203 protein-coding genes, 15 tRNA genes, 3 rRNA genes, 1 other RNA gene, 11 pseudogenes and 1 riboswitch (1 of these 234 running past the window's edge) are annotated in these 225,551 nt (G+C 70.6%); of the genes and pseudogenes, 111 read left to right on the plus strand and 122 right to left on the minus strand.

Going from position 1 to position 225,551, the window contains the following annotated elements; genetic code table 11:
• Positions 1-61: 61 nt before the first annotated feature.
• Together QFZ74_RS14145 and QFZ74_RS14150 are read right to left on the minus strand one after the other, a co-directional pair.
• Positions 62-217, minus strand: a pseudogene (locus QFZ74_RS14145) (FAD-dependent oxidoreductase); the annotation flags it as partial.
• 51 nt (positions 218-268) lie between these two features.
• The gene (locus QFZ74_RS14150; protein WP_307621180.1) at positions 269-907 is read right to left on the minus strand and encodes a rhomboid-like protein; all 639 of its coding nucleotides are present in this window, start codon (positions 905-907) and stop codon (positions 269-271) included.
• 223 nt (positions 908-1,130) lie between these two features.
• On the opposite strand from QFZ74_RS14150, the gene QFZ74_RS14155 reads away from it, so the two are divergent.
• Positions 1,131-2,195 carry a nitrous oxide reductase family maturation protein NosD gene (locus QFZ74_RS14155; protein ID WP_307621181.1) on the plus strand — a complete coding sequence of 355 codons (1,065 nt, stop codon included), beginning with the start codon at positions 1,131-1,133 and terminating at the stop codon, positions 2,193-2,195.
• 46 nt (positions 2,196-2,241) lie between these two features.
• Positions 2,242-3,270, plus strand: a complete 1,029-nt coding sequence (locus tag QFZ74_RS14160; RefSeq protein ID WP_307621182.1) for a methyltransferase — start codon at positions 2,242-2,244, stop codon at positions 3,268-3,270.
• A gap of 101 nt (positions 3,271-3,371) precedes the next feature.
• On the opposite strand, the gene QFZ74_RS14165 is transcribed toward QFZ74_RS14160, so the two are convergent.
• The 7 genes from QFZ74_RS14165 to QFZ74_RS14195 all read right to left on the minus strand — a co-directional run bounded on the left by QFZ74_RS14165 (position 3,372) and on the right by QFZ74_RS14195 (position 8,598).
• Positions 3,372-3,695 (minus strand): TcmI family type II polyketide cyclase, encoded by a 324-nt coding sequence (locus tag QFZ74_RS14165; RefSeq protein ID WP_307621183.1) that lies wholly within the window; start codon positions 3,693-3,695, stop codon positions 3,372-3,374.
• 23 nt (positions 3,696-3,718) lie between these two features.
• Positions 3,719-4,198, minus strand: a complete 480-nt coding sequence (locus tag QFZ74_RS14170; protein WP_307621184.1) for an SRPBCC family protein — start codon at positions 4,196-4,198, stop codon at positions 3,719-3,721.
• A gap of 2 nt (positions 4,199-4,200) precedes the next feature.
• A complete protein-coding gene (locus QFZ74_RS14175; RefSeq protein WP_307621185.1) occupies positions 4,201-4,458 on the minus strand; it encodes an acyl carrier protein in 258 nt (85 codons plus the stop codon).
• A 67-nt stretch (positions 4,459-4,525) separates the two neighbouring features.
• Entirely contained in the window at positions 4,526-5,770 is a 1,245-nt protein-coding gene (locus tag QFZ74_RS14180; protein WP_307621186.1) for a ketosynthase chain-length factor, read from the minus strand.
• Positions 5,771-5,781: 11 nt separating this feature from the next.
• Positions 5,782-7,041 (minus strand): beta-ketoacyl synthase, encoded by a 1,260-nt coding sequence (locus tag QFZ74_RS14185; RefSeq protein WP_307621187.1) that lies wholly within the window; start codon positions 7,039-7,041, stop codon positions 5,782-5,784.
• Positions 7,038-7,481 carry a cupin domain-containing protein gene (locus QFZ74_RS14190; protein ID WP_307621188.1) on the minus strand — a complete coding sequence of 148 codons (444 nt, stop codon included), beginning with the start codon at positions 7,479-7,481 and terminating at the stop codon, positions 7,038-7,040. Before QFZ74_RS14190 ends, QFZ74_RS14185 begins: the two co-directional genes overlap by 4 nt.
• A gap of 49 nt (positions 7,482-7,530) precedes the next feature.
• Positions 7,531-8,598, minus strand: coding sequence for a SchA/CurD-like domain-containing protein (locus tag QFZ74_RS14195; RefSeq protein WP_307621189.1), 1,068 nt, complete (start codon positions 8,596-8,598; stop codon positions 7,531-7,533).
• Positions 8,599-8,829: 231 nt separating this feature from the next.
• Here QFZ74_RS14195 and QFZ74_RS14200 point away from each other — a divergent pair, with 231 nt between their 5' ends.
• Positions 8,830-10,485: an FAD-dependent monooxygenase gene (locus QFZ74_RS14200; protein ID WP_307621190.1), complete on the plus strand. Its 1,656-nt coding sequence runs from the start codon at positions 8,830-8,832 to the stop codon at positions 10,483-10,485.
• A gap of 68 nt (positions 10,486-10,553) precedes the next feature.
• On the opposite strand, the gene QFZ74_RS14205 is transcribed toward QFZ74_RS14200, so the two are convergent.
• Together QFZ74_RS14205 and QFZ74_RS14210 are read right to left on the minus strand one after the other, a co-directional pair.
• Entirely contained in the window at positions 10,554-11,027 is a 474-nt protein-coding gene (locus tag QFZ74_RS14205) for a carboxymuconolactone decarboxylase family protein (protein ID WP_307621191.1), read from the minus strand.
• 157 nt (positions 11,028-11,184) lie between these two features.
• A tRNA-Thr gene (locus tag QFZ74_RS14210) sits at positions 11,185-11,258 on the minus strand.
• A 203-nt stretch (positions 11,259-11,461) separates the two neighbouring features.
• Here QFZ74_RS14210 and QFZ74_RS14215 point away from each other — a divergent pair.
• From QFZ74_RS14215 to QFZ74_RS14225, 3 genes are all read left to right on the plus strand, one after another.
• The gene (locus tag QFZ74_RS14215) at positions 11,462-12,598 is read left to right on the plus strand and encodes an ABC transporter ATP-binding protein (protein WP_307621192.1); all 1,137 of its coding nucleotides are present in this window, start codon (positions 11,462-11,464) and stop codon (positions 12,596-12,598) included.
• Between the two features lie 219 nt (positions 12,599-12,817).
• A complete protein-coding gene (locus QFZ74_RS14220; RefSeq protein WP_307621193.1) occupies positions 12,818-13,276 on the plus strand; it encodes a hypothetical protein in 459 nt (152 codons plus the stop codon).
• A gap of 56 nt (positions 13,277-13,332) precedes the next feature.
• Positions 13,333-14,064, plus strand: a complete 732-nt coding sequence (locus tag QFZ74_RS14225; protein ID WP_307621194.1) for a nucleotidyltransferase family protein — start codon at positions 13,333-13,335, stop codon at positions 14,062-14,064.
• Between the two features lie 109 nt (positions 14,065-14,173).
• Here QFZ74_RS14225 and QFZ74_RS14230 read toward each other — a convergent pair whose 3' ends face one another.
• From QFZ74_RS14230 to QFZ74_RS14260, 7 genes are all read right to left on the minus strand, one after another.
• Positions 14,174-15,928: a DoxX family protein gene (locus QFZ74_RS14230; RefSeq protein WP_307621195.1), complete on the minus strand. Its 1,755-nt coding sequence runs from the start codon at positions 15,926-15,928 to the stop codon at positions 14,174-14,176.
• 117 nt (positions 15,929-16,045) lie between these two features.
• Positions 16,046-16,987, minus strand: coding sequence for a 23S rRNA (guanosine(2251)-2'-O)-methyltransferase RlmB (gene rlmB / locus QFZ74_RS14235; protein WP_307621196.1), 942 nt, complete (start codon positions 16,985-16,987; stop codon positions 16,046-16,048).
• 87 nt (positions 16,988-17,074) lie between these two features.
• Entirely contained in the window at positions 17,075-18,478 is a 1,404-nt protein-coding gene (gene cysS / locus QFZ74_RS14240; protein ID WP_307621197.1) for a cysteine--tRNA ligase, read from the minus strand.
• A gap of 68 nt (positions 18,479-18,546) precedes the next feature.
• Positions 18,547-18,951 (minus strand): PPOX class F420-dependent oxidoreductase, encoded by a 405-nt coding sequence (locus tag QFZ74_RS14245; protein ID WP_307621198.1) that lies wholly within the window; start codon positions 18,949-18,951, stop codon positions 18,547-18,549.
• A gap of 70 nt (positions 18,952-19,021) precedes the next feature.
• Positions 19,022-19,519, minus strand: coding sequence for a 2-C-methyl-D-erythritol 2,4-cyclodiphosphate synthase (gene ispF / locus QFZ74_RS14250; RefSeq protein ID WP_307621199.1), 498 nt, complete (start codon positions 19,517-19,519; stop codon positions 19,022-19,024).
• Positions 19,509-20,261: a 2-C-methyl-D-erythritol 4-phosphate cytidylyltransferase gene (gene ispD / locus QFZ74_RS14255; RefSeq protein WP_307621200.1), complete on the minus strand. Its 753-nt coding sequence runs from the start codon at positions 20,259-20,261 to the stop codon at positions 19,509-19,511. Before ispD ends, ispF begins: the two co-directional genes overlap by 11 nt.
• A gap of 318 nt (positions 20,262-20,579) precedes the next feature.
• A complete protein-coding gene (locus QFZ74_RS14260) occupies positions 20,580-21,062 on the minus strand; it encodes a CarD family transcriptional regulator (protein WP_003953493.1) in 483 nt (160 codons plus the stop codon).
• A 649-nt stretch (positions 21,063-21,711) separates the two neighbouring features.
• Between QFZ74_RS14260 and QFZ74_RS14265 the strand changes: the two genes are divergently transcribed.
• A complete protein-coding gene (locus QFZ74_RS14265; protein WP_307621201.1) occupies positions 21,712-22,389 on the plus strand; it encodes a DUF461 domain-containing protein in 678 nt (225 codons plus the stop codon).
• 237 nt (positions 22,390-22,626) lie between these two features.
• On the opposite strand, the gene QFZ74_RS14270 is transcribed toward QFZ74_RS14265, so the two are convergent.
• A complete protein-coding gene (locus QFZ74_RS14270; RefSeq protein ID WP_015659563.1) occupies positions 22,627-23,307 on the minus strand; it encodes a response regulator transcription factor in 681 nt (226 codons plus the stop codon).
• Complete coding sequence (locus tag QFZ74_RS14275) at positions 23,304-24,632, minus strand: cell wall metabolism sensor histidine kinase WalK (protein WP_307621202.1); 1,329 nt, start codon at positions 24,630-24,632, stop codon at positions 23,304-23,306. The genes QFZ74_RS14270 and QFZ74_RS14275 overlap by 4 nt, the downstream gene beginning before the upstream one ends.
• A gap of 235 nt (positions 24,633-24,867) precedes the next feature.
• Between QFZ74_RS14275 and phoU the strand changes: the two genes are divergently transcribed.
• The 6 genes and pseudogenes from phoU to QFZ74_RS14305 all read left to right on the plus strand — a co-directional run.
• On the plus strand, positions 24,868-25,557 hold the full coding sequence (phoU, locus tag QFZ74_RS14280; RefSeq protein ID WP_307621203.1) for a phosphate signaling complex protein PhoU: 690 nt from the start codon (positions 24,868-24,870) through the stop codon (positions 25,555-25,557).
• Positions 25,558-26,151: 594 nt separating this feature from the next.
• On the plus strand, positions 26,152-26,307 hold the full coding sequence (locus QFZ74_RS14285; RefSeq protein WP_307621204.1) for a hypothetical protein: 156 nt from the start codon (positions 26,152-26,154) through the stop codon (positions 26,305-26,307).
• Positions 26,308-26,465: 158 nt separating this feature from the next.
• Positions 26,466-26,714 (plus strand): SCO4226 family nickel-binding protein, encoded by a 249-nt coding sequence (locus tag QFZ74_RS14290; RefSeq protein ID WP_307621205.1) that lies wholly within the window; start codon positions 26,466-26,468, stop codon positions 26,712-26,714.
• 576 nt (positions 26,715-27,290) lie between these two features.
• Positions 27,291-28,637, plus strand: coding sequence for a nucleotide sugar dehydrogenase (locus QFZ74_RS14295; RefSeq protein WP_307621206.1), 1,347 nt, complete (start codon positions 27,291-27,293; stop codon positions 28,635-28,637).
• 101 nt (positions 28,638-28,738) lie between these two features.
• A pseudogene (locus QFZ74_RS14300) lies at positions 28,739-29,215 on the plus strand (leucine zipper domain-containing protein); the annotation flags it as partial.
• Between the two features lie 5 nt (positions 29,216-29,220).
• Positions 29,221-29,651 (plus strand): annotated as a pseudogene (locus QFZ74_RS14305) (RNA-guided endonuclease InsQ/TnpB family protein); the annotation flags it as partial.
• A gap of 75 nt (positions 29,652-29,726) precedes the next feature.
• On the opposite strand, the gene QFZ74_RS14310 reads toward QFZ74_RS14305, so the two are convergent.
• The 5 genes from QFZ74_RS14310 to QFZ74_RS14330 all read right to left on the minus strand — a co-directional run bounded on the left by QFZ74_RS14310 (position 29,727) and on the right by QFZ74_RS14330 (position 33,568).
• Positions 29,727-31,061: a glycosyltransferase gene (locus QFZ74_RS14310; RefSeq protein ID WP_307621207.1), complete on the minus strand. Its 1,335-nt coding sequence runs from the start codon at positions 31,059-31,061 to the stop codon at positions 29,727-29,729.
• Between the two features lie 43 nt (positions 31,062-31,104).
• Entirely contained in the window at positions 31,105-31,344 is a 240-nt protein-coding gene (locus QFZ74_RS14315; protein WP_307621208.1) for a hypothetical protein, read from the minus strand.
• Between the two features lie 568 nt (positions 31,345-31,912).
• Positions 31,913-32,176, minus strand: coding sequence for a hypothetical protein (locus tag QFZ74_RS14320; RefSeq protein ID WP_307621209.1), 264 nt, complete (start codon positions 32,174-32,176; stop codon positions 31,913-31,915).
• Between the two features lie 173 nt (positions 32,177-32,349).
• Positions 32,350-32,823 carry an NUDIX domain-containing protein gene (locus QFZ74_RS14325; protein ID WP_307621210.1) on the minus strand — a complete coding sequence of 158 codons (474 nt, stop codon included), beginning with the start codon at positions 32,821-32,823 and terminating at the stop codon, positions 32,350-32,352.
• 4 nt (positions 32,824-32,827) lie between these two features.
• Positions 32,828-33,568, minus strand: coding sequence for a helix-turn-helix domain-containing protein (locus QFZ74_RS14330; protein WP_307621211.1), 741 nt, complete (start codon positions 33,566-33,568; stop codon positions 32,828-32,830).
• A 175-nt stretch (positions 33,569-33,743) separates the two neighbouring features.
• Here QFZ74_RS14330 and QFZ74_RS14335 point away from each other — a divergent pair, with 175 nt between their 5' ends.
• Both QFZ74_RS14335 and QFZ74_RS14340 read left to right on the plus strand, forming a co-directional pair.
• Positions 33,744-34,106 carry a hypothetical protein gene (locus QFZ74_RS14335; RefSeq protein ID WP_307621212.1) on the plus strand — a complete coding sequence of 121 codons (363 nt, stop codon included), beginning with the start codon at positions 33,744-33,746 and terminating at the stop codon, positions 34,104-34,106.
• Positions 34,107-34,498: 392 nt separating this feature from the next.
• Positions 34,499-34,939 (plus strand): hypothetical protein, encoded by a 441-nt coding sequence (locus tag QFZ74_RS14340; protein ID WP_307621213.1) that lies wholly within the window; start codon positions 34,499-34,501, stop codon positions 34,937-34,939.
• 179 nt (positions 34,940-35,118) lie between these two features.
• Here the strand turns inward: QFZ74_RS14340 and QFZ74_RS14345 are convergent, their stop codons facing one another.
• The gene (locus QFZ74_RS14345; protein WP_307621214.1) at positions 35,119-35,664 is read right to left on the minus strand and encodes a GIY-YIG nuclease family protein; all 546 of its coding nucleotides are present in this window, start codon (positions 35,662-35,664) and stop codon (positions 35,119-35,121) included.
• 817 nt (positions 35,665-36,481) lie between these two features.
• Between QFZ74_RS14345 and QFZ74_RS14350 the strand changes: the two genes are divergently transcribed.
• A complete protein-coding gene (locus QFZ74_RS14350) occupies positions 36,482-36,937 on the plus strand; it encodes a hypothetical protein (protein WP_307621215.1) in 456 nt (151 codons plus the stop codon).
• Positions 36,938-37,760: 823 nt separating this feature from the next.
• Positions 37,761-38,714: a hypothetical protein gene (locus QFZ74_RS14355; RefSeq protein WP_307621216.1), complete on the plus strand. Its 954-nt coding sequence runs from the start codon at positions 37,761-37,763 to the stop codon at positions 38,712-38,714.
• 338 nt (positions 38,715-39,052) lie between these two features.
• Here QFZ74_RS14355 and QFZ74_RS14360 read toward each other — a convergent pair whose 3' ends face one another.
• Positions 39,053-39,400, minus strand: coding sequence for a hypothetical protein (locus tag QFZ74_RS14360; RefSeq protein ID WP_307621217.1), 348 nt, complete (start codon positions 39,398-39,400; stop codon positions 39,053-39,055).
• Positions 39,401-39,494: 94 nt separating this feature from the next.
• Between QFZ74_RS14360 and QFZ74_RS14365 the strand changes: the two genes are divergently transcribed.
• A complete protein-coding gene (locus QFZ74_RS14365; protein ID WP_307621218.1) occupies positions 39,495-40,244 on the plus strand; it encodes a transposase family protein in 750 nt (249 codons plus the stop codon).
• 61 nt (positions 40,245-40,305) lie between these two features.
• Here QFZ74_RS14365 and QFZ74_RS14370 read toward each other — a convergent pair.
• Positions 40,306-40,518 (minus strand): annotated as a pseudogene (locus tag QFZ74_RS14370) (ATP-binding protein); the annotation flags it as partial.
• Between the two features lie 2 nt (positions 40,519-40,520).
• Between QFZ74_RS14370 and QFZ74_RS14375 the strand changes: the two are divergent.
• The 5 genes and pseudogenes from QFZ74_RS14375 to QFZ74_RS14400 all read left to right on the plus strand — a co-directional run.
• Positions 40,521-41,060 (plus strand): annotated as a pseudogene (locus QFZ74_RS14375) (site-specific integrase); the annotation flags it as partial.
• Positions 41,061-41,310: 250 nt separating this feature from the next.
• Positions 41,311-41,929 (plus strand): annotated as a pseudogene (locus QFZ74_RS14380) (RNA polymerase sigma factor).
• Positions 41,922-42,896: a CU044_5270 family protein gene (locus QFZ74_RS14385; RefSeq protein ID WP_307621219.1), complete on the plus strand. Its 975-nt coding sequence runs from the start codon at positions 41,922-41,924 to the stop codon at positions 42,894-42,896. Before QFZ74_RS14380 ends, QFZ74_RS14385 begins: the two are co-directional and overlap by 8 nt.
• A 37-nt stretch (positions 42,897-42,933) precedes the next feature.
• Positions 42,934-43,673: pseudogene (locus QFZ74_RS14390) on the plus strand (IS5 family transposase); the annotation flags it as partial.
• A gap of 864 nt (positions 43,674-44,537) precedes the next feature.
• Complete coding sequence (locus tag QFZ74_RS14400) at positions 44,538-44,822, plus strand: hypothetical protein (protein WP_307621220.1); 285 nt, start codon at positions 44,538-44,540, stop codon at positions 44,820-44,822.
• 186 nt (positions 44,823-45,008) lie between these two features.
• On the opposite strand, the gene QFZ74_RS14405 is transcribed toward QFZ74_RS14400, so the two are convergent.
• Together QFZ74_RS14405 and QFZ74_RS14410 are read right to left on the minus strand one after the other, a co-directional pair.
• Positions 45,009-45,449 (minus strand): hypothetical protein, encoded by a 441-nt coding sequence (locus QFZ74_RS14405; RefSeq protein ID WP_307624151.1) that lies wholly within the window; start codon positions 45,447-45,449, stop codon positions 45,009-45,011.
• A gap of 86 nt (positions 45,450-45,535) precedes the next feature.
• Positions 45,536-45,961, minus strand: coding sequence for an ATP-binding protein (locus QFZ74_RS14410; protein ID WP_307621221.1), 426 nt, complete (start codon positions 45,959-45,961; stop codon positions 45,536-45,538).
• Positions 45,962-46,162: 201 nt separating this feature from the next.
• Here QFZ74_RS14410 and QFZ74_RS14415 point away from each other — a divergent pair, with 201 nt between their 5' ends.
• From QFZ74_RS14415 to QFZ74_RS14430, 4 genes and pseudogenes are all read left to right on the plus strand, one after another.
• On the plus strand, positions 46,163-46,477 hold the full coding sequence (locus QFZ74_RS14415; RefSeq protein ID WP_307621222.1) for a putative quinol monooxygenase: 315 nt from the start codon (positions 46,163-46,165) through the stop codon (positions 46,475-46,477).
• Entirely contained in the window at positions 46,467-47,696 is a 1,230-nt protein-coding gene (locus QFZ74_RS14420; protein ID WP_307621223.1) for a helix-turn-helix domain-containing protein, read from the plus strand. Before QFZ74_RS14415 ends, QFZ74_RS14420 begins: the two co-directional genes overlap by 11 nt.
• Before the next feature lie 32 nt (positions 47,697-47,728).
• A pseudogene (locus QFZ74_RS14425) lies at positions 47,729-47,870 on the plus strand (ribosomal protein L7/L12); the annotation flags it as partial.
• A 329-nt stretch (positions 47,871-48,199) separates the two neighbouring features.
• Positions 48,200-48,664, plus strand: coding sequence for a hypothetical protein (locus QFZ74_RS14430; protein WP_307621224.1), 465 nt, complete (start codon positions 48,200-48,202; stop codon positions 48,662-48,664).
• Positions 48,665-49,120: 456 nt separating this feature from the next.
• On the opposite strand, the gene QFZ74_RS14435 is transcribed toward QFZ74_RS14430, so the two are convergent.
• Positions 49,121-49,882: a phosphoglyceromutase gene (locus QFZ74_RS14435; protein WP_307621225.1), complete on the minus strand. Its 762-nt coding sequence runs from the start codon at positions 49,880-49,882 to the stop codon at positions 49,121-49,123.
• A gap of 194 nt (positions 49,883-50,076) precedes the next feature.
• On the opposite strand from QFZ74_RS14435, the gene QFZ74_RS14440 reads away from it, so the two are divergent.
• Entirely contained in the window at positions 50,077-51,354 is a 1,278-nt protein-coding gene (locus QFZ74_RS14440; protein ID WP_307621226.1) for an MFS transporter, read from the plus strand.
• Between the two features lie 37 nt (positions 51,355-51,391).
• On the opposite strand, the gene QFZ74_RS14445 is transcribed toward QFZ74_RS14440, so the two are convergent.
• The gene (locus QFZ74_RS14445; protein WP_307621227.1) at positions 51,392-51,907 is read right to left on the minus strand and encodes a YbjN domain-containing protein; all 516 of its coding nucleotides are present in this window, start codon (positions 51,905-51,907) and stop codon (positions 51,392-51,394) included.
• The gene (gene mshA / locus QFZ74_RS14450) at positions 51,900-53,246 is read right to left on the minus strand and encodes a D-inositol-3-phosphate glycosyltransferase (RefSeq protein ID WP_307621228.1); all 1,347 of its coding nucleotides are present in this window, start codon (positions 53,244-53,246) and stop codon (positions 51,900-51,902) included. The genes QFZ74_RS14445 and mshA overlap by 8 nt, the downstream gene beginning before the upstream one ends.
• Positions 53,247-53,529: 283 nt before the next feature.
• Between mshA and QFZ74_RS14455 the strand changes: the two genes are divergently transcribed.
• The 3 genes from QFZ74_RS14455 to QFZ74_RS14465 all read left to right on the plus strand — a co-directional run bounded on the left by QFZ74_RS14455 (position 53,530) and on the right by QFZ74_RS14465 (position 57,296).
• Positions 53,530-54,315: a class I SAM-dependent methyltransferase gene (locus QFZ74_RS14455; RefSeq protein WP_307621229.1), complete on the plus strand. Its 786-nt coding sequence runs from the start codon at positions 53,530-53,532 to the stop codon at positions 54,313-54,315.
• Positions 54,316-54,558: 243 nt separating this feature from the next.
• Positions 54,559-55,722 carry an NlpC/P60 family protein gene (locus tag QFZ74_RS14460; protein ID WP_373462384.1) on the plus strand — a complete coding sequence of 388 codons (1,164 nt, stop codon included), beginning with the start codon at positions 54,559-54,561 and terminating at the stop codon, positions 55,720-55,722.
• A 251-nt stretch (positions 55,723-55,973) separates the two neighbouring features.
• Positions 55,974-57,296, plus strand: coding sequence for a PP2C family protein-serine/threonine phosphatase (locus QFZ74_RS14465; protein WP_307621230.1), 1,323 nt, complete (start codon positions 55,974-55,976; stop codon positions 57,294-57,296).
• Positions 57,297-57,337: 41 nt separating this feature from the next.
• On the opposite strand, the gene QFZ74_RS14470 is transcribed toward QFZ74_RS14465, so the two are convergent.
• From QFZ74_RS14470 to QFZ74_RS14480, 3 genes are all read right to left on the minus strand, one after another.
• Positions 57,338-57,673, minus strand: coding sequence for a DUF2516 family protein (locus QFZ74_RS14470; protein ID WP_373462482.1), 336 nt, complete (start codon positions 57,671-57,673; stop codon positions 57,338-57,340).
• Positions 57,674-57,787: 114 nt separating this feature from the next.
• Positions 57,788-58,429: a hypothetical protein gene (locus QFZ74_RS14475; RefSeq protein ID WP_307621231.1), complete on the minus strand. Its 642-nt coding sequence runs from the start codon at positions 58,427-58,429 to the stop codon at positions 57,788-57,790.
• 87 nt (positions 58,430-58,516) lie between these two features.
• Entirely contained in the window at positions 58,517-58,924 is a 408-nt protein-coding gene (locus QFZ74_RS14480; RefSeq protein WP_307621232.1) for a helix-turn-helix domain-containing protein, read from the minus strand.
• 80 nt (positions 58,925-59,004) lie between these two features.
• On the opposite strand from QFZ74_RS14480, the gene QFZ74_RS14485 reads away from it, so the two are divergent.
• Complete coding sequence (locus tag QFZ74_RS14485; RefSeq protein ID WP_307621233.1) at positions 59,005-59,442, plus strand: hypothetical protein; 438 nt, start codon at positions 59,005-59,007, stop codon at positions 59,440-59,442.
• Between the two features lie 21 nt (positions 59,443-59,463).
• On the opposite strand, the pseudogene QFZ74_RS14490 reads toward QFZ74_RS14485, so the two are convergent.
• The 7 genes and pseudogenes from QFZ74_RS14490 to QFZ74_RS14520 all read right to left on the minus strand — a co-directional run.
• Positions 59,464-59,583 (minus strand): annotated as a pseudogene (locus tag QFZ74_RS14490) (SAM-dependent methyltransferase); the annotation flags it as partial.
• 74 nt (positions 59,584-59,657) lie between these two features.
• Positions 59,658-60,167, minus strand: a complete 510-nt coding sequence (locus QFZ74_RS14495; RefSeq protein ID WP_307621234.1) for an HAD domain-containing protein — start codon at positions 60,165-60,167, stop codon at positions 59,658-59,660.
• Positions 60,168-60,263: 96 nt separating this feature from the next.
• Positions 60,264-62,396 carry a phosphotransferase family protein gene (locus QFZ74_RS14500; protein WP_307621235.1) on the minus strand — a complete coding sequence of 711 codons (2,133 nt, stop codon included), beginning with the start codon at positions 62,394-62,396 and terminating at the stop codon, positions 60,264-60,266.
• 309 nt (positions 62,397-62,705) lie between these two features.
• Positions 62,706-62,954, minus strand: a complete 249-nt coding sequence (locus tag QFZ74_RS14505; protein ID WP_307621236.1) for a hypothetical protein — start codon at positions 62,952-62,954, stop codon at positions 62,706-62,708.
• Positions 62,921-63,577, minus strand: coding sequence for a GntR family transcriptional regulator (locus tag QFZ74_RS14510; protein ID WP_307621237.1), 657 nt, complete (start codon positions 63,575-63,577; stop codon positions 62,921-62,923). Before QFZ74_RS14510 ends, QFZ74_RS14505 begins: the two co-directional genes overlap by 34 nt.
• Positions 63,578-63,638: 61 nt before the next feature.
• On the minus strand, positions 63,639-64,433 hold the full coding sequence (locus QFZ74_RS14515; RefSeq protein ID WP_307621238.1) for an HAD family hydrolase: 795 nt from the start codon (positions 64,431-64,433) through the stop codon (positions 63,639-63,641).
• On the minus strand, positions 64,382-65,263 hold the full coding sequence (locus tag QFZ74_RS14520) for a GntR family transcriptional regulator (RefSeq protein WP_307621239.1): 882 nt from the start codon (positions 65,261-65,263) through the stop codon (positions 64,382-64,384). Before QFZ74_RS14520 ends, QFZ74_RS14515 begins: the two co-directional genes overlap by 52 nt.
• 188 nt (positions 65,264-65,451) lie before the next feature.
• Here QFZ74_RS14520 and QFZ74_RS14525 point away from each other — a divergent pair, with 188 nt between their 5' ends.
• A complete protein-coding gene (locus tag QFZ74_RS14525) occupies positions 65,452-65,640 on the plus strand; it encodes a hypothetical protein (RefSeq protein WP_307621240.1) in 189 nt (62 codons plus the stop codon).
• Between the two features lie 30 nt (positions 65,641-65,670).
• Here QFZ74_RS14525 and QFZ74_RS14530 read toward each other — a convergent pair whose 3' ends face one another.
• The 3 genes from QFZ74_RS14530 to QFZ74_RS14540 all read right to left on the minus strand — a co-directional run bounded on the left by QFZ74_RS14530 (position 65,671) and on the right by QFZ74_RS14540 (position 69,001).
• Entirely contained in the window at positions 65,671-66,579 is a 909-nt protein-coding gene (locus QFZ74_RS14530; RefSeq protein WP_307621241.1) for a winged helix-turn-helix domain-containing protein, read from the minus strand.
• A gap of 430 nt (positions 66,580-67,009) precedes the next feature.
• On the minus strand, positions 67,010-68,275 hold the full coding sequence (locus QFZ74_RS14535; protein ID WP_307621242.1) for a GNAT family N-acetyltransferase: 1,266 nt from the start codon (positions 68,273-68,275) through the stop codon (positions 67,010-67,012).
• A gap of 108 nt (positions 68,276-68,383) precedes the next feature.
• A complete protein-coding gene (locus tag QFZ74_RS14540; protein ID WP_307621243.1) occupies positions 68,384-69,001 on the minus strand; it encodes an aerial mycelium formation protein in 618 nt (205 codons plus the stop codon).
• Positions 69,002-69,223: 222 nt separating this feature from the next.
• On the opposite strand from QFZ74_RS14540, the gene dtd reads away from it, so the two are divergent.
• Positions 69,224-69,649 (plus strand): D-aminoacyl-tRNA deacylase, encoded by a 426-nt coding sequence (gene dtd, locus QFZ74_RS14545; protein WP_307621244.1) that lies wholly within the window; start codon positions 69,224-69,226, stop codon positions 69,647-69,649.
• A 95-nt stretch (positions 69,650-69,744) separates the two neighbouring features.
• On the opposite strand, the gene QFZ74_RS14550 is transcribed toward dtd, so the two are convergent.
• From QFZ74_RS14550 to QFZ74_RS14560, 3 genes are read right to left on the minus strand one after another with little or no spacing between them, the layout of a single operon-like run.
• Complete coding sequence (locus tag QFZ74_RS14550) at positions 69,745-70,710, minus strand: folate-binding protein YgfZ (protein ID WP_307621245.1); 966 nt, start codon at positions 70,708-70,710, stop codon at positions 69,745-69,747.
• Between the two features lie 10 nt (positions 70,711-70,720).
• Complete coding sequence (locus tag QFZ74_RS14555) at positions 70,721-71,176, minus strand: Fur family transcriptional regulator (protein WP_373462385.1); 456 nt, start codon at positions 71,174-71,176, stop codon at positions 70,721-70,723.
• A 38-nt stretch (positions 71,177-71,214) separates the two neighbouring features.
• Positions 71,215-71,790 carry an FABP family protein gene (locus QFZ74_RS14560; protein ID WP_307621247.1) on the minus strand — a complete coding sequence of 192 codons (576 nt, stop codon included), beginning with the start codon at positions 71,788-71,790 and terminating at the stop codon, positions 71,215-71,217.
• 316 nt (positions 71,791-72,106) lie between these two features.
• Between QFZ74_RS14560 and QFZ74_RS14565 the strand changes: the two genes are divergently transcribed.
• Positions 72,107-72,469, plus strand: a complete 363-nt coding sequence (locus QFZ74_RS14565; RefSeq protein WP_307621248.1) for a DsrE family protein — start codon at positions 72,107-72,109, stop codon at positions 72,467-72,469.
• A 12-nt stretch (positions 72,470-72,481) separates the two neighbouring features.
• Here the strand turns inward: QFZ74_RS14565 and QFZ74_RS14570 are convergent, their stop codons facing one another.
• The 8 genes from QFZ74_RS14570 to QFZ74_RS14600 all read right to left on the minus strand — a co-directional run bounded on the left by QFZ74_RS14570 (position 72,482) and on the right by QFZ74_RS14600 (position 77,902).
• Entirely contained in the window at positions 72,482-72,739 is a 258-nt protein-coding gene (locus QFZ74_RS14570) for a DUF3099 domain-containing protein (RefSeq protein WP_307621249.1), read from the minus strand.
• Between the two features lie 399 nt (positions 72,740-73,138).
• A complete protein-coding gene (locus tag QFZ74_RS14575; RefSeq protein ID WP_100048746.1) occupies positions 73,139-73,426 on the minus strand; it encodes a DUF1416 domain-containing protein in 288 nt (95 codons plus the stop codon).
• A gap of 40 nt (positions 73,427-73,466) precedes the next feature.
• Complete coding sequence (locus tag QFZ74_RS14580; RefSeq protein ID WP_307621250.1) at positions 73,467-74,312, minus strand: sulfurtransferase; 846 nt, start codon at positions 74,310-74,312, stop codon at positions 73,467-73,469.
• Positions 74,313-74,469: 157 nt separating this feature from the next.
• Entirely contained in the window at positions 74,470-74,550 is an 81-nt protein-coding gene (locus QFZ74_RS30430; protein WP_373011276.1) for a putative leader peptide, read from the minus strand.
• 202 nt (positions 74,551-74,752) lie between these two features.
• Positions 74,753-75,490: a DUF2993 domain-containing protein gene (locus QFZ74_RS14585; protein ID WP_307621251.1), complete on the minus strand. Its 738-nt coding sequence runs from the start codon at positions 75,488-75,490 to the stop codon at positions 74,753-74,755.
• 117 nt (positions 75,491-75,607) lie between these two features.
• Entirely contained in the window at positions 75,608-76,744 is a 1,137-nt protein-coding gene (locus QFZ74_RS14590) for a hypothetical protein (RefSeq protein WP_307621252.1), read from the minus strand.
• A gap of 3 nt (positions 76,745-76,747) precedes the next feature.
• The gene (locus QFZ74_RS14595; protein ID WP_307621253.1) at positions 76,748-77,002 is read right to left on the minus strand and encodes a MoaD/ThiS family protein; all 255 of its coding nucleotides are present in this window, start codon (positions 77,000-77,002) and stop codon (positions 76,748-76,750) included.
• Between the two features lie 54 nt (positions 77,003-77,056).
• Positions 77,057-77,902 (minus strand): alpha/beta hydrolase, encoded by an 846-nt coding sequence (locus tag QFZ74_RS14600; RefSeq protein ID WP_307621254.1) that lies wholly within the window; start codon positions 77,900-77,902, stop codon positions 77,057-77,059.
• A gap of 138 nt (positions 77,903-78,040) precedes the next feature.
• Here QFZ74_RS14600 and QFZ74_RS14605 point away from each other — a divergent pair, with 138 nt between their 5' ends.
• From QFZ74_RS14605 to QFZ74_RS14630, 6 genes are all read left to right on the plus strand, one after another.
• Positions 78,041-78,832, plus strand: coding sequence for a response regulator transcription factor (locus QFZ74_RS14605; RefSeq protein ID WP_307621255.1), 792 nt, complete (start codon positions 78,041-78,043; stop codon positions 78,830-78,832).
• 108 nt (positions 78,833-78,940) lie between these two features.
• Entirely contained in the window at positions 78,941-79,963 is a 1,023-nt protein-coding gene (locus QFZ74_RS14610) for a LacI family DNA-binding transcriptional regulator (protein ID WP_307621256.1), read from the plus strand.
• A gap of 151 nt (positions 79,964-80,114) precedes the next feature.
• Complete coding sequence (locus QFZ74_RS14615) at positions 80,115-81,074, plus strand: S1C family serine protease (protein WP_373462483.1); 960 nt, start codon at positions 80,115-80,117, stop codon at positions 81,072-81,074.
• 84 nt (positions 81,075-81,158) lie between these two features.
• Positions 81,159-81,368 carry a hypothetical protein gene (locus QFZ74_RS14620; RefSeq protein WP_307621258.1) on the plus strand — a complete coding sequence of 70 codons (210 nt, stop codon included), beginning with the start codon at positions 81,159-81,161 and terminating at the stop codon, positions 81,366-81,368.
• Between the two features lie 140 nt (positions 81,369-81,508).
• Positions 81,509-82,243 (plus strand): response regulator transcription factor, encoded by a 735-nt coding sequence (locus QFZ74_RS14625; protein ID WP_307621259.1) that lies wholly within the window; start codon positions 81,509-81,511, stop codon positions 82,241-82,243.
• Positions 82,240-83,688: a cell wall metabolism sensor histidine kinase WalK gene (locus QFZ74_RS14630; protein WP_307621260.1), complete on the plus strand. Its 1,449-nt coding sequence runs from the start codon at positions 82,240-82,242 to the stop codon at positions 83,686-83,688. The genes QFZ74_RS14625 and QFZ74_RS14630 overlap by 4 nt, the downstream gene beginning before the upstream one ends.
• 56 nt (positions 83,689-83,744) lie before the next feature.
• Here the strand turns inward: QFZ74_RS14630 and QFZ74_RS14635 are convergent, their stop codons facing one another.
• Positions 83,745-85,547 (minus strand): bifunctional UDP-sugar hydrolase/5'-nucleotidase, encoded by a 1,803-nt coding sequence (locus QFZ74_RS14635; protein WP_307621261.1) that lies wholly within the window; start codon positions 85,545-85,547, stop codon positions 83,745-83,747.
• A 193-nt stretch (positions 85,548-85,740) separates the two neighbouring features.
• Between QFZ74_RS14635 and mshD the strand changes: the two genes are divergently transcribed.
• From mshD to QFZ74_RS14655, 4 genes and pseudogenes are all read left to right on the plus strand, one after another.
• Complete coding sequence (mshD, locus tag QFZ74_RS14640; protein WP_307621262.1) at positions 85,741-86,667, plus strand: mycothiol synthase; 927 nt, start codon at positions 85,741-85,743, stop codon at positions 86,665-86,667.
• A 308-nt stretch (positions 86,668-86,975) separates the two neighbouring features.
• Positions 86,976-89,208, plus strand: a pseudogene (locus tag QFZ74_RS14645) (RNA degradosome polyphosphate kinase).
• Complete coding sequence (locus QFZ74_RS14650) at positions 89,189-90,379, plus strand: CHAD domain-containing protein (RefSeq protein ID WP_307621263.1); 1,191 nt, start codon at positions 89,189-89,191, stop codon at positions 90,377-90,379. Before QFZ74_RS14645 ends, QFZ74_RS14650 begins: the two are co-directional and overlap by 20 nt.
• A 28-nt stretch (positions 90,380-90,407) precedes the next feature.
• Positions 90,408-90,830, plus strand: a complete 423-nt coding sequence (locus QFZ74_RS14655) for an NUDIX hydrolase (protein WP_307621264.1) — start codon at positions 90,408-90,410, stop codon at positions 90,828-90,830.
• Positions 90,831-90,860: 30 nt separating this feature from the next.
• Here QFZ74_RS14655 and QFZ74_RS14660 read toward each other — a convergent pair whose 3' ends face one another.
• Positions 90,861-91,034: a hypothetical protein gene (locus QFZ74_RS14660; RefSeq protein WP_307621265.1), complete on the minus strand. Its 174-nt coding sequence runs from the start codon at positions 91,032-91,034 to the stop codon at positions 90,861-90,863.
• Positions 91,035-91,181: 147 nt separating this feature from the next.
• Here QFZ74_RS14660 and QFZ74_RS14665 point away from each other — a divergent pair, with 147 nt between their 5' ends.
• The gene (locus tag QFZ74_RS14665) at positions 91,182-92,105 is read left to right on the plus strand and encodes a hypothetical protein (protein ID WP_307621266.1); all 924 of its coding nucleotides are present in this window, start codon (positions 91,182-91,184) and stop codon (positions 92,103-92,105) included.
• A 99-nt stretch (positions 92,106-92,204) separates the two neighbouring features.
• Complete coding sequence (locus QFZ74_RS14670) at positions 92,205-92,375, plus strand: hypothetical protein (RefSeq protein ID WP_307624329.1); 171 nt, start codon at positions 92,205-92,207, stop codon at positions 92,373-92,375.
• Positions 92,376-92,429: 54 nt separating this feature from the next.
• On the opposite strand, the gene QFZ74_RS14675 is transcribed toward QFZ74_RS14670, so the two are convergent.
• The gene (locus QFZ74_RS14675; protein ID WP_307621267.1) at positions 92,430-92,807 is read right to left on the minus strand and encodes a metal-sensitive transcriptional regulator; all 378 of its coding nucleotides are present in this window, start codon (positions 92,805-92,807) and stop codon (positions 92,430-92,432) included.
• Positions 92,808-92,995: 188 nt separating this feature from the next.
• Here QFZ74_RS14675 and QFZ74_RS14680 point away from each other — a divergent pair, with 188 nt between their 5' ends.
• Positions 92,996-93,616 carry a DUF47 domain-containing protein gene (locus QFZ74_RS14680; protein ID WP_307621268.1) on the plus strand — a complete coding sequence of 207 codons (621 nt, stop codon included), beginning with the start codon at positions 92,996-92,998 and terminating at the stop codon, positions 93,614-93,616.
• A 7-nt stretch (positions 93,617-93,623) separates the two neighbouring features.
• Positions 93,624-94,622, plus strand: a complete 999-nt coding sequence (locus tag QFZ74_RS14685; RefSeq protein WP_307621269.1) for an inorganic phosphate transporter — start codon at positions 93,624-93,626, stop codon at positions 94,620-94,622.
• A gap of 537 nt (positions 94,623-95,159) precedes the next feature.
• Here QFZ74_RS14685 and pstB read toward each other — a convergent pair.
• The 8 genes from pstB to QFZ74_RS14725 all read right to left on the minus strand — a co-directional run bounded on the left by pstB (position 95,160) and on the right by QFZ74_RS14725 (position 103,583).
• Positions 95,160-95,936, minus strand: a complete 777-nt coding sequence (gene pstB / locus QFZ74_RS14690; RefSeq protein ID WP_307621270.1) for a phosphate ABC transporter ATP-binding protein PstB — start codon at positions 95,934-95,936, stop codon at positions 95,160-95,162.
• 82 nt (positions 95,937-96,018) lie between these two features.
• A complete protein-coding gene (pstA, locus tag QFZ74_RS14695; RefSeq protein ID WP_307621271.1) occupies positions 96,019-97,071 on the minus strand; it encodes a phosphate ABC transporter permease PstA in 1,053 nt (350 codons plus the stop codon).
• Entirely contained in the window at positions 97,068-98,075 is a 1,008-nt protein-coding gene (pstC, locus tag QFZ74_RS14700) for a phosphate ABC transporter permease subunit PstC (protein WP_307621272.1), read from the minus strand. Before pstC ends, pstA begins: the two co-directional genes overlap by 4 nt.
• Positions 98,076-98,218: 143 nt before the next feature.
• Positions 98,219-99,331, minus strand: coding sequence for a phosphate ABC transporter substrate-binding protein PstS (gene pstS / locus QFZ74_RS14705; protein WP_307624154.1), 1,113 nt, complete (start codon positions 99,329-99,331; stop codon positions 98,219-98,221).
• A gap of 487 nt (positions 99,332-99,818) precedes the next feature.
• A complete protein-coding gene (locus QFZ74_RS14710; RefSeq protein WP_307621273.1) occupies positions 99,819-100,526 on the minus strand; it encodes a phosphatase PAP2 family protein in 708 nt (235 codons plus the stop codon).
• 224 nt (positions 100,527-100,750) lie between these two features.
• Positions 100,751-101,695, minus strand: coding sequence for a bifunctional lytic transglycosylase/C40 family peptidase (locus QFZ74_RS14715; RefSeq protein WP_307624155.1), 945 nt, complete (start codon positions 101,693-101,695; stop codon positions 100,751-100,753).
• 169 nt (positions 101,696-101,864) lie between these two features.
• Positions 101,865-102,989, minus strand: a complete 1,125-nt coding sequence (locus tag QFZ74_RS14720) for an N-acetylmuramoyl-L-alanine amidase (RefSeq protein ID WP_307621274.1) — start codon at positions 102,987-102,989, stop codon at positions 101,865-101,867.
• 165 nt (positions 102,990-103,154) lie between these two features.
• Entirely contained in the window at positions 103,155-103,583 is a 429-nt protein-coding gene (locus tag QFZ74_RS14725) for an ATP-binding protein (RefSeq protein ID WP_307621275.1), read from the minus strand.
• A gap of 191 nt (positions 103,584-103,774) precedes the next feature.
• On the opposite strand from QFZ74_RS14725, the gene QFZ74_RS14730 reads away from it, so the two are divergent.
• The 3 genes from QFZ74_RS14730 to QFZ74_RS14740 are packed head-to-tail and all read left to right on the plus strand — an operon-like array spanning position 103,775 to position 105,064.
• On the plus strand, positions 103,775-104,620 hold the full coding sequence (locus tag QFZ74_RS14730) for a helix-turn-helix transcriptional regulator (protein WP_307621276.1): 846 nt from the start codon (positions 103,775-103,777) through the stop codon (positions 104,618-104,620).
• Positions 104,621-104,631: 11 nt separating this feature from the next.
• On the plus strand, positions 104,632-104,820 hold the full coding sequence (locus tag QFZ74_RS14735; protein ID WP_307621277.1) for a DUF397 domain-containing protein: 189 nt from the start codon (positions 104,632-104,634) through the stop codon (positions 104,818-104,820).
• The gene (locus QFZ74_RS14740) at positions 104,813-105,064 is read left to right on the plus strand and encodes a DUF397 domain-containing protein (RefSeq protein ID WP_307621278.1); all 252 of its coding nucleotides are present in this window, start codon (positions 104,813-104,815) and stop codon (positions 105,062-105,064) included. Before QFZ74_RS14735 ends, QFZ74_RS14740 begins: the two co-directional genes overlap by 8 nt.
• A gap of 39 nt (positions 105,065-105,103) precedes the next feature.
• Here the strand turns inward: QFZ74_RS14740 and QFZ74_RS14745 are convergent, their stop codons facing one another.
• A complete protein-coding gene (locus tag QFZ74_RS14745; protein WP_307624156.1) occupies positions 105,104-106,543 on the minus strand; it encodes an MFS transporter in 1,440 nt (479 codons plus the stop codon).
• Positions 106,544-106,978: 435 nt separating this feature from the next.
• Between QFZ74_RS14745 and QFZ74_RS14750 the strand changes: the two genes are divergently transcribed.
• From QFZ74_RS14750 to QFZ74_RS14775, 6 genes are all read left to right on the plus strand, one after another.
• The gene (locus tag QFZ74_RS14750; RefSeq protein ID WP_014673544.1) at positions 106,979-107,287 is read left to right on the plus strand and encodes a hypothetical protein; all 309 of its coding nucleotides are present in this window, start codon (positions 106,979-106,981) and stop codon (positions 107,285-107,287) included.
• 207 nt (positions 107,288-107,494) lie between these two features.
• On the plus strand, positions 107,495-108,340 hold the full coding sequence (locus QFZ74_RS14755; protein WP_307621279.1) for a hypothetical protein: 846 nt from the start codon (positions 107,495-107,497) through the stop codon (positions 108,338-108,340).
• Positions 108,330-109,679 (plus strand): hypothetical protein, encoded by a 1,350-nt coding sequence (locus QFZ74_RS14760; protein WP_307621280.1) that lies wholly within the window; start codon positions 108,330-108,332, stop codon positions 109,677-109,679. Before QFZ74_RS14755 ends, QFZ74_RS14760 begins: the two co-directional genes overlap by 11 nt.
• Positions 109,676-111,235 carry an SCO6880 family protein gene (locus QFZ74_RS14765; protein ID WP_307621281.1) on the plus strand — a complete coding sequence of 520 codons (1,560 nt, stop codon included), beginning with the start codon at positions 109,676-109,678 and terminating at the stop codon, positions 111,233-111,235. Before QFZ74_RS14760 ends, QFZ74_RS14765 begins: the two co-directional genes overlap by 4 nt.
• A 6-nt stretch (positions 111,236-111,241) precedes the next feature.
• The gene (locus QFZ74_RS14770) at positions 111,242-112,681 is read left to right on the plus strand and encodes an ATP-binding protein (protein ID WP_307621282.1); all 1,440 of its coding nucleotides are present in this window, start codon (positions 111,242-111,244) and stop codon (positions 112,679-112,681) included.
• A gap of 1 nt (position 112,682) precedes the next feature.
• On the plus strand, positions 112,683-114,203 hold the full coding sequence (locus QFZ74_RS14775; protein WP_307621283.1) for a type IV secretory system conjugative DNA transfer family protein: 1,521 nt from the start codon (positions 112,683-112,685) through the stop codon (positions 114,201-114,203).
• Between the two features lie 39 nt (positions 114,204-114,242).
• Here QFZ74_RS14775 and QFZ74_RS14780 read toward each other — a convergent pair whose 3' ends face one another.
• Positions 114,243-114,821, minus strand: coding sequence for a GNAT family N-acetyltransferase (locus QFZ74_RS14780; protein WP_307621284.1), 579 nt, complete (start codon positions 114,819-114,821; stop codon positions 114,243-114,245).
• Positions 114,822-114,904: 83 nt separating this feature from the next.
• On the opposite strand from QFZ74_RS14780, the gene QFZ74_RS14785 reads away from it, so the two are divergent.
• Complete coding sequence (locus tag QFZ74_RS14785; protein WP_307621285.1) at positions 114,905-115,453, plus strand: cysteine hydrolase family protein; 549 nt, start codon at positions 114,905-114,907, stop codon at positions 115,451-115,453.
• A gap of 16 nt (positions 115,454-115,469) precedes the next feature.
• On the opposite strand, the gene QFZ74_RS14790 is transcribed toward QFZ74_RS14785, so the two are convergent.
• The 5 genes from QFZ74_RS14790 to QFZ74_RS14810 all read right to left on the minus strand — a co-directional run bounded on the left by QFZ74_RS14790 (position 115,470) and on the right by QFZ74_RS14810 (position 124,494).
• On the minus strand, positions 115,470-117,968 hold the full coding sequence (locus tag QFZ74_RS14790) for a beta-propeller fold lactonase family protein (RefSeq protein ID WP_307621286.1): 2,499 nt from the start codon (positions 117,966-117,968) through the stop codon (positions 115,470-115,472).
• Between the two features lie 174 nt (positions 117,969-118,142).
• Positions 118,143-118,259, minus strand: a 5S ribosomal RNA gene (rrf, locus tag QFZ74_RS14795).
• Between the two features lie 87 nt (positions 118,260-118,346).
• A 23S ribosomal RNA gene (locus QFZ74_RS14800) occupies positions 118,347-121,465 on the minus strand.
• A gap of 308 nt (positions 121,466-121,773) precedes the next feature.
• A 16S ribosomal RNA gene (locus QFZ74_RS14805) occupies positions 121,774-123,298 on the minus strand.
• Together the 16S, 23S and 5S rRNA genes form the textbook arrangement of a ribosomal RNA operon.
• A 635-nt stretch (positions 123,299-123,933) precedes the next feature.
• Positions 123,934-124,494 (minus strand): MarR family winged helix-turn-helix transcriptional regulator, encoded by a 561-nt coding sequence (locus tag QFZ74_RS14810; RefSeq protein WP_307621287.1) that lies wholly within the window; start codon positions 124,492-124,494, stop codon positions 123,934-123,936.
• A gap of 153 nt (positions 124,495-124,647) precedes the next feature.
• Between QFZ74_RS14810 and QFZ74_RS14815 the strand changes: the two genes are divergently transcribed.
• Positions 124,648-125,925, plus strand: coding sequence for an MFS transporter (locus QFZ74_RS14815; RefSeq protein WP_307624157.1), 1,278 nt, complete (start codon positions 124,648-124,650; stop codon positions 125,923-125,925).
• A gap of 50 nt (positions 125,926-125,975) precedes the next feature.
• On the opposite strand, the gene QFZ74_RS14820 is transcribed toward QFZ74_RS14815, so the two are convergent.
• Complete coding sequence (locus tag QFZ74_RS14820; RefSeq protein WP_307621288.1) at positions 125,976-127,619, minus strand: SpoIIE family protein phosphatase; 1,644 nt, start codon at positions 127,617-127,619, stop codon at positions 125,976-125,978.
• Between the two features lie 131 nt (positions 127,620-127,750).
• Entirely contained in the window at positions 127,751-129,109 is a 1,359-nt protein-coding gene (locus tag QFZ74_RS14825; RefSeq protein ID WP_307621289.1) for an NAD(P)/FAD-dependent oxidoreductase, read from the minus strand.
• 373 nt (positions 129,110-129,482) lie between these two features.
• Here QFZ74_RS14825 and QFZ74_RS14830 point away from each other — a divergent pair, with 373 nt between their 5' ends.
• Both QFZ74_RS14830 and QFZ74_RS14835 read left to right on the plus strand, forming a co-directional pair.
• The gene (locus QFZ74_RS14830) at positions 129,483-130,232 is read left to right on the plus strand and encodes a TetR/AcrR family transcriptional regulator (RefSeq protein WP_307621290.1); all 750 of its coding nucleotides are present in this window, start codon (positions 129,483-129,485) and stop codon (positions 130,230-130,232) included.
• A 239-nt stretch (positions 130,233-130,471) separates the two neighbouring features.
• Entirely contained in the window at positions 130,472-132,352 is a 1,881-nt protein-coding gene (locus QFZ74_RS14835; protein ID WP_307621291.1) for a sigma-70 family RNA polymerase sigma factor, read from the plus strand.
• A gap of 25 nt (positions 132,353-132,377) precedes the next feature.
• On the opposite strand, the gene QFZ74_RS14840 is transcribed toward QFZ74_RS14835, so the two are convergent.
• A complete protein-coding gene (locus QFZ74_RS14840) occupies positions 132,378-134,471 on the minus strand; it encodes an asparagine synthase-related protein (RefSeq protein WP_307621292.1) in 2,094 nt (697 codons plus the stop codon).
• A 714-nt stretch (positions 134,472-135,185) separates the two neighbouring features.
• Here QFZ74_RS14840 and QFZ74_RS14845 point away from each other — a divergent pair.
• The 4 genes from QFZ74_RS14845 to QFZ74_RS14860 all read left to right on the plus strand — a co-directional run bounded on the left by QFZ74_RS14845 (position 135,186) and on the right by QFZ74_RS14860 (position 140,396).
• Complete coding sequence (locus tag QFZ74_RS14845; RefSeq protein ID WP_307621293.1) at positions 135,186-136,610, plus strand: MFS transporter; 1,425 nt, start codon at positions 135,186-135,188, stop codon at positions 136,608-136,610.
• Positions 136,611-136,702: 92 nt separating this feature from the next.
• Positions 136,703-137,911 (plus strand): L-2-hydroxyglutarate oxidase, encoded by a 1,209-nt coding sequence (gene lhgO, locus QFZ74_RS14850; RefSeq protein WP_373462386.1) that lies wholly within the window; start codon positions 136,703-136,705, stop codon positions 137,909-137,911.
• A gap of 71 nt (positions 137,912-137,982) precedes the next feature.
• Positions 137,983-138,825, plus strand: a complete 843-nt coding sequence (gene trmB, locus QFZ74_RS14855; RefSeq protein ID WP_373462387.1) for a tRNA (guanosine(46)-N7)-methyltransferase TrmB — start codon at positions 137,983-137,985, stop codon at positions 138,823-138,825.
• Positions 138,826-138,998: 173 nt separating this feature from the next.
• Positions 138,999-140,396 (plus strand): PrsW family intramembrane metalloprotease, encoded by a 1,398-nt coding sequence (locus QFZ74_RS14860; protein WP_307621295.1) that lies wholly within the window; start codon positions 138,999-139,001, stop codon positions 140,394-140,396.
• A gap of 112 nt (positions 140,397-140,508) precedes the next feature.
• On the opposite strand, the gene QFZ74_RS14865 is transcribed toward QFZ74_RS14860, so the two are convergent.
• The 4 genes from QFZ74_RS14865 to QFZ74_RS14880 form a co-directional block, all read right to left on the minus strand.
• Positions 140,509-141,558, minus strand: a complete 1,050-nt coding sequence (locus QFZ74_RS14865) for a M23 family metallopeptidase (protein WP_307621296.1) — start codon at positions 141,556-141,558, stop codon at positions 140,509-140,511.
• Positions 141,559-141,565: 7 nt separating this feature from the next.
• Positions 141,566-141,725: riboswitch (cyclic di-AMP (ydaO/yuaA leader) on the minus strand.
• A gap of 332 nt (positions 141,726-142,057) precedes the next feature.
• Positions 142,058-142,131: transfer RNA gene (locus tag QFZ74_RS14870), tRNA-Met, on the minus strand.
• A 109-nt stretch (positions 142,132-142,240) separates the two neighbouring features.
• Positions 142,241-143,371: a dihydrofolate reductase family protein gene (locus QFZ74_RS14875; RefSeq protein ID WP_307621297.1), complete on the minus strand. Its 1,131-nt coding sequence runs from the start codon at positions 143,369-143,371 to the stop codon at positions 142,241-142,243.
• A 392-nt stretch (positions 143,372-143,763) separates the two neighbouring features.
• On the minus strand, positions 143,764-144,798 hold the full coding sequence (locus QFZ74_RS14880) for a hypothetical protein (protein ID WP_307621298.1): 1,035 nt from the start codon (positions 144,796-144,798) through the stop codon (positions 143,764-143,766).
• A 393-nt stretch (positions 144,799-145,191) separates the two neighbouring features.
• Between QFZ74_RS14880 and QFZ74_RS14885 the strand changes: the two genes are divergently transcribed.
• A complete protein-coding gene (locus tag QFZ74_RS14885) occupies positions 145,192-145,485 on the plus strand; it encodes a hypothetical protein (protein WP_307621299.1) in 294 nt (97 codons plus the stop codon).
• 407 nt (positions 145,486-145,892) lie between these two features.
• Here the strand turns inward: QFZ74_RS14885 and QFZ74_RS14890 are convergent, their stop codons facing one another.
• The 3 genes from QFZ74_RS14890 to QFZ74_RS14900 are packed head-to-tail and all read right to left on the minus strand — an operon-like array spanning position 145,893 to position 147,456.
• On the minus strand, positions 145,893-146,324 hold the full coding sequence (locus tag QFZ74_RS14890) for an arsenate reductase ArsC (protein ID WP_307621300.1): 432 nt from the start codon (positions 146,322-146,324) through the stop codon (positions 145,893-145,895).
• A gap of 29 nt (positions 146,325-146,353) precedes the next feature.
• Positions 146,354-147,088 carry an MIP/aquaporin family protein gene (locus QFZ74_RS14895; RefSeq protein WP_307621301.1) on the minus strand — a complete coding sequence of 245 codons (735 nt, stop codon included), beginning with the start codon at positions 147,086-147,088 and terminating at the stop codon, positions 146,354-146,356.
• The gene (locus QFZ74_RS14900) at positions 147,085-147,456 is read right to left on the minus strand and encodes a helix-turn-helix transcriptional regulator (RefSeq protein ID WP_307621302.1); all 372 of its coding nucleotides are present in this window, start codon (positions 147,454-147,456) and stop codon (positions 147,085-147,087) included. Before QFZ74_RS14900 ends, QFZ74_RS14895 begins: the two co-directional genes overlap by 4 nt.
• Positions 147,457-147,566: 110 nt before the next feature.
• Here QFZ74_RS14900 and arsM point away from each other — a divergent pair, with 110 nt between their 5' ends.
• From arsM to QFZ74_RS14915, 3 genes are all read left to right on the plus strand, one after another.
• A complete protein-coding gene (gene arsM, locus QFZ74_RS14905) occupies positions 147,567-148,373 on the plus strand; it encodes an arsenite methyltransferase (protein WP_307621303.1) in 807 nt (268 codons plus the stop codon).
• Positions 148,374-149,792: 1,419 nt separating this feature from the next.
• Positions 149,793-150,461 (plus strand): YeeE/YedE family protein, encoded by a 669-nt coding sequence (locus QFZ74_RS14910; protein WP_307621304.1) that lies wholly within the window; start codon positions 149,793-149,795, stop codon positions 150,459-150,461.
• A complete protein-coding gene (locus QFZ74_RS14915; protein WP_307621305.1) occupies positions 150,461-150,877 on the plus strand; it encodes a YeeE/YedE thiosulfate transporter family protein in 417 nt (138 codons plus the stop codon). Before QFZ74_RS14910 ends, QFZ74_RS14915 begins: the two co-directional genes overlap by 1 nt.
• Positions 150,878-150,931: 54 nt before the next feature.
• Here the strand turns inward: QFZ74_RS14915 and QFZ74_RS14920 are convergent.
• The 5 genes from QFZ74_RS14920 to QFZ74_RS14940 all read right to left on the minus strand — a co-directional run bounded on the left by QFZ74_RS14920 (position 150,932) and on the right by QFZ74_RS14940 (position 156,353).
• Positions 150,932-151,004: transfer RNA gene (locus QFZ74_RS14920), tRNA-Lys, on the minus strand.
• A gap of 99 nt (positions 151,005-151,103) precedes the next feature.
• Positions 151,104-152,660 (minus strand): amino acid permease, encoded by a 1,557-nt coding sequence (locus QFZ74_RS14925; protein WP_307621306.1) that lies wholly within the window; start codon positions 152,658-152,660, stop codon positions 151,104-151,106.
• Positions 152,661-152,846: 186 nt separating this feature from the next.
• Complete coding sequence (locus QFZ74_RS14930; RefSeq protein WP_307621307.1) at positions 152,847-155,090, minus strand: DEAD/DEAH box helicase; 2,244 nt, start codon at positions 155,088-155,090, stop codon at positions 152,847-152,849.
• Positions 155,091-155,342: 252 nt separating this feature from the next.
• The gene (locus tag QFZ74_RS14935) at positions 155,343-155,879 is read right to left on the minus strand and encodes a hypothetical protein (protein WP_307621308.1); all 537 of its coding nucleotides are present in this window, start codon (positions 155,877-155,879) and stop codon (positions 155,343-155,345) included.
• Between the two features lie 123 nt (positions 155,880-156,002).
• Positions 156,003-156,353 carry a metallopeptidase family protein gene (locus QFZ74_RS14940; RefSeq protein ID WP_307621309.1) on the minus strand — a complete coding sequence of 117 codons (351 nt, stop codon included), beginning with the start codon at positions 156,351-156,353 and terminating at the stop codon, positions 156,003-156,005.
• A gap of 407 nt (positions 156,354-156,760) precedes the next feature.
• Here QFZ74_RS14940 and QFZ74_RS14945 point away from each other — a divergent pair, with 407 nt between their 5' ends.
• The 8 genes from QFZ74_RS14945 (at position 156,761) to QFZ74_RS14980 (ending at position 164,497) form a co-directional block, all read left to right on the plus strand.
• On the plus strand, positions 156,761-158,377 hold the full coding sequence (locus tag QFZ74_RS14945) for a metallophosphoesterase (protein WP_307621310.1): 1,617 nt from the start codon (positions 156,761-156,763) through the stop codon (positions 158,375-158,377).
• A gap of 80 nt (positions 158,378-158,457) precedes the next feature.
• A tRNA-Glu gene (locus tag QFZ74_RS14950) sits at positions 158,458-158,530 on the plus strand.
• Between the two features lie 38 nt (positions 158,531-158,568).
• Positions 158,569-158,643, plus strand: a tRNA-Asp gene (locus QFZ74_RS14955).
• Positions 158,644-158,672: 29 nt separating this feature from the next.
• Positions 158,673-158,746 (plus strand) — tRNA-Phe (locus QFZ74_RS14960).
• A gap of 155 nt (positions 158,747-158,901) precedes the next feature.
• On the plus strand, positions 158,902-159,924 hold the full coding sequence (locus QFZ74_RS14965) for a hypothetical protein (RefSeq protein WP_307621311.1): 1,023 nt from the start codon (positions 158,902-158,904) through the stop codon (positions 159,922-159,924).
• Positions 159,925-160,016: 92 nt separating this feature from the next.
• Positions 160,017-163,961, plus strand: a complete 3,945-nt coding sequence (gene hrpA / locus QFZ74_RS14970) for an ATP-dependent RNA helicase HrpA (RefSeq protein ID WP_307621312.1) — start codon at positions 160,017-160,019, stop codon at positions 163,959-163,961.
• 95 nt (positions 163,962-164,056) lie between these two features.
• Positions 164,057-164,131, plus strand: a tRNA-Asp gene (locus tag QFZ74_RS14975).
• A gap of 174 nt (positions 164,132-164,305) precedes the next feature.
• Entirely contained in the window at positions 164,306-164,497 is a 192-nt protein-coding gene (locus QFZ74_RS14980; RefSeq protein ID WP_307621313.1) for a DUF6274 family protein, read from the plus strand.
• A gap of 507 nt (positions 164,498-165,004) precedes the next feature.
• Here QFZ74_RS14980 and bldC read toward each other — a convergent pair.
• Together bldC and QFZ74_RS14990 are read right to left on the minus strand one after the other, a co-directional pair.
• Entirely contained in the window at positions 165,005-165,211 is a 207-nt protein-coding gene (bldC, locus tag QFZ74_RS14985) for a developmental transcriptional regulator BldC (RefSeq protein ID WP_003949541.1), read from the minus strand.
• 563 nt (positions 165,212-165,774) lie between these two features.
• Entirely contained in the window at positions 165,775-166,617 is an 843-nt protein-coding gene (locus QFZ74_RS14990; protein ID WP_307621314.1) for a hypothetical protein, read from the minus strand.
• Between the two features lie 244 nt (positions 166,618-166,861).
• On the opposite strand from QFZ74_RS14990, the gene QFZ74_RS14995 reads away from it, so the two are divergent.
• On the plus strand, positions 166,862-167,959 hold the full coding sequence (locus tag QFZ74_RS14995; protein WP_307621315.1) for a Glu/Leu/Phe/Val dehydrogenase dimerization domain-containing protein: 1,098 nt from the start codon (positions 166,862-166,864) through the stop codon (positions 167,957-167,959).
• 329 nt (positions 167,960-168,288) lie between these two features.
• Positions 168,289-168,546 carry a DUF3073 domain-containing protein gene (locus QFZ74_RS15000; RefSeq protein ID WP_307621316.1) on the plus strand — a complete coding sequence of 86 codons (258 nt, stop codon included), beginning with the start codon at positions 168,289-168,291 and terminating at the stop codon, positions 168,544-168,546.
• 204 nt (positions 168,547-168,750) lie between these two features.
• On the opposite strand, the gene purM is transcribed toward QFZ74_RS15000, so the two are convergent.
• From purM to purS, 6 genes are all read right to left on the minus strand, one after another.
• Positions 168,751-169,845, minus strand: coding sequence for a phosphoribosylformylglycinamidine cyclo-ligase (purM, locus tag QFZ74_RS15005; RefSeq protein WP_307621317.1), 1,095 nt, complete (start codon positions 169,843-169,845; stop codon positions 168,751-168,753).
• A 43-nt stretch (positions 169,846-169,888) separates the two neighbouring features.
• The gene (gene purF / locus QFZ74_RS15010; protein ID WP_307621318.1) at positions 169,889-171,418 is read right to left on the minus strand and encodes an amidophosphoribosyltransferase; all 1,530 of its coding nucleotides are present in this window, start codon (positions 171,416-171,418) and stop codon (positions 169,889-169,891) included.
• A gap of 242 nt (positions 171,419-171,660) precedes the next feature.
• On the minus strand, positions 171,661-172,458 hold the full coding sequence (locus tag QFZ74_RS15015; RefSeq protein WP_307621319.1) for a maleylpyruvate isomerase family mycothiol-dependent enzyme: 798 nt from the start codon (positions 172,456-172,458) through the stop codon (positions 171,661-171,663).
• Positions 172,459-172,564: 106 nt separating this feature from the next.
• Positions 172,565-174,823: a phosphoribosylformylglycinamidine synthase subunit PurL gene (gene purL / locus QFZ74_RS15020; protein WP_307621320.1), complete on the minus strand. Its 2,259-nt coding sequence runs from the start codon at positions 174,821-174,823 to the stop codon at positions 172,565-172,567.
• On the minus strand, positions 174,820-175,500 hold the full coding sequence (gene purQ / locus QFZ74_RS15025) for a phosphoribosylformylglycinamidine synthase subunit PurQ (RefSeq protein ID WP_307621321.1): 681 nt from the start codon (positions 175,498-175,500) through the stop codon (positions 174,820-174,822). Before purQ ends, purL begins: the two co-directional genes overlap by 4 nt.
• Positions 175,497-175,760 (minus strand): phosphoribosylformylglycinamidine synthase subunit PurS, encoded by a 264-nt coding sequence (purS, locus tag QFZ74_RS15030; protein WP_307621322.1) that lies wholly within the window; start codon positions 175,758-175,760, stop codon positions 175,497-175,499. The genes purQ and purS overlap by 4 nt, the downstream gene beginning before the upstream one ends.
• Positions 175,761-176,114: 354 nt before the next feature.
• On the opposite strand from purS, the gene QFZ74_RS15035 reads away from it, so the two are divergent.
• The 4 genes from QFZ74_RS15035 to QFZ74_RS15050 all read left to right on the plus strand — a co-directional run bounded on the left by QFZ74_RS15035 (position 176,115) and on the right by QFZ74_RS15050 (position 177,124).
• A complete protein-coding gene (locus QFZ74_RS15035; RefSeq protein WP_307621323.1) occupies positions 176,115-176,432 on the plus strand; it encodes an Lsr2 family protein in 318 nt (105 codons plus the stop codon).
• Between the two features lie 153 nt (positions 176,433-176,585).
• Positions 176,586-176,657, plus strand: a tRNA-Gly gene (locus QFZ74_RS15040).
• A gap of 80 nt (positions 176,658-176,737) precedes the next feature.
• Positions 176,738-176,813 (plus strand) — tRNA-Gly (locus QFZ74_RS15045).
• Positions 176,814-177,051: 238 nt separating this feature from the next.
• A tRNA-Gly gene (locus tag QFZ74_RS15050) sits at positions 177,052-177,124 on the plus strand.
• A 72-nt stretch (positions 177,125-177,196) separates the two neighbouring features.
• Here the strand turns inward: QFZ74_RS15050 and QFZ74_RS15055 are convergent.
• The 6 genes from QFZ74_RS15055 to ffs all read right to left on the minus strand — a co-directional run bounded on the left by QFZ74_RS15055 (position 177,197) and on the right by ffs (position 185,850).
• Positions 177,197-178,096, minus strand: a complete 900-nt coding sequence (locus QFZ74_RS15055) for a phosphoribosylaminoimidazolesuccinocarboxamide synthase (protein WP_307621324.1) — start codon at positions 178,094-178,096, stop codon at positions 177,197-177,199.
• Positions 178,097-178,165: 69 nt separating this feature from the next.
• Entirely contained in the window at positions 178,166-179,662 is a 1,497-nt protein-coding gene (locus tag QFZ74_RS15060; protein ID WP_373462388.1) for a N,N-dimethylformamidase beta subunit family domain-containing protein, read from the minus strand.
• Positions 179,663-179,916: 254 nt separating this feature from the next.
• Positions 179,917-181,692 carry a hypothetical protein gene (locus QFZ74_RS15065; protein ID WP_307624159.1) on the minus strand — a complete coding sequence of 592 codons (1,776 nt, stop codon included), beginning with the start codon at positions 181,690-181,692 and terminating at the stop codon, positions 179,917-179,919.
• 318 nt (positions 181,693-182,010) lie between these two features.
• Complete coding sequence (gene purD / locus QFZ74_RS15070) at positions 182,011-183,264, minus strand: phosphoribosylamine--glycine ligase (protein ID WP_307621325.1); 1,254 nt, start codon at positions 183,262-183,264, stop codon at positions 182,011-182,013.
• A 147-nt stretch (positions 183,265-183,411) separates the two neighbouring features.
• Complete coding sequence (locus tag QFZ74_RS15075; RefSeq protein WP_307621326.1) at positions 183,412-185,706, minus strand: DNA polymerase III subunit gamma and tau; 2,295 nt, start codon at positions 185,704-185,706, stop codon at positions 183,412-183,414.
• Between the two features lie 47 nt (positions 185,707-185,753).
• Positions 185,754-185,850, minus strand: an RNA gene (ffs, locus tag QFZ74_RS15080) — signal recognition particle sRNA small type.
• 121 nt (positions 185,851-185,971) lie between these two features.
• On the opposite strand from ffs, the gene QFZ74_RS15085 reads away from it, so the two are divergent.
• Positions 185,972-186,059, plus strand: a tRNA-Ser gene (locus QFZ74_RS15085).
• 92 nt (positions 186,060-186,151) lie between these two features.
• Here the strand turns inward: QFZ74_RS15085 and QFZ74_RS15090 are convergent.
• On the minus strand, positions 186,152-186,883 hold the full coding sequence (locus tag QFZ74_RS15090) for an SDR family oxidoreductase (protein WP_307621327.1): 732 nt from the start codon (positions 186,881-186,883) through the stop codon (positions 186,152-186,154).
• 93 nt (positions 186,884-186,976) lie between these two features.
• Positions 186,977-188,782, minus strand: coding sequence for a copper resistance protein CopC (locus QFZ74_RS15095; RefSeq protein ID WP_307624160.1), 1,806 nt, complete (start codon positions 188,780-188,782; stop codon positions 186,977-186,979).
• Between the two features lie 132 nt (positions 188,783-188,914).
• Between QFZ74_RS15095 and QFZ74_RS15100 the strand changes: the two genes are divergently transcribed.
• From QFZ74_RS15100 to QFZ74_RS15115, 4 genes are all read left to right on the plus strand, one after another.
• Positions 188,915-189,517, plus strand: a complete 603-nt coding sequence (locus QFZ74_RS15100) for an HhH-GPD-type base excision DNA repair protein (protein ID WP_307621328.1) — start codon at positions 188,915-188,917, stop codon at positions 189,515-189,517.
• A 76-nt stretch (positions 189,518-189,593) separates the two neighbouring features.
• Complete coding sequence (locus QFZ74_RS15105; RefSeq protein ID WP_307621329.1) at positions 189,594-190,262, plus strand: HdeD family acid-resistance protein; 669 nt, start codon at positions 189,594-189,596, stop codon at positions 190,260-190,262.
• A 112-nt stretch (positions 190,263-190,374) separates the two neighbouring features.
• Positions 190,375-190,698, plus strand: a complete 324-nt coding sequence (locus tag QFZ74_RS15110; protein ID WP_307621330.1) for a hypothetical protein — start codon at positions 190,375-190,377, stop codon at positions 190,696-190,698.
• A 78-nt stretch (positions 190,699-190,776) separates the two neighbouring features.
• Positions 190,777-190,902, plus strand: a complete 126-nt coding sequence (locus QFZ74_RS15115) for a hypothetical protein (protein ID WP_307621331.1) — start codon at positions 190,777-190,779, stop codon at positions 190,900-190,902.
• Between the two features lie 34 nt (positions 190,903-190,936).
• Here the strand turns inward: QFZ74_RS15115 and QFZ74_RS15120 are convergent, their stop codons facing one another.
• The gene (locus QFZ74_RS15120; protein ID WP_373462389.1) at positions 190,937-191,350 is read right to left on the minus strand and encodes a helicase HerA-like domain-containing protein; all 414 of its coding nucleotides are present in this window, start codon (positions 191,348-191,350) and stop codon (positions 190,937-190,939) included.
• A gap of 148 nt (positions 191,351-191,498) precedes the next feature.
• On the opposite strand from QFZ74_RS15120, the gene QFZ74_RS15125 reads away from it, so the two are divergent.
• Together QFZ74_RS15125 and QFZ74_RS15130 are read left to right on the plus strand one after the other, a co-directional pair.
• Positions 191,499-191,795 (plus strand): type II toxin-antitoxin system VapB family antitoxin, encoded by a 297-nt coding sequence (locus QFZ74_RS15125; protein WP_003999914.1) that lies wholly within the window; start codon positions 191,499-191,501, stop codon positions 191,793-191,795.
• A gap of 175 nt (positions 191,796-191,970) precedes the next feature.
• Positions 191,971-192,612, plus strand: coding sequence for a LytR C-terminal domain-containing protein (locus QFZ74_RS15130; protein ID WP_307621332.1), 642 nt, complete (start codon positions 191,971-191,973; stop codon positions 192,610-192,612).
• 388 nt (positions 192,613-193,000) lie between these two features.
• On the opposite strand, the gene upp is transcribed toward QFZ74_RS15130, so the two are convergent.
• A complete protein-coding gene (upp, locus tag QFZ74_RS15135) occupies positions 193,001-193,636 on the minus strand; it encodes a uracil phosphoribosyltransferase (RefSeq protein WP_307621333.1) in 636 nt (211 codons plus the stop codon).
• 97 nt (positions 193,637-193,733) lie between these two features.
• On the opposite strand from upp, the gene QFZ74_RS15140 reads away from it, so the two are divergent.
• The 8 genes from QFZ74_RS15140 (at position 193,734) to QFZ74_RS15175 (ending at position 198,410) form a co-directional block, all read left to right on the plus strand.
• A complete protein-coding gene (locus QFZ74_RS15140) occupies positions 193,734-194,018 on the plus strand; it encodes a hypothetical protein (protein ID WP_307621334.1) in 285 nt (94 codons plus the stop codon).
• Between the two features lie 309 nt (positions 194,019-194,327).
• Positions 194,328-194,870, plus strand: a complete 543-nt coding sequence (locus QFZ74_RS15145) for a hypothetical protein (RefSeq protein ID WP_307624161.1) — start codon at positions 194,328-194,330, stop codon at positions 194,868-194,870.
• A 53-nt stretch (positions 194,871-194,923) separates the two neighbouring features.
• Positions 194,924-195,355, plus strand: coding sequence for a tRNA adenosine(34) deaminase TadA (gene tadA, locus QFZ74_RS15150; protein ID WP_307621335.1), 432 nt, complete (start codon positions 194,924-194,926; stop codon positions 195,353-195,355).
• Between the two features lie 44 nt (positions 195,356-195,399).
• A tRNA-Ser gene (locus tag QFZ74_RS15155) sits at positions 195,400-195,484 on the plus strand.
• Between the two features lie 189 nt (positions 195,485-195,673).
• The gene (locus QFZ74_RS15160) at positions 195,674-195,853 is read left to right on the plus strand and encodes a hypothetical protein (RefSeq protein ID WP_307621336.1); all 180 of its coding nucleotides are present in this window, start codon (positions 195,674-195,676) and stop codon (positions 195,851-195,853) included.
• Positions 195,854-195,881: 28 nt separating this feature from the next.
• Positions 195,882-196,175: a Dabb family protein gene (locus QFZ74_RS15165; protein ID WP_307621337.1), complete on the plus strand. Its 294-nt coding sequence runs from the start codon at positions 195,882-195,884 to the stop codon at positions 196,173-196,175.
• Positions 196,176-196,363: 188 nt separating this feature from the next.
• Positions 196,364-197,191 (plus strand): RNA polymerase sigma factor SigF, encoded by an 828-nt coding sequence (locus QFZ74_RS15170; protein WP_307624162.1) that lies wholly within the window; start codon positions 196,364-196,366, stop codon positions 197,189-197,191.
• Between the two features lie 289 nt (positions 197,192-197,480).
• Positions 197,481-198,410 carry an RNA polymerase sigma factor SigF gene (locus QFZ74_RS15175; RefSeq protein WP_307621338.1) on the plus strand — a complete coding sequence of 310 codons (930 nt, stop codon included), beginning with the start codon at positions 197,481-197,483 and terminating at the stop codon, positions 198,408-198,410.
• A gap of 127 nt (positions 198,411-198,537) precedes the next feature.
• Here the strand turns inward: QFZ74_RS15175 and QFZ74_RS15180 are convergent, their stop codons facing one another.
• Positions 198,538-198,741 (minus strand): hypothetical protein, encoded by a 204-nt coding sequence (locus QFZ74_RS15180; RefSeq protein WP_307621339.1) that lies wholly within the window; start codon positions 198,739-198,741, stop codon positions 198,538-198,540.
• A 280-nt stretch (positions 198,742-199,021) separates the two neighbouring features.
• Between QFZ74_RS15180 and QFZ74_RS15185 the strand changes: the two genes are divergently transcribed.
• From QFZ74_RS15185 to QFZ74_RS15200, 4 genes are all read left to right on the plus strand, one after another.
• Positions 199,022-199,555 (plus strand): MarR family winged helix-turn-helix transcriptional regulator, encoded by a 534-nt coding sequence (locus QFZ74_RS15185; RefSeq protein WP_307621340.1) that lies wholly within the window; start codon positions 199,022-199,024, stop codon positions 199,553-199,555.
• 23 nt (positions 199,556-199,578) lie between these two features.
• On the plus strand, positions 199,579-202,152 hold the full coding sequence (locus QFZ74_RS15190) for an MFS transporter (RefSeq protein ID WP_307621341.1): 2,574 nt from the start codon (positions 199,579-199,581) through the stop codon (positions 202,150-202,152).
• 114 nt (positions 202,153-202,266) lie between these two features.
• On the plus strand, positions 202,267-203,088 hold the full coding sequence (locus QFZ74_RS15195; protein WP_307624163.1) for a YceI family protein: 822 nt from the start codon (positions 202,267-202,269) through the stop codon (positions 203,086-203,088).
• A gap of 31 nt (positions 203,089-203,119) precedes the next feature.
• Positions 203,120-203,590 (plus strand): PPOX class F420-dependent oxidoreductase, encoded by a 471-nt coding sequence (locus QFZ74_RS15200; RefSeq protein WP_307621342.1) that lies wholly within the window; start codon positions 203,120-203,122, stop codon positions 203,588-203,590.
• 439 nt (positions 203,591-204,029) lie between these two features.
• On the opposite strand, the gene QFZ74_RS15205 is transcribed toward QFZ74_RS15200, so the two are convergent.
• The 5 genes from QFZ74_RS15205 to QFZ74_RS15225 all read right to left on the minus strand — a co-directional run bounded on the left by QFZ74_RS15205 (position 204,030) and on the right by QFZ74_RS15225 (position 208,646).
• The gene (locus QFZ74_RS15205) at positions 204,030-204,788 is read right to left on the minus strand and encodes a TetR/AcrR family transcriptional regulator (protein ID WP_307621343.1); all 759 of its coding nucleotides are present in this window, start codon (positions 204,786-204,788) and stop codon (positions 204,030-204,032) included.
• 23 nt (positions 204,789-204,811) lie between these two features.
• Positions 204,812-206,215, minus strand: a complete 1,404-nt coding sequence (locus tag QFZ74_RS15210) for an MFS transporter (RefSeq protein ID WP_307621344.1) — start codon at positions 206,213-206,215, stop codon at positions 204,812-204,814.
• Positions 206,216-206,406: 191 nt separating this feature from the next.
• A complete protein-coding gene (locus QFZ74_RS15215; RefSeq protein WP_307621345.1) occupies positions 206,407-207,150 on the minus strand; it encodes a response regulator transcription factor in 744 nt (247 codons plus the stop codon).
• A gap of 93 nt (positions 207,151-207,243) precedes the next feature.
• On the minus strand, positions 207,244-208,125 hold the full coding sequence (locus tag QFZ74_RS15220) for a DUF2797 domain-containing protein (protein ID WP_307621346.1): 882 nt from the start codon (positions 208,123-208,125) through the stop codon (positions 207,244-207,246).
• 146 nt (positions 208,126-208,271) lie between these two features.
• Positions 208,272-208,646 (minus strand): HGxxPAAW family protein, encoded by a 375-nt coding sequence (locus tag QFZ74_RS15225; RefSeq protein WP_307621347.1) that lies wholly within the window; start codon positions 208,644-208,646, stop codon positions 208,272-208,274.
• A gap of 431 nt (positions 208,647-209,077) precedes the next feature.
• Here QFZ74_RS15225 and QFZ74_RS15230 point away from each other — a divergent pair, with 431 nt between their 5' ends.
• Positions 209,078-210,763 carry a DEAD/DEAH box helicase gene (locus QFZ74_RS15230; RefSeq protein ID WP_307621348.1) on the plus strand — a complete coding sequence of 562 codons (1,686 nt, stop codon included), beginning with the start codon at positions 209,078-209,080 and terminating at the stop codon, positions 210,761-210,763.
• Between the two features lie 88 nt (positions 210,764-210,851).
• Here QFZ74_RS15230 and QFZ74_RS15235 read toward each other — a convergent pair whose 3' ends face one another.
• On the minus strand, positions 210,852-211,070 hold the full coding sequence (locus QFZ74_RS15235; RefSeq protein WP_307621349.1) for a hypothetical protein: 219 nt from the start codon (positions 211,068-211,070) through the stop codon (positions 210,852-210,854).
• 31 nt (positions 211,071-211,101) lie between these two features.
• On the opposite strand from QFZ74_RS15235, the pseudogene QFZ74_RS15240 reads away from it, so the two are divergent.
• Positions 211,102-211,404, plus strand: a pseudogene (locus QFZ74_RS15240) (helix-turn-helix transcriptional regulator); the annotation flags it as partial.
• Between the two features lie 40 nt (positions 211,405-211,444).
• Here QFZ74_RS15240 and QFZ74_RS15245 read toward each other — a convergent pair.
• Positions 211,445-211,517: transfer RNA gene (locus QFZ74_RS15245), tRNA-Arg, on the minus strand.
• Between the two features lie 224 nt (positions 211,518-211,741).
• Positions 211,742-211,832 (minus strand) — tRNA-Ser (locus QFZ74_RS15250).
• A gap of 175 nt (positions 211,833-212,007) precedes the next feature.
• Here QFZ74_RS15250 and QFZ74_RS15255 point away from each other — a divergent pair.
• Together QFZ74_RS15255 and QFZ74_RS15260 are read left to right on the plus strand one after the other, a co-directional pair.
• Positions 212,008-212,487 (plus strand): SSI family serine proteinase inhibitor, encoded by a 480-nt coding sequence (locus QFZ74_RS15255; RefSeq protein WP_307621350.1) that lies wholly within the window; start codon positions 212,008-212,010, stop codon positions 212,485-212,487.
• Between the two features lie 263 nt (positions 212,488-212,750).
• A complete protein-coding gene (locus QFZ74_RS15260; RefSeq protein ID WP_307621351.1) occupies positions 212,751-217,364 on the plus strand; it encodes a PAS domain-containing protein in 4,614 nt (1,537 codons plus the stop codon).
• A gap of 57 nt (positions 217,365-217,421) precedes the next feature.
• Here QFZ74_RS15260 and QFZ74_RS15265 read toward each other — a convergent pair whose 3' ends face one another.
• The 3 genes from QFZ74_RS15265 to QFZ74_RS15275 form a co-directional block, all read right to left on the minus strand.
• The gene (locus QFZ74_RS15265; RefSeq protein ID WP_307621352.1) at positions 217,422-219,098 is read right to left on the minus strand and encodes a long-chain fatty acid--CoA ligase; all 1,677 of its coding nucleotides are present in this window, start codon (positions 219,096-219,098) and stop codon (positions 217,422-217,424) included.
• 222 nt (positions 219,099-219,320) lie between these two features.
• Positions 219,321-219,899, minus strand: a complete 579-nt coding sequence (locus QFZ74_RS15270; RefSeq protein ID WP_307621353.1) for a SigE family RNA polymerase sigma factor — start codon at positions 219,897-219,899, stop codon at positions 219,321-219,323.
• Between the two features lie 272 nt (positions 219,900-220,171).
• Entirely contained in the window at positions 220,172-220,486 is a 315-nt protein-coding gene (locus QFZ74_RS15275; protein ID WP_307621354.1) for a hypothetical protein, read from the minus strand.
• 367 nt (positions 220,487-220,853) lie between these two features.
• Between QFZ74_RS15275 and QFZ74_RS15280 the strand changes: the two genes are divergently transcribed.
• Positions 220,854-221,720, plus strand: coding sequence for a bifunctional DNA primase/polymerase (locus tag QFZ74_RS15280; RefSeq protein WP_307621355.1), 867 nt, complete (start codon positions 220,854-220,856; stop codon positions 221,718-221,720).
• 541 nt (positions 221,721-222,261) lie between these two features.
• Entirely contained in the window at positions 222,262-222,645 is a 384-nt protein-coding gene (locus tag QFZ74_RS15285) for a DUF2637 domain-containing protein (protein ID WP_307621356.1), read from the plus strand.
• Positions 222,646-222,764: 119 nt separating this feature from the next.
• Here the strand turns inward: QFZ74_RS15285 and QFZ74_RS15290 are convergent.
• Positions 222,765-222,851: transfer RNA gene (locus QFZ74_RS15290), tRNA-Ser, on the minus strand.
• 63 nt (positions 222,852-222,914) lie between these two features.
• On the minus strand, positions 222,915-224,351 hold the full coding sequence (locus tag QFZ74_RS15295) for a S1C family serine protease (RefSeq protein WP_307621357.1): 1,437 nt from the start codon (positions 224,349-224,351) through the stop codon (positions 222,915-222,917).
• A gap of 286 nt (positions 224,352-224,637) precedes the next feature.
• Here QFZ74_RS15295 and QFZ74_RS15300 point away from each other — a divergent pair, with 286 nt between their 5' ends.
• Both QFZ74_RS15300 and QFZ74_RS15305 read left to right on the plus strand, forming a co-directional pair.
• Entirely contained in the window at positions 224,638-225,465 is an 828-nt protein-coding gene (locus QFZ74_RS15300) for a glycerophosphodiester phosphodiesterase (RefSeq protein ID WP_307621358.1), read from the plus strand.
• An 85-nt stretch (positions 225,466-225,550) separates the two neighbouring features.
• A protein-coding gene (locus tag QFZ74_RS15305; RefSeq protein WP_307621359.1) for an ATP-binding protein crosses the window boundary here: on the plus strand, position 225,551 shows a 1-nt sliver of it. Its footprint extends 638 nt past the window's final position; just 1 of its 639 coding nucleotides falls inside the window; its start codon straddles the right edge of the window (only 1 of its three bases is visible, at position 225,551); the stop codon falls past the right edge of the window.

Genomic DNA, 225,551 nt, shown 5'->3' on the forward strand with positions numbered 1-225,551 from the left:
CGATGTTCGCACACAGGTGGGACACATGACCCGCGAGTTCGGTTGTCGTCCGCCGTCCGTCTCAGTGCCGTCCCGTCACCCGGTCCGCGATCCGCGCCAGCCGGGAGGGCTCCGCGCTCGGGTGGAGGTGTTCGCGGTGGTCGGCGGTGCGGTAGGCGGCGTAGAGGGCGTGGACGCCCAGCCAGCGCAGCGGTTCGGGCTCCCACTTGCGGACCTTGGAGATGCCGCCGTTGACGACCCCGCTCACCGCGCTGCTCATGCGCGGACGTCAACCCCTGAGCGCGGCCAGTGTCTCTCTCGGGTCCCAGGTTCTTCCCCGCCCGCGGACCAGCGGCAGGCAGGCGAGTCCGATCAGCACCGAGATGAAGTGCCCGAAGTCGGTGAAGGTGGGCCCGCTGGTGAGCGGCAGCCCGAACAGCACCAGCACCACGGCGAGATACGGATAGCGCCAGGGCGCCGCGATCCGGTAGGCGAGCACCCCGACCACGCCACCGAGCGCATAACTCACGCCGATGTCGAGGGAGTTGACCGCCGAGGGCGGCGCCATCCCGTCCTGGATCGCGAGCAGCAGCGCGAGTTCGCTGATCAGCGTGGCCAGCACATGCGCGGCCGCGCACACCGCGAGCCAGCGCACCGTGCCCATCCAGCGCTCGGCCTGGGCATGGAAGACGCTGTACAGCACGGCGTACGGCAGCCAGCGCCCGCCGTCCGTCCACATCGCGCTGGTGATGAGCACCCGCACCGGGTTCTGCGACAGCTCGTGGATGTTGGTCGACCGCTGCCGCAGGAACTCCCGCTCGAACCCGGGCGACATGTGGTGCAGGGCGACGGTCGTGACGAAGAGGATCAGCAGCCAGACGTACGTCCCCGGCGCGCTGCGCACATAACCGGCCGCGGCCCTGAGCAAGCGCCGGCCACCTCGGATGACCCCGTTCACATCCGCCAGTATGGTCGGAAAGCTGATCAAAGTGCCCGGCGAACTGGCCGCCTCACAGGAAAGGTGGGGCGGGGCGGCGGGCACGGCGCGTGCGCGTTGCTCCGGAAGCCCGGGACTCCCGGGACTCCCGGGACACGCCACCGAACGGACCATCCGGGCGGTGCGCGGCCCTTCGGGCCGTAGCGTACAGAATATGACGAAATGCCATATCGCGTACCTCGCGTGCACCGCGGTGGTCCTCGGGGCGGGGCTGGGGGCCGCGCCGCCGGTCGCCGCCCACCACCACACCCATCTCGTCCGTCCCGGGCAGTCGATCCAGAAGGCGGTGGACGCGGCGAAGGCCGGTGACACCGTGCTCCTGGCGGCCGGCACCTTCCGCGAGAGCGTGAAGGTGACCACCCCCGGGCTGACCCTGCGCGGCGCGGGATCGCGCACCGTGCTCAAGCCGAGCACCAAGAAGGTCACCGGCAGCTGCGCCAAGAACGGCAACGGCATCTGCGTGCTCGGGACCAAGAAGCGCGACATCAAGGACGTCACCGTCGCCGATCTGAAGGTCACCGGGTTCAGCCACGCCGGCGTGTTCGGCATGGCCACCGACCGGATGACCGTGCGGGGCGTGACCGCCGCGAAGAACGGGGTCTGGGGCATCGCCCAGGAGCGCTCCGTGCGGGGCGTGATCAAGTCCAACCACGCCCGGAACAACGGTGACGCGGGCATCTTCCTCGCCAACACCATCACGGAGGAGGCGGGCGCCCAGGACACGCGGGGCACCCTCGTCGCGAAGAACCGCCTGGAAGGCAACCGGACCGGCGTCACCGTACGGCGCCTGCGCGGGCTCACCGTCGACGACAACTACCTCACCGGCAACTGCGCCGCCGTGTTCGTCGTCGGCGACGAGAACAAGCCGAAGGCCGGCGCGCTGACCGTCCGCGACAACTGGATGGACCGCAACAACAAGTACTGCCCGAAGACCGCCCGGCTGCCCGCGATCCAGGGCTCCGGCATCGTGCTGACCGGCGCCGAGGACACCCTGGTGACCCGCAACCTCGTCACCGGCAACGCGGGCAAGTCGCCGCTGTCGGGCGGGATCGTCCTGTTCAAGAGCATGGTGGGCGCCACCAGCGAGCGGAACAGGATCACCGGCAACGTGCTGCGCGACAACGCCCCCGCCGACCTCGTGAACAACGAGAAGGCCAAGAGCGCCAACACGTTCACCCACAACAGCTGCCGCACCTCCAAGCCCGCGGGACTGTGCTGACCCGCACGCGGACCGAGAAGGCCAACGTCAGGAAGGAAGGCGGGACATGACGACCGCACCTACTGCCCCACCGCCGTCCATGCGGCTGCGCGAGCTCGTGTTCGGCGCGGCATGTGCCGCCGCCGTCCGGGCCGCCGCCCGGCTCGGCGTCGCCGACGCCCTCGGGGACGCCCCCATGGCCGCGGAGGACCTCGCGGCCGCGGTGAAGACCGAGCCCAAGCCGCTGCGCCGGCTGCTGCGGGCCCTGTCCTGCTACGGCGTCTTCGCCGAGGAGGGCGACGGCACCTTCACCCACACCGACATGTCCCGGCTGCTGCGCGAGGACGACCCCCACAGCCTGCGCGACATCGCGCTGTGGTGCACCGAGCCCTGGACCTGGGACGCCTGGCCCCGGCTGGACGAGGCCGTGCGCACCGGCCGCAACGTCGTCCAGGACCTGTACGGCAAGGAGTTCTTCGAGTACCTCAACGAGGACGCCCCTCAGTCGGCCGACGTCTTCAACCGGGCCATGACCACCTCCAGCGAGCAGTCGGCGCGCGACGTCGCGGCCCTGCTCGACCTGTCCGGCTGCGCCTCGGTCGCCGACCTCGGCGGCGGCCAGGGGCACGTGGTGGCCTGCCTGCTGGACAAGTACCCGCGGATGCACGGCAGTCTGCTCGACCTGCCCCGCGTCGTGGAGAACGCCCTGCCGCGGCTGCGCGAGGGCGGCGACCTCGCCGACCGCGCCCGGATCGTGCCCGGCGACGTCCGCGCCGCCGTACCGGTCAAGGCCGACGCCTACGTCATCAAGAACATCCTGGAGTGGGACGACGAGAGCACGGCACGGCTGCTGGGCAACGTCATCGCCGCAGGCGGTCCGGGCACCCGGGTCGTCGTCATCGAGAACCTCGTCGACGACACCCCGTCCATGCGCTTCAGCACCGCCATGGACCTGCTGCTCCTCCTCAACGTCGGCGGCGCCAAACACACCACCGACTCCATGGTGAGCCGGCTGACCGGCGCCGGACTCGTCGTCGACGACATCCGCCCGGTCAACCCCTACCTGCACGCGTTCGACTGCCACGTACCGCAGTGACGCGCAACGACGGGTGAGGCGAAGTCACCCCGAACGCCACCGGTCGCCGGACCCGCAGTACGGGAACGGCGACCGGTGGCATGTGCGGCGCGCGTCGGTGCTCAGCCGCGCTCCCAGAGGTAGAAGCGCTGCGCCATGGCGTCCTTCGGGGAGCGCCACGTCTCGGGGTCGTACGCGCTGACGTACGCCGACAGACGCTCGCTGATGCCACGGAACTCGGGGTGGTCCGTGACCCTGGCGATGGCCGGGCCGGGGTCCTGCTCGGACTCGACGAGGTGCATGTACACATCGCCGAACTGAAACAGGCTGCGCCGGGTGACCCCGACGAGGTGCGGCAGCTCTCCCCGGTCGGACTCCGCGAAGATCTTCGCGATGTCCTGGGCCGAGCCGGGGGCCATACGGGCGACGATCAGGGCCTGGTGCATCGGGCTGACCTCCTCCGCCCGGCTCAGTCGGCCAGCGCCGGCGCGGGCCGGTGACCGGCGGCGGCCTGCTCGATCTTGTCCCGGATCAGCGCCATCTGGGTCTTGGAGTTCCGGTTGATGTTGTCGGTCATCCAGTCGTCGTCGACCGGGGCGTCCGGCTTCATCTCGAAGTCCTGCGTCCACACCATCCGGGTACCGGCGGGCACTTCCTCGTACCGCCAGTGGATGTTCATGTAGGCGAACGGACCGGTCTCGACCCGGCGCGCCTTCACGGTGAGCGAGTCGCGGTCCGGCTCACGCTCCGAGACCCAGCTCCAGACGGTGCCGTTCTCGTCCGGGAACATGGTCAGCCGGAACTTCGTCTTGTTGCCCTGCTGCGAGATGATCTCGCACGAGGCGTACTCGGTGAACAGCTGCGGCCACTTCTCCAGGTCGTTGGTCATGTCCCAGACCAGGTCCAGCGGCGCGGCGACGGTGATCTCGTTCTGTGTGTGTCCTGCCATGATCAGGCTCCTGCCATGAGGGTGCTGTTGACGAGGTTGAGGAACTGCCGGGGGGTCTTGCAGCGCTCCGCGTCCGGCGGCATCGGCGTGCCGTGCCGGTTCTCCAGCTCGCCGACGATGCCGAGCAGGCCGAGCGAGTCGATGCCGAGGGCGTCGAAGCCGACGTCGGTCCGCTGCTCCAGCTCCTCGGGGGCGACGGTGATCCCGGCGGCCTTCTTCATGAGGCCGGCCAGCTCTTCCACGGTGATCTGGGCACTCATCCCGTTTTCTCCTTTGCTCCGGTTCCGCTTCCGGGTCCGGTTCCGCTTCCGGGTCCGGTTCGTGCGCCTACGCCGCTGCGTGCCGCAGCACGAGCGCCGAGTTCGACCCCATGAGGCCCCGGCTGAGGACCAGCGCGGTCCGCGTCTCGGCGGCGCGGGCGCGGCCGGTCACGAGGTCGAGGTCGTGGCAGATGTCGAAGACGTTGGGGGTGGGGGGAATCAGGCCGTGCTCCATCGCGAGGACCGCCGCGGCGACGTCCAGCACGGGCGCCGCGCAGTAGCCCCGGCCGATCCCGGTCTTCGGGGCCGTGACCGGCACCCGCCTGCCGTGCGCGCCGAACGCGTCGGCGATCGCCAGCGCCTCGGCACGGTCCGCCTCCGGCACGCCCAGGGCGTCGGCGAAGACGACGTCGATGTCCTCGGGGGCGCAGCCGGCCTCGTCGAGAGCCCCCTGGATCGCCCGGGCCAGTCCCGCACGCGAGGCCTCCCACCGGGAGGCCCCGGTGAAGGTGGCCGCGTGTCCCGCGATCACGGCCCGCACCGGCGCGCCCCGCTCCCGGGCCGCCTCCTCGGCCTCGACGACCACCATGGCCCCGCCCTCGGCAGGCACGAAACCGCAGGCCGCCGAGGTGAAGGGACGGTACGCCCGCTCCGGGTCGGCCTCGCGGCTCAGCTCCTGGTAGCCGAGCTGGCAGACCATCGAGTACGGGGCCAGCGGCGCCTCGGTCGAGCCCGCGACGATGACGCCCGTACCGCGATGCACGGCCCGGGCGGCGTGCGCCAGGGCGTCGAGACCGCCGGCCTCGTCCGCCGCGACCACCGAGCAGGGGCCCTTCAGCCCGCGCCGGATGGAGATCTGGCCGGTGGAGGCGGCGTAGAACCAGGCGATGGACTGGTACGGGCCGACGTACCGGCTGCCCTTGCCCCACAGCCGCTGCAGCTCCCGCTGCCCGAACTCGCCGCCTCCGGAACCGGCCGCGGTGACCACGCCGATGGAGAACGGATCGCCCTCCACGTCGGCCTGACCGAGCCGGGCGTCGTCCAGCGCGAGGTCGGCCGCGGCCATCGCGTAGTGCGTGAACCGGTCGGTCTGGACGAGGTAGCGCTCCTCGACCGCCGCCGCCGGATCGAAGGAACGGACCTCGCCGGCCACCTTCAGCGGCAGGTGCTCACAGCCCTCGCGGGTGATCCGGTCGAGGACGCTGAGCCCCTCCTGGGTGGCCTTCCAGAAGGTGTCGGTGGTGGTTCCGTTGGGTGCGACCACACCGATGCCGGTAAGGGCCGCGCGCCGTTCGTGGGGTGCTGCGCTCATGTGTCCTCTCCCTATTCCCTTGGCCGGGTCAGGATCACGGCGGACTGGAAACCGCCGAAGCCGCTGCCCACCGAGAGCACGCTGTTCAGCCTGCGCTCGCGGGCGGCACGCGGGACGTAGTCCAGGTCGCACTCGGGGTCGGGGGTCTCGTAGTTGGCGGTCGGCGGTACGACCTGGTGGGCGAGGGCCAGCACACAGGCCACCACCTCGATGGCACCGATCGCGCCGAGGGAGTGCCCCACCATCGACTTGATGGAGCTCATGGGGATGTCGTACGCGTGATGCCCCAGGGCCCGCTTGACGGCGGCCGTCTCGTGACGGTCGTTCTGCCGGGTGCCGGAGCCGTGGGCGTTGACGTAGTCGATGGCACTGCCGTCGAGCCGGGCGTGGCCGAGGGCGTACTCGATGGCCCGCGCCATCTCCAGGCCCTCACTGGTCAGTCCGGTCATGTGGTAGGCGTTGCCATAGGTGGCGTAGCCGCTGAGCTCGCAGTACACATGGGCGCCGCGGGCCCGGGCGTGCTCCAGCTCCTCCAGGACGAGCACCGCTCCGCCCTCACCCATGACGAAGCCGTCACGGTCGTTGTCGAAGGGCCGGGAGGCGTGCGCGGGGTCGTCGTTGTTCGGGGACGTCGCCTTGATCGCGTCGAAACAGGCCATGGTGATCGGAGAGATCGGCGAGTCCGACGCGCCGGCTATACAGACGTCGGCCCGGCCCTCCTCGACGGTGTGGAAGGCGTACCCGACCGCGTCGAGCCCGGAAGTACAACCGGTCGAGACGGTCTGCACCGGACCGCACGCACCGAACCGCTCCGCCACCGCGGACGCCAGCGTGCTGGGCGAGAACGCCCGGTGCAACTGCGGCTCGGCCTCGCGGTGATCCACGTCCCAGCGCTCGCCCTGGTGACTGACCAGCACGTAGTCGTGCTCCAGACGGGTGGTGCCGCCGACCGCGGTCCCCAGCGAGACCCCGACCCGCCACGGGTCCTCCCGGGCGAGGTCGAGACCCGAGTCCCGGACCGCCTCGTCCCCGGCGACCAGCGCGAACTGTATGTACCGGTCCGCCCGCTCGACCTGCTCCGCGTCCAGCCCGTACGCCGCCGGGTCGAAGTCGCACTCGGCGGCTATCCGGGAGCGCAGCCCCGAGGGATCGAAGAACGTGATCCCCCGGGTCGCCGTACGACCCGCCGCCAGCAGGTCCCAGAACGCTCCCGTCCCGATGCCGCCCGGGGCGACGATGCCTATGCCCGTGACCGCCACCCGCCGGCTCATGACGGCACCTGGTCCTTCTCGGCCTCCGTGGTCACCGCCGCGGCACCGATCACCTCGGTCTCCTCCGTGTCGACGTGCCCCAGCTGAGGGCGCGGCGCGAGCGGTCCGAGATGGAACACCAGGCGGGCCTCGGTGTCCCCGACGTTGCGGAAGCGGTGGCGGACGTACGCGGGGATCATCAGCCCCTGCTCGGGCCGCAGCTCGTGCGCCTCACCGTCGAGATCCACCTCCAGCTCGCCGCAGACGACGTACACGAACTCCTCGGAGTACGGGTGGTAGTGCTCGCCGATACGGTCGCCGGGCTGGACCAGGGCCAGCCCCATGAAGCCGCTGGTGGAACCCACCGTGGCCGGGGTGAGCATGGCGCGCAGATCGCCGCCGCGCCGGGTGTTGGGCTCGGTCTCGCTGAGGTTCACGATTCTGGGACGCGGTTTGATCACGACGTTCCTCCGTTGATGTGCTGCGTCGTCAGGTGAGCGGGCCGCCGGATCAGGCGTCCGGCGAACGGCGGTCGGTGATGAGGTCCATGCGCACGGCCTCGCCGTCCAGCAGGGCCGTCAGCTCCGGCGTGACGGGGACGGCCCCCAGGTCGCCACGTACGTCGACCAGCCGCACGACGACGTCGTCGCGCTGGAAGATCGTGCTGCGCAGGACCGGGCTCCTCGGGTCCTCGGCGGCCGCCTCGTCCTGCTGGGCGAGCAACTCCGCCAGGCGCATCCCCTGGCCGGGGCGGGCCGGGTAGCACAGCGCGTGCCGCTCGCCCTCCTGGAGCTCGTCCGTCGTCACGTGGTGCACCGCGGGCAGCGCCGCCCGGGTGAAGAACATCCGTGCCGACTCCTGGTCGTTCAGGTCCCGCTCCTGCTCCAGGTACGGGTTGATGGCCTCCTCGACGGCCCGCACCTCCGGCTGGCGGGCCACGTGCCGCAGAGCCGCCAGCAGGTCGCCGCGCACCTCGATCGCCCGCACGACCCGGTTGCCGTGCATGAACAGCGAGGTACGGCACAGCCGCGTGGTGTCGTCGACACGAGGCTCGGGCGACGCGTAGTCCGCGAGGATCTTCGCGACCTCCGGCTCACTGCCGGGCCGGACCGTGAACGTCAGCGCGTGCCGCAGCACACCGTCACCGATCCGCGGCTGGGACTGGAGCCGGCGCTGAGCGGCCTGCGCGCCCGCGGCCTCGCCACCCGTCTCCCGCACGACGTGGAAGCGCAGCGAACGCGTGTCACGGACGCAGCTGTGCAGCGGCTCCACCATCCGTACGTGCTCCTCGCTGTTCACCCAGGCGAGGAACGGCGGGGCGCTCTCCCACTCACTGGTGATCAGCCACTGCGAAGGGTTCTCGATCGACTGGCACAGCTGGTCGCTCACATGCCCGGGCACCGAAGCCACCTGCTTGCCCAGCCGCTCGTACGCCTCCAGGAACTGCTGCTGGGCGCCGTCGTAGACGTCGACCAGCAGGACGACCCGGAGCCGGGACCCGTCGAACACGGACTGGGAGACACGTTTCGACACCTGTCGCGTCTGCGATTCTGAAACACGCTCAGAGGTAGTGGTCATCCTGCGAACAACTCCTTCACGGGGCAGAGGCGGACATCGGCCGCGAATGACGCGACGTCAGCGTTCCTTGATCCTGCGGCGGTCCCCAGGAGTCCGCGACTCGTATGAACCACGTGGGTGATTGGGCCCTCACGGGGGTGATTGGGCGCACCGAGCCGGTCCCGGAAGACCCAGCCGGGCATGGAAGGTCACAGGTGCCCCACGCGCTCACCCCTGCCACTGGAGGCTTCGATGCATCAGAAAGCCGACCACCGGGTTCCCGTCCTCATCGTGGGCGGCTCACTCGTGGGCCTGTCCATGTCCCTGTTCCTGGGCCGTCTCGGTGTGCGGCACATGCTCGTCGAGCGACACTCCGGCACCTCCGTCCACCCACGCGGACGCGGCAACAACGTCCGCACCATGGAACTCTTCCGGGTGGCCGGCATCGAACCGGACATCAAGGAAGCCGCCTCACTCCTCGCCGACAACCACGGCATCCTCCAGACACCGACCCTCGTCGGCGACGCCGGCGAATGGCTGTTCAAGAACATCGACCCCGGCGGCGGACTGGCCCGGTTCAGCCCCACGGCCTGGTGCCTGTGCAGCCAGAACGACCTCGAACCCGTCCTCCTCGACGGCGCCCGCCGGCTCGGCGGCGACCTGCGCTACTCCCACCACATGGAATCCTTCGAACAGGACCACGAAGGAGTGACCGCGCTCGTACGCGACCGCGTCACGGAGGAGCGGTACACCGTCCGCGCCGACTACCTCGTCGCCGCCGACGGCCCCCGCAGCCCGGTCCGCGAACACCTCGGCATCGGCCAGAGCGGCCCCGGCGAACTCTTCGCCAACGTCAGCGCCACCTTCCGCTCCAAACTCCTCGCCGAGACCGTCGGCGACCGCCGCTTCATCTGCTGCTACCTCACCGACCCCGAGGCCGACGGCGCACTGCTCCCCGTCGACAACGAGGAACGCTGGGTCTTCCACGCCCCCTGGCACCCGGAGCGCGGCGAGACACTGGAGGAGTTCACCGAGGAACGCCTCGCCCGGCACATCCGCCGGGCCGTCGGCGTCCCCGACCTCGACGTCGAGATCACCGGCAAGGCGTCCTGGCGCGCCGCCGAACGCGTCGCCGACCGCTACGCCGACGGACGGGTCTTCCTCGCCGGCGACTCCGCGCACGAGATGTCCCCGACCGGCGCGTTCGGCTCCAACACCGGCATCCAGGACGCCCACAACCTCGCCTGGAAGCTCGCCGCCGTCCTCGACGGCTGGGCCGGCCCGGACCTCCTCCACTCCTACGACACCGAACGCCGCCCCGTCGCCGTCGCCACCAGCGCCCGCGCCTCCGCCCGCTCCGTCGAACACAGCCACCCCGGCTTCGCCCCCGCCCCCGGCGTCGGCGGCGGCAGACGCGGCGGCATCCTCAACGTCGTCCTCGGCTACCGCTACCCCCAGGGCGCCGTCATCGGAGCCGACGGAGCCGACCTCGACCAGCCGGTCGTGCCCGACGGCCTCGGCCTCGACGGACGGCCCGGCAGCCGCGCCCCCCACATGTGGCTGCGCCGCGGCACCGAACGCGTCTCCACCCTCGACCTGTACGAGCGCTCCCTCGTCCTGCTCACCGACGCGCCCGACGACGCCGGCTGGCACGCCGCCGCCCGCACCATCGCCGAGCGGGACGGCGTACGCCTCGACGCGTACCGCATCGGCCCCAGCCCCGACGCCGACCTCACCTACACGGAGGACCAGCCCTCGGCCGACTGGGCGCAGGTCCACGGCATCACCCCCGACGGCGCGGTCCTCGTCCGCCCCGACGGCTTCGTGGCCTGGCGCGCCTCCGGCGCCGTACCGGACCCGGAGGCGGCACTGCGCAAGGTGCTGACGGCACTGCTGCGGACCGGGTGACTCCCCGCCCGTTCACGACGAAGGCCGCCCGGACACGGGCGGCCTTCGTCGTACGGGGAGTGCCCCCGTCAGCCGAACTGTCCGGGCTGGTAGGAGCCGGCGGGCTGCTGGACCATGACGTTCATACGATTGAAGGCGTTGATGAGCGCGATGGTCCACACGAGGGCCTCCAGCTGCTCCTCGTCGTAGTACTTGGCGGCGTTGGTCCAGGCCTCGTCGGTGATGCCACCGGCCGCGTCGGCGATGCGGGTGCCCTGCTCGGCGAGCTCCAGGGCGGCCCGCTCGGCCTCCGTGAACACGGTGGCCTCGCGCCAGGCGGCGACGAGGTTGAGGCGCTCCCAGCTCTCCCCGGCGTGCACGGCGTCCTTGCTGTGCATGTCGGTGCAGAAGCCGCAGCCGTTGATCTGACTGGCGCGAAGTTTCACCAGCTCCGCGGTCGCGGCGGGCAGGGACGACTCGTCGACCGCCTTGCCGGCGGCGACGAGGTGCTTGAGGGTCTTGCCGGTGAGGGGGCTGCCGAACAGGTTCAGACGGGGTTCCATGGTGCTCTCCTCGGTGCCGTTGCTGGCGGGTACACCTGGGTGACGGATCGGACCGCCCAGATGTGACACGAGGACGCGCCCCCACGCGCGTGACCTGGACCACACGCAGCAAAAGGCCACCCGTACCGGTGAGGTGCGGGTGGCCTGTCTCGCTCAGAGCCCCCTGTCGGATTCGAACCGACGACCTTCGCTTTACAAGAGCGGCGCTCTGACCAGCTGAGCTAAGGAGGCGTGCGCAGGACGCTCGTGCAGTGTACCCAGGCGCGGCCCGCGGCCTGTCGAAAATCCCGGCGAAGTTCGCCCTCGCCAGGTACTGACAGACCCCGACCCGCCAGGTACCGTCCTGACCCAGTCCACCCGCGTGGACTACACCACCACCTTCCTACAACGGATCGTCCGGCACGTTCCTGCCGGTAGAAGGGGGCCCATCCAGCATGGCCACTGTTTCGTTCGACAAGGCGACCCGCATCTACCCGGGGTCCGACAAGCCCGCCGTCGACGCGCTCGACATTCAGATCGAGGACGGGGAGTTCCTCGTCCTGGTCGGTCCGTCCGGCTGCGGCAAGTCCACCTCGCTGCGGATGCTCGCGGGGCTCGAGGACGTCAATGGCGGCACGATCCGCATCGGCGACCGCGACGTGACCCACCTGCCGCCCAAGGACCGGGACATCGCGATGGTGTTCCAGAACTACGCGCTCTACCCGCACATGACGGTGGCCGACAACATGGGCTTCGCGCTCAAGATCGCCGGTGTCAACAAGGCGGAGATCCGGCAGAAGGTCGAGGAGGCCGCGAAGATCCTCGACCTGACCGAGTACCTGGACCGTAAGCCCAAGGCCCTGTCCGGCGGTCAGCGTCAGCGGGTCGCCATGGGTCGCGCGATCGTGCGTGAGCCGCAGGTGTTCCTCATGGACGAGCCGCTGTCCAACCTGGACGCAAAGCTCCGCGTCTCCACGCGTACGCAGATCGCCTCGCTCCAGCGCCGTCTCGGCATCACCACGGTCTACGTCACCCACGACCAGGTCGAGGCCATGACGATGGGCGACCGCGTGGCGGTCCTCAAGGACGGGCTGCTCCAGCAGATCGATTCGCCGCGCAACATGTACGACCGCCCGGCCAACCTCTTCGTCGCCGGCTTCATCGGCTCGCCCGCCATGAACCTGGTCGAGGTGCCGATCACCGACGGCGGGGTGAAGTTCGGCAACAGTGTCGTCCCGGTCAGCCGGGAGGCCCTGGCGGCCGCCTCGGACAAGGGCGACCGCACGGTGACGGTCGGCGTCCGGCCCGAGCACTTCGACGTGGTCGAGCTCGGCGGCGGCGCCGCGGCCTCGCTGTCGAAGGACTCCGAGGACGCCCCGGCCGGTCTCGCGGTATCCGTCAACGTCGTGGAGGAGCTCGGCGCCGACGGATACGTGTACGGCAGCGTCGAGGTCGGCGGTGAGACCAGGGACCTGGTGGTGCGCGTGAACGGGCGTCAGGTGCCGGAGAAGGGCGCCCAGCTGCACGTCGTCCCGCGTCCGGGCGAGATCCACGTGTTCTCGACCTCCACCGGCGAGCGGCTCTCCGACTGATCCGGAGCCGAATCGGCGATACCGGGTAATTCACCCAGGTTGACGAAACGGGCCTCGCGGGCTGCCGCGGGGCCCGTTTCGTTGTCGACAAATACCCCGGCAAACGAGGGCATTTCACTCCCGGGGCGTCAACCCCTTACCCAGAAAAAGCCACTTCCCCATCCCCCGATCAGGTGACCAAATGTCGCCATATCATTACCGGGCGCTACCCTCACAGGCGTGAAGCACTCCACCACCCCTCAGACGCGACGCGGCCACCGGGGCCCTGCCCGCCGGATCGGCCGCACCCTCGCTCTCGTCCTGCCCGTCGTCCTGGTGCTCTCCGGGACCCTCGCGGTCACCCGAGTCAACTGGTCGGGGAATTCCTCGAACTCGGTGCTCACCGCGTCGGACGTCGCCCCGGCTGGCGTCACCTCCCGGGCCGCCTCGCGCGCCCCGCAGACGGTGCTGCGCGACCAGCTGCTGGCCGAACTCCAGGAGCGGAACCCGGGCGTCGCCCTCACCCACCTCCAGCAGGCCGTGAACGGCCACCCCTCGCTGGCGAAGCACTGCGGCTCCATCGCGCGCGCCCTCGGCCGTGCGGCGGTCCGCGTGTACGGCGCCTCGCGCGCGCAGGCGTACGCGCGCCCCGTCTGCGACACCTCCTTCGCCTCCGGAGTGCTGGCCGCACACAGCTGACCGGAGGCACGCTCACGGTCGAAGGCCCCGAGTGGGGCGCGACGTACAGTTCGGGCATGACCCATCCGAACGCCGCGTCGCGCCCCACTCAAGCCGTGATCCTGGCCGGCGGCCAGGGCTCCCGGCTGCGCCCGTACACCGACGACCGGCCCAAGCCGATGGTCGAGATCCCCGGCACGGGCACTCCGATCATCGGCCACCAGTTGCTCTGGCTCGCCGAGGAGGGCGTCACGGACGTGGTGGTCTCCTGCGGCCACCTCGCCGAGGTCCTGCAGAAGTGGCTGGACTCGGTCGAGCTGCCTCTCGCCGTCACCACCGTCGTGGAGAACGAGCCGCTCGGCCGCGGCGGCGGACTGAAGTACGCCGCCGCGCACCTCCCGGACCCGGACCAGCCCTGGTACGCCACCAACGGCGACATCTGGACCCGCTTCTCGCTGCGCGACATGGCGGACTTCCACACCGAGCGCGACGCGGTCGCCACCCTCGCGCTGGCCCGCCCCCGTCTGCCCTGGGGCGCCGTCCGCACGGACGGCTTCGGCCACATCACGGACTTCATCGAGGCCCCGCCGTCGACCTTCGAGGTCAACGCGGGCGTCTACGTCTTCTCGCCGGACTTCGCCGGCCTGCTCCCCGAGCGCGGCGACCACGAGCGGACCACGTTCCCCCGTCTGGCGCGCGAACGCCGACTGTCCGGCTTCCCCCTCCCGCAGGGCGCCTACTGGCGCGCCATCGACACCGCCAAGGACCTGACGGAGGCGGCCAAGGAGCTTGCGGCACTGGGGCGTTGAGCGCTCCCTGTCCGGTACGACGACGAGGTCCCGCACCCGTGAAGGGCGCGGGACCTCGTCGCGTCGGGTCAGCCGGTGGGCGGTGCCAGGATGCCGCCCACCGGCCCGGCTACCCCAACAGGCCGCCCACCAGCCCCGGGTTGCCCGAGGACGGTGCGTTGTCGCCGGGGGCGCCGGACGAGCCGGTGCCGCCGCCCGGGCCGCCGGTGGTGGCGCCCCCGGAGGCCGGGCCGGAGGTCGTGCTCGGCGCCTGACCGGCCGGCGCGGACCGCTGCGGCGGGGCCTGCCCGACGGTGCCCTGCGTCTGGCTGGGGGCGCCGCCGGTGGCGGCGGAGGAGCCGGACGAGTGGGCCGCGCCCGGGGTCGTCGCGGCGCCGGACGGTCCGGTCCCGGCCGAGGTGCCGCCGCGCGGGGTGCTGGAGACGGACGGGGTGTGCGTCGGCTCTCCCGGGAGCGGTGAGCCGGGCAGGTTGTTGCGCGGCGCCTCGCCGGGGCCGGGCACGACCACGCGGCTGGAGTCGCGGACCGCGCCGCCGAGCAGCGAGCCGAGGAGCAGCGTGAGGCCGACGACGACGCCGGTGACGAGGGCTCCGCGGCGCAGGACGTACCGGCGCAGCTCCCAGATGTCGGAGCGCGGCCCGAGCCGCCGCCAGGCGCTGCCCGCGAGGCGGCCGTCCACGGAGTAGACGGGCGCGCCGGCGATGATCAGCGGGGACCAGGCGGCGAGTTGGATGATGTCGGGGGTGTCGTAGACCGGGACGGTCTTCCAGCTGACGGTGACGATGAGTGCCGCGGAGAGCAGCGCGCCGACGACGGCGGCGACCCGCTGCCAGCAGCCGAGGATGGTGAGCACACCGACCACGACCTGGAGGAAGGCGATCACGAGCCCGGAGCCGACGGGGTGCTGGAGGGCGAACTCCCGCAGTGGCTCGGCGACTTCCCAGGGGTGCAGCGTGTTGAGCCACTTCACCATGGAGCCGCGCTCGCCGCCGTCGAAGTAGACGGGGTCGCAGAGCTTGCCCATGCCGGCGTAGACGGAGATGAAGCCGAGGAAGATGCGCAGCGGGAGCAGGACGACGCCGAGGTTGAGCCGGCGGCCCGGGTAGTAGGCGTGCCGGGACGGGTCGTCGCCGTGCCGCCTGCCCGTCGCTCCGGCCGGCGCCTCCTCCGGGTCCTCGTACTCGTCGTAGTCGTCGTAGTCGTCGTAGCGGTCGGACGGCCCGGCGTCCTCGCGGTATCCGTCGTGCTCGTCGTACTCGTCGTGCCCGTCGTAGGCGAACTCCTCGCCGGTGAAGGCGGGTTCGTCGTAGGCGCTGCCGACGGTGCGCATCGGGGGCAGGAGCGGGGTGGCGGTGGGTTCGGCGGTGCGCTGCGGGCCGACGACGGGGTTCTCGACCGTGCGCTCGAGCTCGTCGTAGCCCTCATAGGGCGGGTAGCCGCCGCGGCCGCGGTCCTCGACGCGCGGGATGACCCGGGTGGCTCCGGCGTCGGCGGTCGGCTCGTCGGGGTGGCGGACGCTGCCGCCGCGAACGGCCTGGAGCAGACGGTGGGCGCCGGTGTCGTCGGGGGCGGACCAGCCGCTCCAGACGACCGCGCGGCGCCGTGGCCGCGCCGCGCCCGCCCCACTCGCGGCGCCCGCGAGCGGCATGCGGGCGGTGTCCTCGGCGGCGCCCACGTGCCGGGCGACCCGCGGGGACTGGGTGCGCCGTGTCGAGGTGCCCAGCTGCACGCGGAAGCTCGCGTGAGTGACGATGACCTGCGCCGGGTCGCTCGGCACCTTCACCATGCTCAGCGCGGGAGCGTCGTCGAATCCCGACGAGCGTTCCCCCGTGGGTGTGCGGGGTGTTCTGGTGTCCACACTCATCTAACCGAGTGACAGCGAGTTTGGACACTGCCTGACCCGGCCGGATGTGTCCGGACCGCGTCAAAGAAACCCAGGACGCCTGAATCACCCTGTACGGGGGAACGTACGCACGTCCGTTCAGCCGCGTCGGCGCGCCGCCTCGTACAGCACGATGCCCGCGGCCACACCGGCGTTGAGCGACTCGGCGCCGCCCGGCATCGGGATGCGCACGCGGTGGTCGCAGGTCTCGCCGACCAGTCGGGACAGGCCCTTGCCCTCGCTGCCGACGACGATGACGACGGGACCCTCCAGGGCCTGAAGGTCCTGGACCTCGGACTCTCCGTCGGCGGCGAGACCGACGACGGTGACGCCCTCCTTCTTGTACGCCTCCAGGGCGCGCGTCAGGTTGGTGGCGCGGGCGACGGGCGTACGGGCGGCCGCACCGGCGGACGTCTTCCAGGCGCCCGCGGTCATGCCGGCCGCGCGCCGCTCGGGCACGACGACGCCGTGGCCGCCGAAGGCGGAGACGGAGCGGACGACGGCGCCGAGGTTGCGCGGGTCGGTGACGCCGTCGAGGGCGACGATCAGCGGGTCCTCGCCCTCGTCGTAGGCGGCGCCGGTGAGGTCCTCGGGGTGGGCGTACTCGTACGGCGGGACCTGGAGGACCAGGCCCTGGTGGTTGAGCCCGTTGGTCATGCGGTCGAGCTCGGGGCGCGGGGCCTCCATGAGGTTGATGCCGCCGCGCTCGGCGACGAGCTGGAGCGCCTCGCGCACCCGCTCGTCGTTGTCGATGAACTGCTGGACGTACAGCGTGGAGGCGGGCACGCCCTCGCGCAGCGCCTCGACCACGGGGTTACGGCCGACGACCAGCTCGGACGTGGACTTGCCGCCCCGGCCACGCGCCATGGGTCGGCGCTGCACCTGCTTGGCCTTGGCGGACGCGATGCGGTTCTTCTTGTGCCCCTTGCGCATCTCGGCGGGCGGGGTCGGACCCTTGCCCTCCAGCCCCCGGCGCCGCTGGCCGCCACTGCCGACCTGTGCGCCCTTCTTGCCGGACATGCGGCGCTTGCCTGCGGCCATGAGTTACCTGCCCCTGTGAGCTGTTCGTACGTATGTATGCAGTGTGCCGCCCGGAGGGCCGGGCGGCACAGTCGATCTTGGTGTTGCCTAGCGCTGACCCAGGCTCCAGCGCGGTCCCTGCGGGCTGTCCTCGATCACGAGGCCGGACTGTCCGAGCTGGTCGCGGATGGCGTCCGCGGTCGCCCAGTCCTTGCGGGTCCGGGCGGACTCGCGCTGGTCGAGGACGAGACGGACGAGGCTGTCGACGACGCCGTGCAGGTCCTCGCTGCTCTCGCCGCCCTCGGCGGCCCACTGGGCGTCGAGCGGGTCGAGGCCGAGGACGCCGAGCATGGCCCGCACCTCGGCCAGTCGGGCGACGGCGGCTTCCTTGTCGTCGGCGGCGAGCGCCGAGTTGCCCTGCCGGACGGTCGTGTGGATCACGGCCATCGCCTGCGGGACGCCGAGGTCGTCGTCCATGGCCTCGGCGAAGGCGGGCGGGACCTCGGTGGCGGGCTCGACGGTCCGGCCGGCCATCTCGGTCGCGCGCTGCACGAAGCCCTCGATCCGCGCGAACGCCGACTCGGCCTCGCGCAGCGACTCCTCGCTGTACTCGATCATCGACCGGTAGTGCGGGGTGCCGAGGTAGTAGCGCAGCACGATCGGGCGCCACTGCTTGACCATCTCGGAGACGAGCACCGAGTTGCCGAGCGACTTGGACATCTTGTCGCCGGCCATGGTCACCCAGGCGTTGTGCACCCAGTACTGGGCGAAGTCGTCGCCGAAGGCCTTGGCCTGGGCGATCTCGTTCTCGTGGTGCGGGAAGACCAGGTCGAGGCCGCCGCCGTGGATGTCGAACGCGGAGCCCAGGTACTTGTGGGCCATCGCGGAGCACTCCAGGTGCCAGCCCGGGCGTCCGGGGCCCCACGGGGTCGGCCAGGTCGGCTCGCCGGGCTTGGCGGACTTCCACATGGCGAAGTCGCGCGGGTCCCGCTTGCCGGTCTCGCCCTCGCCGGAGGGCTGGAGCAGGTTGTCCAGCTCCTGCCGGGACAGCTGGAGGTAGCCGGGGAAGGAGCGCACGTCGAAGTAGACGTTGCCGTCCGCCGCGTAGGCGTGGCCGCGCTCGATGAGGCCCCGCATCATCTCGACCATCTCGGTGATGTGCCCGGTGGCCCGCGGCTCGTACGTCGGCGGCAGGCAGCCCAGCGCCGCGTAGGCGTCGTTGAACGCGCGCTCGTTCTCGTACCCGATCGACCACCAGGGCCGGTTCTGCTCGGCGGCCTTGACGATGATCTTGTCGTCGATGTCGGTGACGTTGCGGATGAACGTGACGTCGTAGCCGCGGTACGCGAACCAGCGGCGCATGATGTCGAAGTTCAGACCGGAGCGGATGTGCCCGATGTGCGGGGCCGCCTGCACGGTGGCGCCACACAGGTAGATCGAGACACAGCCCGGCTTGAGCGGGGAGAAGTCACGGATCTGCCGGGCGCTGGTGTCGTACAGGCGAATAGTCACCACACCAGGGTAGTGGGCGCGGGGCAGTGCCTCAGCGCCCATACCCCGATACGTGGGGTCAGAAGGCGTCAGAGGTTCCCGATGACCTTCTCGGGGCTGATGCGCAGGACGACGCGCTCCGCGTCGTGGACCGCGGCGGGGTTGAAGTCGGCGTACTTCTTGCCGGTGTACTTCCGCGAGAGCTCTTGGATCAGCTCCTCCGCGCCCTGCGTGGTCTGCTCCACGGTGCCGCGGATCTCCGCGTACTCGTAGGGCGAGGCCGGGTCCTGGACCACGACGCTCACGCGTGCGTCGCGGTCCAGGTTCTTCTTCTTGCGCCGGTCGACCGTGGTCGAGACGAGCAGGTCGTCGCCGTCCCGTTTCACCCACACCGGGGACAGCTGCGGGCTGCCGTCGGGCTGGACGGTGCCGATAACGACGAAGACAGGGGTGTCGAGCAGGGACTTCAGCCGGTCGGACAGGGCGGCGGACATGAGGGGTACCTCCGGAGCTCGGTCACGGGTCGTGCGTCACACGTCGCTCTGCGGGTACCCTCGCACGCCCTCAGCTCACACGCACCACGAGCGCGGTGGCGATGGCCATCAGTCCTTCGTCGCGGCCCGGGAAGCCGAGCCCGTCCGTCGTGGCGCCGGAGACGGAGACCGGGGCCCCGGCCGCCTCCGACAGGATCTTCTGGGCCTCGTCCCGGCGCTTGCCGATCTTGGGGCGGGGGCCGACGACCTGGACCGCGACGTTGCCGATCCGGAAGCCGGCCTCGCGCACGATGCGCGCCGCCTCGGTCAGCAGCGTGACGCCGGAGGCGCCGGACCACTCGGGGCGGCCGGTGCCGAAGTGCTGCCCGAGGTCGCCGAGGCCGGCGGCGGAGAACAGCGCGTTGCACGCGGCGTGCGCGACGACGTCCGCGTCGGAGTGGCCGGCCAGCCCCGGGCCCGCTCCCTCCCACTTCAGGCCGGCGCACCACAGCTCCCGGCCCTCCTCGAAGGCGTGGATGTCGGTGCCGATGCCCACCTGGGGCAGATGGGGCAGTTGCTCAGAAGCCATCGGTGATCCTCCTGCGGGCCAGGACCGCCTCGGCGAGGATCAGGTCCAGCGGGCGCGTCACCTTGAAGGCCTCCTCGTGGCCGGGGACGGCCACGACGGGCAGACCGAGCTGCTCGATCATGCTCGCGTCGTCGGTGACGTCGTCGGTGACGGTCTCGTGCGCGCGCACCAGGGTCCGGCGGTCGAAGCCCTGCGGTGTCTGGACCGCGCGCAGCCGGGCCCGCTCGGGCGTGGCCACGACCGGTTCCGGGGCGCCGGGCTCCGCCGCGGGCTCGACCTCCTTGACCGTGTCGGCCAGCGGCAGCGCGGGGACGACGGCCGGGGCGCCGGCCCGGACCGCCTCGATCACCGCGTCGACGGTGTCCACCGGGACCAGCGGGCGGGCGGCGTCGTGCACGAGGACGATGTCGCAGGCGGGCGGCACGGCGTCGAGGCCGAGCTTCACCGACTCCTGGCGGGACTCGCCGCCCGGGACGACCACGAAGTCCGTACGTTCGGGCAGCGCGTGCGCGTCGAGCAGCGACTTGACCTCGGGGGCGCCGTCGGGCGGGGCCACGACGACGACCAGGGAGACGGCGCGGGACGCGGCGAGCGCGCGCACCGCGTGGACGAGCATGGGCGTGCCGTTCAGGGTGCGGAGCGCCTTGGGGGCGCCCGGTCCGAGGCGTACGCCTCGGCCGGCGGCCGGGATCACGGCCGCGACCTGGGACGGTGCGGGCGAAGGGCGCGAATCGTCAGACATCGGTTCCTGTCAGGTTTGTGTGCTCGGCCGACGTGGGTATGGCCTGGAGGAGTGCCGGGCGCGACGCCTTGACCGGACCCTTCCGTGACACCGGTCGAGCCGACTGCCCGGGCCCGGCACGCCAAGTATCGGGGGCGTACGACATCCAGGCACTGCTGTCACACACGTTCATATCCAGGTCGGCACGCATATCCACCAGCGGGTGGGGCAGGCATCTCCGGGGACGCGAACATGCCGCAGCGCCCGGCGACAGGGAAAGTGTCATCGGGCACCGCGGCATTCAGTGTGCAGAGCCGAGCAGGCGTCGCCTGCTGGGCGTCAGGACGCGAGTACCTCGTCGAGCAGGGCCTCGGCCTTGTCCTCGTTGGTGTTCTCCGCGAGGGCGAGCTCGCTCACCAGGATCTGGCGGGCCTTGGCGAGCATGCGCTTCTCACCGGCGGACAGTCCGCGCTCGCGCTCGCGACGCCACAGGTCACGCACGACTTCCGCGACCTTGATGACATCGCCGGAGGCGAGCTTCTCCAGATTTGCCTTGTAGCGGCGCGACCAGTTCGTGGGCTCCTCGGCGTACGGCGCGCGCAGCACCTCGAAGACCCGGTCCAGCCCGTCCTGACCGACCACATCACGCACGCCGACGAACTCCGCATTGTCCGCTGGCACACGTACCGTCAGGTCACCTTGGGCGACCTTCAGCACCAAGTAGGTCTTGTCCACGCCTTTGATCTGGCGAGTTTCGATGGCCTCGATCAGCGCGGCCCCGTGATGGGGATAGACCACGGTGTCGCCAACCTTGAACGTCATGTGACAGGTACCCCTTCCGTGGCTATCCAGGGTAACACGGATACGCCGTCTTCTGAATGGCGTTTTCGCAGGTCAGGGCATATCTCGGGGCTTGACAACAGCAACAGGAACGTGCTGCGCAAGGGCAGCGGAACCAGGTATTCGCAGGTCGGAGCCACTCTCCGAGGGCACCGAAACGCTCGGGCAACACGCCCCGGAAGCCCTCTCCGAGTGACCGAACACCCCCATTTGTCCGGTTCCAGGCGTGCGACTTCCGCTACTCCGTTCGGCGTCCGGCGCCGGGTGCGAGGGGAATCCGGAATTGATCACGAGGGCTCGCCGGAACCGGCGGGTGATCAATATCCGGGGTGATCGCGCATTCCTTCCCGCACGTTTTGCACAGGGTGTTGCAAGCCGCCACGAGCCGTCTTATGTGAATGCCGGACGAACGGCAGCGAGATTGTGACTCCGGAGTCAGTTCCAAAGTGACTCGTGAGTCACCAGTGGAAGACGAGGTCCGCGACGGCCGGCCGCTTCCGGGCGGAAGCCCCCCGCCTGGGGAGGGTCGGGTGCGGCGGCGCGGGAGTCGGTCGGTAACCTGAGGCCGCTGACAGACACCTAGGGCGGCTTTATCAGGGGTCGCCCCTGCGATCAAGGAGTTGCCGCCGCCGTGAGCAGCAGCCTTCGACGCGGCGCCCTCGCCGCCTCCGCCATCGTGTTCTCGATCGCCTCGCTCTCCGCGTGTGGCGCCGGCAACGACTCCCAGACCCTGGAGATCAAGCCGGACAACGCGGCCACGAGCGTCGGCGACGTCAAGATCCAGAACGCCGTCGTCGTCACCCAGCCCGACGCCGAGGCCAACGGCCCGGCCGTCATCTCGGCGACCCTCTTCAACAACGGCAACAAGGACCAGACCCTGGAGTCGATCAAGGTCGACGGCGTCAACGAGCCGGTCAAGCTCTCCCCCGCCAAGGGCCGGTCCCTGACCGTCCCGGCCCACGGCTCGCTGATCCTCGGCGGCAAGGACAACGCCTCCGCCACGCTGGACAACAGCCAGGCCTCGGTCGCCAACGGCAACGCCCAGAAGATCACCTTCACCCTGAGCAGCACCGGTGACGTGAGCCTGCGCGCCTTCGTCGTGCCGGCCGTGAGCTACTTCAGCTCGTGGGGCCCGAGCCAGGTCCCGTCGGCGCCGGCCGCCGCCTCGGCGACCGAGGACGCGGGCGCGAAGCCGGGCGCGAAGCCGGGCGCCAAGCCGGGCGCGAGCGGCAGCGCCAAGCCGTCCGACGCCGCCTCCAAGGCCGCGGCCACCCCGAGCGACTCGGCCTCCGCGTCCGCCAAGCACTGAGCCACGGCGCGCGTCGCGTCGTACCGGCGTACGCGCACGTCGCGTCGTACCGGCGTACGCGCACGTCGCGTCGTACCGGCGTACGCGCACGAGCGGGCGTACCAGCAGGCGTACCGGCGTACGCGTACCAGCGGGCGTACCGGCGTACGGAAACACGCGGAAGGGCGGCTTCCCCTCGGGGATGCCGCCCTTCGCCGTACCGCCTGACTACCCGCCCGCCGACTACCCGCCCGCGGCCTACGGCTCGAACTTGTAGCCGAGGCCGCGGACCGTCACCAGGTAGCGCGGCGCGCCCGGGTCGGGCTCGATCTTGGCGCGCAGCCGCTTGACGTGGACGTCCAGCGTCTTGGTGTCACCGACGTAGTCGGCGCCCCAGACGCGGTCGATGAGCTGCATACGGGTCAGCACGCGGCCCGCGTTGCGCAGCAGCATCTCCAGCAGGTCGAACTCCTTCAGCGGCAGGTCGACCTTGGAGCCGGAGACGGTGACCACGTGCCGGTCGACGTCCATGCGGACCGGGCCCGCCTCCAGGGCGGCCGGGGTGACCTCCTCCGGCTCGCCGCGGCGGCGCAGCACGGCGCGGATGCGCGCGACCAGCTCGCGCGAGGAGAACGGCTTGGTGACGTAGTCGTCGGCTCCTATCTCCAGGCCGACGACCTTGTCGATCTCGCTGTCCTTGGCGGTGACCATGATCACCGGGACGTTGGAGCGGCCGCGCAGCTGGCGGCAGACCTCGGTACCGGGCAGCCCCGGCAGCATCAGGTCGAGGAGGACGAGGTCGGCGCCGTTGCGCTCGAACTCGTCGAGTCCGTCGGGGCCCGTGGTCGCCACGGCGACTTCGAAGCCTTCCTTGCGGAGCATGTACGACAGGGCGTCGGAGAAGGATTCCTCGTCCTCGACGACGAGCACTCGGGTCACGGAAGGACCTCCGGGGAAGGAAGCGTTTCGCACGCGTTTGATTCGGGGGGTTCTTCGGGTGATGCGGAGGGGGACCGGTCGTCCTCTTCGTCGAGGCCGGGGTGCTGCTGGGCGCGGTCTCGGGCCGCACCCGCCTCCGGGAGTCGCAGGGTGAAGGTGGAGCCCTGGTTCTCGGCGCTCCACACCGTGACCTCCCCGCCGTGCGAGGCGACCACGTGCTTGACGATCGCGAGGCCCAGGCCGGTTCCGCCGGTGGCGCGGGAGCGGGCCGGGTCGACGCGGTAGAAGCGCTCGAAGATGCGCTCCTTGTCCTTGTCGGAGATGCCGATGCCCTGGTCGGTCACGGCGAGCTCGATCATGTCACCACCCGGCGCGGTGACCCGACGGGCGGCGATGCCCACCCGGGTGTGGGCCGGGGAGTAGTTGACGGCGTTCTCGACCAGGTTGCCGAGGGCGGCGGCGAGCTGGCCGCGGTTGCCCCAGACGTACAGCTCGGAGGTGCCGCCCGCCCGTCGCCCGCCACCACCCTGATCGAGCCCTTCGGGCGCCCAGAGATTCGAGGCCATGGTGATCTGCTTGGTGCCCGCCTGGTGCCGGCAGCGGTCGATGGCCTCGGCGACCAGCTTGTCGACGCGGACCGGCTCGGCGTCCTCCAGCGGATCGTCGTTCTGCACCCGGGAGAGGTCGATAAGTTCCTGGACCAGGTTGGTCAGGCGGGTGGCCTCGATCTGCATGCGCCCGGCGAAGCGCTCGACGGCCTCCGGGTCGTCGGAAGCGTCCATGACGGCCTCGGACAGCAGGGAGAGCGCGCCGACGGGGGTCTTCAGCTCATGGCTCACGTTCGCGACGAAGTCGCGGCGTACCGCCTCGATGCGGCGGGCCTCGGTGAGGTCCTCGACCAGGAGGAGGACGAGCCGCGAGCCGAGCGGGGCGACGCGCGCGGAGACGGCGAGTGCCTCGCCCCGTCCGCTGCCCCGCCGGGGCAGATCCAGCTCGACCTGGCGTATCTCGCCGTCGCGCCGGGTGTCGCGGGCCATCTGGAGCATGGGCTCGACGGCGAGCTTGCCGCCCCGGACCAGCCCGATGGCGTACGCGGCGGAGCTCGCCTTGATCACGGTGTCGGCCTCGTCGAGGACGACGGCGGAGGAGCGCAGCACCGACAGCACGGTGTCCACGCCGGGCGGAAGCACCGCGTCCGTGTGGAGGGAGGTGCGCGTGGGGCGCTTCTGCTCCCGCTCGCTCCAGCGGAACGCCAGCATGGCGATGACGCCGGTGAGCACCCCGGCGATCGCAGCCGCTGCGGCGACCGCCGCGTTCACGTCCATGGTTCAAGGTTAGGCATGGGCTCCACCCTGGTCACAGCCATCGGGATGCGAGCTCGAACACTCGTCGCCCAGAGTTCACCGTCATGCCAGCACCGGTTCACTCGGGGTGGCGGAAGCCGACGTGTAGGGGCCGCAGCGTGGGAGCGTGGGGTTCGCAGCACCGGTTGCGCCGCGGGCTCGGCCCGCGACCGCGGAACCCCGGAACCCCGAGAGAACTCGTACGAGAGGAACCCTGATGCGGGACGCGTACCACGAGGAACTGGACTCGATCGGCGACGGCCTGGTGGAGATGGCCCGGCTGGTCGGCTCGGCGATCGGGCGCGCCACGACGGCGATCCTCGACGCCGACCTCAAGCTGGCGGAGAGCGTCATCGAGGCGGACCAGAGGGTCGACGAGATCCAGCACGACCTGGAGGCGCGGGCGATAGCTCTGCTGGCCCGCCAGCAGCCGGTGGCCACCGACCTGCGGATCGTCGTCACGTCGCTGCGCATGTCGGCCGATCTGGAGCGCTCCGGCGACCTGGCCCAGCACGTCGCGAAGCTCGCGCGCCTGCGCTTCCCCGCGCGCGCGGTTCCGCACGACCTGCACGCCACCATCCTGGAGATGGGCCAGCTCGCGCAGCGCCTGATGGCGAAGGCGGCCGAGGTGATCATCACGAAGGACGTCGACCTCGCGCTCCAGCTGGAGCAGGACGACGACGAGATGGACCGCCTCCACCGCACCCTCTTCCAGCACCTGATGGACGACCGCTGGAAGCACGGCATCGAGACCGCCGTCGACGTCACCCTGCTCGGCCGCTACTACGAGCGCTACGCCGACCACGCGGTGGCGGTCGCCAAGCGCGTCGTCTACCTGGTGACCGGCGAACACGCGGACGAACTCCAGCAGGACATCCAGCCGGTTACGGGGGTGGAGGGGGCGTAGTCCCCGCCGGGGGTCGGCTTCGTACTGTGCTCCGGCCCTGTGGGTAGCGGGGCCGGCCTCATGCTGGTGCCGGTCTCGTAGCGGTGGCCGGGTGGCACTCGTGCGGGTGCCCGGGGGGCCCTCGTAACCGGTGCCCGGTGGACCCTTGGGCCGGTGCCCGGTGGACCCTTGGGCCGGTGCCCGGTGGACCCTTGGGCCGGTGGCCGGTGGACCCTTGGGCCGGTGGCCGGGCGGGCGGCCCTCCTCGTATCGGTGCCGGCGTCGTAGCTGTGGCCGGGTGGCCCTCGACGTACCGGTGCCGTTCCCGTGCTCGGCCTCGCACCGGGCCCGGGCGCGCCCTCGGGCCGGTGGCCGGGTGGGCCTCGGGCGACGGCGGGGTGGGCCTCGGGCGACGGCGGGGTGGGCCTCGGGCGACGGCCGGGTGGGCCCGGAGGCCAGGGTTCCGCACGCCGTCGGCGTTCCCGGCGTGCCCGGCGCCTCCGTGCGCCGTTGATGCGCCCGGGGAAACGGGCATGCAATGGGCGAAGGCACCAGGCGCCCTTAGTCATGCCGTCATGCCTCATGCCTGATGCCTCAGTCCTCCAGGAGGGACCCATGGCCGAATCCCCCAGCACGACGCCCGACCCCACGCGGGACCGCGAGACCGAGCAGCCCGCCGAGATCACGAGCCTCCCGCTCATCGGCGCGTGCGGCTGCGGCTCGGGCTGCACCTGCGGATGCCAGCAGGGCAACCCCTGCCAGTGCGGCTGACAGCCCAGCCACTCAATACGCCGAGCCGACGCCGACGCCGACGCCGTAGGGCCCCGGGATCCGAGTTGGATCACCGGGGCCCTACGGCGTTCGCCCGGCACGTGAGGTCGGGCGCACCATGGAAGAAAGGGGGATCGGCAGGAAGGAGGTGCGACGCCATGGCCCAGTTCATGGACGTGCACCACGGAATGAAGGGCATCACCGCCGACCAGCTGCTGGAGGCCCACAACGCCGACCTCGCCATAGAGGAAGACGAGCACGTGCACTTCGAGCGAGCCTGGGCGGACCCCGCCTCCGGCGAGGTCTACTGCCTCTCCGAGGCCCCCTCGGCCGAAGCGGTCCAGCGGATCCACGAACGCGCGGGGCACCGGGCGGACGAGATCCACGAGGTGTCACTGATCGTCTGACCATTACCAGGGGGCGCGCGCTGAGGCGCGCTGCACCACCGAAGTGCTTCCTTCACTACCGCGCGATGACGGAACGCCCCTTCCACTTGCCAGGAAATCGCTGAAGTCTTGGCGGGCACAAGGAGGGGGGATTGTGAAGATCGATCCGTGCCCGCCGCAGACTCGTCACGCCTGACGGTGCATCACGGCACGCCTTGGACCTCACAGAAGACTGAAAAGTATCGACTTCATAACAAGGGCTCCATGCGTCGACTCCTTGTTGAACTCTTGAGGTCCACAAATGAGGGGGACTTGTGAAGATCTACAGGTGCGCTTCACGCACGTTCGGGCGGGGGGCCCGGACGCACCGGTAACACGCGGTGGCTCAACGGGAGTACGCGCCGCGACCCGACGGGGGGTCGTCCCGGCGCACCACTCCCCACTCTTTCTCGCACCACTTCTTGCACCGCGTCTTGCACCACTTCTGCACCACCCGACGCCACGGCTGACTGCTTCAGGAACAGGCAGCCGTACTTCAGGGGCGCCGTTTCCCGGCCCGCGCAGGTCCGCGGGCCGGCTAGAGGTGAGGAAAACTTCATGCGCATCTGTGTGCTCGGGCAGGGCTATGTCGGCCTGCCCCTGGCCCTGAGGGCCGCCGCAGCCGGACACACCGTGACCGGTTACGAACCCGACCGCCGGCGCTGCGAGTCGCTGGCCGCCGGATCGTCGTACATCGAGGACATCGGCTCCAACCGCCTGCGTGACGCACTGAGTTCGGGCGCCTATATCCCGACGTCGGACCCACGGGACCTCAAGGGCTTCGACGTCGCGGTCATCACGGTGCCGACCCCGCTGACCGACCGCGCCCCGGACCTCAGCTGCGTACGGGAGGCCGGCGAGCTGCTGGGGGCACTGCTGGAGCCGGGCGCGACCGTGGTGCTGGAGTCGACCACGTACCCCGGGACCACGCGAGACGTCCTCATCCCGCTGCTGGAGCAGGGCTCGGGCCTCGTCGCCGGACGGGACTTCCACGTCGGGTTCAGCCCCGAGCGCATCGACCCGGGCAACTCCGCCTGGACGCTGGAGAACACCCCGAAGATCGTCGCCGGGCTCACCGAGTCGTGTCTGGCACGGGTGAAGGCCTTCTACGACTCCGTCACCGAAGTGACCGTCCCTGCTTCGGGGTTGGAGGAGGCGGAGCTGGCCAAGGTGTTCGAGAACACCTACCGGCACGTCAACATCGCGCTGGTCAACGAGCTCTCCCGGATGGCGCACACCCTCGGCGTGGACGTGTGGCACACGCTGGACCTGGCGGCGACCAAGCCGTTCGGCTTCGCCAAGTTCCTGCCGGGACCCGGCGTGGGCGGCCACTGCCTCCCCATCGACCCCGTCTACCTCAGCCACCACGTCAAGGCGCGGCACGGCCAGACGTTCCGGCTCATCGAACTGGCCCAGGACATCAACGAGAGCCAGCCCGACTACGTGGTGCGCCGGCTCCAGGACGCGCTCAACCGCCGCTTCCGGCGCAGTGTGCACGGGGCTCGCATCCTCGCCCTCGGCGCCGCCTACAAGCCGGGCACCGCGGACGCCCGCCAGTCGCCGGCCGTCCAGGTCATCGACCGGCTGCGCGCGATGGGAGCGGACGTCACCGTCGTCGACCCCTATCTGTCCGACGGCGGCAGTACGAGCATCCCCTTCTCCGCCGGGACCGGGGCCGACACCGGTGTCGGGGCTGACACCCGGGCCGGGGCTGACACCGAGGCCGGCACTGGAGTCGAGGCTGACACCAGGACCGGGGCCGCCGTGAGCGTCGCCGACTTCGACGCGGTCGTCCTGCTCACGTCGCACGGCGAGTTCGACCTCGCGCGGGTCGCCTCCGAGGCGGCGTACGTCCTCGACACCCGCGGGGTCATGGAGCGCGCCCCGCACGTCGAGCGCCTCTAGATGTATTGATCACGAGCGTTGTTGACACTCGCAGGGCTTGATCATGGCGAAGACCTCCGGTGTGGTGGAGCTGTCTAGGACTGCACCGCACGGAGGTCTTCGTGTCCCACCGTAATGCCCGGCTGACCGTTCACGGCAGACGGCTTCTCGTTGAACGTGTCCGCGTAGGTCGCCCCGTTGCGCATGTCGCGGCGGAGATGGGCATCTCGCGGGCCACGGCTCACAAGTGGGTCCGCCGCTGGCGGACTGAGGGCGAGTCGGGCCTGCACGACCGTTCCAGCAGGCCGCGGACGACACCCCACCGCACGCCCGCGATGGTGGAGGCCCACGTGTGCCAACTGCGTCAGGCCCGCAAGCTCGGCCCGGCCCGCATCGGCCCCGCCCTGGGCATGCCCGCCTCGACCGTGCACCGCATCCTGGGCCGCCAGGCAGGCCGTGCCCGACGCAGCAGCATGGGCTTCGACTACGTCCACTCCGCCGTCGACGACCACAGCCGCCTCGCCTACAGCGAGATCCACCCGGACGAGAAAGCCGACACCTGCGCAGGCTTCCTCCGCCGAGCCGCAGCCTTCTTCGCCACCTGCAGCTCCGCGCAAAAGCCACGCGCCGCGCCCTTGACTGGCAGCACCAGACCACCACCAACCTTGCCCGCACCTACGGCACCGTGGTGGTCGAAGCACTCACCATCACGAACATGGTCAAGTCCGCCAAGGGCACCGTCGAAGAGCCAGGGGCGAACGTCAAGCAGAAGGCCGGTCTCAACCGCTCCATCAGCCAGGAGGCATGGGGGCGCACGGTCGCGATGCTGGCGTACAAACTGGAACGGCTCGGCGGTGTCCTGGTCAAAGTCCCAGCCCCCGGGCACCTCCCGGCGCTGCTCGGCATGCGGCCTCACCACGCCGGACAGCCGGGAAGACCAGGCCACGTTCGTATGCAAGAACCACCGGCTGCGGCTTCCAGGCGAACGCCGACTGGAACGCCGCCCGGAACATCTTGCACCTGTACCGGATCGGCACTGACGCACTTCTCGTCCCGCTGAGTCCGGACATAGCTCCGCCCCAGGAGGGGCGGGTCCCGGGGCGGAGAGCTTCAGCGCGGCGAGGAGACCGGATTCCTGTACTGCTGGATCATCAGGGTCGACTCATCAAGAGCATCGAACGTCTTGACGTGCATCGGCTCGCTGACGGCGGCCGCGTTCTCGGCAGGCCCAGCCTGGTGGCCCCGGGTACCCCAGTCATTCTCCCCCTCTTTGGCCTTCTGCCGGACCTTGGTGATGGACCAGTACTTCGCCGGATAGACGATGAAGAACATCATCAGCGCGTAGAGCGGGACCAGCAGCGGCGCCGTCGCGCGCTCCCACGTCTTGAGCCCGGGACGCAGTGCCGCGTAGAACAGCAGCTCCGCCAGAAGGAAGACGGACGCCGTGGCGAAGAGCTGAGGCACTACTGCCCACGTGTCGCTGCGCCAGATGGTGACCCCGACGCCGATGTACAGGATGGGCAGAAGGACCTCGGTACAGATCTCGATGACCCGCGTCACGAGCGGCCCGCCGTCGAGGTTGATCAGCTCCCAGGGGATGAACCGCCAGCCGGACTTCCCCCAGCGCCTGCGCTGCTTGTAGGCACTCGTGATCGTGGACGGCATGTCCGTGATCACGTATGCACCGGGAACGGAAACCACCTTGCCGCGCATGAGCGCGTAGTCGCACAGCTGACGGTCGTCGCCGTCGGTGCCACCGGACAAGTAGTGGTCCAGATTGTCCATGATCACCGGCGTTCGGTACAGAGAGAGGGCCCCGGAGGTAGGGTTGACGACCCCGATCGCAGATCGCAGGCCCCGGCTGAGATAGCAGAAGATGAAGAGGTTCACGTCTGCCAGCCGGGCCAGAATGGACTCGCTGCGGTTGCGGACCAGCACGATGCCGGTGCAGGCCATGACCCGGCGCTTATTCATCTCCCGGAGCATCAGCCACAGCGCGTCCGGCTCCAGCTCCGAGTCGGAGTCGACAGTGAGGATGTACTCGAACTCCTGCCGCATGCCGACCGCCGCACACAACGCGGTGACCTGAGCGGCCCGCTTGCCGCCGTTCTTCTGCCGGTGCCAGGTGACCAAGGGGTGAGAGAACCCCCGGAGCGGCGTCTGAGACCCGTCATCGACAACGTGGATGTAGTCGGGCCTCCGCTTCTGGTTGAGAAGCGAGTGGACGGTCGCATGGACGGCCTCGTCCGTCTCGTTGAACGAGGGGATGACCGCGAGGACTCGGCCCTTCACCGCCCGCCGAAAGCGAGAGCGCACAGGGAAGGCAGCGAGGGCCATGTAGGCCAGCACGGCCAGGGTCAGAAGGACGTAGTAGACGCCGAGGAAGAGCCCCGAGACGTCCTTGAAGGAGCGGGCGGAAGCGGCCCAGTAGGCCACTCCCGCCATCACCACCACGGTCGCCGCGCTCTGCACCAACCGCCGAAGCGCCCTAGTCGGCATACGACTCGCCCTGAGCCCCAGCGTTCCGGCCCACAGATGCGCCCCCGTTCCCCACAGCGAGGTTGTAGTGGCCGGGGCTGTACCGCTTGGCCCGGTTGGCCGCACGGTAGATCCAGAGGCCCACCACCAGCAGGAGAACCACTCCGGCAGCAAGCATGCTGAGCGAGAACTGGTAGCCCAGGAAAGTCAGGCCGACGCCGGTGGCAGCAAGAGTGCCCTTTCCGTACATGATCAATCCCTCCCCTATGCAGCTCGACGGCTGCTCAGTACGGTTTCGCGGGAACGAGCCTCAAATGACCAACTCGCCCCGGGTTGCGCCTTGGTGGGACACGCTCCCCCAGTGAAGAAAATGTGAAAATCTCTGGCAGGCGCGCTCATCATATGGGGGATTCACCCCCTGGCGCATGCTGTCGCTACATCTGCGAACTACCGCAAGGACTGAAGGAATTCGTCCGTATGCGGAGGCGCTTGTGAGCAGCAGGATCGAGCGCGGCGCGCGCCTGGAGCACCGGGCCCTGGGCGTGCAGCGTCTCGCAGTGCGCTCCGAGGACTACTGGGACTACAAGCCGAGCAGCGAGTCCAGACCATCGACGGCTTCACCAGCGCGGTCAAACATGTCGAGGACGGCCCCTTCCCCGGCTCCGTAGAGTACGAGGTCGTCCTAAACAGTCGGCCGATACACCGCCTCCCAGCTCCGCCCGGCGCCCATCACCACTGCGGCCATGGAGCAGATGGCGGCCGCCGACTACCCCGAGCTGGCCCAGATTCTCGTCGAGCGGCCCGACCAGGCCCTGTTGTCACGTCACGGCTGCCAAGGACGACAACCCCTTCGCCGACGACAGCGACGACGACTCCGACGAAGACTCCTCGGACGACGACAGCGGCGACGCACCGCCGTGGGCAAAGAAGGCCCCCGCGCTGTTCTCCGACCTGCTGGTGACGGCCGCGACCGAACCCGACTTCCGCTTCCACGTCACGGCCGCCTGGCGCGACGTCGTGGCGAGGCCAAGCGGATCCGCGCCGAGGGCCGCCTGCGCGTCACCCCTCGGCTCCGACGGCATGTGGTCGGCTCATGCCACCGAGGCTTGTCCATATGTGGGCGGGCGTCGGCATAGCCCGGGCGGAGCGGGCCGAAGGCAGGAGCGGCGCCCCGAGCGGAGCCGTGAAGCCGGCCCGGTGTTGGCGCTTCCCGTGTTCCTGAGCCAATCGCCGCCGCCAGTAGGCGTGCCCAGTGTCAGCCGAGGTACGGCGCTTCCCGGTCCCCCAAAGCATGCTGCAGCCGGAGCCGTTGAGTGTGGTGCATGGGCAGCTTCTCCAGCTCGCTCGGGTCGACCCAGCGCAGCTCTGTCGACTCGTCCGAGATGGTGAGTTCGCCGCCGGTCACGCGGGCGCGGAAGCACACGTTGAACTGGCGGCGCACTTCGCCGTCGCTGTAGGCGATCACATGGCGTGGGTCCGTGTACGTCCCGACCAGCCCGGTGATCTCGACGTCCAGGCCGGTCTCCTCCTTCACTTCGCGTACCGCCGTGCCGGGCAGGGAATCGGTCATCTCCATGCAACCACCCGGCAGCGCCCACAGATCGTTGTCCCGGCGGCGCTGGAGCAGAATGCGGCCCTCGTCATCGATGACGACCGCCGAGGCCGCGACCACCAGCGAGTTCGGTGTCGGCGCTGCGGGGTCGTCGTAGTACTCGGTGCGGCGGGACATGTGCCTATTTCTCCACTGGTCGGGCCGTGTTCCACACGGCATCAATGCTGGCGGCATAGGTGTCGAACATGCCGCCGTCCTCCGCACGCCGCAGGTGCCATACCGGCGTCCCATAGGCGTTCACACCCAACACGTGTCCGTTCACGAGCATTTGGTCGTCCGCTCGGTAGATCGAGTTGTACAGCGTCGTCGCGTGCGTACGGACCTCGATGCCCGGGACGGTGAGCAGCGACCGGTAGTGCATCAATGCGAGGCGGCACCGTGACTCAATGCCATGCCCGAACCGCTCTTCCCCGCCGCGCTGCCGTACAGCCGCACTGTCGGCGTCCCCGACCGCGATACGGATCGCGCACCCGGCGGCCGCTCGCTCCTCGAGCAGCGCGTTGAGCCGCGGGTAGCCCTCGTGCAGGAACAGCCCGGCGTACACAAGGATGTCGAGCCGCTCGCGTGCCTGCGCGAACAGCTCGGCGTAGGCAGCTACGGGCAGGTCGGCGCGGTGCGGGTAGAGGGCGACCAGCTCGGGGCTGATGGCACGGGCCTTCCGCGGCTGCCACAGCGCCGGCCACAGGACGTGGACGTCCTCGCCGAGCAGCTCGGCCGCGCGCAGGGCGGTCACCTGCCGCGGCACCCGGTCCTTGTTCACCCACCGCTCCACGCTCTTCGGATCGATGCCGACCTTCCGTGCCAGCGTCTCGTGGGTCCAGCCCCCGGCGGCCATAACTGCTCGCAGGCGCTCGTTCGGCATCACGACTCCTCCCCGTCCGTCCAAGCGCGGTAGGGACGTTCTACCCCCTACAGGACGTCCTGAAGTGGAAGTTGGGCGAGGTTCCTACGTCCTGGTCGCGCAGAGGACGATCGCCACACGTAAATGCCTTGGCGGTCGAGGCACGGCCCCGGGGACGCGACCAGTTGGAGCCGAGATGCCCGAGACCACGCAGCCCGCGGCCGCCTCGACGGCACCCACCGACGATGTGGACGTACGCAAGCTTCTGCCGCTCCCCGCGATCAACGGCCTGTCCCAGCAGCAAGTCCGCGGCATGACCTGCGTGTGGGACGGCATCGCCCTCACCGGGGCCACCGCCATCGACCTCGGTCCCCGCCGTCTGAGGTGGTGCGGCCATGTGATCCAGTGGTTCCCTCGCGGCTGCCGACCGTGCGTCCTGCCGCGAGCCATGGAGAAGCTGCACCTGCACACCCAGTCGTGCGAGCAGTGCGTCTACGACTTCACCCAGTGCGCCACCGGCCGCGGTCTGGTCCGGCTCATCCGGGAGACCCGCCGATGACCGTCTGTGCGCTCCGCGACAAGCCTGTCAACGGCAAACCGGTCGAGTGGGCGCACATCTGCCCGTCGGGCCCGGGCATTACGGTGTACGTCTTCCCGACACCATGCAGGCCTGAGCAGCCGACGGCCCAAGTGCAGCAGCCAGCCCCCTGTCGGCGGCGAAACCCGCAGGCAGGGGGCTGGCTCAGTACGGCTTACTTCTTGCCCTGGTTCTTGTCGGGGATCTTGGTGAGCTGGGTTTTTGCTGGTCAGGCGCGGTGGGCTCGTGCGCCTGGTGGTCGTCGTTGGTCGTCTTTGACCACTGTCGAGCGCCCTCGGACGGTCCAGAGGCGGCCCAGAAAGGGGCTCCTGGGCTACCCTCACCTGCGGCACTCGGACTATCGGGGGGACCAATTGGCCGGGCTCATACCTTGGATCGCGCCAACATTCGCGCTCGCCGGCGTGGCGGTCGGGGCCTTCCTCAATCCCTGGGGAACTCGTCGCCAGTCCTGGCAGACCGCACGTCGTGAGGCCTTCGATCGAGCCATTTCTGCTACCAAGGCAGCAGACTTTGCCCGGCACTACCCGCGGCACGTCGACCCAGGTGAACTGGGTCCCGATCGGCAACGGGCAGACGACTTCAATGCACAACTCGCCATCCGAGGGTTCGAGCGACTGGCAGAGGCCATGCACGAGATGCGCCAGCAACTAGCGGCCCTTGAGCCCTACTTCGAGCCCGAGTGGGACGACAACCAGTGGCCGATCACGGACGAAACCGCAGCGTCGCTCCTGGCCCAGCTGAAGCGCGAGCGACAGCGTGTCCCTCTGCGCATAAGGCAAACCACTACCCGGTGAGATGCCTACCTGCGTACTGAGGTTCAAGCCGCGCTGACCCCCGCTTTAGGAGTTCGATCACCCTGCGGAGCGGCGTGCCCAAATGGGGCTCGGTGGTGGCTAGTCGATCCGGCTGCGGCCGCTTCGGTGCGCCATCGTTCGCCGCCGTTGATGTCAGCTGGAGATGTCAACCCGCCGGCCTACGCGCTGATGGGCAACTCCCGTGCCCGCTGGCGGGCTTCGGCCCTCAGGCCCTTGAGGCGGCCGTGGAATGCGTTGTGGCGGTTCTGGTCCAGGTTCAGCGGCAGGTCGAGTTGAGAGATGAGCTCCGACTCCAGCGCCCACGGCTCGCCATGCTCGATCCAGCACACTCGCGCGTTCTCTGCCATCCACTGACTGAGGGTGGCTTCCCCGGCCTTGCCGAAGGTCATGCGCTTGCCGCTGCCCACGCGGCGAAGTTCAAGCCCGAGCAGGCAGCCGAGTGTGAGCCGCAGCGTCGATCCGGCCGCGTTGCCTCGGTAGTGGTACCGCACGCGCTTCCGCAGGTTCTGCGTGCTGGTCTTGTTCGCCATGTATCGCGGGGCTATACCGACGTAGAGCAGACGTCCGACGTCCAGGTCCTGGTGGGGTGCCTGCTTGAAGTGCCACCCGTAGACCCCCGCCACGGCTGGAACGGGGCTCGGGCGCATCAAGACCTGCTGCGCCGACCACAGTCGGTCGGGACTGGTGAGAGCAGTAGCTTCCACGAAGCCTCCAGGTGCACCACGGCTGACAGCCAAAGGCTACTGGCTGATGACAGGGCATGTTCGACCTCTCGGCTGCCACAGACCCTCAGCTTGGGAAGCTGCGTGCATTTGGGGCTGGCTCCTGCTCTGACCTGGGTGAACGCCTCGAACGGAGCCTTGTCGGTGCCACTTGCCTTCACCGTGGTTCCCCGCTGTTCCCTGCTCGATCTGGTGCGACGGTGAGCGGAGCGCTGTCGAGTGCCGCTCCGAAGTGCACGCACGCCTTCACCCGCCGAGCGGCGCGCGCGTCCTCGGCGTCGAGTGAGACAACAACCAACTCTTGTGCATCACACCGGGCTCCGACACCTGACATGTCCGCGTGCGGTCAGCACTGCTGGTACCTGGGTGGCGCCAGAGATGAATGGGCATGATGTCCCCCTAGCAACAGGGCGCTACTGATGGGCAGCGCAGCTCTGCGCTGTGTCAAGGGGGATGCATGTCCGAACCGTTCTTCGGGGGGTCTAGCCGAGCGGAACGAGAGGCGGCCCCTCGTGCAGCGCCCGGACCCGCTCGTGGTGTATCCGATCGGGAGGCTTTACGGCGAGCCGGGGCTGTTCTGGGTTGGCGAGGACTCGTTGTGCCTCGCCGATCTGTGACACTACGTGTCGACGTTGATTTCCCTAGCTTTGGCGATCATTTCTCAGGCGTCCTAGAGATAAGCGGCTCGGATGGTCGCCTATCGCATGCAGAAGCGAAGAAGATTCAACATGCGAGGACCGCAGCTGGCCGTCTCCCGGTCCCTAGGGAATCGGCCACCTCTGTTCAGAATAGAGTTCGTGTGTTTAAGAGCACGAGCGAAGCGATCGACTTCTTCATCTCGCTGACTTCAGACCTGCACGGCAGCCTTTCGTCAGACCGTGAGCGCCAACTCGTTGGCCTGCTGTATAGCAGCGAAGCCTTGGTGCCGAGCTTCAACTCCCCGCCCTCGGTATGGGTGCCCTTGAGAAATGCTGCGGAACAAGCCTCCGCAATCGGTATTGGGGTCACATGGGGTGGTGGTAATATTCCAGCGCTACTTGGAGCCTATATTGGGGGACTTTTTCTCGTTAAGTTTGTTACCCCAATAGTTTCCGAAGCTGGTAATGCGACAGCTGCCGGAGTTGGAACGAAAATCCGATCAGCCTTTGGTGTCGCTCCGCCACTATCTCCGCAGACACCAGCCGAGGAAAACGCGGATGATCCGGCGTCGCCACCTGAGACGCCAGCGGGTGGAGCGCAGGAAGGCTCAAGTTGACAGTGGTGGGCCGCAACCTCGGTGCCCAACTCGCACGTGAGGTCGAGTGACCTACGGCGAGGCAGTCCGGAGCCGTCGTTGTACCCGTGGCCAGTCCCCGCTGTTCCCCGTGGTTCCTCGCACGATCTGGCTCGCGAATGGCACGAGCCGCTCGCTCCGAAGAATCCTGGGCGGAAGCTGAGCCCTGGAGGTCTGAACCTCAGCCGACGACAGTCAGCCACGATGGCGGATCCGTCGTCCAACCAGGCGCGCGTGTGCCTCGCCGCACCCCACCGGCCTCAGCCACGCTATCCAGGTTTGTCGTCGGCCAGAGCAACCCGCGACGGCCGGCCCGCGACAATGGCGGACCCCTCAGCTTGGAAAGCTCGGGTTTCTCGGCGGTGGATGCTGCGCCGACCTGCGGCGGAGTGGCATTGGAGTCCTGGTCGCACCAGGGCAAGTTCCCGCTGTTCCCCGTGGTTCCCCGCCGGATCTGGCAACGCGAATGGCACGGCCCCTTCGCCTCGAACGTCCCTTGGCAGAGCTGGGCCCGGGGTCTCTGAGCCTCAGCCGACGACAGCCAGCCAGCCACGATGGCGGGTGCGCCGACCGACCACGCACGCGTGTGCCTCGACGCACCCCTACCAGCCTCAGCCACGCTGCCATGTCGTCGACCAGAGCAAGCCGCGCCAACGGAAGCGCTAAGAGTCATGCCTGCTCCGCGCCATGTCATGGGCTCGTACGCCGCGTGCCGACAGCGAGGCCCTTATCGGATCCCCAGTCGGGACGAACGATTTTCGGGAACTCATTCCATTGAGCACCGGGCGCATGCTATCCCTATGGGATGGCCGACTATCAACTAGCCCACCCTCTCTACCTCGACGTCCAGATGATGGTCAGTTTTCTTGCCTATTTGGAAGGCGGCGTATACGTCACCAGCGAAGAGACTCTCCAAAGAGAGAAGAGCAGGGACAATAAGGTCGGCGGCTCCGGAAAGATGAAGCTACCTTCATTGGGGGCCCTCCTTGGGCTTGAAGCGTCATTGAACGCCGAAATTGGAGGGCACACCGGAGAGACCGCAGAGACTCGGGTCGCACGACACCACACTGCCGCAAGTCTATTTAACGGTTTGTATGGATTCCTGCAAGAGGATGGTGCGATAAAACTCCTGGAAACTCGCGAGGAGCTTGCGGGCGTGAAGCCCGGAGAATTCGTAAAGCTGTCGGGTCGTTACAGCGGGAATCCGCTTGAGGAAACGCTCGCAATGATGAGCCAGATCATGGCTTACATGGAGGAGATGTCCCAGGGTGTCGCAGGGGCTCGAACTCAACGCTCAGCGAACCGCCGCTCAGGCAACCCTCAGACCCGCGAGCAGGCCGCGCAGGCGGAGCCACACCCGCTTGCCGAGATCGTTGAGCAGTTTAACCAGTTTGACCAAAGCATCGAATTCAGAATTCTCAAAAAAATGAAAGAGGAGCTGGAATCGTCCCCGATCCATGATGTCGTTCTCGAAACCTCGGCGGGCGTGAAAGCTGTCCTGACAGTCGCTTCCGAATACTACGACAGCACTGTCGCCGAAAAGCTCAGCTCGGGCGATTTTATCGTCCTCGGAAAGGTTACCCGAGTGCTTCGCGAGGGCGAATCCATCAACCTGACTCGCCGAACCGTAATGGGCAAGATGGGGGAGGATAATTTTGCGAGCTCAGTGACAAGCATTCCGGGGTTTTCTACGGAATCCAATGACCCAGTCGTCCATCACCCAGCGGTACAGATTTTGCCCATGGCCATCTTCGTCTGAGGGTGCCGCCTGGGTCGGCGGAGCTGCTTTGGCGCGAGTGCTCATGGCCTCGTAAGCTTGCGGCGCGTCGGGCAATCTGTGGACCTGCCCGGTAAAGCACGACGTTGGGGCCATGATCTTCGAGGCTCGCGCCAAAGTGGCTGCGTAAAGCCGTGGAGCTAACCGCCCCAGCCGCGACGTACCCCTTCTCTGACGTCAGCGGCTCATTGCTCAGTGCGCGGCACGGGCGCCGGCCGGGCTGGAGCGGGGCGGAGACAGGAGCGCAGGCCCGGCCGGGGGGCCGGGCCGCGCGCGGTGAGCGGAGCGAGCCGCCTTGACCCCGTAGAGAAAGTTGTAACTCAGTCGGACGCGTGGGGCGTGAATTCCTGTGTGCACGCTGGGAGTTCGATGCCCTGTCGGTGGGTGAGTGGCAGGAAGAGCACTGGTCGGATCGTCCAGGTGATGCGGGTGCTGGCCTGGGTGACTGACACCGTGCAGGGCTGGGTGTGTAGGAGGGCTCTCCTGGTCTCGATGCGGCCGCTGTAGAGCCAGTCCCATGCCTCGTCGGAAGCGTTGGGGTCGAGTGCCGGTGAGATGGTGCGGAGTGCGACCGCGACCCATCGGTCCGCCTGCGGTGCCGAGTATGCGTCGAAGGATGCCCGGAGTACCGGCCGCTTCCCCTCAGTGAGCCTCTTCGAGTTGGCCACCGATCGGGTGATGGGCCGTGTAGCGCAACGAGCGAGGCCCCCGGGCTGTTGATCGAGATGTCTGACGTCTCAATCACGTTGCTCGGGGGCCTCGTTGGTCATCCATGCTGCCGCACTCGACCTGCCGCATGCACTCGTGGAGTGGGTCACCATGCTGATCATCACCCGTGAGGGCGACCGGCGCTGCAAGCTTCGTCCGTCCCAGCGCGCGATGGTGGCACTGGTGTACCTGCGCGAGCACACCACTCTTGCGAAGATCGCCGCCGGGTTCGGGATCAGCGAGTCCACCGCCCACGCCTACACCAGCGCGGTCATCGACCTGCTCGCCGAACGTGCACCAGGCCTCCTGAAGACGCTGCGCGAGCACGAACCCGAGTTCGTCCTGCTTGACGGCACCCTCGCCGAGTGCGACCGGGTCGGCGACGGCCGGGCCGACTACTCCCACAAACACCGGCGCCACGGCGTGAACGTGCAGGTCGTCACCGACCCCGGCGGCCAGTTGCTGTGGCTCTCGCCCGCCCTGCCGGGCCGCACCCATGACCTGACTGCCGCCCGCACCCACCGGATCATCCGGATCTGCGAACGCCAAGGCGTTCCCATCCTGGCCGATCTCGCCTACCAGGGCGCCGGCCCATGGCTGACCACCGGCATCAAACGCAGGCCCCTGCAGGAACTCACCCCCACCGAAAAGTCCCGCAACCAGGCACTGGCCGCAGCGCGAGCGTCCGTCGAACGCGGCGTCGCGAGGCTGAAGTCCTGGCGGATCTTCCGCAGGTCCCGGTGCAGCCCCAACCGCATGACGTCAATCGCCAAGGCCATCCTCACGCTGGAGCGGCAACGCTGAAGAAGCTCAGTGAGGTCTTCGGTCCAGCACTCGCACCAGTAGCCGCGCTGTGGCTTGTCCGTCAGCATCGGTGGCCTCCCGGGCGGGTGGCCGTGAAGGGTTCCGCGGTGACCGTGTGGCCGCCGTCGCTGTTGTGGACCACGATCCGGTGGGCGATCGCGCTGACCATGCCCAGGCCTCGGCCGTGCTCGGCCTCCTGGTCCTGGCGCTCGACCTTGGGAGTTGCGCCGGTGCCTCCGTCGTCGGTGACCGACAGTGCGATGACCTGCGGCGAGAAAAGACCGCTGGTACAGGACCGAGACCGGCCCGGACGGCAAGTCCCGCAAGGTCAAGACCGAGCGCTACGGCACGGGGATGCGCTACCGCGCCCGCTATGTCGGCCCGGACGGGACCGAGAAGTCGAAGAGCTTCCCTGACCGGCAGAAGCGGCTCGCTGAGCAGTGGCTGGCGCACATCGAGGCGGATATGACGCGCGGGCAGTACATCGACCCGCGAGCGGCCCGGATCACCTTCCAGCAGTACGCCGAGAACTGGGTGACTCACGCACCGGACCCGAACACTCAGGCTTCGATGGAATCGCAGCTCCGGCTGCACGCCTTCCCCTACCTGGGCTCACGTCCGCTCGGCTCCTTCCAGCCTGCTCACATCCGTGACTGGGTGCGGCAGCTCCAGCAGAACGGCGTCCAGGGCTCGTACGCTCCAATGATCTACTCCAACGTTCGTGCCGCCCTGAGTGCAGCCGTGGATGACGGGCATCTCCCGCGCAACCCGTGTGCGGCTCGCTCGGTCCGGCCGCCCACGATTGATCACGAGCGTTGTTGACACTCGCTGGGCTTGATCATGGCGAAGACCTCCGGTGTGGTGGAGCTGTCTAGGACTGCACCGCACGGAGGTCTTCGTGTCCCACCGTAATGCCCGGCTGACCGTTCACGGCAGACGGCTTCTCGTTGAACGTGTCTTAGGGATCAGCAGCCAGGGGCCCCGAGGGAACTCGCCGGGGGCGACGGGCGAAGGAGAGATGAAAGCCCAAGCCTTCGAAGCTTTCCCCACGACGAGAGGAGCCCCGATGACCGTCGAGCCAGGCATCCGCACGGGGGCGGAGAGAGATGCCTCGGTAATTGCGCGGTCCCGGGATGAACCCGAGGAGTTCGCCGTGCTCTTCGACCGGCACGCGGATGCGGTACACCGCTATCTGGCCCGTAGGCTCGGCGGCGAACCGGCCGACGACCTCATGGCGGAGACCTTCACCACTGCTTTCCAGCAGCGGCACCGGTACGACCCCGCGCGGGCCACGGGCGACGACGCCCGGCCCTGGCTGCTCGGCATAGCGACCAACCTGGTCAGCCGGCACCGTCGGGCCGAGGCCCGCCGGTTCAAGGCCCTGGCCCGCATCCCGGCTCCCGCCAACCTCGAGGGAGCCGCTGGCCGACAGGGCTGCGGCCCGGGTAGGGGCACAGGCCGTGCGCCGCGAGCTGGCGGCGGCACTGGCCGCACTGCCCGCGCGGCACCGGGACGTGCTGCTGCTGGTGGCGTGGGGCGGTCTCGGCTACGAGGAGGTGGCCCAGGCCCTCGGTGTCCCTATCGGCACGGTCAGATCACGGCTGCATAGGGCTCGCAGCAAGCTACGCGAAGCGTTGGGCGGGTCCGATCCGACGACACTGCGAGAGGTATCCGGTCATGACTGACGAACTCGAACTCCTGCGGGACTGGAACGCGGACGCGTCCCCGCTCACCGAACCGGCCCGAGCGCAGGCCCGCCACCGACTGCTCAACACGATTACGCGCACGGAGCGACACCCCGATGCCGCACCCAGCCGCCGCCACGCGCTGCGCCTCGCGACAGCCGCCGTGGTCACTATGGCGGTTACGGGCGCGGCGGTACTGATCACCGAGGACGGCGCCGACGAGGGCGGCCGCACCGACCGCGCGGGCACGAACGCTCCGCAGATGCGCAACGCCGCCGCCGTGACGGTGCTGAACGGAGCGGCAGCGCGGGCGAGTAAGCACGAGAAGCCCGTGGCGCCGCGCGACGACCAGTTCATCTACTCGAAGCGGATCATCAAGGAGACGGAGCGGAAGACCGGCGCGGTCAAGACCTATGTGGACGTGAACTGGGACTCGGTGGACGGCTCCAAGCGATCTTTGACCATGGAGCTCGGCCGGGTGATCTGGGAGGAGCCCATGGGGAAGAACGAGGGCGTGTGGCCGCCTCGGGAGTGGAGCAAGCTGAAGAAGCTGCCCACCGACCCGGAGAAGCTCATCCAGGGCATCATCGGCGTCGGCACGTCCGACAAGTCGATCGACGCCTTCACCGCGTGGGACTGGTACGAGGCCTACTTCATGCTCGGCGAGCTCCTGAAGTGGCCGGTGCTGCCCGAGGGACTGCGCCCCGCTGCGTACGAGGCGCTGGCCCTGGTGCCCGGGGTCAAGGCGACCCCGGGGATGAAAGACTCCGCCGGGCGCACCGGGGTGGGGATCTCCTACCCTAAGCGCGCGTCCGAGAAGGGCAAATACCTCATCTTCGACCCAGAGTCGTATGAATTCCTGGGCTTCCGCGCCGAGCGGACTTCGCGTTCCGGGAAGAAGACGTACATCCAGCTGTCGCACATGGCGGACTGGGCGATCGTCGACCGCTTGAAGCAGCGCCCCTAGGCAGTTTCGTTTGGATTGGTCGGTCTTTGGTCCGGGTGTGCCGCTAACAGATGCGCAGTGGGCGCGGATCGAGCCGTTGCTCCCGGACCGGACGCCGAAACGTGGTGGTCGGTGGCGGGACCATCGTCAGGTGATCGATGCAATCGCCTTCAAGTTCCAGACCGGAACGCAGTAGGTCCATCTGCCGGAGCGGTACGGCAACTGGCGAGGTGTCTATAACCGGCTGCGGATGTGGGCCGTCGACAGCACCTGGGAGCGGGTTTTCACCGCGCTGATGGCTCAGGCCGACGCCGACGAGGACCTCGACTGGGCGGTCTCGGTGGATTCCACGATCGTGCGTGCCCACCAGCACGCGGCCGGGGCCCGCAAAATGGGGCCCCGGCCGGCGACGAGCCGGCCGACCATGCCGTCGGCCGGTCCCGTGGCGGACTGACCACGAAGATCCACCTCGCCGCGGACGGTCGCTGCCGTCCGTTGGCACTCGTTCTCACCGCCGGGCAGGCCGGCGATGCTCCGGCATTCTCAGACGCCATTTCCCGTCTGCGCGTTCCCCGTCGCCGCGGTCGGCCCCGCACCAGGCCGGACGTGGTCTTGGCCGACAAGGCGGATTCCTCCCGCGCGATCCGTGACCACCTGCGCAGACGCGGCATCCGCGCAGTGATTCCCGTCCCGGCGGACCAGCGCGGCCACAGGCTGCGTCGAGGCAGCCAGGGCGGCAGGCCGCCCGCCTTCGACCGTGAGATTTACAAGCAGCGCAACACCGTCGAACGGTGCATGTGCGCCACGAGGCGCCTTGTTGTATCCCCGGCTCAGCCGGGAGGAATTGGAGGGATATTCCTGGGCCTGATGGCTCACCTGGATCCGAAAGGTGATGGGGACCAGAGCATGCCAGAGAATCAGCGACCGGGCTCAGTTGCCAGGGACGGTGCGCTGAGGGGCCCGCGTGATAAGGCGAAAGCTGGATTGCCTGAACCCCAATCTCCAGTCGATGAAAGTTCGCATCCATCGGAAAGGCTACTGAAACCGATGCCATGTCCTGTGACGGCTTTGATGCATGGCCGACACACCTTCCGAGACATGGGGCGATGTCCAGTGAGGACATTGAAGGAGATGAGTGGGGCGCCTACGTCACGCTATGACGTACGACAAGTACGAACGTGGGATCGCCTACGGGGTGCGAACCCTAAGGTGACGGAGTGCCCGTAGTAGTCGTAGGAGTAACGAACTACCAAGGAGAGCGGGAAAGCCGCTCGCAGGGCGAAGGGGCACAGGTGAAGAAACGGCGCAAGACTCTGGTTGTCTGCATCGGTTGCCATGACACGATCCACTCAGGAAAGCCAACCAGCAGCGTCACGAAATAGGTCACTGGAGAGCCCGTTACGGGGAAACTCGTACGGCGGGTTCGGAGGGGGGCCGCGGGAAAAAGGGCTTGCACATGGCAAGCATCTCGTCGCGCGGCCTACCCAACCAACCGCCTCAAGCAATGGCGCGGCATCGCCACCCGCTACGAGAAGACAGCCACGATCTACCTGGCCGGACTCCATGTCGCGGGCATCTTCCTCTGGTCCGCTCGGTGATCCGAACGAAAGCCCCTAGCCTCCGCTGGCACTCGAACCGTGATACTCGACCGGGGAGGGTCTTATGGGGTCCATGGTGCGCACGTTCCACATCGGCACGATGAGTCTGGGGGTGGGGGCCGCTCTGGCACTGGGCATGGCACCGGCCCCGGCGGTGGCCGAGTCACCGCGCCCCGCGGCCACCGGTGTCGCTCAGGCGCCGGCCGAGGCGGCCCCCGCCCCTACGGGGCTTACCTACACGTACGACACGACCACCCAGACCGTCACGGTCACCTGGGACCCCAAGGCCCCGACGGACACGATCACGCACAACTACCGCCTGGGCAACTGCGGCCCCACGCCGCAGTAGCCGTGCTTCGTCGCCCCCGACGTCATTCTGGGTAACGCCTTCTCCTTCAAGGTGATCCCCGGCGCGGCCCCCAGGTACCTCAAGGTCTACGCGGAGACCGCCACCCACCAACTGACCAGCTCTCAGGTGCTGGTGGTGACCCTCTGAGGGGCAAGGGCAGGCCCGGCTGGGGGGCCGGGCCACCCGCTATGACCGGATCGAGGCGTCTTGATTCCGTGAAGAGAGTCGTAACTCAGCCCGACGCCGCGCCCGCGGCTTGAAATCGTATGCGCACGCAGGGAGTTCCGAACCCTGCCGATGAGCCAGTGGCAGGAAGAGCGCCGCGCGGATCGTCCAAGTGATGCGCGTGCCGGCATGGGTCACGGAGACCGTGCAGGTCTCAGAGCGCAGGAGCGCGCGTCTGGTCTCGATGCGGCCGTTGTACAGCCAGGCCCATGCCTCGTTCGAGGCGTCGGAATCGAGGGCTGGGGAGATCGTGCTGAGCGTGACCGCCACCCAGCGGTCCGCCTGGGGCGCCGAGTAGGCATCGAAAGACGCACGCAGCCTCGGCCACTCCCCCTCGGTGAGATCTTCCGTCCAGCATTCGCACCAATAGCCGCGGCGTGGCCGGCACTCGTCCGTGGTCAGACCCGACGTGTCCCTCCATCCAACGTCGTTGTAACCAGTGTTCTGAGCCTGGGTATCGTCCACCTGGTGGGCGTCTTGCTCGGCGTTCAAGCACACGATGTCGACTCCCGGCGGTTTACCTGGACCCGAAGTTCGGCGGTTACGGTGCGGCCGGAGTCGTCGCCGTGAACCGTGACGCTGTCAGCGAGGGCAGTGACCATGGCGAGGCCGCGTCCATGGGTGGCGTTGAGGGGTGGATGTTGGACCTCGGGAGCGGTCTTCGTGCGTCCGGAGTCCGTCACCGCGATCGTGATGGCTAGGTCAGAGACGATGAGGGCGATGTGGAAGGCGCCGGCGTGGTCACCACTGACCGTGTGCCTGAGTGCGTTGGTGCCGAGTTCGGTCACGATCAGCGCGGCATCTTCGGAGTGGGGGTGACCGTCCAGCGCGGCGTGGATCCAGTCGCGCGCTGTACGAAGCTCTCTGGGATCCCCCGGAAAAGTACGTCGGTGTGCGGGCATGGCGTCCTCCATGGCCGTGACCTGTGATTCTCGATATCAGCCGCAACAGACGGCTGACACGCGCCCCCCAGGGCCGTACTTTTAGTACTGGCACCGTACCGAATATGCGCACACCCGGAGTGCGAGTCCGTACTTTTGGTACGAGTGCGAGACGTCATAGCGTGCGTCGTGTGCTCTGGTGCTGGCCTGGATGTCCACGGAGAGAGGACCCTCGTGTTCGGACTGTTTGTACGTTTCACGTGCAAGGACGAAACAGCCGCAGCCGCGTTCGACGAGCTGGTGGCCCGGACTGGCGAGCAGATCCACGCGAACGAACCCGGGACGGTGGTCTACGCCGTGCACCGCGTTGACGGCCGTCCGCTGGAGCGCGTGTTCTACGAGCTCTACCGGGACGAAGTGGCCTTCGAAGAGCACGAGTCCAAGGACTATGTTTGTGCCTTTCTTTCCGACAGGGAGCAGTACCTCGCTGCCACGGAGGTCGACCGCTTGGGCTTCGTGTCCGGCAAGGGGGTGAGCCTTGAGCACTGAGTACCAGAAGGCACTCGGCCGGAAGATCGCCTTCAACCGCAAGCGCCGGGGGCTCTCGCAGAAGGAGTTCGCCGGCCTGCTGGAACGCTCGGAAGCATGGGTGTCCCAAGTGGAGCGGGGCGTACGGCGTATCGACCGGATGACCGTGCTGGAGAAGGTCGCCGACGTCCTGAGCATGCCGATCGCCGAGTTGGCGGCCGAGGCACCTCTCGTTGCGTCGGCGGCCCAGGGCGAACCGCCGGGTGCGAGCCGACTGCGGTTGGTACTCAGCGCCGCGCACTCGCTCAAGGCGGTACTCGGTCCGCAGGACGCTTCCCCCGATGTGCCGGGGCTCCGTAGTGAGGTCGACCGCGCGTGGTCGCTTACCCATCAGGGCGACTACGCGGACTTGGCGGAGTTGCTCGAAGGGCTGATTCCTCGGCTGGAGGCAGCCACACGATCGGTTCCTGGGCCCGACCGACCCGAGCTGTTCCGGCTGCTGGCGGCCACGTACCACACGTGCAGCAGCGCCCTCGCGAACATGGGGGAGCTCGACTCGGCCTGGGTCGCCGCCGACCGCGCGGTGGTCGCTGCCGAACGCGCGAATGACCCACTGCTGATGGCGGCCGGTGAGTTCCGGCTGTCGCTGGTCTTCCTCGGCGCACGCCACTTCGAGCAGGCGGCTCAGGTGTCGGGGAGCACGGCTGAGGCGCTGCGGCCTCTGGCGGACTCCGGGCAGGTCGAGGCGGTAGCACTGCATGGAGCTCTGACATTGCAACGGGCGATCGCTGCCGCCCGGTTGAACAAGGCTGATGAGGCGTACGACCACCTTCGCGAGGCTCGCACGGCGGCCGCACAGGTCGGCGAGGGACGTAACGACTACAACACCGAGTTCGGACCGACCAACGTCGACTTGCACGAGGTGTCCGTCGCCGTCGATCTGGGTGACGCCGGAGTCGCTCTGCGGGCTGCGCAGGCCGTTGACGCGTCGGGACTGTCCGCGGAACGGCAGACACGATTCCAGGTCGATGTGGCCAGAGCCCATGCCCAACGGCGGCAGACCTACGACGCGGTCGCAGCACTGCTGAGGGCGCAGGAGTTGTCGGCCGATCTGCTGCGATCCCTGCCGATGGTGAAACAGCTCACCGCAGACCTGCTCACCATGAGCCAGGCACCGTCTCAAGAACTGCGTGACCTGGCAGAGGAGCTGGGCGTCTACGGAACATGGACTGGCAGCTGAGGCTCCAAAGGCGCTTGCAAGTGGGGAGCGCCATGGCAGATGAGTACGTCTTGCTGGTGGGCGACGACGTGCCGCACGACGTGGTGCTCACCAAATCCCGGCAGCCGCGTCCTGGACGCCGCTCAGGTCGTACGTCGGCTGACGGGGCTGAGTCTCTGGCGCCGCAAGCGTCTGCCGGCGCACAGCCGGAACCGGACCTCCGCACGCCCTGACGAGCAACCTCACCCAACTCTGGTGTGCAGCAACACGTTTCGCGTTCCTCTAGGCAGGTGGAGCAGTGGAGCAGATACTCGTCAGCCTCGTCGCCGATCGTCGGCGCACTGCTGGGCGCCGCGCTCGGTTACGTCTTGTGATCCGTGCCCCGTGAGCCGCGTGGATCGGCTACTCAGGAAGCGTCCCGGCGTCAGTCACGTCGGCCGCGCTCTAAAAGGGCGGACTCTGTGAAAGCAGGCACTACTCGGAAACCACAGCGTGGTAGCTGAGCCCTGCCTACGCTGCTGGTCATGCAATGGACGGCGATTGTGGCAACCGCGTTTGGTGCGGTCATCGGCGTTGTAAGCACGCTGACGGTAGACCGTGTCCGTTGGGGGCGTGAGTTGTCCGAGCGGGACAGAGATGCCATGCGAACCTCCTACGCGCTGTACGTAGAGGCACTGACCCAGGCACACGATGACATCACCCAGGTCAGTCGTGATCCGGGTCCTTCAGCCGCCGAGCGGGCGGAGTCGGTACGGACCGTGATCGGGAGGCATGGCGTGTACGCCAAGCAGCACCAACTCGAGCTCACATCCCCGATGATCGTTGTCCGACTCGCCCTCAAGGCTGCACACGAGCTGGCGGGCTATCGAGACAGCGTCATCAGTGGTTACACCCGAGCAGATGCTGAATGCACAGCGGCACGGGCAGCCTACCGAGAGGCCAGATACAGCCTGATCGACGCCATGCGCTCAAGCTTGGAGCGCCGGTAACAGCGGTGATGACCATGCCGTGACAGGCACGGTCTCTCCTGAGTGCGCGACGACGGCAGGCAGAATGATCAGGTCACTGGAGGCGAACGCTATGTTGTGTCACGGCAGCGCACCTAGCGGAGCGCCCATGGCGGGCTGAACGACATAGCAGCAGCATGCTCCCACTCGGCCGATCTCCCGAATGGTCCGCTCACGCGCCCGCATCCGTGACGGCGACGGTACGGCGACCCCCCGGCACGGGAATGCCGAAGCGGGTGAGGAGGGTTGGGGTGTCGCGTCGGACACGCTCCACGTGGTCCAGCAACTCAAGCTGAGCCGGAGCAAGGCCGTGGCCGCCGTCTTCGACACGGTCGGTCGGGGGCCGTCCCGCACCTGACGGCCCAAGAGGCGGCCCATCACAGCGACAAGGCCTCTACCTGCGACGAGTGCGCAGGTAGAGGCCTTAATCCTTCAGCGTTACTTCTTCTTGCCCTGGTTCTTGACCGCCTCGATCGCCGCCGCGGCCGCCTCCGGGTCGAGGTACTTGCCGCCGGGGGTGACCGGCTTGAAGTCGGCGTCGAGTTCGTAGCAGAGCGGGATGCCCGTGGGGATGTTGAGGCCCGCGATGTCCTCGTCGGAGATGCCGTCCAGGTGCTTGACCAGGGCGCGCAGGCTGTTGCCGTGGGCGGCGACCAGGACGGTGTGGCCGTCGAGGAGGTCCGGGACGATGCCGTCGTACCAGTACGGCAGCATGCGGTCGACGACGTCCTTCAGGCACTCCGTGCGCGGGCGCAGCTCCGGCGGGATGGAGGCGTAGCGCGCGTCGTCGGCCTGGGAGAACTCGGCGTCGTCCGGCAGCGGCGGGGGCGGGGTGTCGTACGAGCGGCGCCACAGCATGAACTGCTCCTCGCCGAACTCGGCGAGGGTCTGCGCCTTGTCCTTGCCCTGGAGGGCGCCGTAGTGGCGCTCGTTCAGGCGCCAGGAGCGGTGCACCGGGATCCAGTGGCGGTCGGCGGACTCCAGCGCGAGCTGCGCCGTGCGGATCGCGCGCTTCTGGAGGGAGGTGTGGACCACGTCGGGGAGCAGGCCGGCGTCCTTCAGCAGCTCACCGCCGCGGACCGCCTCCTTCTCGCCCTTCTCGGTGAGGTTGACGTCCACCCAGCCGGTGAACAGGTTCTTCGCGTTCCACTCGCTCTCGCCGTGGCGGAGGAGGATCAGCTTGTACGGTGCGTCGGCCATGCCTCAGAGCGTAATCCACCGCTTCGGACGGCCAACGGAGTGCCCGGCTCGCCGAAGCAGAAGCGCGTCTACGCGCCCGCCCCCAGCCCGACCCTTGACCGGTTCTGTTAATCGAGTAGCCCGGCGACCCCCAGCCCGCGTAAGTTGCGCTTAGCGCTTGAGCCGCTTACACAATTGCCTGATCTGGGGGAAGCATGCCCATCGTCGCCGTGAGACGCGCCGCCCGGGAAGCCGTGAGCGGGTTGCCCCGCGAGTTCTGGTGGCTGTGGACCAGCACCCTCGTCAACCGGCTCGGCGGCTTCGTCGCCACGTTCATGGCGCTCTACTTGACCCTGGACCGCGGGTACAGCGCGTCGTACGCCGGTCTCGTCGCCTCGCTGCACGGGCTCGGCGGGGTCGCCTCCTCCCTCGGCGGGGGCGTCATGGCCGACCGGCTCGGGCGGCGGCCCACGCTGCTCATCGCGCAGTCGGCCACCGCCGTCGCCGTGGCGCTGCTCGGGTTCGTGAGCCACCCCGTCGCCATCGCGGCCGTCGCCTTCCTCGTCGGCATGGCGTCCAACGCCTCCCGGCCGGCCGTACAGGCGATGATCGCCGACCTCGTCCGGCCCGAGGACCGGGTCCGCGCCTTCTCCCTCAACTACTGGGCGATCAACCTCGGCTTCGCCGTCTCCTCCATCGGCGCGGGCTTCATCGCGGAGGTCAGCTACCGCGCCGGCTTCCTCATCGAGGCCGGCATGACCGCGGCCTGCGCCCTCGTCGTCTTCGTCAAGCTGCCCGAGTCACGGCCGGTGCGGACCGCTCAGGAAGCCGCGTCGGAGACGAAGGACATCGGCCTCGGCACCGTGCTGCGCGACCGCCGGTACATGGCCGTCGTCGGACTGTCCTTCCTGGTCGCGCTCGTCTTCCAGCAGGGTGCGGTCGGTCTGCCGGTCGCGATGGGGACCGCCGGGTTCGCGCCCGCCGACTACGGCACCGCCATCGCCGTCAACGGCGTGATCATCGTCGCCCTCCAGATCCCGCTCACGCGCTTCATCGAGCACCGCGACCCGCGGCTGCTGCTCGTCCTGTCGTCCCTCCTCGCCGGGTACGGCTTCGGGCTCACCGCCTTCGCCGGGTCGGCCGGGACGTTCGCGCTGACGGTGTGCGTGTGGACGCTCGCGGAGATGGTCAACGCGCCGACGCAGACCCACCTCGTCGTGCGCCTCTCCCCCGTCCACGGGCGCGGCCGCTACCAGGGCGTGTACACGCTCTCCTGGTCCGTCGCCGCGCTGGTCGCCCCGCTGGTGTCCGGCGTCGTCATCGACCGGTTCGGCGCGGTGTGGCTGTGGGGGATGTGCGCGGTCGTCGGGACGGTGGCCGCGGCGGGGTACTGGGGGCTGATGCGCCGGCTTCCTGCCGTACGGCCCGCAGCCCCCTCTCCTGCTCACGCGGAAGCGGATGCCACGGCCGAACCCGAGGTCCGTACCGCCTGAGACGCGAGACCGACCCGGCGCACCGGCAGGGCGTACGTCAGTCCCCCACGCCCCGCGTCAGATGCGCGAACGCGTCGAGGTTCCGCGTCGGCTCACCCCGGGAGACGCGCCACGCGTACTCCTTGCGGATCGCGCTCGCGAAGCCCAGCTCCAGCAGCGTGTTGAAGGCGCCGTCCGCCGCCTCCAGGACCTGGCCGAGCACGCGGTCGATCTCGTCGGCGGTGACGGAGGCGAGGGACAGGCGGCCGGTGACGTAGATGTCGCCGAGCGGGTCGACGGCGTAACTGACGCCGTACAGCTTGAGGTTGCGCTCCAGCAGCCAGCGGTGGACGCCCGCCTCGTTCTCGTCGGGGTGACGGATCACGAAGGCGTTGAGCGAGAGGGAGTGGCGGCCGACGATCAGCGAGACGGTCGTCGACAGCTTGCGGGTGCCGGGCAGCTTCGCCACGTACGTACCGGGCCGCGGGCTCTCCCACTCCAGCTCGGCGTCCTTGAGCGCGTCCTCGACGACCTGCGCGGCGGCCTGCTGCGCCGCACTCATGGCATCACCCATGGGGGGAGCGTACGCGACGGCGGTGGGACTGGGTCGCGGCCGTGTACACGTCGGCGGTGGCCGCGGCCGAGGCGTCCCAGCCGAACGACTGCGCGTGCGCGGCGGCGGCCACGCCCATGCGCGCCGTCAGGGCCGCTCCGCCGTCGGCGTCCGCGAAACGGCGCAGTACGCGCGCGTAGTCCGCGGGTTCGTGGCCGGGGACCAGGAAGCCGGTCTCGCCGTCCCGTACGGCCACCGGAAGGCCGCCGACCGAGGCGGCGAGCACGGGCGTGCCGGCCGCCTGCGCCTCTATGGCGACCAGGCCGAAGGACTCGCTGTACGACGGCATGACCAGCACGGACGCGGCCCGGAACCAGTCGGCGAGCCGGTCCTGGCCGACGGGCGGGCAGAACCGTACGACGTCCGCGATGCCGAGCCGGGCGGCGAGCTTCTGGAGCCCCTCGGGCTTGGCGAGGCCGCTGCCGCTGGGGCCGCCGACGATGGGGACGAGGATGTTCGAGCGCAGCTCGGGGCGCTCGTCGAGGAGGACGGCCACGGCGCGGAGCAGCACGTCGGGCGCCTTGAGGGGCTGTATGCGGCCCGCGAAGAGCGGGATGAGGGCGTCCTGCGGGAGGCCGAGGCGGGCGCGGGCGGCGGCGCGGCCGTCGCCGGGGCGGAAGCGGTCGAGGTTCACGCCGGGGTGGACGACGGCGACCTTGGCGGGGTCGGCGGCGTAGTGCCGTACCAGCTCGTCGGCCTCCTCGGCGGTGTTCGCGACGAGGCGGTCGGCGGCGGCGACGATCTGGGTCTCGCCGATGACGCGGGCGGCGGGCTCGGGGGTGTCGCCGACGGCCAGGCTGGCGTTCTTGACCTTGGCCATGGTGTGCATGGCGTGCACCAGGGGGACGCCCCAGCGCTGGGCGGCGAGCCAGCCGACGTGGCCGGAGAGCCAGTAGTGGGAGTGGACCAGGTCGTAGTGGCCGGGGCGGTGGCCGGCCCAGGCCTGCATCACGCCGTGCGTGAAGGCGCACAGCTGGGCCGGGAGGTCCTCCTTGGCGAGGCCCTCGTAGGGACCGGCGTCGACGTGCCGGACGAGGACGCCGGGGGCCAGTTCGACGGTCGGCGGCAGGGCCCCGGCGGTCGAGCGGGTGAAGATCTCGACCTCGATGTTGATCGCGGCGAGGCGCTGCGCGAGCTCCACGATGTAGACGTTCATGCCGCCGGCGTCGCCGGTGCCGGGCTGGTGGAGCGGCGAGGTGTGCACGGAGAGCATGGCGACACGGCGCGGCCTGCGGTGCAGCCTGAGACGCGCAGGCGAGGCCGGGGAGCGACGCCCGAGCCTGCTCACGTACTGGCTCACGTGGCGTTCCTCCTCGCTGCGGGCCTGCCGGACGGAGGATGTGGGGTGCCCTCCACGGGGGTGCAACAGTGGAGGAAGCAGCTCCATTTCCTGATCATGGGCATTTACTCAATCATTACCCGTGATCGCTCAACCGTTCGGCACGGGTCTGCCCGCACCGGCGCGCCCCGCGCGTCCGCTTCGCCCCCTTACCCTCGTAACCATGACAGCCCGCGCAGCCGCTCTTCCCCACTCTCGGCTTCGCTCCCACTCTCGGCTTCGCTCGGGCGGGGGCACCCCCATCGTGGGAACGGTGACGCGCGGGACCACGAATCCGAACCGTCTGCGCCGTATGGACCGCTGGATCGCGGCCACGCACGGCGCCGAACTGCGTCGCGCCGGCGACCCCGTGGCCATCGACCTCGGCTACGGCGCCGCGCCCTGGACGGCCGTCGAACTCCTCGGCCGGCTCCGCACCGTCGCGCCCCGCGCGCGCGTGGTCGGCGTCGAGATCGAACCGGACCGGGTCGCCGCGGCGAAGCCCTACGAGCGCGACGGGCTCGAATTCCGGCACGGCGGCTTCGAGATACCCGTCGCCGGGCGGCCGCTGCTCATCCGGGCCGCCAACGTCCTGCGCCAGTACGACGAGGCCGAGGTCGCCGCCGTGTGGGAGCGGCTGCGCGCGCGGCTCGCCCCGGTGGGGCCGCACTCCCGCGGCGGGCTGCTGGTCGAGGGGACCTGCGACGAGATCGGGCGCCGGCACGTGTGGGTGGCGCTCGGCCCGGAGGGGCCGCGGACGGTCACCTTCGCCACCCGGCTCGGCTCGCTGGAGCGCCCGTCCGACCTGGCCGAACGCCTGCCCAAGGCGCTCATCCACCGCAACGTCCCGGGCGAGCCGGTACACGCCTTCCTCCGCGACTTCGACCGCGCCTGGGCCGCCGCCGCGCCCTACGCCTCCTACGGCGCCCGTCAGCGCTGGATCCGGACGGTACGGGACCTCACCGCCGACTGGCCGGTGACGGACTCGTCGGCGCGATGGCGGCAGGGGGAAGTGACGGTGGCGTGGGGGGCGTTGACGCCCCGGTACTGACGCCGGGCCGCCGCCGCGTATCGGCCCCGGCCTGCCTCTCCCGCAGATCACCCGTTCGTGGAGCGAGGCGGGGAACGATCACCGTGAGTCGTTCGTCACACAGGCGGAGGGATCGTCATGCGGGGAGGAGAAGAGGGGCAGTCAGGCATCAGCCGCCTCTGTTGTCGCACGCGTCGTCATGACACGATCCCTCTGGGGGATTTGCGCGTTCCGTGACGTTGTATCAGCTTTGGGGGTAGGGGTATGGGACCGGGCAAGCGGAGCCTGCTTCCGGGCAGGCGCGGCGTCCTCGCGGCGGCGGTGACCGTGGTCTGTGCGGTGACGGTGCTGGCGGTACCGGGCGTGGCGTTCGCGAACTCGGGCTCGATAGCGGCGCCCGCGTCGAGGCCCGGCACGGCGGCACAACTGCCCCCGTCACCCTCGCCCAGCGCCTCCACGGCCTCGCCGACTCCCCCTCCTGACAAGGACCTTGAGGCCGTCCGCGTCAAGCTCGACGAGCTCTACCACGACGCGGCCGTCGCCACCGACGCCTACAACGCGGCCGAGGAGAAGTCCCGCAAGCAGTCCGCCGAGATCGACGAACTGAACAAGCGGATCGCCAAGGGCCAGGCGCGGCTGGACGAGTTGCAGGACCGCATGGGGGCCGCGGCCCGTGCCCAGTACCGCTCCGGCGGGCTGCCGCCCGAGGCCCATCTGCTGCTGAGCGACAACCCGGAGAACTTCCTGGACGGCGCGCGGCGCGTGATGGAGGGACAACGGGCCACCAGGGGGCTGCTCTCGGAACTGACCCGGACCCAGCAGGACTTGGAGCAGTACACCGAGGACGCCTCCGCCCGGCTGGAGCAGCTGGAGGCCAACCGCAAGGCCAAGGACGCCGCCAGAAGGAAGATCAAGAAGCGGATCGCGGCCGCCGAGAAGCTCGAGTCCCGGCTGGAGAAGGCGCAGAAGAAGCGGCTGGCCGAGCTGGAGGAGGAGGCCGCGCTCAGGGCGCAGACCGCGTGGCTCGGCACCGGGATACTCGACGAGCTCGGCGGCACGGCGTCCGGGCAAGGCAGGAAGGCCGTGGCGTTCGCCACCGCCCAGCTGGGCAAGCCGTACGTCTGGGGCGCCGAGGGACCCGACACGTTCGACTGCTCGGGGCTGACGTCACAGGCCTGGGCGAGCGCCGGACACCCCATTCCGCGCACCTCACAGGAGCAGTGGAAGCGGCTGAAGCACGTGGCCATCGAGGACATGCGCCCCGGTGACCTGGTCATCTACTTCCACGACGCCAGCCATGTCGGGATGTACGTGGGCCACGGCACGATCGTCCACGCGCCGCGCCCCGGACGGACGGTGACGATCACGGGCGCGGGCACCATGCCGATCCTGGGAGTCGTCCGCCCGGACGCGGGGGCGCACGAGTGATGTCCGCCACGTGACCCACTCCACGCGGGACTGCCCCCCAAACCGGGGCAGGGCGTGAGCTTCGTCATCCCGGTCGGGCCGCCGAGGTGTCCAACTGCGGTACGGATCGCGGCATATGACACTGGCCAGCGGCAGAGCGACGCGGCTCACACCATTCCGCTGCGGTGGCCTGTGCGGCTATGGTCCCCGTCGGGTGGGTCGAGGTCCCTCGCCCCGCCATGCCCTCGGGGGGAGGGAAGGAACCCAACAGAATGCCCGTACCCGTACCGCGGCAGAGAGCGATCCCGGCCGTGGAGAGTGGTCAGGCGCAGGCCGTGCCCGCAGTCGGCGGCCCCCTCAAGGAAGAGGTCCACCACACGGAAGCCGCCACCGCCAGCACCCATCACGTGTCCGGCACCGCTCTCACACTGCTGCTGATCGAGGACGACCCGGCCGGCTCGCCGATCGTGCCCGAGCTGGTGGACGCATCCGGCAAGCCGATCCGCGTCCGCAACGCCCGCAACCTCACCGAGGCCGAGCGCCTGCTCACCGACGACGTGCACTGCATCCTGCTCGACCTGGCGCTCCCGGCGCCCGCCCGGGCCGGCGCCGGTGACGACGACGAGCTCGCCGTGCTCAAGCACGTGCTCGAGCTCGCGCCCCGGCATGCCGTGCTCGCGCTCACCGCGTCCGGTGACGCCGAGCGCGGTGCCCAGGCCGTGCGCGTCGGCGCCCAGGACTACCTCTTCCGGGACGAGCTGGACGGACGGCTGCTGAGCCGTGCCATCCGCTACGCCGTGGAGCGGAAGCGTTCCGACACGGCCGAGCGGCGTCTGGCCGAGGGGCGCCTGCGCGCGCAGGAGAACCGTCGCCTGGAGCGCGGTCTGCTGCCGACGCCGCTGCTGGACGGCTCCGCCCTGCGGTTCGCCGCCCGCTACCGGCCCGGCCGGTCGCGTGCCCTGCTCGGCGGCGACTTCTACGACACCGTCCGCACCCCGGACGGCACCGTGCACGCCATGATCGGCGACGTCTGCGGCCACGGCCCGGACGAGGCAGCGCTCGGCGTGGAGCTGCGCATCGCCTGGCGCGCGCTGACCCTGGCCGGGCTGTGCGGCGACGAGCTGCTGCGCACGCTCCAGGAGGTGCTGGAGCACGAGCGCTCCGACGAGGAGATCTTCGCGACGCTGTGCACGGTGGACATCTCCCCCGACAACCGCAGCGCGGGACTGTGCCTGGCCGGCCACCCGTCCCCGCTGCTGGCCCGCCCGGGCCACCCGGCACAGCTGCTGCCGTACGACAACAACGGCCCCGCCCTCGGCCTGCTCCCGCGCGCCCGCTGGCCGCGCATGCAGGTGGAGCTGGGTTCCGAGTGGAGCCTGATGCTCTACACCGACGGCCTGATCGAGGGCCGCGTCGGCACGAGCGGGGAGCGTCTGGGCCAGGACGGCATGGTGGACATGGTCCGCCGCCAGCTGGAGTCGGGCCTGCGCGGCGAGAACCTGCTGCGCGCCGCGGTCAACGAGGTCCGCGAACTCAACGGGGGCGAGCTGGCGGACGACGTGGCGGTGGTCCTGCTGGACCGGTTGGCGTCGTAGTACCGGCGTCGTAGTAGTTACCGGGTGCCTGCCGGTGGCGGTCAGCGCCCGCCGTTGTACGGCCCGTAGGGACCGTCGCTGCTGCTGCCGCGGCGGCGGCCCCAGCCGCGGCCGCCGGAGACCTGCGTGAGTGCGGGGCGCACGTCCACGAAGAAGACGATCGAGGCGACCAGCCCCGCGATCTGCAGGAAGAGCATCGGCACCAGCAGGTTCACCGCGACCGTGATGCCGAGGATGATCAGCCAGAAGCCCTTGTTCTGCTTGCCGGCCGCACGGTAGGCATCCGCACGGAACAGCGCGGCCATCACGAACGCCACCACCGCCATCGCCAGCATGGCGAGGTAGAGCAGCCACATGAACCCCGCGAACCCCTGCATCAGCACAACGTCCACCACCCGAATCGGCTCATTGGTACGACCACGGTACCCATACAACGGGCCGGACACCCCAAGGGTGCCCGGCCCGTGACAGTCACCGCCGAGGCGCGCGCCTCACTTGGCCGGCGGGGTGGTCTTCTTGGCGGCCGGCTTGCGGGCGGCCGGCGCCTTCTTCGCCGCGGGCTTGGGCGCCGGGGCGGGCTCGGTCTTCGCGGTGGCGGTCTTCGGCTCGTCCTTGACCTTGACGGACTCGGGCTCGACCGCGACGGCGAGCTCCTCGATCTCGTCGGCGGCCTCGCCGCGCCAGGTCCGCACGGCCTGCTCGCCGTGCTCGGCGACCTTCTCGTACGTCTCGCGGGCCTTCACGGCGTACTCGGCGGCGACGCCGACACCGCGCAGGGCGAAGTCCTGGGCGGACTCGCCGAACTTCTTCAGGTCGGCGTCGATCGTGCTGCCGAACTTCTTCAGGTCGCCGTCGAGGGCGGAGAGGAACTCGTTGGCCTTGGCCAGCAGGCTCTCCTGGGCCTCCTTGGCCTTGGCGCCGGCCTCCTTGGCGCGCTCCGTGGCCTTCTCCTGCACGGCCTTGGTGTCGGTGTTGCGCACGGCCTCGATCCGCGCCGGGGCCTCGGCCCGCAGCTGGTCGACGAGGGCCGGGACCTTCTTGGCCTGCTGGAGGGCCAGGTCGGCGGTACCGGCGGCGAAGTAGAGCGGGGTCGGGTCGCTGAAGGTCTTGCGCAGGTCGTCGGTGATGGCCATGGTGATGGTCCTCCCGGATTCACATTCGGCTGAGGGGTCGTGTGGTCCGCAGCGGGTCGGCCGGTGGCTGACTTTCCCAGGTACGGCTCAATCGTCCGTCCGCTGCGGGCCGGCATCGCTGCCGTCGTCACTGGAGCCGTCGCTCCCGAATCCGTTCTCCTTGCGGAAGGACTCGTAGATCTGCAGCAGCACCTGCTTCTGCCGTTCGTTGAGCGTGGGATCGGCGAGGATGGCGGCGCGCGTCTCCACCTCGTCCCGCCCGCGCTCGGCGTCGAGGATTCCGGCCCGCACGTACAGCGTCTCGGCGGAGATCCGCAGCGCCTTGGCGACCTGCTGCAACACCTCCGCGCTCGGCTTGCGCAGCCCGCGCTCGATCTGGCTCAGGTACGGATTGGACACCCCGGCGGCATCGGCGAGCTGCCTGAGCGACAGCTGCGCGCTGCGCCGCTGCTCGCGCAAGTACTCACCGAGATTGCCGACGTTGAGCGATGCCATGCCCCCACCATGCCCCACCCACGCTAACAATTGCAAGCACTTGCTTGCAGAAGTGTGCTTGGGCGTGTCGGGGGGTGCGGATGCGCACTGGAGGGGCGGGCGAGGCCGCCGGAAGCGGTTGCCAGGATGGACGTACGAGTGACGAGCTGGACGACGTACTGGCGGCCCCCACACGGCTGTTGACGGCGGATCGGGCCGCGATACGCGACCGTGTCGCCGCCGACGAGAGCGTCGAGTGTGCGGCGCGGGAGGTCTTTCTCCAGGCCGAGGCGATCTTCGGTGAGGCGGACGTACCGCCCGCCGAGTTCGCCTCCTGGCTGCACTTCGCGGCGAAGGCGACGGGCCAAGAGGAGTACGCCGAACGGGTCACGGCGGCCGGGCCGGATGCGGAACGAGTGGCCGGCGCCGGGCCGGTCCCGGAGGCGCCGAGCGGTCACGCCTGGAGCTGGTTCTACGCGGGCGTCACCTCGGACGTCTTCCGGTTCGCCATGAAGACACCGGGGGGCGCGGGAATGTGACATCGGGCGTTGCCCCTGGCGTCGCCGTGCCACGAACACGAACTCCCTCCCGGGGCGGTCGGGCGCGTCGCGTACGTCGTCCAGCGCGAATCCCTGGGCCGCCAACTCCGCCTCGACCGCCTCCAGTTCACGGAAGCGCAGTCACAGCCATGCGGCCGAACGTACGGCAGCGGTCTGCCCCGCGTCTGCACCGCAGACCCGGCCCCCGACCCGCCTCAGCCGCGCCCCGGAGTGCCACTCCCGTACATCCCCAGCCAGTCCTCCAGCCGTGCGAAGTCCGCGTCGGTGAGCCCGAATTGGTGCTCGACGCGGTGGAGGAGAGCGGGGCCGGGGTGGTGCGCCGCGACCCAGCCACGGTCGGCCTCGGTGATCTCGTCGTCGATCCAGACGAACGGCTCCTGGCCGGCCCGGTCGACCAGCGGCCTGGTCTTCCAGTGCAGCAGCGAGGGCGGCTCCTCCTCGTCCGGCCACTCCACGACGGGCAGCGGGGGCAGCCCCAGCCAGGGCGAGACAAAGGTGTTCGCGTCGTGCATCCAGGTGGTCGCCCAGACCAGGTCACACCCCAGCCCTGCCAGCCGCGGTCCGAGCGCGGGGTCGATCCGCGCGAGCAACGGGTGGCCCTCGGCGGACCCCGGCAGACCTGCGACCGGCTCGTACTCCGGATACGGCCGGTCCGTCGCCCCGTACGGGATGAGCGTCCCGTCGATGTCAAGGAAAAGAAGCATCACGGGACAGGATCGGGCATGGGGGCCGGTCGCGGTGGGAATCGGGGGATCGGTGACTGGCGTGCCGCCCACGTCCCACGGTGCGGTCGGCGTCCCCTATGCCAGGGCGCGGGCGAGATACGGGTTCGCCGTCGGCCGGACGGGAAGCCCCAGTGACCCCTTGGCCGCCGCCAGGGTCATGGCGTACGAGTCCACCGCGCGCCGGACGTTGGGCGCGTCGAGGCTCGCGCCGGTGACCAGGCGGTCGAGGTCGACGTAGGCGGAGCGGACGATCTCGATCCAGCGGTAGACGCGCCAGTCCTGACGCCAGTCGACGGTGTACTCCTCGGGCAGTTCACGCTCCCAGCGGCGGAACATCCGGTCGCGGATCTCCGGCCGGGTCGGCGTGAGGTGCATGTGCCGCACCAGGTCGTAGAGGGGGTCGCCGACGATCGCCATCTCCCAGTCGATGATGGTCAGCACCTTCGCGTCGTCGCGGCGCACGAGGTTCCAGGGGTTCAGGTCACCGTGCAGCAGGCTCGGCTTACGGTGGCTGACCCGGTGGCGGGCCAGCATCTGGCGGAGGCGGGAGGCTTCGGGGAGTCCGAGTAGACGGGCCAACTGCTGGGATTTCTTGGGGAGATCGTCCACCAGGCAGACGAGCTGCTCGCAGAGCCAGGCGTAGAAGCAGAAGCCCTTCTCACCGGCCGCCGGATCGAGGGCCGCGTAGTCGACCTGCGCCAGGGTGCAGAGCTGCTCGACGAGCCGGTCCGCCTCGTGCGGAAGCAGGCCGTGCACCGGGTGATCGGGCGGCCGATGGGTGTCGAACGGCCCTTCGTAGGTGTGGATCGCGAAACTGTCCTGCCGGAATTTGGTGGGATAGCTGTCACCCAGAGCGAGAATCCTCGGCGCCGCCACCGGGACGCCGGATTCCTCGATGGCCCGCAGCACGGCATGCTCGCTGAGATAGCTGGGTTCACGGCGGCAGACGTTCGCCACTTTTCGTCGCACCACGACGGGAAAGTCCACGCCCGGAACACGGACCACGGAATTCAGGTGCCCGGTTCCCTTGAACACCCGACCGGCCGGAGCGGCACCCTCGGCGTGCAGAGCCGCGTGCACGGCGGAGTAGGGGAAATGCGGATGCTCTGACACCCGCTTGTCCGGTTTCCAGGTGATGTGGGAAAGCGGGGGAACCGGCCTCTCACACGATTCACCGCGCGAGATCCGCCACCGGAACAGAATCCGTTCGATCTCCGCCTCGCCGGGCAGGCTCCGCAGATTCAGCGGCCCCTCGGCCACCTCCAGGGCCCGGCGCACCTCGGCCGTGGCTTCGTCCAGCCCCTTCTGGTCGAACGATTCATCCAGGGAGGTGGCGGCCCGCATGACGTCCGGGTAGACCGACTGCGCCTGCTCGAAGGCGACGTAGTGACGAAGGTCCGCGGCGACGCCGTTGACGGCCGCCGGACGGATCCGCTGCATCGCCTCCGCCCAGGCGTCGATCACCTCCGACCACTGCCGACTGGGATATCGCATGCGCACCAGGTGGGTCGCCAGGTCGTGCAGCGGATCGCCGTACGTCGCCAGCTCCCAGTCGACACAGATGAGGGGCGGATCGCCCCCGTACGTCATGATCAGGTTGTCGCGATGCAGGTCCGCGTGGAGCAGGCTGTACGGCCGCCTGGCCATGGCGGGCACCCGCGCGGCCAGCTCACCCAGGGCGTTCTCCGGGATGCCGAGGGCCGCGAACAGCCCGCCGAACGCGGCCAGGTTGGGCCGGCGGATCTGGCGGTCCGCCATGTGCGCGAGCGTACGCAGGAAGCCCTGGCTGTCCTGGTCGTTGCTGGGCCAGGCGGCCGGCAGCGGCGGCAGCGCGCCCCGGCGCACCTGGGCCATCTTGGCGAGCAGGTCGGCGAGCGCCTTGATGAGCAGCGCGTCGACGGGTTTGCCGTTGCCGCAGACGCTGGAGAGCGGCACCCCCTCCACGTAGCGGTGGATCGCGTATCCGTCCCCCTCCACGACGCATTCGGGCACGTGGGGCAGGACCCCCTTGATCGCCCGGAGGATCCGCGTCTCGTTCGGCCAGGTCCTGATGACGACAGGCAGGGCCTCCGCGCGCCGGATCCGCACCATCACGGACGCGCCGGCCTCCAGCCCGAGCCGGTGCGCCGTGGGCGCGGTGAGCGGCAGCACGTAGTTCCTGTTGTGATGCCCGTTGGCCGCCACGCCCTGTGCGGTGGCGTATTCCACGAATTCCTCATGAAAGGCGGGAAGGTCATCCGAATGGGCGCGATTCCCTCGAAAGGGAGGAAGGACGGGAGATGCACCCACTGGTCGCTCCGGAATTGCATGCGCGGGCTGGAAATTACGGCAAAGGGTAAACGGGCGTCACGGTCCGCACGACCTGAAGCAAGCCATAAGGGGTAATTCGGCGCTATGTACGTCAGGGCGTTCCGAGAATGGTGTTGACCATCTCTGGCATGGATGGGAGCGGTGGCTCACACGGTGCGGGCATGCTACAGCACCGCGCCCTCCTTCGATTCGGAACTTCCTCGAGAATTACTCCGCGAGCAGTTTCCACACCGAGTCGAACCACGAACGCATGCTCGACACGAAGACGGAATCCGGCGAGTTCGGATCCTCGTCCGCGACGTGGTGCAGCAGCGTGGCCCCCAAGCCGAGCACGTCGAGCGCCTCGACCTCTTCGCCCGTGTCGAGGATGACCGGCCGCTCGGTGACCTCGTACAGCCCCTGCAGCGCCTCGACCTCGTTGATCACGTAGAGCTTGAAGGCCGGCGTGATCCGCACATGTCTGATCTGGACGTCGACGGACGGCACCAGCCGCTCGGCCTGCAGCTCCCTGAGCACCAGGAGCAACGAGTCGGTGTGCCGCTCCGTGATGTGCGCAGCCGGGCCAGTAGTCGCGGGTCGTCCTTGTCGTGTCGTGCCCGGGGGTAAGGCAGGGGCAGTTCGGGGTGGGGCAGCAGCATGCGGAGGGCGATGCTGCGGGGGGCTATGACGCCCGCGCGGATCCGCTCCGCCTGGAGCCGGATGTGGGTGTCGAGGGACTCGCAGGTCAACGTCCAGACGTCCATGGTCACTTCGGGGCGTTCGAACGCCTCGCTGATGAGCGGTCCGAGCATCATCCCCTGGCGCGACCGGGTGGCCTTGGCCGTCGCGGACTGGACGCGCTGGACCTTGACGACCCGCGCGCCCTTCCCCTGCCGGGACTCGATCCAGCCCTCGTTGCCCAGCTCGCGCACCACCCGCTGCACGGTGTCCCGGGAGACCCTGAACTCCTGGGCGAGTTCCCGCTGCGACGGCAGTTGGGCGCCCAGCGCATACGTCCCGTCGGCCATCCGCTCCCGCAGGACCTCGGACACCTGCCGGAAGGCCCTGCCGCCACCGTCGCCCGCCTGCCTGGCCGTCATACGGCGTAGTTTCCTCGGACAGCAGGCCGACAAACCGGCGGAACCCCAGGACGAGCCTCCGTCAGCCCCGCAACGCCCCCAGCAGCGGCTCCAGCGACTCCACGACGTCCTTCGCTCCGGCGTCACGCAGCAGGGCGGCCTTGCGTTCGTTGCGCGCGTAGCCGAGGAAGGGGACACCGGCCTGGAGGGACGCCTCGTAGTCCGAGGGGGCGTCGCCGATCATCAGGGCGGTGGCCGGGTCCGCCCCCATGGCGGCGAGGGCGCGGTTGAGGCAGTGGGGGTCGGGTTTGAGGCGGTGGAGGTCCTGGGTGCGGCCGTAGACGTGGGGGGCGAAGCAGGCGGTGAGGCCGCGGCTCTCCAGGTACTTGGCCACCACACGCGGGGAGTTGTTGGTGGTGATCGCCATGCGGGAGCCCACGGCCGTCCAGGTGCGGATGAGCGGGTCGGCGTACGCGGTCGGCATCGCCGAGGAGGCGGCCTTGAGTTCCTCCGCGGTGAGGCGCTCCTCCAGTTCCGCGACCAGGTCGCTGCCGGGGTGCCGGCGGTCGACGGCACGCAGGACGATGTGCGGGTCGAGGGACTCGCGCTCCCCCGCCGTCAGCAACCCGTGCAGCCCCTGCGCCTCCAGCCACTCCACCAGCCCCTCGGCCACCCGTTCCGCCGCGTGGCCGGCGAAGAGGCTGCAGATGGGGCCGTCGAAGTCCCAGAGGACGACCTGTGCGTCAGTGATCAGTTTCCAGAGCCTTCCCGTCGCGTACTCGCTCTCGGTGGCCACCGATTCGGTCTGCGTCGTGTCAGAAGTCACTAGGAGAGTGTCAGGTCCGTGGTGATGGTTTCCCAGAGGGCGTCGAACCACTTCTGCGATTGCTCCACGAACGCGGCGTCCTGCTGGCCCCTGTTCCGTTCGAAGGAGAAGAGCAGGGACTTGGAGCCGAGCGTGTCGTACATCTCCAGCGTGCCCGTGTCCGTGGGCTCCTCGCGGCGCGTGATCATGTAGTAGCCGATCAGCGCCTCGGTGCCGTTGAGCAGGTAGAGCTTCACCGGGGGCGTGAACGGCAGCGCGCGGAACGTCACGCGGACGTCGATGTCGTGGGTCGAGCGCAGGGACTGGAGGTTGTAGCGCAGGACCTGCCCCTGGGCGTTGCGCATCGCCAGCCAGCGCTCGTGCACCGGGTCGTCGTCACCGCGGCCGTCGACCGGGACCGGGAAGGCGAGGTTGATGTCGCGGGACGGCAGCAGTATGCGGACGTCGAGTTCCTCGGGGCGGATGCGGCCCTCGTGGATCTGGCGCAGGGGTTCGCTGATCGCCAGCATCAGGGTCTCGGCGGTGAGGCAGACCGCGTCGACGCGGACGCGGGGTGCCGAGAAGGCCTCCGCCAGGCGGGGGCCGAGGCCGACCATCGTCGGCTGGGGTTCCTCGGGGGCGAGCGGTGCCTGCTCGGCGATCCGCGGCGGGCTGCCCTTGCTGACGTTGCTGAGGAGACCGTCGTCCTGGAGGGCGCGCAGGGCCTGGCGCACGGCGCCGCGCTCCACGCCGAACTCCTCGGCCAGTTCGGCCTGGGTGGGCAGGCGGTCGCCCGCCTTGAGCTCGCCGGCGCGGATGCGCTCGCGCAGGGTGTCGGCGATCTCCTGGTGCGTGAGCCTGTTGCTGCCGTTCACTGCCACGTTCTCTCGGTTCACGACCAAACGCTACAACCTCGGTCCATCTATGGGGAGTTACCGTCGAGTTGTTAGATGCCAAGTGGGGACAACTTAAACAGAGTTGGTTGCCAACTCGGTTGAGTTGGCGGAAGTTTTGCCTCCTGGCTTCGGCCTCGAACCCCCGCCCCCACCGCACCGTTCCGTCCCACCGGCAGCCCGAAGGGGGAACCACCGTGCCTGCCCTCGCCCTTGTCTCCGCCGTCTTCGTCGTCGGCTTCGAACAGCTCGTCCAGTGGAAATACGGCCCTGTCGGCATCCTCGGCCTCCTGCTCCTCACCGTGGGCAGCAAGGCGAAGAGCCAGGCGATCAGCTCCGCCGGAGCACTGCTGCTCGCCGTACTGCTGGCCGGTCCCGTCCTCTGACCGCCGGCGCCCGACTGGCGCGAAGTACGGCTACGGCGTCAGCTGGAGATCCGAACTGATCGTCTCCCACAGCGCGTTGAACCACAGATGGGACTGCTCCACGAACGTGGTGTCCCGCAGCCCCGCCCGCTGTTCGAAGGCGAACAGCATCGACCGTGTGCCGTCGGAGTCGTACAGCTCCAGGTGCTCGTGCTCGACCTCCCGCTCGCGCCGGGTGAGCGTGTAGTACGCGAACAGCGCCTCCGCCCCGTTGAGCAGGTAGAGCTTGACCGGCGGAGTGAACGGCAGCGCACGGAACGTCACGTGCACGTCCATGCCGTGCGTGGCGCGCAGGGCCAGCAGGTTGTGCTGGAGCACCTGGCCCTGAGCGTTGCGCATGTCCAGCCAGCGCCGGTGCAGCAGGCCGGTGCCCGAGCCGTTCACCGCGGCCGGGAACGCCAGGTCGATGTCACGGCTGGGCAGCAGGACCCGGACAGTGATCTTGGCCGGTTTCAGACGGCCGGCATGGATCTCCCGCAGGGGCTCGCCCAGCGCCAGCGTGAGCGAGACCGAGGTGAGACACAGGGCGTCGATCTCCACGTGCGGGGCCGCGAAGGCCGCCGACACCCGCGAGGCGAGGCCCACCATCGTGGGCTGTGGCGGCGCCGCCGGCCCGAAGAGGACCGGGCCCGGGCCAGGATCCTTGGCCACGATGGCGGGGGCACCCTTCGAAACGTTGGTGAGCAGGCGCTCCGACTGGAGGATGCGCAAGGCCTGCCGCACCGCCCCGCGCTCGACGCCGAACTCGTCGGCCAGCTTGGCCTGGGTGGGCATGCGCTGCCCCGGCCGCAGCACTCCGGACCGGATCCGGGCGCGCAACTCCTCGGCCACCTCGTGATGGGACTTCTGTGGCCGTTGTGACCTCTTCCGCCCACTGGCGGAGGCGTGTTCCGGGTCCACGGCAGAACCGTACAACTTCCCGCCATCTTGCGGCAGTTCACGGAAAGGTGGTTATGAGCCGGTTCCAAACGGAGATAAGTACAGTGAAGTTGGTCGCCAACTTGTGCAACATGGCCAAACGTCCAGACGGTTGGCCGAGCGAGATCCCATCCGGAGGGGAGCCGGGAGCCCGACCGGCCCGGCGCGGCAGGCATCGTCCCGCCGCCACCTGAGCACAGCCGGCACGCACAGCCAGCACAGCCAGCACAGCCAGCACAGCCACAACCTCACAGCGACAACTGAACACCGACAAGTGAACAGCGACGGCGCGACATCGTCGCTCTCAGCACAGCCACAACTTCACAGTCGCTACGGATCAGTTCGCAGACCAGTCCGCGAATCCGCGGATCAGCCCGCACAGGCACACGCGGCCGGCCGGGAGGAGGAAGCCTCAGAAGACGTCCGGGCACCACGGTCGCCTGGACGTGTACAGCAGGGCGTCGGCCACCCGGGCGGCGCCCGCTCGTTCTTCCCGGACCCGGCCCAGCGCCACCAGCCGCGTCGCCGGCTCGTCACCGAGCCACAGCGCGGCCAACTCGCCCACGTCCAGGGTGAGATCGGCGCCCTCCGCGGTCACCGGCGTGCAGGAGGCACCCTCCGGGGACGCCTCCAGCCGGTAGCGGCGCCGGCCGCCGCCCGTCAGCCCGTCCCGGTCGGCCACCTCCAGCACCAGCGTCCCGGTCCCCTCGTACGTCCGCGCCTCCAGGGCCCGTACGACATCCAGGATCCGCACCCACAGCCAGTCCGCCCGGACGGTGATGCCCGCCGCGCGCGGGTTGGGCAGGAGGTGCGGGAGCAGATCATCCGGGGCACGCCGGTCGCTCTTGACCTTCGTGATCCAGTCGATGGAGCAGAGGTGGTGCCACAGGGCGCGCTCGGCCGCGGGGGTCGCCGCGATCAGCGACCTCACCTCCGCCGTGTGGTCCGGCTGCTTGTCGCGCCAGGTGCCGTCGCACGTGTACGCCACCAGGCCCTCGACCTCGCCGGACGGGGCGCGGTAGACGGCGTAGAAGGGCTCGGTCCACTCACGGTCGTGACGTACGACGCCCGTGTGCATCTGCCACCACAGGTCGTCGCGGCTGATGGCGCCCGCCTGGGCACGGCGTACGCGCTCGTGCAGCTTGGGGCCGACGTCACGGACCTCCTCCCCCTCCACCAGGTCGACGCGGCCGCCGCACTCGGGGCCCGACCAGCGCGGGTCGAGGCCGGCGCGCGGGACGTCGACGGTCCACTCGGCCAGCGAGGTGGCGGGGCCGAAGCCGTAACGGCCGTAGATCGGGTACTCGGCGGCGATCAGGGTGGCTACCACGTCCCCGCGGTCCCGTGCCGCCGCGAGGTCCCGGCTCATCATGCGGGTGAGCAGGCCGCGGCGACGGTGGGTGGAGGTCACGCTGACGTTGGTGATCGCGTCGGCGGGGACGGTCGCCCCTCCCACGGCCGTGAGCTCCTGGTCGAAGGAGCGGAGCGTCGCGACACAGCGGTCGCCGTCGAAGGCGCCGAGGAGCCGCCCGCTGACGAACTGCCGCCGTCGCACCTCGAGTTGCTCGCGCGTCAGCCTCCGCTCGCGCAGGAACCCGGTGTTCAGGGCCCGTTGCCACTCGATGAACTCGGCCTCGGTGACGGGACGGACGTCGACGTCCGCGGCGGAGGGACTCATGGGATCACGGTAGGCACGGTACGCAACCCTGTCGCGGCATTTTCACCACGCACCACGCACCACGCACCACGCACCACGCACCACGCATCCTGCCTGCCTGCCGATGCGTCACATCAGCAGGTCGTCCACCTGTGCCTCGCCCTCCCGGTACCGGCGGGCGATCTCCGCGCTGGACTCGTCGGCCGTGCGCTGGAGGAGCTGGCGGCGGCCGGAGACCTGTTGCTCGTACCGGACGAGACGGCCCATCGCCGTGTTCAGCTCCAGGTCCGTGCGCGCCCTGAGGTCCGACAGCTCGACCTCGGCGAGCATGTCGGCGGCCAGGCGCCGGTACTCCTCCCCCTGCGGGGTGCCGACCGTGACATGGCGGGCCGAGGAGCGGTTGCGGGCCGGGGCGTCGGTGAGGATCTCCGGGAGCCGATCCATGACGGAGACGTCCGCGGGACGCACGAGACAGGCCGGTCCGCGCCGGGCGAGCTCCGCGCGCAGGATGTCGATACGGCCCTGCAGAAGCCGCCGTACATAACTGAGGTCGGCCTCGTCGCGCTGGGCGTCCCGGCGCAGGACGCGCAGCTCGGACAGGCTCAGCAGGGCCAGGTCGGGAGCGGCGGGATCGGCCGGGAGCGCCGGGCTGTCGCTGCGCTGGGTGGGCGGCCGGTGCGCCTGCGGGGCGCCCGCGCGCGTGGCCGCGACGGCACCGGGCGGCTGCCCCGTACTCGGTGTGCTCATGTGCCTCTACCGTCCCCTCGACCGGCTACGGGAGCATCGTGCCACCCCAACCGGCCGCTATGTGACCGAGTGCCCCCGAACGGCCCCAGATGGGGGGTTAAAGGTTCAAAAACAGCCCCCTGGCCCTACCCTCGACGGCCGACCCGCGCCCGCCCACCACCGCCGCACGCCCCGCAGACCCCGTACACGGCACACCCGGGACACCCGGGCATCATGGTCCCCATGCGTGCAGTGGTGCAGAGAGTGGACGGCGCGAGCGTCGTCGTGGACGGCGAGACGGTCGGGGCGATCGAGGGCGAGGGCCTGTGCGTCCTCGTCGGCGTGACGCACGACGACACCAAGGAGAAGGCGGCCCAACTGGCCCGCAAACTCTGGTCGATCCGCATGCTCCAGGACGAGCGGTCATGCAGCGACGCCGACGCCCCGCTGCTGGTCATCAGCCAGTTCACGCTGTACGGGGACGCGCGCAAGGGGCGCCGCCCGACCTGGAACGCCGCCGCCCCGGGCGAGGTCGCCGAGCCGCTGGTCGACGAGGTGGTGGCCCAACTCCGCGCGCTGGGCGCGACGGTGGCGACGGGGCGGTTCGGCGCGCAGATGCGGGTCTCGCTCACGAACGACGGCCCGTTCACCGTCCTGCTGGAGATGTGAGCCGGTCCTGCTGCCGGAGACGTGAGCCGGTCCTGCCGGAGACGTGAGCCGGTCCTGCCGGAGACGTGAGCCGGTCCTGCCGGACCGGGCGGCCCTCAGGGCTCGACGATGACCTCCTGGGCCGCCGCCGTCTCCCCCGCCAGCAGGGGCGCGTCCGCCGGTACGTTGCGCTTGACCAACGCGAGGGCGACCGGTCCGAGTTCGTGGTGACGTGCGGACGTGGTGATGAACCCGATCCTGCGGCCGTCGGGGCCCTCGTCGGCGCGGCGGATCTCCGTGCCCGGCGCGGGCAGGTGGACATCGCTGCCGTCCAGGTGCAGGAACACCAGCCGGCGCGGCGGCCGGCCCAGGTTCTGCACGCGGGCGACGGTCTCCTGGCCGCGGTAGCAGCCCTTCTGCAGATGCACCGCCGCGCCGATCCAGCCCAGCTCGTGCGGGATGGTGCGGTGGTCGGTCTCGAAGCCGAGGCGGGGGCGGTGGTGTTCGACTCGCAGGGCCTCGTGGGCGAGGATCCCGGCCGCGGGGCCGGACTCGGCGGCGTACGCCTCCAGGTCCGCGCGCGGCAGGAAGAGGTCGCGGCCGTACGGCGTCTCGCGCACGACGACGCCCTCAGGGGCCTCGGCGATCGAACCGGCCGGCAGGTGAACGACCGCGAAGTCGGCGGTGCGGTCGGCGACTTCGACCCGGTAGAAGAACTTCATCGACTCCAGGTACGCCAGCAGCGCCTCCTGGGTGCCGGGCTCCACGTGGGCCCAGACGGTCTCGCCGTCGTCCACCAGGTACAGCGCGTGCTCGATGTGGCCGTGGGCGGACAGGATCAGCGCCTCGGTGGCCTCGCCGACGGGCAGATCGCTGACGTGCTGGGTGAGGAGAAGGTGCAGCCAGCTCAGCCGGTCCTCGCCGGAGACGGCGATGACGCCGCGGTGCGACAGATCGACGAAGCCGCTGCCGGCGGCGAGGGCGCGCTGCTCGCGGAACAGGTCGCCGTAGTGGGCGGCGACGCCTTCGTCCGCGCCCTCGGCGGGGACGGCGCCGGGCAGGGACAGCAGGGGGCTCTTCATGGGCACAAGCCTACGACGTGGTGCTTGAGCTCTTGAGGGAGATCTTGCGCGAACAGTCCGCGCAGCGGCCGAAGATCGCGAAGTGCTTCATGTCGGTGTCGAAGCCGAAGGTCTCGCGCAGCTTGGCGGTGAACTCGGCGGCCACCGAGACGTCCGCCTCGATGACGTTCTCGCAGTCCCGGCAGACCAGATGGATGTGATGGTGGCGGTCCGCCAGGTGGTACGTCGGCGCGCCGTGCCCGAGGTGGGCGTGGCTGACCAGCCCCAGTTCCTCCAGGAGTTCCAGGGTCCGGTAGACCGTGGAGATGTTGATCCCCGACGCCGTCTTGCGCACTTCGCAGAGGATGTCGTCGGGGGTCGCGTGCTCCAGGGTGTCCACGGCTTCGAGCACGAGTTGCCGCTGCGGCGTCAGCCGGTAGCCGCGCTGCCGCAGGTCGCTCTTCCAGTCGGTGCTGTCTGTGCTCACCACACTGAAAGTCTAGGACCCCGGCAGCGCGGAGCCGCCTACTTGAAGAAGGCGATGCCGTCGTCGGGCATGTCCTCGGGGAGGGCCTTGGCCCAGCGCTCGACGTCCTCGGGGGTGACGACCTTCTTCAGGTGCGCCGACATGTAGGGGCGCAGCTCGACCTCGGGAGTCTGCTTCTCGCCGACCCACATGAGGTCGCTCTTGACGTAGCCGTACAGGCGCTTGCCGCCGCTGTAGGGAACCGCGGAGGCCGTACGGGCCACGGCGTCCGTGGCGAGTTCGATCTGCGGCTTCTTGTCGGCGAGCTCGCCGTACCAGATCTCGACGACGCCGTCGTCACGGGTCATCGTGACCGTGACCTTGCGGTCTCCGTCGATCCGCCAGAAGCCGGCCTCGGACTCCAGCGGCCGCACCTTGTTGCCGTCGTTGTCGAGCACCCAGGTGCGCGACTCGTACGCCAGGAAGTCCCGCCCGTCGTGGGTGAAGGACGCCTCCTGGCCGAAGTTGCACTTCTCGGCGCCGGGGAAGTCGTACACGCCTGCGCCGACCCAGTTGCCGAGCAGGAAGGCGAGGGGAACCAGGTCCTTGTGGAGGTCTGACGGAATCTCGATCATGAGCGGTCGTTCCTAGCGTCCTGGGGTGAGGGTCAGCGCTGGCCCTGGTACAGCTTCTGCACGGTCAGCCCGGCGAAGGCGAGAACGCCGACGCAGACCAGGGCCAGAAGGATCTCGAAGAAAATCTCCACGGGTGCTCCTCGGATGAGCGTGGTGCAGGTTGCGTACACAGGACCGGGCCCCAGCTTACGCGGCCCCGGCCCGGCGCTCCTGGTGAGGTGGTACGTCGGGGTCAGCCGACAACTGGCCCTGCGGCGTCACGGTCTGCCGGCAGGCGGTGCCCTTTCGGGACTGCGGGATTGATTACGATCCAGGTATGGCGAAGAAGCTCGTGATCAAGGTGACGGCCGGGGCGGACGCGGCCGAGCGCTGCTCGCAGGCGTTCACGGTCGCCGCGGTGGCCGTGGCCAGTGGGGTCGAGGTCTCGCTGTGGCTGACCGGCGAGTCCGCGTGGTTCGCGCTGCCGGGCCGGGCCGCCGAGTTCGAGCTGCCGCACGCCGCTCCGCTGCCGGACCTGCTGGACTCGATCCTGGCGGGCGGCCGGGTCACGCTGTGCACGCAGTGCGCCGCCCGGCGCGACATCACGGAGAAGGACGTCATCGAGGGCGTACGGATCGCCGGTGCGCAGGTCTTCGTGCAGGAGGCCCTGGCGGACGAGGCGCAGGCCCTCGTCTACTGATGACGAACGACCCTAGCGGCGCTTCTTGCCGTCCAGTTCGTCCCACCACTCGTCGGACTGCGGGTCGCCCGAGGGGTCGTCCCACCAGCGGTCGTCGGGCCCCCGGCGGTTGGCGACGAAGGCGGCGACCGGCGGGATGACCATGGCCACCAGGCACATGACGACGGCCGCGGGCACCGACCACAGGCGCACGACGCCCCACGCCAGGACGAAGAGCACGATGCAGATCCCCATCATGACGAAGTAGACCCGCCGCCGCCGCGCGTACATGCATCCAGCGTAGGTCCGCACGGGGAGTTCGGCCCCAGCTCGGGAAGGCGGAACCGCGGGCCGCCCGGCGCCCGCCGCCCGAGCCGACGGCCGGAGGCCGGCGCAGCGCCCCGAAGCCTGCGCAGCAGTGCGAGGGGCGCATCAGAAAAGAGGGCCCCGCCGCCGCCGCGCGTACATGCCTCCAGCGTAGGTCCGCACGGGGAGTTCGGCCCCAGCTCGGGAAGGCGGAACCGCGGGCCGCCCGGCGCCCGCCGCCCGAGCCGACGGCCGGAGGCCGGCGCAGCGCCCCGAAGCCTGCGCAGCAGTGCGAGGGGCACGTCAAGAAGGGGTCGCGCCGAAGGGCCGCACCCCAGGTGTCCAACCCGGTGGGTGCGGCCCTTGGGCCGTTCGAGGGGGCGGTCAGACCGCGATCGCGACCTCGGCGAGGCCGCCCTGCTGGGCGACGACCGTGCGGTCGGCGCTGCCGCCGGGGACGAGGGCGCGCACGGTCCAGGTGCCCTCGGCCGCGTAGAAGCGGAACTGACCCGTGGCGGAGGTGGGGACCTCCGCGGTGAACTCGCCGGTCGCGTCCAGGAGACGGACGTAGCCCGTCACCGGCTCGCCGTCACGCGTCACCTGGCCCTGGATCGTGGTCTCGCCGGGCTTGATCGTCGAGGCGTCGGGGCCGCCGGCCTTCGCTCCACACATATGTCGATTCCGTCCTTGAGGGTGCCTGGGGCCGTGGGGGTTACTTGTTGGCGCCGAGCGCGATCGGTACGCCCACCAGGGAGCCGTACTCGGTCCAGGAGCCGTCGTAGTTCTTGACGTTCTCCACGCCGAGCAGCTCGTGCAGGACGAACCAGGTCAGCGCCGAGCGCTCGCCGATGCGGCAGTAGGCGATGGTGTCCTTGGCCAGGTCGACGCTCTCCTCGGCGTAGAGCTCCTTGAGCTCCTCGTCCGACTTGAAGGTGCCGTCGTCGTTGGCGTTCTTCGACCACGGGATGTTGCGGGCGCTCGGCACGTGGCCCGGGCGCTGCGACTGCTCCTGCGGGAGGTGGGCCGGGGCGAGCAGCTTGCCGCTGAACTCGTCGGGCGAGCGGACGTCGACCAGGTTCTGCGTACCGATCGCGGCGACGACCTCGTCACGGAAGGCGCGGATGGACGCGTCCTGCGGCTTGGCCTTGTAGTCGGTGGCCGGGCGCTCGGGCACCTCGGTGCCGTCGACCAGCTCGCGGGCGTCCAGCTCCCACTTCTTGCGGCCGCCGTCGAGGAGCTTCACGTTGTCGTGGCCGTACAGCTTGAAGTACCAGTAGGCGTACGAGGCGAACCAGTTGTTGTTGCCGCCGTAGAGGATCACCTGGGTGTCGTTGGCGATGCCCTTCTTCGACAGGAGCTTCTCGAAGCCCTCCTGGTCGATGAAGTCACGGCGGACCGGGTCCTGGAGGTCCTTGGTCCAGTCGATCCGGATGGCGTTCTTGATGTGGTTCTTCTCGTAGGCGGACGTGTCCTCGTCCACCTCGACGATGGCAATGGTCGGGTCGTCCAGGTGGTCCTGGAGCCAGTCGGCGTCGACCAGGACGTCGCTGCGGCTCATGCTCTCTCCTCCGGGGCAGGTGCGGCGGGGCGTGCGAGTGCGAGAAGTGCGGCTCCGTCGGGAGCGGCGCACGGTTGCCCTGAGCAGGGCAGCTGGAGATACACGGAAGTCGGGTCCGAAGTCGGGACCGGGGCGGATCGGCGTCGGGGACTGCCGCTCAGCAGGGGCGACAGAGCATGGCGGCGACGCGGCACAGGTCCACTGCCCGCCGCTTCGTGAGATCCGCCTGTCGCTTCATGGGCTCGATCGTAGGGACGGAGAGTGGGGCGTGTCACCGGCATGTCGCATGCTGAGATGCGATCGTCCACGTTACGGGACGAAGTCGGTGTCCAAGTGGGCGACGCGCCGCCTCCGGGTGCCCTCGCCGGTCACCGCATCTGCGGTGCGGACTCCGCCGTCTCGCCTTTCGGACAACAGCCGTAGGCCGGCCTGCCAGGGCCCTACCCCTCCAGCCGGACGTCCGAACCCTTCACCGTGATCTCGACGCCGTTCTTCGCCGCCCGCACGCTGCCCAGTTCGATGCCGCCGGGCAGCCGGTCGATGGCCTGCTGGAAGTCGGTGAGCTCCCGGATCCGGCTGTCGGAGAGGTCGAAGCCGGGGAGTTCCGGCAGGTCGTCGGCGTGCACCTGCACGCGGTCGCCACGGAGGGTGACGCTGCCGAGCACCTGGATGGGGTCGGGCACCTTGGTGCCGAGGACCGTCGCCTCGATCGAGACCTTGATCTTGCCGTCGCCGCCGTCGGAGAGGCCGACGACGCGGGCGGAGACGCCGGGGGCGACCTGCGCGTGCTCGGAGCCGATCGCCCGCAGCAGCTCGTCGTAGCCGATGGTCGCGGTGCCGGTGGCGGTGCGCGCGGTGGCGGAGCCGCGGTCGCCGGAGTACGTGACGTTCCTGAGGTCGGCCTTGAGTTCGCTGACGCGGATCTTCTCGGCGCCCTGGCCGGCGACTGCCTCGTAGTTCTTGATGCGGACCTCGACGTCGTCGAACGTGCCGTCGGCGACCTGGGTGAGGAAGGGGAAGCCGTTGATGGCGACGTCCGGGGTGGCGGCCAGGTGTTCCGTGTCCCGGATCCGGTCCGCGGCCTCGTTCTCGGCGAGGTGGACGGCCACCCGGTCCGCGATCACGAAGAGGCCGCCCAGGATCACGACGACGATCAGGACTGCGCGCAGGGCTCGCATGGTGAGGTTCCCCCCGGCTAGGCGGTGGCGCGGACGACCGCCACGGTAACGCGACGGGGCCCGGCCGGTGGCCAGGCCCCGTTTCTCCGAAGGGCATCCGGTGTCCTGCGGGTCCCGTCAGCCCAGGGCCCGTCCCAGCACCCACACCACTGGCGCGGCGGCCGACAGCGGCAGCGCGACACCCGCGGTGAAGTGGACGAAGCGGGAGGGGTAGTCGTAGCTGGCGGCCCGGTGGCCGATCAGGGCGCAGACCGCCGCGGCCGCGCCCAGCAGGGCGCCCTTCGCGCCGAGGCCGGTCATGTTGCCGACCGCGATGCCCGCGCCCGCCGCGGCGAGCAGCGAGACGATCACGGAGACGGCGGTGGGCATCGGCAGAGCACGGGCCAGCAGGGCCACGGCGACAGCGGCCGCGCCCACCGTCACCGCGTGCGGGTCGGCGCCGAGGTAGCCCGTGGCGATGACCGACAGCGCGGTCGAGGCGACCGTGGCCATCAGGCCGTACATCCGCTCGTCGGGGTCAGCCTGCGAGCGCAGCTGGAGGACCAGCGCGAGCAGCACCCAGACACCGAGCGAGCCGAGAATCGCCGCCGGCGCGTGCGCGCGGCCCGTCACCAGCAGCGCCGCGTCCGCGGTGAGCGCCCCGGCGAAGGCGAGGGCGATGCCCTGGCGGGCGGGCCACATGCCGTTCAGCCGGAACCAGCCGGCCGCGGTGACGGCCTGGAGCACCACGAGCGGTACGACCAGGGCATACGTGCCGAGCGCGGCCGCGCCGGACAGCAGCAGGCCGAGCAGCGCGGTCAGCAGCGCGGGCTGCATGCCCGGCTCGATGATCGGCGAGCGGCCCTCGGCGCGGGCGCGCTGCGCGTCGGTGACGCGGGCGTTCCCGGCGAGGGTGGCGGGACCGTAGGCCGTCCCGGCCGCGCTCTCCTCGGCCGGCGCGTGCTGTGCGGCGGGCGCGTGGGCGGCCGGGGCGGCGGCGGGTTCGTAGGCGTGCGCGGGCAGGTACGCCGTCGCATCCGCGGGCGGCGCGGCCGGGACGGCGGTGTGGGTCTGGGTCTCCCAGGTCTGCCCCTGCCACTGCTGCGTGTGCTGCTGCGCGTCGTACCCGGTCTGGTCGTACCCGGTCTGGTCGTACCCGCCCCGCCCCGGCCACGCCTGCGACTGCGACTGCGACTGGTGCGGGTTCTGCTGCCGGTACGGGTCGTACCCCTCGTACGGCTGGGAATGCCCGCCCTCATACGGCTGATCGGTCATCGCTCACCCTCCTGCGAACGGCGGGAGCACCTCGACCGTGCCGCCCTCGGCCAGCCGTACCGTCTCATGCCCGCGGGTGCCCACGGGGTCACCGTCGACGAGGAACGAGCAGCGTCGCAGTACACGCGTCAGCTCACCGGGGTGCCGCTCGCGCACCGCGTCCAGCGCCTCGGCCAGGGTCGCCGCGTCGTACGGCTCCTCGGCGGCACCGGCCGCGGCCTTGGCGGCGGCCCAATACCGCACCGTGACCTTTGCCATCTCGTCCCTCGAGTCCATCGGCGGATCGGCATCCGCACACCAACACGGGTCAGGCTAGCCCGCCCGCGAGGCCGCCCAGTCACCGATCCGGGCGAGCAGCGCGTCGTCCGCCGCGTGCTCGGCGTGCCCCATGCCGTGCTCCACCCACAGCTCCCCGTGCTCGCCCGCCGCTGCGGCCAGGGTGCGGGGATGGTCGAGCGGGAAGTAGGCGTCCTGGTCGCCGTGGACGACGAGCAGCGGGGTCGGCGCGATGGCCGGGACCGCCTCGACGGGGGACAGCGGGACCGGGTCCCAGTCGCGGTGGTGGATGCGGGTGCGCAGACCGTACCGGCCGACCAGGCGGCCCTCGGGCCGGGTGATCAGCCAGTGCAGGCGGCGCATGGGGGCGGTGCCCCGGTAGTACCAGCGGGCCGGGGCGCTCACCGAGACCACCGCGTCGACGCCCCCGGGGCCCCGGTGCAGCGCCGCGTGCCGCAGCACCACCGAGCCGCCCATGGAGAAGCCGACCGTGACCACGCGCGCGTGGCCCAGCTCCCGCGCCCAGGCCACCGCGGCCGCGAGGTCGAGCACCTCCCGGTCGCCCACGGTGGAGCGGCCGCCCGAGGCTCCGTGGCCGCGGAAGGAGAAGGTGACGACGGCCCCGTACCGCGCGAGTACCCGCGCCGCCCGGCGCACGTGGGGGCGGTCCGCATCGCCGGTGAAGCCGTGCGCGATCACGAAGACCGGGGCCTCGGCGGGCGGCGGTGAGCCGCCGTACGACGCCGGGACCGGCTCGTACACGGCGTCGATCGCGACCCCGTCCGCGGTGCGCAGAAACGTCCGCACCACCGTGCCTCCGCCCGTCTCGCCATGCGGACGAGCGGCGGAACGAACCACATGACCTGCCGAACCCACGCTCATGTCCGCTATTCTGCTGGGCAGAGGACTCGGGCAGCGTAGCCCCCGGGTCCTTTCGTGCTTTCGGGAGCGTTGTATACGACGCGGTACATACGACGTGGACGGAGGTACCCCACCGCCGGGACCGAGGAGGAACCAGACGTGAGTTCACTGCTGCTCCTGACCAACGCCCTCCAGCCGTCGACGGAGGTGCTTCCCGCCCTCGGCCTGCTGCTGCACAGCGTGCGCGTGGCCCCGGCGGAGGGACCGGCCCTCGTGGACACGCCGGGCGCCGACGTGATCCTGATCGACGGCCGCCGCGATCTCCCGCAGGTGCGCAGCCTGTGCCAGCTGCTGCGCTCCACGGGCCCCGGCTGTCCCCTCGTCCTCGTCGTCACCGAGGGCGGCCTCGCCGCCGTCACCGCCGACTGGGGCATCGACGACGTCCTGCTCGACACCGCGGGCCCCGCGGAGGTCGAGGCGCGGCTGCGGCTAGCCCTGGGCCGCCAGCAGCTCGGCGGCGACGACTCCCCGATGGAGATCCGCAACGGCGACCTGTCCGTCGACGAGGCGACCTATTCGGCCAAGCTCAAGGGCCGGGTCCTCGACCTCACCTTCAAGGAGTTCGAGCTGCTGAAGTACCTGGCGCAGCACCCGGGCCGGGTGTTCACTCGCGCACAGCTGCTCCAGGAGGTGTGGGGGTACGACTACTTCGGCGGCACCCGGACCGTCGATGTGCACGTACGGCGGCTGCGGGCCAAGCTCGGCCCCGAGCACGAGTCGCTGATCGGAACCGTCCGGAACGTCGGTTACCGCTTCGTCACGCCGGAGAAGCCGGACCGCGCCGCGGCCGAGGCGAAAGCGAAGGCGAAGGCCCAGACAAACCGGTCAAAACCGCAGGATACGGACGCTTCGGCGGCCCTCAGCGCGGCGGACGTCCCGGCCGAGGCATAGCCGGTGCGGCCGGGACGCATGACGGACGCCCGAGCGGGGCATTGCTTCCGCACAGACAAGCCCCGATACGCCCTGCCCGGAGCGGATCTCTCCGCGTAGACTCCGCGCGTGGCCAAGGTGACTCGGGACGATGTGGCACGGCTGGCGGGGACCTCCACCGCCGTCGTCAGCTATGTGATCAACAACGGACCCCGGCCGGTCGCCCCGGCCACGCGCGAGCGTGTCCTCGCCGCGATCAAGGAGCTGGGGTACCGGCCCGACCGGGTCGCCCAGGCGATGGCCTCGCGGCGCACGGACCTCATAGGCCTGATCGTGCCGGACGCCCGCCAGCCCTTCTTCGGGGAGATGGCGCACGCGGTCGAACAGGCCGCCTCCGAGCGCGGGAAGATGGTCCTCGTCGGCAACACCGACTACGTCGCCGAGCGCGAGGTCCACTATCTGCGGGCGTTCCTCGGCATGCGCGTCTCGGGCCTGATCCTCGTCTCCCACGCGCTCAACGACCAGGCCGCCGCCGAGATCGAGGCCTGGGACGCCCGCGTGGTGCTGCTGCACGAGCGCCCCGAGGCCTTCGACGACGTCGCCGTGGTCACGGACGACCTCGGCGGCGCCCAGCTCGCCGTACGCCACCTGCTGGAACACGGCTGCGAGTACGTCGCCTGCATGGGCGGCACCGCCGAGACCCCGGCCGTCGGCGACCCGGTCTCCGACCACGTCGAGGGCTGGCGCCGGGCGATGGCCGAGGCCGGGATCCCGACCGAGGGCCGGCTCTTCGAGGCGCCGTACAACCGCTACGACGCCTACCAGGTGGCCCTGGGGATCCTCGCCGCCCCCGAGCGGCCGCCGGCGATCTTCTGCTCCACCGACGACCAGGCGATCGGCGTGCTGCGAGCGGCGCGCGAGCTGCGCATCGACGTGCCGCGCGAGCTGACCGTCGCGGGCTTCGACGACATCAAGGAGGCCCCGCTCGCCGATCCACCCCTGACGACGGTCGCCTCGGACCGGCCGGCGATGGCGCGGGCGGCCGTGGACCTCGTCCTGGACGACGGGCTGCGGGTGGCCGGCTCGCGCCGCGAGCGGCTGAGGACGTTCCCGTCGCGGCTGGTGGTCCGCGGTTCCTGCGGCTGCGGCTGACGCCGACCGCACCGGACGTCCAGCCGGTCACGCTCCGCACATGAGGACTGACTGAGAGCCCTGAGCGCCCGGTGAGCGGCACCCAGCGCACCTCCCCCGCCCTCACCGCTCCGAGCTGCGCAAATGGTCATCATCCCGGTCACATGAGGTTCTGTCGGGCTTTTCAGCGGGCCCTCAGCGAGCTCTCATGGTCACGGGAAATGCTCCTTCCATGACCGACAGGAAGCACTCCCGTGGCCCGCTCGCCCTGCTGGCCGCCGTCGCGCTCGGCGCCGCGGCCGTGGGCGGCGGCACCGCGTACGTCTTCCAGGAACTGACCGCCGGCGACCGCGACACGGTCTCCTCGGTCGGGCCCAACGCCCAGGTCGTCCCGGCCGGTAAGCAGGGCGACGTCGGCGCGATCGCCTCCGCGGTCGCCCCGAGCGTGGTCGAGATCAGCGCGGCCCTCGGCAACGGGTCGTCCACCGGCTCCGGCGTGATCGTCAGCGACAAGGGCGAGATCGTCACCAACAACCACGTCGTCTCCGGCGCCTCCTCGATCAAGGTGCGCACCGGCGGCAGCACCACCTACCCGGCCGAGGTCGTCGGCACCGACAGCTCCAAGGACCTCGCCCTCATCAAGCTCCGCGGCGCCTCCGGTCTGCGGCCGGCGGCCCTCGGCGACTCCGACGAGGTGCGGGTCGGCGACTCGGTCGTGGCGATCGGCTCCCCCGAGGGGCTGACCGGCACCGTCACCAGCGGCATCGTCTCCGCACTGAACCGTGACGTGACCGTGCCGGCCGACCAGGACAAGGGCGACCTCCAGGATCCGGGCGAGGACGGGCGGTGGCCGTTCCAGTTCGGCGGCCGGCAGTTCAACGGCGACCCCGGCTCCTCGACCACGACGTACAAGGCGATCCAGACGGACGCCTCGCTGAACCCCGGCAACTCCGGGGGCGCGCTGATCGACGCGCGCGGCGACGTCATCGGCATCAGCTCCGCGATGTACGCGCCCGGCTCCGGCTCCTCGTCGTCCTCCTCGGGCGCGGGCAGCATCGGCCTGGGCTTCGCGATCCCCAGCAACACCGTCCGGTCCGACCTGGCACGGCTGCGGTCGGGCTCCACCGAGTGACAGAGCACGCGTGGTCGAGCACCAGTGACAGAACACCACGGTGACCGAACACGAGCGATCAAGTACCGAGCAAGGGAGTACGTCATGATCAAGCGGGTTTCGCACATGCTGGTCGACAACCACCCGGCCGACTTCGACCTGGCGCTGGAAGTGGCGCACGAGATCAACGCGCCCAAGCCGCCGCCCCGGGTCCTGGAGGTGTCCGCACCGCAGCTGATGGGCCTGCGCATCCGGGCGGAGCGTCCGCGCCGGCACAAGGTCCCGCTGCGCCGCCTGACCGCGGTGAGCTGCTGACCGCGGGCCCCGGAGGCGGGCGGCACCCGGCCCGGCGCACCTTCCGGAAACCGGCCGTAGGCCCGGAAACACCCGGAAACATGCGACGCTGAGGACGGCCCACCCACGCCCACCGCACACCGACCGAGGAACCGCGAGCGATGAGCCCCTCCGATGGCGACCGTGACCCCCAGCGCATCCTGATCGTCGACGACGAGCCGGCCGTGCGCGAAGCACTCCAGCGCAGCCTGGCCTTCGAGGGGTACGACACGGAGGTGGCCGTCGACGGCGCGGACGCCCTGGAGAAGGCCACCGCCTACCGCCCCGACCTCGTCGTCCTGGACATCCAGATGCCCCGTATGGACGGCATGACGGCCGCCCGCCGCATCCGCGGCTCCGGCGACACGACGCCGATACTGATGCTGACGGCCCGCGACACGGTCGGCGACCGGGTCACCGGGCTCGACGCCGGGGCCGACGACTACCTGGTCAAGCCGTTCGAGCTGGACGAGCTGTTCGCCCGTATCCGCGCACTGCTGCGGCGCAGCTCCTACGCCGCCCCGCTGCCCGGCGCGGGCCCCCAGGACGAGGCCCTCACCTTCGCCGACCTGCGCATGAACCTCGCCACCCGCGAGGTCACGCGCGGGGACCGGCGGGTGGAGCTGACCCGCACGGAGTTCACGCTGCTGGAGATGTTCCTGGCCCATCCGCGCCAGGTCCTCACCCGCGAGCAGATCCTGAAGTCGGTGTGGGGCTTCGACTTCGAGCCGACGTCGAACTCGCTGGACGTCTACGTCATGTACCTGCGCCGCAAGACCGAGGCGGGCGGCGAGCCGCGCCTGGTGCACACGGTCCGCGGCGTCGGGTACGTGCTGCGGCAGGGTGGGGCCGAGTGAGAAGGGTCGTCCGCCGGTTCCGGTCGCTGCCGATCCGCTCGCGGCTGTCGCTGCTCGTGGCGGCGGCGGTGGCGTTCGCGGTCGCCGCGGTCTCGGTCACCTGCTGGTTCATCGTCCGCGGCAAGCTGTACGACGAGGTCGACAACCGGCTGGCCAGTTTCGGCCGGGTGACCGCGGAGGACGCGACCGAGCTGGCCGCGAGCTGCACGCAGACCACGGACGACTCGTCGAACGACATGCAGCGCTCGTTCTTCTACGTCCAGCTGGTCACCTCGCAGGGCCGCTCCTGCGTGGCGCCCCGGTCCGAGGGCGTCCTGAAGGTCACCGCCCCGGACAGGGACGTGGCCGCCCACCCCAATCTGGGCCTGCGCACCTTCCACAGCACCACCAACACGGACGGCGACGACGTCCGGGTGATGACCGTCTCCGTGCCGGTGGCCCCCGGCCCGGACGCCCAGGCCTACCCCGACGTCGCCTTCATGATCGGCCTGTCCCTCAGGGACACCCGGAACACCCTCGACGACCTGGCGCTCATCCTGCTGCTCGTCTCCGGGATAGGGGTCTTCGGCGCCGGGGCCGCCGGCCTCGCGGTCGCCCGCGCGGGTCTGCGCCCCGTCGACAAGCTCACCGAGGCGGTGGAGCACGTCGCCCGCACCGAGGACCTGAGCATCCGCATCCCGGTCGAGGACGACAGCGAGGACGAGATCGCCCGCCTGTCCCGCTCCTTCAACTCCATGACCTCGGCCCTGACCAGCTCCCGCGAGCTCCAGCAGCAGCTCATCGCCGACGCGGGCCATGAACTCCGTACGCCGCTGACGTCCCTGCGGACCAACATCGAGCTGCTCACGCGCAGCGAGGAGACGGGCCGACCGCTGCCCACGGCCGACCGCCGGGCGCTGCTGGACTCGGTGAAGGCGCAGATGAGCGAGCTGTCGTCGCTGATCGGCGACCTCCAGGAGCTGTCGCGCGCGGAGGGCCAGCGGGGCGAGCGGGTGCAGGTGGTCTCCTTCCAGGACACCGTCGAGGCGGCCCTGGGGCGCGCCCGGCTGCGCGGGCCCGAGCTGACCATCAGCGAGGACCTGGAACCCTGGTACGTCCGGGCGGAACCGTCGGCGCTGGAGCGGGCGATCGTCAACGTCCTCGACAACGCGGTCAAGTTCAGCCCCGAGGGCGGCGCGATCGACGTGGCCCTGAAGAAGGGCGTCCTCACCGTCCGCGACCGCGGTCCCGGCATCCCCGACGAGGACCTCCCGCACGTCTTCGACCGCTTCTGGCGCTCCCCCTCGGCCCGCGCCCTGTCCGGCTCCGGCCTCGGCCTGTCCATCGTGGCCCGCACGGTCGAGGAGGCCGGCGGCGAGGTCACCCTCACCGGCGCCCCCGGCGGCGGCACGGTGGCGACGGTACGGCTGCCGGGGGCGCCGACGGCTCCGCCGGAGATGCCGTGAAGCACTGAGGGCGGCCGGTGAACCGGCCGCCCTCAGCTGTTCCTTGCGCCGTCCCGCTACTGCACGACCGTGATCCGGTCGGTCGCGGGCGGGGTGATCGGGTCACCGGCGGAGGAGTTCGCCGTCAGGTACTTCTCCAGCGCGGCCAGATCGTCCGTGCCGACCAGGTCGCCCGTGCCCTGTCCCAGCGTCGGGAAGCCGTCGCCGCCGCCCGCGAGGAAGCTGTTGGTGGCGACGCGGTAGGTGGCGGCCGGGTCGATCGGGGCGCCGTCCAGACGGATCGAGTCGGTCACCACGCGGTCGGCGCCGGACCTGGTCAGGTCCAGGGTGTACGTCAGCCCGGCCGACGGCTGGAGGATCTTCGGCGCCGCCGCGTTCGCGCCGCTCACCTGCTCCTTCAGCACCTGGACGAGCTGCGCGCCGGTGAAGTCCTGCAGGTTCACGGTGTTGGCGAAGGGCTGGACGGTGAAGCCCTCGGCGTAGGTCACCACGCCGTCGCCCTCGGCGCCCTTGGCCGCGTACGTCAGCCCGGCCCGCACGCCGCCCGGGTTCATCAGCGCGAGGTCGGTGCCGGCGTCGAGCTCCTTGCCGTACGCCAGCTGCGCGTCGGCGATCAGGTCGCCCATCGGTGACTCGGTGCCGGTGTTGGTGATGTCGGCGGAGATGTAGCCGATGGGGCGGTTGCCGATCGGGGCGGCGAGGGTGTTCCACCGGTCGATCAGCTGGGTCATGTCCGGCGCCTTGGCGACGTTCCGGGTGACCACGCGGTTCGCCGACTTCACGGCCGTACGCGCGATGTCGCCGGTCCGGCGGTCGTACGTCAGCGTCGTGTCCGTGTAGAGGCGGCCGAAGGACGCGGCCGAGGTGACCATGCGGGGGCGGCCCGACGGGTCGGCGATCGTGCAGGCGTAGGCGGCGTGGGTGTGGCCGGTCACCAGCGCGTCGACCGCCGGGGTGACGTGCCGGGCGATGTCGACGATCGGGCCGGAGATGCCGTCGCCCCCGCCCGGGGAGTCGCAGTCGTAGTTGTAGGACGACGAGGCCGGGAAGCCCCCCTCGTGGATCAGCGCCACGATCGACTTCACGCCCTGGTCCTGGAGCACCTTGGCGTACTTGTCGATCGTCTCGACCTCGTCCTTGAACGTCAGCCCCTTGACGCCGTCCGCGGAGACGATGTCGGGGGTGCCTTCCAGAGTGACGCCGATGAAGCCGATCTTGACGTCCTTCTTCTTCCAGACCCAGTACGGCTTCAGGATCGGCTTGCCGGTCTTCTCGTCGAGGACGTTCGCCGCGAGGTAGGGGAAGTCCGCCCCGGCGAAGCCCTGGTCGCTGTAGCAGCCGTCGGTGGGGTGGCAGCCGCCGTTCTGCAGCCGCGCCAGCTCCTTCGCGCCCTCGTCGAACTCGTGGTTGCCGACCGAGGTGACGTCCAGGTCCAGCTTGTTGAGGGCCTCGATGGTCGGCTCGTCGTGGAACAGGCCCGACAGCAGCGGCGAGGCGCCGACCATGTCGCCGCCGGCCGCGGTGATGGAGTACGCGTGGCCCTGGCGGGCCTGGCGCAGATGGGTCGCCAGGTACTCCACGCCGCCCGCGTCGATCGTCTTCGTCGTGCCGTCCGGCTGGAGCTCGGTGATCCGGCCGGAGGAGCCCGACGGGGGTTCGAGGTTGCCGTGCAGGTCGTTGAAGGACAGGAGTTGGACGTCCTGGTAGCGGCCCGCGAGCGCGTCCGCCGCCTGGTCGTTGTGCGCCTGCGCGGGGAGCGCGGCGGCCAGGGCACCGGCGGTGGCCAGTGCCGCGGCGGACGCGAGGAAGGCGTACGTACGGCGTCTGATGCGGCGGTGCGGCTGGGATGTGGTCGGCATGCGCCCCCCTGTGGTCGGCTGTGGCCAGTGGACCCGGCCCGGCGCAGCCTATGGTCAACGCGCGTAGCGGCACAGGGGGTTCGGGATTACATCCTGGTTTCCGTTCGCCGCCGTTCGCCGGCCCCTGCCTCCCCTCCCCCCCGTCCGACCCGGTGTCACCACTTCGGCCGCGCATCCCCGTACCCTCATACGCATGACCAGCGACGCCACCGGACGGTCCTTCGCCTCCCGCTCCATCGACACCCGCTCCACGCTCACCCCGGACCAGGCCGAGGCCGTCCTCGGGCTGCTGGCGGAGGCCGCGCGGGTCGACGGGCAGCAGCCGGTGTCCGAGCAGGGCCGGCTCCAGCTGCGCGGAGAGGCACGCGAGGGCGTCTCGCACCTGCTGCTGACGGCCGGCGGCGAACTCGTCGGCTACGCCCAGCTGGAGGACACCGACCCGGTGGAGGCGCCGGCCGCCGAACTGGTCGTCCACCCCGCCCACCGCGGCCACGGGCACGGCCGGGCGCTCGGCTCGGCGCTGCTCGCCGCGTCCGGCAAGCGGCTGCGGGTGTGGGCGCACGGCGGGCACTCCGCCGCCCGGCACCTCGCCCAGGTCCTCGGCCTGACCATGTTCCGTGAACTGCGCCAGATGCGGCGGTCGTTGACGGACCTGGAGCTGCCCGAGCCCAAGCTGCCCGACGGCGTCACCGTGCGCCCCTTCGTCCCCGGTCAGGACGACGAGGCGTGGCTCGCGGTCAACGCCGCCGCCTTCGCCCACCACCCCGAGCAGGGCTCCCTCACCCAGCGCGACCTCGACGACCGCAAGGCCGCGGTCTGGTTCGACCCGGCCGGCTTCTTCCTCGCCGAGCGCGAGGGGCGGCTCGTCGGCTTCCACTGGACGAAGGTGCACGCCGAGGAGGGCCTCGGCGAGGTGTACGTCCTCGGTGTCGCCCCGGGCGCGCAGGGCGGCGGCCTCGGCAACGCCCTCACCCTGACCGGCCTGCGCCACCTCGCCGCGCAGGGCATGCCGACGGCGATGCTGTACGTCGACGCCGACAACAAGGCGGCCGTGTCGGTGTACGAGCGGCTGGGCTTCGTCACCCACGAGACGGACCTGATGTACCGCACGGAGACGTGAACCATGGACCGCGCGGAGATGTGAACCTTGTCCCGCACGCAGACGTGAGCCGGACCGCGGGCGGCACGTGATCGTCACCTTCCGCACCGCGCTGACCGGCGCGGATGCCCCGGAGCCGCCTGCCGCTAGCCCGCACGTCATGTCTCCGTAACCGGTGATTCAGACGAGCTTGCGACGCTCGGGCAATGAAGCCCGCCGCGTCAGAGTCTTCGCCGCTGCCCGAGGGGCCCGGGGGAAACGGGGCCGCGCGGCTCCCGCGCGCGCGTTCCGACGCGCCCGTGGGCCTCCTCACGCGGAACAATGGGTTCATGAGCCAGCCAGAAACCCAGGCAGAGGTCCAGCAGGCGCAGCCCTCCGTGGGCTCCATAGCCGCGCATCGCCCGCGCACGGTGGCCGCGACGGTCTCCGACCTGGAACCCGACATCGACGCCGACCTCGACGGGTACGAGGAGTCGCAGGCCGGCGGGGCCGAGCTGCCGCAGGGTCGCTTCCTCGACCGGGAGCGCAGCTGGCTCGCCTTCAACGAGCGGGTCCTGGAGCTCGCCGAGGACCCGAACACGCCCCTGCTCGAACGCGCGAACTTCCTGGCGATCTTCGCCAGCAACCTGGACGAGTTCTTCATGGTCCGGGTCGCCGGTCTGAAGCGCCGTATCGCCACGGGCGTGGCCACGCGCTCCGCCTCCGGGCTCCAGCCCCGCGAGGTGCTGGAGATGATCTGGGCCCGCTCCCGCGAGCTCATGGCCCGGCACGCCGCCTGCTTCCAGGAGGACGTCGCGCCCGCCCTCGCGGACGAGGGCATCAACATGGTCCGCTGGAGCGAGCTGGCCGAGAAGGAGCAGGCGCGGCTGTTCACCCTGTTCCGGCAGCAGATCTTCCCGGTGCTGACCCCGCTGGCCGTGGACCCCGCGCACCCCTTCCCGTACATCTCCGGGCTGTCGCTGAACCTGGCCGTCGTCGTCCGCAACCCGGTCAGCGGCCACAAGCACTTCGCCCGCGTGAAGGTGCCGCCGCTGCTGTCCCGCTTCCTGGAGGCCGCGCCCGGCCGGTACGTCCCGCTGGAGGACGTCATCGCCGCGCACCTGGAGGAGCTCTTCCCGGGCATGGAGGTGCTGGAGTCCCACGCCTTCCGGCTCACCCGCAACGAGGACCTCGAGGTCGAGGAGGACGACGCCGAGAACCTGCTCCAGGCCCTGGAGAAGGAGCTCATGCGGCGCCGCTTCGGGCCGCCGGTGCGCCTCGAGGTCGAGGAGTCCATCGACCGCGAGGTGCTCGACCTGCTGGTGCGTGAGCTGAAGATCAGCGAGGCCGAGGTGTACCCGCTGCCGGGACCCCTGGACCTCACCGGCCTCTTCCGCATCGCCTCGATAGACCGTCCCGAGCTGAAGTACCCGAAGTTCGTCGCCGGCACCAACCGCGACCTCGCCGAGGTCGAGTCGGCGTCCGCGCCCGACGTCTTCGCCGCCCTGCGCACCCGGGACGTGCTGCTGCACCACCCCTACGACTCGTTCTCCACGTCCGTGCAGGCCTTCCTGGAGCAGGCCGCCGCCGACCCGGACGTACTGGCGATCAAGCAGACCCTGTACCGCACCTCGGAGACCTCGCCGATAGTCGACGCCCTCATCGAGGCCGCCGAGTCCGGCAAGCAGGTCCTCGTCCTGGTCGAGATCAAGGCCCGCTTCGACGAACACGCCAACATCAAGTGGGCGCGCAAGCTGGAGGAGGCCGGCTGCCATGTCGTGTACGGCCTCGTCGGTCTGAAGACCCACTGCAAGCTGTCCCTGGTGGTACGCCAGGAGGGCGACACGCTGCGCCGCTACAGCCACGTGGGCACCGGCAACTACCACCCCAAGACGGCCCGCCTGTACGAGGACCTCGGCCTGCTCACCGCTGACCCGCAGGTCGGCGCGGACCTGTCCGACCTGTTCAACCGGCTCTCCGGCTACTCGCGCCGCGAGACCTACCGCCGACTGCTGGTCGCCCCCAAGTCCCTGGCGCGACGGCCTGATCTCGCGGATCGACAAGGAGATCCAGCACCACCGCGCGGGCCGCCCCGCCTTCATCCGCATCAAGGTCAACTCGATGGTGGACGAGGCCGTCATCGACGCGTGCTACCGCGCGTCCCAGGCGGGCGTCCCGGTCGACATCTGGGTGCGCGGCATCTGCGCGGTACGGCCGGGCGTCGCAGGCCTCTCGGAGAACATCCGGGTCCGCTCCATCCTCGGCCGCTTCCTGGAGCACTCCCGGGTCTTCGCCTTCGGCAACGGCGGCGAGCCCGAGGTGTGGATCGGCAGCGCCGACATGATGCACCGCAACCTCGACCGCCGGATCGAGGCACTGGTCCGGGTCACCGACCCGGCCCACCGGGCGACCCTGAACCGGATGCTCGAAACCGGCATGTCCGACACCACCTCCTCCTGGCACCTGGGCCCGGACGGCGAGTGGACCCGGCACGCGACCGACGCGGACGGACAACCCCTGCGCAACATCCAGGAGATGCTCATAGACGCCCGGAGGCGCCGGCGTGGCACAGCGACACCCTGATCCGACGGACGTCCCCACGGCCGGGGCGTCCTTCCCCCACCTCACGACCGCTCCCCCGCCCCCGGCCCCGCAGGCCGCGCCGAAGAGCGACCCGGAGCAGGGAGGCACCCCCGTCGGGGACGTTCTGGCGGGTTATCTGCGCGCCCAGGCCACGGAGTTCCTCCGTGCGCTGCGCCTGCACCGGGAGACCGGTGGCGGGCTGCCCGCCCGGGCGGGCGCGCGAGCGGGGGAGCCGGGCGGCGCGAGCGGAGCCGGCGACGCGGCCCGCGCGCTGCGCCGGGCGGCCCGCCGCATCAGCGGCAGCCTGCACACCTTCCGCCCGCTCCTCGACGCCGACTGGTCGGACGAGATGCGTCCCGAACTGGCCTGGCTGTCGGGCACGTTGGGCCTGGAGCATGCATGCGAGGCCCGGCTGGAGCGGCTGCTGCTGGCACTCCAGCGGCTGTCGGGGGCGGGGGCCGCGGCGTTCCCGCCGCAGCCGGTGAGCTCCGCCGTCGGCGCCGGGGCGCCGGACACCGGCCCCGCGGTCCGGACCGCCCCGGACCGCAGCAATCTGACCGTGGGCGCGGCCAAGGCGGGCGCCCTGCTGGAACGCCAGCTCACCCTCGCCCGAACCCGGGCCCACTCCACCGCCCTCCAGGCCCTCGGCTCCGCCCGCTTCCACGCCGTCGCCGACCAGGTCGCCGTCCTGGCCAGCGAGGTCCCACTGGCGCCCGCGGCCGCCGGCGCCGACCTGCGCCCGCTGGCCACCGCCGCCGAGGAGCGCCTCACCGACGCGATCGCCGCGCTGCCGCTGGTGACCGCCGGCCACCCCTACAACGCGGTCGCCCTGGTCCACGGCCTGGCCCCGGACCCGTCCCCGCACCCGCAGGACGCCCCCTGGCACCAGGTACGCCTGCTGCTGCGCCTGCACCGCTACGCCCGCGAGGCCCTGGGCGGCGGCGCCGACCCGGTCGACGTACGCCTGCTCGCGGCCGGGCAGGCGCTGAACCGGCACCGCGACGCCTCGGAGGCGGCCGCCGCGGCGGCCCAGGCGGCCCGCACCCCGCGCATCGCCCCGGCGACGGCCTACGCACTCGGCGTGCTCCACGCCGACCAGCGCCACGAGGTGGAGGCGGCCCGCTTCGCCTTCCAGCAGTCCTGGCTGAAACGCCCGGTCCCCGCCCCCTGACTCACCACACGACGAGGGAGAACCGGTCGTGACCACCGCCGACGAAACCCCCGTCCTGGCCGCCGGCTGCGTCCTGTGGCGGCGGGAGCCAGGTGGCGGCGGGCTGGAGGTCTGTCTCGTTCATCGACCGAAGTACGGCGACTGGTCGCATCCCAAAGGGAAGCTGAAGCGAGGTGAGGACCCGCTCGCCGGTGCGTTGCGGGAGGTGGCCGAGGAGACCGGGTACAGCGCCGCGCCCGGCGGTGAGCTGCCCACCCAGCACTATCCGGTCGACGGCCGCCCCAAGCAGGTGCGTTACTGGGCGGCCGAGGCCCGCTCGGGGCGCTTCGTCCCCAACGACGAGGTGGACCGCATCCTGTGGCTGCCGCCCGGCGCGGCCCGCGGCCGACTGACCCAGCCGCGCGACCGGGAGCTCCTCGACGCTCTGGTGCGCCGGTTCGAGCGCCCCTGACAACCGCCCGGGCTCCCTGCCCGGACCCCCTCACGCCGCCGCGGCGTGCGCCTCCGCGTCCGTACGGGCCTGGCTGCGGGCGCGCCGCGCCGGGCCGCGCCAGCCGCAGCTGCACCGTGCCAGGCAGAAGCGCCCCTGCTCCTGGGTCGACGTGTCGTGTTCCTGCCCCTGCCGGGCTCGCTCCGGCCCGTCCTGCTGCGTCACGGTCACCACCGTAGTGCGCCCGGGCCCGGCGGATCACGGCCGCCCTCACCGGCACCCGCGAGCGCGCGTGACGGCACCCCCTACCCGTCGTTAACCGAAGCGACGGGGGCCCGTGACGGACGCGACCGGCTGGGGGTAGGACAAGCGATGGATCGGCGGCAGCACAGGCGCGCGGGTGCGACGGTCGGCGCGATGGTGATCACGGTGGGACTGGGCGCGAGTGCCACGGGATGCGGCAGCGGCGCCGCCGCCGAGGACGCGCGCGGCCCCTCCGACCCGGTGGCCACTCTCCAGCGCGCCGCCGGAGCCCTGCACGAGGCGGGCAGTTCCCGGGCCGGTACGTCGATGGAGATGGCCACCGGCGGCACCCGGGTCACCATCCGGGGCCAGGGCGTCTACGACTTCCGCCGCCGGCTCGGGCAGCTCACGGTCGTCCTGCCCCAGGACCCGACCGGCTCCGCCGAGCACCGCCCGATCACCGAACTCCTCGCCCCGGGCGCCCTGTTCATGAAGAACCGCGGCGCGGGCGTCCCCGCCGACAAGTGGGTCCGGGTCGACACCGCGACCCTCAGCGACGGCAACCTGGTCACCGGCGGGGCGACCGATCCGTACGCGGCGGCGGAGCTGTTGCGCGGGACGCGGACGGCGTCGTACGTGGGCCGCACCGAGGTGGGCGGCGTCGCGGTGCGGCACTACCGGGGCACCGCCGACCTGGCCACGGCCGCGAAACGCGCGTCGGCGGGCAACCGGGCGGCACTGGAGTCGGCGGCGAAAGGGTTCGCCACGGCGCGCGTCCCGTTCGACGCCTACCTCGACGGCGAGGGCCGCATCCGCAAGCTCCGGCAGCGGTTCAGCTTCGTCAACGGACGGCAGAAGGCCACCGTGGCGGTCACCTCGACGACCCTGCTCTACGGCTTCGGCGCCCCCGTCGACGTACGGCTGCCGCGGGCGCGGGACATCTACGCGGGGCGGATCGCGGAGGACGAACCGAAGGACGCACCGAGGGACGAACCGGAGAACGGTCCGGAAAACGGTGCGGCGGGCGGGGCGATGAACCGCTCGCGGAACTAGCCGGTAACCCTCTGGCGAACTAGCCCGTCCGTGCCATGCGCGGCGCGTGGGCCGCTGCCTACTCTAGGAAGCCGGGCACGCAGAGACGAGGTGATGCGCGTGGCTCTGGTCGGCGGTACGGCAGTACAGGACCACGTGGCTCTCGCCGAGATCGAGCTGTGCGGAGAGCTGATCATCGCCGCCTCGGCGGCCCGCGAGGACCGGCTCAGCCTGGAGAGCATCGACCGGGTGCTGAAGGTGACCGAGGAACGCGCCCCGGCCCCCGCCTGATCCCGACCGGTCCGCGGGGGCAGGACGGGCTCAGGTCCCCGGGGGCCGGACCGCTCAGGTCCGCAGCAGCCGCCCGATCGCCTTGGTGGCCTCCTCGACCTTCGCGTCGATCTCTCCGCCGCCCTTGACGGCCGCGTCGGCGACGCAGTGCCGCAGGTGCTCCTCCAGGAGCTGGAGCGCGAAGGACTGCAGGGCCTTCGTGGAAGCGGAGACCTGCGTGAGTATGTCGATGCAGTAGACGTCCTCGTCGACCATCCGCTGCAGACCGCGGATCTGCCCCTCGATCCGCCGCAGCCGCTTGAGGTGCTCGTCCTTCTGTTTGTGGTAGCCGTGCGTGGCGTGCCCGTGCCCACCTTGTTCGGCGGTGGGCCGGTTGTCCGCGTTTCCGGAGTTTTCGGAGGGCGCTGTCGCGCCGGCCTCGGTGGTCGTCATCGCGTCCTCCAGACAGATACCCCTGGCGGGTATATGGTAACCAACTTTGCTGGGTAAGGGCCTCTCGGGACGCCCCTGTGCCGATCACTGTGCCCGATGGGCGACACTGGAGGACGGCCCATTAGCCGTGGCCGGATGATGCGCCTAGCATCAGCCTGACCGAAACCGAAGCACCCCGAGGACCCCACGTGCGCTTTCGTCTGACCCCCAGGGAGACGAGCTTCTACGACATGTTCGCCGCATCCGCGGACAACATCGTCACGGGCTCGAAGCTCCTGATGGAACTGCTCGGAGCGGATGCCTCCGCCCGGGCCGAGATCGCAGAGCGCATGCGGGCCGCCGAACACGCCGGTGACGACGCCACTCACGCGATCTTCCACCAGTTGAACTCCTCGTTCATCACGCCGTTCGACCGCGAGGACATCTACAACCTGGCCTCGTCCCTGGACGACATCATGGACTTCATGGAGGAGGCCGTCGACCTGGTCGTCCTCTACAACGTCGAGGAGCTGCCGAAGGGCGTCGAGCAGCAGATCGAGGTCCTGGCGCGGGCCGCCGAGCTGACGGCCGAGGCCATGCCGCACCTGCGCACCATGGACAACCTCACGGAGTACTGGATCGAGGTGAACCGCCTGGAGAACCAGGCGGACCAGATCCACCGCAAGCTGCTGGCCCAGCTCTTCAACGGCAAGTACGACGCCATCGAGGTCCTCAAGCTCAAGCAGATCGTGGATGTCCTCGAAGAGGCGGCGGACGCCTTCGAGCACGTGGCGAACACGGTGGAGACCATCGCCGTCAAGGAGTCCTGAAGCGTCGATGGACACCCTCGCTCTGGTCGTGACCATCGGTGTCGCGCTCTTCTTCACGTATACGAACGGTTTCCACGACTCGGCGAACGCGATCGCGACGTCGGTGTCGACGCGGGCCCTGACGCCCCGGGCCGCGCTGGCCATGGCCGCGGTGATGAACCTCGCCGGTGCCTTCCTCGGCTCCGGCATCGCCAAGACCGTCAGCGAGGGCCTGATCGAGACGCCCCATGGCTCGACGGGCATGGCGATCCTCTTCTCCGCCCTGGTCGGCGCGATCGCCTGGAACCTCGTCACCTGGTACTTCGGTCTGCCGTCGTCCTCCTCCCACGCGCTGTTCGGCGGCATGGTGGGAGCGGCGCTCGCGGGCGGTACGACGGTGATCTGGAGCGGGGTCGTCGACAAGATCATCCTGCCGATGTTCCTGTCGCCGATCGTCGGTCTGATCTGCGGCTACCTGGTGATGACGGCGATCCTGTGGATCTTCCGGAAGGCCAACCCGCACAAGGCCAAGCGCGGGTTCCGGATAGCGCAGACGGTGTCGGCGGCCGCCATGGCGCTCGGACACGGTCTGCAGGACGCCCAGAAGACCATGGGTGTCGTGGTGATGGCCCTGGTCATCTCCGGCACCGAGACGTACGGCGACCCGATCCCGGTGTGGGTGAAGATCGTCTGCGCGCTGATGCTGTCGCTGGGTACGTACGCGGGCGGCTGGCGCATCATGCGCACGCTGGGCCGGAAGATCATCGAGCTGGACCCGCCGCAGGGCTTCGCGGCGGAGGCGACGGGCGCGGCGATCATGTTCACCACGGCGTTCCTCTTCAAGGCGCCGATCTCCACGACGCATGTCATCACGTCGGCCATCATGGGCGTCGGCGCGACGAAGCGGGTGAACGCGGTGCGGTGGGGTGTCGCCAAGAACATCGTCCTGGGCTGGTTCATCACGATGCCGGCGGCAGCGCTGGTCGCTGCGCTGGCTTACTGGATCGTGAGCCTGGCGGTTCTCTGACCGGCGGGCCAGCCAGCCTTTCCGAAAGCGAGCGCCGACCTCAGGTCGACGCTCGCTTTCACATTCGCCCACCCACCCACCCGACTCGGTTGGCCAAGAGGCCAGGTCCCCAAGGGACGGGGTCCCACTGTGACCGGGCGCTGCCATGAGGCGGGACTGACCGGGAAGTGGGCGCCGGGTGCGACCAGGCCTCCCAGGAGTCGCGCCGGCCACGGCCCCGCTCTGAGGCGGAGCCCAAGGTGGGGCCCGACTCGGCGATCGAGTCCGGGTCTGTCCCGAGCCTCGTCGGGGCTGCGACCGAGTCGGGCCGGCGGGTCGGCGAGACGGGGGGCCCGGGGCGGAGCCCCGGGAGCGGGACCCCTCAGCCCACCGAGACGGGCCGGGCGGGTGGGCAAGGGCCAGGGCTCCGGCGGAGCCCCAAGGCACGGAAGCAAAAGCAATGGGCCCGCCCCCGTCCAGGGGCGGGCCCTCTTGCTGCCTCGCGGCCGCACCGCCATGCAGCGCCGCGAGGGGTATGGCATCGGCCTAGGGGGTGTCCTAGCCGAACCGGCCCGAGATGTAGTCCTCCGTGGCCTGGACCGACGGGTTGGAGAAGATCCGCTCCGTCTCGTCGATCTCGACGAGCTTGCCCGGCTGGCCGACCCCGGCGAGGTTGAAGAACGCCGTACGGTCGGAGACGCGCGCCGCCTGCTGCATGTTGTGCGTCACGATGACGATCGTGAAGCGCTCCTTCAGCTCGCCGATCAGGTCCTCGATGGCGAGCGTCGAGATGGGGTCGAGGGCCGAGCAGGGCTCGTCCATCAGCAGCACCTTCGGCTCGACCGCGATCGCCCGCGCGATGCACAGCCGCTGCTGCTGGCCACCGGACAGGCCCGAGCCGGGCTTGTTCAGGCGGTCCTTGACCTCGTTCCAGAGGTTCGCGCCCTTCAGCGAGCGCTCGACGATGTCGTTCAGCTCGGACTTCTTGTAGCTGCCGTTCAGCCGCAGCCCCGCCGCCACGTTGTCGAAGATCGACATCGTGGGGAAGGGGTTCGGCCGCTGGAACACCATGCCGACCTCACGCCGCACCGACACCGGGTCGACGCCCGTGCCGTACAGGTCCTCGTCGTCGAGCATCACCTTGCCCTCGACGCGACCGCCGGGGGTGACCTCGTGCATACGGTTCAGCGTGCGCAGGAACGTCGACTTGCCGCAGCCGGAGGGCCCGATGAACGCCGTCACCGAGCGCGGCTCGACGGTCATCGAGATGTCGTCGATCGCCTTGTGGGAGCCGTAGTAGGCGGAGAGTCCGCTTACGTCGATTCGCTTGGCCATGTCTACTTCACTTCCAGAAATTCAAGCTCGGTCGCTGTGTGGCCGCGTCAGCGGCCGGCCGCGCGGCGGTAGCCGCAGATTGTCACCGCGGGGCCTTCCAGCGGGCGATGCCGCGGGCCACGAGGTTGAGGATCATCACGAAGGCGATCAGCGTGAGGGAGGCCGCCCAGGCGCGGTCGTACGCCGCGTTGGCACCGGCGCTCTGCGCGTACTGCTGGTAGATGTACAGCGGCAGCGACGACTGCGCGCCCTCGAAGGGGTTCGCGTTGATGAACGGGTTGCCGAACACCAGCAGCAGCACCGGCGCGGTCTCGCCCGCGATACGGGCGATGGCCAGCATGACGCCGGTGGTGATACCGCCGATGGAGGTCGGCAGGACCACCTTCAGGATCGTCCGCCACTTCGGCACACCCAGCGCCAGTGACGCCTCGCGCAGCTCGTTCGGGACGAGCTTGAGCATCTCCTCCGTGGAGCGCACGACCACCGGCATCATCAGGATGGCCAGGGCCAGCGAACCGGCGAAGCCGAACGGCTCGAGCTGGAAGATCAGCATCAGGCTGAGGATGAACAGACCGGCGACGATCGAGGGGATGCCCGTCATCACGTCGACGAAGAACGTGACGGCCTTGGCGAGCCCGCCCCGCCCGTACTCCACCAGGTAGATCGCGGTGAGCACGCCGATCGGGGCGCCGATGACGGTGGCGAGGCCGACCTGCTCCAGGCTGCCGAGGATGGCGTGGTAGATGCCGCCGCCCGGCTCGGAGTCGGCGACGACGCCCATGGAGTGGGTCAGGAAGTAGGGGTCGAGGACCTTCACGCCGCGGGCGATGGTCACCCAGATCAGGGAGACCAGCGGGACGAGGGCGAGCAGGAAGGACACCCACACGAGGGAGGTGACCACGCGGTCCTTGGCCTGGCGGCGTCCCTCGACGCCGGCGGTGATGCCGTACGTGGCGAGGACGAAGACGATCGCGGCGATCAGGCCCCACTGGACCGTGCTGTCCAGGCCGGCGCCCTTGCCGATGCCGACCGCGACGGCGATCGAACCGGCGGCGATGGCCCAGGAGGACCACTTCGGCATGCGCGCGCCGCGCAGCGTGCCGGCGCTCTTGTCGGTGACGGCTGCGGTGCTCATGCGTTGGCCCCCGAGTACTCCTTGCGGCGGGCGATGATGGCGCGGGCCGCGCCGTTCACCACGAGGGTGATGACGAACAGGACCAGACCGGAGGCGATCAGCGCGTCCCGGCCCTGCTCGGTGGCCTCACCGAACTTGCTGGCGATGTTCTGGGCGAAGGTGCCGCCGCCCGGGTCGAGCAGGCTGGCCTGGATGTCGTAGCTCGGGGAGAGCACGGTGGCGACGGCCATCGTCTCGCCGAGGGCGCGGCCGAGGCCGAGCATCGAGGCGGAGATCACGCCGGAGCGGCCGAAGGGCAGCACCGACATGCGGACGACCTCCCAGCGGGTGGCGCCGAGGGCCAGCGCGGCCTCCTCGTGCATCCGCGGGACCTGGCGGAAGACCTCACGGCTCACGTTGGTGATGATCGGCAGGATCATGATCGCGAGCAGGATGCCGACGGTCAGCATGGCGCGGGGGGCGCCGCCGTCCCAGGAGAAGACGCCGGTCCAGCCGAGGTAGGTGTCGAGCCAGCCGTACAGGCCCTGCATGTGCGGGACGAGGACCAGGGCGCCCCACAGGCCGTACACGATGGACGGTACGGCGGCGAGCAGGTCGATCACGTAGGCGATCGGACCGCGCAGCCGGCGCGGGGCGTAGTGCGTGAGGAACAGCGCGATCGCGACGGCGACCGGGACCGCGAGGGCCATGGCGATGATCGAGGAGACGACCGTGCCGAAGGCCAGGACCGCGATGCCGAAGACCGGCGGGTTGAGGTTGGTGTTCCACTCGAAGGTGGTCAGGAAGTTGCCGTGGTCCTGGCCGATCGCGAGCGAGGCGCGATAGGTGAGGAAGACCGCGATCGCGGCCATCAGCACGAGCAGCAGGATGCCCGACCCGCGGGAGAGACCGAGGAAGATCCGGTCACCGGGGCGGCCGGCGCCGCGGGCGGCGCGCTTCTGCTCGGCCACGGCGGGCTGGGGAGTGGGGGGAGGTGCGTCGGTTGTCTGCGTCTTTATGTCCATCGGGTTCTCCGGTCTGCTGAGCCGCTTCGGGTGGGCGGCTCGGTGGAACCGGACGCCGTCGTGAGGGGCGTACGGCTCCGGGCGGCGGTGCACCGGACGATGCGGCCCGACCCCGGTGGGAGCCGGGCCGCACACGGATCAGGTCAGTTCAGGCCCGCGATGGTGGTGCGGACCTTGCCTATGATCTCGGCGGGGATCGGGGCGTAGTCGTTCTCCGACAGGACCTTCTGGCCGTCCTCGCCGGCGATGTAGTTCAGGAACGCCTTGGTGGCGGGCAGGGTGTCCGGCTTGTTGCCCTTGTCGCAGACGATCTCGTACGTGACCAGGGTGATCGGGTAGGCGCCCTCGGCCTTGGTCGCGTAGTCGAGCTGGAGCGACAGGTCCTTGCCGGTGCCGACGACCTTGGCGGCCGCGATGTCGGCGGTGGCGGACTCGACCGACGGCTTGACCGGGGCCTTGGCGCCGGTGTCGATCGCGACGGTGCTCATGTCCTTGGCGTAGGACAGCTCGAAGTAGCCGATGGCGCCGGGGTTCTGCTTGACGCCCTGGGCCACGCCGGCGGAGCCGGAGGCCGCCTGGCCGCCCTTGGCCTGCCAGGCCTTGCCGCCCTCGTACTTCCAGTCGGCCGTGGCCTTGAGGTACTTGGTGAAGTTGTCGGTGGTGCCGGACTCGTCCGAGCGGTGGAACGCCTGGATCTTGAGGCCGGGCAGCTTCGCCTTCGGGTTCAGCTTCTTGATCGCCGCGTCGTTCCACTTGGTGATCTTGCTGTCGAAGATCTTCGCGAGGGTCGGAGCGTCCAGGACCAGGTCGTCGACGCCCGGGACGTTGTAGCCGACGGCGATCGGGCCGCCGACCATCGGCAGGTCGATGCCCTGGCCGCCCTTGCAGACCTTCTTGGAGGCGGTGACCTCTTCGGGCTTCAGCGCCGAGTCGGAGCCGGCGAAGGCGACCTGGCCCTGGTTGAACGCGGTGACGCCCGCGCCCGAGCCGCCGCCCTTGTAGTTGATCTGTACGCCACAGGCCTGGGAGAACTGCTTCACCCAGGCGTCGATGGCGTTCTTCTGCGCGGAGGAGCCGTCGGCCAGCAGCTGGCCCTTGGCGTTGTCGCACTTGACCGAGCCGGCGTTGGCCGCCTGCGAGGAACCGCCCGCCTTGCCCGTGTCGTCGGTGCCGCACGCCGTCAGGGCCAGGGCGCCGGAGACGGCGACAGCACCGAGGGAAAGGGCGCGCAGCCGGTTCTTGCGCTGAAGCATCACTTTCGTGGGTTCCTTCCAGGAGCCGCCACCGTCGGCGGCGTGCGGGTCGTCGTGGTGCGCGTGCATGCATCCGTCGTGCACCACACCGGGTACGGCCGAAATTAGGCAGAACAGGTGAAGCGGCTGAAGGCCGTAAATGAACGCCGAGTGAACCCCTGCCGTCGGCCCGGTGAGGTCACGGAATGCTCACGGTGAGGCCACGCCGGGATTCCGGCGACCTGCGCCGTCCGGGCGCTCAACTGGCTTGTTTCCCAGGGGTGTACGGCATGCGCGGGCCGCCGACTTGCGGCGGAACCAAGTGGCGTACGTCCGTATCGGCGCGGCACCACGGAGCGGCGCACGTCCGTCTCGGCGCAGCACCACGGAGCGGCGCACGTCCGTCTCGGCGCGGCGTGCCGAAAACGACGCCGTCCCCCGCGCTCAGGCGCGGGGGACGGCGTACTCCTGTCCGGTCCGCGGGCATCGCGTCCGCGGACCGGTCGGCGGCTCAGGCCGCCAGGTCGCGCTCCTCGGACGCCGCGGGCTTGCGGGTGCCGGGGACCAGTGCGTCGCCCTGGGCGAGGGACTCGCGGCTCCGGATCAGCCGGCCGGCCCTGGGCGAGCGGCCGATCGCCTTCATCAGCGGGGTGAGCGCGGCGGAGGCCGGCGGGGAGAGCAGCAGCGCGACGGCGGTGCCGAGCGCGAAGCCGCCGATGACGTCGGTCGGGTAGTGCACGCCCATGTAGACGCGGCAGAACCCTTCGAGCAGGGCGAGGGCGATGCCGGCGATGCCGTACTTGCGGTTGGCGACGAACAGGGCGACCCCGAGGGCCATGGTGATCGTCGCGTGGTCGCTCACGAAGGAGAAGTCGTCCTTGCCCGAGACGAGGACGGCGAGGTCCCGGTGGTCGACGAAGGGCCGGGGCCGCTCGACGAACCCGCGGATGGGCACGTTGACGAGGACGGCGATCCCCGCGGCCAGCGGCGCCCACACGAGCGCGGCGACGGACGAGGCGGCCTGGTCCGCGCTCGCGGAGCGGCGGCGCACGGACCACCAGCAGCCGAGCACGACCAGCACCATGCCGATGACGATGCCGAACTCGCCGACGAACTCCATGACGCGGTCGAACCAGTGCGGCGCGTCCTTGGCGAGTCCGTTGATGTCGTAGAGCAGTTCCACATCGGGGTTGGATCCGGATTCGGCGAGTACAGCCATGGTGCTGCGGCCCCTTCGTCGTTGTTCCGGACGCACCTCGCGTGCGTCACCGCGTCCACCCCCGTGGCGTGTAGATCCGCTTCGGTTCCGTACACGTCCGCTCGCCTACGTCAACAGGAACGCACAGCCCCTGCCACTCCGTTCCACAATCCACCGAACGATCACGGAGACGTTATCGAAGAGAGATACATCGTCGCAGTTCAGGGGGTAGACGCCTGACCGGTTCACACCGATGTGGGGAGCGCTTTCGCGCCATCCTCGGTGACCCGGGTCGCGCCGAAGTAGTCGGGTGTGTCGACCGGGTCGAACCGGATCACGGCGCCGGTCCTCGGCGCGTCGATCATGTACCCGCCGCCCACGTAGATGCCCACGTGCCGGATGGCGCGGGAGTCGGTGAGGTCGTCCGAGAAGAACACCAGGTCACCGGGGAGCAGTTCGCCGCGAGCCGGGTGCGGTCCGGCGTTGTACTGGTCGTTGGCGACCCGGGGCAGCCTGATCCCCACGCTCTGGTACGCCGCCTGCGTCAGCCCCGAGCAGTCGAACCGCCCGCCCTGCGCGGCCGTTCCGGTGCCGCCCCACAGATAGGGCGTGCCGAGCTTCTTCTGGGCGTACGCGATGGCGGTGGCCGCCTGCCGGCTGGGGTCGACCCGGCTGACGGGCGCGGCGAAGCTCTTCTCCAGGGTGCGGATGATCCTGACGTAGTTCTGGGTCTCGCGGATCGTGGGGACGCCGCCCGCCCTTATGACGCGGTAGGCGCCCGCGTTGTAGGCGGCGAGCATGTTGTCGCTGGTGTCGCCGGGCACGTCCCGGACGTATTTGGCCAGTTCGCAGTCGTAGGAGGCGGCGGACGGGATCGCGTCCTCCGGGTCCCAGATGTCGCGTCGGCCGTCGCCGTCGCCGTCGATGCCGTGCGTCGCCCAGGTGCCGGGGATGAACTGGGCGATCCCGCGGGCGTCGGCCGGGCTGACGACCTTCGGGTTCCAGCCGCTCTCCTGGTACAGCTGGGCAGCCAGTAGTGCGGGGTTGAGGGCGGGGCAGAGGTTGCCCCACTTCTGCACGAGCGACTTGTACGCCGCCGGTACGGCGCCCTTGGCCAGCCCGACACCGCCCGAGGCGGCGCCGCCCGCCTGGTTCCCGGCGACGAAGTAGACCCCGAGGACCAGCACCATCACCAAGCTCAGCGCGAGCCCGACCGCGGCCCCGCCGACCACCCAAACTTTCCGCACGGCTCAACCCTCCCCCACACGGGCCGTGTTCAACGCCATTTCGTCGAGAGTGGCGCCATTTCACAGCGCCCGCACGTCATATGACACAGGTTCAGCCACGGATGTACGCAGGTCAGCCGAGCAGCCGGCTCCAGGTGCGGGCGTCCACGACCCCGTCGGCGGGCAGCCCGTGCGCGGACTGGAAGGACGTCACCCCCGACTCGGTGGCGGCGCCGAAGCTCCCGTCGACCGCGACGAAGACCGAGCGGGCGGTCAGCTGGCTCTGCACGGCCTTCACCGCCTGCCCCGAAGCGCCGCGCGCGAGCGGCCTGTTGAGCTGCCCCCAGGTCTGCCTGCGCGCCACGCCGTCCACCGGGACCTTCACCGCTGTCTGGAAATCGCGCACGGCGGACTCGGTGGCCGCTCCGAAGGAGCCGTCGACGGTGAGCTCGGCGCCCCGGGAGACCAGCAGGTACTGGAGCGTGCGCACCCGCTCCCCGAAGTCGCCGCTGCGGACGACCGGCCAGACGGGCCCGGCCGGGTCGCCGCCGATGCGGTCGGCGAGGTCCTGGCGGAGCCGGGGCAGCAGGGCGTACAGACGGTCGCCGGGGCAGGTCGTGTTGGCGAAGTCCCGGTGCCCGTAGATCTGGTAGGCGCGCAGCCCGTACTGACGGCAGATCCGCTCGCAGAGACCGACGAGCGCGTCGTACTGCGCGCCGCGTGGCTCCACGGTGCTGTAGGTGCCCTCGTTCTCGATGCCGATGGCGACGGTGTTCTGGCCGGTGCAGTGCGCGGACTCGACCATCCGCGCGCCGCCCTGGAGGGTGGAGAGGCTGTGATGGCGGCCCTCCATGACGTGGGCGCCACGGCTGGTCAGGAAGTGCTGGCCGCTGTCGAGGAAGCCGCGGCTGTCCATGTGGCTCTTCTGGATGGCGCGGGCCAGCGAGAAGGCGTGGGCCTGGGAGTAGTCGGTGCTGTTCGCGGTGGCCGTGTGATGCACGAGGATCTTGTGCGGCCGGGCGGTCACGAGGTGCACGGGGCTGCTCGGCGAACGCGCGCCCCAGGCGGCGCACCCCGAGATCTCGGGCCCGGTGGCGGCGTGCGCCCAGCCGTCCGCGGCCAGCGGGGTGACCGCGGCGGCGCCGAGGGCGAGGGCGCCGGAGAGGAGGGCCCGGCGGTTCGGACGGCGGCCGTCGGCGACGTACAGGTCGGTGGATGCGTCGGTGGACACGTCGAGGGATGCGTCGAGGGATGCCAACGGTCGCTCCAATACGCGGGAGTTGGATGAGCCCACTGTGCTCACGAACGCGGCGCCCCTCCAGCCCATCACGGCCGGTGGGGCCCTCTCGTCCCCCGAACAGACGAGGAATTCCCCGGTACCGCCTGTACCAAGCGCTGGCCGACGGCTCCTCGACTGTGGGAGTCACCGGCACTCGGCCCACAGCAGCTTCCCGCCCTTGGAGGCGCCCAGCTCGCGCAGCACGGAGACCCCCCACGCGTCGGCACAGGCCTGCACGAGCTGAATCCCCCGCCCGCCCTCGGCATCGTCCGGCGGTACGACGACGGGCCGACCGCCCCTTTCGAACCCTGGCGGCACCCGAGGGTCCGTGTCCCACACGGCCACCCGCAACCGCCCCGGCTCCGCCGACCGCAGCCGCAGGGCGTACGGCCCCTCGGTGTGCCGATGCGCATTGGCGAGCAACTCGGCGGCCACCAGCTCCGCGGTCGGCGTCAGCGCGGAGAGCCCGTGAGCGGCGAGCACGGTCCGCAGCGTGGCGCGGGCGATCCCCGGTGCGCGTGGATCGTGCGGGAGTTGGAGGGTGTAGGCCCAGGGTGGGGTTACGGTGGCCATGAAGTCTCCGATCACTCAAGGGGGTTGAGGAGTGGCTCAGTGACGCGGCCGTCCCGTCGGACGGTGTACTTCTGAGCGAGGGGCCCGGATTCAAGCTAGCGACTTCCGAGTAATGCATTACTCGATTTCGCTAAAATCCATTGGCCTCCACCCATGTGGGTGACAACCGAGGCAAGGAGAGGGACAAGTCCGTGAGGACCAACCCGACGGGTCGGCAACTCCGCTTGGGCACGGAGCTGCGCAAGCTCCGTGAACGCGCTGGCCTGACCGCCACCGAGGCCGGTCAACTGCTGGGCTCCAACCAGACCCTGATCAGCAACATCGAGGCCGGACGGGCAGGGGTGAGCCCCGAGCGGGTACGCGCGCTGGCCTGCCATTACGACTGCCCCGACAAGTCCCTCGTCGAGTCGCTTGCCGGTATGCCCGGTGACCGCAAACGCGGCTGGTGGGAGGAGTACCGCGAGATCCTGCCCGGGGCTCTGCTCGACCTGGCCGAGGTCGAGCACCACGCTGCGCGTCTTTGCACGGCCATCACCGTGCACATGCCCGGCTTGCTACAGACCACGGACCACGCCCGCGAGACGTTCCGCCAAGTCGTGCCCGATCTCTCACCGCCCGACATCGAGCATCGCGTCTCGTTTCGCATCAAACGCCAGACCGTACTCTTCAGAGACCAGCCGACCCCGTACGTCGCCCTGATCCACGAGGCCGCCCTCCGTATGCAGTTCGGTGGCCCTGCTATCGCGCGAGCGCAGTTGCACCACTTGCTGACCATGAGCGAGCGGGACCACATCACCGTCAAGGTGCTCCCGTTCACCGCCGGAGGATTCCCGGGCTCTGGCCAGTCGATCTTCTACTCCAGCGGTCCCGTGCCTCAGCTCGACACCGTCCATCTAGACCAGTCCCACGGCCCCGTCTTCCTCGACGCAGAGGCTCAACTCGCCAAGTACCGCGTACTTCTTGAACGTATGGAGGCCAAAGCTCTCCCACCCCAGAAGTCGCGGGACCTCATCCACTCCGTCATCCAGGACTTGTGAAGGGAACCAAGATGTCCGAGCACACCTGGCAGAAGGCGTCCGTCTGCGGCGAAGGCGACTCTTGCGTCCACGTCGCCTCTACCGGCACCGCCATCCATCTCACCGAAAGCGCCGACCCCACCGAAGCGATACTCACGGCCACCCCGGCCTCCTTCCGCGCCCTCCTCTCCGTACTCAACGAGGACACGCACCGTGGCTGACATCCCCACCGACCTCACCTGGGAACGCGCCGCCCCGCCGGAGGCAACCGGTCCCGGCCCCTGGATCGAGATCGCCTTCGGCGAGGGCGACGGCCCCGAAGCGCCGGTCTACCTCCGCGAGACCAGCGACCCGGACAACGTGGTCACGACCAACCGCCGCAAGTGGGACGCCTTCGTTCTGGGCGTACAGGCGGGCGAGTTCGACCACTTCGTGGCGGGCGTACCGGATGACTTGGCACCATAACGCTCACCGGCCCTCGACATCTGACGCTGACGCTGACGCTCAGTAAGGGGACGCCGGATGCTGGGCGTTGATCAGGGCGTCGGCCTCCTCCTCGGTGGCCACGGCCGGCGGCGAGCCCGCGAGCGGGCGCTGGGCCGTCTCCCTCATCAGGTACACGCAGATCATGCCGACCAGCGCGGCCGCCATCGCGTAGTACGCCGGCATCAGGTCGGTGCCCGTGGCGCTGATGAGGCCGGTGATGATCAGCGGAGTCGTGCCGCCGAAGAGGGAGGCGGCCACGTTGTAGCCGATGGACAGGCCGCCGTACCGCACCTCGGTCGGGAACAGTGCGGGCAGCACCGCCGACATGGTGCCCAGCAGGCAGACCAGCGAGAAGCCCAGCATCAGCATGCCCACGGCCACCGCCGCGAGGCTCCCCTGCCGCAGCAGCAGGAAGGCCGGCAGGGAGAGGAAGAAGAATCCCGCCATCCCCGCCATGAGCAGCGGCTTGCGGCCGATCCGGTCGTTGAGCCGGCCGACGAAGGTGATGACGATCATCAGGACCACCATCATCACCAGCAGGATCACCAGCCCGTGCGTCTCCTCGTACCCGAGCGTGGCCGTCAGATAGGTCGGCATGTACGACAGCAGCATGTAGTCGTTGATGTTGTACGCCGCGACCAGCCCGAAGCACAGCACCAGCGCCCGCCACTGATCCGCGAAGATCCGCCGGAACTCCTTGCGCGGGACCGCGTCCGGGTTGCCCTGCTCCAGCGACACCGGCGCCGTGTGCTCGGCCTCCAGCTTCAGATAGGCCGGCGTCTCGTCCAGCTTCAGCCGCAGATACAGACCGATCAGCCCGAGCGGCCCGGCGACGAGGAACGGCACCCGCCAGCCCCAGTCGTTCATCACGCCCGTACCGAGCACCGCGGTCATCACCGTGACCAGGGTCGCCGCGGCCACGTACCCGGCGAGCGTCCCGAACTCCAGGAAGCTGCAGAAGAATCCGCGCCGCTTGTCCGGGGCGTACTCCGCCATGAACGTCGCCGCACCCCCGTACTCGCCGCCGGTCGAGAACCCCTGCACCAGCCGGAAGAAGACCAGCAGCGCGGGCGCCCAGTTGCCGATCGTCGCGTGACTGGGGATGAGCCCGATGCAGAAGGTGCCCAGCGCCATCATGATCATGGTCGCGGCGAGCACGGTCCTGCGGCCGATCCGGTCGCCGAGCGGCCCGAAGAACAGCCCGCCGAGCGGCCGCACCAGGAACGCGATGGCGAACGTCGCGAACGAGGAGAGAAGACGGGTGGTCTCGGAACCGCCGGGAAAGAAGACGTTGCCGATGGTCACCGCGAGATAGCTGTAGATCCCGAAGTCGAACCACTCCATGGCGTTTCCGAGGGCCGCCGCCTTCACCGCACGCCTGACCATGCGTTCGTCGGTCACGGTGATGTCGCTGCGGCGCAGCCGCGGATGGGTCCGGCGGTGGACCGCGCGGAACATGTTCCGGTGGCGCCTGCGCGCCTGCCACTCGTGCTCGCTGATGGATTCCGCGTCGTCCGCGTCCACAGGTCCTGCCTCTCTCCCGGTCAGTCCCTGAATACCTCTTAGCGGTCACTTTTCAGCACATGCGACACGTCGTCACGACTTCATGGACCAGTGGGAACATCGTCTCGGCGCCTCACCCGACCAGCCGTCAGAAACCGTTCCAGGCCGAAAAAGGGTCAACGACGGAACCACAGGACAGGTTCTGCCCAGGTGTCGTTGCCCGCGGTGACCTGCCGTGATACACAGAGTGACCGTACGCGATACGCGTACGAAACCCGCCAATCAATGACGCCAAGTCGACATGCGACCACGGCATCGTCGGCGAGAATGAGGCCTGACCTCTGCAGACCGCAGGGGATGCGGAACTACCCACCAGGGGCGGTGACTTACATGCTCTTTGCAGCCGACAAGGGAGACATCAACACCATCATCGGCGGGATCGCTCCGGACTGGGGCCCCTTCGGCAGCCTGGGCAACGAGGCGAAAGTGATGATCGAGGTGGTGATGGCCGTGGCCATCCTGCTCTGCCTCGGCATCGCGGTCTGGGGCGCGGCCAAACAGCGTATCGGCGCGACGGCCCTCCGGGACACCTTCAGCGCCGAGCAGGGCAAGGGCCTCATCATCGCCGGCCTGACGGGCGTCTTCATCATCGGCTCACTCGGCACGCTGTTCACCATCGTGTACGGCATGGCCGTTTAGCCGCCCCGGGTTTCCTCATGTCCCCCTCCGGGTGCGCCCGGTACCCCCTAGCCCACCCGCCCGTCGTCGTGCCCACCGGCTGAGGTTGCGTTTCCTGATGTCGAGTCACCACACCGCGCCCGCGCGGGAACCAGCACGGCTACCGTCGTATGCCTACGCGGTCCGATACGAGGTGTTCCTGTACGACGTCGAGGGGGCGTACACGGCATGAGTTCCGGAGACGAACACGGTTCCTCCGAGGGTTACCGCGACACGACGAACGCGACGCGCACGCGGCTGCCGGACGGCGACCCGTACGGCGGCGCCGCGCGCCGCTCGTCGCGGTCGTCCTCGCGGAGCCTGGTCACGGTCGTCGGCGTGGTCGTCCTCCTCGTCGCCGCGATCGCGTTCGCGAACCGCGGCGGCGGGAGTGGGGGCGGGGCCGGGTCCGCCTCCGGCGAGGACACCGGCGACAAACCCGCCGCCTCGGCGACAGCGGCGAGCGGCGTACGCCCGGTGAAGTCGAAGAGCGGGACCATTCCGACGGGGTTCGCGCACGACGAGCAGGGGGCGGCGAGTGCGGCGGCCAACTACGCGACGATGCTGGTCTCCGCCGACATCCTCAAGCCATCCCGGCGCGCCGAGATCGTGCGTCAGGCCTTCGTCGCCGACCAGCAGGCCGCGCTGACGCGGAAGTTCGGCACCGCTTACTCCAAGGAGTTCCTGAGCAACATCGGCCTGGACCAGAACGGCAACGCGACCAAGGGCCACACCTACGTCTCACGCACCGTGCCGATCGGCACCAAGGCGAAGGACTACTCGGCCACTGCGGCGACCCTCGAAGTCTGGTGCACCGGGCTGTACGGCACGGCGGGCGCGGACTCGACCAACCCGGTCACCAGCGACTGGTTCACCATGACGCTCCGGCTGCGCTGGGCGGACGACGACTGGAAGATCGACAGCTTCTCCCAGAAGGACGGCCCGGCGCCCGTTCCCGGCGACGACAAGGCGTCCAACGCGGACGAGATGGCCAAGGCAGTTAAGGAGTACGGAGGCTTCACCTATGCCCGGTAGCCCGCGCCGCGCGCTCAAGGTCACCGCCGCCGTCGCCTCCGTACAGAGCGCCCTCGTACTGCTGGCCACACGAGCGGCCGCCGCACCGACCCCGAAGCCCTCGTCCGACAAGTGCGATCTCATCGTCGGACCCGCCAAGAAGTACTGCGAGCGGGGCGAGGGTGGCAAGACAGGCTCCCCCGGCCTCACCCCCGACACCCCCATCACCCCCACCCTCGACCCCCTCCAGGCCCTCGCCAAGGGGTGTGCCGAGGCCGCTTCCTGGACCATCGACAAGCTGAGTGCGGCTCTGAAGGAAACGGCGACCGTCGATTTCACGAACCCCGAGTTCCGCAAGCAGTACGCGGTCGTCTTCGCCGCGTCCGCCATCCTCACCCTCCTGCTGTGGCTTCTGGCGGTGGCCAAGCGAGCCGTCCGCGGCGTCCCCATCACCACCGCCGTCTCCGAGGCCGTCGGGTTCCTCTGGCTCACGGTCCTCGCCTCCGCCTTCACCCCCCTGATCCTCTACACGGTCGTCTCCGCGACCGACGGCGTCAGCGACGTCCTCACGGCGACCACGGGCGACCAGACCCACGTCTTCTTCGGCACCTTCTCCGGCGCGTTGAAGAAGGGGGACGACATCGGCGGCGGCCCCATCATGCTGATCCTGGTGTCGCTCGTCTCGACCCTCGCCGCGGGCGTCCTCTACCTGGAGCTGTTCCTGCGAGCCGTCCTGCTGTACGTCGGTGCCCTCCTCGGCGTCGTCGTCTACTCGGGCCTCGTCGACAAGAACCTGTGGGGTCACGTCCGCCGCTGGGCGGGCATCATGATCGCGGTGATCCTGGTCAAGCCGGTGATCGTCATCGTGCTCGGCCTCGCCAGCGCGCTGACCACCGACGACGGGCCGGACGCCGTCGGCGCCATCGTCTCCGGGCTCGCGATCATCCTGCTCGCCATCTTCGCCAGCGGCATGATCTACCGCTTCGTCCCCGGCTTCGGCGACGAGATCGCAGGCGGCCGCAACAACCGCATCATGCAGGGCGCCGAGCGCAAGGCCGCCGCGGTCATCAGCTCCCCGGCCAGCATGGTCGCGCAGGGCATCAAGACCCACAGCACCCGCGCCGACGTCAACGCGGGCGGCGGGGGCGGCCAGTCGAGCAGCACCCCGCGTCCGGCCAACCCGGTCACCGGCGGCGTCGCCGCGCACAGCACCCGCGCCCAGAACGCCGGTGGCGGCGGATCCGTCCCCTCCGCCGCACCCGCGCCGCGCTCGCCCGGCTCGGCGACCAGCCCGGTGAACACCCCGCACGCCAGCAACGCCCGCAACACCAGCAACCGCTCAGGAGGTGAAGGGCGTTGACGACCGAGTCCCACCTGTCCCATCCGGTCACGCCCCGCCGTACGTATCTCATCGGCCGCGCCCGGCCGAACGCTGTCATCGGCCGGAACCGTGAGACCGGCGAGATCGCGCTCATCATCGCCGGTGCGTTCCTCGGCATGATGTGCGGCCTCCTGGTGCCCGTCCTGCCGATGCGCATCGTGCTGCTGACGGGCTTCCCGATGCTGGCGCTGGCGGCGGTCTACGTGCCGTACAAGCGCCGTACCTTCTACAAGTGGTTCGAGATCAACCGCAGTTACAAGCGCGTGCTCCGCCAGGGCACCACCTACCGCAGCGGGGTCATGGAGGCCGGCACCCGGCTCGACGGGCGGGAGATCGAGATCGGGGCGCCGCCCGGCATCGGACGCATCAGCTGGCTCGCCGCCCCCTTCGGGCCGGACGAGATCGCCGTACTGCTGCACGCCGACCGCAGGACCGTCACCGCGGCCATCGAGATCGAGGGGCCCGGCGTCGGTCTGCGCGACTCCGAGGACCAGGAGGCCCTCGTCGATCGCTTCGGCACGCTGCTGAAGCACGTGGCCAACGGCGACGGCTTCGTCACCCGGCTCCAGATGCTCGCCCGTACGCTGCCCGCCGACCCGGACGCCCACGCCAAGGACGTCGCCCAGCGCGGGGACGAGAAGGCGCCTGAGTGGCTGACACGCTCGTACGACCAGCTCCAGTCCATGGTGTCGACCAGCAGCGAGCAGCACCGCGCCTACCTCGTCGCGTGCATGCACTACACCCGCGAACTGGCCGCCGAGGCCCACGCCATGGCCCGCGCGGCCCGGCCCCACTCGGGCCGGAAGGTCGACCGGGACGCCGGTCTCGCGGTCGTCATGGCCCGCGAGCTGACCGACATCTGCTCGCGCCTTCAGGAGGCCGACATCCGCGTACGCCAGCCGCTCGGCCAGGGCCGGCTCGCCTCGCTCGTCCACTCCATGTACGACCCGGATCACCCCATCGACCACATCCAGGCGATGTCGAAACGCAACGCCTGGCCGGCCGAGCTGGACGCCGTCGACCCCACCCACCTCAAGGCCAAGACCCGCGAGTCCAGCACCCGCGCACCCTGGTGCCACTCCACGGCCTGGGTGAAGGAGTGGCCGATGACCCCGGTGGGCGTCAACTTCCTCGCCCCGCTGCTCGTCCACACCCCGGACGTCATCCGCACCGTCGCCGTCACGATGGACCTCGAACCCACCGAGATCGCCATCGAGCGCATGCTCACCGAGAAGACCAACGACGAGGCCGAGGCCAGCCGCGCCGCCAAGATGAACCGCACCGTCGACCCGCGCGACGTGGCCGCCCACAGCCGCCTCGACCAGCGCGGCGAGGACCTGGCGAGCGGCGCGGCCGGGGTCAACCTCGTCGGCTACATCACCGTCTCCTCCCGCTCCCCGGAGGCGCTGGCCCGCGACAAGCGGACCATAAGGGCCTCGGCCGGAAAGTCGTATCTGAAGCTGGAGTGGTGCGACCGCGAGCACCACCGGGCCTTCGTCAACACGCTGCCCTTCGCCACCGGCATCCGGAGGTAGGACCTGATGCGGGATCCGCTGTCCGTCCTCACCGACGCCTTCACGTCCTTCCTCTTCGGGAAGGTCGAGACGACCCGCCTGCCGGTACGCACGTCCACGGGCCAGGCCCAGGCCGTCTACCTGCCCACCGCCGCCCCCGGCCTCGGCGACTCCGGCGTGATCATCGGCCGCGAGGTCTACTCGGGCAAGGGCTACATCTACGACCCCTTCCAGCTGTACGGCCAGCAGCTCCCGGCCCCGCACTGGCTGGTGCTCGGCGAGTCCGGCAACGGCAAGTCGGCCCTCGAGAAGACGTACGTCCTGCGGCAGTTGCGCTTCCGCGACCGGCAGGTCGTCGTGCTCGACGCACAGGGCGAGGACGGGGTCGGCGAGTGGAACCTCATCGCCGAGGAGCTGGGAATAACGCCGATCCGGCTGGACCCGACGGCCGCCCTGAACCACGGCATCCGGCTCAACCCGCTGGATCCCGCGATCACCACGACCGGCCAGCTCGCGCTGCTGCGCACCATCATCGAGGTCGCCCTCGGGCACGGCCTCGACGAGCGCTCCGGCTTCGCGCTGAAGGTGGCGCACGCCTACGTCAACGAGACGATCGTCGAGCGCCAGCCGGTGCTGACCGACATCGTCGAGCAACTGCGGCACCCCGAACCGGACTCGGCCGAGGCGATGAACGTCGCCCTGGACGACGTACGGGCGTGGGGCCTGGACGTGGCGCTGGTCCTGGACCGGCTGGTCGACGGTGACCTGCGGGGCATGTTCGATGGCCCCACGACGGTCGGCATCGACCTGGACGCCCCGCTGATCGTCTTCGACCTCAGCCACATCGACCGCAACTCCATCGCCATGCCGATCCTGATGGCGATCGTCGGCGTGTGGCTGGAGCACACCTGGATCCGCCCCGACCGCAAGAAGCGCATCTTCCTGGTCGAGGAGGCCTGGCACATCATCAACAGCCCGTTCGTGGCGCAGCTGTTCCAGCGGCTGCTCAAGTTCGGGCGGCGGCTGGGTCTGTCGTTCGTGGCGGTCGTCCACCACCTGTCGGACGTCGTGGACGGAGCGGCGGCGAAGGAGGCGGCCGCCATCCTGAAGATGGCCTCGACCCGGACCATCTACGCCCAGAAGGCCGACGAGGCACGGGCGACCGGCCGGGTGCTGGGCCTGCCCCGGTGGGCGGTGGAGATCATCCCGACGCTCACGCCCGGCATCGGCGTCTGGGACGTCAACGGCAACGTCCAGGTGGTCAAGCACCTGGTGACGGAGACGGAACGGCCCCTGGTCTTCACCGACCGCGCCATGACCGAGTCCTCCAGCGACCGCGACCGCCTGGCCGACGACGCCCTGCGCGCCGCCGAACTGGAGGCGGAGGAACGGGCGGCGGCCTTCATGGAACAGCACCTCGGCGATCACCTGGACGGGTACGGGCCGTCCGAGCCGACGGTGGCCTGAGATGACGGCCGCGCCCCAGGAACCAGGCCCCCGCAAGGACGGACAGGGCGGCGTGCCCGACGGGCTGCTCGTCGGCCTGCTCGCCTTCCTGCTCGGCATGACGCTGCTGGTGTGGACGGCGACGGGCCTCGCGGGCTGGTTCGACCGGGGCGCCTGGCCCTCCGGCCTCGCCTTCACCCGTACGCCCCTGGCCATGCGGCACCTCATCGGCTCACCGCACGACATCGCCGGCGCCTGGCCGGACATCCCGTCCGGGCAGCTGTCGGGGTACGGGCTGTTCTGGGGGCTGTTCCTCGGGCAGCTGATGGTGCTGTTCGTCCTCACCGTGTTCGCCCTCGGGACGGTGGCCCGGTGGCGGGCGGTGCGCGCGAGACGGCGGCTCGCGGCGAAGGCGGCGGTCCCGGCTCCGCAGCCACAGCCACAGCCACAGCCACAGTACGAGGTGTACGAGGTGTACGACGTCCCGGAGCCGCGCAAGGAGCCGGCACCGGAGCCGAGGCCCGCGGAACCAGTCCGGGAGCCGGTCGGTGAGCCGGTCGGTGAGCCGGTCCGTGAGCCGGACCCGTTGGCGGTCGAGAACGCTCCGTCGGTCACCCGGTGGGGCCAGGTCCTCGTCGCCCCCAGGGAACACCGCCAGGCCGCCGCCGCCCGCGCCGTCAGGGACGCGGAGGGGCCCCTCCTCGTCGTCACCTCCAACCCGGCCCTGTGGGCGGAGACCAAGGACGGCCGGGCCAAGCTCGGCCCCACCCACCTGTACGACCCCACCCACCGCTGCGACACCCCGGCCCGCCTCCACTGGTCCCCCACCCGCGGCTGCGAGGACAGACGGACGGCGGCCGCCCGGGCGAGCGCCCTGCTGGCCCCGGTCCGTCCCACCGCACGGCTGGACCAGGCGGTCGGCGACACGGCGGAAACGCTCCTGCGGAGCTATCTGCACGCCGCCGCCGTAGACGGCCGCACCATCCGCCACGTCCACCGCTGGGCCCAGGGCACCCAGGTCCAGGACGCGGTGCGCATCCTTCGCTCACACACCGAGGCGGCCGCCGGCTCCGCAGGGGAGCTGGAGGCGGCGCTCACCTCGTACCCGGAACGCCGTGACATCGCCCAGGAGTTGACGAGCCGGGCGCTGTCGGCGCTCTCCACGGTCAACATCCGCGAGGCCTGCGCCCCGAACCGAACTGATGCGCTCGCCCTGGATTCCTTCGTGAACGAAGGGGGCACGCTCTATGTGGTGGGGGAATCCATCGAGGACCCGAGGGCCGTCCCAGGTGCCATGCCCCTCCTGACGGCTCTCGTCGCAAGCGTGGTCGAGCGTGGCCGGTGCATGGCCGAACGGTCATCCGCCGGTCGCCTCGACCCACCACTCACCCTCGTCCTCGACGACATCGCGGCCGTGGCCCCACTCCCCCAGCTCCCGGACCTGCTGTCCACCGGCACGGCCCAGGGCCTGCCGACCCTCGCCCTGCTCCGCTCCCACGAACAGGGCCGGTCCCGCTGGCCGCACCAGAGCCTGCCGGTCTGACCGCCTGACCGCTTGATCGCCTGATCGCCTGCCCGCTGGCTACCGCTCCAGGACGAACTCCAGCTCGCTCTCCGTCTCGTCCTTCACGAACGACACGACGAGCCCGCTCGGCACGAACCCCGCCTTGCGGTACGCCCGTTGCGCCCGTGCGTTGTCCGCGTGGACGAACAGCCGCACCCGCTCGGCGCGCTGCTGCCACGCCCACTCGGCGCCGGCGTCGAAGAGGAGCTTGATGAGCCCGTTGCCGCGGTGCTCGGGACGTACGAACACACCGACCAGGTGCCCCTGCCGCCGCTCGACGGGGCGCCCGGACCAGTCCCGCGAGCCGGCCTCCTCCATGAGCACGGTGACCGTGCCGGCCCACGTCCCGTCCGGCGCCTCGGCGATGAACTGATGGGCGCTGGTGGACCCTTCGCCGGAGTTCACGGCCCGCTCCCGGTAGAAGGAGTCCGGCCGCCCCGCGGCGTCCTCGTACGTCTCCAGGAAGGCGATGGGCGCGACCGGGTCCCGCAGCGCGTCCAGACGCAACTGCCGTACGGAATCCCAGTCGTCGGGGCGTATGGCGCGGACCACGTAGTCGTCGCTGATCGGAGTGTTCGGAGTGTTCGGAGTGCTCATGGCGCCACCGTAACCGCGCCCGCCTCCGGCGCTCACCTGGAATACGGGCACCCGTTGTCAGTGGCAGGTCCTACGGTGAGCGCATGACTACGCTTCACGATCGACCCAACACCGCACTGCTCGTCATCGACGTACAGAACAAGGTGGTTTCCGGCTCCCACAACCGTGACGACGTCATCGCCAACATCAACACCCTGATCGACAAGGCCCGCGCGGAGGACGTGCCGGTGGTGTGGGTGCAGCACAGCAGCGACGAGCTCGTACGGGGCAGCGAGGGCTGGGAGCTCGTACCGGAGCTGAAGCCCCGCGACACCGAGCCCCTCGTCCACAAGACCTACGGGGACTCCTTCGAGGACACCGAGCTGGAGGCGGTCCTGGCCGAGCGCGAGGTGGGCCGGGTCGTGGTCACGGGCGCGCAGACCGACTTCTGCGTCCGCTCCACGCTGCACGGCGCACTCGTCCGCGGCTACGACGCGACGCTGGTCGCCGACGCCCACACCACCGAGGACCTCAGCGCGTACGGCGCTCCCGCCCCGGAGCAGGTGATCGCCCACACGAACCTGTACTGGAGGTTCCAGAACGCACCCGGCCGCCGGGGCGGGACGGTGGACACCGCGGAGGTGACCTTCTGACCGCCGTCAGTCGTCGTCAGTCATCGTCCTCCAACTCCTCCGCCTGATCGTTGGGGACGGCGCCGTAGAGATCGTGCCGCGGCTCCGGCATCACGGAACCGGACCCGCGCACGCTCTTCCAGATCGCCTCGTTGAAGGTGCGCTCGTCGATCTGGTCCTCCTTGGTGAGGTCCTGCCGCGCCGAGACACCGGCCATCGGCGCGTTCGCCCCGTTCACGGTCGTCAGGTCGTACGACGGCTTCACGACGTCGTACGGCCTCGTGTCGGGGTGGGCGGTGAAGGAGTTCACCATCGGAGTCGCGTACGCGTCGAACTGCGTCATGGGCGCGAGCCCCAGCAGCAGCTCGATCGTGCGCACCATGGAGGCGGTGCTGTAGAAGGTCGAGTCGACCCGGCCGATCTGCGTGTACGGGCTGATGACCTGCGAGAGCGTCCGGTGGGCGTCGACATGGTCGGGGCCGTTCTGCGCGTCGTCCTCGGTCACGAAGATCGCGGTCGACTTCCAGAACCTCGAGTGCGAGACGGCGTCGACGAGCTGCCCGAGCGCCCAGTCGTTGTCGCCGACGTAGGCCTGCGGGGTCGGCATGCCGACCTTGGTCCCGGAGGTGTGGTCGCTGGGCAGCCGCACCATCTCGAAGGCGGGCAGGTTCCCGTTCGCCTCGTACTGGGCGAACTCCTTCTTCCACTCCTCGACCCGCGGGCTCCCGCACAGCGCGCTGCGCGCCGCGAAGGAGCCGGCGGAGTCCGGGCAGCTGAGGTTGTACGGCCCGAAGTCACGGTCGGTGCCGGCGTCGAGGACGGGATCCTCGGCGACGGACTTCCCGCTCGCGTCGGCGTTCACGTAGAAGCCGTAGTTGCGGAAGCTCACGCCCTTGTCGTGGAGCCGCTGCCAGATGTAGGCGTGCTCGGGGTCCTTGTTGGGGGCGATGGCCGGGTTGCCGTTCTCCGAGGGGTAGCTGTGGTTGCGGCCCGAGTAGTTCGCGGGCCACCCCTGCTCGGTGTACGGGTTGGAGTTGGCGGCGACGGTCCAGTTCCAGCCCTGCGCGCTGACCTCGGCGTCGGCGTAGAAGTTGTCGAGGGTGACGAACCGGCGTTGCAGGGCACGTGCGTTGGGCGCCGATTCCTCGCCGAAGAGGTTGAGCGAGGGGTCCCCGTTGCCCTTCCCCAGCGAGCCGAACTCCTGGTCGTAGGTCCGGTTCTCCTTGACGACGTAGATGACGTGTTTGATCGGCGTCCGCTCACCGACCCGGCGCGGGACGACGGCGCCGGTCGCCCGGGGGCTGTCCGCCTCCTCGAACCCGTTGTTCGCGACGACGGTCCGCGTCCACCGCTGCAGCTGCCCTGACCCGTCGCCCAGCGGGATGGTCGACAGGGTGCCCTTCATCATCGAGCCCGAGTACTGGTCGGGCGAGGTGGGAGCGGTGGACGTCGGATTCGGGTAGCCGGGGCCGTTGTTGGGCCCGGCGCCGAGCCCCTTGGCGTTGGTGACGAACAGCTTCCCGTCGTGGGGAACGACGGCGGTCGGGTACCAGCCGGTGGGGATCAGCCCGGACGTACGCCCCGTGCGCAGGTCGACGACGGCGACGTCGTTGTTCCCCGCGTTGGCGACATAGAGCCGGCCCCCGTCCTCCGACAGCGCGAGCGCGTCGGGGTTGCTGCCGACGGGAGCGTCCTCGTACGGCGCGAGCCCGATCGTCCGCGTCACCTTCCGGCTGGCGACGTCGATGACACTGACCTGGTCGCTGTCCCCGTTCGCGACGTAGAGGGTCTGCTGGTCCGCGTCGGTGATGACGGCGTTGGGATGGGTCCCGACCTTGACGGCGGTCCGCTGCACCGGCTCCGGCCCGCTGATGTCGAGCACGCTGACGGTGTCCCCGCCCTGGTTGGTGACGAAGGCGGTCTTCCCGTCCTCCGCGAGGGCGACGGCGTACGGCGCGTGGCCCACGGGCACGGTGGCCATGGATCCGTCGCCGAGATTCACCACGGTGGCGGCATCGGCGAGCCGGTCGGCGACGACCAGGCGCTTCCCGTCGGGCGTGACGGCGATCCCGGCCGGATACATGTTCACCGGCTGCCCCTCGGGGTTCCTCGTGGGCAGCTTGATGGGGCCGGTCTCCGTCAGCCGGCCGCCGCTCACGTCGTACGTGTGGATGATCTCGCGCCCGCCTCCGCTGGCGTAGGCACGCGTGCCGTCGGGGCTGAAGGCCAGCCCCGTGAACACCGCCTGAGGGCTCGGATACGAGATCGTCTGCACGACCTCCGAGTCCTCCGGGTCGATCACCTGGAGGGACTGGGTGCCCTGGCCGGCGTTGGTCACCAGGAGCATGCTCCGGTCCGGCGACAGCACGGCGTTGAGCGGGAGGTTGCCCAGCCGGGACTGGTGCCCGGCGGGGGTGACTTTGTAGCCGACGGGAGTGATGGCGGTCCCGTCGTCCTGCGGTCCCGGGGTGCGCGGCCCGCCGACGGTGGCGAGGGCGACTGCGGCTCCCGTGACGAGGACGGCAGTACCTGCCATCACGGTGACAACACGGCGTCTGGTGCGGCGTCTGAGGACCATGAGTCACGACGGTGACACGTTCCGTCGCCGTGCGGGAAGACCCTGGACAACATGAACATGACGATGGCGTGAACGCGAAAGAGCCCCAACTCACGGGTACCTACCCGGAGTTGGGGCTCTATCTCAAAATTTGTTCGGCGGCGTCCTACTCTCCCACAGGGTCCCCCCTGCAGTACCATCGGCGCTGTGAGGCTTAGCTTCCGGGTTCGGAATGTAACCGGGCGTTTCCCTCACGCTATGACCACCGAAACACTATGAAACTGACAACCAGACCACGCTCTGTGAAACGTGGGGCTGTTCGTGGTTTCAGAACCAACACAGTGGACGCGAGCAACTGAGGACAAGCCCTCGGCCTATTAGTACCAGTCAACTCCACCCGTTACCGGGCTTCCATATCTGGCCTATCAACCCAGTCGTCTACTGGGAGCCTTACCCTCTCAAGGAGGTGGGAATACTCATCTCGAAGCAGGCTTCCCGCTTAGATGCTTTCAGCGGTTATCCCTCCCGAACGTAGCCAACCAGCCATGCCCTTGGCAGGACAACTGGCACACCAGAGGTTCGTCCGTCCCGGTCCTCTCGTACTAGGGACAGCCCTTCTCAATATTCCTACGCGCACAGCGGATAGGGACCGAACTGTCTCACGACGTTCTAAACCCAGCTCGCGTACCGCTTTAATGGGCGAACAGCCCAACCCTTGGGACCGACTCCAGCCCCAGGATGCGACGAGCCGACATCGAGGTGCCAAACCATCCCGTCGATATGGACTCTTGGGGAAGATCAGCCTGTTATCCCCGGGGTACCTTTTATCCGTTGAGCGACGGCGCTTCCACAAGCCACCGCCGGATCACTAGTCCCGACTTTCGTCCCTGCTCGACCCGTCGGTCTCACAGTCAAGCTCCCTTGTGCACTTACACTCAACACCTGATTACCAACCAGGCTGAGGGAACCTTTGGGCGCCTCCGTTACTCTTTAGGAGGCAACCGCCCCAGTTAAACTACCCATCAGACACTGTCCCTGATCCGGATCACGGACCCAGGTTAGACATCCAGCACGACCAGACTGGTATTTCAACGACGACTCCCACGACACTGGCGTGCCGTGCTCAAAGTCTCCCAGCTATCCTACACAAGCCGAACCGAACACCAATATCAAACTGTAGTAAAGGTCCCGGGGTCTTTCCGTCCTGCTGCGCGAAACGAGCATCTTTACTCGTAGTGCAATTTCACCGGGCCTATGGTTGAGACAGTCGAGAAGTCGTTACGCCATTCGTGCAGGTCGGAACTTACCCGACAAGGAATTTCGCTACCTTAGGATGGTTATAGTTACCACCGCCGTTTACTGGCGCTTAAGTTCTCAGCTTCGCCACACCGAAATGTGACTAACCGGTCCCCTTAACGTTCCAGCACCGGGCAGGCGTCAGTCCGTATACATCGCCTTACGGCTTCGCACGGACCTGTGTTTTTAGTAAACAGTCGCTTCTCGCTGGTCTCTGCGGCCACCCCCAGCTCGAGCAGCAAGTGCTCTCACCAGTGATGGCCCCCCTTCTCCCGAAGTTACGGGGGCATTTTGCCGAGTTCCTTAACCATAGTTCACCCGAACGCCTCGGTATTCTCTACCTGACCACCTGAGTCGGTTTAGGGTACGGGCCGCCATGAAACTCGCTAGAGGCTTTTCTCGACAGCATAGGATCATCCACTTCGCCACAATCGGCTCGGCATCAGGTCTCAGACTCATGGTGTGCGGATTTGCCTACACACCGTCCTACACCCTTACCCCGGGACAACCATCGCCCGGGCTGGACTACCTTCCTGCGTCACCCCATCACTCACCTACTAACCGCTTGGGCCGGCGGCTCCACCACTTTCCATTCCCCGAAGGGTCCGGAACGGCTTCACGGCCTTAGCATCACGATGCTCGATGTTTGACGCTTCACAGCGGGTACCGGAATATCAACCGGTTATCCATCGACTACGCCTGTCGGCCTCGCCTTAGGTCCCGACTTACCCTGGGCAGATCAGCTTGACCCAGGAACCCTTAGTCAATCGGCGCACACGTTTCTCACGTGTGTATCGCTACTCATGCCTGCATTCTCACTCGTGAACCGTCCACAACTCGCTTCCGCGGCTGCTTCACCCGGCACACGACGCTCCCCTACCCATCCATACACCCGTTGGGGCTTATTGTATGAATGACACGACTTCGGCGGTACGCTTGAGCCCCGCTACATTGTCGGCGCGGAATCACTAGACCAGTGAGCTATTACGCACTCTTTCAAGGGTGGCTGCTTCTAAGCCAACCTCCTGGTTGTCTGTGCGACTCCACATCCTTTCCCACTTAGCGTACGCTTAGGGGCCTTAGTCGATGCTCTGGGCTGTTTCCCTCTCGACCATGGAGCTTATCCCCCACAGTCTCACTGCCGTGCTCTCACTTACCGGCATTCGGAGTTTGGCTAAGGTCAGTAACCCGGTAGGGCCCATCGCCTATCCAGTGCTCTACCTCCGGCAAGAAACACACGACGCTGCACCTAAATGCATTTCGGGGAGAACCAGCTATCACGGAGTTTGATTGGCCTTTCACCCCTAACCACAGGTCATCCCCCAGGTTTTCAACCCTGGTGGGTTCGGTCCTCCACGAAGTCTTACCTCCGCTTCAACCTGCCCATGGCTAGATCACTCCGCTTCGGGTCTTGAGCGTGCTACTGAATCGCCCTGTTCGGACTCGCTTTCGCTACGGCTTCCCCACACGGGTTAACCTCGCAACACACCGCAAACTCGCAGGCTCATTCTTCAAAAGGCACGCAGTCACGAGAAGCACCAAAGTGCTTCCGACGCTCCCACGGCTTGTAGGCACACGGTTTCAGGTACTATTTCACTCCGCTCCCGCGGTACTTTTCACCATTCCCTCACGGTACTATCCGCTATCGGTCACCAGGGAATATTTAGGCTTAGCGGGTGGTCCCGCCAGATTCACACGGGATTTCTCGGGCCCCGTGCTACTTGGGTGTCTCTCAAACGAGCCGCTGACGTTTCGACTACGGGGGTCTTACCCTCTACGCCGGACCTTTCGCATGTCCTTCGTCTACATCAACGGTTTCTGACTCGTCTCACAGCCGGCAGACTGTGAAAGAGAGATCCCACAACCCCCACGACGCAACCCCTGCCGGGTCTCACACGTCGTAGGTTTGGCCTCATCCGGTTTCGCTCGCCACTACTCCCGGAATCACGGTTGTTTTCTCTTCCTGCGGGTACTGAGATGTTTCACTTCCCCGCGTTCCCTCCACACTGCCTATGTGTTCAGCAGCGGGTGACAGCCCATGACGACTGCCGGGTTTCCCCATTCGGAAACCCCCGGATCAAAGCCTGGTTGACGGCTCCCCGGGGACTATCGTGGCCTCCCACGTCCTTCATCGGTTCCTGGTACCAAGGCATCCACCGTGCGCCCTTAAAAACTTGGCCACAGATGCTCGCGTCCACTGTGCAGTTCTCAAACAACGACCAGCCACCCATCACCCCACCAGACAAACCGGTGAGTGCACTGGGGCCGGCGACTGAGGAGAAGATCATTCCCTCAGACACCCAACAGCGTGCCCGGCCAAGCCCCCGTCCGAAGATCATGCGTTCCACACTCTTGCGAGCAGTACTGGCAGCCTCCGACCCGAGACCCTGGCCGAATAGTCAACGTTCCACCCATGAGCAACCAGCATCAGACGTTCGCTGATGATCTGGCCTCTGACCGGGCAAGCCCGGTAAGAAGTGCTCCTTAGAAAGGAGGTGATCCAGCCGCACCTTCCGGTACGGCTACCTTGTTACGACTTCGTCCCAATCGCCAGTCCCACCTTCGACAGCTCCCTCCCACAAGGGGTTGGGCCACCGGCTTCGGGTGTTACCGACTTTCGTGACGTGACGGGCGGTGTGTACAAGGCCCGGGAACGTATTCACCGCAGCAATGCTGATCTGCGATTACTAGCGACTCCGACTTCATGGGGTCGAGTTGCAGACCCCAATCCGAACTGAGACCGGCTTTTTGAGATTCGCTCCACCTCACGGTATCGCAGCTCATTGTACCGGCCATTGTAGCACGTGTGCAGCCCAAGACATAAGGGGCATGATGACTTGACGTCGTCCCCACCTTCCTCCGAGTTGACCCCGGCGGTCTCCCGTGAGTCCCCAGCACCACAAGGGCCTGCTGGCAACACGGGACAAGGGTTGCGCTCGTTGCGGGACTTAACCCAACATCTCACGACACGAGCTGACGACAGCCATGCACCACCTGTACACCGACCACAAGGGGGGCACTATCTCTAATGCTTTCCGGTGTATGTCAAGCCTTGGTAAGGTTCTTCGCGTTGCGTCGAATTAAGCCACATGCTCCGCCGCTTGTGCGGGCCCCCGTCAATTCCTTTGAGTTTTAGCCTTGCGGCCGTACTCCCCAGGCGGGGAACTTAATGCGTTAGCTGCGGCACCGACGACGTGGAATGTCGCCAACACCTAGTTCCCACCGTTTACGGCGTGGACTACCAGGGTATCTAATCCTGTTCGCTCCCCACGCTTTCGCTCCTCAGCGTCAGTAATGGCCCAGAGATCCGCCTTCGCCACCGGTGTTCCTCCTGATATCTGCGCATTTCACCGCTACACCAGGAATTCCGATCTCCCCTACCACACTCTAGCTAGCCCGTATCGACTGCAGACTCGGAGTTAAGCCCCGAGCTTTCACAATCGACGTGACAAGCCGCCTACGAGCTCTTTACGCCCAATAATTCCGGACAACGCTTGCGCCCTACGTATTACCGCGGCTGCTGGCACGTAGTTAGCCGGCGCTTCTTCTGCAGGTACCGTCACTTTCGCTTCTTCCCTGCTGAAAGAGGTTTACAACCCGAAGGCCGTCATCCCTCACGCGGCGTCGCTGCATCAGGCTTTCGCCCATTGTGCAATATTCCCCACTGCTGCCTCCCGTAGGAGTCTGGGCCGTGTCTCAGTCCCAGTGTGGCCGGTCGCCCTCTCAGGCCGGCTACCCGTCGTCGCCTTGGTGAGCCATTACCTCACCAACAAGCTGATAGGCCGCGGGCTCATCCTTCACCGCCGGAGCTTTTAACCGCAGATCATGCGATCCGCAGTGTTATCCGGTATTAGACCCCGTTTCCAGGGCTTGTCCCAGAGTGAAGGGCAGATTGCCCACGTGTTACTCACCCGTTCGCCACTAATCCACCCCGAAGGGCTTCATCGTTCGACTTGCATGTGTTAAGCACGCCGCCAGCGTTCGTCCTGAGCCAGGATCAAACTCTCCGTGAATGTTTTCCCGTAATCGGGATGAACACCACGAGAGCGGTGCGAGAGGAGGAATAGTCCCCTCGCACACAGCGTCCTCGCTGTGTTATTTCAAAGGAACCTCGCCCCAGCTACTGCTGGAGACGGGGTATCAACATATCTGGCGTTGACTTTTGGCACGCTGTTGAGTTCTCAAGGAACGGTCGCTTCCTTTGTACTCACCCTCTCGGGCTTTCCTCCGGGCGCTTCCCTTCGGTCTTGCGTTTCCGACTCTATCAGACCGTTTTCCGATCCGATTTCCTCGGTGCTTTCCAGGTTCCCGCTCTCGCGTTTCCCTTTCCGGCGGTTCCGACTCTATCAGATCCTTTTCGGTGTCTGACCCCCAGTCAGCGGGGTTTGTCTTCCCGGCCCTGCGGCCGTTCCGACGTCCCAAACATTAGCGGATCTTTCCGGCAGCTCCTAATCGGGCTGCCGCACTCCGAGGCGAAATGGATTCGGGCATATGACATGCCGAAAACATCCCGTTCGGGAGATCGTGCTCATGGTTGGGTGCCGCATCCGCGGCGAGAGTGTCGCTCCGGAGCACTACGGCTCGCTGGCAACTCGAAGTACTCTACGGATCTGCCAGGGGGGCGTCAACCCCTGCTGTCAAGATTTTTTCAGTCCAGGTCGCTGAGACGGCCGCCGGCGTCCGGCTGAGCGTGCTCCACCCTGCGCAGGAGGCTGGTCAGGGCCTCGCCGAGGACGGTCCGATCCTCCGGGGAGAGGTCCTGGAGCAGGTCCTCTTCGAAGACGGTGGCGAGCCGCATGGCCTCGAGCCACTTCTCGCGACCGTCGGGCGTCAGCTCCACGATGACGCGGACGCGGTTGGACTCGTCCCGCTCCCTGGTGACCAGCCCCTCCGACACCATGCGGTCGATGCGGTGGGTCATCGCGGCCGGCGTGAGGCCGAGCCGCTTGGCCAGTTCGCCGGGGCCCATGCGATAGGGGGCGCCGGAGAGGACGAGGGCCTTGAGCACCTCCCACTCGGCGTTGCTGATGCCGAGGGCCGCGGTCTGGCGGCCGTAGGCGACGTTCATCCGCCGGTTCAGGCGGGACAGCGCCGAGACGATCTTCTCGACCTGGGGGTCGAGGCCTTGGAACTCGCGCTGGTAGGCGGCGATCTGTTCCTCGAGGGTCGGTTCGCTGCCGATGCCGATGGTTCCGGGGGAGTCGCCCATGCCGACGAGTATGGCACGCGGCTGCTTGGCGTTGAAGTCCTTCTCCCTGTACTGTTTAGGGTTGAAGTTTATGTTCGAAGTCTTCGGCCCTAAGCACTGGGCCGTGCCACCAGAGAGTCAGAGATCCAGAGAGAGGTGAACGTGACCAGGGAGATGGGCGCAGCGATGCGCCGGATCCACGCGGGCAACGCACTCAGCGCGTTCGGGCTCGGCTTCACCGTCCCCTACCTGTACGTCTATGTGGCGCAGGTGCGGGGACTGGGAGCCATGACGGCGGGGCTCGTCCTCGCCGTCTTCGCCGCGGCCGCGCTGATCGTGCTGCCGTTCGCCGGCCGCGCGATCGTGCGGCGCGGTCCGCTTCCGGTGCTGCTCGCCGCCCTGGTCGCGTCCGCGCTGGGAGCCCTGGGTCTGGGGCTCTCGGGTCAGGCGTGGAGCGTCCTGATCACCGCGGCGCTGCTCGGGGCGGGGCAGGCGGTCATGCAGCCTGCGCTGGCGACGATGATCGTGGACTGCTCGACCTCCGACACGCGGTCGCGGTCGTTCGCGATGCAGTTCTTCCTGCAGAACCTCGGGCTCGGCGTGGGCGGCCTCATCGGCGGTCACCTCGTCGACACCTCGCGCGTCTCCTCCTTCACTCTGCTGTTCGCGATCGAGGCGGCGGTGTTCCTGCTGCTGATCGTGCTGATGTCGACAGTGCGGATGCCGCATGCGCCGCACATCGAGGAGGCTCCCTCCGGCTCCGCCAGAGGTGGCTGGAAGCGGATGCTGGGCAACCGGGCCATGGTGCAGCTGTGCGTACTGGGCTTCGTGCTGTTCTTCGCCTGTTACGGACAGTTCGAGTCGGGCCTGAGCGCGTACGGCGTCGAGGCCGCGGGCGTCTCCACGTCCACACTGGGGACCGGGCTGGCGGCGAACACGCTGATGATCGTGGTCGCGCAGTTCGCCGTGCTGCGGTTCGTCGAGCGCCGCAGGCGGACCCGGGTCATCGCGGCCGTCGGGCTGCTCTGGGCCGCCGCGTGGGTCGCGGCCGGGTACGCGGGGCTCGGCCACGGCAGCCAGGAGATGGCGACCGCCGCGTTCGTGTCGACGTACGCCCTGTTCGGGCTCGGTGAGGCGATGCTGTCGCCGACCGTCGCCCCGCTGGTCGCCGACCTGGCACCGGAGGGTGAGGCGGGGCAGTACAACTCGGCCTTCGCCCTGGTGAAGCAGCTCGCACTGGCGCTCGGGCCGGCGGTGGGCGGTCCGATGGGGGCCTCGCTGCACGCGCCGTACATCGTGACCTTCGTGCTGTTCTCGCTGGGCATCAGCGTGCTCGCGGTGCGGCTGGGGCGCCGGCTCACCGCCGAACAGGACCGGCCGTGGTCGGCGAGGACGCGGATCGTCGCGCGCGGTGGCGCCGCGCCCTCGGAGCCGGTGACCGCGGAGGCGTAGGCCTCCACCCGGCAGGCCTCCCCACTCGGTAGGTCTTCGTATATGTGCGGCTAGGTGGTGCGGGGCAGGGCGAACTCGCACCACACCGCTTTGCCGCCCTCCGGGGTTCTGCGTGATCCCCAGCTGGAGGCGATCGTCGCGACGATGGCGATGCCCCGGCCCGCCTCGTCCCCCGGTTCCGCGCTGCGGCGGCGCGGCAGGTGCTCGTCTCCGTCCGTGACCTCGATGATCAGTCGGCGGTCGGTGCGGCGGAGTCTGAGGCGCATGGGCGGGGTGCCGTGCTGGAGGGAGTTGGCGACCAGTTCGCTGGCGGCCAGGACGCCCAGGTCGTGGAGTTCGACGGGGAAGCGCCAGCTCGTCAGCACGCCGGAGGCGAACGCCCGCGCGCGCGGGGCGGCTTCCACGCCGCCGAGGAGCTCCAGGGCGGCGTTGCGGAAGAGCTCGCCGTCGGCGCCCTTGTGGGCGGGGTGCTGCAGGACCAGGACCGCCACGTCGTCGTCGTGGTCGGCGGTGACGCCGGCCGAGCGGACCAGGCGGTCGCAGACCACCTGAGGCGTGCCGGTCGCACCGGCCAGGGCGCGCTCCAGGGAGGCGATTCCCTCGTCCAGGTCCTCGTTCCTGCGCTCGACCAGGCCGTCCGTGTAGAGGACCGCCGTGGAGCCGGGGGTGAGGGGGACCGAGCCCGAGGCGTGCATCCAGTCGCCGGTGCCGAGCGGCGGCCCGGTCGGCTCGTCGGCGCGCAGCACCGTACCGCTCTCGTCGCGGACCAGGATCGGAAGGTGGCCGGCGGAGGCGTACATCAGCCGGCCCTCGTTGGGGTCGTGGACGGCGTACACGCACGTGGCGATCTGGTTGGCGTCGATCTCGGTGGCGAGGCCGTCGAGGAGCTGGAGCACCTCGTGCGGGGGCAGGTCGAGGCGGGCGTACGCGCGGACCGCCGTACGGAGCTGGCCCATCACGGCCGCGGCGCGCACGCCCCGGCCCATCACGTCGCCAATGACGAGTGCGGTGCGGCCGCCGCCCAGGGTGATGACGTCGTACCAGTCGCCGCCGACCGCGGCCTCCGTGCCACCGGGCTGGTAGGTGGCGGCGATGCGCAGGTCGTCCGGCTGTTCCAGCTCCTGCGGGAGCAGGGAGCGCTGGAGGGTCACCGCGGTCTCGCGCTGGCGGCGCTCGCTGGCGCGCAGGCGCTCGGCGGCCTCGGCGTGGTCGGTGACGTCGGCGGCGAAGACGAGCACGCCCGCGTCGCCATCCTCGCCGACGGGGGTGCAGGTGAACGTGTAGGAGCGGCCGTCGAGCGCCTTGCGGGACTTGAGCGTGCGGGACCTGCCGCTGCGCAGGACCTGGTCGAGGAGGGGCATGAGGCCCAGTTCGGCCAGCTCCGGGAGGGCGTCGCGGGCCGGTTCGCCCAGGGCTCGGGTGCCGAAAGCGGCGACATAGGCGTCGTTGACGTACGTGACGCGGTGGTCGGGGCCGTGCAGCAGGGCGACGAGGGCCGGGACGCGGTCGAGGACCTCGCGCGCGGGCAGCTCGTCGACCGCGGTCCCGGTCGTTGACCCGTCCGTCCGCCGTTCGACGCGGGCCGCGGGCACGGAGCCTTCCCCCCGCCGGTCCGAGGGGACGGCGTGCTCGGTCCGCGCTGCGGCGCGGCGCTGCGTTCCGGGGAGCCGGGCGCTCCAGCGCGTGAAGTTCACAGTGGGGAATGCCTCGTGGGTGCTGAGGACCGGCGGGTGCCCGTCCAGGTCGTGGAGCAGTGTGGCAGTGCGGAGGACCGCAGCGACATCCGTCAGACGCCGGGAGCGGTCCGCGGAGTTCCTCGCTCCGGTCAGAACGACTCCTTCGGGTTGTCCGAGGGGCCGCGGGGAGGCTTTCCCCCGGGCGCGAGTTCGAACTCGGGCTGCGGATGTTCGAGGGACCCGAGGGAGACGATCTCCCGTTCGAAGAAGCCGGACAGGGTCCATTCGGCGAGCACGCGGGCCTTGCGGTGGAGGGTGGGCACCCTGCTGAGGTGCTGGACGCGGTGCATGAACCAGGCAGGGTAGCCCGTCAGTCCGCGCCCGTGGAGCCGCGCGACGCCCTTGTGCAGCCCGAGCGAGGCGACCGCGTCGGCCGGCCGGTGCGCGTACGTCTCCAGCGGTTCGCCGCGCAGGGCGTGGGCGATGTTGTCGCCGAGCAGCCTGGCCTGACGGGCGGTCTCTCCGCCGGAGCCGGTGGCGGTGACCCCGGAGACGGAGGCGGCGTCGCCCGCGGCCCACACGTGGTCGACGCCCTCGACGGCCAGCCGGGAGGTGCAGACGAGGCGTCCGCGCGCGTCGAGCGGCATTCCGGTGGCGGCGAGGAGGGGGTGGGGTCCGGCGCCGGCGGTCCAGACGATCGTGCGGGCCGGCACGCGGCGGCCGTCGCTCAGTACGGCGACGCGGTCGGCGCACGACTCCAGGCGCGTGTCGAGGACGACCTGGATGTTGCGGCCGCGCAGCTCGGCGACGGCGCGGCGGCTGGTGTCCGCGTCGGCCTCCGGCAGGGCGCGGCCGGAGGCCTCCACGAGGATCCAAGTCATGTCCTGGGGCCGGATGTTGTGGTACGAGCGGGCGGCGTGCCGGGCCATGTCCTCCAGCGCGGCGAGCGCCTCGATCCCGGTGCGGCCGCCTCCGACGAAGACGAAGGTGAGGGCCGCGTCGCGGAGCTCGGGGTCGCGTGTGGAGGAGGCGATGTCCATCTGCTCGATGACGTGGTTGCGCAGCCCGATGGCCTCCTCGACGGTCGTGAGGCCGATGCCGTGCTCGGCCAGACCGGGGACGGGCGGGGTGCGCCGGCCGGAGTCCGGGGCGAGGACGAGTTCGTCGTAGGCGAGGGCGGGTGCGCCGGTGCTCTTCTCGCCGGTGGCGGGGGTGGTGAGGGTGGCGGTGCGCCGGGCGTGGTCGACGGCGGTGACCTCGCCGATGACGACCCGGCACCGGTCCAGGACGCGGCGCAGCGGGACGACGACGTGGCGGGGGGAGACCGAGCCGGCGGCCGCTTCGGCAAGGAGCGGCCGGTACGTCATCCGGGCGTCGTGGGCGACCACCGTGACCTGGGCCTCACCTCGCCGGATCTCCCGTTTCAGCCGCTGTTGCAGGCGCAGGGCGGTGGACATCCCGACGTAGCCGCCGCCGACAACGAGAATGCGCGCACGTTCCTTCACCATCCCATGACGCACCCGGCGCCGGTGTTTGTCCACAGGCTCGGCAATTTGTATGACCGTCAGCCGTGCGGAGGCCGGGCCGGGCGGATCACCGGGAGGGGCGGGAGCGAGCAGGTCAGCGGGGGCGCGAGGAAGGGATCAAGAGGGAGCAACCGGGGCGAAGATGGCCGGTACTCCGATCGGGGGGCGCTCTGTGCGGAACCTCCCCCTTCTGAATTGACTCCGGCTCAACTATGTTCGTGTGACGACGGGGTGCAGAGGATGTGGCCGAACGGGTCCGCGAGGGGCGGTCCCGGTCCGAGAACCAGTTCCCCGCACCCCGGATTCGGTGGCGGGGAGTCTCCGGGGGGAGACGTCATGAACCGGGGGAACACATATGCATATTCAGGACACGCAGTGGTCATCGGCCTCCGTGGTCGCGCCCGGGGGTGCGGCGGCGAGCGGCCGGACGGAGGGCTCGCGTACGGCGCCGCTGCGGGTGGACGCCCAGCGCAATCTGGAGCACGTGCTGCGCGCGGCCCGCGAGGTCTTCGGTGAACTCGGGTACGGCGCGCCGATGGAGGACGTGGCGCGGCGTGCGCGGGTCGGTGTCGGCACGGTGTACCGGCGCTTCCCGAGCAAGGACGTCCTGGTCCGCCGGATAGCCGCGGAGGAGACCGCGCGGCTGACCGAGCAGGCGCGTGCGGCGCTCGGCCAGGAGGACGAGCCGTGGTCGGCGCTGTCGCGCTTCCTGCGGACGTCGGTGGCCTCGGGTGCCGGGCGGCTGCTGCCGCCGCAGGTGCTGCGGGTCGGCGTCGCGGACGAGGGCGGGGGCGCCGTGGCCGACGAGGCGCGGGTGCCGCAGCAGCGGACGCAGCCGGGCGGCGGTGAACTGCGGCTGGTTCCGGAGGAGCCGGTGGCCGTGGCGGACGACGACACGGGGGCGGCGGCGCTGCTCGACGTGGTGGGCCGGCTCGTGGCGCGGGCGCACGCGGCGGGCGCGCTGCGGTCCGACGTGTCGGTGTCGGACGTCCTGCTGGTGATCGCCACGGGGGCGCCCTCGCTGCCGGACGCGGCCCAGCAGGCGGCGGCCTCGGCTCGGCTGCTGGACATCCTGCTGGCGGGGCTGCGTTCCCGGCCGGCGTGACGTGACGGACCTGACATCGCGGCCGTACCGCTGCCGTCCCGGGCAGCGGTCGTCGATCAAGTACAGGGCGGGGCAGGCCTGTTGAGCCTTCCCCGTTCGGGTGATGTCTAGTACCGGATGTGGGCAAGTCCCCCCGGATGAGTGGTACATACGCACTGCGGGGCTCTCAGCGAAAAGCCGGTATGGCACCCTGACCCGGTGATCGGGCCGGATTGGGCAAGCTTCGGGGGCTTTCCGCGATGAGCGTTGACGGGTGGGACGAGTCCTTCGGTGACGGGGACGGCGAGGCCGGGGAACTCACCTCGCCGCAGGTGCCGAGCCAGGGTGGCCGGCCGGACGTACCGGATGCCGCTGATGCGGTCGAGGGCGGGGTTCCCGCTCAGCGCGAGGGCAGTGTCCTGCCTCCGCCGCACGATGTGCCGCCCGGCGACAGCCAGTTGATCGAGCGGATGCGCGCGGGCGAGGACAGCGCGTACGAGGAGCTGTACCGGCGCCACGCCGACGCCGTGCGCCGGTACGCGCGCACCTGCTGCCGGGACGCCCACACCGCCGACGACCTCACCGCCGAGGTCTTCGCCCGCATGCTCCAGGCGGTGCGCGGCGGTTCGGGACCCGAGCACGCCGTACGCGCCTATCTGCTCACCTCCGTCCGGCGGGTCGCCGCGAGCTGGACCAAGTCGGCCCGGCGCGAGCAACTGGTCGACGACTTCGCGGTGTTCGCCACGCAGGCCGCGCGTTCCTCCGAGGTGTCCGACGACGACACCCTCGAGCTGGGCGCCGATGTGCGGGCCATGCACGAGGCCGAGCAGTCCATGGCGATGCAGGCGTTCCGCTCGCTGCCCGAGCGCTGGCAGGCGGTGCTGTGGCACACCGAGGTGGAGGACGAGTCGCCGAGCGAGGTGGCCACCCTCTTCGGTCTCGACGCCAACGGCACGCGCGTGCTGGCCAGCCGGGCCCGCGAGGGCCTCAAACAGGCCTATCTCCAGGCGCACGTCAGCGCCGCGCTCGCCGGTGACGAGGAGTGCGCGCGCTACGCCGACCAGCTCGGCACGTACGCGCGCCGCAAGCTGCGCATCCGCGCCGAACGGGGGCTGCGCAAGCACCTGGAGGAGTGCGCCCGGTGCCGGCTGGCGGCCGCCCAGATCGAGGAGGTCGCGAGCGGCATCCCCGCCGTCGTCCCGGTCGCGGTGGTCGGCTGGTTCGGCGTCGCCGGGTACGCCAAGGCGCTCGGGATCGTCGCCGGTGGTGCCGGAGTGGGCGCCGCAGGTGCTGCGGCCGCGGCGAGCGGCGGCTCGTCCGGCGGGGCCGCGGGCGGCGGTGCCGCCTCGGAGGGGCTGGGCGCGCCGGTGAAGGCCGGTATCGCGGCAGGCGTGGTCGCGGTGGCGGCCGCCGCGCTGGCGCTCGCCCTGGTGAACGACAGCCACCCGGTCAAGGAGGCAGCCAAGCCGTCCCCGCCCCCGCCCGCCGTGCAGGCGGAGCCGCCGGCGCCCGCGCCCCCGTCGAAGCAGCCGGCGCCCCCGCCGCCGCCCCCGGCGCCGGTGGTCGCCAAGCCGGCTCCGAAGCCGTCGCCCACCCCGCCGCCGAAGCCGAAGCCGAAACCCACTCCGAAGCCGTCACCCACCCCGAAGCCGGCACCGCCGAAGCCCACGCCCACGCCGCCGCCGGCCCCGACGACGGCTCCCCCGCCCGCCGTCTACAAGTGGAGCGAGCTGAAATACAACCTGGCCGGGGACGGCAGCGAGCCGGAGATGCGGCTCGGTGAGAGCAGCTGGGTGTGGCAGCGCTCCAGCGTGTCCATCGGCGGCCGGCAGTACGCGCACGGGGTGACCGTCCACGGCGAGTCGTCGGTCACGATCGACCTCAACCGCACGTGCACCGCGTACGACGCGATGGCCGGTGTCGACGACGCGACCATGGGGCTCGGCAAGGTGAACTTCTCCGTCTTCGCGGACGGCGTCCCGATGTGGAACTCGGGCATGGTCAAGGGCGGGGACGCGGCCGTCCCGGTCCATGTGAACCTGACCGGGCGCAAGACGGTGCGTCTGGTGGTGGAGCCGCACAACGCCTTCGACTCCGTGGCTCTCGCGGACTGGGCGCAGTCCAAGTTCACCTGTCAGTAGGGCGCAGGGGAGCGTCCGGGGGCGCTCAGCCGGAGGCCAGCGCTCCCCTTCGGGGTGCGATGCCGGCGGGCACCGCCCGCGCGCGGGCCGGGGTGCCGCTCCAGCAGGTGCCCCGGCGGGCGAGCAGCCGGCGCAGCCAGAGCTCCAGGGAGACCAGGTCGGCGAGGCCGTCCAGGGGCAGCGGCGCCCCCTCGGCCGCGGCGCGCAGGGCCTTGCGGACCACGCGGGCCTCGACCAGGCCGGCCTCGGCCAGCAGGGGGGTGGCGAAGAGGGAGATGAGCGGGTCGACGCCGACGCGCAGACCCGTGCGGGCGGCGGCGGCCGACGAGGCGTGGGAGGGGGTGCCCCAGCCGGGCGGGAGGTCGCTGATGCCGGCGCCTCTCAGGACCGTGCGCAGGATGGCGCCGCGGGCGCCGGGCTGGATGCGCAGGGCCTCGGGCAGGGCGCGGCAGGCGCGTACGACCTGGTTGTCGAGGAAGGGCGCGTGCAGCCGCTGGGAGCGGACTTCGGCGGCCTGTTCCAGCACGCGCAGATCGGCGGCGTGCCGGGCCAGCGCGGCCCGCGCGCGGTAGTCGCCGGGGCGCTGGACGGTGCCCGCACCGGCGCGGTGCACGGCCCCTTGCAGCAGAACCGATACTTCGGCCAGTGCCTCCCCCGTCAGCCAGCGGGCCGCAGGCCCCGGTCTCGCCCAGGCGAGCGCGGCGAGGGAGGCGCCCGCCGCCCCGCCGGGCTCGTCGAAGCGGCGGTGCAGCAGGCGTTCGGCGAGCGACTCCAGACCGGCCCGGTAGGGCGTGCGCGCGAGCCGCCGTGCCGCGCCGTACACGCGCGCGGGGACCAGCACCGAGCCGTCGGCGCGGGCCAGGGCGGCGACCGGGCGCACCAGATGGCGGCGCTGGCGGTCCATCAGCAGGTCCGCGAGGCGGGCGGGGTGGGCGTCCAGGACCTGCCGGGCGCCGTACCCCGTGAAGTGGTCCGCGCTGCCCGCGGCGAGCCGCACGCGGTGGCGTGCCGCGGCGACGAGCGAGGGCCCGGGCTCGTCCGTGAGCGGGCCGTCCAGTTCGGCGTACGGCAGCACGTCCTCGCCGCCGGTCACCACCACATGGTGCAGGCGGGGGTTGGCCGCGAGCGCGCCCGCCCGCTCCAGTTCGGCCTCGCGGCCGCCGACGGCCAGGTCGTTGAAGGTGACCGCGAGCAGGCGCTCGCCCGCGCCCGTGCCGTGGCCGAGGACGGTGCCCGGCATGCCGGGCAGGCCCGCGGCCAGCAGGGCCAGCGTGCCCGAGGCGGGGCCGCCGGAGAGGTCGGCGCCGATCCCCGGGACGGGCATCCCGCGCGCGGCGCGGCGTTCGGCGGGGCCCATGCCGGGCACCGGGCCGGGGTCCAGGTCGGTGCCGGGGACGTGCCGGGGCGCGGCGAGGCGGGTGCGTACCGCCTCCACGAGCGCGTCGCGCACGGCCTCCACGGCGCGGTCGGGGTCGGCCGTGGCGGCCGCCACCGCGAGGGAGGCGACCGGCTCGTACCCGGCGATCTCGCGCGCTCCGGCGCGCAGCACCAGCGCGTGCCCGGGCGGGATCCTGCGTACGCCGTCGTACGGGGTGGAGTCGTGCAGTGCGGCCGGTACGTCGGGGGCGGCGAGCAGGGCCGCGAGGTGGCCGAAGTCGAGGCTGGCCTCGATGAGGTCGGCGAGCGGGAGCGCGGCCGTGGCGTAGGCGGTGCCGCCGGCCCAGGGGGTGTAGAACACCGGGCGGGCGCCCGCGAGATCGCCGCAGACGGTGATCCGGCGGCCCACCTGGACGATGGCCGTGTAGCTGCCCGGCCAGGCGGTCAGATGCCGAAGTGCCCCTCCGCGCGCGGTGACCAGGCCGAGCCGCAGCTCCTCGTCGGAGGCGCCGCAGGTGCCCAGTACGGCGATCCGGTTCTGCGCGTCGGCCTTCACCACGCGGACCTCGTCGGGCCGCCAGTCACCGACCGCCCAGAGCGGATCGGGGTCGCCCCACAGGAGTTGGGAGCCGACGGGGTGCACGGTCTCGCCGTCGTGTCCGGCCGCGTGGCCGACGTATCCGGCGGACCCGGCCCGCGCGGCACCGACGGAGGCGCTGCTCCACCCCACCAACCACCGCATCGACGCCTCCACAGGCTGTGGACAACCAGTGCACCGTACGAACGGTTCACATGCTGCCATGAAGGAAGCGCCCCTGCGGTGCGGTGGCGCCGCCTTCGGTCCGTCGATCGCGGACGAACTTGCGCGCTTGGCGGGGCGCGAACCGCCGTACGAGGCACGGTGATCGGCGTCCGGCTCCGACTCGAATGCGCCCCCGGTTCACTCCCCCAGAACGCCCTTCGCGCCCTCAACATGCGTGGTGGGAGCGGTGATCGCCGGTGGAAGGCGGGAACGATTTTCGGCCAATTCGCCGTAGCCTCAGCAGGTTTGGGCACGCTCCGTACAGGCTCTGCGCAGTGCACGGACGGCATGGGAACGCGCACAGTCCGGGAGGCGGGCATCACCTCCCGGACCGGTCCGCCACCCGCGGGGATGTAGGTGGCGGTGTCCCCCAGCCCGCTGGATCCAATGCAGCGGGCCGACCCACGCAGGACCCATGCAACCGCTCCCGGGATGGCCGGAGTAGAGCGCACGCACGGGCGCACGGCCACACACGACGGGGGCACGACGCGCCGCCTTGTGCACGGTGCGTGCAGGTCCGTACTCCCGTACGGACCACAATCCCGCCATCCGGAACAATGCCCCTTAACGCTTGGGATCCGGCGAACTACGCTGGGTTTACGAATGCCGCGTGGTTATGCCAGCGCGACAGCCGTCTGTGTCGAGGGGTGGCGCATGTCCAGGGAGCAACGCGGGCCGAACGAGAAGCTCGGCGCCGTTCTCGCCCTCGCGGGAATCAGCAACGCGGGCCTCGCGCGGCGCGTCAACGACCTCGGCGCACAACGCGGGTTGACGCTCCGCTACGACAAGACCTCGGTGGCGCGCTGGGTGTCGAAGGGCATGGTGCCGCAGGGTGCCGCGCCCCATCTCATCGCCGCCGCGATCGGTCAGAAGCTCGGCCGCCCGGTGCCGCTCCACGAGATCGGCCTGGCGGACGCCGATCCCGCGCCCGAGGTCGGCCTGGCCTTCCCCAGAGACGTGGGACAGGCGGTGCGCTCGGCCACCGAGCTGTACCGTCTCGACCTCGCCGGACGCCGGGCCGGCTCCGGCGGCATCTGGCAGTCGCTCGCCGGATCCTTCGCGGTGAGCGCCTACGCGACACCCGCCTCACGCTGGCTGATAACCCCCGCCGACACGTCGGTCGCCCGGGACGCGAACCCCTCCGAGAGTTCCGGCGCACCGCTCAAAGTCGGCCACAGCGATGTGCAGAAGCTGCGGGAGGCCGCCGAGGACGCGCGCCGGTGGGACTCCAAGTACGGCGGGGGCGACTGGCGTTCGTCGATGGTCCCCGAGTGTTTACGCGTGGAGGCGGCCCCGCTGCTGCTCGGCTCGTACTCCGACGAGGTCGGCCGCGCCCTGTTCGGGGCCAGCGCCGAACTCACCCGGCTCGCGGGCTGGATGGCCTTCGACACCGGCCAGCAGGAGGCCGCGCAGCGCTACTACATCCAGGCGCTGCGCCTCGCGCGCGCGGCGGCGGACGTCCCGCTGGGCGGCTATGTGCTGGCGTCCATGTCGCTCCAGGCGACGTACCGCGGCTTCGGCGACGAGGGCGTCGACCTCGCGCAGGCCGCCCTGGAGCGCAACCGGGGCCTGGCCACCGCCCGCACCATGAGCTTCTTCCGCCTCGTCGAGGCACGCGCGCACGCGCGCGCCGGTGACGCGCAGGCGGCCGGCGGGGCGCTGCGCGCGTCCGAGGGCTGGCTGGAGCGCGCCCGTGACGGCGACCACGACCCGTCCTGGCTCGGCTTCTACTCCTACGACCGCTTCGCCGCCGACGCCGCGGAGTGCTACCGCGACCTGAAGGCACCGCGCCAGGTCCGCCGCTTCACCGAGCAGGCGCTGTCGAAGCCGACGGAGGAGTACGTGCGCTCGCACGGGCTGCGCCTGGTCGTCTCGGCGGTCGCCGAGCTGGAGTCGGGCAACCTGGACGCGGCGTGCGAGCAGGGCGTGCGGGCCGTGGAGGTCGCCGGGCGGATCTCGTCGGCGCGGACGACGGAGTACGTCAAGGACCTGCTGCACCGGCTGGAGCCGTACGGCGACGAGCCACAGGTGGTGGAGCTGCGCGAGCGGGCCCGGCCCCTGCTGGTCGCCCCGGCGTAACCCCGCCCGATCCCCTCGGCGGCGCGGCACTCCCCGACGTTTCAACGCGTTGTCAGTGGCGCAGTGCACTATCGAGGTGGGAGGTGGTGCGGGTGCCCGAGGTTGCGTACGACTGTGACGTGCTGGTGGTCGGCGGTGGGATCGTCGGTCTGGCGACGGCGTATGCGATCACGCGCGCCGCGCCGGGCACGGCGGTGACGGTCCTGGAGAAGGAGCCCGGTCCCGCCCGGCACCAGACGGGACGCAACAGCGGCGTCATCCACAGCGGGATCTACTACCGGCCCGGTTCCCTGAAGGCGCGGTACGCGGTGCGGGGCGCCGCGGAGATGGTGAAGTTCTGCGCCGAGTACGGCGTCGCCCACGCCGTCACCGGCAAGCTGATCGTCGCCACGGACCGCGCGGAGCTGCCCCGGCTGCACGCCCTGGTGCAGCGCGGCCGGGAGAACGGGATCCCGGTGCGGGAGCTGGGCCCCGCGCAGATCATGGAGCACGAGCCGCTGGTCCGCGGGCTCGCGGCGATCCACGTCGGGACGACGGGCGTGTGCGACTTCACCAGCGTCGCCCGGACGCTGGCCCACGCGTCCGGCGCCGAGATCCGGTACGGCTCGCGGGTCGTGCGCGTGGACCGGCGCCCGGAGCGCGGGGTCGCCGTGCTCACCTCGGGCGGCGACGTCGTACGGGCGCGGGTGATGGTGAACTGCGCCGGCCTGTACTGCGACGAGGTGGCCCGGCTGACCGGGGACGACCCCGGGGTGCGGATCGTGCCGTTCCGCGGGGAGTACTACGAACTGGCCCGGCCCGAGCTGGTGCGGGGCCTGGTGTATCCAGTGCCTGACCCGGCGTTCCCCTTCCTCGGGGTCCATCTGACGAAGGGCATCGACGGCGGCGTCCACGTCGGCCCGAACGCGGTCCCCGCGCTGGCCCGCGAGGGGTACGGCTGGAGCGTCGTACGCCCCCGGGAGCTGGCCGGGACGCTGGCGTGGCCCGGCGCGCGGGCGCTGGCCCGCCGGCACTGGCGCTACGGCGCGGGCGAGCTGCGCCGGTCGGTGTCGAAACCGGCGTTCGTGGACGCGGTGCGCCGACTGCTGCCGGCGGTGGAGAGCCGCGACCTGGTGCGCGCGGCCCCGGGCGTACGGGCCCAGGCGGTACTGCGCGACGGCACCCTGGTGGACGACTTCCTGATCCACGAGGCGCCCCGCGCCGTCCACGTGCTGAACGCGCCGTCCCCGGCGGCCACGGCCTCCCTGCCGATCGGGCGGGAGGTGGCGCGCCGGGCGCTGGCGATGCTGGGGGAGCTGTGACGCGGTCGACGCCGCCCGGGGCGGCCCGAGCCCGGGGTACGCGGTCCTCGCCCACGTAAAATCGAGGCACTGTGTCTGACTCCGTGAACTCCCCCGAAACCTTCGGCGCCACCGGTACGGCCGACGCGCCCGGCACCGCGCTGCCCGCCTCCGGTGCGCCCGTCCAGCAGGTCCGGGCCAAGGGGGAACCGCGGTTTCCCGACGGTCCGCAGCCCGATCCCGCCGGTTCGCACTTCGAGCGGCGGATCCGCAGCTTCCAGCCGCGGCGGAGCCGGGTGACCACGGGACAGGCGGACGCGCTCCAGCGGCTGTGGCCGAAGTGGGGGCTGGACATCGACGGTCAGCGGGTCCTCGACCTGGGCGAGCTGTTCGGCAACGACCGGCCCGTCGTGCTGGAGATCGGCTTCGGCATGGGCGAGGCCACCGCGCAGATGGCCGCCGGCGACCCCGGCACCAACATCCTCGCCGTCGACGTGCACACCCCGGGGCAGGGCAACCTGCTGGCCCTCGCCGAGCGGGGCGGGCTCACCAACGTCCGCGTCGGCAACGGCGACGCGATCATCCTGCTCCGCGAGATGCTGCGCCCCGACGCCCTCGACGGGCTGCGCGTCTACTTCCCCGACCCCTGGCCCAAGAAGCGCCACCACAAGCGGCGGCTGATCCAGCCGGAGTTCCTCGGCCTGGCCGCCACCCGCCTCCGGCCGGGCGCGATCGTGCACTGCGCGACCGACTGGGAGCCGTACGCCGAGCAGATGCTCGAGGTGCTCGGCGCGCACCCGGACTTCGAGAACACCGTGCCCGGGGGCGGTTTCGCACCCCGGCCCGCACACCGGCCGCTGACCCGTTTCGAGGGGCAAGGACTGGACAAGGGACATGTGGTGAACGATCTGCTGTTCCGTCGCGTGGAGCGCTGAGGAGTCGCTGAGGAGTCGCTGACCGGGGCGGCGCCGGGGACCGCGGACCGTTCCCGTCCCGGACGGCCGGGCCGGTCGTCGGTCGTCGGTCGTCGGTCGTCGGTCGTCGGTCGTCGGTCGTCGGTCGTCCATTTGTTCCCCCGTTGTCAGAGTCGATCACTAGAGTCGATGCCGTGGCCACCCTCCCGCCCTGCCCGACGCCGCCCACCGGTCCCGACGGTCCCAGCGACCACGGGGCGCGGCGGCACGCGCACTGGTGGCAGCGCCGGCGGGTGCGGTGGGCGGCGCTGATCACCCTGCTCGCGCTGTCCGGGCTGGTCATCCTCGCGCTGGTGCGGGAGCAGACCGGTACGGAGGGGTTCCTGGTCGGGCTGGGGCTCGCGGTGCTGCCGGTGCCGCTGCTCATGGCCGCCTTCCGCTGGCTGGACCGGGTCGATCCCGGCCCCTGGCGGAACCTGATCTTCGCCTTCGCCTGGGGAGCCTGCGCGGCGGCTCTGGTCGCGATCATCGCCAACACCTTCGCCACCCACTGGATAGCCACGGCGACCGCCGATCCCTCGGGCGCCCACACCGTCGGCGCCACCGTCGTAGCGCCGATCGTCGAGGAGTCCGCCAAGGCCGCGGCCGTCGTCCTCGTGTTCGTCTTCCGCAGACGGGACTTCACGGGAATCGTCGACGGGGTGGTGATAGCGGGCTTCACCGCCACCGGCTTCGCCTTCACCGAGAACATCCTCTATCTCGGCACCGCCTTCGGCACCGACCAGCTCGCCGGCCACAGCGGGATCGTCTCGGTCACCGCCGCCACCTTCTTCGTGCGCGTCGTCATGTCCCCGTTCGCGCACCCCTTCTTCACCGTGCTCACCGGCATCGGCTTCGGCATCGCCGCGCAGGCCGCCGCCCGGCAGCGCACGCGCCGCGTCCTGCTCCCGCTGTGCGGGCTGCTGCTCGCGATGAGCATGCACGCGCTGTGGAACGGCTCGGCCTCCTTCGGGGCGCTCGGCTTCCTCGCCGTGTACGCCGCCTTCATGGTCCCCGCGTTCGGTGTGCTGACCTGGCTGGTGATCTGGACCCGCCAGCGCGAGCTGCGCACCGTCCGCGACGAGCTCCCGGCCTATGTCATGGCGGGCTGGATGAGCCCGGCCGAGCCGTTCGCGCTGGGTTCGATGGGCGCGCGCCGCGCGGCCCGCGACTACGCCCGCCGCTACCTGGGCAAGCCGGGGGCGCGGGCCGTGGCGCAGTACGAGGCGTACGCGACGTCCCTGGCGTTCCTCCGCCACCGCGGCCGGCTCGGCCGGGCGGGGCCCGACTTCGTCCTGCGCGAGCGGCAGTTGCTGACCGAGCTGTGGAACCGGCGGCAGGTCGCGCGCCCGGCCCTGGAATACGCGGCCCGGATCTCGTCCCCCGTACGCGTGCCCCCGCAATGGCCGGGGCACGGGATACAGCAGGGCGGTACGGCATACGGAGTGCAGCAGGGCGGTACGGCGTACGGGGCGCCGGGCGCGTACGGATACCCGTCGGGTCCGGGGAGGTATCCCGGACCGTTCGTCCACCACAACCCGTACCGGTCGTAGCCGCGCACCTCCTGCCCCGGGAAAGTCCCGGGAAACGCCGGACCGGCAGCCCTGACGTCGGGGGGTTGCCGTCAGGACCGCCGGTGACCGGGGGAGCGTGCGAAAGGAGCGGTCAGGGGTTGACGCCCTTGCCGCGCAGCCATGCCATCGGGTCGATGCCGATGGGCTGGCCGTCCGGGTGGACCTCCAGGTGGAGGTGCGGGCCGGTGACGTTGCCGGTGGCGCCGACGCGGCCGATGACGTCGCCGGTGGAGACCTTCTGGCCGACGCTGACGTTGATCGACGACTGGTGGCAGAACCACAGCTCGGTGCCGTCGTCCAGGGTGAGGACCGTGCGGTAGCCGTAGGAGCCGGCCCAGCCCGCCTGGGTGATGGTGCCGCTGTGGATGGCCTTGATCAGCGTGCCCGTGGGAGCGGCGAAGTCGAGACCGGTGTGGTAGCCGGAGGACCACATGGAGCCGGCCTGCCCGAAGAGGCTGGTGAGCGTGTACGAGGAGGTCGGCAGCGCGTACTGCTTGGCGAGCTCGGCCAGCCGGGCCGCCTCGGCCGCCTTCTTGGCCTGGGCCTCCGCCTGCTCCTTGGCCGCGGCCGCCTTGCTCGCGGCGGCCTGCTCCGCCTGAGCGGCGGCGTCGGCGACCTGCTTGTCGGCGGCGGCCACGGCAGCGGCGGCGGCCTTGCTTTCCGCCTGGCCCTGCTGCTGCTCGGCCTGGGCCATGATCCGGTTGCGCAGCGCCTCACCGGCGTCGCCGGCATCTTCCGCGTTGTCGGTCCCGGTCATGCCCACGGAGCTGAGCGCGGTCGCGGAACCCTGGGGAGCGGAGGGCTCGTCCTCCAGCAGGGAGCCGACGGCCGGCAGGTGGGACACGGGCAGGTCGGGCATGGAGATCGAGACCGGCGGCTTGCCGGCGTGCGCGCTGGCCATGCCGCCCGCGCCGACGGCGGCCATGACGCCGACGCCCAGAACGGTGGAGCTGCGGGCGAGCCCGCCGCCGCGCTGCTTGGCGACGCGGTGCCGGCCGCGTACCGGACGAGTGGAGTCCTCGGTCGGGTTCCACTCCTCCCAGGGGCCCTCGTCGGTGGAGTAACTGCCGTAGCCGAACGCCTCGGTGCCACGCTGACTCGGCACGAAGGGGGCTGCTGGGGCGGGCCGGTTGGACGCCACGCGGGCGTGCTCCTTTCCTTCCGTCGCCTACCGGGTTAGCTGACGGGTTCGGAGCAGGAAGGTCTCCTACGCGCGTATACCTGCCGTGTTTCCACGGCGATATCCGCGTGATTCACCCCAAGGTGGTGGTTCCCCGGTTCCCTCGCGGGATTCGGCGCGTGCGCACGGAGCCGCCTCTTGTGACGGCTGGGACGACCGCGCTGCGTTATCGAACGTTAATAGACCCGCGGGGGAGATTCCAAGCCGTTCCTCTTGATCGTCAAGGTTTGCAGGGGTGGACTTACGAGCCATCACCGGCGAAACCCGGGCGACTTGACCACCCCTCAGCGAAGCCCGGGCAAACCTTTGCCGTCTGACGGTATGTCAGTTGTTACGCGGAGGGCTCCGGATCACTCACATTCAGTGATGGAGCCCGTACGGGGGTGGGGTTGCAGTCGGCGGCCCAGGAAAACACTCAGGGCCGGAATCCATGATCTGGATTCCGGCCCTGAGTCTTCAGTAGCGGGGACAGGATTTGAACCTGCGACCTCTGGGTTATGAGCCCAGCGAGCTACCGAGCTGCTCCACCCCGCGTCGTTGAAACCAGTGTACGTCATCCGCGGGACCGAATGCACACGCGTTCCGCGCGGGCCCCGACCAGCCCGGGAAGCCGGCCGCGATCGGCCCGTGAAGCGGGCCGCGATCAGCCCAGCAGGTGGCCGTTCGGCTCCTTGGCCGGGGCCTCGTACTCGGGCAGGACGACGACGTCGGCGCCCCCGGCCGCGAGCAGCCCGCTCCCGTCGGCGCCCGGGACGAACGTGTCCGGCTCGCGCCAGGCCGTCACCACCCGGCGTACCCCGGACTCAAGGATCAGCCGGGCGCAGGGAGCGGGGCGTGAGGCGCGGCGGGCGCAGGGTTCGAGGCTGCTGTACACCGTGGCGCCGGCGAGCAGCGGATCACCGGGCTCGATCTTCGCGAGGGCGGCCTCCTCGGCGTGGACCACCGGGTCGTCCCCTTCCCGGGAGTACCCGCGGGCCAGCTCCGTCCCGTCGGCCGCGACCACGACCGCGCCCACGCTGAACGCCGTGCGCGAGGGCGGGCACAGCGCCGCGAGCTCGCAGGCGATCCGCATCCAGTGCCGGTCGGCGGCGATGACCGTCTGTCCGGCGCCGGGGGCGGTCGGCTCGTAGCGCATCAGGACGATGTCCTCGATGCGCCGCGACTCCAGGAGGCGCAGGCGTCCGGCCTGGTAGTCGCCCGGCCCGAACAGCCGGGGCGCCTTCGGGTCGCCCACGAGCAGCGGGGCGAGGACCAGCTGGAGCTCGTCGGCGAGGCCCTGGCGGAGCAGCTGCGTGTGGACGGCCCCGCCGCCCTCGACCATCAGACGCCGGACCCTGCGCACCTCGTACAGGTGCGTGAGCAGGGCCCGCCAGTCGAGGTCGGGGCCCAGCGCGACGATGTCGGCCGCGATGCCCAGCCCCCGGGCCCGCTCCGCGCCGCGCTCGGTCGTGCAGAGGAGCTTCTCGCCGCCGGTGTGCCAGAACTTCGCGCCCGGATCGAGGTCGCCGGAGCCGCTGACGGTGACCTTGAGCGGGTACTCCGTCTTCCCGGCGGCGACCCGGGCCGCCCGGCGCGCGGGCGCGTTGACCAGGAGCCGAGGGTTGTCGGCGCGGATGGTGCCGGCGCCGACCAGGATCGCATCGACGGACGCCCGCACCTCGTCGACCCGGTCGAAGTCGGCCGGACTGGAGAGCAACAGCCGCTCGGGACCGGTGTCGTCCAGGTAACCGTCGAGGGAGACGGCGGCGGAGAGGAGGACGTACGGGAAGGGCATCGGCGTCCTCCGGGCGAGGAGAAGGGCGGGTGGTGCGAGGCGCATCAAACCTACCGGGAGAGCCGACGCCTTCGGCCGCTGGCCAGGGCCACCGGACGGGACGCGAACCGGGGCCACCGCCGTGGGACAGGCGGTGGCCCGAGGCCGACAGACCCGTACGCGGTGCGCTGGGACGCCAGGGCGGAATTCGCCTGGGCGCCCGCCCGCGTCCGTACCACCGGTGCCGGAGGCCGCGGGCACGGATGGCTGCGCCGAGCAGACCTACCGGGAGAGCCGACGCTCTCGGCCGCCGGCCAGGGACGCCAGACGGAACACGAACCGGGCCACCGCCGTAGGAGAGGCGATGGCCCGGGGCCGATTAAGCAGTGCGCGCGGTGCGCTGGGGCGTCAGGTCAGACGCAGACCAGACCCAGCACGCAGATGTTCGACGGCGAGGTCGATATCAGGGAGGGATTCGTCTGGGCGCTGCTCGCGTCCGTACCGCCGGTGCCGGAGGTCGCGGGCGCGGACGGCTGCTGCGTGGTGGTCCCGCTCGGGACCTGCGACGTGGCGTCGCCCGTGCTCGGGGTGCTGGTCTGCGTGTCCGAGACCGGGGCCGCGGTCGAGGCGGCCGGGTGGGAGGCAACGGGGCCCGACTGCGTGTGCCGGACGCTCGGCGCCGCCGTGTGCGGCGCGGTGTGGGCGCCCGTAGCGGACGGCGCCTGGTGCTGCGCGGCGGCCTGGGCCGGCGCCGAGTGGTCAGCGGGCTCGGCGTGCCGCGGGCGGTCGGTGCCGCGCGAGGAGCGGGGCGTGGTGTGCTGCGGGGACGACGGCTCGCTGAAGTCGCCCGCCCTGTCCTGCGCGGAGCCCATGGGCCTGTCGTCCGGGGCCGAACTCGCCTGAGCCTTGACGTTGGACTGGCGGTCCATCGAGTTCAAGGTCAGGCCGCCGCCGACGAGCGCGACGGCGGTCGCGACCACGGCCCGGCGCTGGTTCTTCTTCCAGCGGGCCAGCTGGCGACGGCGCGCGGCGCGGCCCTTGGACGCGGGCGGGGCGTCGTCGACGTCCTCGACACCGGCGTACGCGGTCTCCTGCGCGCCGGTCGCGGTGGCCGCCGTGGTCGCAGTGGTCGGCGTGGTCGCAGTGGTCGGCGTGGTCGCCCTGGTCGCTGTGGTCGCCGTGTCGTCCCACAGCGGTTCGGAGTCCTCGGGCCAGCCGGCCGAGACCGTGAACGTGCCGTTGGCCGTCCTCGTGCCGCCCGTCGCCGTGGCGGTGGACGGGGGTGCGAACGACGCGTGGGCCGGGCCGGGGGCCTCGCTCGTACCGGCGGAACCGCCGTCCTCGGCGCCCGCGTTGATGAAGGCGGCGATGTCCGGTGCGTAGGCGCCGCAGCCGGGGCACACCAGGGCACCGTTGAGGTGCCGACGACACGAGGAGCAGTAGTCCATCTGTGGTCTTCCTGGATGGGCGGCGCCGTCGGCCCGGCTGGGCCGCGGCCTGATCGCGCTCGCACGCGAGATCGAGCAGCCTGCAACGCTAACGAGCGATTAGAAAGGCGGCGTGCATCCCTTGTGACGCTCCTGCAGAGATCTTCTGGAACTCACGTGAGCCTCACCCGTCCCAGTACGCCTCAACCGCACCGGCGTTCCGCGCGTCGTGCGGTGGTCGAGACCTGACCTGAACTTCGCGAACTTCACACAGGAAGCCCCGGCTCGGATCACACGCGCGTCGCCTGTCCGAGTGCCTTCCGCACGCCGCCCGAACGCGGGACGCACGGCCGGGGATACCTGGTCTCACGCAAGACGACCTGGAATTCTTCGGGATCGACGAGGAGATCAGCTATGTACGCAGTGGTCCGGCGCTACGAAGGCGTCACCGACCCCGCCGAGGCGGGCCGCCGAGTGGACGAGGACTTCATTCCCCTCCTCCGAGAGGTCCCCGGCTTCATCGCCTACTACTGGATCGACGCCGGCGACGGAGTCATGGTCTCCACCAGCATCTACGAGGACCGAACCGGCGCCGAGGAATCCATCAGCCGAGCCGCCGACTTCGTACGCGACAACCTCGCGCCCCTCCTCCCCAACCCGCCGCAGGTCGCGGCCGGCCCGGTCGTGGCGGCCCGGCTGACACCCTAGGAAGGCCCGGAAAACGAAGCAGCGTCCGAGCCGGTTCGATCGGCTCGGACGCTGCTTCGCGGGTCGGTCCTGTGCATGACCCGCGAGTGGATCATGACGGCTTTCCGTCGGACTGTTCACAAGGGCGCCGGATTCGTGACCATCGCTCGGCACCAGTGACATTCAGGTGGCACAGGGCGCTGATCGAAGTGACCCGATCATGAGGGTCGAGGCGCTCGTTCTCCCGGGGAGGTACGCGGGCGCCGACCGCAGGAGCGGGCTGGTCCCCCCGTGCCGGCTCGCCCCTGCTCGCACACGGCAGCCCTGGTGTCCCACGTGGCAGTGGCGCCCGGGCTGCCGTGTGCTCCCGGACAGCCAGATCCTCAGGGACCGACCACCGCGGTTACCGAGCAGGGCTCCCGCCGAGTTCAGGCTGAGGCTGACGCCGCCGGGATGCCCAGCTCGGCCAGCAGGCCGCGCACGCGCTGTTCGATCTCATCCCGGATCGGCCGCACGGCTTCCACGCCCTGGCCCGCCGGATCCTCGAGCCGCCAGTCCAGGTACCGCTTGCCCGGAAAGACGGGGCAGGCGTCCCCGCACCCCATCGTGATCACCACGTCCGAGGACTGCACCGCCTCGGTGGTGAGCACCTTCGGCGTCTGGGCGGAGATGTCGATCCCCAGCTCCGCCATGGCCTCGACGACGGCCGGGTTGACCTCGTCGGCGGGAGCGGAACCGGCCGAGCGCACCTCGACCCGGTCACCGCCGAGGTGGGTGAGGAAGGCGGCGCCCATCTGGGAGCGGCCGGCGTTGTGAACACAGACGAACAGCACGGAGGGACGCGGGGCAACGGCGCTCATGGCGGGTGTCCTTGCAGGTGGAGAGGAAGTCAGGAGGAGGTGAGCTCGGGCTCGCCGTGCGGGACGACGACTTCGTCCCGCAGGCGGGCGGGACGTCCGTACACCACTGCCACGGCGGCCAGCCCGAGTACGGCGCCCAGCAGTTGTGCCGCGATGAACGGGGCGACGGAGGCGGGCGCGATCCCGGCGAAGGTGTCGCTGAAGGCACGACCCACGGTTACGGCGGGATTCGCGAAGGAGGTGGAGGAGGTGAACCAGTAGGCGGCCCCGATGTAGGAGGCCACGGCCACCGGGGCCAGGGCAGCGCGGCCGGCGCGCTCCAGGCCGAAGACGAGCAGGATCAGCCCGGCCGTGGCAACGACCTCCGCCAGCCACACATGGCCGGCGGACCGGTCGTGGGTGGAGAACTTCACCAGCGGCTCGGCGAACATGGCGTCGGCCAGCACCGCTCCGCCGATCGCGCTGGCAACCTGCGCGAGAACGTACGCCGCAACCTCCCGCGGACTCGGCCCCGCGCCGGTGCGGCGGCCGGCGAACCAGGCGGCCAGGGTGACGGCGGGATTGAAATGCGCACCAGAGACCGGCCCGAGCAGGGTGATCAACACGCCCAGTCCGAAGACGGTGGCCAGCGAGTTGGCCAGCAGTTGTACGCCGACGTCATGGGACAGCTCCGTCGCCTGGATACCGGAGCCCACGACGATGGCCACCAGCAGCCCGGTGCCCACCGCTTCCGCGGCGACACGGCGGCCGAGGGGCGCGGTCACTCCGCCACCTCCGCGGTCCGCGACGTCGTCAGGAACCCGGCGAGTCTGTCCAGAATGCCGGGCAGCACCCAGTAGTACACCCACGTCCCACGACGCTCGCAGTCGATCAGACCGGCCTGCCTCAACAGCTTGAGGTGGTGGGAGATCGTCGGCTGCGACAGATCGAAGGCCGGCGTCATCTCGCACACGCAGACCTCGCCGCCCTCCCGCGACGCGATCATCGACAGCAGACGCAGGCGCACCGGGTCGCCCAGCGCCTTGAAGACTCTCGCCAGCTCCGTGGCGCGTTCGTCGTCCAGCGGCGCGGCTGCCAGACCCGGGCAGCACGCGGCGTCCTGCCCGATCACCTCAAGCTCCTGTTTTGACATACCTCTATGTTGACGTTTCTCGATCCAAGGCGCAAGGTGGCATCAACGAACGTCGATACAGACCGTTCCGTTCTGGGCATCGCCATGCCCCGTCACTCAGGAGAGACGTGATGAGCGAGCAGTCCACCGACCTGCGTGAGACCGTCCGCCGGCGGTACGCAGCCGCAGCCGTGAAGGTCAGCGAGGGCGGCTCCGCGTGCTGCGGGCCCGAGTCCGTCGATGTCGACATCGACATCGACATCGACATCGACATCGACATCGACGGGAGCTTCGGCTCCGCCCTCTACGCCACCGATCAGCGCGACGCCCTGCCCGCAGAAGCGGTCGCCGCCTCCCTCGGCTGCGGCAACCCCACCGCCGTCGCCGAACTCCGCGAGGGCGACCGCGTCCTGGACCTCGGCTCCGGCGGGGGCATCGACGTCCTGCTCTCCGGCCGCCGCGTCGGCCCCACCGGCAAGGCGTACGGGCTGGACATGACCGAGGAGATGCTCGCCCTCGCCCTGGCCAACGCCGAGAAGGCGGGAGCCACCAACGTGGAGTTCCTCAAGGGCACCATCGAGGCGATCCCGCTGCCCGCGAACACCCTCGACGTGGTCATCTCGAACTGCGTGATCAACCTGTCCGTCGACAAGGCCGCCGTCTTCGCCGAGACCTTCCGCGTCCTCAGGCCCGGTGGCCGTATCGGCGTCTCCGACGTCGTCGCCGAGGACGCCCTCACCCCCGAACAGCGGGCGGAGCGCGGCGATCACGTCGGCTGCATCGCCGGCGCGCTGTCCTTCGCCGAATACCGCGCCGGCCTTGCGGCCGCCGGCTTCACCGGCATCGACATCACCCCCACCCACTCCGTCGCGGACGGCATGCACTCCGCCATCATCCGCGCCACCAAGCCGACGACTCGCGATACGACCCCCGAGTAAAGGCCGGGGGGCGAAAACAGCGCCACGCGGTTAGGCGACCAGCGCCGATGAGTTCGTCTCAATACGCCGGTTTCGGCGTCGGCCTCGTACTCGGTTTCGCTTGTCACTCCCGAGTTCGAAATCAGGGGGTCTCATGGCGAAATAGCCAAACCCTCGGACCAAAAAGGGCCGAAGCAAGCACACGCGAATAATTACCTCATGCCGGGCTTTTCACCCAATCAATGAGCCGCGCCCACCAGCCGGCCGCCGATCGGTCCGGTGCATCCCCTGGACCTCGAGGAGGGTGTGCGCCTCGCGGTGGCCCGTCCTGTCGGGCCGCCACCGATTCCGATCGAGCAGTCACTTCCACTGTGCCCGCATGCCTGCGTTCCGCCGGGTCACATGCGCACCGCTGAGCCGTTGGCACACCCGTGAGCACTTGGTCCACATGTCGCCCACAGCCCTCGAAGGTCATTTTCCGGCACGACCGGCAGACAGCACGTCGGCACATGTTTCCCTCCATCAGTCCTTCGTTCGAGATCCACATATTCACACCGCGACCACAAAAGATTCCAGCAACATGCGCAGGTTCTCCATGAAAAGCCGACTCGCGACGGCACGGCCGTGACACGAGGCCACCTCACGAGCCAAGCGGTTTGGCTGGAAAATTCCCTCGGGTTGCTCGGGACACCGAAACAATGATTGCATCTCGCCCGGTCGAAAAAATGGGGGACTCAGCGCCTTATCTGTCACTGCCGTCACCGCGTTGCTTTCAGACCGTCGACCGGGCGCGGCGAGGGCAAGAACCGAGAACGGCAACCGCTCTCCTGAAACGGATGGTGCGCGCCGTTCAGGAGGGAGCAACGTGGGTTGCTCACACGCCACAGAATGCCCCCTTTTCCCCCTGCTCAGGGCGAGCCTGCAAGGTTGGCGCGACTACTACTGCGACAGCGAGGGTCAGTGGCGCGACTGTGCGCGCTACCAGGTGTCACTGACCGGCGAGCGCGTGCCCATCAACCTGCTGCCCAACGGAGCCCGCGCACGGCACCTCGAAGACGCGCCAGCGGCGGGCCAGGGCGGCGGCGCCGGCCCAAGGAGCGCACCCCGCCAGGACCCGCCGGCCCAACCCGCTCCAGGGTCACCGCAGCCCGCGCCCTGGTCGCTGCCGACGCCGGGCCGGCCACCTGAGCCGTCAGAGCACGGACCCGCGGCACCGGAGGCCACGGCCCCGTTCGGGGCAACACCTCCGCCGACATCCTGGGTAACTCCTCCGCCCGCCTCCTGGGTAACACCGCCACAGGCACCTGCCTGGCATCACCAACCGTCACCACCCCCACAGACTCACCAGCCCTCGGACGGCCGCTCTCGACGCGCGCGGCAGGCGCCCAGCTCGAAGCGCGGCTTGTGGGCTCGATTCATCGATTGGATGGGAGGACCCGCGTGAGTACCTATTGGCCCTGGTGGGCGGGCGCTGCCGGGCTCGCTCTGGTCACCATCACCTACACCCTCATCACCGATCGGTCTTTCGGGGTATCTGCCGCGTGGGACCGCGTGTTGCACTGGCGCCGCGAACGTCATCTCGAGCTGACGGACGAGGAGTTCAGCGACGACCACGCTCTCGCCGAGGCGCTCGCCGCAGCTACGGCAGAGCACTTCGGCACTAGCGGCGGTGCCGGCACCACTGCGTCCACCATGCCGCAGGCTCCGTACGCGACCTCGCAGCCGCTCGAAGCGGACGCCGAACCGGCGGCGAGTGAGCGCCCCGCGGCCACGAGCCTGCGCCCGGCCCCGCTGGTCACCCAGGCCGCCCTGCTGATATCGGTCTTCCTCGGCGGGTTCATCGCCGCGGTCACCTCCGGGCGGTTCCACCTCCGCTACGACATGGGCCCGGGTTTCCGGGACCTGGTCACCGCCGATCCGATCACCATGATCGCCCTGCTGTTCGTGGGAGGCGTGCTGGTCGGCTTCGGCACTCGGCTGGCCGGCGGGTGCAGCTCCGGCCACGGACTCAACGGCTGTGGCCGTCTCCGCCCGGTCAGCCTCGTCGCGACCGCCGTGTTCTTCGGCACCGCCGTCGCGGTGTCGTTCCTCCTGTGGAAGGTGATCTGATGCGTACCCGGGGCGCAATCCTGCTGGCCAACATCATCACCGGACTGGCCCTCGGCTTCACCGTCACCAACATCGGCTTCGGTGACTACGCCGAGCTGAACCGCATGTTCACCTTCCAGGACCTGCGCATGTTCCTGTCCTTCGCCGGCGCTGTGGCGATCATCGTGTGCGCGTTCGCCCTGCTGCGGGTCCGCCGCACCCCGGGGCGCATCCACGCCGGCGTGATCCCCGGCGCGGTGCTGTTCGGCACGGGCTGGGCGATCTCCGGCGGCTGCCCCGCCATCCCGATCATCCAGGTCGCCAGCGGATACCTGCCCGCCCTGATCACCATCGCCGGCGTCATCGTCGGCATCCGGCTGTGCCGCTGGGCCAACGCCCGGTACTTCCACCTCGACCGCGGCTCCTGCGGGCTGTGATCCCGGGACGAAGACGCCCCCAGCTCAAATCCCTCTGAGCTGGGGGCGATTCGGTAGGCCCTGTGGGACTCGAACCCACAACCAATGGATTAAAAGTCCACTGCTCTGCCAATTGAGCTAAGGGCCCAGGCGATGTTGCCACCCCGAGCATAGCCGGACGCGGCCGTGTCTCCGATCGGGTATCGGGGACGCGGCCGCGTCGGGCGGCGGAACGGGTCAGGAACCGTCAGGGATCGACCGGTTCGGGGGTGTCGGTGAGGGGGGTCTGGTCGGTGGGAGGAGTGTCGGCCGCCGTGCGGGGGTGGGCCGGGTCGAGGAACCAGTGGCGGGCCGACGCCAGCCACCAGGTGGCGGCGAAGCCCAGGACGACGAGGACGGCGACCGGGGCGTAGTTGAAGTTCTCGCTGGTGACCGGGGCGACCTGGGGAAGCATGAAGAGGATCGTGATCACGCCGACCCACACGACCGCGACGATCCCGACCGGCTGCGACCAGCGGCCCAGGTGCCACGGCCCCCGGACGAAGGCCGCGCCCTTGCGGACGCGGAGCAGGGTCGGGACGACGTACGCGATGTAGAGGCCGATGACGGCGATGGACGTCACCGCCGCGTACGCGGTCACGTTGATCAGGTACGGCAGACCGAGGGCCAGCGCGCCGCCCGCCGCCAGCCACACCGCGGCCACCGGGGTGCGGGTGCGCGGGCTCACCGTGTGCCAGACGCGCGAGAACGGGAGCGCGCCGTCGCGTGAAAAGGCATAGATCATGCGGCTGTTGGCCGTCACCGACGCCATCCCGCAGAACAGCTGCGCGCCGATCACCACGAGCAGGAGCAGCTTGCCGGCGGTCGCGCCGAGTGCGTCGAGCAGGATCTGGGCCGGCGGCGCCCCCGTCGGGGAGGCGAGCTCCTTGTCGTACGACTGGATCGCGAAGGTGAAGCCGAGGAGCAGCACGAAGCCGGCCACCCAGGAGGTCCAGATGGAACGGACGATGCCCTTCGGGCCTGCGGTGGACGCGTCGTGCGTCTCCTCGGTCATGTGGGCCGAGGCGTCGTAGCCGGTGAACGTGTACTGGGCCATCAGCAGTCCCAGGAGCACCACGTACGGCCCGCTGCCCCAGCCTGTGTTGTTCACGAAGTGGGTGAACACGAAGGACGCCGACTGGTGGTGGTCGGGGACGAGGGCCAGCGCGCCGACGATCACCGCGACGCCCAGCACGTGCCACCACACGCTCACGTCGTTGAGGAGGGCGACGATGCGCACGCCGAAGGTGTTGAGCAGACCGTGGAGGACGAGAATCGCGGCGAAGAGCAGGACCGTGCGGCCCGGGGTGATCTCGAAGCCGAACTGGAGGTTCAGCCAGGCGCCCAGGAAGGACGCCGCGCCGAAGTCGATGCCCGCCGTCACCGCGACCTGGCCCAGCACGTTGAACCAGCCCGTGAACCAGGCCCACGCGGCCGCCGAGCGCGGCGGTGCCAGGCGGTGGGCCCAGAAGTACAGGCCCGCCGAGGTCGGGTAGGCCGAGCAGATCTCGGCCATCGACAGGCCGACGAACAGCGTCATCAGGCCGACGGCCACCCATCCCCAGGTGATCACCGCGGGGCCGCCGGTGTTCATGCCGAAGAGATAGAGGGTCAGACAGCCGGACAGGACCGAGATGATCGTGAAGGAGACGGCGTAGTTCGAGAACGCCGACATCCGGCGGGCGAGGACCTGGGTGTAACCGAGCTGGGCAAGCCGTTCCTCGTCCGACAGCCCGCTGCTGCTCTCCGTCGCGTCGTTTGTCATGCCCCCAGCGTTTCCCCGACGGGGTTATGACATGCGTCACAGGATGGTGGAGGCGAGCACCCCGGCTTGTGGGCGACGCGTTTCCGGGACGCCGAAGGGCCCGTACGAACAGTGTCGTACGGGCCCTTGACGGGACGTCACTCGGCGTCAGGCGTCAGGCGTCAGGCGCCAGCCGCCTCGGCTGTGTCAGCCGTTGCGCTTCCAGCGCGGCTTGTCGTCGCGGCGGCCGAAGGAGCCACCGGTGCCGCGGTGGTCGTCACGGCGGCCGTACGGGCGCTCGTGGCCGCCGGTGGGCGTCCCCCCGCTCGCGGGACGCCGAGAGTGGGGGAGGGAGCCCGGACGGTCGTCGCGGCGGTCGCGGTTGAACGGACGGTCGCTGCCACGGTGGCCGCCACGGTCGTCGCGACGCTCGAAGCCACCACGGCCGCCACGGTCGTCGCGACGCTCGAAGCCGCCACGGCCACCACGGTCGTCACGGCGGTCGCGGTCCTGGCGGAAGCCACCACGGTCGCCACCGCGGTCACCCCGGTCGTCGCGACGCTCGAAGGAACGGCCGCCACGGTCGTCACGGCGCTCGAAACCGCCACGGCCACCACGGTCGTCACGGCGCTCGAAGCCACGGTCACGGTCGCGGTCCTGGCGGAAGCCGCCACGGTCGTCGCGACGCTCGAAACCGCCACGGCCACCACGGTCGTCACGGCGGTCGCGGTCCTGGCGGAAGCCACCACGGTCGCCACCGCGGTCACCCCGGTCGTCGCGACGCTCGAAGGAACGGCCGCCACGGTCGTCACGGCGCTCGAAGCCACCACGGCCACCACGGTCGTCACGGCGGTCACGGTCCTGACGGAAGCCACCACGGTCACCACCGCGGTCACCCCGGTCGTCGCGACGCTCGCGGCGCTCCGTGCGGTCGACGTCCTGCGCGTCCGGCTGCTCCGGGACGGACACCTCGACGGCGGCCATCGCCTCGGCCGCCGACGCCTGGGCCTCGGCCACCGCGGCCTCCGGGTCGTCGCCGCGCTCGCGGGCGACCCTGGCGACCAGGCGGTCGGCGTCCTCGCGCAGCTCGGCGGCGCGGCGCTGGGCGCGCTCCAGCTGCTTGGTGAGCTGGGCGACCTCGCGCTCGGCCTGCTGGGCGGCGTTGCCCGCGGACTCGGCCTGGACCTCGGTCATCGAGCGGGCGCCGGTGATCTCGGCGACCTCCGGGTCGAAGGCGGCACCGCCCTGGATGATGTGACGGCCGGCGTCGACGCCGGCGTCCTCCATGAGGCGGAAGATCTGACGGCGCTGGTGCGGCAGCGACAGGGAGACGACCGTGCCGGTGCGGCCGGCGCGGGCCGTACGGCCGGCGCGGTGCAGGTAGTCCTTGTGGTCACCGGCCGGGTCGACGTTCAGGACCAGGTCGATGCCGTCGACGTGGATGCCTCGGGCGGCGACGTCGGTGGCGACCAGGACGTTGACGTAACCGTCCTTGAAGTCGGCCAGCGTGCGGGTGCGCGCGCCCTGGGTCATGCCGCCGTGCAGCGCGTCGGCCTTCACACCAGCGTCGCGCAGCTGCTCGGCGACGCGGTCGGCGCCCAGCTGGGTGCGGACGAAGATGATCGTGCGGCCCTTGCGGGAGGCGATCGCGGCGGTGACCGGCGCCTTGTCCTTGGGCTTCACGATGAGGATGTGGTGCGACATGGTCGTCACCGCGCCCTGGGCGGCGTCGACCTCGTGCGTGACGGGGTTGCTCAGGTACCGCTTGACCAGCGTGGAGATCTCGTTCTCCATCGTCGCGGAGAACAGCATCCGCTGACCGCCCGCCGGGACCTGGTCCAGCAGCTCGGTGACCTCGGGCAGGAAGCCCAGGTCCGACATCTGGTCGGCCTCGTCGAGGACGGTGATCTGCACGTCCTCCAGGGAGCAGGCGCCGCGGTTGATGATGTCGCGCAGACGGCCCGGGGTGGCGACGAGGATGTCGACGCCGCGCTCCAGGGCGTAGATCTGGTTGCCCATCGAGGTGCCGCCGCAGACGACCTTCATCTTCAGGCCGACGACGTCGCCGTACGGCTGGAGGGCGTCCGCGACCTGCATGGCCAGCTCACGGGTCGGGGTGAGGATGACCGCGCGGGGGCGCTTCTTCTCGGTGCGGCCGCCGGCCAGCAGGGCCAGGGTGGGCAGACCGAAGGAGAGGGTCTTGCCGGAGCCGGTGCGGCCGCGGCCCAGGATGTCCTTGCCGGCCAGGGCGTCCGGGATGGTCGCGGCCTGGATCGGGAACGGGGTGGTCACACCGTTCTGCGCGAGCTTGCGCACGACACCCTCGGGCAGGCCGAGGGAAGCGAAGGTGATCTGAGGGGTTTCGATGGTCTCTTCGACCGCGGTCTCCGCGGTCGGCTCGTCGACGTCGTCCTCGGACACGACGATGGGATCAGCACTGGAAACGGACATGCGAATGCGAAACCTTCCGGAGTCTCGTCGGCACGCGCCCGTCAACTCCGTGATGCGCAATACGACCGCCTCAATGCGATCAGCCACGGCAAAGGAGAGAACGCGCCACACGGCGCGCTCTGCAATGGCGCCGGGCAAATGGGATCAAACGATCTACCACCATACGCACCCTGCACCCCTCAAAGCAAACCGGGTGCTCCGCCCCGCACATGGGGCCGATTCGCGCCCCGCCGCCGCGTCGGAACCGCGCTCTCAGGCCGGGACTCCAGCCGCCGGCGCCGGCTCGCGTCGCACCAGCTGCGGGCCCGCCTCCGCGTGTGCCGACGACGACGGTTCGGCCGTGGGCGGAGTCGGCGGGGTGGTGGGCGGGTCGGGGGTCGCCGGGGGCGGTGTCGTCGTCGGCTCCGCGGTCCGGGGCGGGGTCGGCTGCGGCTGGGACGGCGCCGGGTCGCCCGCCCTCGGGCTCCGGCCGCGGCGCTGCGCGGGTCCGGTCGGGGCCGCCGTCGTACCGTCGGCCCCGGCGCTGCCCGACGGTGCGGCCGACTCCGACTCGTCCGCCTTCGCCTTGCGCCCGTGTCCGTGCGCGCTGTCGCCGTCGCCCGCCCGACCGCCCTCGGCGCCCGACACCCCCGGCACGCCGTCCGGCGCCTCGCCGCCGCCGCGCCGCCCGGCCGAGTGGCTCGGCCCGGTGCGGCCGCCGTCGTCGCCCACGTTCACACAGCCGGTGGCCGCGGCGGCCAGGGCCATCAGCGCCGCGGCGAGTCGCACGGGTACGTACAAGGGGCGCACGGCGGCCACCTCCGAGGGCGGGCGGGTGAAGCAGTCGACCTGCCCAACTCCCGCCGTCCACAAGAGGACACGCGCACCCGCGTGACGGGACGCGGCGCGGGCGGCCGCAAACACGTTCGCCGCTCAGCCGTATCCGAGCGCGTGCAGCCGGGACTCGTTGATCCCGAAGTGGTGCGCGATCTCGTGCACGACGGTCACCTCGGCCTCCGCGACGACGTCCTCCCGCGTCGCGCACATCCGCAGGGTCGGCCCCCGGTAGATCGTGATCCGGTCCGGCAGCACGCCTGCGTACCACTCACCGCGTTCGGTCAGCGGAGTCCCCTCGTACAGCCCGAGCAGCTCGGGATCGTCGGACGACGGCTCGTCCTCGACGAACACGGCGACGTTGTCCATCAGCCGCGTCAGCTCCGGCGGGATCCGGTCCAACGCCTCGGCCACCAGTTCCTCGAACTCCTCGCGCGTCATCTCCAGCACAGGACCCATTGTCCGGCACGGGGGCCACCGGGCGAGAGCCGGGAGCGCCCGCATTTCCGAGCCGAGGGCACGGGCGTCTCCGGGTGAGGGCACGCGCGTCTCTGGGCGATGGCCCGGGCGCCTCCGGCATTAGGGCACCCCCTGGGGTCAGGGACCCAGGCTCCATCGGGTCGGGGACACAGGCGTCTCCGGTCCGAGGGCACCCACCCGGTCGGGCCGGGAAGCCGCACATCCGGGTGGGCACGCGCCCTCCGGGCGACGAAACAGGCGCCTCCGGGGCGACGGCACCGACTCCATCCGGAGCAGAGCCAGTCCCGCGCAGCTGAAGCCGAGCCGAAGCCGGGGCCGCCATTACCGGAGCCGAGGGCGTCCGCATATCCGTCGCGGGGCTTGGGCATACGGGACCAATGGCCCGCGCCGCTGTCCACGCCGCCGTCCGCACCCTGAGCCGCGTACGAGACGCCGCGGCCCGCCGCCTCACGCGCCCTCGTGGCCCGCTGCGCCCGCGCGGCGCTCGCAGAGCAGGCGGCTCCCGTCCCGCCCTCGAACTCTCCGCCCGCCCGCACCCCTGGGCCCGCGCCCTCGGCATGACGGCGGTCGTCCTGATCGGCGCGTGGCTCGGACTGCTGGTCGTCGGGAACGTCCGCACGCCCGTCGGGCCGATGAACACGACGATGACCCTGCGCCCCTCCTTCACCGGCGGCACGAAGATCAACGTCTCGCCGCTGGGCGCGCTCACGCTCGACAGCCATGTCGCCCCGGTCCGCCTGGACGTCAACGTCGACCAGCTCGACCCGCTGCGCGCCCAGGCGCTGATCGACCACCCGGAGCGCCTCTCCGGTCTCCAGGACGAGATCGCCCGCGACGTCGAGCGCGGCACCGCCGATCTGGCCGTACGCTCCTGCGTCGCCGTGGTCGTCGGCGCCACCACGCTGGGCCTCGCGGTCTACCGCCGGCCGCGCCGCGCACTCGCCGCGGGCGGGCTGGCCCTGACCCTGCTGGCCGCCTCGGGAGCGACGGCGTACGCGACCTGGAACCCCAAGTCGGTCCTGGAGCCGAAGTTCTCCGGACTGCTCTCCTCCGCGCCCTCACTCGTCGGAAACGCGCGCAGCATCGTCACGGAATTCGACGTCTACCAGAAGGAGTTGGCGCGCCTGGTGACGAACGTGACCAAGCTCTACGACGTCACGTCCACGCTGCCCGCCTACCGGCCGGACCCGACCACCATCCGGGTGCTGCACGTCTCCGACATCCACCTCAACCCGGCGAGCTGGACGATCATCGCCTCGCTGGTGAAGCAGTACAAGGTGAACGTGATCGTCGACTCCGGCGACACGATGGACCACGGCAGTGCCGCGGAGAACGGTTTCCTGGACGCCGCGTCCCATCTGGGGGCGCCGTACGTCTGGGTGCGGGGCAACCACGACTCGCTGCTCACCCAGGACCACCTGGAGCACATGAAGAACGTGTACGTCCTGGACGACGGGCGGGCCGTCACCGCGGCGGGACTGCGGTTCGCCGGCATCGGGGACCCCCAGTTCACCCCCGACCGCTCCTCGCGGCCCGGCGGCGACGCGGCGGAGGAGCTGGCCGGCGACCGTCTCGCCACGGCGCTGCGCGACCAGCGGACGGCCGGGACTCCGGTGGACGTCGCCATCGCCCACGAACCGGCGGCCGCCCGGGAGACGGACGGGGACGTGCCGCTGGTGCTGTCGGGGCATCTGCACCATGAGGGAACGGAGGTCATGCCGTTCGGGACCCGGCTGCGCATCGAGGGCTCGACGGGCGGGAGCGGGCTGCGCGCGGTGGAGGGCAAGTACCCGGATCCGATCCAGGCGTCGATCCTCTACTTCGACCGCGACACCCGCCGGCTCCAGGCCTGGGACGCGATCAGACTGGGCGGCCTGGGACTGACGACGGCCGAGGTCAGCCGCCATCTCCCCAAGGAGAACCAGCCCGGCGCCACGACTCCCCCGACCCCCTCCGGGACGGTCTCGGGAAGCCCTTCCCGCACGGGCCCGTAAACCGTTTTGGCGATCCTCCCTGCCATCCCATATGCTTCTCACGTCCCCGACGCGCTGAGAAGCGCGCAGGCGGGCCGATAGCCCTCATCGTCTAGCGGCCTAGGACGCCGCCCTTTCAAGGCGGTAGCACGGGTTCGAATCCCGTTGGGGGCACGCAAGATCGTGTGCGACACTGTCGTACGCAACAGCTTGGTCCTGTGGAGCAGTTTGGAGTGCTCGCCACCCTGTCAAGGTGGAGGCCGCGGGTTCAAATCCCGTCAGGACCGCTGAGGTTTCGTTTCACGTGAAACCTCGTGGCTGGGTAGCTCAGTTGGTACGAGCGATCGCCTGAAAAGCGATAGGTCGCCGGTTCGACCCCGGCCCCAGCCACAATCGCCCTCTGAGGGCATACACCCCCACTGGAATCATCAGTGGGGGTGTTCTTCATATCCGCGCCGACACGAGGCAACCCGCTGGTAGTCCGGGTCGTGTCGGCGGTGCCTGCGGCTCGGGAGTACCGCAGGGGTGAAGCTGTGCGCCGCCCTGTGACGTTTCTTGATCTTCGTGCGCTCCTCTACCGGGGCCGGATCACCGGCCCCGACCCGGAGGAAGGGGCTCAGGTGCGCTTCAAGAAGGCCGCGTTGACCGTCACGCTGGCGATCGCGACCAGTCTGCCGCTGGCAGCGGGGACCGCAACGGCGGAGGAGACTCAGGGACCGGGCCGGCTCACCGGCACCGACTATTCGGGCAGCTCCCCTGCACTGGTCTCCCTCAACCCCGTCAGTGGATCCGTCACCGCCACCCTCGCCCAGGGCGCAGAGGACGGCGTGCTCTCGCCCAGCGGCTCGCAGGTGGCATACATCCACCGGCGGGACACCTGCACCCCGCAGACCGAAGGCTGCGCTCACGGATCAGACCTGGTCGTCGCCGGCGCGGACGGCAGCGACGCGCAGGTCCTGGTCGCCGGCATCGGCTCGGAAGCCGGTGGCGTCCCGTACGTCGGACACCCGGACTGGTCCCCCGACGGAGAGCGGGTCGTCTACGAAACCGAAACCGGCCTGGGCTGGATCAAGGCCGACGGCACCGGAGGCGAGGTCCTCACCCCGTACGGCACCCGCGGCACCTTCTCGCCCGACGGCCGGAGCATCGCCTTCCTGAGGAGCACCTCCTACGAGACCGAGGAAGGCTGGGACGTCGGCACCGACGTCTACGTCCTCAACACCGACACCCGCGAGGAACGGCAGCTCACGACCAGCCACGACGTGGGGGACTCTCCGGTCGACTGGTCCCCCGACGGCAGTCGTCTCGTCTACGCCACCGACTACGACCTGCACACCGTCGATGTGGCCACCGGTGCCATCACCAGTCTGCCGAACCAGTGGACCCCGGCCCTGTCCTACTTCCGGACCCCTGTCTATTCCCCCGACGGCACCCGGTTCGCCTTCAACGCCTTCGACCAGGCGGCCGGCGCGAGCGCCACATACGTCGTCGACGCTGCCGACGGCGGCAACCTCCGCAAGCTAACGGACCGTCCCACGACGTTCACCGACTGGCTCCCCAACGAGTAGAACCCCGAGGGAGGGCGGCTGCCGCTGCTCGGTGGCCGCCCGCCCAAAACCGTTCGCCACGAATTTCCCCGAGGTGAGATCCTGGATCCCGTATGTCTACGCATCCAGCCCCCGCCCTCGGCTCCCTCGCCCCCCGCCTGACCGAGCTGTCGCTGCGCGACGCGCACCGGCTCGGGCGCAGGCTCGAGGGGGCGCGCAAGATCCGTACGCCGGAGGCCCGTGCCGCCGTTCTCGCCGAGATCGAGGCGGAGGTCGCCAAGGCCGAGGAGCGCATCGGCGCGCGGCGCTCGCTCGTGCCGGCCGTGACCTATCCCGAGCAGCTGCCCGTCAGCCAGAAAAAGGACGCGATCGCGGCCGCCATCCGCGATCACCAGGTCGTCATCGTCGCCGGTGAGACCGGGTCCGGAAAGACCACGCAGATTCCCAAGATCTGTATGGAGCTCGGGCGCGGAGTCAGGGGGATGATCGGGCATACGCAGCCGCGTCGTATCGCCGCCCGTACCGTCGCCGAGCGCGTCGCCGAGGAGCTGAAGACGCCGCTCGGTGAGGCCGTCGGCTGGAAGGTCCGCTTCACCGACCAGGTCGACCCGGACGCCACCTTCGTCAAGCTGATGACGGACGGCATCCTGCTCGCGGAGATCCAGACCGACCGCGAGCTGCGCGCCTACGACACGATCATCATCGACGAGGCCCACGAGCGGTCCCTCAACATCGACTTCCTGCTGGGCTACCTCGCCCAGCTGCTGCCGAAGCGGCCGGATCTGAAGGTCGTGATCACGTCCGCGACCATCGATCCCGAGCGTTTCTCGCGGCACTTCGACGCCGCACCGATCGTCGAGGTCAGCGGGCGGACGTACCCCGTGGAGGTGCGCTACCGACCCCTCCTGGACGAGGACTCCGAGGACGCCGACCGCGACCAGATCACCGCGATCACGGACGCCGTCGAGGAGCTGATGGGCGAGGGCAAGGGCGACATCCTCGTCTTTCTCTCCGGTGAGCGGGAGATCCGGGACACCGCCGACGCCCTCGAAAAAAAGGAGTACCGGTTCACCGAGGTCCTCCCCCTCTACGCGCGGCTCTCGCACGCCGAGCAGCATCGCGTCTTCCAGCCGCACACCGGGCGCCGGATCGTCCTGGCGACCAACGTCGCCGAGACGTCCCTGACCGTCCCCGGCATCAAGTACGTCATCGACCCCGGCTTCGCCCGCATCAGCCGCTACAGCCACCGCACCAAGGTCCAGCGGCTGCCGATCGAGGCGATCTCGCAGGCCAGCGCGAACCAGCGCAAGGGCCGCTGCGGCCGTACGTCCGACGGCATCTGCATCCGGCTGTACTCCGAGGACGACTTCGACGCCCGCCCGGAGTTCACCGACGCCGAGATCCTGCGTACGAACCTGGCCTCCGTCATCCTCCAGATGACCGCCGCGGGCCTCGGCGACATCGAGAAGTTCCCGTTCATCGACCCGCCGGACCACCGCAACATCCGCGACGGCGTGCAGCTGCTCCAGGAGCTGAACGCCCTCGACCCGGCCCAGAAGGACCCGCGCAAGCGGCTCACGGACACCGGCCGCAAGCTGGCCCAGCTGCCCGTCGACCCGCGTCTGGCCCGCATGGTGCTGGAGGCCGACAAGAACGGCTGCGCGCGCGAGGTCATGGTCATCGCGGCCGCGCTGTCGATCCAGGACCCGCGCGAGCGGCCCGCGGAGAAGCAGGCCCAGGCCGACCAGCAGCACGCCCGCTTCAAGGACGAGACCAGCGACTTCCTGGCGTTCCTCAACCTGTGGCGGTACATCCGCGAGCAGCAGAAGGAGCGCGGCTCCAGCTCGTTCCGCCGGATGTGCAAGCAGGAGTACCTGAACTTCCTGCGCATCCGCGAGTGGCAGGACATCTACCACCAGCTGCGGACCGTCGCGAAGCAGATGGGCATCCACCTCAGCGAGGACGACGCCCCCGCCGACCGCATCCACGTCTCCCTGCTCGCCGGCCTGCTGTCGCACGTCGGCATGAAGGACGTGAAGGAGGGCGCGAAGAACGAGTATCTGGGCGCCCGCAACGCCAAGTTCGCGGTCTTCCCGGGCTCCGCGCTGTTCAAGAAGCCGCCGCGGTTCGTGATGTCCGCCGAGCTGGTGGAGACCTCGCGCCTGTGGGCGCGGGTCAACGCGAAGATCGAGCCGGAGTGGGTCGAGCCGCTCGCCGGGCACCTGCTGAAGCGGACGTACAGCGAACCGCACTGGGAGAAGGACCAGGCGGCGGTGATGGCGTACGAGAAGGTCACGCTGTACGGCGTGCCGATCGTCGCCCAGCGGAAGGTCAACTACGGCCGGATCGATCCCGAGGTCTCCCGCGAGCTGTTCATCCGCAACGCGCTCGTCGAGGGCGACTGGCGTACGCACCACAAGTTCTTCGCGGACAACCGCAGACTCCTCAGCGAGGTCGAGGAGTTGGAGCACCGGGCGCGTCGCCGGGACATCGTCGTCGACGACGAGACGCTCTTCGACTTCTACGACCAGAAGGTGCCCGAGCACGTCGTCTCCGGCGCCCACTTCGACTCCTGGTGGAAGCGCAAGCGCCACGAGCAGCCCGACTTCCTCGACTTCGAGCGGGAGATGCTCGTCCGCGAGTCGGCTCAGGCGGTCACGAAGGCCGACTATCCCGACTCCTGGCGCCAGGGCCCACTGAAGTTCCGGGTGACGTACCAGTTCGAGCCGGGCGCGGACGCGGACGGTGTGACCGTGCACATCCCGCTCCAGGTGCTCAACCAGGTCAGGGACGAGGGCTTCGACTGGCAGATCCCGGGCCTGAGGGAAGAGGTCGTCACCGAACTGATCCGGTCCCTGCCGAAGCCGATCCGCCGCAACTACGTGCCCGCGCCGAACTACGCGAAGAAGTTCCTGGAGGCGGCGGCGCCGTCGCAGGAGCCGCTGACGGCCGTCATGGCGCGCGAGCTGAAGCGGATGGTCGGCGTGCCCTTCGAGGCGGACGACTTCGACTGGGCGAAGGTCCCCGACCACCTCAAGGTCACGTTCCGCATCGTCGACGAGCGGCGCCGCAAGCTGGCCGAGGACAAGGATCTGGAGGCCCTGAAGCTCCAGCTGAGGCCGAAGGCGCGCAAGGCCCTGTCCCAGGCCGCGGCGGCCACCGCCGAGCGCCAGGGCGGTGAGTCGCTGGAGCGTACGGGGCTCACGGACTGGAGCATCGGCTCGCTCAGCCGCGTCTTCGAGACCCGCCGGGCCGGCCAGCCGGTGAAGGCGTACCCGGCGCTGGTGGACGACGGCGACACCGTGTCCGTACGGCTCTTCGACACCGAGGCCGAGCAGGCCGAGGCGATGTGGAAGGGCACGCGCCGGCTGATCCTGCGCAACATCCCGGTCAATCCGGCGAAGTTCGCGAGCGACCGCCTGACGAACGCTCAGAAGCTCGCCCTGTCCGCGAATCCGCACGGTTCGATCCAGGCTCTGTTCGACGACTGCGCGAGGGCGGCGGCGGACAAGCTGATCGCGGACTTCGGCGGCCCGGTGTGGGACGAGGAGTCGTTCCGGAAGCTCTTCGACAAGGTCCGCGCGGAGATCGTCGACACGACCGTGCGCACGGTCGGGCAGGTCCAGCAGGTCCTCGCGGCCTGGCAGGCCTGTGAGCGCCGCCTGAAGGGCGTACGGAGCCCCGCGCTGCTGCCGAACCTCGCGGACGTACGGGCGCAGCTGGACGCCCTCGTGAAGCCCGGTTTCGTGACGGAGGCGGGCGTGCGCCGGCTGCCGGACCTGATGCGCTACCTGGTGGCCGCGGACCGGCGTCTGCAGCAGATGCCCACGAACGTCCAGCGGGACACCACGCGCATGGCGAAGGTCCACGAGATGCAGGACGAGTACGCCTGGCTGCTGGAGCAGCTTCCGCAGGGGCGTCCGGTGTCCCGGCAGGTGCGCGACGTCCGCTGGATGATCGAGGAGCTGCGGGTCAGCTATTTCGCGCACGCGCTGGGCACCGCCCACCCCGTGTCGGACAAGCGGATCGTGAAGGCGATCGACGCGCTGGCGCCGTAACCGGCCCTGTACCTTGGGTGAGTTCGACCTGGGGGCTCACCCTCCTGTACAGTCTCTTCTCGCAGCGCAACGCAACAACAAGCGCCGCGAAACCTGGTCCTGTGGAGCAGTTTGGAGTGCTCGCCACCCTGTCAAGGTGGAGGCCGCGGGTTCAAATCCCGTCAGGACCGCAGTAACGTGAAGGGCCCGCATCCGGCAAGGATGCGGGCCCTTCCGCACTACCGAGAGGCCCGCGTCCGGCAACGGATGTGGGCCTCTCGGTCTCTTGACGGCGTCACATTCCGCCGGTACCCAGAAAGCAGAGCCCGTTCTCGCATGCGGGCTCCTGGAGGTGGGGTATGGGGATGGGGGCATCGGCCAGGCACGAGACGCGGGCGCTGCTGCGAGCGCACCTGTCGGCCGCCTCGGCCTACCGGCACGTGACCCGCCGCTGCGCCGTCTGCCATCAGCTCCAGCGCCTGGCGATGGATTCCGCCCCACATGCCGCCCAGGCGCCGGAGGGCGTCGTCGAGGACGAGGGCGCCCCCACCGCATGACTGTCGTCGAGCCGGCGCCGCCGCGAGCTCGTGCGGCCTCAACTCCCGTGCTGTGCCGAGCTGCTGAAACGCACGCCTCTTCTAACGCACGGGGCGACGCGGCAACAAGGCCTCTGGCATGTGACGGGTGTCACCGCATGGATTTTTGAAACCGCGGTACTTACCAGTGGCCTACAACAGGTCAATTTAATATGTGCAATTGCACTGGCCATCGAGGGTCCCCTCGGCAGATCCACCAGGGCCCCCTCGGCCGATCCGACAGCCCTCCCCAGACTCCGACAAGTGCGCTCATCAAACGTGCGTCCAGGGGCCGTTGGCGCACAAAAAAGATCGCGCTGGACCCGGCGGAGTCCAGCGCGATCGACGACGCACCCTGTATCGCTGCCCACAACGTTCCGACCAGCTTGGGCGTGGGGCCTGTTGGGGCAGGTCCCGCGTCATGTGGAGCTAGGGTTCAGGCGTCCCGACGGGTGGGGGACCCGTCGTTATGCCCGGTTATGCGGTTGTTCAGGCCTCGCTGCGCTGCTGCGGAATACCCGCGAGCAGGGCGCGGACCTCTGCCTCGCGGTAGCGTCGATGTCCGCCGAGCGTGCGGATCGACGTGAGCTTGCCGGCCTTCGCCCACCGCGTGACCGTCTTCGGGTCAACGCGGAACATCGTGGCGACCTCAGCCGGGGTCAGCAGCGGCTCGGCATCAGGGGTGCGAGCGGTCATGAGCGGCCTCCTCGGGAGAACCGAACCTTCTCGGTTCTTTCCTCTAAATTCTGCACCTTGACCCGCGTTGCCCGAAATGGCGGACGCGAGTCGAGTCGGTTATAGGACGAACGGCTTGTCCTCGGCACTACAACTACACCATCTGTCCAGCCGCGTCGGCCAAACCGATGGAATTGCCCTCCCAGGTGTCCATCAGCGACGGAAGCCGATGGACCATGCCATAGCGGACAGTCACGCCAGTGTGACGATCAGTCACATGACGATCAGGAGTCGCCAGCCCTCCCGGTAGGAGTCACCAGCCCCCTCAAAGCGTGCAAGTGCTGAGATTCCGCCCACAGTGCACCACATATGGACGGAAGGAGTCCTCACCGGACTCCTTGTCCTATTTTGGCATGAGGGAGGGCAAGCGACGCAAGGGCCGCGTACGTGCAGTCCATCACCCTTGGCGCAAAAGCCCGAATTCGAGCCGACGGTCCGTCAGCTCGCCTGGATACGGACGACGGTACGTGGCGGATCGCGGGACGGCCGTGACGCACGTCACTTCATGCCGGGTATATCCGGCGTCAGTTCGCCGACCGGAGGTCGCGCACGCCGCGCCAGCGCTCCACGAGCCGCCCGTACGCCTCCCCGGCCGCAGCCCCGTCCCCCCGGCGCAGCGCGTCGATGCCCTCGGCCACGTCGGCGGCCGAATGGTCCCCCTCCAGCTCGCCGGGCCGGACCATGTGCACCAGGCCGCCGTAGTCCAGCTCCACCAGCGAGCGGGGATGGAATTCCTCCAGCCATCGCCCCACGTTCACCAGGCCGTCGATCAGCGGCCCCTCGTCGAGGGTCTCCTTGAGCGTGCGCAGCCCCCGCGCCACCCGCCGCCGGGCCTGGACCATGGGCGTGCGGTACCGCAGCAGCGGGGCCTCGTCGGCGGAGGCCTCCGTGTAGTGCCGCTCCTCGTCGGAGACCAGGACGAACCAGTTCAGCGGCACCTGCCAGGTGGCCGTGCGGATCCAGGGACGGGCATCGGGATTGCGGGCCAGCCAGCGCTCGTAGTCCTGGGCGGCCTGGCGGCGCACGACCGGGGGCAGCACCGCGTCGAGCACCGGCGGCGGAAGCTCCTCGGCCAGCCCGTCGAGCGCCTGCCAGCCGCGCAGCCGGGTGCGCCACGGGCAGACGCAGACCACGCCGTCGATGTCCAGCACGAAGGCGTCGGCGCTCTCGTGCACCGGCACGGGGACGGGCGGGGTGGGCAGCAGATCGGCCAGGGCGCGGCGCAGCTCGTCCTGATAGGAGGGGCGGTCGGTGCGGCGGGCGTAGCGCGCCCAGTGGCCGCGCTCCGGCTCGGGGAAGGCGGCCAGCGGCTCGTACACGCGCAGATACGCCGTGTAGGGAACGATCACCGACGACACCTTGGGCACGCCTCCTCCCTCCCCACCGGACCCGGCTCGAAACACGCGCGGGAGCCGTACACGCCCGCGCGCGGATGGGCGGGAAACACAGCAAATCGTGCCACGCGCCTCCGTGCGCGGACGCCGCGCGCGGGTGATCCTCAACACTGGACCCATGGGGGGCGGGTGCAGGCTCTACTCTCATGCCACGGCACCCGCCACCCTTACGGGAGCCCGCGTCCACCCGTTGCTTACTTACCCGGGAGTCACCACAGTGACCGACGTGACCAACGGCGTCCTGCACACCCTGTTCCACTCGGACCAGGGCGGACATGAGCAGGTCGTGCTCTGCCAGGACCGCGCCACCGGCCTCAAGGCCGTCATCGCCATCCACTCCACCGCCCTGGGCCCCGCGCTCGGCGGTACGCGCTTCTACCCCTACGCGACCGAGGAGGAGGCCGTCGCCGACGCCCTCAACCTCGCGCGCGGGATGTCGTACAAGAACGCCATGGCCGGCCTCGACCACGGCGGCGGCAAGGCCGTGATCATTGGTGACCCCGACCGGATCAAGACCGAGGAACTCCTGCTCGCCTACGGGCGGTTCGTGGCCTCGCTCGGCGGCCGGTACGTCACCGCGTGCGACGTCGGCACGTACGTCGCCGACATGGACGTCGTGGCCCGCGAGTGCCGCTGGACGACCGGCCGCTCCCCCGAGAACGGCGGCGCCGGCGACTCCTCCGTGCTCACCGCCTTCGGCGTCTACCAGGGCATGCGCGCCTCCGCCCAGCACCTGTGGGGCGACCCCTCGCTGCGCGGCCGCAGGGTCGGCGTCGCCGGCGTCGGCAAGGTCGGCCACCACCTGGTGCGGCATCTGCGGGACGAGGGCGCCGAGGTCGTGATCACGGACGTGCGCGAGGACGCCGTACGGCGGATCCTCGACAGTTACGTCGAAGGGGTGACCGCGGTCGCCGACACCGCTGCGCTCATCCGGGTGGAGGGGCTCGACATCTACGCCCCCTGCGCGCTCGGCGGCGCCCTCGACGACGAGAGCGTCCCGGTGCTCACCGCGAAGGTGGTGTGCGGCGCGGCCAACAACCAGCTCGCGCACCCCGGCGTGGAGAAGGACATCGCCGAGCGCGGGATCCTCTACGCGCCGGACTACGTGGTGAACGCGGGCGGTGTCATCCAGGTGGCCGACGAGCTGCACGGGTTCGACTTCGACCGGTGCAAGGCGAAGGCGGCGAAGATCTTCGACACGACGCTGGCCATATTCGCGCGTGCGAAGGAAGACGGGATTCCGCCGGCCGCCGCGGCCGACCGGATCGCCGAGCAGCGGATGGCGGAGGCCCGGGCGACCGGAGCGGCCCGCTAGGCCCCCCAGGTCCGCCAGGTCCGCGGGCGGCTCGGGGGAGCCGCCCGCACGCCTGATCGGTACCCGCCGGCGGGAACGTGGAGACAACTGTCACTTCCCCCGGCGGGTCGGGCCCCGACAAGTGGTTAAAATCGCCATTGACCAGCGAGGACAGGGCACCTCGGCGGTTCTGGGCACACGTGCGTACTGCGGGCGACGTACCGTATGGGCGCGGGCTCAGGTACCGTGGAAGCCCTACGGACCGGCCTCTCCGAGGAGAGTCCGTTCCTGATCATGAACGCGTGTCAGACTCTGGGGCCGTCGAGCCCCGTCACCGAGGGGGTCGAGCCATGGGGCGCGGCCGGGCCAAGGCCAAGCAGACGAAGGTCGCCCGCCAGCTGAAGTACAACAGCGGCGGTACGGACTTGTCACGTCTGGCCAGTGAACTGGGCGCATCGACCTCGAGCCAGCCGCCGAATGGCGAGCCGTTCGAGGACGACGAAGACGACGACCCGTACGCACAGTACGCGGATCTGTACAACGACGACGATGAGGACGACGAGGACGACGAGTCCGGTCCCACGTCGCAACACCGCCGCGGCGCGTAACGCTCACCGCACGCTCTGCCGCTTTCGCAGTGCACTTGCCCGGTCCGGGGCCTCAGCGCCGGACCGGGTTTCGTGCTGCCTGGACCGGGTTTCATGCTGTCCCGCGGACCGGGTTCGGTGCTGCCCTGCTCCGTGGAGAAGGGCCTCCGTGGAGAAGGACCTCCGTAAGAAGGGCAGCGTGCCCTCGGCGGGGCCGGCGGTGCCTCAGACCGCGTAGTCCCCGACCAGCTCGGCGCCCGTCGTGTGCGCGCCGCGGTCCGTGATCTCACCGGCGACCCAGGCGTCGACCCCGCGGTCGGCCAGCGTCGCGAGGGCCACCTCGACGGACTCCTGCGGCACGATCGCGATCATGCCGACGCCCATGTTGAGGGTCTTCTCCAGCTCCAGCCGCTCGACGTCGCCGGTCTTCCCGACCAGGTCGAAGATCGCGCCCGGGGTCCAGGTGGACCGGTCGACGGTCGCGTGCAGCCCGTCCGGGATGACCCGGGCCAGGTTCGCGGCCAGGCCGCCGCCGGTGACATGGCTGAAGGCGTGCACCTCGGTGGTGCGCATCAGGGCCAGGCAGTCCAGCGAGTAGATCTTGGTCGGCTCCAGCAGCTCCTCGCCGAGCGTCCGGCCGAGCTCCTCGATCCGGGCGTCCAGCGACAGTCCGGCCTGGTTCAGCAGGACGTGGCGGACCAGGGAGTACCCGTTCGAGTGAAGCCCGGAGGACGCCATGGCGATCACCGCGTCACCCGTACGGATACGATCCGCACCCAGTACCCGGTCGGCCTCGACCACGCCCGTGCCGGCGCCGGCGACGTCGAAGTCGTCTTCGCCGAGCAGCCCCGGGTGCTCGGCCGTCTCGCCGCCGACCAGAGCGCAGCCGGCGAGCACACAGCCCTCCGCGATGCCCTTGACGATGGCGGCGACCCGCTCGGGGTGGACCTTGCCGACGCAGATGTAGTCGGTCATGAACAGCGGCTCGGCACCGCACACCACGATGTCGTCCATGACCATGGCGACCAGGTCATGGCCGATCGTGTCGTACACGCCGAGCTGCCGGGCGATGTCGACCTTCGTGCCGACGCCGTCGGTGGCGGAGGCGAGCAGCGGACGCTCGTAGCGCTTGAGGGCGGAGGCGTCGAAGAGCCCGGCGAAGCCGCCGATGCCGCCGAGGACCTCGGGGCGGCGCGTCTTCTTCACCCACTCCTTCATGAGCTCGACGGCGCGGTCGCCCGCCTCGATGTCGACGCCCGCGCTCGCGTAGCTGGCACCCGTGCCCGTGTGCGGAGCACGCTGATCAAACTCAGCGGTCATGACCTTGAGAACTTTCGTGTCGTACAGCTGGAGTGCTGCGGGCTTACGGGCGGCGGATCGCGTCGGACGCGGCCGTGGCGGCGGGCCCGGACTTGATCTCGGTCTCCAGGAGCTGCTTGCCGAGCAGCTCGGGGTCCGGGAGCTCCATCGGGTACTCGCCGTCGAAGCAGGCACGGCAGAGGTCCGGCTTGGCGATGGTGGTCGCCTCGATCATGCCGTCGAGGGAGATGTACGCCAGGGAGTCGGCACCGAGGGATTCGGTGATCTCCTCGATGGTCATGCCGTTGGCGATGAGCTCGGCCCGGGTGGCGAAGTCGATGCCGAAGAAGCAGGGCCACTTCACCGGCGGCGAGGAGATCCGGATGTGGACCTCGGCGGCGCCCGCCTCGCGGAGCATGCGGACCAGGGCGCGCTGGGTGTTGCCGCGCACGATCGAGTCGTCGACGACGACCAGCCGCTTGCCCTTGATGACTTCCTTCAGCGGGTTCAGCTTCAGACGGATGCCCAGCTGGCGGATGGTCTGCGAGGGCTGGATGAAGGTCCGGCCGACGTACGCGTTCTTCACCAGGCCGGTGCCGTACGGGATGCCGGAGGCCTCCGCGTAGCCGATGGCGGCCGGGGTGCCGGACTCCGGGGTGGGTATGACCAGGTCGGCCTCGACCGGCGCCTCCTTGGCGAGACGGCGGCCCATCTCCACGCGGGAGAGGTAGACGTTCCGTCCGGCGATGTCGGTGTCGGGGCGGGCCAGGTAGACGTACTCGAAGACACAGCCCTTCGGCTTCGCTTCCGCGAACCGCGAGGTGCGCAGGCCGTTCTCGTCGATGGCGACGAACTCGCCCGGCTCGATCTCGCGCACGAAGGTGGCGCCGCAGATGTCGAGCGCCGCGGTCTCCGAGGCGACGACCCAGCCGCGCTCCAGGCGGCCGAGGACCAGCGGGCGGATGCCCTGCGGGTCGCGGGCGGCGTAGAGCGTGTGCTCGTCCATGAAGGTGAGGCTGAAGGCGCCCTTCACGTCGGGGAGGATCCGGTGGGCGGCCTCCTCGACGGTCAGCGGCTTGCCGTCGTCGTCGACCTGCCCCGCGAGCAGCGCGGTGACGAGGTCGGTGTCGTTGGTGGCCGCGACCCGGGTGGAGCGGCCGTTGGTGTCCTTCGGCAGTTCGGCGACCATCTCGGCGAGCTGGGCTGTGTTGACCAGGTTGCCGTTGTGCGCGAGGGCGATGGAGCCCTGCGCGGTCGCGCGGAACGTCGGCTGGGCGTTCTCCCACACGGAGGCGCCGGTGGTCGAGTAGCGGGCGTGACCGACCGCGATATGACCCCTGAGGGAACCGAGAGATGTTTCGTCGAAGACCTGGGAGACCAGGCCCATGTCCTTGAAGACGAGGATCTGGGAGCCGTTGCTGACCGCGATTCCCGCGGATTCCTGACCCCGGTGCTGGAGGGCGTAGAGCCCGAAGTACGTGAGCTTTGCGACCTCTTCACCCGGAGCCCAGACACCGAAGACGCCGCAAGCGTCCTGGGGGCCTTTTTCACCGGGAAGCAGATCGTGATTGAGTCGACCGTCACCACGTGGCACATCTCCGAGTGTAGGCGAGGTGGGCCGCTGGTCCGAATTGAGGATACGTGCCTCTTGCCGAGCGAGCGGTCGCGATCACCTTGGGTGTTTTCACGTTTCCGCAGGTCAGAGCGATGACCTAAGGGGCGAGTCACCGTCAGGACGGCCGAGCGGGGCGCCGCCGGGCCGCACTCCGCACTTCACGAGTGAGGTGTCGCACATCCACGGGGCAGGCTTCGGACGAGGACGGTGCTCCGGTTCCGCTACGACATCAGCGGGAGCAGCTCCTCGATGTCCGCCCGCTCCCCGCTCGCGCTGACGTCGGCCCGCGCGAGGGCGTCCCGCCAGGCCGTCCGGCCGGTGGCCAGCCGGATCCAGGTCAGCGGGTCGGTCTCCACGACACTGGGCGGCGTGCCCCGAGTGTGCCGGGTCCCCTCGACGCACTGCACGACGGCGTACGGCGGCACGCGCACCTCGGTGGAACCACCCGGCGCCTTCACGGCGAGGGCGTCGGCGAGCAGCCGGGTGGCCGCGGCCAGGGCCTGCCGGTCCTGCGGCACGTCGAGACCGGGGACGGCCGCGTTGAGGTCATCGGTGTGGACGACGAGTTCGACGGCACGGGTGACCAGGTAGTCGCCGAGCGGCATCGCCCCGGCACTGGTCTCCAGCAGCCGGCTGCCGGGGTGCTCGTCGAGGAGCTCACGCAGGCTCCGCTCGACTTCGGCGAGGTAGGCGTCGAGGTCACGATGTTCGGTTGCCAGCCTCCGCGTGAACTCGGCGATGGCCGAGGAGTTGGCGGAGGTCGTGAAGGGCCACTCGGCCACGGCCACGGACCGCCGCACCGGCGCCGGAACGGCAAGCGCCCGGTGCACGGCCGTCACTGCCATCCCCATGTGCGCGACCAGGTCACGCACGCTCCAGACGCCGAGCCGGGTGGGCAGGGCGAGCTGTTCGGGAGTGAGCCCGCGCACGGCCTCCCGTACGTTGCGGAGCTGGGCGAGGACCGCGGCGCGGGTCTTGGCGGGGTCGTAGCTGCGGGCGCGCTTCTTGGCCGGGGGCATGGCGGTGAGCCTATTGCCTGACCGCACTGGTCACCGGACGATACGGCGACGGCAACGCCGAAGGCCCCGCCCGTCGCACGGGCGGGGCCTTCGACCGTCGTACGGGCTACGCCAGCAGCGCCGGGATCGTGCCCTCGTGGGCCGCGCGGAGGTCGGCCAGGGAGAGGGTGAACTCGCCCTGGACGTCCACCGTGTCGCCGTCGACGACGCCGATGCGGGTGGCCGGGAGGCCGCGGGCGCCGCACATGTCGGTGAAGCGGAGCTCCTCCGAGCGCGGGACGGCGACGACCGCGCGGCCCGCCGACTCCGAGAGGAGGAAGGTGAACGCGTCGAGGCCGTCCGGCACGATCAGACGCGCGCCCTTGTCGCCCAGCAGGGCGGACTCGACCACGGCCTGGATCAGACCGCCGTCGGACAGGTCGTGCGCCGAGTCGATCATGCCGTCGCGGGAGGCGGAGATCAGGATCTCGGCCAGCAGCCGCTCGCGCTCCAGGTCGACCTTCGGGGGCAGACCGCCGAGGTGGTCGTGGACGACCTGAGACCAGGCCGAGCCGCCGAACTCCTCCTCCGTGTCGCCGAGGAGGTAGAGCAGCTGGCCCTCCTCCTGGAAGGCGACCGGGGTGCGGCGGGCCACGTCGTCGATGACGCCGAGGACGGCCACGACCGGGGTCGGGTGGATGGCCGCCTCGCCCGTCTGGTTGTAGAGCGAGACGTTGCCGCCGGTCACCGGGGTGCCGAGCTGCTGGCAGGCGTCGGCGAGACCGCGCACGGCCTCCGCGAACTGCCACATGACCGCCGGGTCCTCGGGCGAGCCGAAGTTCAGGCAGTCCGAGACGGCGAGCGGCTTGGCGCCGGTCGTGGCCACGTTGCGGTAGGCCTCGGCCAGGGCCAGCTGCGCGCCCGCGTACGGGTCGAGCTTGGCGTAACGGCCGTTGCCGTCCGTGGCGATGGCGACGCCGAGCCCGGTCTTCTCGTCGATGCGGATCATGCCGGAGTCCTCGGGCTGGGCGAGGACCGTGTTGCCCTGCACGAAGTGGTCGTACTGCGACGTGATCCACTTCTTCGACGCCTGATTGGGCGAGGCGACCAGCTTCAGGACCTGGTCCTTCAGCTCCTCGCTCGTCTCCGGGCGCGGGAGCTTGTTGGCGTCGTCGGCCTGGAGGGTGTCCTGCCAGGCCGGACGGGCGTAGGGGCGCTCGTAGACGGGGCCCTCATGTGCGACCGTGCGCGGGTCGACGTCGACGATCTTGCCGCCGTGCCAGTAGATCTCCAGGCGGTCGCCGTCGGTCACCTCACCGATGACGGTGGCGATGACGTCCCACTTCTCGCAGATCTCCAGGAAGCGGTCGACCTTCTCCGGCTCGACCACCGCGCACATGCGCTCCTGCGACTCGCTCATGAGGATCTCCTCGGGCGAGAGCGTGGAGTCGCGCAGGGGTACGTCGTCCAGGGTCACGCGCATGCCGCCGGAGCCGTTGGACGCCAGCTCGCTCGTGGCGCAGGACAGGCCGGCCGCGCCCAGGTCCTGGATGCCGACGACCAGCTTCTCGGCGAACGCCTCCAGGGTGCACTCGATGAGGAGCTTCTCCTGGAAGGGGTCGCCGACCTGGACCGCGGGACGCTTCGAGGGCTTGGCGTCGTCGAAGGTCTCGGAGGCGAGGATGGAGGCGCCCCCGATGCCGTCGCCGCCGGTCCGGGCGCCGTACAGGATGACCTTGTTGCCCGCGCCGGACGCCTTCGCGAGGTGGATGTCCTCGTGCTTCATGACGCCGATGGCGCCGGCGTTGACCAGCGGGTTGCCCTGGTAGCAGGCGTCGAAGACGACCTCGCCGCCGATGTTGGGCAGGCCCAGGCAGTTGCCGTAGCCGCCGATGCCGGCGACGACGCCGGGCAGGACGCGCTTGGTGTCGGGGTGGTCCGCCGCACCGAAACGGAGGGGGTCCACGACCGCGACCGGGCGGGCGCCCATCGCGATGATGTCGCGGACGATGCCGCCCACGCCCGTGGCCGCGCCCTGGTAGGGCTCGACGTAGGAGGGGTGGTTGTGCGACTCGACCTTGAAGGTCACGGCGTAGCCCTGACCGACGTCCACGACGCCCGCGTTCTCGCCGATACCGACGAGCATGGCGTCGGACTCGGGGGCCTTCTCGCCGAACTGGCGCAGGTGGACCTTGGAGGACTTGTACGAGCAGTGCTCGGACCACATGACCGAGTACATGGCGAGCTCGGCGCCGGTCGGGCGGCGGCCGAGGATCTCCACGACGCGCTCGTACTCGTCCTTCTTCAGGCCGAGTTCGGCCCAGGGCAGCTCGACATCGGGGGTCGCGGCCGCGTGCTCGACCGTGTCCAGAGGCGTGCGGCTCATGCGTTGACCAGCTTCTTGAGGATCGAGGTGAAGAAGGGGAGGCCGTCGGTGCGGCCCGTACCGATCAGCGGCTCGACGGCGTGCTCGGGGTGCGGCATGAGGCCGACGACGTTCCCGGCCTCGTTGGTGATGCCGGCGATGTCGTTGAGCGAGCCGTTGGGGTTGAAGTCCAGATAGCGGAAGACGACCCGGCCCTCCGCCTCCAGCTTGTCCAGCGTGTACGCGTCGGCGACGTACCGGCCGTCCATGTTCTTCAGCGGGATGTGGATCTCCTGGCCCTGGCGGTAGTCGCCGGTCCAGGCCGTCTCCGCGTTCTCCACCCGCATCTTCTGGTCGCGGCAGATGAAGTGGAGGTGGTTGTTGCCGAGCATCCCGCCCGGGAGGAGGTGAGCCTCGGTGAGGACCTGGAAGCCGTTGCAGATACCGAGGACCGGAAGCCCGGCCTTCGCCTGCTCGATGACGGTCTCCATCACCGGCGAGAAGCGGGAGATGGCCCCGGCGCGCAGATAGTCGCCGTATGAGAAACCACCGGGCAGCACCACGGCGTCGACCTGCTTGAGGTCCTTGTCCTTGTGCCACAGGGCAACCGGTTCGGCGCCCGCGAGGCGGATCGCGCGCTGTGTGTCCCGGTCGTCGAGGCTTCCGGGAAAGGTGACGACGCCAATACGAGCGGTCACTTCGCCGCCTCCGCGACTTCCTCCACCTTGACGGTGAAGTCCTCGATCACGGTGTTGGCGAGGAAGGATTCCGCGAGTTCACGGATGCGAGCGAGCGCGGCCTCGTCGACCGGCCCGTCAACTTCCAGTTCGAATCGCTTTCCCTGACGGACGTCCGAGATCCCTTCGAAACCCAGACGCGGCAGCGCACGCTGGACCGCCTGGCCCTGGGGGTCGAGGATCTCCGGCTTGAGCATGACGTCGACTACGACGCGTGCCACTGGCACTCCCGGTGTGTGGTGCTGAGCAGGTTCCTTCAGACTACCCGTACAAAATTTCTACGCGAGTAGAGTTGGAGGAACCTACGTGACGGCCGTCACGACCGACCCTTGAGCGGAGACCTTCGCCAAAAATTCTCGGAAAGTTCGACGATCCCCCCAGGATGCCTATTGTGCTGGGACACGCGGATGGATTTAGTCGGGCTTCACTTTGCAATGGCGAGCACTGTACAAATGAATTGGCAATAGCCGATACTTTGCCCAATAACTGGCTGACAGTCGACAACTCCGTCGTAACGCCGGGACGTCTTGGCACGTCATCGGTGACGGGGGTGTCGCACGAAGGGACCGATATTCGTGGCGCAGAAGGTCGTGGTCACGCTCTTTGACGACATCGACGGCTCGGAAGCGGCGGAAACGATCGCCTTCGGGCTGGACGGCAAGTCGTACGAGATCGACCTGAATCCTGCCAATGCCGAGAAACTGCGTAAGGCCCTCGAGCCGTATGTCTCGGCCGGCCGCAAGCGGGCGAAGTCGGGGCGGGCCTACCGGCAGACGGAGGTCGCCCCCGACCCCGCTGCCGTCCGCGCCTGGGCGCAGTCGAACAAGATGGAGGTCCCGGCCCGCGGCCGCATCCCCAAGAAGGTCTACGAGGCGTTCAGCGCCGCGCAGTGACGCGCCGAGGCCCCTCAGGGTCCGTCACCGGGCCCTGAGGACCGCCGACTTGAGCCCCGCGGGGCCCGGACTTGCGCTACCCCCCTGACGATCAGCTAATGTCTGGAGCACGCCGAGGGGCGACGCCGGAAGGCCGAGACCCACGGAGTACATGCGGGTGTAGTTCAGTAGCAGAACATCCCCCTTCCAGGGGGAAGGCGCAGTGTGCAATTCCTGTCACCCGCTCTGCATCGCCGTCATGACCACAGTTGTGGATCAGGTAGGCTGGTGCTCGCACCGATCGGTGAAAGCCGGTCGGGGGCAATGCGGACGTAGCTCAGTTGGTAGAGCGCAACCTTGCCAAGGTTGAGGTCGCGAGTTCGAGCCTCGTCGTCCGCTCCAGAAGAAGACCCCGGTCCATTGGATCGGGGTCTTCTCGTTGGTACGGACCGCACGGGAGACCTGAGCGATGTGAAGGCCGCCACATCACCACCGGGCCCACCCCCCTCCCCCGGCCCTCAACTCCCTTCGCGCGCAAGGAAACCCGCACCGGCACAGCCCGGTGCCGGGGACCGGAACACCACGGTGTGGCTCAGCCGGGTTCCAGGTTGGGTATAGTTGCTCTCGCGCACAGCGCACTGCGGACGTAGCTCAGTTGGTAGAGCGCAACCTTGCCAAGGTTGAGGTCGCGAGTTCGAGCCTCGTCGTCCGCTCCGTACAGAAGGCCCCCGGTTCTCACCGGGGGCCTTCTGCGTTGCCCCCGGCCGGCGCCGGGGGCTCGCGTGCTACGACCAGGCCATGCCGGTCAGGCGCTCGTACGCCTCGACGTACTTCGCCCGGGTCGCGTCCACCACGTGCTGCGGCAGCGCCGGCGGGGGCTGCTCGCTGCGACGGTCCCAGCCGGACTCGGCCGAGGTCAGCCAGTCCCGCACGAACTGCTTGTCGTACGACGCCTGCGCGCGGCCCGGCTGCCACTGGTCGGCCGGCCAGAAGCGGGAGGAGTCCGGGGTGAGGACCTCGTCGGCGAGGACGAGGGTGTCTCCGTCGAAGCCGAACTCGAACTTGGTGTCCGCCAGGATGATCCCGCGGTCCCGGGCGATGTCCCGGGCGCGGCCGTAGACGGCGAGGGTGGCCTGGCGCAGCTGGGCGGCGGTCTCCGCGCCGACCTGGCGGGCGACCTCCTCGTACGACACGTTCTCGTCGTGCTCGCCGACCTCGGCCTTGGTCGCCGGGGTGAAGATCGGGCCGGGCAGCTCGGAGCCGTCGGCGAGGCCCTCGGGGAGCGCGAGGCCGCAGACCGTACGGGACTGCTCGTACTCGGCGAGGCCCGAGCCGGTGAGGTAGCCGCGGGCCACGCACTCGACCGGGACCATCCGCAGGGACTTGCAGACCAGGGTGCGGCCCGCCCAGTCGGCCGGGGCGCCCTCGGGGAGTTCGGTGCCGATCACATGGTTGGGGGCCAGATCGCGCAGCTGGTCGAACCACCAAAGGGAGAGCTGGGTGAGGACGCGGCCCTTGTCCGGGATCTCGGTCGGCAGCACCCAGTCATAGGCCGACATGCGGTCGCTGGCGACCATCACGAGGTCACCGGCCTCGTTCTGGTACAGGTCGCGCACCTTGCCGGTGTGCAGGTGCACCAGGCCCGGAACCTGGATCGGCTCGGGCTTTTCTACAAATCCGGACACGGTTCCTCCCCGTGGTTCTGTCTAATGGCTCGATTGTCCCGTATGGGAACGGGTGCCAGGACATCGGGGTCAGTCGCGCTTGCAGATGCGGTCCAGGAGGTTGGCGGTCGCCCGCTGGATACGGCTGTCCACGTGGCCGGGCCGGTCCAGGGCCGGCGACCAGGCGAACGTACCCGCCGCGAAGACCAGGGCGCCGGACGGGGACCGGTACAGCGACGTCTCCTGGTGGCGCAGGACGCCCTCGCTGTCGGTGTAGGGGGAGTGGGCGAGCAGGATGCGCTCCTCGTGCTCGGGGAGCGCGGTGCGCGGGAAGTAGCGGTCGGCTTCGCCCGCCACCATGCCCGCCAGCTCGTCGCCCTCGCCCGCGCCGGTCGCCTCCCACAGCCAGTGGTCCGCGTTGCGCACGATCAGCGGCCAGGGTTCGGGGACGCGCCCCTGGTACTGGATGCCGACCAGCTGCTGCTCGGGCCGGTCGATCTCCCGCCAGAGCGCGGGCCGGCCGGGCCCCCTGCGCTTGCGGCAGGTGAGCAGTCGGTCCGGGACGCCGGACGGGGCCGGGCTCAACTCCACTTGCCAGTACATGGTGTTGGAGGAGAGGAAGACCAGCGAGGTGCCGCTGTCGCGGGCGAGCTCCACGGTGCGGCGCATCGGCGCCGACCAGTACTCGTCGTGGCCGGGGAAGACCAGGCCGCGGTAGCGGGTGGGGTCGACGCGGCCGGCGTGCAGGTCGCGGGCGTCGGCGTAGGCGAGGTCGTAGCCGTAGCGCTCGGCCCAGCGGATGAAGTCGTAGGCGTGGCCGACGTGCAGGGGCAGGCCGGCGCCCGCGTAGGGGCGGTCGAAGGAGACCGTCGTCGCGGCGTCGGCCTCGCCCAGCAGCCGGCCCCGTTCGTCCCACGCGTGGTAGAGGCTGGCGCCGGTGCGGCCGTCCTCCGGGTAGAGGTTGTAGGCCTGCCACGTGATGTCGGGCAGCAGCAGGAGCAGGTCGGCCGGGTGGTTGTCGCGGATCGTGAACGGCACGTGGGAGCGGTAGCCGTCGGCGGTGGTCAGCACGGCGACGTACGCGCCGATGCTCCAGAACGACGGGATCTGGAGCCGCCAGGACAGCCACCAGTGGTGGCAGGAGACCGTGCGGTCGGCGGCCAGCGGCGGGGGTTGCACGATGCCGGACAGCCGCGGGCTGGTGGTGATCTTGGCGGCGCCGTCCCCGCCGTAGTGGCCGATCCGGTAGACGTCCACGCTGAACTGCTGGGGCGGGTCGACGGTGATGTGGAAGTCGACGGCCTCACCGGGCGCGACGGCACCGGTCGAGGTGAAGCCCTTGATCTGGCGGTGGACGTCGTCGGCGGACCGGGGGCCGCAGGAGGCGCGGGGCGCCGGGATGCGGGGGGCCTCCCGGGTGTGCCCGGGCAAAGTGGCCTCCATGTACCAGGGCACGACATGGCCGGTGTCGTCGAAGTACGTCTCGCTTCCGCGCAGCCAGGGGACCGGTCCCTGGCCGAAGGGGTCCGTGACGGCGTGCGCGAGTGCTCCCGACTCCCAGCGGCGGATCTGCTGCTCGGATCCCATGGTTGGTCGCTCCCCTCCCTCGCCCCCGTGGCTGCCGTGATCCCTCGCCCGCTCCTCGCTCTCGCCGATTCCTCGCGGTGGGTGCCGCAGGCCTGTCCCCGGGCGGGATCGGTCCCAGCACATCACATAACGCACGCACTTGGTCACTACTCGTTGCGAATTGGGTTGAAGTGGAAGAGCGCGCTCCGCTAGCGAGTCCGTACGGTGCTCCGCTAGCGGGTCCGTGCGGTACGGCGGCTGGCCCCGGTCCGGAGTCAGACGAGCCGGACCGGCTTCTCGGGGCGTATCCCCGACGCGACCAGCCAGTCCCTGAGGGGAGCCGGGTCGCCTTCCTCAGTCAGGCTGAGCACCTTCGCGGTCAGGTCGGCGGCGCGGCGGCCGTTGAGGAGCAGGGACGGGCCGTCGAGCCAGTCGAGGCCGGGAGCGCCTCCGGCGGTGTCCACCGCGGCGCAGCAGACCATGGCCGTGATGTGGTCGGCGAGGAGTTCGCGGGCGGAGCGGGGCGGCTGGAGCGGGAAGAGCGGGAGCGCGCCGTCGCCCCACAGCACCGTCTCGGGGCTCTGCCCCGCGGTGGCCTGCGGCTGTACGGCGGTGCCGGCGGCCTCCTCGCGGGCGAGCTCGGCGCTGAGCCGGGCGGCGAGGAGGACGCTCCGCTCGTTGCCGAGGCCGGCCTCCGCATCGTCGTCGGCATCTGAGGGGTCGTCGGCATCTGAGAGAGGGAGGAGTGGGGCCTGTTCCCGGTCCTGGCCGGGCTCGGTCGCCAGGTGGTCCAGGACGCGGGCGAGGGTGGGGCCGCCGGGGCCGGGCGCGGTGGGGTCGGGGGTGGCGGGGCGGACGCCCAGGGAGTCCAGGACGCGGTGGAGGCGGGCCGCGTCGGTGCGCCACTTGCGGTCCACGACCTCGTCCGCGTACTCCTGCCAGCCCACCGGGGACCAGTCGGGCCCCTGCTCGGCGGGGCCGCCGTGGAAGAGGCGGGCGGCGAGCAGCGAGGTGGCCTCGTCCACCGTGCCGGGCTCCTCCAGCAGGTCGCAGGCGGGGCGCTCGCCCAGGCGGGAGGCGAAGCCCTCGGCCAGCCGGTCGCGCCGGGACAGCTCGGTCAGCGCCGCGACGACGCCCGCGTCCAGCCGGGAGGGCCAGCGGCCCATCCGCCAGGCGGGCAGCGCGACCCGGGTCAGCAGCCGGTCCCAGCCGGCGTACGCGAGCCCGACCTGTTCCTGGGCGACGATCCGCAGCCCGTAGTCGACGTCCTGCGCGCGCTCGGCGGCCGCGGCCGCCACCCCCCGCTCCATCTCGGTGGCGTGTCCCCGGCAGCCGCGCAGCATGAGCCGGACCACCCAGCCGACGCCCGCGAGCACGGTGCGGGCGATCGGGCCGCGCCCGGGGGCCGAGGTCACCGCCACCGCCGCGTCCAGTCCCCGCAGGAAGCGGCGGGCGGCGGCTATGTCCGGGTGGGCCGAGGGGCCCGTGCCGGCGATGACCGGGGCGAGGACGGCGCGGAGTTCGCCGACGCGCATCCACCACAGGAACGGCGAGCCGATGACGAGGACGGGTGCGGCGGCCGCACGGCGCCGGGGGTGGCTCCCGGGGGCCGTCAGTTCGTCGCGGTCGCGCGCCGGGGGCGGGCCGTGCGCGGGATGGGTGCGGTCCTCCAGCCAGCTGTCGCAGTCCGGGGTGAGCGCTATGGCGGAGGGGGCCGGGACGTCGAGGCGGTCGGCGAGGTCGCGCACCAGCCGGTACAGGTCCGGGGCGGACTTCTCGGGGACCGGGACCGTCGGGCTCATGGCGGGGCGGGCGCGGGCGACGACCAGGGCGATGCCCGCGGCGGCGGGCAGCACCACCAGGGCGAGGACGCCCACGGTCCAGCGGGCGGTGTCCCAGCCGCTCCCGACGAGGTGGCCGGTGGAGCCGCCGACGAGCAGGACCACGGCGACGGCCGCGGGCAGCAGCGCGACGGCCAGCGCCCGGCCGCGGACACGCAGCACGGCGAGCGCTCTGGAGCGCGCGGCCTGCGCGCCCGCTTCCACACCCATACCGGTCACGACCGGACGTCACCCCCTCGCTGTCCTGGCGCTCTCCTGGCGTTGCTCACTCCCCCACTGTGGCACCGGGGACTGACATCGCAATGCCGGTGGGCCAAGTGCCGGAACGCTTGCGCCGCACCATAGTTGGGGCCTCGGCCCCCGTCAGCCGGTTAGGGCATCGGTCACTCGATGGAATGGCTTTGGTCATAGGTGGGCGACAGACAGCAATGATCAGGCCCCGGATTTCTCCGGGGCCTGATACCTGCTGTGCCACGAGGGGCGCATGGGGCGCAGAGCCCATGCCAGGGGGCGTGAGCCGAGGGCGCGTCACACGCCGGCGGCCGCCTTCGCCGCGATGTCCGTACGGTGCTGGGAGCCGTCGAGCCCGATGCGGCCGAGGGCGCCGTACGCGCGCTCGCGGGCCTCGGCCAGGTCGGCCCCGGTCGCGGTGACGGACAGCACACGGCCGCCCGCGCTGACGACCTCGTCGCCGTCGCGCCTGGTCCCGGCGTGCAGGACGTACGCGTGCGGGGCGTCCTTGGCGGCCACCTCGTCGAGGCCGGTGATCGGGTCGCCGGTGCGCGGGGTGGCGGGGTAGTTGTGCGAGGCGACGACCACGGTGACCGCGGCGTCGTCGCTCCAGCGCAGCGGCTCCAGGTCGGCGAGGGTGCCGGTGGCTGCGGCGTGCAGGACGCCACCGAGCGGGGTCTTCAGCCGGGCCAGGACCACCTGGGTCTCGGGGTCGCCGAAGCGGGCGTTGAACTCGATGACCCGCACACCGCGCGAGGTGATCGCGAGGCCCGCGTAGAGCAGCCCGGAGAAGGAGGTGCCGCGGCGGCGCATCTCGTCGACGGTCGGCTGGAGAACGGTCCGCACGACCTCGTCCACCAGCTCCGGGTCGGCCCAGGGCAGCGGGGAGTACGCGCCCATGCCGCCGGTGTTGGGGCCCTCGTCGCCGTCGAGCGCGCGCTTGAAGTCCTGGGCGGGCTGGAGCGGGACGACGGTCGTGCCGTCGGTGATCGCGAAGAGGGAGACCTCGGGGCCGTCGAGGAACTCCTCGATGACCACACGGTCGCAGGCGGCGGCGTGCGCCTTGGCGGCCTCGACGTCATCGGTGACCACGACGCCCTTGCCGGCGGCGAGGCCGTCGTCCTTGACGACGTACGGGGCGCCGAAGGCGTCGAGGGCCGTGGCGACCTCCTCGGCGGTCGTGCAGACGTACGAGCGGGCGGTGGGCACCTCGGCCACCGCCATCACGTCCTTGGCGAAGGCTTTGGACCCTTCGAGCTGCGCGGCCTCCTGGGAGGGGCCGAAGACCGGGATGCCCGCCTCGCGCACGGCGTCGGCGACCCCGGCGACCAGGGGGGCCTCCGGGCCGACGACGACGAGGTCGGCGCCGAGCTCCAGGGCCAGCGCGGTGACCGCCGCGCCGTCCAGGGCGTCGACCTGGTGCAGCTCGGCGACCTCGGCGATGCCGGCGTTGCCGGGGGCGCAGTACAGCGCGGTGACGTCGGGATCGTGGGACAGGGAGCGGCACAGGGCGTGTTCGCGGGCGCCGCTACCGATGACGAGGACCTTCACGGGCCCAGCCTATCGGGCCGGGGGCACCGCTCCTTGTGCGGGCTTCCGAGAGAGCGGGGTCCGGGTGTTCGTAGGTTCCTCCGAGCGGGGCCGGCATGGGGGTGCCCTCGCGGGTGGCCGTGGCCCGCCGCCGGGGGCGTGCGCGCGCTACTCGTTGGAGAACTCGTCCAGCACGGTGGCCCCCAGCTCCCGCACGATCAGGTCGTGACCGGAGAGGGCCGACTCGTCGAGATCGGGGTCGTCGTCCGCGGGGATGTCGTCCTCGATGGAGACCGGGGGCCGCTCGGGGGCGGGCGCCGGCTGGGGTGCCGGGGCCGCGCTCCGGGCGGACGGCCGGGACTGGGGAGCGGACGAGGCCGAGGAGGAGGGAGCCGGGCTCGGGGCGGGCGCGGGGGCCGAGGCGCCGTACCCACCGGCTCCGCCGCCACCGTGCTGAGCGGTGCCGCCGCCGTGACCGCCACCGCCGAAGCCGGAGCTGCCGCCTGAGGGCGCCGGTGCCGAGCCGCCGGACGGGTCGACGACGGCGTCGATCTTCCACTGCACGTTGAACTGCTCGGCCAGCGCCTGGCGCAGCACGTCCTCGCTGCCGCTGCTCGTGAAGTTGTCGCGGGCGCCGGCGTTGACGAAGCCGATCTGGAGCGTGGTGCCGTCGAAGCCGGTGACCTGGGCGTTCTGGCTGAGCAGGATCCAGGTGAAGCGGCGGCGGTTCTTGACCGACTCCAGGATGTTCGGCCAGAGCATCCGCGGGTCCAGGGAGCCCGGAGGCGGGGCCGCCGCGGGGGCGGAGGCCGCAGGCGTGGGTGCGGAGGCGGGGGTGGACGCGGGCGCGGGCGCCTGCGGCGGGGCGGCCGAAGGCTGCTGACCGCTGCCCGCGGCGGCCGCCGTGGGCCAGCCGCCCGGCCGACGGCCACCGCCCGCGGAGGCGGCGGTGGGCCAGGCACCGGGAGCGGGAGCCTGCGGAGCGGCCGGGGCCGGAGGGGTCGGGGCGGCGGGGGCGGGCGGAGCCGCGGGGGGCGCCTGTTCACCGCCGGGAGCCGCCGCCCCGGAGTCGGCAGCCGGAGCCGGTGAAGGAGCCGGTGAAGGGGTCGCGGTGGGGGCCGGGGTCGGGGCAGCACCAGGCGCCGCCGACCCGCGCACGGCCGCCCGGGCCGCAGCAGGGCCGCCACCGGGCGGAACCGGGGCGACCGGCGCGACCGGCGCGCCGCCGGGCAGACCGGCGCCCGGGTGCGCTTCGGGACCGGGCACGTACCCGGCGGCAGGCGCCGTACCGCCGCCCGAGAAGTTGACGCCGCGCTCCAGACGGTCGAGGCGGGCCATCACCGAGCGCTCGTCGCCGTAGGCGGCGGGCAGCATCACGCGCGCGCAGATGAGTTCGAGCTGGAGTCGGGGCGAGTTGGCACCGCGCATCTCGGTCAGACCCGCGTTGACGAGGTCGGCGGCACGGCTGAGTTCGGCGGCGCCGAAGATGCCGGCCTGGGCCTGCATGCGCTCCAGGACGTCGGCGGGTGCGTCGATGAGCCCCTTCTGGGCGGCGTCCGGCACCGCGGCGAGGATCACCAGGTCCCGCAGCCGCTCCAGCAGGTCGGCGACGAAGCGGCGGGGGTCGTTGCCGCCCTCGATCACGCGGTCCACGACCTCGAAGGCGGCGGCGCCGTCACCGGTGGCGAAGGCCTCGACGACGGAGTCGAGGAGCGAGCCCTCGGTGTAGCCGAGCAGGGACGTGGCCATGGTGTACGTCACACCGTCCGCCCCGGCGCCGGCGAGCAGCTGGTCCATGACGGACATGGAGTCACGCACGGAACCGGCACCGGCACGCACGACGAGCGGCAGCACGCCGTCGTCGACGGGGATGTCCTCCTTCGCGCAGACCTCGCCGAGGTAGTCGCGCAGGGTCCCCGGCGGCACGAGCCGGAAGGGGTAGTGGTGGGTCCGCGACCGGATCGTCCCGATGACCTTCTCGGGCTCAGTGGTGGCGAAGATGAACTTCAGGTGCTCCGGCGGCTCCTCGACCACCTTGAGCAGCGCGTTGAAGCCCGCCGACGTGACCATGTGGGCCTCGTCGATGATGTAGATCTTGTAGCGGCTGCCCGCGGGGCCGAAGAATGCCTTCTCGCGCAGCTCGCGCGCGTCGTCCACACCACCGTGCGAGGCGGCGTCGATCTCGATGACGTCGATGGAGCCGGGGCCGTTCCGTGCCAGGTCCTGGCACGACTGGCACTCGCCGCAGGGCGTGGGCGTGGGACCCTGCTCACAGTTCAGGCAGCGGGCCAGGATGCGCGCGCTGGTCGTCTTTCCGCAGCCGCGCGGACCACTGAACAGGTACGCGTGATTGACCCGGTTGTTCCGCAGCGCCTGCTGCAGCGGGTCGGTCACATGCTCCTGCCCGATGACCTCCGCAAAGGTCTCCGGGCGATAGCGGCGGTACAGCGCGAGAGACGACACGCATACGAGGTTATAGGCGACCACCGACAACCGGTTCCGTCCGCCTACGCAAACGCCCCCCACGCACCTGCCAGAGCCGACCTACCCTTGCTGCCTTCCGGCCCTGGGGGAGTTCAGTCAGATAGCACCGCGTGGGGGGCTGCGGGAAAGACTACCCGATCCGGACCTCCGGGAGGTACTTCGTCCGGACCCGCGAGGAGAGCCCGTCCGAGCCCGCGGGAACGAGGTTCGCGAGCACTCCCCGCGGTCATGTAATGTTTGCGGCGGAGGATTCGCCTAGAGGCCTAGGGCGCACGCTTGGAAAGCGTGTTGGGGGCAACCCCTCACGAGTTCGAATCTCGTATCCTCCGCCAGTGCCTCACCGGGCACGAAGTCGAAGGGCCCCGCTGCTTGCAGTGGGGCCCTTCGACGTTGTCCGGCGACGTTGTCCGGCTCAGGGCCCGGTTCAGGAGAGCCAGTCCCGGTAGTGAGTAGGGGCGATCAGGGCGTCTCCCTTGGCGATGAGGGCGTCGCCCGGGACGGCGGCGAAGATTCCGGCGGTGTCGTCGGTGACGACGGTGCGGCCGTCGGGGCGGGCGGCCAGGGTGATGCGGCCGAGTTCGTCGAGGGGGAAGACGTCGGGTCCGGCGATGTCGCGCGTGGCGTTCAGAGGAGGGGCCGCGGCGACCTCGGTGACGGCGTCGGAGACGTCCTGCGCGGCGATCGGCTGGAGCGGGGTCGGGGGCAGGCGGACGGTGTCGCCCTCGGTGGTCCAGGACATGACCGGTTCGACGAACTCCATGAACTGGGTGGCGCGGACGATCGAGTACGGGAGCGGCCCGCCCTTGAGGATGTCCTCCTGGAGCGTCTTGGCCCGGTAGTAGACCAGCTCGGGCACCTCGTCCGTACCGACGATCGACAGGATGGCGACGTGCCCGACGCCTCCTTCGGCAGCGGCGGCCAGGAGGTTGTCCATCGAGGTCCGGAAGAACTCCACGGAGGCGTCGTCGAAGGTCGGGGAGTTCGTCAGGTTGACGACGACGTCGGCGCCGTCGACCGCCTCCTGAAGGCCCTCGCCGGTGATGACGTCCACACCGGTGGACAGCGAGTGCGGTACGGCGTCGTGTCCGGCCGCCCTGAGCTTCTCCACGACCTGTGAACCGATGAGGCCGGTACCGCCGAGCACTGCGATCTTCATGGGCCACCCTTGGTCTCGCTGCCGGTGACTCCACTGTGCGGCAATGTGATGCGCGTCGCATGCCGGTCGGCCGCTCCGGGCGGGTAGTCCGCGCTACGGCGCGATCCGCACGCGCTTCGTCACGCTCACCTGGTCCAGCTCCGAGACCCGCACCGTGACCTTCATGGTCCAGGTGCCGGCCATGGGCAGGTTCAGGGCCCCGGCGCCCCAGTAGCCACCCTGGTCGGCGACCCGGGCGTCGATCGGGCCGAGGGCGCGGGCGGGGAGGGTGTAGGAGACGCGCAGCTCGGGAACGGTCGCGAAACCGCCGTCCCGGCCGTAGACCACGGCCTGCACGGAGTTCTTGCCCACCCGGCCCGGGTCCAGCGTGATCTGCGCCTTGCCGCGCGCGGTCCCGGCCTCGAAGGGCACCGTCGTGACGGACGCGGCCGGTATCCCGCTCACCGCTCCCGCGCCCGCTCCCGCTACAGCCCCCGACGCCGCCTCGGCCTCCGCCCGGCCCGGAAGGGTGCCCGTCAGCAGGGTCGAGAGCAGCAGGACCACGGCACCGACCGCCGCCTCCGCCAGCACGGTGCGGCGCAGACCGCGGGCGCCGGGGACAGGATCGGGGGTGGCATCCGGCACATCCGGGGACTTCACCGGGGGCGGGCCTCCGACCGGCTCCGGCACCCGTTCCCGTACAGCCTCCACGACCCCCTCCGTGGCCGGCCGCGCCGTCCATCGCCGCGACCCGGCCGCCGCCGTCAGCAGCAGGACGACCGCGGCCAGCTTGAGGGTCAGCAGGCGGCCGTACGACGTCTCCGTGAGCGCGTCCCAGGAGCCGAGGCCGCGCCAGGACTGGTAGACGCCGGTGACGACCAGGACGGTGACCGAGGCCTGGGCGAGGCGGGAGAAGCGGGTGACAACGGTGGCGGGCAGCGGCTCGGCGGCGCGGTGGAGCGTGATGAGCAGGGCCGTCAGGCCGCCGAGCCAGACCGCCGCCGCCAGCAGGTGCAGCACCGCCGCGGCCCGCGCCACCGGCACCTGGATCCCGGCCGAGGCGTGCTCCGCCGCCGCCCACGTCAGCGCCAGCCCGACGGCGAGCACGGGGCCGCCGTACGCCCGGCCGAGCAGGGCCGGCCTGCGGGACAGCAGGGCGCCCGTGACGAGCAGGAGCGCCAGCCGGGCCAGAAGGGCGAGTCCCGGGCGGCTGCTGGCCGTACGGCTCAGCGACGCGAGGTCGAGGGCCGAGGCCGGTCCCGTGCCCTCCTCGTACGGGGCGCGCAGCACGAACAGGACCGCGGTGGCGGCGTGCAGCGCCCACCAGCCCGCCCGGACCGGGCCGCGCAGCACGGCGGCGTCCGGCGGGCGGCAGACGGCCCGGAAGGTCACGGTGCCGACGAGGAGGACGACGGCGAGGTACGCGGCGTAGCGCGCGAGGACGTACAGGCGGCCGGTCTCCGGGTCCTCGACGGGGGCGCCGCGGGCGGGCGGCGCGGTGGCGGAGGGCTTGCCGACGGAGAAGGTGAAGGCGCCCGCGACCGGGTGGCTGTCGGCCGAGACCACCCGCCAGGCCACGGTGAAGGTGCCGGTGCGCAGCCCGGCGGGCAGGCTCACGCGGGCGGTGTCGGAGCGGCCCGGCGCGTGCGCCGCCTCTCCCGTGCCGATGCGCTCGTTGCGCGGGTCGTACACGCGGAAGGAGTCGTCGAGCAGGCCGACGGACTCGGTGAAGGTCAGGGTGATGTGCCGGGGTGCCGAGGTGAGGACGGTTCCGTCGGCCGGGTCGGTGGCGCGCAGGGCGGCGTGCGCGGACGCGGGAGTTGCCCCACCGAGGAGGAGCAGTGCCAGGAGGGCGCCCAGGAGTGCCGACGTCCGAAGTCGTCTGACTCCAGCGCCGGTTGCTGTCGTCGGTCCGCCCACCGTCACCGCCTCGTCTCCGGCCCCGCTCGCATACGTACGGGCGGATCCCCCGTCGCGCTCAGCCGTCGGGGCTCATCGCCCTGGGAAAGCTACCGGCGCGCGACGCGGGCCCGCGCGCGGGATCATCGACGCATGGACGTCACCCTGCACCTCGCCCAGGACCCCGAAGCCGACGCACTGCTCGGACGCAGCCCGCTCGCCGCGCTGATCGGCATGCTGCTGGACCAGCAGATCCCGATGGAGTGGGCGTTCAAGGGCCCGGCGGCCATCGCGGCGCGGCTCGGGACGAGCGACCTGGACGCGCACGAGATCGCCGCGCAGGACCCGGAGGCGTTCGCCGCGCTGCTCTCCGAGAAGCCCGCCGTGCACCGCTACCCGGGTTCGATGGCCAAGCGCATCCAGCAGCTGTGCCAGTACCTGGTCGAGCACTACGACGGGGACGCCGAGGCCGTCTGGCAGGGCGTCGGCAGCGGACGGGAGCTGCTGAAGCGGCTGGAGGAACTGCCCGGGTTCGGCAGGCAGAAGGCGCAGATCTTCCTCGCGCTGCTGGGCAAGCAGCTCGGCGTCCGGCCCACGGGATGGCGCGAGGCCGCCGGGGCGTACGGGGAGGCGAAGGCCTACCGGTCCGTCGCCGACATCACCGGGCCCGAGTCGCTGGTCAAGGTACGGGCGCACAAGCAGGAGATGAAGGCGGCGGCGAAGGCGGCCAAGGCGGCCGCGAAGCCCGCCGGATAGGACGCACGCGCCGGGCCGTCAGCCGGGTGGCCGGTCCCAGGTGGCGGACGCCGCCGCGCCGGTCGAAGCATGGAGCATGACCGAGCCACCCAGCAGCGGCTCCCCCTGGGGGCCCGACCACGACGACCGCAAGGTCCACGCCGCGCAGTCGCCGACCGGACACCACGAGCCCGAGCCGCCCCTCGAAGGGCCGTTGCACGCCCTGTCCCGCGCCGCCTGGCAGGTCGTCCTGCTCACCGGCGTCGCCTCGCTGATCCTGGGCATCCTGATCCTGGTCTGGCCGGGCGCCTCCCTGCTCGCGGCGGCCGTCCTCTTCGGCATCTACCTGATCGTCAGCGGTGTCTTCCAGCTCGTCTCCGCCTTCGGCACGCACCGGACGATGTCGCTGCGCGTCCTGGCCTTCATCAGCGGCGGACTGTCCATCCTGCTGGGCCTGTTCTGCTTCAAGGGCCCCACGCAGTCGATCCTGCTGCTCGCCCTGTGGATCGGCATCGGCTGGCTGATCCGCGGGATCACCCAGACCATGGCCGCGATCTCCGACGGCGCGATGCCCGCGCGCGGCTGGCACATCCTGCTCGGCATCGTCACCTTCGTCGCCGGCATCGTGGTGATCGTCTCGCCGTTCGGGTCGATCGCCGTGCTGACCCTGGTCGCCGGCATCTGGCTGCTCGTGGTCGGCATCGTCGAGATCATCACCTCGTTCCAGATCCGCAGTCGCGCCCAGCAGGTGCCCCGCACGGTGTGACCCCGTGTCGCCGGTGCCCCGCGTCAAGCCGACGCCCCGTCCGTACGCCGACCGGGCGCATCTCGCGTCCGGCGCGGTGAAACCCCGGTGCCCGGCGGGGAGATGGCCTTCCATGAGCACCGCTCCTCATCGCCTCCCGCGCGGCCGGGCCTGGCCGCGGGTGCTCGTCCTGCTGCTCGCCCTGCTGGTGCCGGGCGCCCGCAGCGAGGTCCACGCGGCACCCACGCCGGCGGCGGCCGGGGAGATCGTCGAGTACGACGTCCTCGACGTGGCCCTGCGCCCGCCGGTGCGCCCCGTCCGCCACACCGCCGTACCCCTGCGCCCCGCGCCCCTTCCGACCCGGCCGCCCGCCGACCCTCCGGAGTTCCGCCTCCCCGCGCCGGAGCGGTCGCCGTCCACCCCGCCCGCCCTGCGTTCCGTGGTCCTGCGCTGCTGACGGACCCGCCGGTCCCGGCCCGTCAGCACACGCGAAACGACGACCGCCCACCTCAACGGAACGCGAGGAAACACAGCCATGCCCACAGACCCGTACGCCGTCCTGCGCGCCCTCGTGCGCGCGGAGGCCCAGCGCAGCATGCCGAAGCCGGAGACGAGCAGGACGAAGCAGCCGCAGCGGCCCGTGAAGCGGGACCGCGGTTGATGCCCGGCCGGGCGCCCGGAACGGGGCGCCCGGCTCAGCGCCTGCGGCGGGAGGTGCCGAAGAGCGAGCGGGTGATCTCCCGGCCGATCTGGGTGCCGGCCGACCGAGCCAGTGATTTGAACATCGGGCTGCCGACGACCTGTTCGACGAGGGAGGTCTTGCCGGTGCCGGTGGCGCCCGCGACCAGACCGTGCCGGTTGAGCACGGTCAGCGGGATCCGGACCGGCGCCTCGGGAGCGCACCGGCCGTCCCACCGCAGGGCGCCGAGGTCCAGCGCCGGGCCGGTGAAGGCGTACCCGGCGGCGATCCCCCGGGCTTCCTCCGGAAGGGCGCGACGGGCCGCGGTCTGTACGGGGTCCCCATCCGGAACGACTCCCTCCGGGCGACCGGGACCTGATCCGGCATCACCGGGAGAGGTGCTCGGCGGCGCGGTCTCTCTGTCACTCATCTCGGACCCCTGGTTTCCCGGGCCCCTGCCCCCGGACCGTTCACTCGGACACGGGTTCCCGTTTTGGTCTGATTCACGACATCTTTTCCAGCGCCGCACTCCGTCGCCATGGCTGCGCCTGGAACGTGTTGGCCGGTAGGCTTTCCGTGTGATCTTCAAGCGCATCGGAAACGGCCGGCCGTACCCCGACCACGGCCGGGAGAGCACCCGGCAGTGGGCGGACGTCGCACCGCGCCCGGTCCGCCTCGATCAGCTCGTGACGACCAAGGGCCAGCTCGACCTGGAGACCCTCCTCGCCGAGGACTCCACCTTCTACGGCGACCTCTTCGCGCACGTCGTGAAGTGGCAGGGCGACCTGTATCTGGAGGACGGCCTGCACCGCGCGGTCCGCGCGGCCCTCCAGCAGCGTCAGGTGCTGCACGCGCGCGTGCTCGAACTGGACTGACGTCCGCTCAGGACACCACCCGTACGGCCTAGACGAGCCAGGACATTCCCCAGCCGACCCGCACATACGGCCAACACCGCAATCCCGGTGAACTGTTGCCCCTTTCGGGTTCTCCTGGGCGCTGTCGAATGATCATCTAGTAGGCACGGCCGCCCAAGCGCACTACGCTGCGCTCATGAGCATGCTGACTCCCCCCGGCATGGGCGGCAAGTACCGGATCACGGGGGACACCTACCCGCGGATGCGGCAGTCGCGACGACGCGGCCGACTCGTGCTGGGACTGGTGGCCTCCGTCGCCGTGCTCGGCCTGATCGGCTGGGGCACGTTGCAGCTCATCGACGTCTTCACCGGGGGACACAAGAAGACCGCGGCCTCGGGATCAGGGGCGGACTGCCGGACCAAGGCGGCCCCCTCAGCCGAGCCGGCCGTCGCCCTGCCCGAGCCGAAGAAGATCACCGTCAACGTCTACAACGCCACCAAGCGCACCGGCCTGGCCAAATCCACCGCGGACGAGCTGAAGAAGCGCGGCTTCAAGATCGGCAAGGTGGGCAACGCGACCCCCGAGTTCGACAAGAAGGTCAAGGGCGCGGGCATCCTGGTCGGTCCCGACGCCGCCCTGAAGACGTCGCTGCCCGTCCTCGGCACCCAGCTCGCCTCGGCCGAGCGCCGCGCCGAGGTCGCCCGCAAGGGCACCGACCTCGACTTCGTCATCGGCGACGGCTTCAAGGCGCTCACGAAGAAGGCGGACGCCGACAAGGCACTGGCCGCACTGACCGCGCCCCGACCGGCGTCCGCCGTCTCGAAGAAGGACTGCTGAAGACGCCGTACGACCGCTGAGAGTCGCCCGGCTGGTGAGAGACCGGCCGCGCGGCTGTCGGCGTAGGCCGGTTACCGCCGCGGATGCCGCGCGGCTCCTTCCGGAAGCCATGGCGTCCGGCGTCGCATGGCCGGCCGCAGCAGCAGCAGCAGCGACGTCGGGACGTGCACGTCCGGCCGCAGGACACGGTCCACCAACCGTTCCACCGGCGGCGCCGGCTCGCACGAGCGCCACGCCCAGTGCCCTTGCGGCGCTGCGCGAACGACCCGAAGGCCGTAGACGATCCCCCGCAAGGCTCCGTAGCGGCCGGCGGTACGCGGCGCGAGGGGGTTACGGTCGGCCGCGCGCGGCGGCCGCCGTACCGCGTCCCCTCGGAGTTCGTCCGGTGCTACTCGGCGGCGCCGTAGAGGCGGTCGCCCGCGTCGCCCAGGCCGGGGACGATGTAGCCCTGCCCGTTGAGGTGGTCGTCGACGGCGGCGGTGACGACCGTCACCGGCGTGCCGGCGAGCTCGCGCTCCATGACCTCGACGCCTTCGGGCGAGGCCAGCAGCACGACCGCGGTCACATCGTCGGCGCCGCGCCCGATGAGCTCGCGGATCGCCGCGACCAGCGTGCCGCCGGTGGCCAGCATCGGGTCGAGGACGTAGACCTGGCGGCCGGAGAGGTCCTCGGGCATGCGCGAGGCGTACGTGGAGGCTTCCAGCGTCTGCTCGTTGCGGATCATGCCGAGGAAGCCGACCTCCGCGGTCGGCAGCAGCCGGACCATGCCGTCCAGCATGCCGAGACCGGCACGCAGGATCGGCACGACCAGCGGACGCGGGTGGGACAGCTTGACGCCGGTCGTCTCGGCGACCGGCGTGGTGATGTCGACCTGCTCGGTGCGCACGTCACGGGTGGCCTCGTAGGCGAGCAGGGTGACCAGTTCGTCGGCGAGCCGGCGGAAGGTCGCGGAGTCGGTGCGCTGGTCGCGCAGCGTGGTGAGCTTGTGAGCGACCAGGGGGTGGTCGACGACATGGAGACGCATGCTCATAACAGTAACCGCGCTCCGGCCACCCCTCGCCCTGGCGCCAAACCGCCCGTCCGGGGGAAAGTGGGAGCGACGTATCCAGGGTGGTGTGCCGATGCCTGAACTTCCTGCCCGCGAATCCGGCGGCCGCCAGGGCCGGTCCGCCGCCGCCCGCACGGGCCGCGGCGGGCGCGACACCCCCGCCCGCACACCCGCCGCCGGGCCCGGATCCGACGAGCCGCGGGCGGCGCCGGAGACGGACGCCGAGCGCATGCGCCGCCGCGCCCTGTTCCTGCGCGACCTCGCCGAGGCCAGGGAACTGCGGGCCCGCGTCCAGCCGCGCCGCGCCAAGGCGGCCCGGCTCCGGCGCGCGATGCGCATGCGGACATTCCGCTGGTAGAGCGGTGGACGGACACGATCCTCGGGCACGCGCGCGTTCCCGGCCGGTCCGCGCATGGGCGCCCGTGGACCCGCGTACGATCCGCAGGTGGCCGCGACGAGGGCGCTGATGGTTCTTGCCGGGCGTACGGACGCCTCTTTGCCTGCGTGCGATCGAAAGTGCCAGACACAGGGAGTCGAAGACGTCCCCTGAGCGCCTTGTTTCTGCCACGATTCCGAGTGAGCGGGGCTCGGAGCACAGCTCTCCCCGCCAGAACCTCCGCCGGGGGGACCTCCAACCGGCACGCCTATGACCAGTGGGAGAGTCACGGTGTACTTCGCCGCACTGCTCGCGCGCACCGAAGACGGGTGGAAAGCGAGCGACACAGAGCTCGACGATGTGGAGACCCTGTCGGATCTCGCCGACCTGGCCCGGGAAGCCTCTCCCGACGAGGACACGGTGCTCGTGCTGATCGAGCAGGAGGACGCGTGGTTCGGCGTCGTCCGCGTGGACGGCGAGGACGACCCCCGCATCTACGTCTCGGACGCCGCCGCCGCCGCTCGCAGCGCCTACGGTGAGCTGCTGCTCACGGACGAGCTGCTCGGCCGGGAGCCCGGCTCGGACGGCGCCGATCTGGACGCCCTGGATCTCGACGGCACGGAGGACGGCGAGTCCGAGTCCGACGACGAGGACGAGGACGACGAGGACGGCTCCGCCGCGGACGCGGTGCCGCACAGCCCCGTGGGCGACAGCGAGATCCTCGACGACCTGGGCATCAGCCAGAAGGAGCTGCGCATCCTGGACGCCGAGGACGCCCTGGGCACCATCGCCGAGGCCCTGGGCGCCTCGGAGGTGCTGGAGACCGTCCGCTGATCCCCTCCACCCCACCCTCACCCGACCCCGTACGCGACCCATGGCACCCTGCGATGCGGCTCGCCCTGGACGAGGCCCGGCGGGCCGTCCCGGGCGGGGACGTCCCCGTCGGCGCCGTCGTGCTGTCCCCGGACGGTACGACGGTGCTCGCAACCGGCCACAACGAACGCGAGGCCACCGGGGACCCGACAGCCCACGCGGAGGTCCTCGCCCTGCGCCGGGCCGCCGCCGCCCTCGGCGAGTGGCGGCTGCCGGGGTGCACCCTCGTGGTCACCCTGGAGCCGTGCGTGATGTGCGCGGGCGCGCTCGTGCAGTCCCGCGTCGACCGCGTCGTCTACGGCGCCCGCGACGAGAAGGCGGGCGCCGCCGGCTCCCTGTGGGACCTCGTACGCGACCGCCGGCTCAACCACCGTCCCGAGGTGATCGAGGGCGTCCTGGCCGACGACTGCGCCCGCCTGCTCACCGACTTCTTCCGCACCCGCTGATTCGGATTTCGAACCACGGCCCACCTTGCGGTAGTGTCTCCCTCGGTAGCGTGTCCGAGCGGCCGAAGGAGCTCGCCTCGAAAGCGAGTGTGGCGCAAGTCACCGAGGGTTCAAATCCCTCCGCTACCGCCGAAGAAGGGCCCCGTCGAAAGACGGGGCCCTTCGTGCGTATGCGCGAGCGAGGTTGGGGAAAGGGTGCGGGAGGCCCTCAAGCGCACGTCGCAGCTCCGCCGTTGACCCCTGAGCGGGGTGCGGGGGTTACACTCGCCGCCGGCAACAGGGGGCCCGAGGGGCACAGCAGTCGCAGGGGAGGCCGCGGTGGCGGTGAACGCCAAGAAGATCGTCGTGTACGTGCTCGTGGTCTTCGTGCTGTACGTGATCATCACCGACCCCGTCCAGGCCGCGAAATACGTCCAGATAGGCTTCGAGGGCATATCGGACGCCGCGAAAGCCATTGGCGACTTCATGACCTGGATCGCCGACGGCGCACAGAACTGACGGCTGCGCACAGCCGAGGGAAGAGCCCATGATCCGCCACCTGGTCCTGTTCAAGCTGAACGAGGGCGTCGAGCACGACGACCCGCGAGTAGTGGCGGGCGTCGAGGCGTTCCGCGCCCTGGGCGGGCAGATCGAGGAGCTGCGCTCCTGGGAGTGCGGCTGGAACATCACCGACCGGCCGATCGCGTACGACTTCGCGATCAACTCCTCGGTGGACGACACGGACGCCCTGAAGCGGTATCTGGAGCACCCGGCCCACCAGGCGGGCGTCGCACTGTGGCGGGAGTTCGCCACGTGGGTGATCGCCGACTACGAAATCTGAGCGACAGAACGCACCTGAGCAGCCCTCCGCCGGAACGGCGGAGGGCTTTTCCGTGCCTCATGGACCACGGTGGCCATAAGCCCCAACGTTGCCCCCAACACGGCGCTATGCGGTACTTGCACACAGTGCACATGTCTTGTGATGCTATGACCGCTTTTGACGGATGATTGACCGATGAAGAGGTGGCGTTGACCGTGTCGGCCAGTACTGCGCCACTCAAGGACGAGGCGCCTGCCCCCGCTCCCGAGAAGCGCCGTGGCGCCGACACCCGAGCCCTCACCCAGGTGCTCTTCGGCCAGCTCAAGGAGCTCCAGCCGGGCACGCCGGAGCACAACCGGGTACGCGGGGCGCTCATCGAGGCGAATTTGCCGCTCGTGCGCTACGCGGCCGCCCGCTTCCGCTCCCGCAACGAGCCGATGGAGGACGTCGTCCAGGTCGGCACCATCGGCCTCATCAACGCCATCGACCGCTTCGACCCGGACCGGGGCGTGCAGTTCCCGACGTTCGCGATGCCCACGGTGGTGGGCGAGATCAAACGATACTTCCGCGACAACGTCCGTACGGTCCACGTACCGCGCCGGCTCCACGAGCTGTGGGTCCAGGTCAACAGCGCGACCGAGGACCTGACGACCTCCTTCGGGCGCTCCCCCACGACTGCCGAGATCGCCGAGCGGCTGCGCATCAGCGAGGAGGAGGTGCTGTCCTGCATCGAGGCGGGACGCTCGTACCACGCCACCTCGCTGGAGGCCGCGCAGGAGGGCGACGGGCTGCCCGGCCTCCTCGACCGCATCGGCTACGAGGACCCGGCCCTGGACGGCGTCGAGCACCGGGACCTGGTGCGCCACCTCCTGGTCCAGCTCCCCGAGCGGGAGCAGCGGATCCTGCTGCTGCGCTACTACAGCAACCTCACCCAGTCGCAGATCAGCGCCGAACTCGGCGTCTCCCAGATGCACGTCTCGCGGCTCCTCGCCCGCAGCTTCCAGCGTCTGCGGTCGGCCAATCGCATCGACGCATAAGCGCCGACCCGGGCCGCACGGAACCGCATAAAGGATCGACACATCACCGTCGTGAGCGAATCGCCCGACGGGGCCGTTCCCGACAGTTGTGTGCCGAAAAGGCGTCAGACCCCTTGCACCCAGGGGCGATTCGGGTCTCCCATGTCGACATGTCGGTACAGCGCGTTGCCGACATGTGACATTCTTCGGGAAGCGCGTTTGCCAGGGCTCCGGCTCCGGTATTCAGGTGAAGGCTGCGTTCCTCCGAGGGGCCGCCGCCACGACCGTCCCGCGACCCAAAGGGGGTGGCATGTCCGCAGACCAGGGCAGCTCGAAGGTGCTCACGCTCACCAAGAGCGAGGCAGCGCCCAAGGAGCTCGACGCTCTCGACGTGCTCGACGCCGTCACGGCCCTCGAGGCCGTGCCGACCCAGGCCGTCCCGGCCGCCGCAGCTGTCCCGGCCGCACCGGCCTCGGCGGACATCGACACCCGTACCCTGTCCCGCTCCCTGTTCCTGCGCCTCGCGGCCCTGGAGGAGAACAGCCCCGAGCGCGCCTACGTCCGGGACACCCTGATCGAGCTGAACCTCCCCCTCGTGCGCTACGCGGCGGCCCGCTTCCGCAGCCGCAACGAGCCGATGGAGGACATCGTCCAGGTCGGAACGATCGGCCTGATCAAGGCGATCGACCGCTTCGACTGCGAACGCGGCGTGGAGTTCCCGACGTTCGCGATGCCGACCGTCGTGGGCGAGATCAAGCGCTTCTTCCGCGACACGTCCTGGTCGGTGCGCGTGCCGCGCCGGCTGCAGGAGCTGCGCCTGGCGCTCACGAAGGCCAGCGACGAGCTCTCCCAGAAGCTGGACCGCTCCCCGACGGTGACCGAACTGGCCGCCGTTCTGGGGGTGTCGGAGGAGGACGTCGTCGACGGGCTGGCCGTGGGCAACGCCTACACGGCCTCCTCGCTGGACTCCCCGGCCCCGGAGGACGACGGCGGCGAGGGTTCGCTCGCGGACCGGCTGGGATACGAGGACACCGCCCTGGAGGGGGTGGAGTACCGCGAGTCGCTCAAGCCGCTGCTGGCCAAACTCCCGCCCCGCGAGCGGCGGATCATCATGCTGCGCTTCTTCGCCAACATGACCCAGTCCCAGATCGGCGAGGAGGTCGGCATCTCGCAGATGCACGTCTCCCGGCTGCTGACCCGCACCCTGGCGCAGCTGCGCGAAGGCCTCATCTCCGACTGAGGACCGGCCCGGGTCGGCGCGGAACTCCCGTACACGGACGGTCAGTCCGCGTACGGGCAGCGGTAAGGGCAGTACCGCTCGTACGAACAGCGGTACTGCTCACGACAGTTGGTAACCGCTCCTGCGCCTACTTGAACGCCAGCCACGCCACGGCCGCCACGACCACGAGGGCCACGACGACACCGACGATCAGGCCGATGCGAGGGCCGCCACCCGTGGAGGCGGCGGGCTGCTGCTGCCGGGTCTGCGGTGCGTCGTCGACGAAGGCGCGGAACATCTGGGTACTGCCGGCGGGGTCGTAGTTGCCCTGCGGGCCCTGGGTGTTAGCCATGGCCCGAGACACTAGCGAAACCGGGTCGCGCTCCCCAACTGGGGGCGCCGTAGCGGGGATAGCCTCGCGCGTTCCCCGCACGCTTCGCACAGATCCTGTGCACATACCCCCACGATCCCGCGCGCTCGGCCCCCGCCCGCCCGCTTCACCCACCTCACCTGCGCGTTTACATTCGCAATACTTGCCTTTGCCAAGTTTTTATACCGCCCCGCCTCTACTTATTTGCCTGTAGCAACCAACAGGAATACGGTTGCCTCAAGCAACGAATACGGGAGGTGTGATGGCAGAGCAGGCGCAGTTCACGGAACTGGCGCGGCAGCTCAGCGCCATCGGGGCCGTGAAGCGGGACCTGGGGCGGATCCTGCCCCACGACTGTCCCGGCGGGTCCGCCGCCGTGCTGACCCTGCTCGGGCGCCACGGCGACATGCGCATGAGCAAGCTCGCCGAGCTGCTCGCCGTCGACATGTCCGTCACCAGCCGGCACGTCACGCACGTCGCCGAGCGGGGCTGGATCGAGCGGTCCCCCGACCCGGCGGACAAGCGCTCGCGCATCCTGCGCCTCACCCCCGCCGGCACCGCCATGCTCGACGAGCTGTCCCGCCGCACGGCCGACCTGCTGGCCGAGCGGCTGAGCGACTGGACGGACGACGAGATCGGCCGGCTGACCGGGCTCCTGACCCGGCTGCGGGAGAGCTTCGGCGACTGCCGCTCCGGCCACGCCCGGATCCCGGCGCCCGCCGCGGACCCGGCCCCCGCCGCCCCCACTCCCGTACTCGGGACAACGACCACTCGTACCCCCGCGACCCCCGCATGAGCGCGGAGAAGAAAAGGAAGTCCATGGCAACGACCACACCAACCGGTGTGCGGGCCCACGCCAGACACGGGGGAGGCTCCGGTCCCGCCCCCATGACGCACCGGCAGATCATGGAGGCGATATCCGGGCTGCTGCTCGGCATGTTCGTCGCGATCCTGTCCGGCACGATCGTCTCCAACGCCCTGCCGCAGATCATCGGGGACCTCGGCGGCGGCCAGTCGGCCTACACCTGGGTGGTCAGCTCCGCCCTGCTGTCGATGACCGCCACGACCCCGCTGTGGGGCAAGCTCGCCGACCTGTACAGCAAGAAGGCCCTGGTCCAGATCGCCCTGGTGGTCTACGTCCTGGGCTCGGCGGCCGCCGGTCTGGCGCAGAACCCCGGCATGCTGATCGCCTGCCGCGTGGTCCAGGGCATCGGCGTCGGCGGCCTGTCCGCCCTGGCGCAGATCGTCATGGCGGCGATGATCTCCCCGCGTGAGCGCGGCCGTTACTCCGGCTACCTCGGCGCCACGTGGGCCGTGGCCACCGTCGGCGGCCCGCTGCTCGGCGGCGTCATCACCGACACCTCCTGGCTCGGCTGGCGCTGGTGCTTCTACGTCGGCGTGCCCTTCGCGATCATCGCGCTGATCGTGCTGCAGAAGACCCTGCACCTGCCCGTCGCGAAGCGGAACGTGAAGGTCGACTGGGGCGGCGCCTTCTTCATCTCGGCGGCCGCGTCGCTGCTGATGATCTGGGTGACCTTCGCCGGTGACAAGTACGACTGGGTGTCGTGGCAGACGTACGCCATGGTCGGCGGCGCCGTCGTCCTGACCCTGCTGTTCATCCTGGTCGAGTCGAAGGCCAGCGACCCGATCATGCCGCTGCGCCTGTTCCGCAACCGCACGATCACGCTCGCCTCGCTCGCCTCGCTGTTCGTCGGCGTCGCGATGTTCAGCGGCACGGTGTTCTTCAGCCAGTACTTCCAGCTGGCGCGCGACGAGTCCCCGACGATGTCCGGCGTCCTGACCATCCCGATGATCGGCGGTCTGTTCGTCTCCTCCACCGTCTCCGGTCAGCTCATCACCCGTACCGGACGCTGGAAGGCGTGGCTGGTCGGCGGCGGTGTGCTGGCGGCGGCCGGACTGGGCCTGCTCGGCACGCTCCGGTACGACACGGCCTACTGGAAGATGGCCGTCTTCATGGCGCTGCTGGGCCTCGGCATCGGCATGATGATGCAGAACCTGGTGCTGTGCACGCAGAACCAGGTGGCGCCGGGCGACCTCGGCTCGGCCAGCTCCACGGTCACGTTCTTCCGCTCGCTCGGCGGTGCGGTCGGCGTCTCCGCGCTGGGTGCGGTGATGTCCCACAAGATCACCGACTACGTCAGGGACGGCCTGGCCGGGCTCAGCCCGAAGTACGCCGCCGCGATGGCCGGTTCGCACTCCTCCGGCGACAAGATCCCGGACATGGACCAGCTGCCCGCGCCGCTGCGCACCGTCATGGAGAGCGCGTACGGCCATGGCATCGGCGACGTGTTCCTGATCGCCGGCTGCCTGGCGGCCCTCGCGTTCCTGATCACGCTGTTCATCAAGGAGGTCCCGCTGCGGACCAAGGGCGCGCTGGCGCAGGCCGCCGCCGACTCCGCCGGGGCGGAGGCCGCGACCGCGGCCGCGGCCGACGCGACGGTGTCCGCACCGGCCCGGGAGGACGGGACGATGCCCGAGGAGAAGGTCCCGAGCTGGGCGCAGACCGAGGTGAGCCCCGAGGACGGCACCCAGGCAGCCGAGGTAGCCGGGGTGGCCGAGTCGACCGCCGTCGCCACCGCGGCCGCCGGTGAGCCGGCCGCGTCGTCCGGCGGCGGCATCCCGGTGCACGGCTTCGTCCGCGGCGCCGAGAGCGCCCCCCTCGCGCAGGCCGCGGTCACCCTGATCTCGCTCTCCGGCCGCCAACTGGGCCGCGCGGTCGCCCACGCCGACGGCGCCTACGCGCTGGACGCGCCGAGCGCGGGGACGTACGTCCTGATCGCCTCCGCCGACGGCTTCCAGCCGCAGGCCGCCACGCTCGTGGTGAACGGCGAGCCGGTGCCGTACGACATCCTCCTCAGCGGCACCAGCGGGCTCAGCGGTGTCGTCCGCGCCACCGCGGACGCCCAGCCGGTGCCGGGCGCGATGGTGATCGTCACCGACGTGCGCGGTGAACTGCTGGCCACCGGATCCACCAGCGAGCAGGGCGAGTTCGGCTTCGCCGAGCTGGTGCCCGGCGCGGTGACCGTCGCGGTGAACGCGGCCGGGTTCCGGCCGCGCGCCCTGCCGGTCGAGATCGGCGCCACCGGCGTCACCCGGATCGAGGTCGGCCTCGACTCCGGCGCCCGGCTCCAGGGTGTCGTGCGGGCTCCGCACGGCCCGCTGGCCGACGCCCGCGTGACCCTCGTGGACGCGGCGGGCAACGTGGTCGGCTCGGCCACCACCGGGACGGACGGGGCGTACGCCTTCGCCGACCTGGACGGCGGCGAGTACACCGTCATCGCGACGGGCTACCCGCCGGTGGCGACAGCCCTCACGGTCGCCGGCACCGGAGTCGACGGCCACGACATCGAACTCGCCCACCCCGGCGAGTAGTTGGACCCCGGCCCGTGGCGGGCCGCGCGCTATGAGCGGCGGCGCGCGTGCCACGGGCCGGTTCTTCATGACCGGTTCGCAAGGCTTTGCAGGGAGAAAAACGGGATGGGCGGCATGGGACTGACCGCGAGGATCCGCACCCGCGACGGCTGGGCCGTCTCGCACGCGGTCGTCACCGTCACCGACATGACGGGCACGCAGGTGCTGCGCGCGGAGGCGGACGCGGACGGGACCGTGCACAACACGACGGCGCTGGCGCCGGGGGCGTACACCGTCATCGTCACGGCCGTCGGCTACGCACCCGCGGCCGCCAGCGCGATCGTCACCGCCAGCGGGCGGGCCGACGTCGGCACGATGACCCTGGCCCGGCGGGGCGGCACCGAACTGCCCCCGCCCGGCCCCTGGACGATCGACCCGGCGCACTCCGCGGTCGGCGCCACGGCCCAGCACCTGGGCATCTCCAGCGTGCACGGCCGGTTCACCGACTTCACGGGCACCATCGAGATCGCCCCCGACGACATCGCCAAGTCCCGGGTCGAGGCGGTCATCCGCGCCGCCTCCATCGACACCGGCAACGGCATGCGCGACACCCACCTGCGCTCCGCCGACTTCCTGGACGTCGAGCGGCACCCCGAGATCACCTACCGCTCGACCGGTCTGACGGCGGCCGGGCCGGACCGCTGGACGGTGCACGGCGAGCTGTCGCTGCACGGTGTCGTACGCCCGGTGGACCTCGACCTGTCCTACCTCGGCACCGGAGCCGACCCATGGGGTGGCACCCGCGCGGCCTTCCGCGCGACGACGCAGCTGCACCGCGAGGACTTCGCCATCACCTACAACCAGATCGTCCAGGCGGGCATCGCCGCCATCAGCACGACGCTGAAGGTCGAGCTGGACGTGCAGGCGGTCCAGGGCGACGCGCTGCCGCAGGCGTAGCCGACGCGGCGGCCGCCCCTAAGCTGCCCGCATGGCACCGAACATCGCGACGAACACCGACGTCTCCCTCGACGAGCTGCTGGACTTCGTACGACCCCGGCACCGCGCCGTCCTGCTGACCCGGCGCGGCGACGGCGGCCCCCAGGGCTCGCCGCTGACCTGCGGGGTCGACGACTCGGGCCGGATCGTGGTCTCCACGTACCCGGAGCGCGCGAAGACGCGCAACGCCAAGCGAGACGAGCGGGTCAGCCTGATCGTGCTCAGCGACGACTGGAACGGGCCGTGGGTCCAGATCGACGGCACGGCGGAGGTCCTCGACACCCCGGACTCCGTCGAGCCGCTCGTCGAGTACTACCGGAACATCGCCGGGGAGCACCCGGACTGGGACGAGTACCGGGAGGCGATGCGCCGTCAGGGCAAGTCGATCATCCGGATCACACCCGAGCGCTGGGGACCGGTGGCAACCGGCGGCTTCCCCGCGCGGCTCGCGGGCGGCGAGTAGCGGCGGGCCGGCGCGGGCGCGGCCGGGCCGAGTAGCGGCGAGCTGGCGCGGGCGGGGAGTAGGCGCGGGCCGACGCGGACGACGAGAAGCCGCGGGCCCGGCGAGGACGCGAGTAGCCACGCTCCGATGGGGCGACGGGCATCCGCCGTCCGGTGGGGCGGCGGGCATCCGCGGTCCGGCGGGGCGGCGGGCATCCGCGGTCCGGCGGGCGACGGGCATCCGCCGTCCGGTAGGGCGGCGGGTAACCGCGGCCCGGGCGGGCGACGGGTATCCGCCGTCCGGCGGGGCGACGGGCATCCGCCGTCCGGGCGGGGCGACGGGCATCCGCGGCCCGGGCGGGCGACGGGCATCCGCCGTCCGGTGGGGCGGCGGGCATCCGCCGTCCGGTGGGGCGGCGGGTATCCGCGGTCCGGTGGGGGCCGGCTCGGGTCCGGCCGGGTCAGCCGCGTTCGACCATCGACTCGATCCCGGACACCAGCAGGTCCAGGGCGAAGGTGAAGTCCCGCTCCAGCATCTCCTCGACCGTGTCGCCGCCGCGCGCCGCCATGATGTCGGCGGACTCCTGGACGACGTCGGCGGCGCCCGGCGCCTCGGACACCGCGCTCATGGCCGTACGCACGTACTCGTCCGCGCTCATGCCGGTCGCGTCGACGCGGGCGGCGAAGTGGCCCTCGATCGTGCCGAATCCGTACACGAACTGGAAGACGGCGGAGATGGCGCCCGTGATGCCGCGCGCGGGCAGCCCCGTGCGGCGGACGACCTGCTGCACGCGGCGCGAGAACGCGAGCGCGTGGGGGCCGATGTTGAGGAAGCGCCCGGCGAGCGGCGACAGCCAGGGGTGGCGCACCAGCAGGAGGCGGTACTCCCGGGCGAGCGTGCGCAGTTGGTCGCGCCAGTCCTCGTCCGCGGCCTCCGTGTCGGGCAGCCGCAGCTCGCCGAAGGCGGCGTCCAGGGCGAGTTCGAGCAGCTCGTCCTTGGTGTCGACGTACCAGTACACGGACATCGCGGTCACGTTCAGCTCGGTGGCGAGCCGCCGCATCGAGAACTTCTCCAGCCCATCGGCGTCGAGCAGACGCACGGTGGCCTCGGTGATCCGGTCGCGGTCCAGCCCCGAGGGCTGGCCGCCGCGCGCGCCGCGCCGCTCCTTGCCCTCCAGCCAGACGCTGCTGCGCGCCGACCGTCCGGCGTCCTTCCCCATCGGCGCACCCTTCTCCCGTGACGTCACGATGCTAGGGCCCTGTCGGCGGTGGCCTTCTCCGCCCGGCGCAGCAGGCCTCCCGCCGCGATGCCGCCGAGCAGCACGGCCACCGCTCCCACCAACTGCCCCGCTTCCAGCCCGGCAACCAGGCCCCCGGAGGAGACCCGGGAGCTGAGGACCGCGCCGAGCACCGCCACGCCGAGTCCGTTGCCGAACTCCGCGAGCGTGCCGTTGATCCCGGCTCCGGCCCCGGCCTTCTCCGGCGGGATCGCACTCATGATGGCGTGCGCCATGGCCGGGTTGGCCAGCGCGCAGCCGCCGCCGATCAGCAGCAGCCCGAGCAGCGTCCCGGCGTAGCCGCCGGTGGCCACGGTGGCGATCGACACCAGTCCGGCCGCCATCAGCACCATGCCCAGCAGGATCGACGCGGGCGTGCCGAGCCTCGCCGACCACTTCGTGGACAGCCCCGAGAAGTTGAGCGCGACGACGGACAGGGCGAGCGGCGCGATGCGCAGACCGGCCTCCAGGGGGCCGTATCCGAGCACGAGCTGGAGGTGCTGGGTGAGCAGGAACAGCGCTCCGCCCATGCCGAAGGTGATCAGCACCGCTCCGGCCACCGCGCCGGTGAACCGGCGGTCGCGGAAGAAGTGCGGGTCGAGCATGGGGTGGGCAATGCGGCTCTCCCAGCGGGCGAGCAGCGCGAGGACGCACAGCGCGACGAGCGCGCTCACCAGGACGCGGGGGGAGGTCCAGCCGGCCGACGGACCGGAGATGACCGCGAAGACCAGGGCGGTCATGCCGACGGTGGAGAGCAGGGCGCCGAGCAGGTCGGGGCGGCTGCCCTGCGGGTTCTTCGACTCCGGGACGAGGGCCACGACCGCGGCGAGGCCGAGCGCCGCGACCGGCAGGTTGATAAGGAAGATCGCGCCCCACCAGAAGTGGTTCAGCACGAAGCCGCCGATCAGCGGGCCGATCGCGAACCCGAGCGCGTTGACGGCGCTCCAGATGCCGATCGCCCTGGGGTGCTCGTCGGGGCTGAAGATCTGCATCACCACGGCCAGGGTGGTGGTCAGCAGCAGCGCGCCGCCGACGCCCATGCCGGCGCGCGCGGCGATCAACTGGGCGGTGGAGTCGGCGAGTCCGGCCGTCAGCGAGCCCGCGCCGAACAGGATCAGGCCCGCGATCAGCATCTTCTTGCGGCCGTAGCGGTCGGCCGCGCTGCCCGCGGTGAGCAGCAGGCCGGACTGCACCAGGGAGTACGCGTTGATCATCCACTGGATGTCCGAGGTGGCCGCGTGCAGCTCGCGGGTGAGCGAGGGGATGGCCACGTTGAGGACGGTGTTGTCCAGCAGCACGGTGAGCTGGGCGAGGCAGATGACGCCGAGGATCAGCCAGCGCTGGGGGTGGTGGCCTGGAGAAGCGGGCATGCTGTACACCGTATAGCGACTCCTGTACGGCGTACAGCGCGCTTCCGTGGAACGGCCGGCGGGTGGCCGGCCGGCCGCGCGCAGCTCCGCAGGGCGGACGCGAGGACGAGCCGCGCGTCCGCAGCGTGCGCCGCCGTTCCGCCTGCCATGCCCGCCACGCTAGGCGTCCACCGGCGTCCGTGGGCGTCCGCTCATGAGACGGCGGGCTTGATCAGGTACCCCGCGCCGCGCCGGGTGTGGATCATCGGCTCACGGCCGGCGTCGATCTTCCGCCGCAGATAGGAGATGTAGAGCTCGACGACGTTGGCCTGGCCGCCGAAGTCGTAGGACCAGACCCGGTCCAGGATCTGCGCCTTGCTGAGGACGCGGCGCGGGTTGCGCATGAGGAACCGCAGCAGTTCGAACTCGGTGGCGGTGAGGTGGATGTGCTCCCCAGCCCGTGCGACCTCGTGGCTGTCCTCGTCCAGGGTCAGGTCGCCGACGACGAGGACGGAGTCCGCACGCCGGAAGGCGGCCGCCCCGGACCGGCGGATCAGTCCGCGCAGCCGGGCCACGACCTCCTCCAGGCCGAACGGCTTGGTGACGTAGTCGTCGCCGCCCGCGGTGAGTCCGGCGATACGGTCCTCGACCGCGTCCTTGGCGGTCAGGAACAGCACGGGCACGTCCGGCAGTTCGCGGCGCAGCCGCCCGAGGACGGCCAGCCCGTCCATGTCGGGCAGCATCATGTCCAGGACGACGGCGTCGGGCCGGAAGTCACGGGCGGTGCGGATGGCCCCCTGCCCGTCCTCCGCACTTCTGATCTGCCAGCCCTCGTAACGGAGGGCCATACTCAGCAGTTCGGCGATGGACTGCTCGTCGTCCACCACCAGCACGCGGACGGGGCTGCCGTCCGGCCTCAGCAGTTCCGTGCGCCCCTGGGGCGAGGTCGTGGTCATGGTGGACACCTTGTCGGCGTCCTCTGAGAGCAGGCTTTCCCCCATCTGTGATTTCCCTGAAAACGCACAGGCTCCTCTCAGCGGGCGCCCAGCTCAGAAGAGCCCCTCCTGCTCCTCCCGCGCCTTCCTGAACTCCCGTACCCGCACGCTGATTTCATCGCGATCCGCGCGCGAGGGGGCGAGCTCCCAACCGGTCATCAGCCGGGTGTCGAGCACGACAACTCCCCGCCCCGCGACCGAGAGATGCAGATCAGGTCCGGCGGCGGCCACCAGCTCACCGCTCACGCTCCCCCCGGGCACGAGCTCCACCACATCGCCCACAGGGGCGTCCGCCCGCGCCAGCCCGAACACCTCGGTGTGGTCGGCGACTTGGCAGGGCTCACGGACGAGCGAGTCCGGCCACGCGTCCAGCACCACGGCTCGCGCGTACAACTCCCGTATCTCTGCGGCCCGTTCGTCCGCCGTCTCCGGCAGCGCCGCCCGCACCGCCCGTTTCTCGGCGTACGGGATCCGGTCCGGCACCCGCAGCGCGGCCCGCAACAGCTCCTCGGTACGCCGGGCGGCCATCAACGGACCGTGGCCCAGCCAGCTGAAACAGACGGCACCCTGCTCCAGCAGCCGCGCCGAGCCCCGTTCGAGCGCCGTGATCCCGACCTTGACCATGCCGGGCCCGAACCACGCCAGATATACGTGGTACGGCCGCGGGTCGTCCGCGATCGTGTCGGCGGCCACGGAGTGCGCCCGGTCCAGCCGCGCACACTCCTCGCACCGCGCCCCCGTACTCCGCCCGGACACGGCCGCCCGCACCGCGCACGGATTCCCCCGCGCTCCCCCGCATCTGCGCACACCCCCCTCGACGACCTCGAAGGCCACCCGCTTCCCCCAGGCCAGCGCACTGCTCCGCCCGCCGTCCCACACCAGCGCGGGCCCGGCCGCCGACCACCGCATCCCTGTGCATGTCCATGCGCGTCCCATCACCACCGAGGGTAGGCGGCGCCACTGACAACGGGTCATGCCATCGACCTTGCAGCCTGCGACCTGCCGCCCTGCGCAACCTCTCCGGGACTCGCTTGCGGGTGTGCGTCGACGTGTCCGGGCAACGCCCGCCGCGGTGCCGCCGGTCAGACCCCCGCGTCAGCAGCCGCCAGCTGCGACTCTCCCGTGTCGGCCACCGGCTGGACGGCGGTCGTCGTGTGGGACGCCCGGCCGGCCAGGCGGCAGCCGACGCAGCCGGGGTGGCCCTGGCGGGCGGCTCGGTCGCGGCTGCGCAGGTTCCAGGTGTCGCGGGGGCGGGGGCCCGGGGGCTTGCCCCAGCCGGCGAGGTGCAGGGCCCAGGTCACCAGGACGGCGACCGCGACGATCGCCAGGCCGCCGCTGATCAGGAGCGGCGAGGCCATGACCACGCCGCCGCCCGCCACTGTGGACCCGACGGTCCCGATGAGGAAGCCGGTCCAGCCGGCGATCGTGTGGCCCTCGTCGTGCAGATGTCCGCTCACGTACCTGCCCTCCGCCCGAGCTCCGTCGCCGGAACTCCCCGTGCGAACTCCTTCGCCGCGGAAGGAACTTACCGCTTGAGCCCCGGGTGATCCATGGGTCAAGGCCAGGAAGGACGGGGGGAGTCGAGGGGCGGCGAGCGGTGGCACGCGGGGCGCTCCGGGCGCCCGTACCGCATCGACCTGTGGTTGCGCGACCTGCGGTTGCGCGGCCTCGGGCGCGGTGTAGCGTCGTGAGGGAGGAGTCGTGGATCCGAAGTCGTATCGCCCGTGATCGCGATCGCGGGCGTTCTTGCTGTTCAGTCGCCGTTTCAGCGGCTCACCCGGTCGGCACTGAGCAGACTTTCGAGCCGGTACTGCACGCTCGCGCCGACCGAGAGCCGACCCGAGGCCCGAGGGCCTGACCGCCGGCTTCTGGAGGAAGGGGTGCGCCCATGACAACAGACACCACCACAGACGCGACCGCCGAAGAGGAACAGGTCAGCTTCGCCGATCTCAATCTGGGGCCGGAGCTCCTGCGGGCCCTGACAGGACTGGGCTACGAGGAGCCCACCCCGATCCAGCGCGAGGCCATCCCTCCCCTCCTGGAGGGCAACGACCTGCTCGGCCAGGCCGCCACGGGCACCGGCAAGACCGCCGCGTTCGCCCTGCCGGTCCTCGAGCGCATCCCCCGGAACCGCAAGGAACGCGCCCCCGCCGCCCTGGTGCTGGTGCCCACCCGGGAGCTGGCCATCCAGGTGTCGGAGGCCGTGCACCGCTACGGCAGCGACATGGGCATCCGTGTGCTGCCCGTCTACGGCGGCCAGCCGATCGGGCGCCAGCTGCGCTCCCTGGAACGCGGCGTCGACGTGGTGGTGGCGACGCCCGGCCGCGCCCTGGACCACATCGCCCGCGGCACGCTCCGGCTGGACGAACTGCGGACGGTCGTCCTCGACGAGGCCGACGAGATGCTCGACATGGGCTTCTCGGAGGACATCGACTCGATCCTGGAGAACGTGCCGGAGGACCGTCAGACGGTTCTGTTCTCCGCGACGATGCCGGACCGCATCGACTCGATGGCCCGGCGTCATCTGCGCGAGCCGGTCCGGATCCAGATCGAGCGGGAGGCACCGGCGCCGGGCGAGGCCCCGAAGATACGGGAGTCGGCCTACGTCGTACGCAGGGCGCAGAAGCCCGCCGCGCTCGGCCGGCTGCTGGACCTGGAGGCCCCGGAGGCCGCCATCGTCTTCTGCCGCACGCGCGAACAGGTCGACCAGCTGGCCGAGACCCTCAACGGGCGCGGCTACCGGGCCGAGGCCCTGCACGGCGGCCTGAGTCAGGAGCAGCGGGACCGGGTCATGGGGCGCCTGCGCGGCGGCACCGCCGACCTGCTGGTCGCCACCGACGTCGCCGCCCGCGGCATCGACGTCGAGCACCTCACGCACGTGGTCAACTACGACGTCCCCTCCGCGCCGGAGTCCTACGTCCACCGCATCGGCCGGGTCGGCCGCGCCGGGCGCGAGGGCGTGGCGATCATGCTCGCGGAGCCGCGGGAGCACCGGCAGCTCAAGGCGATCGAACGGGCGACGGGCCGCCGTATCCCGGTGGAAAGCGTGCCGTCCATCGCTGACCTGCGCGCCCGCCGGCTGGAGCTGACCCGGGCCTCGCTGCACGAGAGCATCCTGGAGGACGAGGACCTGGACCGCTTCCGGGTCGTGGTGGAGACCCTCGCGGACGACTTCGACGTCATGGACGTGGCGCTGGCGGCGGTGAAGCTGGCGCACGAGGCGAGCGGCGCCGCGGTCGACGAGGAGGAGATCCCGGAGGTCGCGCCCATGGAGCGGGGCCGGGAGCGCGCCCCGCGCGGACGCAAGGGTGGCGGCCCGCCCTCGCGCGGCATGACGCGCCTGTTCGTCGGCGCCGGCCGCAGCGCCGGGATGCGCCCGCAGGACCTGGTCGGCGCCATCGCCGGCGAGACGCAGCTGAGCGGCCGGGACATCGGCGCGATCGAGATCGCCGACCGCTTCTCCCTGGTGGAGGTCCCCGACAACGCCGCCCCCGAGGTGATCCGCGCCCTGCGCGGCAGCACCATCAAGGGCCGCAAGCCGGTGGTCCGCCGCGAACGCCCGCAGAACCGCTGACGACGGACGGAACGACGGCGTACGTACCCGCGCGGCCGGGCTCCCCTCGCCGTGGGAAACCCGGCCGCGCGGAAGGCGGCTGTCCGTATCAGTCGCCCAGCCCGCGGTAGCGCCGCAGCGCCTCGACCCCGTCCGGTACGAACGTCCACCGCGCGAGCGCCTCGTCCAGCTCGCGCTCGGTGAGCCAGCCGTGCCAGGCGATCTCCGCCGGGTCGGGGGTGATCGCCTCACCGACGGCCGCCTCGTGCACCCCGAGCCAGTACGGGCTGATCACCCCGCGGCACAGGAACTTGAAGGCGAACCGCACCGGTGCCCGTACCCCCAGCTCCTCGGTCAGCCTGCGGGAACTGATCGACGAACGGCTGCTCCAGGGCGTCACCCTGGACGAGGCCGCGAAGCTGGTCCACGCCCACCCCACCCATCTCGTACGGGCCTTCAGCGCCACGTTCGGCATCGCCCCGCACCAGTACCTGATGGCCCGTCGCATCGACCGCGCCCGCCGCCGGCTCCTCGACGGCCACCCACCCGCACAGGTGGCAGCCGCCGTCGGCTTCCACGACCAGTCCCACCTCACCCGGCACTTCAAGCGCCTCGTGGGCACGACCCCCGGCCACTACGCGGCCGGCGGGCGTATCGGGTAACGCAAGAGGCCCCGGATTTCTCCGGGGCCTCTGTTCACTGTGCACTCGGCAGGATTCGAACCTGCAACCTTCTGATCCGTAGTCAGATGCTCTATCCGTTAAGCTACGAGTGCTTGTTCTGTTTTTCTGTCTTCGTTCCCGGCCCTTTCGGCCCGCTCGCGGCGACAGGAAGAACATTACATGACTGCCGCCCGCATGTGAAATCCGATCCCCTCACCCACTCTGACCTGCGAAAACGTCCATAGGGGCGATGAGCGCGGAAGGGCGGACACGGGGTCCCGGACACGGAAACACCGAGGCCCCGATCCTTGTGGACCGGGGCCTCGGTGATCAAGTGCGGAGGCGGAGGGATTTGAACCCTCGATGGGCTTTAAGGCCCAAACCGCATTAGCAGTGCGGCGCCATAGACCGGACTAGGCGACGCCTCCAGTGCGACCTCTCCACGCGAGCGCGCGAGTGGGTGCGTTGCAGATGATGACACAGTCGAGTGTGCCGTCACCAATCGCCCCCCACGGTACTAGGCACTCGGCCCGCAGGGCAAAGTCCTTCTCGTCAGCGGGGCGCCTGCGCAACGTACGGGGGGCCTGCGGCGTTGGTCAGGTCATGTCGCCGATCACCTCGCGAGCCGCCGGTGCGGTCACGGCCTGTCTCGCCGCCGTCGCCGCCGTCACCTCGATCTCCGCCCCCGCCACCGCGGCGGCCCTCTCCTTCCCGCCGCCCGTCCGGCCCGAGGACCGGGCCGGTGATCACCTGACCGTCACCGTCCGGGACGCGGGTGACGGGCGGGACGGGACGTACGAGCTGTTCTGCCATCCCGGCGGCGGCAGTCACCCGGACACGGCCGGCGCCTGCCGCGCCGTCGACGGGAACACCCAGTGGGGCCGCGACCCCTTCGCCCCGGTGCCGCCGGACCAGGTCTGCACCATGCAGTACGGCGGTCCGGCCACCGCGCATGTCACCGGGACCTGGGCCGGGCGCCCCGTCGACGCGACGTACGACCGCGGCGACGGGTGCGAGATCGGGCGGTGGGACGCGATGGTGCCGCTGCTGCCGGACCTGCGCCCCCACGGAACCAGTGCGTGAGTTCGAGCACTGAGGGTCCGACTGCGCGTCGTACACGGGCATTTCATGGCGAAGCACCCGTTGCCGTAAAGGTCCCGCAAAGGTCTCGGGGGAGTGGATCCACGCGAGCACACGCTCACCGTCACTCCTCGGGCGACCTCCCTCCCATCCGGCGTCGCGAGGACGGCCGCTGCCCTTAGACTCCCTCGCGTGACACGCTGCGGGACGGTTGGCAAGATGGCCCGAGCGGTCGGCAAGGTGCGGTAACAGGGAGGAAGCGTCTCGTGAGCAGCAGGCCATCCCGAGGCGCTGCTCGCCTCGCAGCCATACTCGACGCGCTGCCCGACGCGTTGCTGCTGGTCAACGCCAACGGCACGGTCGTCAACGCGAACACGATCGCGCTGGAGGCGTTCGAGACGCCCGGCACAGCGCTCGTGGGGCGCGGGTTGCTCGATCTGCTCCCGGAGTTCGACTCCAAGCTGATCCCGGGCTCCATGCGGCGGCCCGAGCACATGGACCTGCGCGGGCAGACCAAGCCGGCGCGGATGACGGCGCGGCGGACCGACGGCAGCGAGTTCCCGGTCGAGGTCACCAGCGCGAACCTGGAGAACGGCCAGCAGGCGTACGACAGTTACGGCTACACGGGCGACGAGCTGCTGATGCTCGTCGTACGCGACCTGTCCGGGACCGTCGACACCGAGGCCGAGCTGGCGCGTTCGCAGCGGCAGACCGAGATGATCCTGCGGGCGGCCGCCGAGGGCGTCGTCGGCACGGACACCGACGGGCGCATCGTCCTGGTGAACCCGGCCGCCGCCCAGATACTGGGTTACCGGGCCGGCGAACTCGGCGGCAAGGAACTGCACGACCTCGTCCTGCACTCCCGCCCCGACGGCACGCCCTTCCCGTACGACGAGTCGCCGCTCGCCGACACCCTGCGCTCCGGCCGCAAGCACCGGGTGCGCGGGCAGGTGCTGTGGTCCAAGGGCGACAAGAAGGTGCCGGTCGACCTGACGACTGCGCCCGTGCGCGACGGCGAGCAGCTCGTCGGCGCCGTGATGACGTTCACCGACCGGCGGCCGTACGACACCCTCGCCGAGGAGAAGGCCGCCGAGGAGAAGAAGCACGCCGAGGAGCTGGAACGGCTCTCCGAGGAGCACGCCTCCGACCTGACCGCGCTGCGCCAGAAGCACGTGAGCGAGGTCGAGGAGCTCACCGAGAAGCACGCGGCCGAGGTCGAGGAACTGACCGAGAAGCGCACGGCCGAGGTCAGGGAACTCACCGAGAAGCACGCGGAGGAGATCGCCGCGAGCGAGGAGCGCTACGCCGCCCTCGGTGAGCGGGAGAAGGACCGCTACGAGGCCCTGTCCGGGCGGCACGAGCAACTCCTCACGCTGCTCGGGCGCTCGCTGCGCGGCCCGCTGGACGAGCTGCGCCGCGAACTGTCCGCCCTCGCCGCCGACGACGCGGGACAGCTGTGGCCCGAGGCCAACCAGGTCCTGCACCACCTGTCCGCGGGCTACACGCGCATCACGCAGCTCATCGACAACGTGCTCGCCTACCAGCGGCTCGACTCGGGCGCCGAGGACGTCACCCGTATGAAGGTGATGCTCGACGCCGTCGTCGCCGCCGGTGTCGAGGGCGCCATCGAGCTCATCGGGCCCGGCCGGGTCCAGTTCGCCGTGCACGCGCCGCCCATCGAGGCCGAGGTCGACCCGCAGCGGCTGGCCTCCGCCCTGGCCCATTTGATCGCGGACGTCGCCGGTGTCGACGCGACCGGCAACTCGCCCGTGTCCAGGGGCGGTTACATGGACAACACGGTCGTCGTGGCCGCCGCGCAGCGCGGTGAGGTCGTGCGCATCGAGGTGCGCGGGCCGTACTCCGGCGGCGACCCGGTGCACGAGCCGATCGTGCGCGGGATCGTACGGGCGCACGGGGGTGTGCTCCAGACGCACGAGGTGCCGGGCATGAGCGGCAGCGCGTTCGTGCTGGAGGTGCCGATCGGAGGCGGGGCCGGTTCGGTGCCCGCCGCCCAGGTGGCCGTCGCGGCCGTGGGTGCCGGCGACGTCGTCGGCGCCAATGTGGCTGCCCTCGAAGCCGGTTCGGCCGAGCCGGCCGCGTCCGACGGGGATGTCCCCGCCGAGCAGGCGTCGGCGTCCGGTGGACGGCGGCGGGCCCGGCGGGCCTCCGTCGACTCGTTCCTGGAGAGCGAGGTGGCGGGCGCGGCCGGCGGTGCCGAGGGCGAGGCGCCCGCACCGACCGGGCGGCGCAGGAGGCGTGCGGCCGAGGAGGCGGCGCTGGCCGCGGCCGAGAGCGCGGAGGTGTCCGGCGGTACCGGGCGCCGGCGCGGCAGGCGTGCCGACGCCGAGGACGCCGGGGCCGTGGACGGCGCGGAGGGTGCGGCGACCGGTGGCCAGGGTGTGTCCGAGGGGGCCGTCATGACGGCGGCCGAGCATGCCGCGGGAGCCGCGGCCGTGGGTACGGGTCTGGGCGGGACGGTGCCGCCACGGGGCGTTCCCGTGCCCGCCGGTGGTGCCGCCCCGCAGGCCGGTCAGCGGCACGCCCTGCCGCCCGCGCTGCCCGCCGCCGGTGCGCAGTCAGGTCCGCAGGCCGGGCAGACGGTTGCCTCGCAGGCCGGGCAGACGGATGCCTCGCAGGCCGAGGGCGCGCAGCCGAGCGGTCGCCGTCGGCGTGCCCTGGCCCCCGCGCTGGCGCCTGCCGCCGCGCAGCAGGCGGGCCCGCGTCAGGTCTTCGCCCTGCCGCCCGCCGCGGCCGACCGGACGCCCGCCCCGGAGGGGGCGCCGAACGGCCCTGCCCCGGTCCCGGCCCAGGCGCCCGTTCCCGCCCAGGCGCCCGTTCCCGCTCAGGCACCCGTTCCCGCTCAAGCACCCGTTCCCGCTCAGGTGCCGGTCCCCGCTCAGGTGCCGGTCCCTGCCCAGGGGCAGGCGCCGCACGCAGGTGGTCCGGCGAGCGAGGACGGCCGGCACGACGCCGTGCCGCACGACCAGGCCGAGGACCACACCCCGCCCCTGCCGCACCCCACCAGCGCGCCGACGGGCCGCCGCCGACGCGCGATGGCGCCCACGGCGGAGGCTCCCGCGGCGGCGCCCGCGCCGGGCGCTCCCGCCGCGAACGTCCCCACCGCGAACGTCCCCACCGCGAACGTTCCCGCCCAGGCGACCGCCGGGCAGAGCGTCCCCACACAGGCCCCGGTGGCCCCCGTTCAGCCCGCACCCCCCGCACAGGCACCAGCGGCTCAAGCACCCGCCGCCCAGGCCCAGGCCGCCCAGGCCCAGGCCGCTCAGGCTCCCGCGCCGCAGGCTGCGTCTCCGGCCGGTGCAGCGGCCCAGGCCGCGCCCGCCCCACACGCGCTCCCGAGTGCCGCCGTACCCGCGCAGGGCACTCCGGGGCAGGGCGCAGCGCAGGCAAACCCTGCTCAAGCGCTCCCCGCCCCCGCGGCCCAGGCACCGGCGGCCCCCGCTCAGCCGGCACCCCCCGCGCAGGCCCCGCAGCAGGCGGCCCCGGCGCTGCCGCCCGCGAACGGCGGTCAGCCCATGCCGGCCGAGGCGGCCGCCGCCGCACAGCCCGCCCCCGCCACGCCCGCCGCCCCCGCCCCGGCACCGGCCCCCCAGCAGTGGCCCGCCGCCGACGACACCTCCGGCGCCGGTACGCCGCTGCCCCCGGAGCGTCCCGTCGGGCAGCCGCAGCCACGTGCCGCCCAGCCGCTCCCGGCCGAGTCGGCCGCCGCCCCGGTCGACCCCGACTCGACGCAGGGGCGGGCGTTCAGCGTGCGCACCCTGGGGCAGGGCGTGCCGTTCTCCCGGCAGGCCGCGCAGGTACAGCAGCCGACCGCGACCCCGCCCCCGCACCAGCCGGGCGGCGCCGGACGACGCCGCAAGCTCGGTACGCCGCCCGACCCGGCCGCGCGTGGAGAGGGCGCCCGCCCGCACCCGACGGCCGAGCAGCCCACCCCGGCGCCCACTCCGCCCACTCCGCCCGCCGCCCAGCCGTCGCTGGCCGGGCAGTCCCGGCTCGCCCCGAGCACCGAGGGCGCGGGACGCTCGTACGCCATCGGCGCCCCGGACGAGAACGCGGCCGAGGGGCCCGAACCGCTGGACGGTCCCGGCGGCGCGGTCGAGGTCTCGGACACCCCGGGCCCGCAGCCGATGGACGACGAGCTGCCCCCGGAGCCGCTGGACAACCCGCGCAGGCTGCTGGTGTGGCCCGCACCGGACGTGACGACCCAGCAGGCGCTCAGCGACCGCGGCTACCGCCCGGTGATCGTGAACTCGCGCGAGGAGGTCGACGCGCAGATCGCCGCCTTCCCGGCCGCGCTGTTCGTTGACCCGCTGACCGGGCCGATCACCCGTACCGCGCTCCAGTCGCTGCGGCAGGCCGCCGTGGCCGCCGAGGTCCCGGTGCTGGTCACGGCCGGCCTCGGACAGGCCTCGCGCGAGGAGGCGTACGGCGCCGACCCTGCCGTCCTGCTGAAGGCGCTCGCGCCGCGCGACAGCGAGCAGCACCCGCCGCGCGTCCTGCTGATCGAGGAGCACGCGGAGATCGCGCTGGCGCTGACGGCGGCGCTGGAGCGGCGCGGGATGCAGGTGGCGCGGGCCGCCGGCGAGACGGACGCGGTGACGCTGGCCGGGCAACTGCGCCCGAACCTGGTCGTGATGGACCTGATGCAGGTGCACCCGCGCCAGGCCGGGATCATCGACTGGCTGCGCTCGAACGGGCAGCTCAACCGGACCCCGCTCGTCGTCTACACGGCCGCCGTCGGCCCGGCGGACCTGCCGCGGCTGGGCTCGGGCGAGGCGGTGCTGTTCCTCGCGGAGCGGTCGACCAGCCCCCAGGTGCAGAGCCGGCTCGTCGACATGCTGGCGCGGATCGGCGTCAACTGACGTAGCTGAGAGGGGGCGTTGGGCCGGCCGCCCCAACGCCCCCTCCTCATCTGTTCGTTACAGCCGCGTGACGTCCAACTGCCCGTCGGCGTACTGCCTGCGCAGCACCTTCTTGTCGAACTTTCCGACGCTCGTCTTCGGCACCGTCTCGATGACCGTCCAGCGCTCCGGGAGCTGCCACTTGGCGATCTGGCGCTCCTCGGCGAGGAAGGTGCGCAGGGTCTCGAAGTCGGCGGTGGCGCCCTCCCTGAGGACGACCGTGGCCAGCGGGCGCTCGCCCCACTTGTCGTCGGGGACGGCGACCACGGCGGCCTCGGCGACGTCCGGGTGGGACATCAGCGCGTTCTCCAGGTCCACCGAGGAGATCCACTCGCCGCCGGACTTGATGACGTCCTTGGCGCGGTCGGTGAGCGTGAGGAAGCCGTCGGGGCTGATGATGCCGACGTCGCCGGTCTTCAGCCAGCCGTCCGCGCTGAACTTGTCGGCGGGGCGCAGGGGTTCGGCGCCGGGGCCGTTGTAGTAGGCGCCCGCGATCCACGGGCCGCGGACCTCCAGCTCGCCCGCGGACTCGCCGTCCCAGGGAAGGCGTTCGCCGTCGGGGCCGGTGAGGCGGGCCTCGACGCCGGCCACGAAGCGGCCCTGGGTGAGCCGGTAGCCGAACTCCCGCTCCGTGCCGACCGCGTGGGCCGGCGGACGGGCCACCGTGCCGAGCGGGGAGGTCTCCGTCATGCCCCAGGCGTGGAAGACGCGCATGCCCAGCTCGTCGAAGGACTCCATGAGGGAGGGCGGGCAGGCCGAGCCGCCGATGGTGACCTGGGCGAGGGTGGAGACGTCGCGGGGCTTCGCGGTGAGCTCGGCGAGCAGGCCCTGCCAGATGGTGGGCACGGCGGCGGCGTGCGTCGGGCGCTCGCTCTCGATCATCTCGGCGAGCGGGGTGGGCTGGAGGAAACGGTCCGGCATCAGCATGTTGACGCCGGTCATGAAGGTGGCGTGCGGCAGTCCCCAGGCATTCACATGGAACTGGGGGACCACGATGAGCGAGGCGTCCTGGTCGGTCAGACCCATCGACTGGGCCATGTTGACCTGCATGGAGTGCACGTAGATCGAACGGTGGCTGTAGACCACGCCCTTGGGGTCCCCGGTGGTGCCGGAGGTGTAGCACATGGCGGCCGCCTGGCGTTCGTCCAGCTCCGGCCAGTCGTACGCGGTCGGCTTGCCCGCGATGAGCTCCTCGTACTCGTGCACCCGCGTCGTGGCGCCGTCGAGGGGGGAGCGGTCGCCGGGGCCGGTCACGACGATGTGCTCGACGGTGGGGAGGTGGGGGAGCAGCGGGGCGAGCAGCGGGATCAGCGAGCCGTTGACGATGATCACGCGGTCGGCCGCGTGGTTGACGATCCAGGTCAACTGCTCCGCCGGGAGACGGAGGTTGAGGGTGTGCAGCACAGCGCCCATGGACGGGATCGCGAAGTACGCCTCGACGTGCTCGGCGTTGTTCCAGGCGAGCGTCGCCACCCGGTCGTCGTCCACGACGCCGAGGTCCTCGCGCAGGGCGTGGGCGAGCTGGGCCGCGCGGGCGCCGATCTCGGCGAAGCTGCGGCGGTGCGGTTCGCCCTCCCCGGTCCAGGTGGTCACCTGCGATGTGCCGTGGACCGTCGACCCGTGGGTCAGGATCCTCGAGATCAGCAGCGGTACATCCTGCATGGTGCTCAGCACGGCGTCCTCCCGGAGCGGCATCCGCGTACGCGGTGGTAAGGGCTGGCCCGATTCTGCTCACGTACCGCGCGGTATGTCACTAGGTCCCGAAGGTCGATCACGTCACGCTCGGCCTCTGCTTCGTCCCGGATCAGACCGTTTCGCGCGCAGTACGGCATTCGTTCGCCGCCGGACCGGTCGCGCCGCTGGAGAGGCCCTAGGTGTATTGATCACGAGTGTCAACAACGCTCGTGATCAATACACCTAGTAGCGGGCGAGCCCCAGCTCGGGATCCTCGCGGAGCTTGCCGAGCGCCCGGGAGACGGCCGACTTCACGGTGCCCACCGACACCCCGAGCACCTCGGCCGTCTGCACCTCGCTCAGATCCTCGTAGTACCGCAGGACGACCATCGCGCGCTGACGTGCGGGCAGTTTGGTGATCGCGCGCCACATCGCGTCGTGCAGCGCCTGCCGCTCGGCCGGGTCGCTCTCGCCGGACTCCCGCTCCGCCTCGGGCAGTTCGTCGCACACGAACTCGTCGACCTTGCGCTTGCGCCACTGGGAGGTCCGCGTGTTCAGCAGCGCCCGGCGCACATAGCCGTCGAGCGCGCGGTGGTCCTCGATCCGCTCCCATGCCACGTACGTCTTGGCCAGCGCGGTCTGGAGCAGGTCCTCCGCGTCGCTGGAGTTGCCGGTCAGTGACCGGGCGGTCCGCAGCAGCACCGGCCGACGGGCCCTGACATACGACGAGAACGACGGGTACGACGGGTTGGACGGATGGGGGCGGCTCCGCCTGGCCGGTGCAGCGGCGGCCGAAGCGCTCGTGCAGACGGGTGTGGTCATGGATCCACGCTAGAAGCGGCGCCCGCCGCGGGGGATCGGCCGCAGGTCCTGAAGCGGAGTCCCCCTCAGGTTGGAGGGGCGGGGGACGACTCCACCTCCTGGAGGTGGACCGGGCGGCCGCCACACCTACGGGATGACCCCGACACCCCCGACGACCCCCGACATCCCCGACCGACCCCGGGAAACGCCTGCGCGGCGATGCCGAAGCACCGCCGCGCAGACGCGTCACGACCCCACAGAGCACGCTCCCCCCGAGGGAGATCAGGCGCCGGTCACCACCACAGCGGGTAGAAGGTGACGGCGACGTTCTCGTTGCCCTGCTGGATCCCCGTGAACGCGGACCCGTTGACCTGGGCGGTGTTGCTCTGGTTCGAGGCGCCGGAGCCGACCGCGTTCTGCTGCGTGGTGGACGAGTTGCCGAAGTTGTCGTGGCCGACACCACTGCCGACGATGCTCGCCACGCCGGCGTTCGATCCGTCGTCCGCGAAGGCACCGTTGTCCGCTGCCGCGACGCCTGTGAAGAGGGCGGCCGCGAGCGGGAGCGCGGAGACGGCGGCGAGAACGCGGGCGGTACGGATACTTGCCATGTTGCTCCTCCAGAACCGAGTACCCATCGGCCGCTTGGCCGGAAGTACATGAAGTACGGCTGTTTTCCGGGCAGTTGGCCGACCGCCTCGGTGTTGTGCACGACGTCGCGAATCCAGAGTTGCCCACCGGATCACCGCCGAACCACCCGGGATGCCCCGATTCGCTCTCAAGCGTGATGACAAGTCGATAAACCATTTTCGCCATCTTTGGTCACAGCTCACCGCGATCACCCCCAGAGCGGGCACCCGCGCCTCAAGCGCCCCAACCGGGAAACCGTTCCCGCAGATTTCCGGCCAACCTGCCGACCCCGGCGTGTCACCACCTCGCACTCTTCCTTTTCTCGAACATGAGTACGAACATGGAGGCATGGCCACCACCGACCGGCAGGCCACGACGCTGGCCCTCGCACACGCCCTGTCAGCCGCAGAACGCGGACTGGCCGTCATCCCCCTGACCCGGACGAAGCTCCCGGCCCTGCGCTCCCCGCACCGCGATCACCCCCACCCGGTCCGCTGCCACGGCGAATGCGGCCGCTTCGGGCACGGCGTGTACGACGCCTCGACCGACCCCGCGCGCATCCGCGAGCTGTTCGCGGCCGCCCCCTGGGCCACCGGCTACGGCATCGCCTGCGGGCTGCCCCCGCACCATCTGATCGGCATCGACCTCGACACCAAGTCCGGCACGGACGCCCTCGCCGCCCTGCGCGCGCTGTCCTCGCGGCACCGGTTCGCGATCCCCCCGACGGTCGTGGTCCTCACCCCGAGCGGCGGCCGCCACATCTGGCTGTGCGGACCGCCGGACATCGCCGTACCCAACTCCGCCGGGCGGCTCGCCCCCGGCATCGACGTCCGCGGCGCCGGCGGCTACCTCGTCGGACCCGGCTCCCGCACCGACCACGGCGTCTACGGCACCGCTCCCGGCACCACCCACCTGACCCCGGCGCCCTGTCCGCAGGGCCTGCTGCGCCTGCTGATCCCCCCGTCCCGCGGCCCGCTCGCGCCCCCCGGCCCGACGGCGGCCGACGGCAGGGGCCTGGTCCAGTTCGTCCTGGCGGCCCACAAGGGCCAGCGCAACACCCGACTGTTCTGGGCCGCCTGCCGCGCCTACGACAACGGCATCGGCCCCGCCCTGCTCGCCCCGCTCCTCGAAGCGGCCCGCGCCTGCGGCCTGTCCGAGCAGGAGGCCCGCGCGACGATCGCGTCCGCGGCCCGGATGACGGGCCATCACCCGTGAACGGCCCCGCCACGGAGTCGGTCACGTGTTTCAGCCGGGCGCCCCGCATGACTCGTTCGAGGGATTCAATCCCCCGAACGCCGTACACCCCCTTCTGATCACGCTCGTTATGCGTGCGTGACAGAGAGAGACGGGTGTGGAGAAAGGGACCTTCCGCCGATCCCGCGCTCAGACGGAACATCCTGAACGAGGGCACGGAGGAAATTTCATATGGACAGGTACACCGATGAGGCACATCTTTACAGCCCGCAGCAGTACCCCCCGGGGACGGAACACGACACGCTGAGTCAGTTCGGCGGCGTCCCCTTCCCGACCCAGCAGTCCTGGGACAGTCCGGCACCGACCACCACCCTGAACCGCTGGGACCTCGACGAGGAACTGGCCCACATGCTGTCCACAGCACCGGCCCCGAGCCCGGCCCCGGTCCCCCCGGACCACACCGCAACGCAGGACGGACCGGCGGCGGGTACGGCAGGAACGTCACTTCCTCATCGCCGGCCACCCCATCACCCACGTCACGATCCTCCTCGCGGCGATCGCGGTGTGCGCCGCGACCCTGCTGGGGTGGTCCATCAGCTACACCTACGGTCAACTCCGCACGATCGCCGAATCCGTTCTCCCCATGAGGCTGGCGCACTGGTGGCCGCTCACTGTGTACGGACCGTGGTTCGTGGCCGCGCTCTCGATTCTGCGGGCGACCGTTCAACGCCAGCCCGCGCCCCGCTCCTGGGGCGTCCTCCTCGTGGCCTCGGCGATGGCGGTGCTCCTGTGCGTCAGCAACTCCTCCCGCTCACTGCTGGCCTTCGTGATGCTCGGAATCCCGCCGATCACCGCCCTGGTGTGCTTCTGGGAGCTCGTCGGCCAGGTCTCCTCCAAGTACCGCCCCCAGAGAGGGGCTCACGCACAGCGGAGTTCCAGCCCGTGAGGCACGCGCAGTGCACGCCTGTCACTCCAGCCGGCTCGGGTTAGAAACGGATCGCATACGGAAAGGGGTGCCCCTCAGTGAGGGGCACCCCTTCTCGGCCAACACGTCCAAAGACCGTGCGGAGGCGGTGGGATTTGAACCCACGGTGACATCGCTGCCACGACGGTTTTCAAGACCGTTCCCTTAGGCCGCTCGGGCACGCCTCCCCGCGCCGGCCGAGATCGGCGGCGCGGGGACAAGACTAACGGGTTGCCTCGCGCGCGTGGGGCTCAGCTGTCGCCGACGCGGGCGCCCAGGGTGAGGTGGGCCGTGCGTTCCTGGCCGCCTCGCTTGTAGGTGATCGTGACCTTGTCGCCGGGCTGGTGGGTCCAGATCTCGCCGATCAGGGTGGGGCCGCTGTCGATCACGTGGTCGTCGAGCCGGGTGATGACGTCGCCGGGCTTGAGGCCCGCACGGGCCGCCGGGCCGCCGGACTCGACCGCCGCGGCGCCGCCGGCGCCCTGGTCGGTGATCGTGGCGCCGCCCGTGGTGTCCTCCAGGGAGACCGAGGCGCCGATCTTGGCGTAGACCGGCTTGCCGGTCTTGATCAGCTGCTGGGCGACGTACTTGGCCTGGTTGATCGGGATGGCGAAGCCCAGGCCGATCGAGCCGGACTGGCCGGAGCCGCCCAGGCCGCCGCTGCTGGAGGACTGGATCGCGGAGTTGATGCCGATCACCGAGCCGCGCGCGTCGAGCAGCGGCCCGCCGGAGTTGCCGGGGTTGATGGAGGCGTCGGTCTGCAGGGCGCTCATGTACGACGCCTTGCTGGAGGCGCTGCCGTCGCTGGAGGCGACCGGGCGGTCCTTGGCGCTGATGATGCCGGTCGTCACCGTGTTGGACAGCCCGAAGGGGGCGCCGATGGCGATCGTCTCGTCGCCGACGGCCACCTTGTCGGAGTTGCCGAGGGCGAGCGGCTTGAGGCCCGAGGGCGCGTTCTTCAGCTTGATGACCGCGACGTCGTAGCCCTGGGCGTGGCCGACGACCTCGGCGTCGTACTTCCGGCCGTCGGGGAAGGTCGCCGAGAGCTTGCCGCCGTCGACGGCCTCCGCCACCACGTGGTTGTTGGTGACGATGTGGCCCTGGGTGTCGAAGACGAAGCCGGTGCCGGTGCCGCCCTCGCCGCTGGTGGACTCGGCCTCGATGGTGACCGTGCTCGGCAGCGACTTGGCGGCGACGGCCGCGATGGTGCCCGGGGCGCGCTTGATCTGGGTGGCGCCGTCGGAGGCGGAGACGGTGGTGGAGCTGCCGTCGTTGCTCCGGGCCAGGGTGTAGCCGAGCCCGCCGCCCAGTCCGCCGGCCACCAGCGCGGCCACCAGGACCGCGGCGAGCATGCCGCCCCGGCCGCCGCCGCTGGGCTTCGGAGCGGGCTGCTGGTACGACGAGCCCCAGCCGGAGCCCGCACCGCCGCCGTGGTCCCCGTAGGTGGGGGTGGCGGGCGGCGGGGGCGGCCAGGAACCGTCCGGCGCCGGACCGGCGTGCGGCCCGCCGGGCGCCGCGGCGGGAGGCAGCGGCGCGCCAGGGGTGCCAGGGGGGACCGACGGGAGGGGGGCCGTCGGCGCGCCTCCGTCGGGTGCGGCTGCCTGCGGGGGAGCAGCGGGAGATGCCACCGGCACAGGAGGTGCGGACGGGGCCGGGGGAACCGGGGTGCCCTCGTTCTCGGTGCTCACAGCTCTTCTCCTCGATCCACGGCTGTTGTTTCTCGGTCGCACTCGGTCACGCTCGTTCACGCTTGTGTACGGTCCGGCGCGATGCAGCTGTGCATGTTTTTGTCCGACGTCAGCTTTTCCCACGGGCCGTCAGAGCACCATAAGCGGTGCCTGTGGGTCCGGGGCCATCGTTTACTTGGGTCATTTCCGACACAGTTTGCGGGACGGGCCGCCGTTCCCGCCTCCGCTCGATCACGGACCTGCGCATGGGCCCCCACGTACCCCCTGACGGTGGCACCATGACGCGGTGACCCTCGCACGACAGCAGCAGATCCAGGTCGTCGCCCACCGGGGCGCCTCCGAGGACGCCCCTGAGCACACCCTCGCCGCGTACAGGAGAGCGATCGAGGACGGCGCGGACGCCCTCGAGTGCGACGTACGGCTGACCGCGGACGGCCATCTCGTCTGCGTACACGACAGGCGCGTCAACCGTACGTCCAACGGCCGCGGCGCGGTCTCCGCCCTGGAGCTCGCCGACCTGGCCGCCCTGGACTTCGGCTCCTGGAAGACCCGCGAGTCCTGGCGCGGCCGGGACGAGGAGCCCGACTGGGAGTACCACCCGGGGGACCGCGCGGACACCGCCGTGCTCACCCTGGAGCGGCTACTGGAGCTGGTCGCGGACGCCGGCCGGCGGGTGGAGCTGGCCATCGAGACCAAGCACCCCACACGCTGGGCCGGACAGGTGGAGCAGCGACTGCTGCAGCTCCTGAAGCGGTTCGGGCTGGACGCCCCGGCCGCCGCCGAGGAGTCGCCGGTACGGATCATGAGCTTCTCGGCGCGCTCGCTGCATCGGGTGCGGGTGGCCGCGCCGACGCTGCCGACGGTCTACCTGATGCAGTTCGTCTCGCCCCGCATGCGCGACGGACGGCTGCCCGCCGGGGTCGGCATCGCGGGCCCATCGATCCGGATCGTACGCAACCACCCGGCGTACGTCGCACGCCTGAAGCAGGCCGGTCACCGGGTGCACGTGTGGACCGTGAACGAGCCCGAGGACGTGGACCTCTGCGTCGGGCTGGGTGTCGACGCCATCATCACCAACCGCCCGCGCGCGGTGCTGCACCGGCTCGGCCGCTGACCGCACCCACCCGGGTACGGCGAGACCCGGACATCCCGCTACAGCGAGTGCTCCGGCGCGTTCGTTGCGTACCGACAGGTCACGAG

Source organism: Streptomyces sp. V3I7 (genome assembly GCF_030817495.1).
Classification (GTDB): domain Bacteria; phylum Actinomycetota; class Actinomycetes; order Streptomycetales; family Streptomycetaceae; genus Streptomyces.

Excerpts from the sequence above, each read along its gene's own strand:
- QFZ74_RS15120 (WP_373462389.1), bottom strand. The coding sequence starts at position 191,350 with ATGAGTGACAGAGAGACCGCGCCGCCGAGCACCTCTCCCGGTGATGCC.
- QFZ74_RS14445 (WP_307621227.1), bottom strand. The coding sequence starts at position 51,907 with ATGGGTGATGCCATGAGTGCGGCGCAGCAGGCCGCCGCGCAGGTCGTC.
- QFZ74_RS14925 (WP_307621306.1), bottom strand. The coding sequence starts at position 152,660 with ATGACAAACGACGCGACGGAGAGCAGCAGCGGGCTGTCGGACGAGGAA.
- QFZ74_RS14410 (WP_307621221.1), bottom strand. The coding sequence starts at position 45,961 with ATGGAGGACGCCATGCCCGCACACCGACGTACTTTTCCGGGGGATCCC.
- QFZ74_RS14930 (WP_307621307.1), bottom strand. The coding sequence starts at position 155,090 with ATGTCCGTTTCCAGTGCTGATCCCATCGTCGTGTCCGAGGACGACGTC.
- QFZ74_RS14195 (WP_307621189.1), bottom strand. The coding sequence starts at position 8,598 with ATGACCACTACCTCTGAGCGTGTTTCAGAATCGCAGACGCGACAGGTG.
- QFZ74_RS14535 (WP_307621242.1), bottom strand. The coding sequence starts at position 68,275 with ATGAGTCCCTCCGCCGCGGACGTCGACGTCCGTCCCGTCACCGAGGCC.
- purM (WP_307621317.1), bottom strand. The coding sequence starts at position 169,845 with ATGACCGCTGAGTTTGATCAGCGTGCTCCGCACACGGGCACGGGTGCC.
- QFZ74_RS14355 (WP_307621216.1), top strand. The coding sequence starts at position 37,761 with ATGGCCGACTATCAACTAGCCCACCCTCTCTACCTCGACGTCCAGATG.
- QFZ74_RS15130 (WP_307621332.1), top strand. The coding sequence starts at position 191,971 with ATGAGCATGCTGACTCCCCCCGGCATGGGCGGCAAGTACCGGATCACG.
- QFZ74_RS15185 (WP_307621340.1), top strand. The coding sequence starts at position 199,022 with ATGGCAGAGCAGGCGCAGTTCACGGAACTGGCGCGGCAGCTCAGCGCC.
- QFZ74_RS14600 (WP_307621254.1), bottom strand. The coding sequence starts at position 77,902 with ATGAGCGTGGGTTCGGCAGGTCATGTGGTTCGTTCCGCCGCTCGTCCG.
- QFZ74_RS14245 (WP_307621198.1), bottom strand. The coding sequence starts at position 18,951 with ATGTCCGCCGCCCTGTCCGACCGGCTGAAGTCCCTGCTCGACACCCCT.
- QFZ74_RS14170 (WP_307621184.1), bottom strand. The coding sequence starts at position 4,198 with ATGGCAGGACACACACAGAACGAGATCACCGTCGCCGCGCCGCTGGAC.
- QFZ74_RS14465 (WP_307621230.1), top strand. The coding sequence starts at position 55,974 with ATGCCCGTACCCGTACCGCGGCAGAGAGCGATCCCGGCCGTGGAGAGT.
- pstB (WP_307621270.1), bottom strand. The coding sequence starts at position 95,936 with ATGGCCAAGCGAATCGACGTAAGCGGACTCTCCGCCTACTACGGCTCC.
- QFZ74_RS14790 (WP_307621286.1), bottom strand. The coding sequence starts at position 117,968 with ATGGCAGGTACTGCCGTCCTCGTCACGGGAGCCGCAGTCGCCCTCGCC.
- QFZ74_RS15165 (WP_307621337.1), top strand. The coding sequence starts at position 195,882 with ATGATCCGCCACCTGGTCCTGTTCAAGCTGAACGAGGGCGTCGAGCAC.
- QFZ74_RS15205 (WP_307621343.1), bottom strand. The coding sequence starts at position 204,788 with ATGGGGAAGGACGCCGGACGGTCGGCGCGCAGCAGCGTCTGGCTGGAG.
- QFZ74_RS14440 (WP_307621226.1), top strand. The coding sequence starts at position 50,077 with ATGCCCATCGTCGCCGTGAGACGCGCCGCCCGGGAAGCCGTGAGCGGG.
- QFZ74_RS15090 (WP_307621327.1), bottom strand. The coding sequence starts at position 186,883 with ATGAAGATCGCAGTGCTCGGCGGTACCGGCCTCATCGGTTCACAGGTC.
- QFZ74_RS14430 (WP_307621224.1), top strand. The coding sequence starts at position 48,200 with ATGCAATGGACGGCGATTGTGGCAACCGCGTTTGGTGCGGTCATCGGC.
- QFZ74_RS14675 (WP_307621267.1), bottom strand. The coding sequence starts at position 92,807 with ATGACGACCACCGAGGCCGGCGCGACAGCGCCCTCCGAAAACTCCGGA.
- QFZ74_RS15230 (WP_307621348.1), top strand. The coding sequence starts at position 209,078 with ATGACAACAGACACCACCACAGACGCGACCGCCGAAGAGGAACAGGTC.
- QFZ74_RS14625 (WP_307621259.1), top strand. The coding sequence starts at position 81,509 with ATGAGCCCCTCCGATGGCGACCGTGACCCCCAGCGCATCCTGATCGTC.
- pstA (WP_307621271.1), bottom strand. The coding sequence starts at position 97,071 with ATGAGCACCGCAGCCGTCACCGACAAGAGCGCCGGCACGCTGCGCGGC.
- QFZ74_RS14915 (WP_307621305.1), top strand. The coding sequence starts at position 150,461 with ATGCGTACCCGGGGCGCAATCCTGCTGGCCAACATCATCACCGGACTG.
- QFZ74_RS15105 (WP_307621329.1), top strand. The coding sequence starts at position 189,594 with ATGACCGAGCCACCCAGCAGCGGCTCCCCCTGGGGGCCCGACCACGAC.
- QFZ74_RS14180 (WP_307621186.1), bottom strand. The coding sequence starts at position 5,770 with ATGAGCGCAGCACCCCACGAACGGCGCGCGGCCCTTACCGGCATCGGT.
- QFZ74_RS15000 (WP_307621316.1), top strand. The coding sequence starts at position 168,289 with ATGGGGCGCGGCCGGGCCAAGGCCAAGCAGACGAAGGTCGCCCGCCAG.
- QFZ74_RS15210 (WP_307621344.1), bottom strand. The coding sequence starts at position 206,215 with ATGCCCGCTTCTCCAGGCCACCACCCCCAGCGCTGGCTGATCCTCGGC.
- QFZ74_RS15215 (WP_307621345.1), bottom strand. The coding sequence starts at position 207,150 with ATGACCACGACCTCGCCCCAGGGGCGCACGGAACTGCTGAGGCCGGAC.
- QFZ74_RS14760 (WP_307621280.1), top strand. The coding sequence starts at position 108,330 with ATGCCCGGTAGCCCGCGCCGCGCGCTCAAGGTCACCGCCGCCGTCGCC.
- QFZ74_RS14160 (WP_307621182.1), top strand. The coding sequence starts at position 2,242 with ATGACGACCGCACCTACTGCCCCACCGCCGTCCATGCGGCTGCGCGAG.
- QFZ74_RS14470 (WP_373462482.1), bottom strand. The coding sequence starts at position 57,673 with ATGCAGGGGTTCGCGGGGTTCATGTGGCTGCTCTACCTCGCCATGCTG.
- ispD (WP_307621200.1), bottom strand. The coding sequence starts at position 20,261 with ATGTCTGACGATTCGCGCCCTTCGCCCGCACCGTCCCAGGTCGCGGCC.
- QFZ74_RS15110 (WP_307621330.1), top strand. The coding sequence starts at position 190,375 with ATGAGCACCGCTCCTCATCGCCTCCCGCGCGGCCGGGCCTGGCCGCGG.
- QFZ74_RS14830 (WP_307621290.1), top strand. The coding sequence starts at position 129,483 with ATGCATATTCAGGACACGCAGTGGTCATCGGCCTCCGTGGTCGCGCCC.
- QFZ74_RS15190 (WP_307621341.1), top strand. The coding sequence starts at position 199,579 with ATGGCAACGACCACACCAACCGGTGTGCGGGCCCACGCCAGACACGGG.
- QFZ74_RS14785 (WP_307621285.1), top strand. The coding sequence starts at position 114,905 with ATGACTACGCTTCACGATCGACCCAACACCGCACTGCTCGTCATCGAC.
- QFZ74_RS14480 (WP_307621232.1), bottom strand. The coding sequence starts at position 58,924 with ATGGCATCGCTCAACGTCGGCAATCTCGGTGAGTACTTGCGCGAGCAG.
- QFZ74_RS14635 (WP_307621261.1), bottom strand. The coding sequence starts at position 85,547 with ATGCCGACCACATCCCAGCCGCACCGCCGCATCAGACGCCGTACGTAC.
- QFZ74_RS14295 (WP_307621206.1), top strand. The coding sequence starts at position 27,291 with ATGCGCATCTGTGTGCTCGGGCAGGGCTATGTCGGCCTGCCCCTGGCC.
- purL (WP_307621320.1), bottom strand. The coding sequence starts at position 174,823 with ATGAGCCGCACGCCTCTGGACACGGTCGAGCACGCGGCCGCGACCCCC.
- QFZ74_RS14710 (WP_307621273.1), bottom strand. The coding sequence starts at position 100,526 with ATGGCTGTACTCGCCGAATCCGGATCCAACCCCGATGTGGAACTGCTC.
- QFZ74_RS14770 (WP_307621282.1), top strand. The coding sequence starts at position 111,242 with ATGCGGGATCCGCTGTCCGTCCTCACCGACGCCTTCACGTCCTTCCTC.
- QFZ74_RS14685 (WP_307621269.1), top strand. The coding sequence starts at position 93,624 with ATGGACACCCTCGCTCTGGTCGTGACCATCGGTGTCGCGCTCTTCTTC.
- phoU (WP_307621203.1), top strand. The coding sequence starts at position 24,868 with ATGCGGGACGCGTACCACGAGGAACTGGACTCGATCGGCGACGGCCTG.
- QFZ74_RS14570 (WP_307621249.1), bottom strand. The coding sequence starts at position 72,739 with ATGTACGCGCGGCGGCGGCGGGTCTACTTCGTCATGATGGGGATCTGC.
- QFZ74_RS14750 (WP_014673544.1), top strand. The coding sequence starts at position 106,979 with ATGCTCTTTGCAGCCGACAAGGGAGACATCAACACCATCATCGGCGGG.
- QFZ74_RS14335 (WP_307621212.1), top strand. The coding sequence starts at position 33,744 with ATGCCCGAGACCACGCAGCCCGCGGCCGCCTCGACGGCACCCACCGAC.
- QFZ74_RS15140 (WP_307621334.1), top strand. The coding sequence starts at position 193,734 with ATGCCTGAACTTCCTGCCCGCGAATCCGGCGGCCGCCAGGGCCGGTCC.
- QFZ74_RS14485 (WP_307621233.1), top strand. The coding sequence starts at position 59,005 with ATGCGCACTGGAGGGGCGGGCGAGGCCGCCGGAAGCGGTTGCCAGGAT.
- QFZ74_RS14325 (WP_307621210.1), bottom strand. The coding sequence starts at position 32,823 with ATGTCCCGCCGCACCGAGTACTACGACGACCCCGCAGCGCCGACACCG.
- arsM (WP_307621303.1), top strand. The coding sequence starts at position 147,567 with ATGAGCGAGCAGTCCACCGACCTGCGTGAGACCGTCCGCCGGCGGTAC.
- QFZ74_RS14715 (WP_307624155.1), bottom strand. The coding sequence starts at position 101,695 with ATGGTGCTGGTCCTCGGGGTCTACTTCGTCGCCGGGAACCAGGCGGGC.
- hrpA (WP_307621312.1), top strand. The coding sequence starts at position 160,017 with ATGTCTACGCATCCAGCCCCCGCCCTCGGCTCCCTCGCCCCCCGCCTG.
- QFZ74_RS14550 (WP_307621245.1), bottom strand. The coding sequence starts at position 70,710 with ATGAAGAGCCCCCTGCTGTCCCTGCCCGGCGCCGTCCCCGCCGAGGGC.
- QFZ74_RS15270 (WP_307621353.1), bottom strand. The coding sequence starts at position 219,899 with ATGACCACACCCGTCTGCACGAGCGCTTCGGCCGCCGCTGCACCGGCC.
- QFZ74_RS14225 (WP_307621194.1), top strand. The coding sequence starts at position 13,333 with ATGACCCATCCGAACGCCGCGTCGCGCCCCACTCAAGCCGTGATCCTG.
- QFZ74_RS14495 (WP_307621234.1), bottom strand. The coding sequence starts at position 60,167 with ATGCTTCTTTTCCTTGACATCGACGGGACGCTCATCCCGTACGGGGCG.
- QFZ74_RS14215 (WP_307621192.1), top strand. The coding sequence starts at position 11,462 with ATGGCCACTGTTTCGTTCGACAAGGCGACCCGCATCTACCCGGGGTCC.
- QFZ74_RS14200 (WP_307621190.1), top strand. The coding sequence starts at position 8,830 with ATGCATCAGAAAGCCGACCACCGGGTTCCCGTCCTCATCGTGGGCGGC.
- QFZ74_RS14845 (WP_307621293.1), top strand. The coding sequence starts at position 135,186 with ATGTCCAGGGAGCAACGCGGGCCGAACGAGAAGCTCGGCGCCGTTCTC.
- QFZ74_RS14825 (WP_307621289.1), bottom strand. The coding sequence starts at position 129,109 with ATGGTGAAGGAACGTGCGCGCATTCTCGTTGTCGGCGGCGGCTACGTC.
- QFZ74_RS14230 (WP_307621195.1), bottom strand. The coding sequence starts at position 15,928 with ATGAGTGTGGACACCAGAACACCCCGCACACCCACGGGGGAACGCTCG.
- QFZ74_RS14400 (WP_307621220.1), top strand. The coding sequence starts at position 44,538 with ATGGGGTCCATGGTGCGCACGTTCCACATCGGCACGATGAGTCTGGGG.
- QFZ74_RS14475 (WP_307621231.1), bottom strand. The coding sequence starts at position 58,429 with ATGGCCATCACCGACGACCTGCGCAAGACCTTCAGCGACCCGACCCCG.
- QFZ74_RS14900 (WP_307621302.1), bottom strand. The coding sequence starts at position 147,456 with ATGTCAAAACAGGAGCTTGAGGTGATCGGGCAGGACGCCGCGTGCTGC.
- QFZ74_RS14725 (WP_307621275.1), bottom strand. The coding sequence starts at position 103,583 with ATGGCCACCGTAACCCCACCCTGGGCCTACACCCTCCAACTCCCGCAC.
- QFZ74_RS15195 (WP_307624163.1), top strand. The coding sequence starts at position 202,267 with ATGGGACTGACCGCGAGGATCCGCACCCGCGACGGCTGGGCCGTCTCG.
- QFZ74_RS15060 (WP_373462388.1), bottom strand. The coding sequence starts at position 179,662 with ATGGGATCCGAGCAGCAGATCCGCCGCTGGGAGTCGGGAGCACTCGCG.
- QFZ74_RS14835 (WP_307621291.1), top strand. The coding sequence starts at position 130,472 with ATGAGCGTTGACGGGTGGGACGAGTCCTTCGGTGACGGGGACGGCGAG.
- QFZ74_RS15100 (WP_307621328.1), top strand. The coding sequence starts at position 188,915 with ATGGACGTCACCCTGCACCTCGCCCAGGACCCCGAAGCCGACGCACTG.
- tadA (WP_307621335.1), top strand. The coding sequence starts at position 194,924 with ATGCGGCTCGCCCTGGACGAGGCCCGGCGGGCCGTCCCGGGCGGGGAC.
- QFZ74_RS14385 (WP_307621219.1), top strand. The coding sequence starts at position 41,922 with ATGACTGACGAACTCGAACTCCTGCGGGACTGGAACGCGGACGCGTCC.
- rlmB (WP_307621196.1), bottom strand. The coding sequence starts at position 16,987 with ATGGCCGCAGGCAAGCGCCGCATGTCCGGCAAGAAGGGCGCACAGGTC.
- QFZ74_RS30430 (WP_373011276.1), bottom strand. The coding sequence starts at position 74,550 with ATGAAGCGACAGGCGGATCTCACGAAGCGGCGGGCAGTGGACCTGTGC.
- QFZ74_RS14945 (WP_307621310.1), top strand. The coding sequence starts at position 156,761 with ATGGCCCGCGCCGCTGTCCACGCCGCCGTCCGCACCCTGAGCCGCGTA.
- QFZ74_RS14275 (WP_307621202.1), bottom strand. The coding sequence starts at position 24,632 with ATGGACGTGAACGCGGCGGTCGCCGCAGCGGCTGCGATCGCCGGGGTG.
- QFZ74_RS14810 (WP_307621287.1), bottom strand. The coding sequence starts at position 124,494 with ATGGGCGACTCCCCCGGAACCATCGGCATCGGCAGCGAACCGACCCTC.
- QFZ74_RS14260 (WP_003953493.1), bottom strand. The coding sequence starts at position 21,062 with ATGACGTTCAAGGTTGGCGACACCGTGGTCTATCCCCATCACGGGGCC.
- QFZ74_RS14460 (WP_373462384.1), top strand. The coding sequence starts at position 54,559 with ATGGGACCGGGCAAGCGGAGCCTGCTTCCGGGCAGGCGCGGCGTCCTC.
- QFZ74_RS14435 (WP_307621225.1), bottom strand. The coding sequence starts at position 49,882 with ATGGCCGACGCACCGTACAAGCTGATCCTCCTCCGCCACGGCGAGAGC.
- QFZ74_RS14290 (WP_307621205.1), top strand. The coding sequence starts at position 26,466 with ATGGCCCAGTTCATGGACGTGCACCACGGAATGAAGGGCATCACCGCC.
- QFZ74_RS15180 (WP_307621339.1), bottom strand. The coding sequence starts at position 198,741 with ATGGCTAACACCCAGGGCCCGCAGGGCAACTACGACCCCGCCGGCAGT.
- pstC (WP_307621272.1), bottom strand. The coding sequence starts at position 98,075 with ATGGACATAAAGACGCAGACAACCGACGCACCTCCCCCCACTCCCCAG.
- QFZ74_RS15265 (WP_307621352.1), bottom strand. The coding sequence starts at position 219,098 with ATGCCGCTCCGGGAGGACGCCGTGCTGAGCACCATGCAGGATGTACCG.
- QFZ74_RS14875 (WP_307621297.1), bottom strand. The coding sequence starts at position 143,371 with ATGCCCTTCCCGTACGTCCTCCTCTCCGCCGCCGTCTCCCTCGACGGT.
- QFZ74_RS14310 (WP_307621207.1), bottom strand. The coding sequence starts at position 31,061 with ATGGCGGGAGTGGCCTACTGGGCCGCTTCCGCCCGCTCCTTCAAGGAC.
- QFZ74_RS14205 (WP_307621191.1), bottom strand. The coding sequence starts at position 11,027 with ATGGAACCCCGTCTGAACCTGTTCGGCAGCCCCCTCACCGGCAAGACC.
- QFZ74_RS14560 (WP_307621247.1), bottom strand. The coding sequence starts at position 71,790 with ATGATCGAGATTCCGTCAGACCTCCACAAGGACCTGGTTCCCCTCGCC.
- QFZ74_RS14735 (WP_307621277.1), top strand. The coding sequence starts at position 104,632 with ATGTCCGAGCACACCTGGCAGAAGGCGTCCGTCTGCGGCGAAGGCGAC.
- QFZ74_RS14880 (WP_307621298.1), bottom strand. The coding sequence starts at position 144,798 with ATGGACTACTGCTCCTCGTGTCGTCGGCACCTCAACGGTGCCCTGGTG.
- QFZ74_RS14755 (WP_307621279.1), top strand. The coding sequence starts at position 107,495 with ATGAGTTCCGGAGACGAACACGGTTCCTCCGAGGGTTACCGCGACACG.
- QFZ74_RS15275 (WP_307621354.1), bottom strand. The coding sequence starts at position 220,486 with ATGGCAAGTATCCGTACCGCCCGCGTTCTCGCCGCCGTCTCCGCGCTC.
- QFZ74_RS14165 (WP_307621183.1), bottom strand. The coding sequence starts at position 3,695 with ATGCACCAGGCCCTGATCGTCGCCCGTATGGCCCCCGGCTCGGCCCAG.
- QFZ74_RS15200 (WP_307621342.1), top strand. The coding sequence starts at position 203,120 with ATGGCACCGAACATCGCGACGAACACCGACGTCTCCCTCGACGAGCTG.
- QFZ74_RS14980 (WP_307621313.1), top strand. The coding sequence starts at position 164,306 with ATGGGGGCATCGGCCAGGCACGAGACGCGGGCGCTGCTGCGAGCGCAC.
- QFZ74_RS14885 (WP_307621299.1), top strand. The coding sequence starts at position 145,192 with ATGTACGCAGTGGTCCGGCGCTACGAAGGCGTCACCGACCCCGCCGAG.
- QFZ74_RS14815 (WP_307624157.1), top strand. The coding sequence starts at position 124,648 with ATGGGCGCAGCGATGCGCCGGATCCACGCGGGCAACGCACTCAGCGCG.
- QFZ74_RS14840 (WP_307621292.1), bottom strand. The coding sequence starts at position 134,471 with ATGCGGTGGTTGGTGGGGTGGAGCAGCGCCTCCGTCGGTGCCGCGCGG.
- QFZ74_RS14775 (WP_307621283.1), top strand. The coding sequence starts at position 112,683 with ATGACGGCCGCGCCCCAGGAACCAGGCCCCCGCAAGGACGGACAGGGC.
- QFZ74_RS14320 (WP_307621209.1), bottom strand. The coding sequence starts at position 32,176 with ATGCCGTCGGAGCCGAGGGGTGACGCGCAGGCGGCCCTCGGCGCGGAT.
- QFZ74_RS14315 (WP_307621208.1), bottom strand. The coding sequence starts at position 31,344 with ATGTACGGAAAGGGCACTCTTGCTGCCACCGGCGTCGGCCTGACTTTC.
- QFZ74_RS14620 (WP_307621258.1), top strand. The coding sequence starts at position 81,159 with ATGATCAAGCGGGTTTCGCACATGCTGGTCGACAACCACCCGGCCGAC.
- QFZ74_RS14665 (WP_307621266.1), top strand. The coding sequence starts at position 91,182 with ATGGATCGGCGGCAGCACAGGCGCGCGGGTGCGACGGTCGGCGCGATG.
- QFZ74_RS14285 (WP_307621204.1), top strand. The coding sequence starts at position 26,152 with ATGGCCGAATCCCCCAGCACGACGCCCGACCCCACGCGGGACCGCGAG.
- QFZ74_RS15115 (WP_307621331.1), top strand. The coding sequence starts at position 190,777 with ATGCCCACAGACCCGTACGCCGTCCTGCGCGCCCTCGTGCGCGCGGAG.
- QFZ74_RS14780 (WP_307621284.1), bottom strand. The coding sequence starts at position 114,821 with ATGAGCACTCCGAACACTCCGAACACTCCGATCAGCGACGACTACGTG.
- QFZ74_RS14565 (WP_307621248.1), top strand. The coding sequence starts at position 72,107 with ATGGCGAAGAAGCTCGTGATCAAGGTGACGGCCGGGGCGGACGCGGCC.
- QFZ74_RS14540 (WP_307621243.1), bottom strand. The coding sequence starts at position 69,001 with ATGAGCACACCGAGTACGGGGCAGCCGCCCGGTGCCGTCGCGGCCACG.
- QFZ74_RS14185 (WP_307621187.1), bottom strand. The coding sequence starts at position 7,041 with ATGAGCCGGCGGGTGGCGGTCACGGGCATAGGCATCGTCGCCCCGGGC.
- QFZ74_RS14745 (WP_307624156.1), bottom strand. The coding sequence starts at position 106,543 with ATGTTCCGCGCGGTCCACCGCCGGACCCATCCGCGGCTGCGCCGCAGC.
- QFZ74_RS14330 (WP_307621211.1), bottom strand. The coding sequence starts at position 33,568 with ATGCCGAACGAGCGCCTGCGAGCAGTTATGGCCGCCGGGGGCTGGACC.
- QFZ74_RS14595 (WP_307621253.1), bottom strand. The coding sequence starts at position 77,002 with ATGGCAAAGGTCACGGTGCGGTATTGGGCCGCCGCCAAGGCCGCGGCC.
- QFZ74_RS15280 (WP_307621355.1), top strand. The coding sequence starts at position 220,854 with ATGGCCACCACCGACCGGCAGGCCACGACGCTGGCCCTCGCACACGCC.
- QFZ74_RS15175 (WP_307621338.1), top strand. The coding sequence starts at position 197,481 with ATGTCCGCAGACCAGGGCAGCTCGAAGGTGCTCACGCTCACCAAGAGC.
- QFZ74_RS14585 (WP_307621251.1), bottom strand. The coding sequence starts at position 75,490 with ATGCGAGCCCTGCGCGCAGTCCTGATCGTCGTCGTGATCCTGGGCGGC.
- QFZ74_RS14890 (WP_307621300.1), bottom strand. The coding sequence starts at position 146,324 with ATGAGCGCCGTTGCCCCGCGTCCCTCCGTGCTGTTCGTCTGTGTTCAC.
- ispF (WP_307621199.1), bottom strand. The coding sequence starts at position 19,519 with ATGGCTTCTGAGCAACTGCCCCATCTGCCCCAGGTGGGCATCGGCACC.
- QFZ74_RS15065 (WP_307624159.1), bottom strand. The coding sequence starts at position 181,692 with ATGGGTGTGGAAGCGGGCGCGCAGGCCGCGCGCTCCAGAGCGCTCGCC.
- dtd (WP_307621244.1), top strand. The coding sequence starts at position 69,224 with ATGCGTGCAGTGGTGCAGAGAGTGGACGGCGCGAGCGTCGTCGTGGAC.
- QFZ74_RS14575 (WP_100048746.1), bottom strand. The coding sequence starts at position 73,426 with ATGTGTGGAGCGAAGGCCGGCGGCCCCGACGCCTCGACGATCAAGCCC.
- QFZ74_RS14580 (WP_307621250.1), bottom strand. The coding sequence starts at position 74,312 with ATGAGCCGCAGCGACGTCCTGGTCGACGCCGACTGGCTCCAGGACCAC.
- QFZ74_RS15220 (WP_307621346.1), bottom strand. The coding sequence starts at position 208,125 with ATGGGACGCGCATGGACATGCACAGGGATGCGGTGGTCGGCGGCCGGG.
- QFZ74_RS15015 (WP_307621319.1), bottom strand. The coding sequence starts at position 172,458 with ATGCCCCCGGCCAAGAAGCGCGCCCGCAGCTACGACCCCGCCAAGACC.
- QFZ74_RS15255 (WP_307621350.1), top strand. The coding sequence starts at position 212,008 with ATGTCGCCGATCACCTCGCGAGCCGCCGGTGCGGTCACGGCCTGTCTC.
- mshD (WP_307621262.1), top strand. The coding sequence starts at position 85,741 with ATGACCAGCGACGCCACCGGACGGTCCTTCGCCTCCCGCTCCATCGAC.
- QFZ74_RS14510 (WP_307621237.1), bottom strand. The coding sequence starts at position 63,577 with ATGACGGCCAGGCAGGCGGGCGACGGTGGCGGCAGGGCCTTCCGGCAG.
- QFZ74_RS14175 (WP_307621185.1), bottom strand. The coding sequence starts at position 4,458 with ATGAGTGCCCAGATCACCGTGGAAGAGCTGGCCGGCCTCATGAAGAAG.
- upp (WP_307621333.1), bottom strand. The coding sequence starts at position 193,636 with ATGCGTCTCCATGTCGTCGACCACCCCCTGGTCGCTCACAAGCTCACC.
- QFZ74_RS14590 (WP_307621252.1), bottom strand. The coding sequence starts at position 76,744 with ATGACCGATCAGCCGTATGAGGGCGGGCATTCCCAGCCGTACGAGGGG.
- bldC (WP_003949541.1), bottom strand. The coding sequence starts at position 165,211 with ATGACCGCTCGCACCCCTGATGCCGAGCCGCTGCTGACCCCGGCTGAG.
- QFZ74_RS14155 (WP_307621181.1), top strand. The coding sequence starts at position 1,131 with ATGACGAAATGCCATATCGCGTACCTCGCGTGCACCGCGGTGGTCCTC.